This window comes from Arthrobacter cheniae (assembly GCF_003602275.1).
Classification (GTDB): domain Bacteria; phylum Actinomycetota; class Actinomycetes; order Actinomycetales; family Micrococcaceae; genus Arthrobacter_D; species Arthrobacter_D cheniae.
Map to the genome: position 1 here is coordinate 56,638 of NZ_QZVT01000001.1, position 225,746 is coordinate 282,383.

The 225,746-nt window shown below is 67.3% G+C and carries 219 protein-coding genes, 4 tRNA genes, 2 pseudogenes and 1 riboswitch (2 of these 226 only partly in view); of the genes and pseudogenes, 87 read left to right on the forward strand and 138 right to left on the reverse strand.

Going from position 1 to position 225,746, the window contains the following annotated elements; all coding sequences use genetic code 11:
* The 3 genes in view from D6T63_RS00280 to D6T63_RS00290 are tightly spaced (at most 3 nt apart) and all read left to right on the forward strand, a layout consistent with a single transcriptional unit that may run on beyond the window.
* Nucleotides 1–835, forward strand: partial view of an MFS transporter gene (locus D6T63_RS00280; protein ID WP_120147044.1) — the 3' portion only. 575 nt of this gene lie to the left of the window's left edge; the window shows 835 of its 1,410 coding nt (coding positions 576–1,410); its start codon lies beyond the left edge, outside the window; its stop codon occupies nt 833–835.
* Between the two features lie 3 nt (nt 836–838).
* Nucleotides 839–3,010: a molybdopterin oxidoreductase family protein gene (locus D6T63_RS00285; RefSeq protein WP_120147045.1), complete on the forward strand. Its 2,172-nt coding sequence runs from the start codon at nt 839–841 to the stop codon at nt 3,008–3,010.
* Nucleotides 3,007–4,530, forward strand: a complete 1,524-nt coding sequence (locus D6T63_RS00290; RefSeq protein ID WP_120147046.1) for an FAD-dependent oxidoreductase — start codon at nt 3,007–3,009, stop codon at nt 4,528–4,530. The genes D6T63_RS00285 and D6T63_RS00290 overlap by 4 nt, the downstream gene beginning before the upstream one ends.
* A 64-nt stretch (nt 4,531–4,594) precedes the next feature.
* Here the strand turns inward: D6T63_RS00290 and D6T63_RS00295 are convergent, their stop codons facing one another.
* From D6T63_RS00295 to nirB, 3 genes are read right to left on the reverse strand one after another with little or no spacing between them, the layout of a single operon-like run.
* Nucleotides 4,595–5,716: a uroporphyrinogen-III synthase gene (locus D6T63_RS00295; RefSeq protein ID WP_120147047.1), complete on the reverse strand. Its 1,122-nt coding sequence runs from the start codon at nt 5,714–5,716 to the stop codon at nt 4,595–4,597.
* Nucleotides 5,713–6,768, reverse strand: coding sequence for a uroporphyrinogen-III C-methyltransferase (cobA, locus tag D6T63_RS00300; protein WP_120147048.1), 1,056 nt, complete (start codon nt 6,766–6,768; stop codon nt 5,713–5,715). The genes D6T63_RS00295 and cobA (D6T63_RS00300) overlap by 4 nt, the downstream gene beginning before the upstream one ends.
* Nucleotides 6,769–6,770: 2 nt before the next feature.
* On the reverse strand, nt 6,771–9,443 hold the full coding sequence (gene nirB / locus D6T63_RS00305) for a nitrite reductase large subunit NirB (protein ID WP_120147049.1): 2,673 nt from the start codon (nt 9,441–9,443) through the stop codon (nt 6,771–6,773).
* Between the two features lie 239 nt (nt 9,444–9,682).
* Here nirB and nirD point away from each other — a divergent pair, with 239 nt between their 5' ends.
* Both nirD and D6T63_RS00315 read left to right on the forward strand, forming a co-directional pair.
* Complete coding sequence (gene nirD / locus D6T63_RS00310; protein WP_120147050.1) at nt 9,683–10,045, forward strand: nitrite reductase small subunit NirD; 363 nt, start codon at nt 9,683–9,685, stop codon at nt 10,043–10,045.
* Nucleotides 10,046–10,120: 75 nt separating this feature from the next.
* The gene (locus D6T63_RS00315; RefSeq protein ID WP_120147051.1) at nt 10,121–10,921 is read left to right on the forward strand and encodes a sirohydrochlorin chelatase; all 801 of its coding nucleotides are present in this window, start codon (nt 10,121–10,123) and stop codon (nt 10,919–10,921) included.
* A 104-nt stretch (nt 10,922–11,025) separates the two neighbouring features.
* Here the strand turns inward: D6T63_RS00315 and D6T63_RS00320 are convergent, their stop codons facing one another.
* The 4 genes from D6T63_RS00320 to rplM all read right to left on the reverse strand — a co-directional run bounded on the left by D6T63_RS00320 (nt 11,026) and on the right by rplM (nt 14,146).
* On the reverse strand, nt 11,026–11,643 hold the full coding sequence (locus tag D6T63_RS00320; RefSeq protein ID WP_120147052.1) for a DinB family protein: 618 nt from the start codon (nt 11,641–11,643) through the stop codon (nt 11,026–11,028).
* A 44-nt stretch (nt 11,644–11,687) separates the two neighbouring features.
* Complete coding sequence (gene glmM / locus D6T63_RS00325; protein WP_120147053.1) at nt 11,688–13,046, reverse strand: phosphoglucosamine mutase; 1,359 nt, start codon at nt 13,044–13,046, stop codon at nt 11,688–11,690.
* A gap of 118 nt (nt 13,047–13,164) precedes the next feature.
* Nucleotides 13,165–13,662, reverse strand: a complete 498-nt coding sequence (rpsI, locus tag D6T63_RS00330; RefSeq protein ID WP_120147054.1) for a 30S ribosomal protein S9 — start codon at nt 13,660–13,662, stop codon at nt 13,165–13,167.
* A 40-nt stretch (nt 13,663–13,702) separates the two neighbouring features.
* A complete protein-coding gene (gene rplM, locus D6T63_RS00335; protein WP_120147548.1) occupies nt 13,703–14,146 on the reverse strand; it encodes a 50S ribosomal protein L13 in 444 nt (147 codons plus the stop codon).
* 465 nt (nt 14,147–14,611) lie between these two features.
* Here rplM and D6T63_RS00340 point away from each other — a divergent pair, with 465 nt between their 5' ends.
* The 9 genes from D6T63_RS00340 to D6T63_RS00380 all read left to right on the forward strand — a co-directional run bounded on the left by D6T63_RS00340 (nt 14,612) and on the right by D6T63_RS00380 (nt 22,069).
* Nucleotides 14,612–14,827, forward strand: coding sequence for a Flp family type IVb pilin (locus D6T63_RS00340; RefSeq protein ID WP_120147055.1), 216 nt, complete (start codon nt 14,612–14,614; stop codon nt 14,825–14,827).
* 92 nt (nt 14,828–14,919) lie between these two features.
* Nucleotides 14,920–15,306 carry a TadE/TadG family type IV pilus assembly protein gene (locus D6T63_RS00345; RefSeq protein ID WP_120147056.1) on the forward strand — a complete coding sequence of 129 codons (387 nt, stop codon included), beginning with the start codon at nt 14,920–14,922 and terminating at the stop codon, nt 15,304–15,306.
* Entirely contained in the window at nt 15,294–16,328 is a 1,035-nt protein-coding gene (locus D6T63_RS00350) for a Tad domain-containing protein (protein ID WP_120147057.1), read from the forward strand. The genes D6T63_RS00345 and D6T63_RS00350 overlap by 13 nt, the downstream gene beginning before the upstream one ends.
* Entirely contained in the window at nt 16,325–17,095 is a 771-nt protein-coding gene (gene cpaB, locus D6T63_RS00355; RefSeq protein ID WP_120147058.1) for a Flp pilus assembly protein CpaB, read from the forward strand. The genes D6T63_RS00350 and cpaB overlap by 4 nt, the downstream gene beginning before the upstream one ends.
* Nucleotides 17,092–18,288, forward strand: a complete 1,197-nt coding sequence (locus D6T63_RS00360; protein WP_120147059.1) for an AAA family ATPase — start codon at nt 17,092–17,094, stop codon at nt 18,286–18,288. The genes cpaB and D6T63_RS00360 overlap by 4 nt, the downstream gene beginning before the upstream one ends.
* Nucleotides 18,288–19,736, forward strand: coding sequence for a CpaF family protein (locus D6T63_RS00365; protein WP_120147060.1), 1,449 nt, complete (start codon nt 18,288–18,290; stop codon nt 19,734–19,736). Before D6T63_RS00360 ends, D6T63_RS00365 begins: the two co-directional genes overlap by 1 nt.
* Before the next feature lie 13 nt (nt 19,737–19,749).
* Nucleotides 19,750–20,676 (forward strand): type II secretion system F family protein, encoded by a 927-nt coding sequence (locus tag D6T63_RS00370; RefSeq protein ID WP_120147549.1) that lies wholly within the window; start codon nt 19,750–19,752, stop codon nt 20,674–20,676.
* A gap of 10 nt (nt 20,677–20,686) precedes the next feature.
* Entirely contained in the window at nt 20,687–21,571 is an 885-nt protein-coding gene (locus D6T63_RS00375; protein WP_120147061.1) for a type II secretion system F family protein, read from the forward strand.
* Nucleotides 21,572–21,688: 117 nt separating this feature from the next.
* The gene (locus D6T63_RS00380) at nt 21,689–22,069 is read left to right on the forward strand and encodes an Hpt domain-containing protein (RefSeq protein WP_120147062.1); all 381 of its coding nucleotides are present in this window, start codon (nt 21,689–21,691) and stop codon (nt 22,067–22,069) included.
* Nucleotides 22,070–22,080: 11 nt separating this feature from the next.
* Here D6T63_RS00380 and D6T63_RS00385 read toward each other — a convergent pair whose 3' ends face one another.
* Nucleotides 22,081–22,890: a response regulator transcription factor gene (locus D6T63_RS00385; protein WP_120147063.1), complete on the reverse strand. Its 810-nt coding sequence runs from the start codon at nt 22,888–22,890 to the stop codon at nt 22,081–22,083.
* A 190-nt stretch (nt 22,891–23,080) separates the two neighbouring features.
* Between D6T63_RS00385 and D6T63_RS00390 the strand changes: the two genes are divergently transcribed.
* Nucleotides 23,081–24,775 (forward strand): sensor histidine kinase, encoded by a 1,695-nt coding sequence (locus tag D6T63_RS00390; protein ID WP_147394275.1) that lies wholly within the window; start codon nt 23,081–23,083, stop codon nt 24,773–24,775.
* The gene (locus D6T63_RS00395) at nt 24,776–25,399 is read left to right on the forward strand and encodes a prepilin peptidase (protein WP_120147065.1); all 624 of its coding nucleotides are present in this window, start codon (nt 24,776–24,778) and stop codon (nt 25,397–25,399) included.
* A 67-nt stretch (nt 25,400–25,466) separates the two neighbouring features.
* Here D6T63_RS00395 and D6T63_RS00400 read toward each other — a convergent pair whose 3' ends face one another.
* The 39 genes from D6T63_RS00400 to D6T63_RS00590 all read right to left on the reverse strand — a co-directional run bounded on the left by D6T63_RS00400 (nt 25,467) and on the right by D6T63_RS00590 (nt 59,614).
* Nucleotides 25,467–26,429, reverse strand: a complete 963-nt coding sequence (locus D6T63_RS00400) for a tRNA pseudouridine synthase A (protein ID WP_120147066.1) — start codon at nt 26,427–26,429, stop codon at nt 25,467–25,469.
* Nucleotides 26,430–26,451: 22 nt separating this feature from the next.
* Nucleotides 26,452–27,054 (reverse strand): 50S ribosomal protein L17, encoded by a 603-nt coding sequence (gene rplQ / locus D6T63_RS00405; RefSeq protein ID WP_120147067.1) that lies wholly within the window; start codon nt 27,052–27,054, stop codon nt 26,452–26,454.
* Between the two features lie 65 nt (nt 27,055–27,119).
* Nucleotides 27,120–28,130 carry a DNA-directed RNA polymerase subunit alpha gene (locus D6T63_RS00410; RefSeq protein WP_120147550.1) on the reverse strand — a complete coding sequence of 337 codons (1,011 nt, stop codon included), beginning with the start codon at nt 28,128–28,130 and terminating at the stop codon, nt 27,120–27,122.
* 149 nt (nt 28,131–28,279) lie between these two features.
* Nucleotides 28,280–28,681 carry a 30S ribosomal protein S11 gene (gene rpsK / locus D6T63_RS00415; protein ID WP_104052715.1) on the reverse strand — a complete coding sequence of 134 codons (402 nt, stop codon included), beginning with the start codon at nt 28,679–28,681 and terminating at the stop codon, nt 28,280–28,282.
* 140 nt (nt 28,682–28,821) lie between these two features.
* Entirely contained in the window at nt 28,822–29,199 is a 378-nt protein-coding gene (rpsM, locus tag D6T63_RS00420) for a 30S ribosomal protein S13 (RefSeq protein WP_043440660.1), read from the reverse strand.
* A 163-nt stretch (nt 29,200–29,362) separates the two neighbouring features.
* Nucleotides 29,363–29,476 (reverse strand): 50S ribosomal protein L36, encoded by a 114-nt coding sequence (gene rpmJ, locus D6T63_RS00425; RefSeq protein ID WP_043440658.1) that lies wholly within the window; start codon nt 29,474–29,476, stop codon nt 29,363–29,365.
* 21 nt (nt 29,477–29,497) lie between these two features.
* The gene (gene infA, locus D6T63_RS00430) at nt 29,498–29,719 is read right to left on the reverse strand and encodes a translation initiation factor IF-1 (RefSeq protein WP_019481515.1); all 222 of its coding nucleotides are present in this window, start codon (nt 29,717–29,719) and stop codon (nt 29,498–29,500) included.
* Nucleotides 29,720–29,895: 176 nt separating this feature from the next.
* A complete protein-coding gene (gene map, locus D6T63_RS00435; RefSeq protein WP_120147068.1) occupies nt 29,896–30,729 on the reverse strand; it encodes a type I methionyl aminopeptidase in 834 nt (277 codons plus the stop codon).
* 7 nt (nt 30,730–30,736) lie between these two features.
* A complete protein-coding gene (locus D6T63_RS00440; protein WP_120147069.1) occupies nt 30,737–31,300 on the reverse strand; it encodes an adenylate kinase in 564 nt (187 codons plus the stop codon).
* A gap of 5 nt (nt 31,301–31,305) precedes the next feature.
* Complete coding sequence (gene secY / locus D6T63_RS00445) at nt 31,306–32,616, reverse strand: preprotein translocase subunit SecY (RefSeq protein WP_120147070.1); 1,311 nt, start codon at nt 32,614–32,616, stop codon at nt 31,306–31,308.
* Between the two features lie 228 nt (nt 32,617–32,844).
* Nucleotides 32,845–33,342 carry a 50S ribosomal protein L15 gene (gene rplO, locus D6T63_RS00450; RefSeq protein ID WP_120147071.1) on the reverse strand — a complete coding sequence of 166 codons (498 nt, stop codon included), beginning with the start codon at nt 33,340–33,342 and terminating at the stop codon, nt 32,845–32,847.
* Nucleotides 33,342–33,560, reverse strand: a complete 219-nt coding sequence (gene rpmD / locus D6T63_RS00455) for a 50S ribosomal protein L30 (protein ID WP_120147072.1) — start codon at nt 33,558–33,560, stop codon at nt 33,342–33,344. The genes rplO and rpmD overlap by 1 nt, the downstream gene beginning before the upstream one ends.
* Nucleotides 33,560–34,306, reverse strand: coding sequence for a 30S ribosomal protein S5 (gene rpsE / locus D6T63_RS00460; RefSeq protein ID WP_182976819.1), 747 nt, complete (start codon nt 34,304–34,306; stop codon nt 33,560–33,562). Before rpsE ends, rpmD begins: the two co-directional genes overlap by 1 nt.
* On the reverse strand, nt 34,303–34,686 hold the full coding sequence (gene rplR, locus D6T63_RS00465) for a 50S ribosomal protein L18 (protein WP_120147074.1): 384 nt from the start codon (nt 34,684–34,686) through the stop codon (nt 34,303–34,305). Before rplR ends, rpsE begins: the two co-directional genes overlap by 4 nt.
* A gap of 2 nt (nt 34,687–34,688) precedes the next feature.
* The gene (gene rplF, locus D6T63_RS00470; RefSeq protein WP_120147075.1) at nt 34,689–35,225 is read right to left on the reverse strand and encodes a 50S ribosomal protein L6; all 537 of its coding nucleotides are present in this window, start codon (nt 35,223–35,225) and stop codon (nt 34,689–34,691) included.
* Nucleotides 35,226–35,243: 18 nt separating this feature from the next.
* A complete protein-coding gene (gene rpsH / locus D6T63_RS00475; protein WP_043440638.1) occupies nt 35,244–35,642 on the reverse strand; it encodes a 30S ribosomal protein S8 in 399 nt (132 codons plus the stop codon).
* Nucleotides 35,643–35,729: 87 nt separating this feature from the next.
* Entirely contained in the window at nt 35,730–36,305 is a 576-nt protein-coding gene (rplE, locus tag D6T63_RS00480) for a 50S ribosomal protein L5 (protein WP_120147076.1), read from the reverse strand.
* Nucleotides 36,305–36,679 carry a 50S ribosomal protein L24 gene (rplX, locus tag D6T63_RS00485; protein WP_120147077.1) on the reverse strand — a complete coding sequence of 125 codons (375 nt, stop codon included), beginning with the start codon at nt 36,677–36,679 and terminating at the stop codon, nt 36,305–36,307. The genes rplE and rplX overlap by 1 nt, the downstream gene beginning before the upstream one ends.
* A gap of 3 nt (nt 36,680–36,682) precedes the next feature.
* Nucleotides 36,683–37,051: a 50S ribosomal protein L14 gene (gene rplN, locus D6T63_RS00490; protein WP_049829173.1), complete on the reverse strand. Its 369-nt coding sequence runs from the start codon at nt 37,049–37,051 to the stop codon at nt 36,683–36,685.
* A 343-nt stretch (nt 37,052–37,394) separates the two neighbouring features.
* The gene (gene rpsQ, locus D6T63_RS00495) at nt 37,395–37,709 is read right to left on the reverse strand and encodes a 30S ribosomal protein S17 (protein WP_120147078.1); all 315 of its coding nucleotides are present in this window, start codon (nt 37,707–37,709) and stop codon (nt 37,395–37,397) included.
* Nucleotides 37,706–38,050, reverse strand: coding sequence for a 50S ribosomal protein L29 (gene rpmC, locus D6T63_RS00500; RefSeq protein ID WP_120147079.1), 345 nt, complete (start codon nt 38,048–38,050; stop codon nt 37,706–37,708). Before rpmC ends, rpsQ begins: the two co-directional genes overlap by 4 nt.
* A gap of 2 nt (nt 38,051–38,052) precedes the next feature.
* Entirely contained in the window at nt 38,053–38,469 is a 417-nt protein-coding gene (gene rplP, locus D6T63_RS00505; protein WP_120147080.1) for a 50S ribosomal protein L16, read from the reverse strand.
* Nucleotides 38,470–39,315, reverse strand: coding sequence for a 30S ribosomal protein S3 (gene rpsC, locus D6T63_RS00510; RefSeq protein ID WP_120147081.1), 846 nt, complete (start codon nt 39,313–39,315; stop codon nt 38,470–38,472).
* Complete coding sequence (gene rplV, locus D6T63_RS00515; protein ID WP_049829178.1) at nt 39,316–39,681, reverse strand: 50S ribosomal protein L22; 366 nt, start codon at nt 39,679–39,681, stop codon at nt 39,316–39,318.
* 37 nt (nt 39,682–39,718) lie between these two features.
* A complete protein-coding gene (rpsS, locus tag D6T63_RS00520; RefSeq protein WP_026549122.1) occupies nt 39,719–40,000 on the reverse strand; it encodes a 30S ribosomal protein S19 in 282 nt (93 codons plus the stop codon).
* Nucleotides 40,001–40,012: 12 nt separating this feature from the next.
* Entirely contained in the window at nt 40,013–40,852 is an 840-nt protein-coding gene (rplB, locus tag D6T63_RS00525) for a 50S ribosomal protein L2 (protein ID WP_120147082.1), read from the reverse strand.
* A gap of 31 nt (nt 40,853–40,883) precedes the next feature.
* The gene (rplW, locus tag D6T63_RS00530) at nt 40,884–41,189 is read right to left on the reverse strand and encodes a 50S ribosomal protein L23 (RefSeq protein WP_026531955.1); all 306 of its coding nucleotides are present in this window, start codon (nt 41,187–41,189) and stop codon (nt 40,884–40,886) included.
* Nucleotides 41,186–41,809 (reverse strand): 50S ribosomal protein L4, encoded by a 624-nt coding sequence (gene rplD / locus D6T63_RS00535; protein ID WP_120147083.1) that lies wholly within the window; start codon nt 41,807–41,809, stop codon nt 41,186–41,188. Before rplD ends, rplW begins: the two co-directional genes overlap by 4 nt.
* 4 nt (nt 41,810–41,813) lie before the next feature.
* Nucleotides 41,814–42,470, reverse strand: a complete 657-nt coding sequence (gene rplC / locus D6T63_RS00540; protein WP_120147084.1) for a 50S ribosomal protein L3 — start codon at nt 42,468–42,470, stop codon at nt 41,814–41,816.
* Between the two features lie 16 nt (nt 42,471–42,486).
* Entirely contained in the window at nt 42,487–42,795 is a 309-nt protein-coding gene (rpsJ, locus tag D6T63_RS00545; RefSeq protein WP_026531952.1) for a 30S ribosomal protein S10, read from the reverse strand.
* A gap of 503 nt (nt 42,796–43,298) precedes the next feature.
* Nucleotides 43,299–44,489, reverse strand: a complete 1,191-nt coding sequence (gene tuf, locus D6T63_RS00550) for an elongation factor Tu (protein ID WP_120147085.1) — start codon at nt 44,487–44,489, stop codon at nt 43,299–43,301.
* A 203-nt stretch (nt 44,490–44,692) separates the two neighbouring features.
* On the reverse strand, nt 44,693–46,807 hold the full coding sequence (fusA, locus tag D6T63_RS00555) for an elongation factor G (protein ID WP_120147086.1): 2,115 nt from the start codon (nt 46,805–46,807) through the stop codon (nt 44,693–44,695).
* Nucleotides 46,808–46,894: 87 nt separating this feature from the next.
* Nucleotides 46,895–47,365, reverse strand: coding sequence for a 30S ribosomal protein S7 (gene rpsG, locus D6T63_RS00560; protein ID WP_087076905.1), 471 nt, complete (start codon nt 47,363–47,365; stop codon nt 46,895–46,897).
* Nucleotide 47,366: 1 nt separating this feature from the next.
* Nucleotides 47,367–47,741, reverse strand: coding sequence for a 30S ribosomal protein S12 (rpsL, locus tag D6T63_RS00565; protein WP_120147087.1), 375 nt, complete (start codon nt 47,739–47,741; stop codon nt 47,367–47,369).
* A gap of 398 nt (nt 47,742–48,139) precedes the next feature.
* Nucleotides 48,140–52,033 (reverse strand): DNA-directed RNA polymerase subunit beta', encoded by a 3,894-nt coding sequence (locus D6T63_RS00570; RefSeq protein ID WP_120147088.1) that lies wholly within the window; start codon nt 52,031–52,033, stop codon nt 48,140–48,142.
* Between the two features lie 174 nt (nt 52,034–52,207).
* Nucleotides 52,208–55,717 (reverse strand): DNA-directed RNA polymerase subunit beta, encoded by a 3,510-nt coding sequence (gene rpoB / locus D6T63_RS00575; protein WP_120147089.1) that lies wholly within the window; start codon nt 55,715–55,717, stop codon nt 52,208–52,210.
* Nucleotides 55,718–56,030: 313 nt separating this feature from the next.
* A complete protein-coding gene (gene crtI / locus D6T63_RS00580; RefSeq protein ID WP_120147090.1) occupies nt 56,031–57,650 on the reverse strand; it encodes a phytoene desaturase family protein in 1,620 nt (539 codons plus the stop codon).
* Complete coding sequence (locus D6T63_RS00585) at nt 57,647–58,546, reverse strand: phytoene/squalene synthase family protein (protein WP_235830463.1); 900 nt, start codon at nt 58,544–58,546, stop codon at nt 57,647–57,649. Before D6T63_RS00585 ends, crtI begins: the two co-directional genes overlap by 4 nt.
* Nucleotides 58,547–59,614, reverse strand: a complete 1,068-nt coding sequence (locus D6T63_RS00590; RefSeq protein ID WP_120147091.1) for a polyprenyl synthetase family protein — start codon at nt 59,612–59,614, stop codon at nt 58,547–58,549. It lies immediately after the preceding gene.
* A gap of 123 nt (nt 59,615–59,737) precedes the next feature.
* Here D6T63_RS00590 and idi point away from each other — a divergent pair, with 123 nt between their 5' ends.
* Together idi and D6T63_RS00600 are read left to right on the forward strand one after the other, a co-directional pair.
* Nucleotides 59,738–60,346: an isopentenyl-diphosphate Delta-isomerase gene (gene idi / locus D6T63_RS00595; protein ID WP_120147092.1), complete on the forward strand. Its 609-nt coding sequence runs from the start codon at nt 59,738–59,740 to the stop codon at nt 60,344–60,346.
* Between the two features lie 62 nt (nt 60,347–60,408).
* The gene (locus tag D6T63_RS00600) at nt 60,409–61,608 is read left to right on the forward strand and encodes an acetyl-CoA C-acetyltransferase (protein WP_120147093.1); all 1,200 of its coding nucleotides are present in this window, start codon (nt 60,409–60,411) and stop codon (nt 61,606–61,608) included.
* 129 nt (nt 61,609–61,737) lie between these two features.
* Here the strand turns inward: D6T63_RS00600 and rplL are convergent, their stop codons facing one another.
* From rplL to D6T63_RS00640, 8 genes are all read right to left on the reverse strand, one after another.
* Nucleotides 61,738–62,115 carry a 50S ribosomal protein L7/L12 gene (rplL, locus tag D6T63_RS00605; RefSeq protein ID WP_120147094.1) on the reverse strand — a complete coding sequence of 126 codons (378 nt, stop codon included), beginning with the start codon at nt 62,113–62,115 and terminating at the stop codon, nt 61,738–61,740.
* A 57-nt stretch (nt 62,116–62,172) separates the two neighbouring features.
* Nucleotides 62,173–62,766, reverse strand: a complete 594-nt coding sequence (gene rplJ / locus D6T63_RS00610; protein ID WP_120147095.1) for a 50S ribosomal protein L10 — start codon at nt 62,764–62,766, stop codon at nt 62,173–62,175.
* 264 nt (nt 62,767–63,030) lie between these two features.
* Complete coding sequence (locus tag D6T63_RS00615) at nt 63,031–64,128, reverse strand: GNAT family N-acetyltransferase (protein ID WP_120147096.1); 1,098 nt, start codon at nt 64,126–64,128, stop codon at nt 63,031–63,033.
* Nucleotides 64,129–64,230: 102 nt separating this feature from the next.
* Nucleotides 64,231–64,935, reverse strand: coding sequence for a 50S ribosomal protein L1 (rplA, locus tag D6T63_RS00620; RefSeq protein ID WP_120147097.1), 705 nt, complete (start codon nt 64,933–64,935; stop codon nt 64,231–64,233).
* A gap of 147 nt (nt 64,936–65,082) precedes the next feature.
* A complete protein-coding gene (gene rplK, locus D6T63_RS00625) occupies nt 65,083–65,514 on the reverse strand; it encodes a 50S ribosomal protein L11 (RefSeq protein ID WP_087030133.1) in 432 nt (143 codons plus the stop codon).
* A 121-nt stretch (nt 65,515–65,635) separates the two neighbouring features.
* A complete protein-coding gene (gene nusG / locus D6T63_RS00630; RefSeq protein WP_120147098.1) occupies nt 65,636–66,550 on the reverse strand; it encodes a transcription termination/antitermination protein NusG in 915 nt (304 codons plus the stop codon).
* A 103-nt stretch (nt 66,551–66,653) separates the two neighbouring features.
* Nucleotides 66,654–66,911 (reverse strand): preprotein translocase subunit SecE, encoded by a 258-nt coding sequence (gene secE / locus D6T63_RS00635; protein WP_235830464.1) that lies wholly within the window; start codon nt 66,909–66,911, stop codon nt 66,654–66,656.
* 153 nt (nt 66,912–67,064) lie between these two features.
* A tRNA-Trp gene (locus D6T63_RS00640) sits at nt 67,065–67,137 on the reverse strand.
* 269 nt (nt 67,138–67,406) lie between these two features.
* Between D6T63_RS00640 and D6T63_RS00645 the strand changes: the two genes are divergently transcribed.
* On the forward strand, nt 67,407–68,642 hold the full coding sequence (locus D6T63_RS00645; RefSeq protein WP_120147100.1) for a pyridoxal phosphate-dependent aminotransferase: 1,236 nt from the start codon (nt 67,407–67,409) through the stop codon (nt 68,640–68,642).
* Nucleotides 68,643–68,664: 22 nt separating this feature from the next.
* Here the strand turns inward: D6T63_RS00645 and D6T63_RS00650 are convergent, their stop codons facing one another.
* Complete coding sequence (locus tag D6T63_RS00650; RefSeq protein WP_120147101.1) at nt 68,665–69,345, reverse strand: LuxR C-terminal-related transcriptional regulator; 681 nt, start codon at nt 69,343–69,345, stop codon at nt 68,665–68,667.
* Nucleotides 69,346–69,438: 93 nt separating this feature from the next.
* Nucleotides 69,439–70,770, reverse strand: a complete 1,332-nt coding sequence (locus D6T63_RS00655; RefSeq protein ID WP_120147102.1) for an ATP-binding protein — start codon at nt 70,768–70,770, stop codon at nt 69,439–69,441.
* Between the two features lie 124 nt (nt 70,771–70,894).
* Between D6T63_RS00655 and D6T63_RS00660 the strand changes: the two genes are divergently transcribed.
* The 4 genes from D6T63_RS00660 to D6T63_RS00675 all read left to right on the forward strand — a co-directional run bounded on the left by D6T63_RS00660 (nt 70,895) and on the right by D6T63_RS00675 (nt 73,967).
* Nucleotides 70,895–72,469: a PspC domain-containing protein gene (locus D6T63_RS00660; protein WP_182976820.1), complete on the forward strand. Its 1,575-nt coding sequence runs from the start codon at nt 70,895–70,897 to the stop codon at nt 72,467–72,469.
* Entirely contained in the window at nt 72,466–72,774 is a 309-nt protein-coding gene (locus D6T63_RS19090; protein ID WP_182976821.1) for a hypothetical protein, read from the forward strand. Before D6T63_RS00660 ends, D6T63_RS19090 begins: the two co-directional genes overlap by 4 nt.
* 54 nt (nt 72,775–72,828) lie before the next feature.
* A complete protein-coding gene (locus D6T63_RS00670; protein ID WP_120147104.1) occupies nt 72,829–73,080 on the forward strand; it encodes a PspC domain-containing protein in 252 nt (83 codons plus the stop codon).
* An 80-nt stretch (nt 73,081–73,160) separates the two neighbouring features.
* Complete coding sequence (locus D6T63_RS00675; protein WP_182976822.1) at nt 73,161–73,967, forward strand: carotenoid biosynthesis protein; 807 nt, start codon at nt 73,161–73,163, stop codon at nt 73,965–73,967.
* A gap of 94 nt (nt 73,968–74,061) precedes the next feature.
* Here the strand turns inward: D6T63_RS00675 and D6T63_RS00680 are convergent, their stop codons facing one another.
* Both D6T63_RS00680 and D6T63_RS00685 read right to left on the reverse strand, forming a co-directional pair.
* On the reverse strand, nt 74,062–75,492 hold the full coding sequence (locus D6T63_RS00680) for a phytoene desaturase family protein (RefSeq protein ID WP_120147106.1): 1,431 nt from the start codon (nt 75,490–75,492) through the stop codon (nt 74,062–74,064).
* Complete coding sequence (locus tag D6T63_RS00685; protein ID WP_120147107.1) at nt 75,489–76,319, reverse strand: UbiA family prenyltransferase; 831 nt, start codon at nt 76,317–76,319, stop codon at nt 75,489–75,491. Before D6T63_RS00685 ends, D6T63_RS00680 begins: the two co-directional genes overlap by 4 nt.
* A 272-nt stretch (nt 76,320–76,591) precedes the next feature.
* Between D6T63_RS00685 and D6T63_RS00690 the strand changes: the two genes are divergently transcribed.
* Both D6T63_RS00690 and D6T63_RS19975 read left to right on the forward strand, forming a co-directional pair.
* Nucleotides 76,592–77,617, forward strand: coding sequence for a 6-phosphofructokinase (locus tag D6T63_RS00690; RefSeq protein WP_120147108.1), 1,026 nt, complete (start codon nt 76,592–76,594; stop codon nt 77,615–77,617).
* 4 nt (nt 77,618–77,621) lie between these two features.
* Nucleotides 77,622–78,353, forward strand: coding sequence for a GNAT family N-acetyltransferase (locus tag D6T63_RS19975; RefSeq protein WP_120147109.1), 732 nt, complete (start codon nt 77,622–77,624; stop codon nt 78,351–78,353).
* An 81-nt stretch (nt 78,354–78,434) separates the two neighbouring features.
* Here the strand turns inward: D6T63_RS19975 and D6T63_RS00700 are convergent, their stop codons facing one another.
* The 4 genes from D6T63_RS00700 to D6T63_RS00715 form a co-directional block, all read right to left on the reverse strand.
* Nucleotides 78,435–78,830, reverse strand: a complete 396-nt coding sequence (locus tag D6T63_RS00700) for an ankyrin repeat domain-containing protein (RefSeq protein WP_120147110.1) — start codon at nt 78,828–78,830, stop codon at nt 78,435–78,437.
* Nucleotides 78,827–79,918 (reverse strand): CAF17-like 4Fe-4S cluster assembly/insertion protein YgfZ, encoded by a 1,092-nt coding sequence (gene ygfZ / locus D6T63_RS00705; RefSeq protein WP_120147111.1) that lies wholly within the window; start codon nt 79,916–79,918, stop codon nt 78,827–78,829. The genes D6T63_RS00700 and ygfZ overlap by 4 nt, the downstream gene beginning before the upstream one ends.
* 74 nt (nt 79,919–79,992) lie before the next feature.
* A complete protein-coding gene (locus D6T63_RS00710) occupies nt 79,993–80,592 on the reverse strand; it encodes an FABP family protein (RefSeq protein ID WP_120147112.1) in 600 nt (199 codons plus the stop codon).
* Between the two features lie 199 nt (nt 80,593–80,791).
* Nucleotides 80,792–81,544 carry a hypothetical protein gene (locus D6T63_RS00715; protein ID WP_120147113.1) on the reverse strand — a complete coding sequence of 251 codons (753 nt, stop codon included), beginning with the start codon at nt 81,542–81,544 and terminating at the stop codon, nt 80,792–80,794.
* 187 nt (nt 81,545–81,731) lie between these two features.
* Here D6T63_RS00715 and D6T63_RS00720 point away from each other — a divergent pair, with 187 nt between their 5' ends.
* The 6 genes from D6T63_RS00720 (at nt 81,732) to D6T63_RS00745 (ending at nt 88,005) form a co-directional block, all read left to right on the forward strand.
* Nucleotides 81,732–82,439, forward strand: a complete 708-nt coding sequence (locus D6T63_RS00720) for a winged helix-turn-helix transcriptional regulator (RefSeq protein ID WP_120147114.1) — start codon at nt 81,732–81,734, stop codon at nt 82,437–82,439.
* Nucleotides 82,440–82,642: 203 nt separating this feature from the next.
* Complete coding sequence (gene mshD, locus D6T63_RS00725) at nt 82,643–83,602, forward strand: mycothiol synthase (RefSeq protein ID WP_120147115.1); 960 nt, start codon at nt 82,643–82,645, stop codon at nt 83,600–83,602.
* Between the two features lie 89 nt (nt 83,603–83,691).
* Nucleotides 83,692–85,914: an RNA degradosome polyphosphate kinase gene (locus tag D6T63_RS00730; protein WP_182976823.1), complete on the forward strand. Its 2,223-nt coding sequence runs from the start codon at nt 83,692–83,694 to the stop codon at nt 85,912–85,914.
* Nucleotides 85,914–86,882, forward strand: a complete 969-nt coding sequence (locus tag D6T63_RS00735) for an NUDIX hydrolase (RefSeq protein ID WP_120147117.1) — start codon at nt 85,914–85,916, stop codon at nt 86,880–86,882. Before D6T63_RS00730 ends, D6T63_RS00735 begins: the two co-directional genes overlap by 1 nt.
* A gap of 126 nt (nt 86,883–87,008) precedes the next feature.
* Nucleotides 87,009–87,248 (forward strand): hypothetical protein, encoded by a 240-nt coding sequence (locus D6T63_RS00740; RefSeq protein ID WP_120147118.1) that lies wholly within the window; start codon nt 87,009–87,011, stop codon nt 87,246–87,248.
* A 22-nt stretch (nt 87,249–87,270) separates the two neighbouring features.
* Nucleotides 87,271–88,005 (forward strand): 4'-phosphopantetheinyl transferase family protein, encoded by a 735-nt coding sequence (locus D6T63_RS00745; RefSeq protein WP_120147119.1) that lies wholly within the window; start codon nt 87,271–87,273, stop codon nt 88,003–88,005.
* A 61-nt stretch (nt 88,006–88,066) separates the two neighbouring features.
* Here the strand turns inward: D6T63_RS00745 and D6T63_RS00750 are convergent, their stop codons facing one another.
* Nucleotides 88,067–89,434: a M1 family metallopeptidase gene (locus D6T63_RS00750; RefSeq protein ID WP_120147120.1), complete on the reverse strand. Its 1,368-nt coding sequence runs from the start codon at nt 89,432–89,434 to the stop codon at nt 88,067–88,069.
* Nucleotides 89,424–93,341 (reverse strand): Pls/PosA family non-ribosomal peptide synthetase, encoded by a 3,918-nt coding sequence (locus tag D6T63_RS00755; RefSeq protein ID WP_235830465.1) that lies wholly within the window; start codon nt 93,339–93,341, stop codon nt 89,424–89,426. The genes D6T63_RS00750 and D6T63_RS00755 overlap by 11 nt, the downstream gene beginning before the upstream one ends.
* Before the next feature lie 170 nt (nt 93,342–93,511).
* Here D6T63_RS00755 and D6T63_RS00760 point away from each other — a divergent pair, with 170 nt between their 5' ends.
* The 3 genes from D6T63_RS00760 to asd all read left to right on the forward strand — a co-directional run bounded on the left by D6T63_RS00760 (nt 93,512) and on the right by asd (nt 96,069).
* Nucleotides 93,512–94,291 carry a thymidylate synthase gene (locus D6T63_RS00760; protein WP_235830516.1) on the forward strand — a complete coding sequence of 260 codons (780 nt, stop codon included), beginning with the start codon at nt 93,512–93,514 and terminating at the stop codon, nt 94,289–94,291.
* Nucleotides 94,288–94,857 (forward strand): dihydrofolate reductase, encoded by a 570-nt coding sequence (locus D6T63_RS00765; RefSeq protein ID WP_120147122.1) that lies wholly within the window; start codon nt 94,288–94,290, stop codon nt 94,855–94,857. Before D6T63_RS00760 ends, D6T63_RS00765 begins: the two co-directional genes overlap by 4 nt.
* 72 nt (nt 94,858–94,929) lie before the next feature.
* Nucleotides 94,930–96,069, forward strand: coding sequence for an aspartate-semialdehyde dehydrogenase (gene asd, locus D6T63_RS00770; RefSeq protein ID WP_120147123.1), 1,140 nt, complete (start codon nt 94,930–94,932; stop codon nt 96,067–96,069).
* On the opposite strand, the gene D6T63_RS00775 is transcribed toward asd, so the two are convergent.
* On the reverse strand, nt 96,066–96,866 hold the full coding sequence (locus D6T63_RS00775; RefSeq protein WP_120147124.1) for an ANTAR domain-containing protein: 801 nt from the start codon (nt 96,864–96,866) through the stop codon (nt 96,066–96,068). The genes asd and D6T63_RS00775 overlap by 4 nt on opposite strands.
* A 153-nt stretch (nt 96,867–97,019) precedes the next feature.
* Between D6T63_RS00775 and D6T63_RS00780 the strand changes: the two genes are divergently transcribed.
* Entirely contained in the window at nt 97,020–97,448 is a 429-nt protein-coding gene (locus D6T63_RS00780; RefSeq protein WP_120147125.1) for a hypothetical protein, read from the forward strand.
* Between the two features lie 49 nt (nt 97,449–97,497).
* On the opposite strand, the gene D6T63_RS00785 is transcribed toward D6T63_RS00780, so the two are convergent.
* The 8 genes from D6T63_RS00785 to D6T63_RS00820 form a co-directional block, all read right to left on the reverse strand.
* Complete coding sequence (locus tag D6T63_RS00785; RefSeq protein WP_120147126.1) at nt 97,498–98,595, reverse strand: UDP-N-acetylmuramate dehydrogenase; 1,098 nt, start codon at nt 98,593–98,595, stop codon at nt 97,498–97,500.
* Complete coding sequence (locus D6T63_RS00790) at nt 98,592–99,032, reverse strand: MaoC family dehydratase (protein ID WP_120147127.1); 441 nt, start codon at nt 99,030–99,032, stop codon at nt 98,592–98,594. Before D6T63_RS00790 ends, D6T63_RS00785 begins: the two co-directional genes overlap by 4 nt.
* A 2-nt stretch (nt 99,033–99,034) precedes the next feature.
* Nucleotides 99,035–99,484, reverse strand: a complete 450-nt coding sequence (locus D6T63_RS00795; protein ID WP_120147128.1) for an FAS1-like dehydratase domain-containing protein — start codon at nt 99,482–99,484, stop codon at nt 99,035–99,037.
* A gap of 120 nt (nt 99,485–99,604) precedes the next feature.
* Complete coding sequence (locus D6T63_RS00800) at nt 99,605–99,835, reverse strand: hypothetical protein (protein ID WP_120147129.1); 231 nt, start codon at nt 99,833–99,835, stop codon at nt 99,605–99,607.
* Between the two features lie 35 nt (nt 99,836–99,870).
* Nucleotides 99,871–100,842 carry a DUF2797 domain-containing protein gene (locus D6T63_RS00805; RefSeq protein WP_120147553.1) on the reverse strand — a complete coding sequence of 324 codons (972 nt, stop codon included), beginning with the start codon at nt 100,840–100,842 and terminating at the stop codon, nt 99,871–99,873.
* Between the two features lie 49 nt (nt 100,843–100,891).
* Nucleotides 100,892–101,941 carry an ATP-dependent DNA ligase gene (locus D6T63_RS00810; RefSeq protein WP_120147130.1) on the reverse strand — a complete coding sequence of 350 codons (1,050 nt, stop codon included), beginning with the start codon at nt 101,939–101,941 and terminating at the stop codon, nt 100,892–100,894.
* An 82-nt stretch (nt 101,942–102,023) separates the two neighbouring features.
* Nucleotides 102,024–103,586, reverse strand: a complete 1,563-nt coding sequence (locus D6T63_RS19095; RefSeq protein WP_182976824.1) for a MinD/ParA family ATP-binding protein — start codon at nt 103,584–103,586, stop codon at nt 102,024–102,026.
* Between the two features lie 64 nt (nt 103,587–103,650).
* Nucleotides 103,651–104,268, reverse strand: a complete 618-nt coding sequence (locus D6T63_RS00820; protein WP_120147131.1) for a helix-turn-helix domain-containing protein — start codon at nt 104,266–104,268, stop codon at nt 103,651–103,653.
* A 91-nt stretch (nt 104,269–104,359) separates the two neighbouring features.
* Between D6T63_RS00820 and D6T63_RS00825 the strand changes: the two genes are divergently transcribed.
* The 4 genes and pseudogenes from D6T63_RS00825 to D6T63_RS00840 all read left to right on the forward strand — a co-directional run bounded on the left by D6T63_RS00825 (nt 104,360) and on the right by D6T63_RS00840 (nt 107,727).
* A complete protein-coding gene (locus D6T63_RS00825) occupies nt 104,360–105,517 on the forward strand; it encodes an NAD(P)/FAD-dependent oxidoreductase (protein ID WP_120147132.1) in 1,158 nt (385 codons plus the stop codon).
* Nucleotides 105,507–106,136 carry a class I SAM-dependent methyltransferase gene (locus tag D6T63_RS00830; RefSeq protein WP_120147133.1) on the forward strand — a complete coding sequence of 210 codons (630 nt, stop codon included), beginning with the start codon at nt 105,507–105,509 and terminating at the stop codon, nt 106,134–106,136. The genes D6T63_RS00825 and D6T63_RS00830 overlap by 11 nt, the downstream gene beginning before the upstream one ends.
* 72 nt (nt 106,137–106,208) lie before the next feature.
* Nucleotides 106,209–107,378: pseudogene (locus tag D6T63_RS00835) on the forward strand (RtcB family protein).
* 100 nt (nt 107,379–107,478) lie between these two features.
* The gene (locus D6T63_RS00840) at nt 107,479–107,727 is read left to right on the forward strand and encodes a hypothetical protein (protein ID WP_120147134.1); all 249 of its coding nucleotides are present in this window, start codon (nt 107,479–107,481) and stop codon (nt 107,725–107,727) included.
* A gap of 121 nt (nt 107,728–107,848) precedes the next feature.
* Here the strand turns inward: D6T63_RS00840 and D6T63_RS00845 are convergent, their stop codons facing one another.
* The 15 genes from D6T63_RS00845 to D6T63_RS00915 form a co-directional block, all read right to left on the reverse strand.
* Nucleotides 107,849–108,901, reverse strand: coding sequence for a metallophosphoesterase family protein (locus tag D6T63_RS00845; protein WP_120147135.1), 1,053 nt, complete (start codon nt 108,899–108,901; stop codon nt 107,849–107,851).
* Nucleotides 108,898–109,272, reverse strand: a complete 375-nt coding sequence (locus D6T63_RS00850) for a hypothetical protein (RefSeq protein ID WP_147394276.1) — start codon at nt 109,270–109,272, stop codon at nt 108,898–108,900. The genes D6T63_RS00845 and D6T63_RS00850 overlap by 4 nt, the downstream gene beginning before the upstream one ends.
* Nucleotides 109,236–109,571: a hypothetical protein gene (locus D6T63_RS00855; RefSeq protein WP_120147137.1), complete on the reverse strand. Its 336-nt coding sequence runs from the start codon at nt 109,569–109,571 to the stop codon at nt 109,236–109,238. Before D6T63_RS00855 ends, D6T63_RS00850 begins: the two co-directional genes overlap by 37 nt.
* Nucleotides 109,568–111,346, reverse strand: coding sequence for a glycosyltransferase (locus D6T63_RS00860; protein WP_120147138.1), 1,779 nt, complete (start codon nt 111,344–111,346; stop codon nt 109,568–109,570). The genes D6T63_RS00855 and D6T63_RS00860 overlap by 4 nt, the downstream gene beginning before the upstream one ends.
* Complete coding sequence (locus tag D6T63_RS00865) at nt 111,346–112,629, reverse strand: lipopolysaccharide biosynthesis protein (RefSeq protein ID WP_120147139.1); 1,284 nt, start codon at nt 112,627–112,629, stop codon at nt 111,346–111,348. Before D6T63_RS00865 ends, D6T63_RS00860 begins: the two co-directional genes overlap by 1 nt.
* A complete protein-coding gene (locus tag D6T63_RS00870; protein WP_120147140.1) occupies nt 112,626–113,438 on the reverse strand; it encodes a glycosyltransferase family 2 protein in 813 nt (270 codons plus the stop codon). The genes D6T63_RS00865 and D6T63_RS00870 overlap by 4 nt, the downstream gene beginning before the upstream one ends.
* A complete protein-coding gene (locus D6T63_RS00875) occupies nt 113,422–114,549 on the reverse strand; it encodes a hypothetical protein (RefSeq protein WP_120147141.1) in 1,128 nt (375 codons plus the stop codon). Before D6T63_RS00875 ends, D6T63_RS00870 begins: the two co-directional genes overlap by 17 nt.
* 70 nt (nt 114,550–114,619) lie before the next feature.
* Complete coding sequence (locus D6T63_RS00880) at nt 114,620–115,498, reverse strand: glycosyltransferase family 2 protein (protein ID WP_328588636.1); 879 nt, start codon at nt 115,496–115,498, stop codon at nt 114,620–114,622.
* Nucleotides 115,499–116,048: 550 nt separating this feature from the next.
* Nucleotides 116,049–116,122 (reverse strand) — tRNA-Met (locus tag D6T63_RS00885).
* A gap of 54 nt (nt 116,123–116,176) precedes the next feature.
* Nucleotides 116,177–116,248, reverse strand: a tRNA-Thr gene (locus D6T63_RS00890).
* Nucleotides 116,249–116,374: 126 nt separating this feature from the next.
* Nucleotides 116,375–118,294 (reverse strand): DEAD/DEAH box helicase, encoded by a 1,920-nt coding sequence (locus D6T63_RS00895; protein WP_120147143.1) that lies wholly within the window; start codon nt 118,292–118,294, stop codon nt 116,375–116,377.
* 335 nt (nt 118,295–118,629) lie between these two features.
* The gene (locus D6T63_RS00900) at nt 118,630–119,286 is read right to left on the reverse strand and encodes an MOSC domain-containing protein (protein WP_120147144.1); all 657 of its coding nucleotides are present in this window, start codon (nt 119,284–119,286) and stop codon (nt 118,630–118,632) included.
* A 48-nt stretch (nt 119,287–119,334) separates the two neighbouring features.
* Nucleotides 119,335–120,009: a response regulator gene (locus tag D6T63_RS00905; RefSeq protein ID WP_120147145.1), complete on the reverse strand. Its 675-nt coding sequence runs from the start codon at nt 120,007–120,009 to the stop codon at nt 119,335–119,337.
* A complete protein-coding gene (locus D6T63_RS00910) occupies nt 120,006–121,562 on the reverse strand; it encodes an ATP-binding protein (RefSeq protein WP_182976825.1) in 1,557 nt (518 codons plus the stop codon). Before D6T63_RS00910 ends, D6T63_RS00905 begins: the two co-directional genes overlap by 4 nt.
* Nucleotides 121,562–122,899, reverse strand: coding sequence for a glycosyltransferase 87 family protein (locus D6T63_RS00915; RefSeq protein ID WP_120147147.1), 1,338 nt, complete (start codon nt 122,897–122,899; stop codon nt 121,562–121,564). The genes D6T63_RS00910 and D6T63_RS00915 overlap by 1 nt, the downstream gene beginning before the upstream one ends.
* A 147-nt stretch (nt 122,900–123,046) precedes the next feature.
* Between D6T63_RS00915 and D6T63_RS00920 the strand changes: the two genes are divergently transcribed.
* On the forward strand, nt 123,047–124,246 hold the full coding sequence (locus D6T63_RS00920; RefSeq protein ID WP_120147148.1) for an amidohydrolase: 1,200 nt from the start codon (nt 123,047–123,049) through the stop codon (nt 124,244–124,246).
* 9 nt (nt 124,247–124,255) lie between these two features.
* The gene (locus D6T63_RS00925; RefSeq protein ID WP_120147149.1) at nt 124,256–124,672 is read left to right on the forward strand and encodes a hypothetical protein; all 417 of its coding nucleotides are present in this window, start codon (nt 124,256–124,258) and stop codon (nt 124,670–124,672) included.
* Between the two features lie 322 nt (nt 124,673–124,994).
* Here the strand turns inward: D6T63_RS00925 and D6T63_RS00930 are convergent, their stop codons facing one another.
* On the reverse strand, nt 124,995–126,158 hold the full coding sequence (locus D6T63_RS00930) for a cystathionine gamma-synthase (RefSeq protein WP_120147150.1): 1,164 nt from the start codon (nt 126,156–126,158) through the stop codon (nt 124,995–124,997).
* A 28-nt stretch (nt 126,159–126,186) separates the two neighbouring features.
* Nucleotides 126,187–127,563: a cystathionine beta-synthase gene (locus D6T63_RS00935; protein ID WP_120147151.1), complete on the reverse strand. Its 1,377-nt coding sequence runs from the start codon at nt 127,561–127,563 to the stop codon at nt 126,187–126,189.
* Between the two features lie 189 nt (nt 127,564–127,752).
* Here D6T63_RS00935 and D6T63_RS00940 point away from each other — a divergent pair, with 189 nt between their 5' ends.
* The 3 genes from D6T63_RS00940 to D6T63_RS00950 all read left to right on the forward strand — a co-directional run bounded on the left by D6T63_RS00940 (nt 127,753) and on the right by D6T63_RS00950 (nt 130,237).
* Nucleotides 127,753–128,841: a tartrate dehydrogenase gene (locus D6T63_RS00940; protein ID WP_120147152.1), complete on the forward strand. Its 1,089-nt coding sequence runs from the start codon at nt 127,753–127,755 to the stop codon at nt 128,839–128,841.
* A gap of 74 nt (nt 128,842–128,915) precedes the next feature.
* Nucleotides 128,916–129,890 carry a DNA-3-methyladenine glycosylase family protein gene (locus D6T63_RS00945; protein WP_120147153.1) on the forward strand — a complete coding sequence of 325 codons (975 nt, stop codon included), beginning with the start codon at nt 128,916–128,918 and terminating at the stop codon, nt 129,888–129,890.
* A 56-nt stretch (nt 129,891–129,946) separates the two neighbouring features.
* A complete protein-coding gene (locus D6T63_RS00950; RefSeq protein WP_120147154.1) occupies nt 129,947–130,237 on the forward strand; it encodes a putative quinol monooxygenase in 291 nt (96 codons plus the stop codon).
* 69 nt (nt 130,238–130,306) lie between these two features.
* Here D6T63_RS00950 and trxA read toward each other — a convergent pair whose 3' ends face one another.
* Nucleotides 130,307–130,690, reverse strand: a complete 384-nt coding sequence (trxA, locus tag D6T63_RS00955; protein ID WP_120147155.1) for a thioredoxin — start codon at nt 130,688–130,690, stop codon at nt 130,307–130,309.
* 88 nt (nt 130,691–130,778) lie between these two features.
* Between trxA and D6T63_RS00960 the strand changes: the two genes are divergently transcribed.
* Entirely contained in the window at nt 130,779–131,210 is a 432-nt protein-coding gene (locus tag D6T63_RS00960) for a DUF1810 domain-containing protein (RefSeq protein ID WP_120147554.1), read from the forward strand.
* 44 nt (nt 131,211–131,254) lie between these two features.
* On the opposite strand, the gene D6T63_RS00965 is transcribed toward D6T63_RS00960, so the two are convergent.
* A complete protein-coding gene (locus D6T63_RS00965) occupies nt 131,255–131,695 on the reverse strand; it encodes a MarR family winged helix-turn-helix transcriptional regulator (protein ID WP_120147156.1) in 441 nt (146 codons plus the stop codon).
* Between the two features lie 96 nt (nt 131,696–131,791).
* Here D6T63_RS00965 and D6T63_RS00970 point away from each other — a divergent pair, with 96 nt between their 5' ends.
* A complete protein-coding gene (locus D6T63_RS00970) occupies nt 131,792–132,367 on the forward strand; it encodes a DUF6314 family protein (RefSeq protein ID WP_147394277.1) in 576 nt (191 codons plus the stop codon).
* Here D6T63_RS00970 and D6T63_RS00975 read toward each other — a convergent pair.
* The gene (locus D6T63_RS00975; RefSeq protein ID WP_120147158.1) at nt 132,312–133,316 is read right to left on the reverse strand and encodes an acyltransferase family protein; all 1,005 of its coding nucleotides are present in this window, start codon (nt 133,314–133,316) and stop codon (nt 132,312–132,314) included. The genes D6T63_RS00970 and D6T63_RS00975 overlap by 56 nt on opposite strands.
* Nucleotides 133,317–133,641: 325 nt before the next feature.
* Here D6T63_RS00975 and D6T63_RS00980 point away from each other — a divergent pair, with 325 nt between their 5' ends.
* On the forward strand, nt 133,642–135,747 hold the full coding sequence (locus D6T63_RS00980; protein WP_182976826.1) for an acyltransferase family protein: 2,106 nt from the start codon (nt 133,642–133,644) through the stop codon (nt 135,745–135,747).
* 110 nt (nt 135,748–135,857) lie between these two features.
* On the opposite strand, the gene D6T63_RS00985 is transcribed toward D6T63_RS00980, so the two are convergent.
* Together D6T63_RS00985 and D6T63_RS00990 are read right to left on the reverse strand one after the other, a co-directional pair.
* Nucleotides 135,858–135,939 (reverse strand) — tRNA-Tyr (locus D6T63_RS00985).
* 88 nt (nt 135,940–136,027) lie between these two features.
* Nucleotides 136,028–136,402 (reverse strand): hypothetical protein, encoded by a 375-nt coding sequence (locus D6T63_RS00990; protein WP_120147160.1) that lies wholly within the window; start codon nt 136,400–136,402, stop codon nt 136,028–136,030.
* 162 nt (nt 136,403–136,564) lie between these two features.
* Between D6T63_RS00990 and D6T63_RS00995 the strand changes: the two genes are divergently transcribed.
* Nucleotides 136,565–137,053 (forward strand): YajQ family cyclic di-GMP-binding protein, encoded by a 489-nt coding sequence (locus D6T63_RS00995; protein WP_120147161.1) that lies wholly within the window; start codon nt 136,565–136,567, stop codon nt 137,051–137,053.
* An 874-nt stretch (nt 137,054–137,927) separates the two neighbouring features.
* Nucleotides 137,928–138,926 carry a glycosyltransferase family 2 protein gene (locus D6T63_RS01005; protein WP_120147555.1) on the forward strand — a complete coding sequence of 333 codons (999 nt, stop codon included), beginning with the start codon at nt 137,928–137,930 and terminating at the stop codon, nt 138,924–138,926.
* A gap of 94 nt (nt 138,927–139,020) precedes the next feature.
* Here the strand turns inward: D6T63_RS01005 and htpX are convergent, their stop codons facing one another.
* The 3 genes from htpX to D6T63_RS01020 form a co-directional block, all read right to left on the reverse strand.
* Nucleotides 139,021–139,899, reverse strand: coding sequence for a zinc metalloprotease HtpX (gene htpX / locus D6T63_RS01010; protein WP_120147163.1), 879 nt, complete (start codon nt 139,897–139,899; stop codon nt 139,021–139,023).
* A 119-nt stretch (nt 139,900–140,018) separates the two neighbouring features.
* A complete protein-coding gene (locus D6T63_RS01015; RefSeq protein ID WP_120147164.1) occupies nt 140,019–141,305 on the reverse strand; it encodes an MFS transporter in 1,287 nt (428 codons plus the stop codon).
* Between the two features lie 157 nt (nt 141,306–141,462).
* Nucleotides 141,463–142,167 (reverse strand): alpha/beta fold hydrolase, encoded by a 705-nt coding sequence (locus D6T63_RS01020; RefSeq protein ID WP_120147556.1) that lies wholly within the window; start codon nt 142,165–142,167, stop codon nt 141,463–141,465.
* 92 nt (nt 142,168–142,259) lie between these two features.
* Between D6T63_RS01020 and D6T63_RS01025 the strand changes: the two genes are divergently transcribed.
* Together D6T63_RS01025 and D6T63_RS01030 are read left to right on the forward strand one after the other, a co-directional pair.
* Nucleotides 142,260–142,748 (forward strand): Fur family transcriptional regulator, encoded by a 489-nt coding sequence (locus D6T63_RS01025; RefSeq protein WP_120147165.1) that lies wholly within the window; start codon nt 142,260–142,262, stop codon nt 142,746–142,748.
* A gap of 7 nt (nt 142,749–142,755) precedes the next feature.
* On the forward strand, nt 142,756–144,243 hold the full coding sequence (locus D6T63_RS01030) for a catalase (protein WP_120147166.1): 1,488 nt from the start codon (nt 142,756–142,758) through the stop codon (nt 144,241–144,243).
* A gap of 159 nt (nt 144,244–144,402) precedes the next feature.
* Here D6T63_RS01030 and D6T63_RS01035 read toward each other — a convergent pair whose 3' ends face one another.
* The gene (locus D6T63_RS01035) at nt 144,403–145,353 is read right to left on the reverse strand and encodes an SDR family NAD(P)-dependent oxidoreductase (protein ID WP_120147167.1); all 951 of its coding nucleotides are present in this window, start codon (nt 145,351–145,353) and stop codon (nt 144,403–144,405) included.
* Nucleotides 145,354–145,577: 224 nt separating this feature from the next.
* Here D6T63_RS01035 and D6T63_RS01040 point away from each other — a divergent pair, with 224 nt between their 5' ends.
* Complete coding sequence (locus D6T63_RS01040; protein ID WP_120147168.1) at nt 145,578–146,588, forward strand: adenosine deaminase; 1,011 nt, start codon at nt 145,578–145,580, stop codon at nt 146,586–146,588.
* A gap of 96 nt (nt 146,589–146,684) precedes the next feature.
* Here D6T63_RS01040 and D6T63_RS01045 read toward each other — a convergent pair whose 3' ends face one another.
* Nucleotides 146,685–149,240 carry an MMPL family transporter gene (locus tag D6T63_RS01045; protein WP_120147169.1) on the reverse strand — a complete coding sequence of 852 codons (2,556 nt, stop codon included), beginning with the start codon at nt 149,238–149,240 and terminating at the stop codon, nt 146,685–146,687.
* A gap of 35 nt (nt 149,241–149,275) precedes the next feature.
* Nucleotides 149,276–149,935 (reverse strand): TetR/AcrR family transcriptional regulator, encoded by a 660-nt coding sequence (locus D6T63_RS01050; RefSeq protein ID WP_120147170.1) that lies wholly within the window; start codon nt 149,933–149,935, stop codon nt 149,276–149,278.
* 126 nt (nt 149,936–150,061) lie between these two features.
* On the opposite strand from D6T63_RS01050, the gene D6T63_RS01055 reads away from it, so the two are divergent.
* Nucleotides 150,062–151,036, forward strand: coding sequence for an aldo/keto reductase (locus D6T63_RS01055; RefSeq protein WP_120147171.1), 975 nt, complete (start codon nt 150,062–150,064; stop codon nt 151,034–151,036).
* A 22-nt stretch (nt 151,037–151,058) separates the two neighbouring features.
* On the opposite strand, the gene D6T63_RS01060 is transcribed toward D6T63_RS01055, so the two are convergent.
* Entirely contained in the window at nt 151,059–151,805 is a 747-nt protein-coding gene (locus D6T63_RS01060; protein WP_120147172.1) for a GAF and ANTAR domain-containing protein, read from the reverse strand.
* A gap of 129 nt (nt 151,806–151,934) precedes the next feature.
* On the opposite strand from D6T63_RS01060, the gene D6T63_RS01065 reads away from it, so the two are divergent.
* A complete protein-coding gene (locus tag D6T63_RS01065; RefSeq protein ID WP_120147173.1) occupies nt 151,935–152,849 on the forward strand; it encodes a cation diffusion facilitator family transporter in 915 nt (304 codons plus the stop codon).
* Entirely contained in the window at nt 152,849–153,181 is a 333-nt protein-coding gene (locus D6T63_RS01070; protein WP_182976827.1) for an ArsR/SmtB family transcription factor, read from the forward strand. Before D6T63_RS01065 ends, D6T63_RS01070 begins: the two co-directional genes overlap by 1 nt.
* A 78-nt stretch (nt 153,182–153,259) precedes the next feature.
* On the opposite strand, the gene D6T63_RS01075 is transcribed toward D6T63_RS01070, so the two are convergent.
* The 5 genes from D6T63_RS01075 to D6T63_RS01095 all read right to left on the reverse strand — a co-directional run bounded on the left by D6T63_RS01075 (nt 153,260) and on the right by D6T63_RS01095 (nt 160,132).
* Nucleotides 153,260–153,718, reverse strand: a complete 459-nt coding sequence (locus D6T63_RS01075; RefSeq protein WP_120147174.1) for a DUF779 domain-containing protein — start codon at nt 153,716–153,718, stop codon at nt 153,260–153,262.
* An 8-nt stretch (nt 153,719–153,726) separates the two neighbouring features.
* Nucleotides 153,727–155,250, reverse strand: coding sequence for an acetaldehyde dehydrogenase ExaC (gene exaC, locus D6T63_RS01080; RefSeq protein ID WP_120147175.1), 1,524 nt, complete (start codon nt 155,248–155,250; stop codon nt 153,727–153,729).
* 133 nt (nt 155,251–155,383) lie between these two features.
* The gene (locus D6T63_RS19980) at nt 155,384–157,162 is read right to left on the reverse strand and encodes a peptidoglycan DD-metalloendopeptidase family protein (protein WP_268877995.1); all 1,779 of its coding nucleotides are present in this window, start codon (nt 157,160–157,162) and stop codon (nt 155,384–155,386) included.
* Between the two features lie 142 nt (nt 157,163–157,304).
* Complete coding sequence (locus D6T63_RS01090; RefSeq protein ID WP_120147176.1) at nt 157,305–158,648, reverse strand: GAF domain-containing protein; 1,344 nt, start codon at nt 158,646–158,648, stop codon at nt 157,305–157,307.
* Nucleotides 158,649–158,710: 62 nt separating this feature from the next.
* The gene (locus D6T63_RS01095) at nt 158,711–160,132 is read right to left on the reverse strand and encodes an FAD-dependent oxidoreductase (protein ID WP_120147177.1); all 1,422 of its coding nucleotides are present in this window, start codon (nt 160,130–160,132) and stop codon (nt 158,711–158,713) included.
* 197 nt (nt 160,133–160,329) lie between these two features.
* Here D6T63_RS01095 and rarD point away from each other — a divergent pair, with 197 nt between their 5' ends.
* Complete coding sequence (rarD, locus tag D6T63_RS01100) at nt 160,330–161,289, forward strand: EamA family transporter RarD (RefSeq protein WP_235830469.1); 960 nt, start codon at nt 160,330–160,332, stop codon at nt 161,287–161,289.
* A 10-nt stretch (nt 161,290–161,299) separates the two neighbouring features.
* On the opposite strand, the gene D6T63_RS01105 is transcribed toward rarD, so the two are convergent.
* From D6T63_RS01105 to D6T63_RS01120, 4 genes are all read right to left on the reverse strand, one after another.
* Nucleotides 161,300–162,142, reverse strand: a complete 843-nt coding sequence (locus tag D6T63_RS01105) for a universal stress protein (protein WP_120147178.1) — start codon at nt 162,140–162,142, stop codon at nt 161,300–161,302.
* 107 nt (nt 162,143–162,249) lie between these two features.
* Complete coding sequence (locus D6T63_RS01110; protein ID WP_120147179.1) at nt 162,250–163,770, reverse strand: APC family permease; 1,521 nt, start codon at nt 163,768–163,770, stop codon at nt 162,250–162,252.
* A complete protein-coding gene (locus tag D6T63_RS01115; protein WP_120147180.1) occupies nt 163,767–164,660 on the reverse strand; it encodes a universal stress protein in 894 nt (297 codons plus the stop codon). Before D6T63_RS01115 ends, D6T63_RS01110 begins: the two co-directional genes overlap by 4 nt.
* A gap of 2 nt (nt 164,661–164,662) precedes the next feature.
* Nucleotides 164,663–166,126: a flavin monoamine oxidase family protein gene (locus tag D6T63_RS01120; protein WP_120147181.1), complete on the reverse strand. Its 1,464-nt coding sequence runs from the start codon at nt 166,124–166,126 to the stop codon at nt 164,663–164,665.
* Between the two features lie 86 nt (nt 166,127–166,212).
* Between D6T63_RS01120 and D6T63_RS01125 the strand changes: the two genes are divergently transcribed.
* Together D6T63_RS01125 and D6T63_RS01130 are read left to right on the forward strand one after the other, a co-directional pair.
* Nucleotides 166,213–166,893 carry a TetR/AcrR family transcriptional regulator gene (locus tag D6T63_RS01125; RefSeq protein WP_120147182.1) on the forward strand — a complete coding sequence of 227 codons (681 nt, stop codon included), beginning with the start codon at nt 166,213–166,215 and terminating at the stop codon, nt 166,891–166,893.
* Between the two features lie 199 nt (nt 166,894–167,092).
* Nucleotides 167,093–167,689 (forward strand): GNAT family N-acetyltransferase, encoded by a 597-nt coding sequence (locus D6T63_RS01130; RefSeq protein ID WP_120147183.1) that lies wholly within the window; start codon nt 167,093–167,095, stop codon nt 167,687–167,689.
* Between the two features lie 84 nt (nt 167,690–167,773).
* On the opposite strand, the gene gabT is transcribed toward D6T63_RS01130, so the two are convergent.
* Nucleotides 167,774–169,159, reverse strand: coding sequence for a 4-aminobutyrate--2-oxoglutarate transaminase (gabT, locus tag D6T63_RS01135; protein WP_120147184.1), 1,386 nt, complete (start codon nt 169,157–169,159; stop codon nt 167,774–167,776).
* A gap of 24 nt (nt 169,160–169,183) precedes the next feature.
* Nucleotides 169,184–170,614, reverse strand: a complete 1,431-nt coding sequence (locus D6T63_RS01140; RefSeq protein ID WP_120147185.1) for a gamma-aminobutyraldehyde dehydrogenase — start codon at nt 170,612–170,614, stop codon at nt 169,184–169,186.
* 167 nt (nt 170,615–170,781) lie between these two features.
* Here D6T63_RS01140 and D6T63_RS01145 point away from each other — a divergent pair, with 167 nt between their 5' ends.
* Both D6T63_RS01145 and D6T63_RS01150 read left to right on the forward strand, forming a co-directional pair.
* Nucleotides 170,782–172,212 (forward strand): PucR family transcriptional regulator, encoded by a 1,431-nt coding sequence (locus D6T63_RS01145; protein ID WP_120147186.1) that lies wholly within the window; start codon nt 170,782–170,784, stop codon nt 172,210–172,212.
* A 125-nt stretch (nt 172,213–172,337) separates the two neighbouring features.
* On the forward strand, nt 172,338–173,582 hold the full coding sequence (locus tag D6T63_RS01150) for a sensor histidine kinase (protein WP_120147187.1): 1,245 nt from the start codon (nt 172,338–172,340) through the stop codon (nt 173,580–173,582).
* A gap of 49 nt (nt 173,583–173,631) precedes the next feature.
* On the opposite strand, the gene D6T63_RS01155 is transcribed toward D6T63_RS01150, so the two are convergent.
* Complete coding sequence (locus tag D6T63_RS01155) at nt 173,632–175,308, reverse strand: sensor histidine kinase (protein ID WP_235830472.1); 1,677 nt, start codon at nt 175,306–175,308, stop codon at nt 173,632–173,634.
* A 226-nt stretch (nt 175,309–175,534) separates the two neighbouring features.
* On the opposite strand from D6T63_RS01155, the gene D6T63_RS01160 reads away from it, so the two are divergent.
* The 3 genes from D6T63_RS01160 (at nt 175,535) to D6T63_RS01170 (ending at nt 177,495) form a co-directional block, all read left to right on the forward strand.
* A complete protein-coding gene (locus D6T63_RS01160) occupies nt 175,535–176,635 on the forward strand; it encodes a SpoIIE family protein phosphatase (RefSeq protein WP_120147561.1) in 1,101 nt (366 codons plus the stop codon).
* A gap of 73 nt (nt 176,636–176,708) precedes the next feature.
* Nucleotides 176,709–177,041 carry an STAS domain-containing protein gene (locus D6T63_RS01165; protein WP_120147188.1) on the forward strand — a complete coding sequence of 111 codons (333 nt, stop codon included), beginning with the start codon at nt 176,709–176,711 and terminating at the stop codon, nt 177,039–177,041.
* Nucleotides 177,034–177,495 carry an ATP-binding protein gene (locus D6T63_RS01170; RefSeq protein ID WP_120147189.1) on the forward strand — a complete coding sequence of 154 codons (462 nt, stop codon included), beginning with the start codon at nt 177,034–177,036 and terminating at the stop codon, nt 177,493–177,495. The genes D6T63_RS01165 and D6T63_RS01170 overlap by 8 nt, the downstream gene beginning before the upstream one ends.
* 82 nt (nt 177,496–177,577) lie before the next feature.
* On the opposite strand, the gene D6T63_RS01175 is transcribed toward D6T63_RS01170, so the two are convergent.
* Nucleotides 177,578–178,546 carry an alpha/beta hydrolase gene (locus tag D6T63_RS01175; protein WP_120147190.1) on the reverse strand — a complete coding sequence of 323 codons (969 nt, stop codon included), beginning with the start codon at nt 178,544–178,546 and terminating at the stop codon, nt 177,578–177,580.
* A 126-nt stretch (nt 178,547–178,672) separates the two neighbouring features.
* Here D6T63_RS01175 and D6T63_RS01180 point away from each other — a divergent pair, with 126 nt between their 5' ends.
* From D6T63_RS01180 to D6T63_RS01190, 3 genes are all read left to right on the forward strand, one after another.
* A complete protein-coding gene (locus D6T63_RS01180; protein WP_120147191.1) occupies nt 178,673–179,308 on the forward strand; it encodes a trimeric intracellular cation channel family protein in 636 nt (211 codons plus the stop codon).
* Nucleotides 179,309–179,370: 62 nt separating this feature from the next.
* Nucleotides 179,371–179,796, forward strand: coding sequence for a hypothetical protein (locus D6T63_RS01185; protein WP_120147192.1), 426 nt, complete (start codon nt 179,371–179,373; stop codon nt 179,794–179,796).
* Nucleotides 179,796–180,272 carry an HIT family protein gene (locus D6T63_RS01190; RefSeq protein WP_120147193.1) on the forward strand — a complete coding sequence of 159 codons (477 nt, stop codon included), beginning with the start codon at nt 179,796–179,798 and terminating at the stop codon, nt 180,270–180,272. Before D6T63_RS01185 ends, D6T63_RS01190 begins: the two co-directional genes overlap by 1 nt.
* Before the next feature lie 339 nt (nt 180,273–180,611).
* Here D6T63_RS01190 and D6T63_RS01195 read toward each other — a convergent pair whose 3' ends face one another.
* From D6T63_RS01195 to D6T63_RS01210, 4 genes are all read right to left on the reverse strand, one after another.
* The gene (locus tag D6T63_RS01195) at nt 180,612–181,235 is read right to left on the reverse strand and encodes an endonuclease domain-containing protein (RefSeq protein WP_235830518.1); all 624 of its coding nucleotides are present in this window, start codon (nt 181,233–181,235) and stop codon (nt 180,612–180,614) included.
* Nucleotides 181,236–181,921: 686 nt separating this feature from the next.
* Nucleotides 181,922–183,016, reverse strand: coding sequence for a polyprenyl synthetase family protein (locus tag D6T63_RS01200; RefSeq protein ID WP_120147195.1), 1,095 nt, complete (start codon nt 183,014–183,016; stop codon nt 181,922–181,924).
* 9 nt (nt 183,017–183,025) lie between these two features.
* Nucleotides 183,026–184,342, reverse strand: coding sequence for a geranylgeranyl reductase family protein (locus D6T63_RS01205; protein WP_120147196.1), 1,317 nt, complete (start codon nt 184,340–184,342; stop codon nt 183,026–183,028).
* A complete protein-coding gene (locus tag D6T63_RS01210; RefSeq protein WP_120147197.1) occupies nt 184,343–185,107 on the reverse strand; it encodes a demethylmenaquinone methyltransferase in 765 nt (254 codons plus the stop codon).
* Nucleotides 185,108–185,285: 178 nt separating this feature from the next.
* On the opposite strand from D6T63_RS01210, the gene D6T63_RS01215 reads away from it, so the two are divergent.
* The 4 genes from D6T63_RS01215 to D6T63_RS01230 all read left to right on the forward strand — a co-directional run bounded on the left by D6T63_RS01215 (nt 185,286) and on the right by D6T63_RS01230 (nt 189,166).
* Complete coding sequence (locus D6T63_RS01215) at nt 185,286–186,632, forward strand: isochorismate synthase (RefSeq protein ID WP_120147198.1); 1,347 nt, start codon at nt 185,286–185,288, stop codon at nt 186,630–186,632.
* A 111-nt stretch (nt 186,633–186,743) separates the two neighbouring features.
* A complete protein-coding gene (locus D6T63_RS01220; RefSeq protein ID WP_120147199.1) occupies nt 186,744–187,532 on the forward strand; it encodes a transporter substrate-binding domain-containing protein in 789 nt (262 codons plus the stop codon).
* A gap of 84 nt (nt 187,533–187,616) precedes the next feature.
* Nucleotides 187,617–188,402: an amino acid ABC transporter permease gene (locus tag D6T63_RS01225; protein ID WP_120147200.1), complete on the forward strand. Its 786-nt coding sequence runs from the start codon at nt 187,617–187,619 to the stop codon at nt 188,400–188,402.
* Between the two features lie 5 nt (nt 188,403–188,407).
* Nucleotides 188,408–189,166: an amino acid ABC transporter ATP-binding protein gene (locus D6T63_RS01230; RefSeq protein WP_328588639.1), complete on the forward strand. Its 759-nt coding sequence runs from the start codon at nt 188,408–188,410 to the stop codon at nt 189,164–189,166.
* Nucleotides 189,167–189,176: 10 nt separating this feature from the next.
* Here the strand turns inward: D6T63_RS01230 and menD are convergent, their stop codons facing one another.
* The 4 genes from menD to D6T63_RS01250 form a co-directional block, all read right to left on the reverse strand.
* Entirely contained in the window at nt 189,177–190,925 is a 1,749-nt protein-coding gene (menD, locus tag D6T63_RS01235) for a 2-succinyl-5-enolpyruvyl-6-hydroxy-3-cyclohexene-1-carboxylic-acid synthase (RefSeq protein WP_120147201.1), read from the reverse strand.
* Between the two features lie 72 nt (nt 190,926–190,997).
* Nucleotides 190,998–193,058, reverse strand: a complete 2,061-nt coding sequence (locus D6T63_RS01240; protein WP_120147202.1) for a PhoX family protein — start codon at nt 193,056–193,058, stop codon at nt 190,998–191,000.
* 137 nt (nt 193,059–193,195) lie between these two features.
* On the reverse strand, nt 193,196–193,999 hold the full coding sequence (locus D6T63_RS01245) for a gamma-glutamyl-gamma-aminobutyrate hydrolase family protein (RefSeq protein WP_120147203.1): 804 nt from the start codon (nt 193,997–193,999) through the stop codon (nt 193,196–193,198).
* Nucleotides 194,000–194,036: 37 nt separating this feature from the next.
* Complete coding sequence (locus D6T63_RS01250) at nt 194,037–195,122, reverse strand: o-succinylbenzoate synthase (RefSeq protein WP_120147204.1); 1,086 nt, start codon at nt 195,120–195,122, stop codon at nt 194,037–194,039.
* An 86-nt stretch (nt 195,123–195,208) separates the two neighbouring features.
* Between D6T63_RS01250 and D6T63_RS01255 the strand changes: the two genes are divergently transcribed.
* The 3 genes from D6T63_RS01255 to D6T63_RS01265 all read left to right on the forward strand — a co-directional run bounded on the left by D6T63_RS01255 (nt 195,209) and on the right by D6T63_RS01265 (nt 197,970).
* Nucleotides 195,209–196,126, forward strand: coding sequence for a phosphatase PAP2 family protein (locus D6T63_RS01255; RefSeq protein WP_120147205.1), 918 nt, complete (start codon nt 195,209–195,211; stop codon nt 196,124–196,126).
* 105 nt (nt 196,127–196,231) lie between these two features.
* Complete coding sequence (locus D6T63_RS01260) at nt 196,232–197,380, forward strand: zinc-dependent alcohol dehydrogenase (RefSeq protein ID WP_120147206.1); 1,149 nt, start codon at nt 196,232–196,234, stop codon at nt 197,378–197,380.
* A gap of 8 nt (nt 197,381–197,388) precedes the next feature.
* The gene (locus D6T63_RS01265) at nt 197,389–197,970 is read left to right on the forward strand and encodes a hypothetical protein (protein ID WP_120147207.1); all 582 of its coding nucleotides are present in this window, start codon (nt 197,389–197,391) and stop codon (nt 197,968–197,970) included.
* Between the two features lie 69 nt (nt 197,971–198,039).
* On the opposite strand, the gene D6T63_RS01270 is transcribed toward D6T63_RS01265, so the two are convergent.
* The 5 genes from D6T63_RS01270 to D6T63_RS01290 all read right to left on the reverse strand — a co-directional run bounded on the left by D6T63_RS01270 (nt 198,040) and on the right by D6T63_RS01290 (nt 201,315).
* Nucleotides 198,040–199,278 carry an MFS transporter gene (locus tag D6T63_RS01270; RefSeq protein ID WP_120147208.1) on the reverse strand — a complete coding sequence of 413 codons (1,239 nt, stop codon included), beginning with the start codon at nt 199,276–199,278 and terminating at the stop codon, nt 198,040–198,042.
* An 89-nt stretch (nt 199,279–199,367) separates the two neighbouring features.
* On the reverse strand, nt 199,368–199,664 hold the full coding sequence (locus D6T63_RS01275; RefSeq protein ID WP_120147209.1) for a hypothetical protein: 297 nt from the start codon (nt 199,662–199,664) through the stop codon (nt 199,368–199,370).
* Nucleotides 199,665–199,734: 70 nt separating this feature from the next.
* The gene (gene crcB, locus D6T63_RS01280; RefSeq protein WP_120147210.1) at nt 199,735–200,115 is read right to left on the reverse strand and encodes a fluoride efflux transporter CrcB; all 381 of its coding nucleotides are present in this window, start codon (nt 200,113–200,115) and stop codon (nt 199,735–199,737) included.
* Nucleotides 200,112–200,579, reverse strand: a complete 468-nt coding sequence (locus D6T63_RS01285) for a CrcB family protein (RefSeq protein ID WP_120147211.1) — start codon at nt 200,577–200,579, stop codon at nt 200,112–200,114. The genes crcB and D6T63_RS01285 overlap by 4 nt, the downstream gene beginning before the upstream one ends.
* Nucleotides 200,569–201,315: a dienelactone hydrolase family protein gene (locus D6T63_RS01290; RefSeq protein WP_120147212.1), complete on the reverse strand. Its 747-nt coding sequence runs from the start codon at nt 201,313–201,315 to the stop codon at nt 200,569–200,571. Before D6T63_RS01290 ends, D6T63_RS01285 begins: the two co-directional genes overlap by 11 nt.
* A gap of 207 nt (nt 201,316–201,522) precedes the next feature.
* On the opposite strand from D6T63_RS01290, the gene D6T63_RS01295 reads away from it, so the two are divergent.
* The 3 genes from D6T63_RS01295 to D6T63_RS01305 all read left to right on the forward strand — a co-directional run bounded on the left by D6T63_RS01295 (nt 201,523) and on the right by D6T63_RS01305 (nt 203,687).
* Complete coding sequence (locus tag D6T63_RS01295; protein WP_120147213.1) at nt 201,523–201,828, forward strand: hypothetical protein; 306 nt, start codon at nt 201,523–201,525, stop codon at nt 201,826–201,828.
* Between the two features lie 98 nt (nt 201,829–201,926).
* Nucleotides 201,927–202,928, forward strand: a complete 1,002-nt coding sequence (locus tag D6T63_RS01300; protein ID WP_120147563.1) for a Rossmann-fold NAD(P)-binding domain-containing protein — start codon at nt 201,927–201,929, stop codon at nt 202,926–202,928.
* 12 nt (nt 202,929–202,940) lie between these two features.
* Nucleotides 202,941–203,687 (forward strand): nucleoside/nucleotide kinase family protein, encoded by a 747-nt coding sequence (locus D6T63_RS01305; protein ID WP_120147214.1) that lies wholly within the window; start codon nt 202,941–202,943, stop codon nt 203,685–203,687.
* 47 nt (nt 203,688–203,734) lie between these two features.
* Here D6T63_RS01305 and D6T63_RS01310 read toward each other — a convergent pair whose 3' ends face one another.
* From D6T63_RS01310 to D6T63_RS01335, 6 genes are all read right to left on the reverse strand, one after another.
* Complete coding sequence (locus D6T63_RS01310; RefSeq protein WP_120147215.1) at nt 203,735–204,643, reverse strand: aldose 1-epimerase family protein; 909 nt, start codon at nt 204,641–204,643, stop codon at nt 203,735–203,737.
* The gene (gene arfA, locus D6T63_RS01315) at nt 204,640–206,151 is read right to left on the reverse strand and encodes an arabinosylfuranosidase ArfA (RefSeq protein ID WP_120147216.1); all 1,512 of its coding nucleotides are present in this window, start codon (nt 206,149–206,151) and stop codon (nt 204,640–204,642) included. The genes D6T63_RS01310 and arfA overlap by 4 nt, the downstream gene beginning before the upstream one ends.
* A 48-nt stretch (nt 206,152–206,199) precedes the next feature.
* Nucleotides 206,200–207,126: a carbohydrate ABC transporter permease gene (locus tag D6T63_RS01320; protein WP_120147217.1), complete on the reverse strand. Its 927-nt coding sequence runs from the start codon at nt 207,124–207,126 to the stop codon at nt 206,200–206,202.
* Nucleotides 207,127–207,129: 3 nt separating this feature from the next.
* The gene (locus tag D6T63_RS01325; RefSeq protein WP_120147218.1) at nt 207,130–208,080 is read right to left on the reverse strand and encodes a carbohydrate ABC transporter permease; all 951 of its coding nucleotides are present in this window, start codon (nt 208,078–208,080) and stop codon (nt 207,130–207,132) included.
* A gap of 103 nt (nt 208,081–208,183) precedes the next feature.
* Complete coding sequence (locus D6T63_RS01330) at nt 208,184–209,536, reverse strand: ABC transporter substrate-binding protein (protein WP_120147219.1); 1,353 nt, start codon at nt 209,534–209,536, stop codon at nt 208,184–208,186.
* A gap of 283 nt (nt 209,537–209,819) precedes the next feature.
* A complete protein-coding gene (locus tag D6T63_RS01335) occupies nt 209,820–210,836 on the reverse strand; it encodes a LacI family DNA-binding transcriptional regulator (RefSeq protein ID WP_120147220.1) in 1,017 nt (338 codons plus the stop codon).
* 143 nt (nt 210,837–210,979) lie between these two features.
* Here D6T63_RS01335 and D6T63_RS01340 point away from each other — a divergent pair, with 143 nt between their 5' ends.
* Nucleotides 210,980–212,254 (forward strand): FAD-binding protein, encoded by a 1,275-nt coding sequence (locus D6T63_RS01340; RefSeq protein WP_120147221.1) that lies wholly within the window; start codon nt 210,980–210,982, stop codon nt 212,252–212,254.
* 85 nt (nt 212,255–212,339) lie between these two features.
* Here the strand turns inward: D6T63_RS01340 and D6T63_RS01345 are convergent, their stop codons facing one another.
* Together D6T63_RS01345 and fdxA are read right to left on the reverse strand one after the other, a co-directional pair.
* Nucleotides 212,340–213,203, reverse strand: a complete 864-nt coding sequence (locus D6T63_RS01345) for an MBL fold metallo-hydrolase (protein ID WP_120147222.1) — start codon at nt 213,201–213,203, stop codon at nt 212,340–212,342.
* 85 nt (nt 213,204–213,288) lie between these two features.
* Complete coding sequence (gene fdxA / locus D6T63_RS01350; RefSeq protein ID WP_120147223.1) at nt 213,289–213,636, reverse strand: ferredoxin; 348 nt, start codon at nt 213,634–213,636, stop codon at nt 213,289–213,291.
* A gap of 216 nt (nt 213,637–213,852) precedes the next feature.
* On the opposite strand from fdxA, the gene D6T63_RS01355 reads away from it, so the two are divergent.
* Genes D6T63_RS01355 through D6T63_RS01395 form a run of 9 tightly spaced genes read left to right on the forward strand, consistent with a single transcriptional unit; the run spans nt 213,853 to nt 224,139 of the window.
* Complete coding sequence (locus D6T63_RS01355) at nt 213,853–215,580, forward strand: nitrite/sulfite reductase (protein ID WP_120147224.1); 1,728 nt, start codon at nt 213,853–213,855, stop codon at nt 215,578–215,580.
* Nucleotides 215,577–216,287, forward strand: a complete 711-nt coding sequence (locus D6T63_RS01360; protein ID WP_120147225.1) for a phosphoadenylyl-sulfate reductase — start codon at nt 215,577–215,579, stop codon at nt 216,285–216,287. The genes D6T63_RS01355 and D6T63_RS01360 overlap by 4 nt, the downstream gene beginning before the upstream one ends.
* A complete protein-coding gene (cysD, locus tag D6T63_RS01365) occupies nt 216,269–217,198 on the forward strand; it encodes a sulfate adenylyltransferase subunit CysD (RefSeq protein ID WP_120147226.1) in 930 nt (309 codons plus the stop codon). Before D6T63_RS01360 ends, cysD begins: the two co-directional genes overlap by 19 nt.
* Nucleotides 217,198–218,586: a sulfate adenylyltransferase subunit 1 gene (locus tag D6T63_RS01370; RefSeq protein ID WP_120147227.1), complete on the forward strand. Its 1,389-nt coding sequence runs from the start codon at nt 217,198–217,200 to the stop codon at nt 218,584–218,586. The genes cysD and D6T63_RS01370 overlap by 1 nt, the downstream gene beginning before the upstream one ends.
* Nucleotides 218,576–219,766 carry an ABC transporter substrate-binding protein gene (locus D6T63_RS01375; protein WP_120147228.1) on the forward strand — a complete coding sequence of 397 codons (1,191 nt, stop codon included), beginning with the start codon at nt 218,576–218,578 and terminating at the stop codon, nt 219,764–219,766. Before D6T63_RS01370 ends, D6T63_RS01375 begins: the two co-directional genes overlap by 11 nt.
* Nucleotides 219,763–220,479 (forward strand): ABC transporter ATP-binding protein, encoded by a 717-nt coding sequence (locus D6T63_RS01380; RefSeq protein ID WP_120147229.1) that lies wholly within the window; start codon nt 219,763–219,765, stop codon nt 220,477–220,479. Before D6T63_RS01375 ends, D6T63_RS01380 begins: the two co-directional genes overlap by 4 nt.
* Nucleotides 220,469–221,431, forward strand: coding sequence for an ABC transporter permease (locus D6T63_RS01385; protein WP_120147230.1), 963 nt, complete (start codon nt 220,469–220,471; stop codon nt 221,429–221,431). Before D6T63_RS01380 ends, D6T63_RS01385 begins: the two co-directional genes overlap by 11 nt.
* Nucleotides 221,428–222,633, forward strand: coding sequence for a uroporphyrinogen-III C-methyltransferase (gene cobA / locus D6T63_RS01390; protein ID WP_120147231.1), 1,206 nt, complete (start codon nt 221,428–221,430; stop codon nt 222,631–222,633). Before D6T63_RS01385 ends, cobA (D6T63_RS01390) begins: the two co-directional genes overlap by 4 nt.
* Before the next feature lie 51 nt (nt 222,634–222,684).
* Entirely contained in the window at nt 222,685–224,139 is a 1,455-nt protein-coding gene (locus D6T63_RS01395; protein WP_120147232.1) for an FAD-dependent oxidoreductase, read from the forward strand.
* A gap of 80 nt (nt 224,140–224,219) precedes the next feature.
* Here D6T63_RS01395 and D6T63_RS01400 read toward each other — a convergent pair whose 3' ends face one another.
* Nucleotides 224,220–224,657 (reverse strand): PIN domain-containing protein, encoded by a 438-nt coding sequence (locus D6T63_RS01400; protein ID WP_182976831.1) that lies wholly within the window; start codon nt 224,655–224,657, stop codon nt 224,220–224,222.
* A 204-nt stretch (nt 224,658–224,861) separates the two neighbouring features.
* Nucleotides 224,862–224,987, reverse strand: a riboswitch (SAM riboswitch).
* Nucleotides 224,988–225,356: 369 nt separating this feature from the next.
* Here D6T63_RS01400 and D6T63_RS01405 point away from each other — a divergent pair.
* Nucleotides 225,357–225,746 (forward strand): annotated as a pseudogene (locus D6T63_RS01405) (cobalamin-independent methionine synthase II family protein); it runs 849 nt beyond the window's last position.

The window sequence follows — 225,746 nt, forward strand, 5'->3', positions numbered from 1 at the left end:
CGGCGCCGCCGTCGCGCAGCTCGTGGTCCCCATCGCCGTGGTGCTCGGTGCCGCCGCGACCCTGAACCTGCCGCTCGCCGGCCTGGTATGGGTGCCGCTCATCCTGGTCGCCGCGTTCGGCGCCTGGAAGTACATGGACAACCTCTCCAGCGCGAAAAGTGATCTCGCCGGCTCCCTGGCGGCCGTCCGCGAGCCACACCTGTGGATCATGGCTTTCCTCTACATCGGTACCTTCGGCTCCTTCATCGGCTTCGCGGGTGTCTTCCCGAAGCTGATCGTCGATTCCTTCCCCGCCTTCTCCACCATCAGCATGGGCGGGGTCACACTGGGCCTGGCCTTCCTCGGCCCGCTGGTCGGTTCCCTCGCCCGGCCCTTCGGCGGACGCCTCGCAGACCGGTTCGGCGGGGCACTCATCACGGTCGGCGCCTTCGCCGTCATGGCGGCGATTGCCCTCTCCGTGGTCTGGACGCTCCCCCTGTCCAACTTCTGGCTCTTCCTCGGACTCTTTCTCGTGCTCTTCGCCGCGGCCGGCGCGGGCAACGGCGCCACGTACCGGATGATCCCGATCATCTTCGCCCGGCGGGGAGCGGCTGCAGGTTCCGGTGAGGTGCGCGAATCCGTCAGCACCGCCCGCAAGTCGGCGGCAGCCCTCGGCCTCATCTCCGCGGTCGGCGCCTACGGCGGCTTCCTCATCCCGCAGGTCCTCAACGCCTCGAAGGGTGCGTCCGGCAGCTACGACGGAGCGTTCTACGGCTTCGTCGCCGGCTACGTCCTGATGCTCGCCGTCACCTGGTTCTTCTACCTCCGCCGCTCCTCGACGCTCGGCAAGGTCTGACAGATGGCGGAGCAGGTGGAGACTGCGACCCACTGCCCCTACTGCGCCCTCCAGTGCGCCATGACCGTCACCGCGGGCCACAGGCACAGCGACGACCGGAGCGACGCCGTGACGGTCACCGGCCGCGAGTTCCCCACCAACCGCGGTGGCCTCTGCCGGAAGGGCTGGTCCGCAGCTGAACTGCTCCACCACCCGGACCGCCTCACCGCTCCCCTGCTGCGGGGCGCGGACGGGGTCCTGCGCGAGGCGGCCTGGGAGGACGTCCTCCAACTCATCAGCGAGCGCGTCCAGGCCATCCAGGCGCAGCACGGCCGGGACGCCGTCGCGGTCTTCGGCGGTGGTGGCCTCACCAACGAGAAGGCGTACACCCTCGGCAAGTTCGCCCGACTCGCCCTGCGCACCTCCCGGATCGACTACAACGGCAGGTTCTGCATGTCGTCCGCCGCGGCCGCGGGAAACCGGGCCTTCGGCGTCGACCGCGGACTCCCCTTCCCCCTCGAGGACCTCGATACCGCCTCCGTGGTCCTGCTCCTCGGCTCCAATGCCGCGGATACCATGCCGCCCTTCGTCCAGCACCTCCGCGGCGCGCAGGCCGCAGGCGGACTGATCGTCGTCGATCCCCGGCGTTCCGCGACCGCCCGCCTCACCGAGCAGGGCAAGGGCGTCCACCTGCAGCCCACCCCCGGCACGGACCTCGCGCTCCTCCTCGGGCTGGCCCACGTGGTCGTCACCGAGGGCCTCGAGGACCGTCGTTTCCTCGAGTCCCGGACACGCGGGTACGACGACGTCGCACGCGGACTCGCACGCTGGTGGCCCGAGCGGGTGCAGGGCATCACGGGAGTTCCCGCAACCGCCATCCGCGCGACCGCGCGGTTGCTCGCCCGCGGAGCACGCAGTGGGGCGGACGGCGGGCCCGGCGCCTACATCCTTACTGGGCGGGGCATCGAGCAGCACGCCGACGGTACCGACACCACCACGGCCGCGATCAACCTCGCACTGCTGCTCGGCCTGCCCGGCACCCTGCACAGCGGTTACGGGACCCTCACCGGCCAGGGCAACGGTCAGGGCGGCCGCGAGCACGGGCAGAAGGCGGACCAGCTGCCCGGCTACCGCAAGATCACCGATCCCGCCGCGCGCGCCCACGTCGCGTCCGTCTGGAACGTCCCCGAGGACGCCATCCCCGGTCCGGGTCTCCCCGCCGTGGAGCTCCTCGCATCCCTCGGCCGGCCCGGCGGCACCCGCTGCCTCTTCGTGCACGGCGCGAACATCGCGGTCTCGGCCCCGAATGCCTCGACGGTGATGGACGGCCTCCGTTCCCTCGATCTCCTCGTCGTCTCCGATTTCTTCCTGTCGGAGACCGCGGTCATGGCCGACGTCGTCCTGCCGGTCCTGCAGTGGGCCGAGGAGGAGGGCACCGTCACCAACCTCGAGGGCCGTATCCTCCGACGTCGCCCCGCCGTCCTCCCACCCGCCGGCGCCCGCAGCGAACTGTGGATCATGCAGGAGCTCGCGCGGCTGCTCGACGCTCCCTCCCTGTTCAGTGAGGACCCCTCGACGATGTTCGACGAGCTCGCCCGCGCGAGCGCCGGCGGGCTCGCCGACTATTCCGGGCTCGACTACGCCGTGCTCGACGCCGGAGTCCCCGCCTACTGGCCCTACCCGAGCGGAAGCACCGGCACCCCCCGCCTGTTCCTCGATACCTTCGCCCACCCGTCCGGACACGCCGTGCTGGTACCGGTCTCCCCCCGGATCGACGCGAACGCCGCCCGCGTCCCCGCCCCCCTGCTCCTCGCGACGGGCCGCCTCCTCGAGCACTACCAGTCGGGCACGCAGACGCGGCGCGTCCCGGAACTGCTCGCGGCCCAGCCCGGAGCCCGCCTGCAGCTCCATCCCGCCACGGCGCAGGACCTCGGCATCAGCCAGGGCGAAGCCATCGTCGTCACGAGCGCCCACGGCGAAGCCCACGCCGTCGCAGACCTGACCACGGACATCCGCCAGGACACCGTCTTCCTCGCCTTCCATTACGCAGGGTCCGGCAGCGCCAACCTCCTCACGGGCAGCGCTACGGACCCGGTCTCGGGCATGCCGGAGTTCAAGACGACGCCGGTCCGGGTATCGGCCCTGTCCGCCCACGCGCGCGGCGAGGCTGCGCATCACCGGGAGGTCTTCGCATGAGCAGCACCGACGCACCCGTACCGGAAAGGATCGTCGTGGTGGGCTTCGGGCCCGTCGCGGCCCGGCTCGTCGAGCACCTCGAGCCACTCGTCGCCGCAGGAACGGTGGCGCTGACGGTGATCGGCCAGGAGCAGGACGCCGCGTACAACCGGGTGCTCGTTGCGGACGTCGCCGTCGGCCGTACGTCGGAGGCCGCCATCCGGCTCGCGGACGCGGCTGCGCTCATCGCCCTGGGTATCGACGTACGGCTCGGTGCGCACGTCGCGAGGGTGGACCGGCCCTTCCGGCGGGTCCTGCTCGACGACGGACAGGCCATCGGATACGACCGGCTCGTACTCGCCACCGGGTCCCGCCCCCTCCTGCCCCGGCTCGACGGTCTGGACGGTGCGCGTTCCCTTCCGCCGGGCGTCAGCTTCCTCCGCGACCTCCGCGACGCGCGTGCCGTGTCAGCAGCCCTGGCCGCCCAGGAACGCATCGTGGTGCTGGGCGGCGGCATCCTCGGCATCGAGGCCGCCCTCGCCGCCGCCGAGGAAGGAGGGCGGGTCACGCTCGTCCACAACGGCCGGGCACCCATGGAGCGGTTCCTCGGTGAGGGCGCCAGGGTCCTGGCTGCCGCGCTGATGAAAGCCGGCATCACCGTGGTGGGCGGCGCCTCCACCGGGATCACGGTGACGGACGGACACTTCTCGGGGCTCATGCTCGAGGGCGGAACCCTGGTCGACGGCGGTGCCCTCGTGCTCGCCTGCGGCGTGCGTCCGCGGACCGAGCTCGCCGACGGCTGCGACCTGAACACCGCCGCCGGCATCCTCGTGGACCACGAGCTCCGCGCGCTCGACACCCGGGACATCTGGGCCATCGGTGACTGCGCCGAAGTGCGCTGCTGGGACGGCTCCTGCCTGGCCTGCGCCGGTGTCACCACTCCGCAGGGCCTGATCGGGCCGGGCTGGCAGCAGGCCGACCAGCTCGGCATGGCCTTCGCCGCCGAGCTGTCCGGCACCCCGGCTGCCGTCGTCGGCCCTCCTGACCGGCGAAGTGCCGTCCTCGTGCTCAAGGCCCGGGGCCTGGATGCCGTCACCGCGGGTGAGACGGACGTGGATCCGTGGACGGTGGAACCCGGGCTGGCCGTCGCCGTCTGGACGGACCCGGGGCACGGGCGCTACGCCAAGATGGTCACGCGCGACGGCGTGCTGACGGGCCTGGTCTGCGTGGGCATGCCGCGGACCGGCGCCGAGCTGGTGCTGCTCTTCGAACGCCGGAGCGAGTTGCCCGCCGACCGCTCCAGCCTCCTGCGGCTCGACAGCATCGAGGGAGCCGTCGCAGCCCTGCCGCCCGGGCCGGACGCGACCCTGTGCCGGTGCGCGGGAGTCACGCGCGGCGTGGTGCAGGAGTCCGTGCAGCAGGGGTGTGCTTCGGTGAAGGAGGTCTCGGCGGGCACGCGGGCAGGGACCGGGTGCGGAAGCTGCCACGACGACATCAGGGCCGTGATCGAGCAGCACTTCTCCGTCGCGGTGGCATCCTGAGGGGCACCGGCGTCCAGAGGGGCACCGGCGTCCTGAGAGGCACCGGCGTCCTGAGGCAGGGGTGCTACACGTGCAGCCGGTACCCGCGCTTGACCACGGTCTCCACCAGCTGCGGGTCGGGCAGGGATTTCCGCAGCCGGTTGACGTTCATGTCGAGTGCATGGCCGGCGCCTGTGTGGGCGAGCAGGTTCGTCAGGGCGTCGCGGCTGAGGACCGCGCCGCGCGCCGACAGCAGCGCCTTGAACAGCACGAGCTGGGCCGGCGCGAGGTCCACCTGCATGTCGTCGACCCGGACGGACCTGCCGCGCACCTCGACGTACCCGGCACGCGTCCGCAGCTGCTCCACATGGTGCTCGGCGAGGTGGTCGCACACCAGGCGGATCAGCGCGCCCATCCGGAAGCGCTCGGGGACGATCGGCTCGATCCCGGCGTCGATCAGGGGCTGCGCGGTGACCGGCCCGACCGCCGCGGCGAGGACGCTCCGCTGGAAGCGCCGGACGAGTTCCTCCTGGAGGCCCTGCTCGGCCGCCGTGCTGAAGAGGGCGTCGACGGCGGGCGCACTCGTGAAGGTGACGCAGTCCAGCTGCCCCGCGCACACGGCGTCGATCAGGCGCGGCAGGCGTTCGGAGCCCTCGGGCTTGATCCACCGGTAGGGCGTGACGGTGAGGAGGGTTGCTCCCGCGGCCCTCAGCCGCGCCAACTGATGCGCATCGGCGTAGGCGTGCAGCTGCACGCCGATAATGAGGCCGGACAGGTCCTGCTGCAGCAGTTCGTCCACGAGCGTCGCCGTCGTCTCGTCGGAACTGATGCCGACGTCGTCGAGCCCTGCCGCTCGTACCGCTCCCCTGGCCTTGGGGCCGCGCACGTAGATGCGGCCCCCGCCGAGCACGTCGAGGAGGTCGTCGCCCAGCCCTGCCGCGTCCGCGGCCTCGAACCAGCGCCGCATTCCGTAGGCCGTGGTGATGATGAACAGATCGGGCCGGGCCTCGACCATCGCCGCGGTGTCGGCGAGCAACTCGACATCCTCGGCGATGGGCGCGATCTTCAGGGCGGGCGCGTGCAACACGGACGCACCGCGCCTCTCCAGGGCGTCGATGAGGTCTCCCGAGCGGCGGTCCGAGGTCACGCCGATGCGGAATCCGACGAGCTGGCCCCCTGTCGGGTCCGCGCGGATGGCCTCGGTCATGATGCCAGCGATTCGGTCAGGCGCGCGAGGTGGGCGGCTTCGCCCTGTAGGTCGAGGCCTACGCGCACCACTTCCCCGATCACCAGGACGGCAGGCGACTGGCAGCGTGCGGCACCCGCCGCCGTGACGATGGTGGAGAGTGTCCCCGCCGTCGTCCGTTGCGACGCGCTGTACCCGCGCTCGACGACGGCGACAGGCATGTCCGCCCGCATGCCGGCCCGCCCGAGGCCGGCGACGAGTTGCGGAAGCGTGGAGACGCCCATCAGGACGACGACGGTCCCGCCGAGGCCTGCCAGGTGGAGGTGCTCCTCGTCCGTCAGGGGTGCGTGGCCGGAGACGACCGTGAACAGGTGGCTGACTCCGCGGTGCGTGACCGGGATGCCCGCGGCGGCCGGCACGGAGATCGCGGAGCTGACGCCCGGGACCACGCGGCACGGTACTCCTGCCTGGATGCAGGCGGCGAGCTCCTCACTGCCGCGTCCGAAGACGAAAGGGTCTCCGCCCTTGAGCCGGACGACGTGCCGCCCGGCCAGCGCGTGGTGAACCAGGAGGTCGTTGATGCCGGACTGCGGGACGCGATGGTGCCCAGGCAGCTTCCCGACGTCGATCAACTCGGCCGCCGGAGCGAGCTCCGCCAGCGCCTCCGTGGGGGCCAAGCGGTCGTACAGGACGATGTCGGCCTCCCGCAGTGCTTCAGCGGCGTCCAGTGTCAGCAGCCCCAGCGCGCCCGGTCCACCCCCGATCAGGGTCACGTGACCGGCCTCCACGGCAGCAGCCTCCCGGGTGAGCAGGACTCCGGCCCGGCGGCACTGACCCCGCAGCGAACCTCCGCCGTCGGGTCCTCGCGGAGGTGCCTGTCCGTCCACCGGCGCCCCGTCCACCAGGACCACGAGGTCCGCGGCCTCGAGCACGGCCTGAGTCACCGCAACCGGATCCTGGAGGCGCTCCACGTCGGCTCCCGCGGCCCGATACCGTGCCACCGCCCTGCGTGAGAGCCGCTCCGCCCCGATGACCAGGACGCGCCTGCCTGCCAGATCGATCTCGAGGTTCATGATCAGCCTTCCCTCAGTGCTGGAGCTCCGGTTGCGGCGCGAACGGGGATCGCCACACCGAGGCCCACGCGGCGGGCGCCGGCCTCGATCTCGGCCGGGGTGGCGGGGCGCTGCTGCCCGCGCTCCTCGACGAGGACGATCGACTGGTCTGCGGCGTCGGGAGCGTTGACGAAGGAGCGGAACCGGCGGAGCCGGTCGGGATCCTTCAGCGTTGCCGCCCATTCGTCCTCGTAGTGCTCCACGTGCCGGGCCATGGCCGCCTCGAGGTCCTCGGCGATCCCGAGCGAGTCGTTGATGACCACGTCGCGCACATGCTCGAGGCCGCCGTCGAGGTCGTCCATCCAGCGTGCTGTCCGCTGCATGCGATCCGCAGTCCGGATGTAGTACATGAGGTAGCGGTCGATATAGCGGATCAGAGTCTCGCCGTCGAGGTCCTGGGCGAGGAGCTGAGCGTGCGCGGGCTGGAAACCGCCATTGCCTCCGACGTACATGTTCCAGCCCTGGTCCGTGGCGATCACGCCCACGTCCTTGCTGCGTGCCTCCGCACACTCCCGGGCGCACCCCGAGACGCCCATCTTGAACTTGTGCGGCGCGCGGAGCCCGCGGTACCGCATCTCGAGGTCGATCGCCATGGCCACCGAATCCTGCACGCCGAAGCGGCACCAGGTGGACCCCACGCAGGACTTCACATTGCGGAGGGCCTTCCCGTAGGCCTGCCCGGACTCGAACCCCGCCTCGACGAGGATCTTCCAGATCTCCGGGAGCTGCTCCAGGCGGGCCCCGAAGAGGTCGATGCGCAGCGCTCCGGTGAGCTTGACGTACAGGCCGAACTGCTCGGCGACCTGCGCGATCACGGCGAGCTTCTGGGGTGTGATCTCCCCACCCGGGATGCGCGGCACCACCGAGTAGGTGCCGTTGCGCTGCATGTTCGCGAGCGCCCTGTCGTTGGTGTCCTGCAGGGCGCCGCGTCCGCCGTCGAGCACGTACTCCCCGCGCTGGGTGGCGAGGATGGAGCCGATGGCGGGCTTGCAGATGTCGCAGCCGTGGCCTGTCTTCGCCTCGTCCGTGACACCGAAGCGCTGGATGATGTCCTGGAAGGAAGCCAGGTCGAGGGCCTGGATGGCTTCGAACAGTTCGGGCCGTGACATCGCGAAGTGTTCGCAGATGCCCCGGGAGACAGTCTTTCCCGCCTTCGTGAGTTCGCTGTCCAACAGCTTCTTGAGCATGGGTACGCAGGAACCGCACTGGGTCCCGGCGCGGGAACAGGCCTTGAGTGACGGCATGTCGAGGGCGGGCTCCACCGCGGCACCGTCCTCATCCAGTCCGTGCACCGCGGAGCGGCACGCCCCGGCGGTGACGTTGTTGCAGGAGCAGAGGATGACGTCGTCGGGCAGTTCCGACTGGGGCGCCTCACCGCCGGCGGAGGACAGGTAGGCGCCGGGCTCGGCCGGGAGTTCCCGTCCCAGCAGGGGCCGGAGTGCCGAGTAGGGAGCGGCGTCGCCGACGAAGATGCCGCCGAGGAGCGTTTTCGCGTCATCCGTCACCACGAGCTTCTGGTACAGCCCGCGGGCAGGGTCGGCATAGACGATCTCGAGGCTCCCCTCCGCCTCCGCGAGCGCATCTCCGAAACTCGCCACCTCGACACCCGAGAGCTTGAGCTTGGTCGCGGTGTCGAAGCCGGGGAAGGTGGACAGGCCGCCGAGGATGCCGTCCGCGCAGACCTCGGCCATGGCGTTGGCCGGAGCCACGAGGCCCATGCTGACACCCTCGTAGCTCGCCACTTCGCCGATAGCCCAGACGCCGGGCATCGCGGTCTCGCAGCCGGCGCCGATCACCACACCGCCGCGCGGCGCCACCTCGAGCCCTGCCTCACGTGCCAGTTTGTCGCGGGGCCGGATGCCGACGGCGAAGACCACCAGGTCCGCGGGGAGCACGGTTCCGTCGCTCAGGCCCACGGCGGTGACGCGGCCGTCGTCGTCCGTGTCGATCGACGTCGGTGCGCCGCCGCAGTGGATGCCGAGTCCCTTCGCGGTAATGAGGCGGCCGAGTGCCTGGCCGGCGCCCTGGTCGAGTTGTGCGTTCATGAGCCAGCCGGCGCGGTTGACCACGGTCGCCTCCGCACCGAGGTACTGCAGCCCTCCGGCCGCCTCGAGGCCGAGGAGCCCGCCGCCGATGACGACGGCGCGGGGCGCCCGCCCGAGCTCTGCCGACAGGCGGGCCGTTTCGGTGCGCAGCCACTGCACGTCGTCGAGGGTGCGATAGACGGCTGCCTGCTCGCCGTTGGCCAGGGGCAACCGCACGGCGTCGGACCCGGTGGCGAGGACGACGTCGTCGTACGCATACGTCCCACCCGACGCCCCGACGACGCACCGCGCCGCGAGGTCGAGCCGGACGGCACGCTCCCCCGTGACGAGGCTGATCGCGGGCTCCCGCCACATGAGCGGTTCGCCCAGCGCGAGGTCGACGTCACCCGTCAGCGCGCTGCTCAGCGCCACGCGGTCGTACGGTGCGTGCGCCTCCTCGGTCAGGACCGTGACGTGCACGCCGTCCGTGCCGCGCCGCCAGAGCGCTTCGACGAAGCGGTGCGCCGCGGGTCCGCCGCCGACGACGACGATGCGCCGGTCCGTCGGTGCCGGGGCGCCCTCAGCGGGCCGGGATGATCGCGTCTCGCTCATTGTGGTGCCTTCCGTCCGGACCTGGTGGCCCTGCTCCTGGTTCCACAGTACGAAGGCGCGGTGTCCCCTGTGTGTCGCCCATGTATCGCGACGTTAACTTCGCGCTCACGGGACCGCCGGAGCATGGTGAGCCGCTCGTTACCGTGACGCAACAGCCCCGGGACGTGGGCGACACGTGCGGTGCCTAGCGTTGACCCCAACGCACAGCGGAGACGTCAGCCACCATCGAGGAGAACGCCATGACCGAGCTCATCCTGCAGCGTCCTGGGACATCGGAGACCAGCTGGGTCCCGGTCTGCCGCCTCGATGACCTCGAGGTGTGTTGGGGTGAGGCGGCCCTGGTCGACGGCGAGCAGATCGCCCTGTTCCGGCTGCCGGGCGATCAACTCCACGCCGTCGGGAACATCGATCCGCGCACCCGGGCGGCCGTCATGGCCCGGGGCATCGTCGGTTCCCGGGGCACCGCTCCGACCATCGCCTCACCCCTCCACAAGGAGGTCTACGACCTCGTGACCGGGGCCTGCCTGTCCGGCGGCGAGGGACTCCGCGCCTACCGGGTCAGGTGCGTCGGCGGCGTCGTCGAGGTCGGCATTGCCGCCTGACATCCCCGCCGCACTTCGACCCGCATGTCGACCCGGACTTCGGCCCGCGCGTCGGTCGATGCTTAGATTGCTGCCATGACCGAGCACCCCGCACCCGCCGTCGCTCCGCTGCTCATCGCGTGCTCGCACGGCACCGACAACGCGCAGGGACGCCGCGAGATCGACGCCGTCCGGGCAGGCATCTCGGCCCTGCGACCCGAGATCGATGTCGTCGAGGCCTACGTGGACGTGCAGGAGCCGGATCTCGTGGACGTCATCGCATCGCTCCCGCCGGGCCGCACCGCCGTGATCGTGCCGCTCCTGCTGTCGGTCGGATACCACGTGAAGGTGGACATCGCGCGGACCGCGGCCAGCAGGCCGGGAACGGTGTCCGCCCTGCCGCTGGGCCCGGATCCGCGCCTCGCTCAGGTGTTGCAGCAGCGGCTCGTCGAGGCAGGCGTGGCCGACGACGACGCCGTGGTCATCGCCGCGGCCGGATCCTCGGACGCCTGTGCGGCGGAAGACGTCGCCGAGGTGCAGGCGGTCCTCGGCGAACTCAGGACGGGCCTGGTGCGCCCGGGCTTCGGTTCGAAGGCGTCCCCCTCGGTGCCGGAGGCGGTGGCCGCCTACCGTTCCGGTGACCGGCAGCCCAGCGTCGCGCTGGCGTCCTACCTGCTCGCGCCAGGCTACTTCCATGACCAGCTCGGAAAGGCCGGGGCCGACGTCGTCAGCGCTCCCCTGCTGCCGAATCCCGTGATCGCGGAGATTGCGCTGTCGAGGTACGACGACGCCGTCGCACGCGCACAGGGTTCATCGCTGGACGCTGCGCCGTGCCCGAGGCCGTGCAGGGCGCTCGTCTCGACCTGTGTCCGCAGCGGCTCGGCGCAGACCGTCTGAAGCGGCGCTGCCTCTTACCTTCTGAAGGAGCTCTGACTCACCTTTTGAAGCGGCGCTTGCTCTCACCTTCTAGAGGGGCGCTGGCTCTCACCGGAGACGCGGACTCAGCCCGGATGGCCTGATGCAACGCGTGCCCCGGCCTCGACGCGCTGGGCGTGGGCGGCACGGCCCTCGGCGTCCGCCGCCCCGAGATTCGGATCGTCCGCTCCCCTGCCGAGGGACCCGTCGATGAGCTCCCGCAGGATGTCCGCGTGACCCGCGTGCTGGGCCGTCTCGGAGATCATGTGCACCAGGATCTGCTGGAGGGTCACGGAACGCCGTTCCTCCGGCCACCAGGGCACGGCTCCGGGTGCGTCCAGCGGAAGGGCCTCGATGGTGGCGTCGCTGTGTTCTGCCGAGAAGGCGTGCAGTTCCAGGATGCTCTCGCGCGACTCTTCGGGAGTTGCCCACATATCCGCTTCCGGTCGGGCCCCATCGGCCATCCATGGCAGCACACGGCCGCTCGGCCGCCCGAACACCTCACCGAAGTACTCGAGCTCCACCGACGCGACGTGCTTGACCAGTCCCAGCAGATTGGTGCCGGACGGCACGAGCGGCCGCCGTATGTCGTACTCTCCGAGCCCGTCCAGCTTCCCGAGGAGGTCCCCGCGCCGTCGTTGGAGATAGAGCAGCAGGGTGTCCTTCTGGTGGTCCCGGTATCCCGCGACGGTGCTGGTGTCCATCCGGGCACTCTAGGCCACGGGTCTGGACGGGTGGAAGGACGGAGCTAGGCGACCGGCTCGAGGGAGAGGCGTTCCTGCACCGTCGCCGCGAGCTCCTCGGCAATGCGCTGCGCGGTGCTGGTGTCAGCCGCCTCGACCATCACGCGGACAACAGGCTCGGTGCCGGAGGGCCGCAACAGGACACGCCCGGTCTCGCCCAGCAGGACCTCGGCCTCGCGGACGGCATGCTGCACGCCCTCGTCGGAATCGGCCGCTGTGCGGTCCACATCCCGAACGTTGATGAGGACCTGCGGGAGCTTCGTCATGACGGCGGCGAGTTCCTTGAGGGTCTTGCCTGTTCCGGCCATGCGCGCCGCGAGCTGCAGGCCGGTGAGGACTCCGTCGCCCGTGGTCGCGAATTCGGCGAAAATGACGTGGCCGGACTGCTCGCCACCCAGGCTGAAGTCGCCGTCGCGCATCCCCTCGAGGACGTAGCGGTCGCCGACGCCCGTCTCCTTGATGGTGATGCCGGCCTGGCGGAGCGCGATCTTCAGGCCCAGGTTGCTCATGACCGTGGCCACGAGCGTGTCGTCCTTCAGCTTCCCGGCGTCCTTCATGGCGAGGGCCATGACGGCCATGATCTGGTCGCCGTCCACGATGGTGCCCTCGTGGTCGACGGCGAGGCAGCGGTCGGCGTCGCCGTCGTGCGCGATGCCCAGGTCGGCGCCGTGCTCGAGGACGGCGGACTGGAGCTTCCCGAGGTGGGTGGAGCCGTACCCCTCGTTGATGTTGACGCCGTCGGGGTTCGCACCGATGACCACGATGTCCGCGCCGGCGTTCCTGAAGACCTCGGGCGAGCAACCGCTGGCGGCGCCGTGCGCGCAGTCGAGGACGACTTTCAGTCCGTCGAGGCGGTGCGGAAGGGTCTGGAGCAGGTGGATCACGTAGCGGTCCTCGGCGTCGGCGAACCGCTGGATGCGTCCGACGTCGCCGGCCACGGGCCGGACGCGCTCGCTGGCCATCTCGGCCTCGATGGCGTCTTCGAGGGCGTCGCTGAGTTTCTTGCCGCCACGGGCGAGGAACTTGATGCCGTTGTCCGGGGCGGGGTTGTGCGAGGCGGAGATCATGACGCCGAAATCGGCCTTGAGGTCTGCGACGAGGAACGCGGCGGCCGGTGTCGGCAGGACGCCTGCGTCGTAGACGTCGACGCCGGAGCTGGCGAGGCCCGCCTCGACGGCGGCAGCGATGAACTCGCCGCTGATGCGGGGGTCACGGGCAATCACTGCGGTCGGCCGGCGTCCACCGTCCACGGCGTTGTGCCCGAGGACGACGGCGGCGGCCTGCGCCAGGTGCAGGGATAGTTCAGCCGTGATCAGGCCATTGGCCAGACCGCGCACACCATCGGTGCCGAATAATTTGCTCATCGTTGATCATCCTAAGTGAAGAACACGAGACCGCTCAGTGGGTCCTCAACAGGTTAAAGCACGATGCCCGTCCGGAGAGCCCGGACGGGCATCGATGCCTTGCCAATGGTAGGCAGGATTAGCGCTTGGAGTACTGAGGTGCCTTGCGAGCCTTCTTGAGACCAGCCTTCTTACGCTCGATGACGCGGGCGTCACGAGTCAGGAAGCCTGCCTTCTTGAGGGCGGGGCGGTTGTTCTCGCGGTCGATCTCGTTCAGCGTGCGTGCCACACCGAGGCGAAGGGCACCGGCCTGGCCGGACGCTCCACCACCATGGATACGGGCGATGACGTCGTACGCGCCGTCGAGCTCGAGGAGCTTGAAGGGGTCGTTGACTTCCTGCTGGTGCAGCTTGTTCGGGAAGTAGTCGGCGAGCTCGCGCCCGTTGACGATCCACTTGCCGGTGCCGGGGACGAGGCGCACGCGGGCGACTGCTTCCTTACGGCGTCCAACGGCTCCGCCGCCGACGGTGAGCGCGGGGCGCTCCTTGACGGCGGTCTCGCTGCCTTCGGTGGACTCTGAGGTGTAGCTCGTAAGCTCCTCAGTCGGTTCATTCAGCTCTTCAGTGTTCTGAGCCACGGTTCTCCTTGAAGTGATTTCTTAGTGTTGGTGGCCAGGACTACTGGGCGACCTGGGTGATTTCGTAAGTCGAGGGCTGCTGCGCTGCGTGGGGGTGCTCCGCGCCGCGGTAGACCTTGAGCTTGTTGATCTGCTGAGCGGCCAGCGAGTTCTTCGGAAGCATGCCGCGGATAGCCTTCTCCACTGCGCGCTCCGGGTTCTTCTCCAGGAGTTCCGCGTAAGTGGTGGACTTCAGACCGCCCGGGAAACCCGAGTGGCGGTAGGCCCGCTTCTGCTCGAGCTTGGCACCGGTGAGGGCTACCTTGTCAGCATTGATGATGATGACGAAGTCGCCCATGTCCATGTGGGGGGCGAAGGTCGCCTTGTGCTTTCCGCGGAGCAGGATTGCGGTCTGGCTGGCAAGGCGGCCGAGGACAACGTCAGTTGCATCGATAACGTGCCACTGGCGGGTGATGTCGCCTGGCTTCGGGGTGTACGTACGCACGGTTATGGCCTTCGTTTCTATTTCGGTGTCGCCCACATCCACGGAGTGCTCCGTGCCCGCGGGCTCAGCTTATTCATGCGTTACCGGAACTTCAGGTGAGGGCTGAAATACGACCAGTTATCCCGTAAATCTCGGCTCCGCCCCCGGGCCAGGTGGTTCTGCAACTGAACCGCTCCGGAGGGCGCAGACGTATCGAGTTGGGATACGCACAACGACTACCAAGGTTAGCCTGCTGCCGCACTCCAGGTCAAAATGAGGCGAGCGTGCGCCTTCACTCGGACGGGACTCCGGCGCCACGATCGCCGTCGACACCGGCGCTTCCTCAGGTTTTCCGCAGGATCATCGAACCGGCCTGAGCCTTGCCGCAGGATCAGTTCAAATTGTGCTGACAGGAGCTCGCGGAGCAGTAACTTCTGGATAGAGCTGGCGCTGGGCCAGCCGCTCTCACTCTCACAGGAGTCTCATATGCTCGCTCATCTCGCAGCTAGCCTGCACACCCTCGGTTTCACCGTCCAGACCCGTCTTCGCCGTGAAGAGACGGGCGCAACCGCCGTGGAGTACGGCATCATGGTCGCGCTCATCGCCGTCGTCGTCATCGCTGCGGTCACTCTCATCGGCACGAATCTCGATACGGTGTTCGACAAGATCGGCGCAAAACTGACAGTACCTGCCGGCACCTAGGAACCTGGCTTCGAACGATCCGATCGGTGGTGGGAGTCAAGTTCCCACCACCGTCTCACCGCTCATGGCTGCGCCAACCGAAAGGCAAAAAAATGCGGCGACACTGTGAGCGTGGCGCGGCCGCTGTGGAGATGGCACTCGTTCTGCCAGTCCTCATCCTCTTGGTTCTGGGCATCACGGAGTTCGGCCGTGCTTACAACGCTCAAGTGACTCTCACCAATGCCGCGCGAGAAGGCGTGCGCGTTATGGCTATCAGTAAAGATCCTGCCCTGGCTAAGGCAAGGGCCGTAAGCGCTTCCTCAACACTCCACCCGCCACTTCCATTGGGCAACGTTTCCGCAAGCGCTTGCAGCGCTGCTGCCGCCACATCTTTGCCACCTCAAACCACGGTAACAATCACTTACCAGCTGTCCACCCTTACAGGGATAGCGGGTCCCTTCACTCTGAAAGCTACGGGTGTCATGACATGCGGCGGTTGATTCGGGACACAGGACGTTCCTCTGACGAGAGCGGTGCGATTAGTGTCTTGGTCGCCTTGGTCATGGTCGTCCTGCTCGGATTCGCGGCACTTGCCGTCGACGTGGGAATGCTTTATTCCGAGAAGGCGCAGCTCCAAAACGGTGCTGACGCGGCTGCGCTGGGAATTGCCCAGAGTTGCGCCGCGACACCTGTAGACCCTCTTCTCTGCTCCAGTTCCTCTGCCGTAGCAACGGAACTCACCAACGGGAATTCCCTCGATGGCCTCAGCGCCGTCCAGTCTGTTGCTCTGTCTGCAAACCGCGTCGCCGTGACCACGGCAGCCAAGGAGGCAGGCCGGTCGGACAACCGCGTGACCCTCTTCTTCGCCCAAGCTCTTGGAATTTCCTCCGCCGAGGTTGGTGCTCGCGCCAGTGCGGCGTGGGGTAGCCCTACCTCCGGCCCGGCTCCCTTCCCTGTCGTCTTCTCCGAATGCGAACTTCTGGATGGGCCGGGCCTTCAGTTGATCCAGTTTCGGCTGAAGGACGATACTGCTTCGGGATGCGCAGGCGGCCCCCCGGGCGGTTTCAGCAACCTCGATCAGGTACCCGGAAAATGTGAAGCCCTGGTCGATATCAACAACGCGGCGTCGGGCAGTTCCACCGGTAACGGAATCCCCGCCAACTGTTCGCCCTTGCTGACCACGTGGCGCGATCAGATCATCGCGGGCACCCCTCCTGTGGGGCTCTTTCCGATTTACGAGACCATCACCGACAGCGGAACGAACGCCATCTACAGTCTGACCGGATTCGCTGCCTTCGAGGTCCACGGCTGGAAGCTCAAGCAAACAGGTAATCCAGCCTTCCCCGAGGCCTTTCGGCATGAATACCACTCGGGCGCGAAGTGTTCAACAACCCAGTGCATCGGCATCATTGGAAAATTCGTCAAGATGGTATCTCTTGCCGACGCCTACACCCTCGGCCCGTACGACCCCTCAATGGGCACCGCCGTCGTAAAACTCACCCTTGAGGAAGCAACACCATGAAATCCCGCCTCATTGCCGGCGTCGCAGCCGTCGTCCTCGCGCTCGTTGGAGCCATGCTGGTCTTCGGGTATGCGCAGGCTGCGGACACCAGAGCTGTGCAGGGTCTCGACCCTGTTGCAGCGCTCGTGGTTCAGGAGGAGGTACCTGCCGGCACGACGGTCGAGGAACTGACGCCGTTCCTGGAAACCAAGCTGCTGCCCTCGAACGCGGTAGCTGAAGGCGCGGTCAAGGACCTCAGCTCATCGGGAGGTCTGGTCACCGACGTCGATCTCCTGCCGGGTGAACAGCTACTTGCCGAGCGCCTTGTGGACCCTGCCACTACATCTGCTGCAGCCGCAGTTGACGTACCACCTGGTCTTCAGGAGATCTCCTTCTCCCTCGAGCCACAGCGGGTAGTAGGAGGCAAAATCGCGCCGGGAGATTCCATCGGGATATTCGTTTCGATGACAGAAGGCGGACTCGAAGACGCTCCAGAGGAGAGAACCACGCAGTTGGTGCTTCACCAGATCCTCGTGACGTCGGTACAGCGAGCACCCCTCGACGTTGCGGCGGCTGACCCGGCCGCGGATCCTGCGGAGGCAGCCCGCGCCGAAGCCGAAGCCCTCCCTACCGGATCTCTGATGCTGACGGTTGCGGTGGATGACGTTCAAGCAACGAAAATCGCATTCGGCAGCGAGTTCGGGACCCTGTGGCTGAGCAAGGAACCGCTTGATGCAACTCGGAGCGTTCCCCCGATCACCCTTCAAGACAAGGACCTCTACCGATGAGCAGATTCGTCCTGATCACGCCGGGCTCCGAGTTCGAACAGAAGGTCCGGCGCGCGGTCGCCGGCGGCATGCACGGCGAGGTGAAGAGCCTGCCGGCGAGCGTCCTGACCAGCGAAGCCCATGAAATCCTCCAACAGCTCTCCCCCGAGCGGCCCGAGGTCCTCATCTTCGGCCCGGGCCTGCCCGTCGAAGACGCACTCCGCCTCGCCACCGTGTTCGACGTGCAGTTCCCCGAAGTCAGCCTGATCCTCGTCCACGACAGCCAGCCCGACGTCGTCCTGCAGGCCATGCGCGCCGGCGTCCGGGACGTGCTCAGCCCCCTCGCCGACGTCGCCAGCATCCGCACCCAACTCGAACACGCGTGCCAGGCCTTCGCGAGCCGGCGCCGCAGCGACTTCGGCCAGCACCAGGGCCAGCAGGAGAACGGCCTCGTGATCGGGGTGCTCTCCCCCAAGGGCGGTGTGGGCAAGACGACCATCGCCACCAACGTAGCGGTGGGCCTCGGCAAGCTGGCTCCCATGAGCGTGGTTATCGTGGACCTCGACCTGCAGTTCGGTGACGTGGCCACCGGCCTCTACCTCAACCCCGAATATTCGGTGCTCGACGCCGTCTCCGGGTCCGCGACACAAGACTCCATGGTCCTCAAGGCGTTCCTCACCGTCCACCCTTCCGGGATCTATGCTCTCTGCGCTCCCCGGAATCCAGCCGACGCCGACCGCATCAGCACCGAGCAGATCACGCAACTGCTGCAGCAGCTCGCCGCCGAATTCCGTTACGTGGTGGTGGACACCGGACCCGGCCTGAGCGAACACAGCCTCGCGGCTCTCGAACAGTGTACCGACGCCATCTGGGTCACCGGGATGGACGTGCCTAGTGTCCGTGGACTGCGGACAGGCCTGGACCTCCTCGGCCGGCTCAACCTGCTTCCCGAGTCCCGCCACGTGGTGCTCAACTTCGCCGACTCGAAGACCGGTCTGTCGGTCCAGGACGTCGAAGCAACCCTCGGAGCCCCCGTCGACATCTCCATCCCACGCTCGCGCGCCCTCTCCCTGGCGACGAACCGCGGTGTCCCCCTCCTGCAGGAGAACGTCCGGGACCCGGCCACCAAGAACCTCCGCAGCCTCGTCCAGCGCTTCGATCACCAGTGGCGCGCGAAGTCGCAGCGCAAAATGCACCGCAGGGTGGTCATCTGATGAAACTGTCCGACCGCATCCAGGCCGCCGGCCTGCCCCTGACCGCTCCGGCGTCGGAGAAGCCTTCCGCCGAGAAGCAAGCCGGCGAGAAGAAACCGGCACAGAAGGCTGCGCCGTCCACTCCGGCCATCCCCGGAACAGCAGAACCGCAGGCCAGCGCGCGCGTGGACGTCTTCGCCGGGCTGAAACTGCGGGCGGCCTCCGCCCTCTTCGAGCGCATGGGATCCCGCGCCAGCGACACCTCGGTCACCGAGGAGGACCTGAAGGTCGCAGCGCGCGAAGAGCTCAGCGAAATCATCGACGCGGAGCAGGTGCCGCTCACGCCCGACGAGCGCCGTCGGCTGATCCAGGACGTGGCCGACGACGTCCTGGGCTACGGGCCACTGCAGCGTCTCCTCGATGACCCCATGGTCACCGAGATCATGGTCAACCGCATGGACCAGATCTACGTGGAGAAGAACGGCAAGCTGACACTCAGCGGGTCACGGTTCAGCTCGGAACAGCACCTGCGAAGGGTCATCGAACGGATCGTCTCCAAGGTGGGCCGCCGCATCGACGAGTCCTCGCCCTTCGTCGACGCCCGGCTCGAGGACGGCTCACGCGTCAACGCCGTGATCCCGCCCCTTGCCGTCAATGGCTCCTCCCTCACCATCCGAAAGTTCAGCAAGGTTCCGCTGACCGTCCAGAACCTCATCGATTTCGGCACGCTGACCCCGGAGATGGCCGAACTCCTCGATGCCTGCGTCAGGGCCAAGCTCAATATCATCGTGTCCGGTGGAACGGGTACGGGAAAAACAACCCTGCTGAACGTTCTCTCCTCGTTCCTGCCCGACAACGAGCGGATCGTCACCATCGAGGATGCCGTCGAACTGCAGATCCAGAAGCAGCATGTGGTGCGCCTGGAAAGCCGTCCGCCCAACACCGAGGGCAAGGGCGCAGTCACCATCCGCGACCTCGTCCGGAACTCACTGCGTATGCGGCCCGACCGCATCGTGATCGGCGAGGTCCGTGGCGGTGAATCCCTCGACATGCTCCAGGCCATGAACACCGGCCACGACGGGTCGCTGTCCACGGTGCACGCCAACTCACCACGCGACGCCGTCGCCCGCCTCGAAACACTGGTGCTGATGGCAGGAATGGACCTGCCACTCCGCGCCATCCGTGAGCAGCTCGCATCGGCGGTGAACCTCGTGGTCCAGATCTCGAGGCTTCGGGACGGTTCCCGCAGGATCACCCACGTCACCGAGGTGCAGGGAATGGAGGGCGACGTCGTCACGCTCCAGGATGCCTTCATCTTCGACTACTCCGCCGGAGTGGACGCCTCGGGCCGCTTCCTCGGCAAGCCGGTACCCACCGGCATCCGTCCGCGTTTCATGGAGCGCTTCGAGGACATGGGCATCACGGTGTCCCCGGCGGTCTTCGGCGCCGGCCTGACCCGGACCCGGTGACGGCGTGACGTCCATGTTCGTGACCGGCGCGGTTCTGTGCTTCACCGCCATGGGGCTCGTGATGCTGGCGTTCCGGCCGCTGCAGTCCCCCGTACCGCTCGACCGGCGGCGTCCCCTCCAGCTGGAATCGGATTCGCAACTGACCCGATTCGCCGGATCCGCTGTTCGCGGCGTGGAGAACTACCTCCGGCAGCACCCGAAACGATTCCTCCGCCGTGAAGTACTCGAGACCGCGGGCGTGAGGCTCAGCCAGGCCGACATGTATCTCCTCGTCATCACCGGAGGGGTCACCGGACTGGCGATCGGCTGGGTGCTGATCGCGCCCGTCGTCGGGCTCCTGCTCCTGGTGCTCTCCCCCGCCTTCGCCCACCTGGTCCTCTCCTTCCTCACCGGCAGGCGCAGGAAGAAATTCGACTCCCAACTCGGGGACACGCTGCAGCTCCTCACCGGCGGCCTGCGGGCCGGGCACAGCATCCTCCGTGCCATCGACGCTGCAGCCACGGAGGCCGACAGCCCCACGGGTGATGAAATGCGGCGGATCGTCGCGGAGACGAGTCTAGGCAAGGACCTCCTGTTGTCCCTGCTGGATACGTCGAAGCGCATGGAAAACGAGGACTTCGCATGGATTGCCCAAGCCATCCAGATCAATCGTGAGGTAGGCGGTGACCTCGCCGACGTGCTGGACCAGGTGGGCCACACCATCCGCGAGCGCAGCGAGATCAAGGGACAGATCAAGTCCCTCGCCGCGGAAGGCAAGTTCTCGGCCTACATCCTCGCCGCACTGCCCTTCGGGATCGCGATCATGCTCGCCGTGGTCAGCCCGGGCTACGTGACCCCACTCTTCTCCGAACCGCTGGGCTGGGCCATGCTCGGCGGTGCCGCCGTCATGATGACTATCGGGTGCCTCTGGCTCCGCAAGATCATCGACCTGAAGTTCTGAGGACGACGCGATGAATCCGACACTCTCGATGTCCCTGCTCATGGTGGCCGGCCCCCTCGGTTACCTGACGTGGTCCCTGCTCACCTCCGACACCAAGGCACGCAGGACCGTGCAGCAGAACCTCACGCGGGGAGCAGGAGCGGTCGGGGCCGACGCCGTAGTACGACCGAGCCCGCTCCTGCAGTTCGGGCGCCGGCTGACTCCCGAGGGGTACGTCCAGAAGCTGGACCACCTCCTGGCTCTGGCGGGACGCCCGGCGTCCCTGCCGCTCGCCAAGGTCCTCACGGCAAAGCCGGCATTGGCCCTCGTCGCCGGACTGCTGGCGCTCCTGCTCATCAGCTCGAATCCGACGAAGCAGTTCATCCTCCTCGGGATCTTCGTCGTCGTCCTCGCCTACTTCATCCCCGACCTGCTGCTCTACAGCCGGGGCCAGGAGCGCCAGAAGGCGATGCAGCTGGAGCTCGCGAACACGCTGGACCAGATGCTGATCTCCGTGGAGGCCGGGCTCGGCTTCGAAAGCGCTATGCAGCGTGCCGGCGAGAATGGCAAGGGCCCGCTCGCCGAGGAGCTGGTGCGGACGCTGCAGGACATGCAGGTAGGGCGAAGCCGCCGGGAAGCCTACCTGGCCCTGGCCGAACGCAGCAGCATTCCAGAACTTCGAAGCTTCGTCAAAGCTATCGTGCAGGCCGACGCCTACGGGATTGCGCTGTCGGGAGTGCTGCGCACCCAAGCGAAAGTAATGCGCGTCAAACGGCGCCAGCGTGCGGAGGAAAAGGCGATGAAGCTTCCGGTGACAGTACTCTTTCCCCTGCTGTTCTTCATCTTCCCAGTGCTGTTCATCGTGATCCTCGGGCCGGCGGTCATCAACGTCATGGCCACGTTCGCCGGCCAATGAGAGGCTCCTCGAGAAGCTTGATGATCACGTCTATTCAGCCGGAGAATGAGGAAGCACGTGCGCAGTTATGCATCAGCCGCTTCTCGGCAAACCGTCAGACCACGGAAGTAGCCTGACATGATGCTCCTAGACTGTGCCCCTGAGGTCCTGCCGCTCGTGGACCTCACTGTCCTCTCCAGCCTCGAGCAGCAGCTGAACGACGCCGGACCGGCCAAAGCCTTCGCCCAGGACTATGTCATCGGCTTCGGGGACCGGTTCCTCCGCCTCACCAGCTCCATCGGCAACGCGGACCTGCCCGCAGCCCTCGACGTCGCCCTCAGCCTCCGCAGCTCCTCCACCATGGTTGGCGCCACGCGCCTGTCCGCACTGGCTGCGAGCTTCGAGTCGGCTGTCCTCACCGCCGATTTGGAGACGGCGCGCCGGGTACTACCCGAGATCGAGCGGTGCGGACTTGACACCATCCGCGAGCTCGAGAGCCGGTATCTGGTACCCGCCTGACGGGCGACTTCTCAGCGCATCGGTGTCAGCCGGTAACCCACACCGCGGACGGTCTGCAGCCAGCGCGGGTTCTTGGGGTCTTCCTGCAGCTTCCGGCGCAGGTTGCCGATGTGCACCTCGATCGCACGCTCGTCCGAGTCGCTGATGTAAGTGTCCTCGCCGTAGTAGTCGCCGCGGACAACGCGCACCAGATCAGCCTTGGTCCTCACCGAGCCGTTGCTCTTGAGCATCTCGTTCAGCAGGTCGAACTCGCTCCGCGTCAGCGGCAGGTCGCGTCCGTCGACAGCCGCAGTACGGGCTGCAGCGTTGAGGACCAGCCCGTTGTGCTCGAGGATCGGAGCCGGGTCTGCCGGAGGAGCGGCAGCAGCGACCGACGACGGCGGGGCGGTTGGTTGGGCAGCGAAGGGGTGCGCGGCGGCCGGAGCGGCAGCGACCAGAGGTTCGGGGGCAACCCGTGGTCGCCGCAGCATCGCGGCGATTCGTGCCCGTAGCTCACGCGGACGGAATGGCTTGGTGATGTAGTCATCGGCTCCGGATTGGAGGGCCGTCAGCGTGTCGAGCTCATCCCCGCGCGACGTCAGCATCACGACATAGCAGTTACTGGACCCACGGATGCGCCGCAGCACCTCGTATCCGTCGATGTCCGGGAGCCCGACGTCGATCGTGACCACGGTGGCGTCGTGTGCGCGGACCAGTTCGACGCCGACCCTCCCACTCGGAGCCACATGGACCTCAAATCCCGATTGCCTGAGGACGGCAGCCACCAGGTTCCGAACATCGGTGTCGTCCTCGATGACGACCGCCACCCCTGGATCGCTCACTCTGTCCCCTCCCAGCATTCGCTGAAGCACGTTCGACTCATCATGGATCCCATTCTGCCTGCCGTTGTTCCCCTTTTCTGCCGGGTACCAGTGCAAAACGCGGGTTGGGCCACATAATGGTACTCAGTACGTAGGTCTCAGCGTCGGGAAGTTGTCGGTATGCAGGGTTTCACCTCTCCTTGGATAGTGCGTGCCTAGGGATGGCAGCGCGGTGTGGCTGCGGCTCGCGGCATCGCGATTCGCCCTCAACCGCTCCGTGGTGCTCTGCCAGATCCCCCTCACCCTGATCGTGGTCGTCCTCGGGGTCACGGCACCGCTGCTCAGGCCGGGCCTAATCTCCGATCCGACGTTCGAGCTCGGTTTCTCGATGATCCTCGTCCTGCTGGCTCTGTGCGTCGTGGTCCCGTGGCGCGAACTGCCCCGTGGAAGCCTGCTGGTCGTACCCATCCTCGACTTCGTTGCCATCGCCCTCGTAAGGGCCGGTGCCGCCGAGACCCAGCCCGCCCTCGGCGTCCTCGTGATCTTCCCCGTGCTCTGGCTCATGCTGTCATCGCTCCCCACGTGGGCCGCTCTGGGTTCGGCCGTCATCGGATCGCTGCTCGTCACCGCATGGCCCTTGCTCGGGAGCTTCGATCCGAGTGCCCTGCGGTCCTACCTGGGAGTCCTCCTGCTGCCGGTCGTGATGCTCTGCATCGGGGTCACGGTCCGGGTGATGAGCGCCAGCACGCGCGTGCGCGAGCTCGACATCGAGCGCAAGGACCGCGAACTCAACGACCTCCTGCGGGCCGCGATCGACCGCGAACGCGTGCTGACCGCGATCCTCAACACGGTCGACGTCGGACTCACCGCTGTGGACGCGCACGGCAACACGACGCTCACCAATCGCCAGCAGGAACTGTTCAACCGCTTGGCAGTGGGGCACGACGACGTCGACGACGGACATGGCAGTCTGATGTTCGGGCCCGATCGTGTGACCCCGCTGCCCGTGGACCGACAACCGATCCACCGTGCGCTGACGGGTGAGACCTTTGCGGACCAGCTCATCTGGGTGGGTGAGAACGAGGCACAGCGCGCGCTCTCCACAGCAGCGCGGCCCATCAAGGACGCAGACGGCGGTATCGCCGGCGCGCTGATCGCCTGTAGCGACGTGACGGAACTGGTCGAGGCCGTCTCCGCGAAGGACGTCTTCATCTCGAACATCTCCCACGAGTTCCACGCCCCACTCACCTCCGTGCTCGGGTACCTCGAGCTGATCCTGGAGGACGAGCACCCGCTTCCCGGCCACCTCAAGGGGTACGTCGACGTCGCAGAGCGCAACGCGGAGCGGGTCCTGCACCTCGTCGCCGACCTGCTCTCCACCGCGGGCGACCAGGTCAGGGTCCACCCGCGGCCTGTGGACCTGGCAGCCCTGATCGAGATGAGCGTGCGGTCCAACGGGCTACGTGCCCAGAAGAACAGCGTCAAGTTGAAGACCGAGGCCCAGAACCCCCTCTGGACCCTCATCGATCCCCTGCGGATCTCCCAGGTCCTCGACAACCTGCTCTCCAACGCCATCAAGTACTCCCCCGGCGGAGGCGTGGTGAGCGTCCGGGCCGAGGAGACGGAGTCCGCGATCAACCTCCATGTCGAGGACAGGGGGATGGGGATGACCGAACATGAGGCCCGGCAGGTGTTCTCACGCTTCTACCGGACACCGGCGGCGCGGCGGGCCGACATCGACGGTGCCGGATTGGGCCTGGCCATCACGAAGTCCATCGTCGAGAGCCACGGTGGCTCCATCCAGTGCATCAGCGCGCCCGGTAAGGGCAGCCGCTTCACGGTGACGCTACCCGTGAACGGCGAAGTGGGCCGGTTGCCGCAGGATTCGATGGAGGAGTCCGTCTAGGTGATCGCTGCCCTGGCCACCGCCGTCGTCGCAACTGCACTGGGATACGCCTTGTTCCCCCTCGCCGGCAGGGACCCGCGCACCGAGCTCCCTTCATCCCTCCGGCTGCCCCTCGCCCTGTTGGCGGGACTGCTCGCCGGCGGGGGCGGCGCGATGGTCGGACCGTCCTGGAGCCTCCCGCTCGTGGCGGTCCTCGCGTCCTTCGGCGCCCTGCTGGGCGCGATCGACCTCCGGTCGAAGCTGCTGCCCAATGCGGTCCTGCTCCGGTTCACGGCCGCGACGGTCCCCCTGCTGCTCGTCGCGAGTGCTGGAACAGGGTACTGGGGCAGCCTGCTGGGCGCGCTGGCGGGCGGTGCCGCTCTGTTCGCCGTCTACCTGATCCTCGCGCTCATCTCCCCCGCCGGGATGGGGATGGGCGATGTGAAGCTCGCCGCCGTCCTCGGTCTCTTCGCCGGCTGGGCAGGAGCGGCAGCCTGGATGGGCACACTCCTCGGCGGATTCCTCTTCGGCGGCCTGGCCGGGGTCGTTGTTCTGCTGCTGCGCCGGGGGTCGCGCAGTTCGACCTTCCCGTTCGGTCCAGGGATGCTGCTCGCCGCACTCGGGAGCTTCGTGTTGCTTGGCTGATTCGCCGTCGGATTTTCCTGGAACTGCGAAAGCACCCTCCAAGGAGGAAGTGCAGGGTCGGCTCGCCCTAGTCGTCCTCCTCGGAGTCCGGTAGCACCGAGAGGTGCCCGGCGTTGCGGCGGGCCCGCGTCAGGGCGGCGCGGGCAGCAAGCTCCTCGTCCCCGGGATAGGCAATCTCCTCGAGGACGAGGGGGTGGGGAGCTGCGAGGACGGACCTGGCGTCCTTGATGCGGGCGGCGAGCCTCTCGGCAAGCCAGACGGGTGGCATTTCCCCAAATCCGACCCGCAGGGTCGATCCGATGAGCGCGCGCACCATGTTGTGGCAGAAGGCGTCCGCCTGCACCGTCGCGGTGATGGCGCCGTCGTGCCCGCGGGCGAACTCGTAGCGCTGCAGCTCGCGGATCGTCGTGGCCCCCTCGCGGGGCTTGCAGAACGCCGCGAAGTCCTGCATCCCGAGGAGGTGAGCGGCCCCCTCGTTGAGCAGTGCCAGGTCCAGCGGCGCTGGGTACCAGAGCGTGGTGTGCCGGCGGAGGGGGTCCTGCCCCGTAGCGGAGTCCGCGATGGCGTAGCTGTACCGACGCCAGAGCGCCGAGAAGCGGGCATCGAATCCGTCGGGCGCGCACATGGTGGACCGGACGACGACGGCGGGCACGGCATTCCTGACGGGACGGCCCCTGCCCGAGACGCCGTCGGTCAGTTCGCGGTTGATCGTGCCGGTCAGGCGACGCCGGAAGGCATCGGCGGGGTCCACGTCACGGCCCCTGCCCATGCCTGCCCACTCCGCGGCGGTGAGGTCTATATGCGCGACCTGCCCGCGGGCATGGACACCGGCGTCGGTCCTTCCGCCCACGGTCAGGCGTACCTGCCGCCTCAGGAGCATGAAGAGGGCGGCCTCGACGACGCCCTGGATAGTCGTGAGGCCGGGCTGGAGTGCCCAGCCGGAGAAGGGTGCCCCGTCATAGGCGATGTCCAGCCGGACACGCAAAAGCCCGCCGTCCCGGTGGGGGACGGCGGGCTTTTGCGTGGTCATGGAGTGCGTCGGGGAGGAAGAATTACTTCTTCTCGTCCTCGGTGGTGCCCTCGACGACGACGACCTCGTCAGCGGCGCCTGCTTCGGCGTCGACCGTGGTGTCCTCGGCAGCTACCTCTTCGGCAGATGCTGCGGACTCAGCGGAATCAACCGAATCGACGGAGTCTGCGGACTCGGGCGAATCGACGGAGCCGGCGACGGGTGCTGCTGCAGCGGCGGGAACCTTGGCCTGCTCGGCCTCGGCAACGACGGACTGCTTGGCGGACATGGGCTCCAGCACCAGTTCGATGACAGCCATGGGAGCGTTGTCGCCCTTACGGTTGCCGATCTTCGTGATGCGGGTGTAGCCGCCCTCGCGGTTGGCGACGGCGGGAGCGATGTCCGTGAACAGCTCGTGGACGATGCTCTTGCTGCTGATGACACCGAGGACGCGGCGACGCGACGCAAGGTCACCCTTCTTCGCGAACGTGATGAGACGCTCGGCGTAAGGGCGGAGGCGCTTGGCCTTGGTCACCGTGGTGGTGATGCGCTTGTGCTCGAACAGTGAGGCGGCCAGGTTGGCGAGCATCAGGCGCTCGTGCGCCGGACCGCCTCCGAGGCGTGGGCCCTTAGTGGGTGTGGGCATGGTGATTTCTCCTCATTAGGTGTCCGTCCCGCCGCTTCGGGAGCGACGGGCGGACAGATAGCGTTTTAGAGCTCTTCGTCGCCGTAGGCGGCGTCGTCCTCTTCGATGGCAGCAGCGCGGGCGGCAAGGTCGAACCCTGGAGGGGAATCCTTCAGGGAGAGACCGAGCTCGACGAGCTTCGCCTTGACCTCGTCGATGGACTTGGCACCGAAGTTGCGGATGTCCATGAGGTCGGCCTCGGAGCGTGCAACGAGTTCACCCACGGAGTGGATGCCCTCGCGCTTGAGGCAGTTGTACGAGCGGACCGTCAGTTCGAGGTCCTCGATCGGCAGCGCCATGTCGGCAGCGAGCGCTGCGTCCGTCGGCGAGGGACCGATCTCGATGCCTTCGGCAGCAGTGTTCAGCTCGCGTGCAAGGCCGAACAGCTCGACCAGGGTGGTGCCGGCGGAAGCGACGGCGTCGCGCGGGGCGATGGCGTCCTTCGTCTCGACGTCGACGATCAGCTTGTCGAAGTCGGTGCGCTGCTCCACACGGGTGGCTTCCACGCGGAAGGTCACCTTGAGGACCGGCGAGTAGATCGAGTCGATCGGGATGCGACCGATCTCGGAGTCGCCCGACTTGTTCTGGGAGGCCGAGACATAGCCACGCCCACGCTCGATGGTCAGTTCGAGCTCGAACTTGCCCTTCGAGTTGAGGGACGCGATGTGCAGGTCCGGGTTGTGGAACTCGACGCCTGCGGGAGGCGCGATGTCCGCAGCAGTGACGACGCCGGGGCCCTGCTTGCGCAGGTAGGCGACGACGGGCTCGTCGTGCTCCGAGGAGACGGCGAGGTTCTTGATGTTCAGGATGATCTCGGTGACATCCTCCTTGACCCCGGGAACCGTGGTGAATTCGTGCAGCACTCCGTCGATGCGGATGCTGGTGACGGCCGCACCGGGGATCGAGGACAGGAGCGTGCGGCGGAGCGAGTTGCCGAGGGTGTAGCCGAAACCGGGCTCGAGGGGCTCGATGACGAACCGCGAACGGTTGTCGGCGACTACTTCTTCAGTCAGGGTGGGGCGCTGTGCAATAAGCACGTACATTTCCTTTCAGGAAGCATCCGCTATATGACGCTTCTCAATGGGCGGGACTGCTGGCCAGCCGGCTCAATAGCTACTGGAAACGGCACCGAACCGCCCTGCGGGAAGGTTATTCCTGCAAGGCGGCGCGGTGACCGAGGACCTTATTAGACGCGGCGGCGCTTGGGTGGGCGGCAACCGTTGTGGGCACTCGGGGTGACGTCCGAGATCGAACCGACCTCGAGGCCCGTGGCCTGCAGTGAGCGGATAGCGGTTTCGCGACCTGATCCCGGACCCTTGACGAAGACGTCGACCTTGCGGACGCCGTGCTCCTGGGCGCGCTTCGCAGCGGCTTCTGCAGCCATCTGCGCAGCGAACGGGGTGGACTTGCGTGAGCCCTTGAAGCCAACTTCACCGGCGGAGGCCCAGGAGATGACTGCTCCACTGGGGTCCGTGATGGACACGATGGTGTTGTTGAAGGTGCTCTTGATGTGCGCCTGGCCGAGCGCGATGTTCTTCTTGTCCTTGCGACGCGGCTTACGCACCGCTCCACGAGTCTTGGGGGGCATTACTTCTCCTACGAAGGTATTGGGTAAAGCATTGAGTCGAACCAGATGCCGTCGGGGCTCCTGGTGAAAGGGGCCTCCGCTGGCGAGGGTCCCCTGGCGTGACGAGCGCTAGCGAGTCACGTGAGGGAGCCAGTGGGGATCTAGCGTCCGACCTTCTTCTTGCCTGCGACCGTACGCTTCGGGCCCTTGCGGGTACGCGCGTTGGTCTTCGTACGCTGTCCACGTACGGGAAGGCCGCGGCGGTGCCGAATGCCTTCGTAGCTGCCGATCTCGACCTTGCGGCGGATGTCGGCTGCAACTTCGCGACGGAGGTCGCCCTCGACCTTGAAGTTGCCCTCGATGTAGTCGCGAAGCTGAACCAGCTCCACGTCGGAGAGGTCTTTGACGCGCGTGTTCGGGGAGATCCCCGTATCGACGATCGTCTTCTCTGCACGGGTCTTGCCCACGCCGTAGATATAGGTAAGCGCGATGACTACCCGCTTTTCGCGGGGGATGTCTACGCCAGCGAGACGTGCCATGGTGGCGGTGCTCCTTTGGTGTTACCGGAGGTATGAAGCAGAACATGCCCGGAACTGAAGTTCCGGTCCCCGGCCTCCGAGCCGGGGGTGTACATCCCGTTGCGGGACGCTGTTCTGCCGTTGAATGTACTGCTACGCGTGGGTAAAACCTCGGGCGAGGTTCTTAGCCCTGACGCTGCTTGTGGCGCGGGTTCTCGCAGATGACGAGAACGTTGCCTTTGCGGCGAACCACCTGGCACTTCTCGCAGATCCGCTTCACGCTCGGGTTGACCTTCATGGTTTTCCTTCGAGTTGATTCTTATTTGTAGCGGTAGACAATACGGCCCCGGGTGAGGTCGTACGGGCTGAGTTCCACTACGACCCGGTCCTCAGGAAGGATTCGAATGTAGTGCTGGCGCATCTTTCCCGAGATGTGGGCGAGAACAATGTGACCGTTGGCCAACTCAACGCGGAACATCGCGTTGGGCAGTGCCTCGTTCACAGTGCCCTCAATCTCAATGACACCGTCTTTCTTGGCCATATCCTCCGCTAACGTCTATGCCCGCTACTTGCGTAGCGGACGGGTTTAGGGTTTTGATTGTCGGACCCGCAGGGAGCCGGAGCTCATCTCGCGGGAAGGTCTCCGGGGCCCAATTGGGCACGGAAAGCAGAGACAACCAACAGACGACTCTACGCTACTGCCCGCTGATAGTTAAATCAGGGGGTTTCGTCCAGGGGCACCGGCGTGACGCCGAGGGGCCCGAGGCGCGACGCTCCCCCATCGGGCGCCGACAGCACCCAGATACCGCCGTCGTGGACTGCCACGCTGTGCTCCCACTGGGATGCACGCTTGCCATCCACCGTGACGACGGTCCAGTCGTCGTCGAGCACGGCCGTCTCGAGTCCGCCCTGAACGAGCATGGGTTCGATGGCGAGGCACAGGCCGGCGCGGACCTTCGGGCCGCGGTTGGAACTGCGGTAGTTGAGGACGTCTGGCGCCTGGTGCATCTGGGTGCCGATGCCGTGGCCGACGTAGTCCTCGAGGATCCCGAGCGCCGGTCCCGGCACGGACGAGACGTAGTCGTCGATGGCAGCACCGATGTCTCCGACGAACCGCGCGGACGCCAGCGCCGCGATCCCCCGCCACAGCGCCTCTTCCGTGACATCCGACAGCCGGACGTCCTCGGGCCTCGGCGTCCCCACAATGGCGGTACGTGCCGAGTCGGAGTGCCAGCCACGGACGACGGCGCCGCCGTCGATGGAGATGATGTCGCCGTCCTGTAGCGCGTAGTCGCCCGGGATGCCGTGCACGACCTCATGGTTCACCGACGTGCAGATACTGGCCGGGAATCCGTGGTAACCGAGGAAGTTCGACGTCGCCCCCTCCTCGCGGAGGACGCCCTCGAACACCTCGTTCAGTTGTGCCGTGGTGACGCCCACCTGGGCGGCGGCCACCGCCTGGTCGAGCGCCCGGGACAGGACGAGACCGGCATCCCGCATGACGAGCATCTGGCTGGTCGTCTTGTATTCGACCTTCGGCTGGCGGAACATGCTGATCCTAGCTCGCGACCTTGAGCGCAGCCATGACGCGCTCGGTGACCGCGTCGATGGAGCCGATGCCGTCGACCTTCGTGACGATCCCGCGCTCGTCGTAGCGCGACACCACAGCTTCGGTCTGGTCGTGGTAGAGACCGAGACGGTGCCGGATGACCTGCTCGTTGTCATCGGAGCGGCCGTCGAGCTTGGCGCGGCCGAGGAGTCGCTTCACGAGCTCCTCGTCGTCGGCCGTCAGCTGCAGGACGACATCGAGCTCGAGGTCGTTCTCGCGAAGGATGTCATCGAGCTCCGTCACCTGGGCTGCCGTGCGCGGGTATCCGTCGAGGAGGAACCCTTCCTGCACGTCGTCGGCCGCGAGGCGATCGCGCACCATGAGGTTGGTGACGCTGTCCGGTACGAAGTCACCGGCGTCCATGTACTTCTTGGCCTCGACACCGAGCGGCGTCTCACGCTTCACGTTGTCGCGGAAGATGTCGCCGGTCGAGATGGCAACCACCTGGAGCCGCTCCGAAATGCGAGCAGCCTGGGTTCCCTTACCCGACCCGGGAGGACCGATGATCAGCATTCTCGTCAACGCAACAACCCTTCGTAGTGACGCTGCTGGAGCTGCGCGTCGATCTGCTTGACGGTCTCGAGACCCACACCCACCATGATGAGGATCGACGTGCCGCCGAACGGGAAGTTCTGGTTGGCACCGATGGCCACGAGCGCGATCAGCGGAATGAGGGCCACGAGACCAAGGTAGATGGCCCCCGGCAGGGTGATGCGGGAGAGCACGTACTGGAGGTACTCCGCCGTCGGACGCCCGGCACGGATGCCGGGGATGAATCCGCCGTACTTCTTCATGTTGTCGGACACCTCGTCCGGGTTGAACGTGATGGCGACGTAGAAATAGGTGAAGAAGACGATGAGGAGGAAGTACATCGCCATGTAGAGCGGGTGGTCACCAGTGGTCAGGTACGTGGTGATCCAGTTGACCCAGCCCGCGGGCGGAGTCCCGTCCTGGGGGGTGTTGAACTGGGCGATCAGGCTCGGCAGGTACAGCATCGAGGACGCGAAGATCACGGGGATGACGCCGGCCATGTTGACCTTGATCGGGATGTACGTGCTGCTTCCACCGAGGGTCCTGCGACCGACCATCCGCTTGGCGTACTGCACCGGGATGCGGCGCTGCGACTGCTCGACGAAGATCACGAGGGCGACGACGACGACGCCCATCAAGAGGACGAAAGCGAAGACCGTGGCTCCCTGGGTCCGGAAGATCTCACCCAGCGAGGTGGGGAAGCCTGCGGCGATCGCCGTGAAGATGAGCAGCGACATGCCGTTGCCCACGCCCCGCTCGGTGATGAGCTCGCCCATCCACATGATGAGGCCGGTACCCGCGGTCAGGGTGATGATCAGCAGGATGATCGTGATCAGCGAATCGTCCGGGATCAGCGGCACGGGGCAGTTGCCCAGCAGCGAACCGGAACGCGCGAGCGACACGAGGGTGGTCGCATTCAGGAGCCCGAGCGCGATCGTCAGGTAGCGCGTGTACTGGGTCAGCTTCGACTGGCCCTGCGCGCCTTCCTGGTGCAGTTCCTGGAAACGGGGAATGACCACCCGGAGGAGCTGCGTGATGATGCTTGCCGTGATGTACGGCATGATCCCGAGAGCGAAGATCGACACCTGAAGAAGGGCACCGCCGCTGAAGAGGTTCACGAACTGGTACAGGCCGCCGTCGGTATTGCCCAGGGCAAGACACTGCTGGACGTTCCCGTAGTCGACGCCCGGTGCGGGGATGAAGGCCCCGAGACGGAAGATGGTGATGATTCCCAGCGTGAACAACAGCTTGCGCCGCAAGTCTGGCGTCCGGAATGCCCGGCCAATAGCGCTAAGCAAGCGTCCTCCTGAAGGTCTGGTGGTCCTATGGCGGACCGTACACAACAACCGAGTCTAACGGTTGGTCACCAGCGCGAGAGAACACGCCGATTCTGGGGGTGGCCAGAGCCGAAAAAAGACTCCTGGTGGGCTGATTCAGCCCTGCCCACCAGAAGTCTAGTTCCTAAGTGCCGTCGATCACAGCCGACCCGCTCCCCACGTCGCCGGGAGAGCGGGGAGGCCAGTAGACTACAGCTCTGTGACGGTGCCGCCGGCTGCCACGATCTTCTCTGCAGCGGATGCGGAGAAGGCGTCAGCGGAGACGTTGACGGCCACGGTGATCTCGCCCGTACCCAGCACCTTGACGGGCTGGTTCTTGCGGACCGCACCGTTGGCCACCAGGCTCTCCACCGAGACGTCGCCGCCATCGGGGTACAGCTCGGACAGCTTATCCAGGTTCACGACCTGGAACTCGACCCGGAACGGGTTCTTGAAGCCGCGCAGCTTGGGAAGACGCATGTGCAGCGGCAACTGGCCGCCGGCAAATCCTGCCTTCACCTGGTAGCGGGCTGCGGTTCCCTTGGTTCCACGGCCTGCGGTCTTACCCTTCGAACCCTCACCACGGCCAACACGGGTCTTCGCCGTCTTGGCGCCCGGTGCGGGACGCAGGTGATGGACCTTGAGCATGTGAACGCGCTCTTCGTGTACTTCTGTCGCGGCCGGAGCCACGCTGTTGTTCTCTGCCATTAGATGGCCTCCTCAACCTTCAAGAGGTGCGGAACCGTGTTGATCATGCCGACGGTGACGGGATCAGCTTCACGGACCACGGTGTGGCCGATCCGCTTGAGGCCCAGGGACCGCAGCGTGTCGCGCTGGTTCTGCTTGCCGCCGATAGCGGACTTGATCTGCGTGATCGAGAGCTTCGCCGAGCTCACGAGCACACGCTTCGGAGTGATGGCGGTCATCACGCACCTGCCTTCTGAGCTGCGATCGCGCGCAGCATCTGGTGGGATGCGACCTGATCGAGCGGGAGGCCACGGCGAGCCGCGACTGCCTGGGGCTCCTCGAGGCGCTTCAGCGCATCAACGGTCGCGTGGACGATGTTGATGGCGTTCGCGGAACCGAGCGACTTCGACAGGACGTCATGGATGCCGACGCACTCGAGTACCGCACGCACCGGACCACCGGCGATGACGCCTGTACCCGGGGAGGCGGGACGGAGAAGTACGACGCCGGCTGCTGCCTCGCCCTGCACCAGGTGCGGGACGGTGCCACCGATCCGCGGAACGCGGAACATCGTCTTCTTGGCTTCCTCGACGGCCTTCTGAATAGCGGAGGGAACTTCCTTCGCCTTGCCGTAGCCGACACCGACCATGCCGTTGCCGTCGCCTACCACCACGAGGGCGGTGAAGCTGAAGCGGCGGCCGCCCTTGACGACCTTTGCGACGCGGTTGATGTTGACGACGCGTTCGATGAACTTGTCCTTGTCGTCACTACGTCCACCGTCGCGACCGCCCTCGCGACCACCACGGCCGCCACGCTCGCCACCGCGGGCGTTGCCGCCGCGCTGCTCGCCACCGCGGGTGTTGCCGCGGCCACGGTTCGCGTCAGCCGACGCGGTGTCGGTTGCGCCTGCAGCCGGAGCTTCAGCTGCGGGCTGCTCTGTAGCCGTATTCAATGGGGCTTCCTTTGCCTTGTTTTCCTCGGTCACAGTGACAGCCCACCTTCACGTGCGCCGTCTGCGATTGCTGCAACACGACCGTGGTACTTGTTGCCACCCCGGTCGAAGACGACAGCCTCGATGCCGACGGCCTTGGCACGCTCTGCAACCAGTTCGCCGACGCGCTTGGCCTTGGCGGTCTTGTCACCGTCGAATGCACGGAGATCCGCTTCGAGAGTGGAGGCTGATGCGACGGTCACGCCCTTGGTGTCGTCGACGACCTGCACGAATACGTGGCGGGCCGAACGGTTGACGACCAGGCGGGGACGGACAGCCGTGCCCGAGACGCGCTTGCGTACCCGGAGGTGGCGGCGTCCACGCGAGGCGGACTTGCTCTTCGAGCTGCGCTTCTTGTTGATGCTCAGACCCATGGTTACTTACCAGCCTTTCCGACCTTGCGGCGGATGATCTCGCCTGCGTAGCGGATGCCCTTGCCCTTGTACGGGTCAGGCTTGCGCAGCTTGCGGATGGTTGCAGCGACCTCGCCGACCTGCTGCTTGTTGATGCCTGCGACCGAGAGCTTGGTGGGGCTGTCGACAGTCAGGGTGATTCCCTCGGGTGCCTTGACGGCGACCGGGTGGCTGTAACCCAGAGCGAATTCCAGGTCGCTGCCCTTGGCCTGGACACGGTAACCCGTGCCCACGATCTCAAGGTTCTTCTTGTAGCCCTCGGTGACTCCGACGATCATGTTGGAGATCAGCGTGCGGGTGAGGCCGTGGAGCGAACGCGATTCGCGCTCGTCGTTCGGCCGCGAGACGGTGAGGGTTCCCTCGGTGAGGGAGACCTCGATGGGGCTGGGAACCGTGTGGCTCAGTTCGCCCCTCGTGCCCTTGACGGAGACGGCGTTGCCGTCGACCTTCACCTCGACACCGGCGGGAACGGTGATGGGGAGACGTCCAATACGTGACATGTTGTTTTCCCTTTCCCGTTACCAGACGTAGGCGAGGACTTCCCCACCTACACCCTTCTTGGATGCCTGGCGGTCAGTGAGCAGACCGGAGGACGTGGACAGGATGGCGATACCGAGGCCGCCGAGCACGTGCGGCAGGTTCGTGGACTTTGCGTACACGCGGAGCCCCGGCTTGGAGATACGGCGGATGCCGGCGATGGAGCGCTGGCGATCCGGCCCGAACTTGAGGTCGATGGTCAGCTTCTTGCCGACCTCCGCTTCCTCTTCCTTCCAGCCGGCGATGTAGCCCTCGGCCTTGAGGATGTCCGCGACGCGGGCCTTCAGCTTGCTGTACGGCATTGACACGGAGTCGTGGTAAGCCGAGTTTGCATTGCGCAGACGCGTGAGCATGTCTGCGACAGGATCTGTCATTGTCATGTGGGCTCTTGCCCTTCCTCGAAACGGTTTCCGGATTCCGGACGGCACATGGCGTGCCGGCTGGAGTGGACCTGCAACGTAGTTAGATTAATCTTCGGATTTGAAGGGGAAGCCAAGCGCCTTGAGAAGCGCGCGGCCCTCGGCGTCGGTCTTGGCTGTTGTGACGACGGTGATGTCCATGCCACGCACGCGGTCGATCCTGTCCTGGTCGATCTCGTGGAACATCGACTGCTCCGTGAGACCGAAGGTGTAGTTGCCGTTGCCGTCGAACTGCTTGCCGTTGAGTCCGCGGAAGTCACGGATACGGGGCAGTGCGAGGGAGACGAGGCGATCCGTGAATTCCCACATGCGATCGCCACGCAGGGTGGCGTGTGCGCCGATGGGCATTCCTTCGCGGAGCTTGAACTGCGCGATGGACTTGCGGGCCTTGGTCACCTGGGGCTTCTGGCCCGTGATGGCGGTGAGGTCCTTGACGGCTCCGTCGATCAGCTTGGAGTCCTTGGCGGCGTCACCGACACCCATGTTCACGACGACCTTCACCAGGCGCGGAACCTGGTTCACGTTGGTGTAGCCGAACTCTTCGAGCAGTGTCGCCTTGATCTCGGCAGCATAGCGGGCCTTGAGGCGGGGAAGAACCTTGGTTTCTGCGGTTTCGACAGTCATTACAGATCCTTCCCTGATGACTTGGCGATGCGCACGCGGACTAGGCGCTCCCGGCCGTCACGCTCGACGGTCTCGGTGCGGTATCCGACGCGCGTCGGCTTCTTGGTCTCGGGATCGACGACGGCAACGTTGCTGATGTGCACGGTTGCCTCGACGACCTCGATGCCACCGGTCTTGGTGCCGCGCTGCGACTGGCCGACCTTGGTGTGCTTGGTGATCCGGTTGATGCCTTCCACGAGGACGCGGTTGGTCTCCGGGAACACCTTCAGTACCTTGCCCTGCTTGCCGCGGTCTCCGCCGCGGGTCTGCTTGGCTCCGGTGATGACCTGCACGAGGTCACCCTTCTTGATCTTGAGCTTTATCTTCTGTGCCATGGACTACAGCACCTCCGGCGCGAGCGAGATGATCTTCATGAAACGCTTGTCGCGGAGCTCGCGACCGACAGGGCCGAAGATGCGGGTACCACGGGGGTCACCGTCGTTCTTCAGGATCACTGCTGCGTTCTCATCGAACTTGATGTAGGACCCGTCCGCACGGCGGCGTTCCTTCTTGGTGCGGACGATGACCGCCTTGACGACGTCGCCCTTCTTGACGTTGCCGCCGGGGATTGCGTCCTTCACGGTGGCGACGATGACGTCGCCGATGCCTGCGTAGCGGCGCCCGGATCCTCCGAGAACGCGGATGGTCAAGATTTCCTTGGCCCCCGTGTTGTCGGCGACCTTTAGCCGCGACTCCTGCTGAATCACTGATTACTCCTGTCGTCGCGCCGGTTCTCTTATCGAGCCTTGCGGAACGGATATGGGTGGGCCCCGTGATACTGGTCCTCACCACTCGTGCGCCTGGGCGCACGACCCTGCGTCGAACCTGCAGGGCGGAGATGGTGAACAAGATCATCGGGCTTTTGCCTATTTGCCCGGTGTGGAGGAACCCGTGAGGGAGACCCTGGAAAGGGAACCTCGTGAGGGCATGCGCCAACCCACCAGACAGACAAGATTCTTATCGTATCGCGAAAATGCCCCGGACACGAAATCGCGTCCGGGGCATTTGCGTTCGGGCTCCGGCGGACCGGATCCCTAGTTCTGCTCGCTGCTACTTTGCCTTTTCGAGGATCTCGACGAGGCGCCACCGCTTGGTGGCCGACAGCGGACGGGTCTCACTGATGAGGACGTGGTCGCCGATGCCGGCGATGTTCTCCTCGTCGTGGACCTTAACCTTCGAGCTGCGGCGGAGGACCTTGCCGTACAGCGCGTGCTTCACACGGTCTTCGACCTCGACGACGATGGTTTTGTTCATCTTGTCGGAGGTCACGTAGCCGCGGCGCACCTTGCGGTAGCCGCGGGAGTCGGCGTCGTGCACTGCCGTCTCGGTTCCTACAGTTACTTCTTCGCTCTTCTGCTCACTCATTTGGCGTCCTCCTCAGAAGCCTCGGTGTCCACGGAAGGTTCATCCTTCGTGGAGGCCTTCTTGGATTTCTTGACCTTCTCCGTCTTTTCCGGCTTTGCTTCCTCGACGGGAGCAATCACCTCGGGACGAAGGCCCAGCTCACGCTCACGCAGCACCGTGTAGATGCGGGCGATATCGCGCTTCACCGAGCGGAGGCGTCCATGGCTTTCCAGCTGGCCGGTGGCCGACTGGAAGCGGAGGTTGAACAGCTCCTCCTTGGCCTTGCGCAGTTCTTCCACCAGGCGGTCCTTATCGAAGCCGTCCAGCTGGTCTGTTGCCAGTTCCTTTGAACCCAGAGCCATAACTATTCACCACCCTCACGACGCACGATGCGTGCCTTCAACGGCAGCTTGTGGATCGCGAGGCGCAGGGCTTCGCGGGCTACCTCTTCGGTTACTCCGGAGAGTTCAAAAAGAACCCGACCCGGCTTGACGTTGGCCACCCACCACTCGGGCGAACCCTTACCGGAACCCATGCGGGTTTCGGCAGGCTTCTTGGTCAACGGGCGGTCCGGATAGATGTTGATCCAGACCTTTCCGCCACGCTTGATGTGGCGGGTCATGGCGATACGAGCGGACTCGATCTGGCGGTTGGTGACGTATGCCGGGCTCAGCGCCTGGATACCCCACTCGCCAAAGCTGACCTCGGTGCCGCCGGTCGCAGCGCCGGAACGACCCGGGTGGTGCTGCTTACGGAATCTGACTCGACGTGGGATGAGCATTTAAGCCTGTCCTCCTTCAGCCGCAACGGGAGCTGCGGCGGTCTCGGCGGGTGCTGACGCACCCTGGCCCTCGGTGCGCTCGGGAGCACGACGACGACGGTCGCCTCCACGGTCGCCACCGCGGTCGGCACCGGCAGGGCCACGGCCCGGACGATCTCCACCGCGGCCGCGGGAAGGAGCTGCTGCAGCCTGGGCTGCGAGTTCCTTCGCCGTGATGTCACCCTTGTAGATCCAGACCTTCACGCCGATGCGGCCGAAGGTGGTCTTCGCTTCGAAGAAGCCGTAGTCGATGTTGGCGCGGAGCGTGTGCAGGGGAACGCGTCCCTCGCGGTAGAACTCCGAACGGCTCATCTCGGCGCCACCCAGGCGACCGGAGCACTGGACACGGATGCCCTTTGCGCCGGCGCGCTGCGCGGACTGCATTGCCTTCTTCATCGCGCGGCGGAAAGCCACGCGGGAGGAGAGCTGCTCTGCGATGCCCTGGGCAACGAGCTGTGCCTCGATCTCGGGGTTCTTGACCTCGAGGATGTTCAGCTGGACCTGCTTGCCGGTGAGCTTTTCGAGCTCGCCGCGGATGCGGTCCGCTTCTGCTCCACGGCGACCGATGACGATGCCGGGACGTGCCGTGTGGATATCCACGCGGACGCGGTCACGGGTGCGCTCGATCTCGACCTTGGCGATGCCGGCGCGGTCCATGCCGGTCGACATCAGCTGGCGGATCTTGATGTCTTCGCGGACGAAGTCACGGTAGCGCTGGCCCGGCTTGTTGCTGTCGGCGAACCAGTGTGACCTGTGGTCGGTGGTGATGCCGAGTCGGAACCCATGCGGGTTTACTTTCTGTCCCACTTAGCGGACCTCCACTTTCTCAGGGGTAGCGACGACAACCGTGATGTGGCTGGTCCGCTTGTTGATGCGGAACGCACGGCCCTGGGCGCGCGGCCGGAACCGCTTCATCGTGGGGCCTTCATCAACGAATGCCTCGCTGATGATGAGGTTGTCCTCGTCGAAGGCAACGCCGTCACGGTCCGCGAGAACGCGGGCGTTGGCGACTGCCGACTGGACCACCTTGAAAACCGGCTCTGAAGCAACCTGTGGGGCAAACTTCAGAATAGCCAGAGCCTCATTCGCCTGCTTACCACGAACAAGGTTGACGACGCGCCGGGCCTTCATAGGCGTTACGCGGATATGACGCGCAATAGCCTTGGCTTCCATTGCTTTCCTTCTCTCGTCTTAGCCGTAAGAGCAGCGCCTAGCGGCGCTTGCCCTTGCGGTCGTCCTTAACATGGCCGCGGAATGTCCGCGTGGGAGCGAATTCGCCGAGCTTGTGCCCGACCATCGACTCGGTGACAAACACCGGGATGTGCTTGCGCCCGTCGTGTACCGCGATCGTGTGCCCGAGCATGTCGGGGACGATCATGGATCGGCGGGACCACGTCTTGATGACGTTCTTCGTGCCCGATTCGTTCTCGCGAGCGACCTTTACGTAAAGGTGCTGATCGACGAAGGGGCCTTTCTTCAGGCTGCGTGGCATGTCTCCAGGCTCCTATCGCTTGTTCTTGCCGGAACGACGGCGACGCACGATGAGTGAGTCGCTTTCTTTGTTGGGGCGACGGGTACGGCCTTCGGCCTTACCGTTCGGGTTGACCGGGTGGCGTCCACCGGAGGTCTTGCCTTCGCCACCACCGTGCGGGTGGTCGACCGGGTTCATGGCGACACCGCGGACGGTCGGGCGGATGCCCTTCCACCGGTTACGGCCGGCCTTGCCCCAGTTGATGTTCGACTGCTCGGCGTTGCCGACCTCGCCGACCGTGGCGCGGCAGCGCACGTCGACGTTGCGGATTTCACCGGAGGGCAGTCGCAGCTGGGCGAAACGGCCTTCCTTCGCGACGAGCTGGACCGACGCACCGGCAGATCGCGCCATCTTCGCGCCGCCACCTGGGCGGAGTTCGACGGCGTGGATGACCGTACCCACGGGGATGTTGCGCAGCGGCAGGTTGTTGCCGGGCTTGATGTCGGCCCCGGCGCCTGCCTCCACGAAGTCGCCCTGCTTGAGCTTGTTCGGCGCGACGATGTAGCGCTTGGTGCCGTCGACGTAGTGCAGGAGGGCGATGCGAGCGGTGCGGTTGGGATCATATTCGATCTCGGCAACGCGGGCGTCGACACCATCCTTGTCGTGGCGGCGGAAGTCGATCAGGCGGTACTGACGCTTGTGTCCACCACCTTTGTGGCGGGTCGTGATCTTACCGGAGTTGTTGCGTCCACCCTTTTTGGGGAGAGGACGGACCAACGACTTTTCCGGCGTCGACCGTGTGATTTCAGCGAAGTCGGCAACGCTCGAGCCACGACGGCCCGGGGTTGTCGGCTTGTATTTACGGATTCCCATAACTCAATTCCTCGTTAAAGTGGTCTCCGCTCTAGGAGAGCGGACCGCCGAAGATGTCGATCGAGCCCTCTTTGAGGGACACGATGGCACGCTTGGTGCCCTTGCGCTGGCCCCAGCCGAACTTGGTGCGCTTGCGCTTGCCAACCCGGTTGATGGTGTTGATCGAGTCGACCTTCACGGAGAAGATCTTCTCGACCGCCAGTTTGATTTCTTCCTTGTTCGAGCGCGGGTCGACGAGGAAGGTGTACTTGCCTTCGTCGATCAGGCCGTAGCTCTTCTCCGAGACGACGGGTGCAATGACGACGTCGCGCGGATCCTTTGCGATGGTGCCGCTCACTTGGCATCCTCCTCGGAGATGACATCAGCCGTGCCGACGAACTGGTCGTAGGCGGCCTTGGTGAAGATCACGTCGTCGGACACCAGCACGTCGTACGTGTTGAGCTGGTCTACGTAGAGGACGTGCACCTGGGGTACGTTGCGCACGGAGAGTGCCGCGACGTCGTTGGCACGCTCGATCACGACGAGCAGGCGGGGCCGCTCCGAGATCGAACGCAGGGTCTCGATGGCACCCTTGGTGGACGGCTTGCCGCCGGCGACCAGGGAATCGAGGACGTGGATACGGCCGTTGCGTGCCCTGTCGGAGAGAGCTCCGCGAAGGGCGGCAGCAATCATCTTCTTGGGGGTGCGCTGGCTGTAGTCGCGCGGCGTCGGACCGTGGACGATACCGCCACCGGTCATCTGCGGTGCGCGGATCGAGCCCTGGCGGGCACGGCCCGTTCCCTTCTGCTTGAAGGGCTTGCGGCCTGCACCGCTCACCTCGGCGCGCGTCTTCGTCTTGTGCGTACCCTGGCGGGCGGCAGCAAGCTGAGCCACGACGACCTGGTGCAACAGCGGCACGTTGGTCTGTGCGTCGAAGATCTCCGCGGGGAGATCGACCTTTACAGTGTTGGCAGCCATGTGGCTATGCTCCCTTCACGGCGGTGCGTACGAGGACGACCTGGCCGCGGGCGCCCGGAACGGCGCCCTTGATCAGCAGCAGCGACTTCTCGGCGTCGACAGCGTGAACCTTGAGGTTCAGCGTGGTCTGACGAACGGCACCCATGCGGCCTGCCATTTTCATTCCACGGAAGACGCGGCTGGGGGTGGATGCTCCACCGATGGAACCGGGCTTGCGGTGGTTCTTGTGGGCACCGTGTGAGGCGCCGACGCCATGGAAACCGTGGCGCTTCATGACGCCCGCGAAGCCCTTGCCCTTGGTGGTGCCGATAACGTCGACCGTCTGGCCTGCCTCGAACATCTCGACCGAGAGTTCCTGGCCGAGCGAGTAGGTGTCGGCGTCGGAGGTCCGCAGTTCGACGACGTGACGGCGAGGCGTGACGCCTGCCTTCTCGAAGTGGCCGGCGAGCGGCTTGGTGACCTTGCGGGGATCGATCTGGCCGAAGCCGATCTGGACGGCCGTGTAGCCGTCATTGTCCTCATTGAGGAGCTGCGTGATGACGTTCGAGTCCGCCTGGACGACGGTGACGGGGATGAGGAGGTTGTTCTCGTCCCAGACCTGGGTCATGCCGAGCTTGATGCCCAGCAGGCCCTTTACCTGGCGCGTAAGTGAAGTAGACATGTGTATCCGCTCTCCCTTACAGCTTGATTTCGATGTTCACGTCCGCAGGCAGATCGAGACGCATCAGCGAATCGACGGCCTTGGGCGTGGGATCAATGATGTCGATCAGACGCTTGTGAGTACGCATTTCAAAGTGCTCACGGCTGTCCTTGTACTTGTGCGGGGACCGGATGACAACGAATACGTTCTTCTCCGTCGGCAGGGGCACTGGTCCCACTACCGTTGCGCCTGCGCGCGTCACCGTCTCAACGATCTTCCGGGCTGAAACATCAATGACCTCGTGGTCATATGACTTCAGCCGGATGCGGATTTTTTGTCCCGCCATGGCGTCTCGACTCTCTCTCTACATAACTGCCTGGGCAGTTCCGGTACGTACGTACATTTCCTGCGTCCGTTGTACGACGCTTCCCTGCAGACTGAATCCGGACGGATCCGGGTTCCTCACCCTGCCGGGCTCCCACCCCCGCGCTCGGGCGTGTCGTGTTTCCTGGACACACGCGAACCGCTGCTTCGGACGAACCGAACGGGGTGAATTACATTTGGGCTGCGCGGTTCGGTGGACTTGAACCCTGCATCAGGCATTATCCTGACCGGGATGAGGTCTCAGACCGCACGCGCTAGCGCTTGAACAACTTATCTAGTGTCGCAGATTGCCCGGATGATTGCGAACCGGCCCCGCGTCCGCACCACCGCGAGCCCTGTTATGGGTCCTCGGGCAGCAGATTCAGGGGTTTCCCGAGGGACGAACGCAGAAGGACCCCAGCTGTGGATACAGCGGGGGTCCTTCGTCGGATCACCGGACTGGCCGGCAATAAATACTGTGCTCGGTTACTTCAGGATCTGCGTGACGCGTCCCGAGCCAACCGTGCGGCCGCCTTCGCGGATAGCGAAGCCGAGGCCCTCTTCCATGGCGATGGGCTGGATGAGCGCCACTGACATTTCAGTGTTGTCACCGGGCATGACCATTTCCGTGCCCTCGGGGAGGGTGATGACGCCGGTGACGTCGGTCGTACGGAAGTAGAACTGCGGGCGGTAGTTCGAGTAGAACGGGTTGTGACGCCCGCCCTCGTCCTTGGCCAGGATGTAGACGTTGGCCTCGAAGTCGGTGTGAGGGGTGATGGAACCCGGCTTCACGATGACCTGGCCGCGCTCTACGTCCTCGCGCTTGATGCCACGGAGCAGGAGGCCACAGTTCTCGCCGGCCCATGCTTCGTCAAGCTGCTTGTGGAACATCTCGATACCGGTGACCGTGGTCTTCTGGACCGGACGGATTCCGACGATCTCGATTTCCGAGTTGATCTTCAGGGTTCCACGCTCGGCGCGGCCCGTGACAACGGTTCCGCGGCCGGTGATGGTGAAGACATCCTCGACAGGCATGAGGAACGGCTTGTCCTTGTCGCGAATGGGGTCCGGAACGGACTCATCCACGGCAGCCATCAGGTCCTCGACCGACTTGACCCACTCGGGGTCGCCTTCCAAGGCCTTCAGGCCCGAAACGCGGACCACAGGGGCCTCGTCGCCGTCGAAGCCCTGCGCGCTGAGCAGCTCGCGGACCTCCATCTCGACGAGATCGAGGAGTTCCTCGTCGTCGACCATGTCGGACTTGTTGAGTGCGACCAGCAGGTATGGGACACCGACCTGGCGGGCGAGCAGGACGTGCTCGCGGGTCTGAGCCATCGGGCCGTCAGTGGCGGCCACAACGAGAATGGCTCCATCCATCTGAGCCGCGCCGGTGATCATGTTCTTGATGTAGTCGGCGTGGCCGGGGGCGTCTACGTGTGCGTAGTGGCGCTTCTCGGTCTGGTACTCGACGTGCGAGATGTTGATGGTGATGCCGCGCTGCTTCTCCTCGGGAGCCGAGTCGATCGACGCGAAGTCACGCTGCTCGTTGAGAGTGGGGTACTTGTCGTACAGCACCTTGGAAATGGCAGCCGTCAACGTGGTCTTTCCATGGTCAACGTGACCGATGGTGCCGATGTTAACGTGCGGCTTAGTCCGCTCGAACTTTGCCTTCGCCACGGGTTCCTCCTAGAACGTTTGAGAAGAATTGCTTCCCAGCCACGCTTTTCGTGGCTGAAACTCATGCAAGTCTACTGGGGGCTTTTGGTTTTGTTGAAATTGCTGTTCGCCGCCGGAACCATGCGGTCCGACTGCTGGGGAACGAGCCGGCCGGCCCTAGGACAGGCCGGCTCACTCCCCGGAATCCCCGTTTCCGGGAGGGTCTACTCGCCGCGCGTCTTCTGGATGATCTCGTCGGCCACTGCCTTCGGGACCTCCGAGTAGCTGTCGAACTTCATCGAGTACACGGCACGGCCCTGGGTCTTCGACCGCAGGTCACCGATGTACCCGAACATGCCCGACAGGGGGACGTGCGCGGTGATGACCTTCACACCGCTCGCATCCTCCATCGACTGCATCTGGCCACGGCGGGAGTTGAGGTCACCGATGACTTCACCCATGTATTCCTCAGGGGTCCGCACCTCGACCTCCATCAGCGGCTCGAGCAGCACTGGCTTGGCCATCCGTGCGGCTTCCTTGAACGCCATGCGACCGGCGATCTTGAAGGCCATTTCGGAGGAGTCGACATCGTGGTAGGCGCCGTCGAGCAGGGTCGCCCTGATACCGACGACCGGGTAACCGGCCAGGACGCCGTCGTTGAGCGCATCCTGGATGCCGGCATCGACACTCGGGATGTACTCGCGGGGCACGCGTCCACCTGTGACCTTGTTGTCGAAGGCGTACAGGACGCCTTCCTCGACCTCCATCGGCTCGATCGCGATCTGGATCTTCGCGAACTGGCCGGAGCCACCCGTCTGCTTCTTGTGGGTGTAGTCGTGCTTGGCGACCTTGCTCTTGATGGTCTCGCGGTAGGCGACCTGCGGCTTGCCGACATTCGCTTCGACGCGGAACTCGCGGCGCATGCGGTCCACCAGGATGTCCAGGTGGAGCTCGCCCATGCCGGCGATGATCGTCTGGCCGGTGTCCTCGTTGAGGGACACCTGGAAGGTCGGATCCTCGGCGGAGAGCTTCTGGATAGCTGTGGACAGCTTCTCCTGGTCGCCCTTCGTCTTGGGCTCGATCGCCACCGAGATCACGGGTGCGGGGAAGCTCATGGACTCGAGGACGATCTGGTTCGCCGAATCCGAGAGGGTGTCGCCCGTCGTCGTGTCCTTCAGACCGATCGCGGCGTAGATGTGGCCTGCGGAGGCCTCATCCACGGGGATCTCCTTGTTCGCGTGCATCTGGAACAGCTTGCCGATGCGCTCTTTCTTGCTCTTCGTCGAGTTCACCAGCTGCGTTCCTGCAGTGACGTGACCGGAGTACACGCGGATGAACGTGAGCTGTCCGAAGAACGGGTGCGTTGCAACCTTGAACGCGAGGGCCGAGAACGGCTCCTCGGTGCTGGGCTTGCGCGTGAGCTCGATCTCTTCGTTCCGGGGATCGTGACCGATCATCGGGGGTACGTCGAGGGGCGAGGGCAGGTAGTCGATGACTGCATCCAGCATCGGCTGGACGCCGCGGTTCTTGAACGCGGAGCCGCACAGGATGGGGTAGAGCTCCGAGTTGATCGTCATCTTGCGGATGCCGGCCTTCAGCTCCTCGATGGAGATCTCCTCGCCCTCGAGGTACTTGTTCATGAGCTCGTCGGAAGCCTCGGCAACGGTCTCGACGAGCGTTGCACGGTACTCCTCGGCCTTGGCCTGGAGGTCGGCGGGGATCTCCTGGATCTCGTACTTGGCACCCATGGTCACGTCACCCTTGGAGTCACCGGGCCAGACGAGGGCACGCATGTGGAGCAGGTCGACGACGCCGACGAAGTCGTTCTCGGCACCGATGGGGAGCTGCAGCACGAGGGGCTTGGCGCCCAGGCGGCTGATGATGGTGTCGACGGTGAAGTAGAAGTCGGCGCCCAGCTTGTCCATCTTGTTGACGAAGCAGATGCGGGGCACTTCGTACTTGTCGGCCTGACGCCAGACGGTCTCCGACTGGGGCTCGACGCCCTCCTTGCCGTCGAACACCGCGACGGCGCCGTCGAGGACGCGCAGTGAGCGCTCGACCTCGACGGTGAAGTCGACGTGTCCGGGAGTATCGATGATGTTGATCTGGTTGTTCTCCCAGAAGCAGGTCACGGCGGCAGACGTGATGGTGATGCCGCGCTCCTTCTCCTGTTCCATCCAGTCAGTGGTGGAGGCGCCGTCGTGCGTCTCACCGATCTTGTGGTTTACACCCGTGTAGAACAGGATGCGCTCGGTAGTAGTGGTCTTGCCGGCGTCGATGTGGGCCATGATGCCGATGTTGCGGACCTTGTTGAGGTCGGTAAGCACGTCCTGTGCCACGGTGTCTCCCTTATTGCGAAAATGGAGTTCTGCTGGAACGCCTGCCGGACCGGACCCGATGGGGGTCCGGTCCGGCCGGCAGATCTGCTACCAGCGGTAGTGTGCGAAGGCCTTGTTCGACTCGGCCATCTTGTGCGTGTCCTCGCGGCGCTTGACTGCGGCACCGAGACCGTTGGAAGCGTCGAGGATTTCGTTCTGCAGGCGCTCGGTCATCGTCTTCTCGCGGCGGGCCTTCGAGTAGCCGACGAGCCAGCGAAGGGCCAGGGCGGTCGAACGACCGGGCTTGACCTCGACGGGCACCTGGTAGGTTGCACCGCCGACGCGGCGTGAGCGGACCTCGAGGGTCGGCTTCACGTTGTCCATGGCCTTCTTGAGGGCTGCGACGGGATCGCCACCGGACTTGGCGCGAGCACCTTCGAGTGCGCCGTACACGATGCGCTCTGCGGTGGACTTCTTGCCGTCAACGAGCACCTTGTTGATCAGCTGCGTGACCAGGGGTGAACCGTAGACGGGATCTAGAACGAGCGGCCGCTTCGGGGCCGGGCCCTTACGTGGCATATTACTTCTTCTCCATCTTTGCGCCGTAGCGGCTACGAGCCTGCTTGCGGTTCTTGACGCCCTGGGTGTCCAGCGCGCCGCGGATGATCTTGTAACGGACACCGGGAAGGTCCTTCACACGGCCACCGCGCACGAGCACGATGGAGTGTTCCTGAAGGTTGTGACCGACGCCGGGGATGTAGGCGGTCACTTCGATGCCGCCGTTGAGGCGCACGCGGGCGACCTTGCGGAGAGCCGAGTTCGGCTTCTTCGGGGTGGTGGTGTAGACGCGGGTGCAGACGCCGCGCTTCATGGGGCTGCCCTTCAGTGCGGGCGCCTTGGTCTTGGAGACCTTAGGTGTCCGGCCCTTGCGGACCAGCTGGTTAATCGTAGGCACTTTCGTGTTCTCCGTAATGTCAGAAGATGAGATCCCTGTCGCCCTACTCGGCGGCTGCAGCCACCTCGCAGGGCCGCGCCATCCAAAAGTCGGGATGATCAGTCGTTTGGCGCAACACCGACGACGAAGCTGCCGCAAAACGACTGTAGGCGTGCGAAAATGTGGCATTCGTTGTACAACTTACGTACAACACGGAGATACGTTTCGCAACGCCAATCCTTTGCCACACAAACAATTGGTCCCAAGTCTACCAGAGATGGAAGCTGCTCCCGTGCGGCCCCGCTCCCCCGCGCAACCTGCGCATTCCTGGGGACGGGAAAGGCCCCGGACCCACAGGGTCCGGGGCCTTTCTCAGGACGTTCGATCCCGACGGCGATCAGCCGCCAGGACGTGGTGCATCAGCGGAAGTCGCTGTTGCCCATGTCGTAGTCGTCCAGCGGGATCGCGTGGAACTCGGGGCTCAGGCCACCCTCGACGCCGGCATAGTCGAAGTCGCTGAACGCGCTCGGACCGGTGAAGAGGTTCGCCTTGGCTTCCTCGGTGGGCTCGACCGTCACCTTCGTGTAGCGGTCCAGGCCGGTACCGGCCGGGATGAGCTTACCGATGATGACGTTCTCCTTGAGGCCGAGCAGCGGATCGCTCTTGCCTTCCATGGCGGCCTGCGTGAGGACACGCGTGGTCTCCTGGAAGGAAGCGGCCGACAGCCACGACTCGGTCGCGAGCGACGCCTTGGTGATACCCATGAGCTCGGGCCGGCCTGAAGCCGGCTTCTTGCCCTCGGATACCACGCGGCGGTTCTCGTTCTCGAAGCGGCGACGCTCTGCCAGTTCACCCGGAAGCAGGTCCGACTCGCCGGACTCGATCACGGTGACGCGACGGAGCATCTGCCGGACGATGACTTCCACGTGCTTGTCGTGGATGCCGACGCCCTGGCTGCGGTACACGCGCTGGACCTCGTCCACCAGGAACTCCTGGGCCTTGCGCGGGCCGAGGATCCGGAGGATCTGCTTCGGGTCGACCGCACCGAAGACGAGCTGCTGCCCGACCTCGACGTGCTCCCCGTCGGAGACCAGGAGGCGTGCACGGCGCAGGACCGGGTACGCGATCTCCTCGGAACCGTCGTCGGGCGTGACCACCAGGCGAAGCTGCTTCTCGGCATCCTCGATGGTGACGCGACCTGCGACCTCGGAGATCGGGGCGACACCCTTGGGGGTACGCGCCTCAAAGAGCTCCTGGATACGGGGCAGACCCTGGGTGATGTCCTCCGCGGAGGCGACACCACCGGTGTGGAAGGTACGCATGGTCAGCTGTGTCCCGGGCTCACCGATCGACTGGGCGGCGATGATACCGACAGCCTCTCCGATGTCCACGGTCTTGCCGGTCGCGAGCGAGCGGCCGTAGCACAGTGCACACGTTCCGACACTGGACTCACAGGTGAGGACCGAGCGGACCTTGATCTCGGTGATCCCGGCCTCGAACAGCTCGCCGATGACGACGTCCCCGAGGTCCGAACCCGCGGCAGCGAGCACTGCACCCTTGGCATCGACGACGTCGGTCGCCAGCGTACGGGCGTACGCCGAGTTCTCGACCTCCTCGTGCAGGACCAGCTCACCATCGGCGTTCGGCACGGCGATGATCACCTTGAGTCCACGTTCGGTACCGCAGTCGTCCTCGCGGACGATGACGTCCTGCGAGACGTCGACCAGACGGCGGGTCAGGTAACCCGAGTTGGCCGTACGCAGGGCGGTATCAGCGAGGCCCTTACGGGCACCGTGCGTGGCGATGAAGTACTCCAGGACCGACAGGCCCTCGCGGTACGAGGACTTGATCGGACGCGGGATGATCTCGCCCTTGGGGTTGGCCACGAGGCCACGGATACCGGCGATCTGGCGAACCTGCAGCCAGTTGCCACGAGCACCGGAGGACACCATGCGGTTGATGGTGTTGTCCTTCGGCATCGCTGCGCGCATCGAGGCCGCAACCTCGTTGGTCGCCCTGTTCCAGATGTCGATGAGCTCCTGACGGCGCTCCTCGTCCGCGATGAGGCCGTTGTCGAACTGCGACTGGACCTTGGCGGCCTGGGTCTCGTAGCCCTCCATGATGCCGGCCTTGTTGATCGGCGCGGAGATATCGGAGATGGCAACGGTGACGCCTGAGCGCGTGGCCCAGTAGAAACCGGAGTCCTTCAGGTTGTCCAGCGTTGCCGCCGTGACGACCTTCGGGTAGCGCTCGGCAAGATCGTTGACGATCGTCGAGAGCTGGCCCTTGTCGGCGACCTTCTCCACCCAGGGGTAATCCAGGGGAAGCGTCTCGTTGAACAGGACCTGTCCGAGCGACGTCTCGATCAGCGCCGGCGTGCCTGGCTCCCAGCCCTCGGGAGCGGCGACGTCGGCACTGGGCACGAAGTTGTCGACGCGGATCCGGACCACAGAGTTGAGATGCAGCGAATTCATGTCGAACGCCATGATGGCCTCGGCGACACTCGTGAAGACGCGGCCTTCGCCGGCGCTTCCCTCACGCTTGGTGGTGAGGTGGTGCAGACCGATGATCATGTCCTGCGAGGGCAGGGTGACCGGACGGCCGTCCGACGGCTTCAGGATGTTGTTCGAGGAGAGCATCAGGATGCGTGCCTCGGCCTGGGCCTCGGGGCTCAGCGGCAGGTGTACTGCCATCTGGTCGCCGTCGAAGTCCGCGTTGAACGCGCCACAGACCAGCGGGTGCAGCTGGAGTGCCTTGCCTTCCACGAGCTGTGGCTCGAACGCCTGGATGCCGAGACGGTGCAGGGTGGGTGCACGGTTCAGCAGCACGGGGTGCTCGGTGATGATCTCTTCGAGCACGTCCCACACCTGGGGGCGGTAACGCTCGACCATGCGCTTGGCGCTCTTGATGTTCTGCGCGTGGTTGAGGTCGACCAGGCGCTTCATCACGAACGGCTTGAAGAGCTCCAGGGCCATCTGCTTGGGCAGACCACACTGGTGCAGCTTCAGCTGCGGGCCGACGACGATGACCGAGCGGCCCGAGTAGTCGACGCGCTTGCCGAGGAGGTTCTGGCGGAATCGGCCCTGCTTGCCCTTCAGCATGTCCGAGAGGGACTTCAGGGGACGGTTGCCCGGACCGGTGACGGGACGCCCACGGCGACCGTTGTCGAACAGGGAATCGACGGCTTCCTGCAGCATGCGCTTCTCGTTGTTCACGATGATCTCGGGGGCTCCGAGGTCCAGCAGGCGCTTGAGGCGGTTGTTCCTGTTGATGACACGGCGGTACAGGTCGTTGAGGTCGGACGTCGCGAAACGGCCGCCGTCGAGCTGGACCATCGGGCGCAGTTCCGGCGGGATGACCGGCACGGCGTCGAGGACCATGCCCAGGGGGCTGTTCGTCGTCGTCAGGAAGGCATTGACCACCTTGAGGCGCTTCAGGGCACGCGTCTTCCGCTGGCCCTTGCCGTTCTGGATGATGTCGCGCAGCATTTCTGCTTCGGCAGGCATGTCGAAGTTCTCGAGGCGCTTCTTGATGGCCTCGGCGCCCATGGAGCCCTCGAAGTACAGTCCGTAGCGGTCGCGCAGCTCGCGGTAGAGGCCTTCGTCACCCTCGAGGTCGGCGACCTTGAGGGTCTTGAAGCGCTCCCACACCTGCACGAGGCGCTCGATGTCGGCGTCCGCCCGCTTGCGGACGTTTGCCATCTGGCGGTCGGCCGAGTCGCGGGCCTTCTTCTTGTCCGCAGCCTTGGCGCCCTCACCCTCGAGACGGGCGATCTCGTTCTCGAGATCCTTGGCGATCGCGGCGATGTCGGAGTCGCGCTGGTCCGTCATCTGCTTCTTCTCGAGGTCGTGCTCGGCCTGGAGGTTGGGCAGCTCGGCGTGGCGGTTCTCGTCGTCGACCGAGGTAATCATGTAGGCGGCGAAGTAGATGACCTTCTCGAGGTCCTTCGGAGCCAGGTCGAGGAGGTAGCCGAGGCGCGACGGGACACCCTTGAAGTACCAGATGTGCGTGACGGGAGCGGCGAGCTCGATGTGCCCCATGCGCTCGCGGCGCACCTTGGCACGGGTGACCTCGACGCCGCAGCGCTCACAGATGATGCCTTTGAAGCGCACGCGCTTGTACTTGCCGCAGTAGCACTCCCAGTCGCGGGAAGGGCCGAAGATCTTCTCGCAGAAGAGGCCGTCCTTCTCGGGCTTAAGCGTGCGGTAGTTGATGGTTTCCGGCTTCTTGACCTCGCCGTAAGACCAGCCACGGATTTCATCCGCGGTGGCAAGGCCGATTCGCATGAGGCCGAAGGAGGATTCGCTGGACATAGGGTCCCTGTTCTCTCTTAGTTCTCTAAATTCTTGAAGTCTTATGGGGTGCGGCGGGGGTCCAGGCCCGCACCGGACCGGTGTTCGAGGAAGCGGCCCTTAATATTTCAAGGCCGTCCGCGGCCGCCAGAAATTTCGTTGGCCGCGTTCGAACACCGGTTCGGGGCGTGGAACCTAGACTTCCTCGACAGAACTCGGCTCGGCCCGTGAGAGGTCGATGCCCAGTTCCTCCGCGGCCCGGAAGACTTCTTCATCCGAGTCACGCATTTCAATCGTGGTGCCGTCGGTGGAGAGGACTTCCACGTTCAGGCAGAGCGACTGCATTTCCTTGATCAGCACCTTGAAGGACTCGGGAACGCCCGGCTCGGGGATGTTCTCGCCCTTGACGATGGCCTCGTACACCTTGACGCGTCCGTGGATGTCATCCGACTTGATGGTCAGGAGTTCCTGCAGCGTGTAGGCAGCACCGTAGGCCTCGAGGGCCCACACCTCCATCTCACCGAAGCGCTGGCCACCGAACTGCGCCTTACCACCCAGCGGCTGCTGCGTGATCATGGAGTACGGGCCGGTGGAGCGGGCGTGGATCTTGTCGTCCACCAGGTGGTGGAGCTTCAGGATGTACATGTAGCCGACGGAGATCGGATCCGGGAACGGCTCGCCGGAGCGGCCGTCGAACAGCCATGCCTTGCCGGACTCGCCGATGAGGCGTTGTCCGTCACGCGTGACGTTCGTGGAGCCGAGCAGGCCGACGATCTCATCCTCGGTGGCGCCGTCGAACACGGGGGTCGCGACGGTGGTCGAGGAGATCTCCCGGGGAAGGTTCGGGAGGTTCTTCATCCACTCTGGCTCACCCTCGATCTTCCAGCCCTGCTTGGCTGCCCAGCCGAGGTGGATCTCGAGGACCTGTCCGACGTTCATACGGCCCGGAACACCCAGGGGGTTCAGGACGATATCGACGGGGGTACCGTCCTCCATGAACGGCATGTCCTCGATCGGCAGGATCTTGGAGATGACGCCCTTGTTGCCGTGACGGCCGGCAAGCTTGTCGCCGTCCGTGATCTTGCGCTTCTGGGCCACGTAGACGCGGACCAGCTGGTTGACTCCCGGGGGCAGCTCGTCGTCGTTGTCGCGGTCGAAGATGCGTACGCCGATGACCGTTCCCGACTCGCCGTGGGGGACCTTCAGCGAGGTGTCGCGCACTTCGCGGCTCTTCTCGCCGAAGATGGCGCGCAGCAGGCGCTCCTCCGGGGTCAGTTCCGTCTCACCCTTGGGAGTGACTCGACCGACGAGGATGTCGCCGGCCTCGACCTCTGCACCGATGTGGATGATGCCGCGCTCGTCGAGCGCGCCCAGGACCTCTTCGGACACGTTCGGGATGTCACGCGTGATCTCCTCGGCACCGAGCTTGGTGTCGCGGGCATCGACTTCGTGCTCCTCGATGTGGATCGACGTCAGGACATCGTCGGAGACGATGCGCTGCGACAGGATGATCGCATCCTCGAAGTTGTGACCCTCCCAGGACATGAACGCCACGAGCATGTTCTTGCCCAGCGCGAGCTCGCCCTGGTCGGTCGACGGACCGTCGGCGATGATCGTATTGAATTCGACGCGGTCGCCCTCGGACACGAGGACACGCTGGTTGTACGCGTTGCCCTGGTTGGAGCGGGCGAACTTCATGATCGGGTAGTTCGTCTCGGTGCCGTCGTCGTTGAGGACGCTGACCATGTCGGCCGACACCTCCTTGATCACGCCGGCCTTCGTCGCGGTGACTGCGTCACCGGCGTCGACGGCTGCGTTCTTCTCCATGCCAGTGCCCACAAGGGGACGCTCGGAACGGAGCAGGGGCACGGCCTGGCGCTGCATGTTCGCACCCATGAGGGCGCGGTTGGCGTCGTCGTGCTCCAGGAACGGGATCATCGCGGTCGCGACGGACACCATCTGGCGCGGGGAGACGTCCATGTACTCGACCTCGTTGGGCACGACGAGCACAGGTTCGCCGGAGCCACCACGGGTACGCACGAGGACCATGTCCTCGACGAACGTGTTCTTCTCGCTGAGCGGCGCATTGGCCTGGGCGATGAGGCGTTCCACCTCGTCATCAGCGGTCAGGTAGTCGATCTGGTCGGTGACGATGCCGTCGACGACCTTGCGGTACGGGGTCTCGATGAAGCCGAACGCGTTGATGCGGCCGTACGAGGCGAGCGAACCGATGAGGCCGATGTTCGGGCCTTCAGGGGTCTCGATGGGGCACATGCGTCCGTAGTGCGAGGGGTGGACGTCACGGACCTCCATGCCGGCGCGGTCACGGGACAGGCCACCCGGGCCCAGCGCGGACAGGCGACGCTTGTGCGTCAGACCGGCGAGGGGGTTGTTCTGATCCATGAACTGCGACAGCTGGGACGTCCCGAAGAACTCCTTGATCGCGGCCACGACGGGACGGATGTTGATCAGGGTCTGCGGGGTGATCGCCTCGACGTCCTGAGTGGTCATACGCTCGCGGACGACACGCTCCATGCGGGACAGGCCGGTGCGGACCTGGTTCTCGATGAGCTCACCGACGGCGCGGATGCGACGGTTGCCGAAGTGGTCGATGTCGTCGACCTCGACGCGGAGTTCGACGTCGCCGCCGTCGCGCTTGCCGCCGAGGGTCTTGTCACCGGCGTGCAGGGCGACCAGGAACTTGATCATCGCGACGATGTCGTTGATGTTCAGTACCGAGGCGTCGGAATCCGTGAGGTCCTTGTCGATGCCGAGCTTGCGGTTGATCTTGTACCGGCCGACCTTCGCGAGGTCGTAGCGCTTCGGATTGAAGTACAGGTTGTCCAGAAGCGTCTGCGCAGCCTCGACCGTGGGGGGCTCGCCTGGTCGCAGCTTGCGGTAGATGTCCAGGAGGGCGTCCTCGCGGGTCTCCGTCGCGTCCTTCTCCATGGTGGCGCGGATGGAGTCGTACTGGCCGAACTCCTCCAGGATCTGGCCTTCGGTCCAGCCGAGTGCCTTGAGCAGTACGGTGACGGACTGCTTGCGCTTCCGGTCGAGGCGGACGCCGACCTGGTCGCGCTTGTCGATCTCGAGCTCGAACCAGGCACCACGTGAGGGGATGATCTTCGCGCTGAAGATGTCCTTGTCACTGGTCTTGTCGGCGGTGCGCTCGAAGTAGGCGCCCGGCGAGCGGACGAGCTGCGACACGACGACACGCTCGGTGCCGTTGATGACGAAGGTGCCCTTGTCGGTCATGAGGGGGAAATCACCCATGAAGACGGTCTGCTGCTTGATCTCGCCCGTGTTGTTGTTCATGAACTCGGCCTTGACGTACAGCGGGGCGGAGTAGGTCGCGTCGCGATCCTTGCACTCGGCCATCGTGTACTTGGGGTCGGCGAACTCGGGCTCCGAGAAGCTCAGGGACATGGTGCCCTGGAAATCCTCGATGGGGGAGATTTCTTCGAAGATGTCAGCCAGACCGGAGGTCGTGGCTACACCCTGCAGTCCCTTTTCCAGCGCTTCCTCGACGCGCGCCTTCCAGCGCTCGTTGCCGACGAGCCAGTCGAAGCTGTCCGTCTGGAGGGCGAGAAGATTGGGTACGTCAAGCGGTTCGTGAATCTTTGCGAATGAGAGCCTGGATGCGGCGCCGTCGGCGTCGACCTGGCTGGTAGCGGTTGCATTATTAGAGGTGCTCGGGGCGACCAAGAGGGATCCTTCCACAGACCGTCAGGCTTGTCAGCGCCCTCGCCTCAGCACCGCCACCGCAGGATGCTGCGGGGATCTCAGTGCTTACCGGAAGTCTGCCCGCGTGAACCCCAACCAGGTGGCCAGGTTAAACGACGAGAGCAGAGCAAAGCCCACCGCTATATGAAGGCTGAGGTTTTAGAGGGAAGACGCAAAGACCTACACTACGGCACAGGCATGAGAAAGTCCAATAGCGCGTTGCACCCTCCTCCGTCAAGCCTGCCGCACCCGGGCGGAGGAAGTATTGGCCCGGCGCTCCGGCAGTGGCAACAGCCTAACCCGTCGCAGGCTCGGCGAGCGGCCCCGTGCTCGTGTCCCCGCGCAATCGCTTCACGATCAGTTCCGCGCTGATGAGGCACATCGGGATCCCGATGCCGGGAACGGTGGAACTCCCCGCATAGAACAGGTTGTCGACCTTCGCACTCCGGTTCGACCCGCGGAAGAAAGCGCTCTGCTTGAGGATGTGCGCGGGCCCGAGGCTGGTTCCGCGCCAGGCGTTGAGGTCGTCCGCGAAGTCCTGCGGTCCGTAGCTCCGCCGCACCACGATCCGCTCGGCGAGGTCCGGGACTCCCGCCCACTCGGAGATCTGGCCGATCACGGCGTCGGCGAGGTCCTCCACCCGGGCGTCTCCCCCGCGCTCGAGCCCGCCCCTGCCGATGGTGACATCCGCCGGGATCGGCACGAGGACGAAGACGTTCTCATGCCCCTCGGGTGCCACGGAGTCATCGGTCGCGCTGGGGCGGCAGACGTAGAGCGACGCCGGCGAGGGCACCGAGGTCTCCCTGCCGAAGATCCGGCCGAAGTTGTCCCGCCAGTCCGTGGTGAACAGGAGCGTGTGGTGTTCGAGCTGCGGCAGGCTCCCCCGGACGCCCAGGTAGAGCAGCAGCGCACTCGGACCCGGGACGCGCTTCTCCCAGTACTTCTCGGGGTACGTCCGCAGGTCGGCCGGCAGCAGCGTGGTCTCGGTGTGGTGTAGATCGGCGGCGGAGACGACGATGTCGGCGTCGACCGTCGTCGTCGTGCCTGCCGCGCGGTAGGTCACTGCACGAACCGTGGCCGACCGGCGGTCGAGGGGCGACCTGCCCGGAGTGCGCGCATCGGTGTCGATGGAGACGACGTCCGCGCCCGTGCGGATGTCGACGCCGGCGGCGGTCGCCACCCGCTGCATCGCCGCGATGAGGGTCGTGAAGCCGCCCATCGGATAGAGCACGCCGTCGTCGAGGTCGAGGTGGCTCATGAGGTGGTACATGCTCGGCGCATCGAAGGGCGAGCTGCCGAGGAAGACGGCCGGATATCCGAGGATCTGCTGGATGCGCGGGTCCTTGAAGCGCTTCTCGACGAAGGACTGCAGCGGCTGCAGCAGGAGGGAACCGATCCGCGGAAGGCGCTTCAGGACGTCCGGGCGGAAGAACGGCAGGAAGGACTGGAAGGTCGAGTAGAGGAAGCGCTTCTTCGCGATCTCGTAGGCGTCCTCGGCGGAGTCGAGATACTTCGAGAGCTGCTCCCCCGCCCCTGCCTCCATGGACTCGAAGAGCTTGGTGACGGCTTCGCGGTCCGCGGGCACGTCGACAGTGTCGAAGCCCTCCTCGAAGACGACGCGGTAGCCCGGATCGAGCTTCCGCAGGTCGAGCTGTTCGGCGGCACTCGTGCCCATGAGCTTGAAGAAGTGGTCGATCACCTCGGGCATCAGGTACCAGGACGGACCCGTGTCGAAGCGGAAGCCGTCCTGCTCCCAGGATCCGGCCCGGCCTCCGACCTGGTCGCGCTTCTCGAGCAGGGTGACCCGGTGGCCCTCCCGGGCGAGCAGGGCCGACGTCGCAAGCCCGCCGATACCGCCGCCGATCACGACGACGTCCCGTTCCCCCACGCGCGCACGCTCTCTCTGCGGTGTCATGCCGTCCTTCCCTGCGCGGTGAGTCCCGGTACCGCGCGACCGGTGAAGGCTTTCGCCAGAATGCGGAACTTGACCGGGTTCGGGACCCGGATCCGTGTCCTGAGGAGTTCGTCCGCCGGCGTGCACCGCAACCTCAGGGCAAGTTCGGTGAACAGGCCCTGGGCGAGGGCGACAGCGCGGCGAGGCGCCGGAGGAAGGCCCGGAAGCGCCGCAGCCGAGACGCGCAGGTCCTCGTCGATGTCGTCGAGGAGCCGGAGCTTGTCCTCCTCGGTGAAGCTCCCGGGACGGACGTCCGGGAAGTAGCTCCGGCCGAGGGTGGAGAAATCCTCCGCGAGGTCCCGCAGGAAGTTGATCTTCTGGAAGGCAGCACCGAGGTGCCGAGCGCCGTCCACGAGGACGGCTTCCTGCTCCGGAGCTACGGTCCTGCCGACCAGGAAGACGCGCAGGCACATGAGCCCGACGACCTCGGCCGATCCGTAGACATACAGGTCGAAGGACTCCTGGGTGTGCTCGCTCCGGGTGATGTCGGCGCGCATGGATGCGAAGAAAGGGCGCGTGAGGTCGGTGCCGATTCCCGTGGTCCTCGCTGTGACGGCGAAGGCGTGCACCACGAGGTTGGCACTGTAGCCCGTGGTCATGGCCGTCTCGGTGTCACGCTCGAGGTCGTCGAGCAGCCGCTCCACTCCGGCGGGCGGCAGTCCGGCCCCGGCGGCGGCGCCGTCGACGATCTCGTCGGCGACGCGGACCAGCGCGTAGACGGCCTCGATGGAGCTGCGGGTGGTGCGGTCGAGGATGCGCGATGCCATGCCGAACGACGTCGAATAGCAGCGGATGACCTCGGCCGAGGTCTTCAATGCGGCCGCATTGTAGCGCGCGAGCGCATCCTCGACAGCCACCTAGTGGACCCTGTCCACGACGGCGGACACCACGGACTCGAGGGCGGACCGCAGTGCGGCCGGCACGACGGCGGACTCGAGGTGGGTGCGGGCCCGCGAGGCATATTCCGCAGCGAGGTCCGCGGAGTATGCCTTCGCTCCGCTGTCGACGAGGATGCGCCGGACGTGGTCCGCCTCCGCGGCGGACATCCCGGGGCTACCCACCAGCGACGAGATACTCTCCCATTCGGGACGGGAGGAGACGTAGGACAGCAGGGCCGTGCGCTTGCCCTCACGCAGGTCACCCCAGTTCGTCTTGCCGGTGCGTGTCTCGTTGCCGAAGACACCCAGGAGGTCGTCGGCGATCTGGTAGGCGATCCCGGCGTCGCGCCCGAAATCACCGAGGCGGACGATCACCTCGGCGTCGGCGTCGGCGAGGACGGCGCCCGCCTGCAGCGGCCCTTCGAAGGAGTAGACGGAGGTCTTCAGGCGTGCCATCCGGACGATGTCCTCGAGCGGCGGCATCGTGGGATGGAGGGACGTCTCGATATCGAGGAATTCCCCGGCGGCCGAGGCGAAGAGCGCCTCGTCCAGGATCTCGCCGAGCCTCCGGCGCGTCGCGGCCGGAGCCTCGACCCGCTCGAGCAGGCGGTAGGCGTTGGAAAGGGCGAGGTCGCCGGCGATGACTCCAGCTGACAGTCCGACGTGGCGGGCGCCGTCGGGCGACATGCCTGCTGCCTCGGCGATGCTGCGGTAGCGGCCCGAGACGTTCGGTATGCCCCGGCGGACGAAGTCCCGGTCGATCACGTCGTCGTGCACGATCAGGGCCGTGTGCAGCAGCTCGAAGGCGGCACCCACTTCGGCTGCGTTCTCGAGATCGCGGCCACCGAGCATCTGGTAGGAGGACATCACCAGGCGTGGCCGGAAGCGCTTTCCACCGGCAGTGCAGCGCTCGAGGGTTTCCCACAGGCCGTGGTACCCGGGACCGATCTTGGCGGCACGGACCTTCGACTCCTCGAAGAACCGCTCGAGTGCACCCTCGACCTGCTCGAGCCCCGCGGGCTCGACCAGCAGAGTGTCCATGTCCATAGGTAAAGTAAACAACGAGTAGGGCGCCCCTGACGAAACGCGGGGCGTATGCAGCCGGGACGGCCGCCGGACGCGGCGGGCCCTGGCGCACGGAGCGGACAACCAGCGGAAAAGAGTGCCAGCATGGCGAGCGAAGCAGGAACCATCGAGCAGGGCTCGGTAGGCAGCGGCGACGGAGGTCCGGCACCCGAGGTCGTGGTGCTGCTCGCCGAGGACGGTACTCCGATCGGCACCCACGACAAGGCGACCGTCCACACCTTCGAGACGCCACTCCACCTCGCGTTCTCCACGCATGTGTTCGACGACGCCGGGCGCATCCTCGTCACGCGACGTGCGCTCGGGAAGAAGGCGTGGCCGGGGGTGTGGACGAACTCCTTCTGCGGGCATCCCGCCCCGGGTGAGGGCTTCGAGGCTGCGGTGACCCGCCGGGCAGCCCAGGAGCTCGGGTTCACCGTCCGGGACATCCGGCCGGCGCTCCCCGATTTCCGTTACCGGGCCGTGGACGCATCAGGCATCGTCGAGAACGAGATCTGCCCCGTGTACACCGCCGTCGCGGATGGCCCGGTGGCACCCCTGCCCGAGGAGGTCATGGACGTCCAGTGGGTGGATGCGGCCGAACTGGTGCGTGCCGTGACATCGACCCCGTGGGCGTTCAGTCCGTGGCTGACGCTACAGCTGCCCCTGCTCTACCCGCACGGCGCCGGCGGCCCGGGGCCGCGCCACGCCGCCTGACCACCACCGGGAACACCTACCCTTGTAGCGGCACCATTTCAACGACGAAAGAGAGTTTCGCCATGGCCACACCCACGCCAACCCCCGACGACGTCGTCATCGTCGGAGGCGCCCGCACACCCCTCGGACGCCTCAACGGACAGCTCGCATCCTTCACGGCCGTCGAGCTCGGCGCCCTCGCGATCACGGCGGCACTGGAACGCTCTGGTGTCGACGCCACAGCCGTCGACGCCGTCATCCTGGGACACGTCGTCCAGGCGGGATGCGGGCAGAATCCGGCCCGCCAGTCGGCGGTGAAAGCCGGTATCCCCTGGAACGTGCCAGCCGTCACGCTCAACAAGGTGTGCCTCTCCGGCCTCACGGCTGTCATCGATGCCGCCCGCCTCATCCGCAGCGGCGAGGCGCGCGTCGTGGTCGCCGGAGGCCAGGAGTCGATGACCCGTGGCCCCCACCTCCTCCCGGGCTCACGCCAGGGCTGGAACTACGGCTCCATCCAGGCCCTCGACTCCGTGGCCCACGACGGCCTGACCGACGCATTCGACAACGACTCCATGGGTGCCTCCACGGAGCGCGGCAATGTACGCCTCGAGATCGACCGCACGGCGCAGGACTCCGTCGCCGCAGTGTCCCACCAGCGAGCTGCGGCTGCGACCGACAGCGGCATCCTGGCAGAGGAGATCGTCCCGGTCACCGTCAGGCAGCGCAAGGGCGACGACGTCATCCTGACCGCCGACGAGGGCATCCGCCCAGCGACGACCGTCGAGTCGCTCGCCAGGCTGCGGCCGGCCTTCAACCCCGACGGGGCGATCACGGCCGGCAACTCCTCTCCCCTGTCCGACGGCGCAGCGGCCCTTGTTATCACGACCCGCTCCTTCGCGGACGAGGCAGGGCTGACGGTCCTCGCCGTCGTCGGGAAGCCGGGGCAGGTGGCCGGACCTGACAATACGCTGCACTCGCAGCCCTCAGCCGCCATCCTGCAGGCCCTCGACCGCGCCGGGTGGAGCACCTCGGACCTCGACTTCATCGAGATCAACGAGGCTTTCGGGTCCGTGGCATGCCAGTCCCTCAAGGATCTCGACTACCCCCTGGAGCAGTGCAACATCCACGGCGGGGCCATCGCCCTCGGGCACCCCATCGGAGCTTCGGGTGCGCGCCTCGCCCTCCATGCGGCGATGGAACTCGCGCGACGCGACTCCGGCCGGGCAGCCGTGAGTCTCTGCGGAGGTGGCGGGCAGGGCGAAGCCCTGCTTCTCTGGCGCTGAGCACGGCACGGGACGACGCTCACCGGCCTCGCCGGCCCCGGAACGACGAAAAAGCCCCGCTTCTCGCGAAGCGGGGCTTTTTCGTACTGCAGCGGCTCCGGCATGCGCCGGGCCGGTGAGCAGAGGGTGTTACTTGAGGGTGACGGTGGCGCCGGCAGCCTCGAGGGACTCCTTGGCCTTCTCTGCGGCTTCCTTGGTGGCGCCTTCGAGGACGGCCTTGGGAGCGCTGTCGACAACGTCCTTGGCTTCCTTCAGGCCCAGCGAGGTGAGCGCGCGGACTTCCTTGATCACTGCGATCTTCTTCTCGCCGGCAGCCTCGAGGATGACGTCGAAGGACGTCTGCTCCTCTTCGACAGCGTCGGCTCCGCCACCGGCGGGGCCTGCTACTGCAACGGCAGCGGCGGTGACATCGAAGGTCTCCTCGAACAACTTCACGAAGTCCGAGAGTTCGATGATGGACAGTTCCTTGAAAGCCTCAATGAGTTCTTCGTTGGTGAGCTTCGCCATGGGAGGCGTCCTTCCTTTAGTGGTGCACTGCACCGGAGTGTGTGGATCGAAGGGAAACTAGTTCGCTTCGGGTGCTGCGGCTTCCTCGACGGGAGCCTCCGCGGCAGCTTCTGCGGGCGCAGCGGCTTCCTCGGCGACGGGAGCGTCAGCGTCGGCTGCAGCGCCGCTTTCTTCCTCGAGCTTGATGCGCAGTGCATCGACCGTGCGGGCCAGGTAGGACATCGGCGCCTTGAGGACACCTGCCACCCGGGCGAGCTGGAGTTCACGCGACTCGAGGGCCGCCAGGGCGACGACCTCGGTAGCATCGAGGGCCTTGCCCTCGAAGATTCCGGTCTTGATGACGAGCTTCGGGTTGGCTTTCGCGAAATCCGTGAGGCTCTTTGCAGCAGCTACGGCGTCACCCTTGATGAAGGCAATCGCGGTGGGTCCGGACAGCTGGCCCTCGAACGCGTCGATGCCTGCTTCCTTAGCCGCGATGCCCGTCAGGGTGTTCTTGACGACGGAGAACTTGGTGTCCGCGCCAAGGGCACGGCGGAGTTCCTTCAGCTGAGCAACAGTGAGCCCGCGGTATTCGGTCAGGACAGCAGCGGTGGAATCCTTGAAATCGGTAGTGATCTCGTCCACTGCAGAAACCTTTGTTGGCGTTGCCATAACCCTCCTTCCGGGGGAATATGCGCCGGCTTCCCAGCTCCAATAAAAACGCCCCGCGCAGATGCACGGGGCTTTGCTTTCGTGGCACGAGCCAGGAAAGAGGAGCTTCGTTCACCTGCGTAGGCCGTCCCTTACGGGAGCTTTCGGATCCATATCCTTCTTCGCTACCGCACACGGATGCGCTTCGACGAAGTGGAGGTGGACCGACCGACGGTCTTTGGTAGTTAAAGCGTACGTGACAGCAGGAGCCGCACCAAATCGGCCCTAGGCCAGTACCTTCTGCCAGCCTGCGGTGTGGCCGGCGGGACGGAAGCCCAGGGCGATGTTCACGTTCAACATGAACGAGTTCTCCTCCGCGTTCCAGGTGTAGATGCGTTCCGCGGACGGCCATGCGTCGAGCACACGTCCGAGGTTCGCAGCCTTCAGCCACATGCCGAGCCGGTGTCCGCGGTGCTCTTCGAGGACCAGGGTGTCCTCCTGGTACACCACGGCCGGCCAGGAGGCGGACCACTGGAGGATGGTGTGCCCGACCAGTCGGCCGCTCGCCCGGTGCCGTACGGCGCAGACGAGCTTCGAAGCGCCGGCGGCCAGGGACCGGTCCTCCTCCCGCCGGATCCGGTCGGAGTCCCACGCCTCCTCCTCCTGTGCGAATCCGCCGAGGGGAGGATCCGTGCTCATCCTCCGGCGCAGGAGCGAATAGTCGTCGACGAGATCCGCCGGACAGTGGTCGGTCCAGGCCAGGAGCTCGTAGTTCCCCGATCCCACGGCACGCGCCCCGCGTTCCTGCCGCCCCACTCCGTCCAGCACTGCCGGTGCGGGCGTGAGGTGGAGGACACTCAGTCGATCCACCTGTACGAGCTCGAAGCCCGAGCGCAGGGCGAGGACGGCCGACGGCTCGGAGGCAGGGAACGAGCCGGCGCCGGTCGGCGGCACGAGGACCGGGCCGGTCGGCTCCCCGCCCTGCACGGGTGCGTCGCTCCACGCCATGATGACGGTGCGCCCCCTGGACGCCACCTGCCGCTCCGCGAAGGCGAGGAGCGCGGTGGCGATCCCCCTCCGCCGGTGGGAGGGAAGGACCTCGAGCCGCACGGAGACCGTCTGCAGGTTGTCCCGAAGGGGGAACTTCAGCCGGGCGTTCGCCACGATGCGCCCGCCGTCCCGCGCGACGCCCAGGACGAACCCGCGGTCCGCTGTCGCCTGGTCCCGGGCGAACCGCTCGGGCAGGTCCATGCCGTGGTCGTCATGGCCCCACACCCCGCGCTCGACGGCGTCACTCACGCCGGCGCTCTGCGCGAAGTCGTAGGACTCCTCCCCGCAGAGGGACGTGGGAACGTGGAGCAGGCCGATGCTGAAGGTGTCCATGCCCCGAGCTTAGCCTCACTGATTGGCAGACCTCAATCACTGAGGGCCACGGAGCACGAAAAAGCCCCGCAGCAGGCGCTGCGGGGCTTTTCGAAGGTCGACCTAGACGGCGAAGACCTTGGTGACGTTCGGGTCGACGGAGATGCCGGGACCGAAGGTGGTCGAGACCGTCGCCTTCTGGATGTACCGGCCCTTCGAAGCCGAAGGCTTCAGGCGGAGGATCTCCTCGAGTGCGGCAGCGTAGTTCTCGCCCAGCTTCTGCTCGTCGAAGGAAACCTTGCCGATGATGAAGTGGAGGTTCGAGTGCTTGTCGACGCGGAAGTCGATCTTGCCGCCCTTGATGTCGGTGACAGCTTTGGCGACGTCCGCCGTGACCGTTCCGGTCTTCGGGTTCGGCATCAGGTTGCGGGGGCCGAGGATCTTTCCGAGGCGTCCCACCTTGCCCATGAGGTCAGGGGTTGCAACCGCTGCGTCGAAGTCGGTCCAGCCGCCGGAGACCTTCTCGATCATGTCGTCGGAACCGACGAAGTCGGCGCCGGCAGCGATGGCTGCCTCTGCCTTCTCGCCCGTTGCGAACACCAGGACGCGGGCGGTCTTGCCCGTGCCGTGGGGGAGGTTCACGGTGCCGCGGACCATCTGGTCCGCCTTGCGGGGGTCCACTCCGAGACGGAAGGACACCTCGACCGTGGCGTCGAACGTCGACGGGTTGGTCTCCTTGGCGAGGACTACCGCTTCGAAGGGGGCGTACTGCTTGTCCGCCTCGATCTTCGCGGCAGCTCCCCTATATGCTTTGCTGCGCTGTGCCATCTGCTTGTTCTCCTTATGCAGTCGTGGTCGTCGGACCGCGCTGGGCCCTGCCACTCACGAGCGTTCCGCACTGGGCGGCGCCGTCGTGCTGTGAATTGGTGGTGTGCCTTCTACGGCGATGCCGTATGGGGCGGGTGGTGGGGGCTGTCAGCCCTCGACCGTGATGCCCATCGAGCGGGCGGTGCCGGCGATGATCTTCGCGGCAGCCTGGACGTCATTGGCGTTGAGGTCTTCCATCTTCATGGTGGCGATCTCTTCGACCTGGGCGTTCGTCAGCTTCGCGACCTTGACGGTGTGCGGGGTACCGGATCCCTTGGCGACGCCGGCTGCCTTCTTGATCAGCTCGGCTGCGGGCGGGGTCTTGGTGATGAAGGTGAACGAGCGGTCCTCGTACACCGTGATCTCCACGGGGATGACGTTTCCGCGCTGGGACTCCGTGGCGGCGTTGTATGCCTTGCAGAATTCCATGATGTTGACACCGTGCTGGCCAAGCGCGGGACCGATGGGAGGAGCCGGGTTGGCGGCGCCTGCATTGATCTGCAGCTTGATGAGGCCGGTGACCTTTTTCTTGGGGGCCATGAAAGGGTCCTTCTCTTGCATTGCGTTCCCGCGGGACAGGAGCGTCCTGCGGGGTGGTGGCCATCATGGCGTGATGGCCTGACGACGACCCCGGCGAAGCACGCCGGGAGGCGTCGAAGCTTTACTGGATCTTGGTGACCTGGCTGTACGAGAGGGTGACCGGAGTCTCGCGCTCGAAGATCGACACGAGCACGACGAGCTGCTGCGACTCGTGCTTGATCTCGGAGATCGATGCCGGGAGGGTCTCGAAGGGCCCTTCGTTGACGGTGACCGACTCGCCGATCTCGAAATTGACCGTGGCGGGGGTGAACTGCGGCTGGATGGGCTTGCCCGACGCGGCGTCCGTGTGCACGATGGTGTGCTCCAGCATCGAGAACACCTCGGACAGGCTCAGCGGCACCGGGTTGTGGGCGTTGCCCACGAAGCCCGTGACGCCGGGGGTGTGGCGGACCGCACCCCAGGACTCATCGCTGAGTTCCATGCGGACGAGCACGTAGCCGGGGATGCGGACGCGGTTGACGATCTTACGCGTCGTGTTCTTGATCTCCACAACCTCTTCCATCGGCACCTGGATCTCGAAGATGTAATCTTCCATGTCCAGCGTCTGGATGCGGGTCTCGAGGTTGGCCTTCACGCGGTTCTCGTAGCCTGCGTAGGAGTGGATGACATACCAGTCACCCTCCTGACGGCGGAGCCTTGCCTTGAACGCCTCGACAGGGTCCTCCGCGGGAGCTTCCTCGCCGTCCGCTGCATCGGTACCGTCGGTCGCATCGACCTCGTCGGACCCGGATGCAGCAGCTTCATCGACGGCGTCCGTGGCGGTGGCCTCGATCTCGTCGGTTGCGGCGTCGTCGGCGTCGGCGTCGTCTGCGAGGAGTCCGTCCTCGCCCGCGACGTCGGTATCGGCGGGGTACGTGTCGGAACCGTCAGCAGGCACGTCGAGGTCGGAGGCTTCTACCTCAGCCTCCGTCCCGTACTCCTCGTTCTCCAGACCATCTTCGGGAGTGATCTGCCGTTCGAGTTCTTGCTCGGACACCTAGCCGCCTGCTTTCTGACATTTTTCACAAGGTCTTGCTTGCCTGTACTGAACCCGACACCTCGACAGCGGAGCCGGACCGTGAATTCCTGCGGGACCAGGGTCAGCTGTCGCCGAAGACCCATACCGCGCCGGCCCCGAACAGGAGGTCCAGGGCGGTCACGAGGAGCATCATGATGACCACGAAGATGAGGACGGTGATGGTGAATCGAACCAGTTCCCGACGGGTGGGCGTGACGACCTTCCCCAGCTCCGCGAAGACCTGGCGGATGAACAGCATGATGCGTCCGAAGAGCCCGCGTCGGGGAGCCTTGTTCTCGGGCGGGCTTCCCTTGGAGCTGCTCGCAGCCGTATCGGTCACCGTCAACCTCATCAATCTCTGTGGTGTCCCAGCCGGACCACCAGTGGCGCCCCCAGCTGATCATGTTTACCGCCGCGCGGGGCCTGTGCCTGCGCCGGGGCTTCGTGATCTTCTTCTGCCGTGCTTTCGCCATACATCCGCGAAGGCCACGCGCAGGGCAGACAGGACTCGAACCTGCAACCTGCGGTTTTGGAGACCGCTGCGCTACCAATTGCGCCACTACCCTTTGGTTTTGAACCACTACTGCATCCACTCCGGCCGACCCGGGGAGGGCACGAACCATCATGGTGTTTCAACACCGAGAAATAAGTCTACGCAATGACCGCCGGAACGTCGAACCGGACGACGGGCGGCGAACCGTGGGCGGGTCGTCCTCCTGGCCCTTCCGGTGCAGCATCCCGTTCCGTGACGCCGCCGTCGTTCCGTGATTCGGGTCCGGATGGGAGCCACGGCCTAAGCTGGGAGCAGCCACAGAACCTCACGGAACGGGACCCGATGAACGCGACGACCGACGACTCCATCCGCGCAGCACTCCCCCGGATCTCCCGGCGGATCGACTCGATCGCGGAATCGGCGACGCTGGCCGTCGACGCCAAGGCGAAGGCCCTGAAGGCCGCCGGACGGCCCGTCATCGGGTTCGGCGCCGGCGAGCCTGACTTCCCGACGCCGGACTACATCGTCGAGGCGGCGATCGCCGCGGCGCGCCAGCCGAAGTTCCACCGCTACTCTCCCGCCGGTGGGCTGCCCGACCTTAAGCAGGCGATCGCGGAGAAGACGCTGCGCGATTCCGGTTACACCGTGGACCCGGCGCAGGTGCTCGTGACCAACGGAGGCAAGCAGGCCGTATACGAGTCCTTCGCGGCGCTCCTCGATCCGGGGGACGAGGTTCTCGTCCCGACGCCGTTCTGGACCACCTACCCCGAGGCCATCCGTCTCGCCGGCGGCGTGCCCGTCGAGGTCTTCGCCGGCCCTGAGCAGGGCTACCTCGTCACCCTCGATCAGCTCGAAGCTGCGCTGACCCCCCGCACCAAGGTGCTGCTGTTCGTGTCGCCCTCGAACCCGACGGGCGCGGTGTACGGGGCCGATGCTGTGCGCGCGATCGGGGAATGGGCTGCGGCGCGCGGGTTGTGGGTCGTGACGGACGAGATCTACGAGCACCTGACGTACGACGGCGTGCCGTTCACCTCCATCGCGACGGCGGCGCCCTCACTCGGGGACAAGGTGGTCATCCTCAACGGTGTCGCGAAGACCTACGCGATGACCGGATGGCGCGTGGGCTGGATGATCGGCCCGAAGGACCTCGTGAAGGCTGCGACGAACCTGCAGTCCCACGCGACGTCGAACGTGTCCAACGTGCCGCAGATGGCCGCCCTGGCAGCCGTCTCCGGTCCGCTGACGGCTGTCAACGAGATGAAGGTCGCCTTCGATCGCCGGCGTCGAGCGATGGTGACCGCGCTGAACGAGATCGGCGGCGTCGAATGCCCCACCCCCCATGGCGCCTTCTACGCCTACGCCGACGTGCGCGCCCTGCTCGGCCGGACATTCGGGGGCGTCACGCCAACAACCTCCGCGGAACTCGCGACGCTGATCCTCGAGAAGGTCGAGGTCGCCGTCGTTCCCGGTGAGGCCTTCGGTCCCAGCGGCTACCTGCGGCTCTCCTACGCGCTCGGCGACGAGGACCTCGCCGTCGGTGTGGGACGCCTGCAGGAGTTCCTCGCCTCCCCGCGGTAGACCTGCACGCCTGCCCGCGGCGTCAGAGGAGTTTGCGCTCCGTCGCCCAGCGGGTGAGTTCGTGGCGCGAGGACAGCTGCAGCTTCCGAAGCACCGCTGACACGTGCGTCTCGATGGTCTTCACGGAGATGAAGAGCTCCTTCGCCGTCTCCTTGTAGCTGTACCCGCGTGCGATCAGGCGCATGACCTCCAGCTCGCGTGCCGAGAGGCGGTCGAGCTCGTCATCGACCGCGACCGCGGCGGTTCCGAAGGCGTCGAGGACGAATCCGGCGAGACGCGGGGAGAAGACGGCGTCACCGGATGCGATGCGTCGGACGGCGTCCGTGATCTCGGGGCCGGAGATGGTCTTGGTGACATAGCCGCGCGCTCCTGCTCGAATGACGGCGACGACGTCCTCGGCCGAGTCGGAGACGCTCAGTGCCAGGAAGCGGGACCGTGTCCCGCGCCGTGCGCAGCGGTGGATGACCTCGGCTCCGCCGCCACCCAGGCCTCCGGGCAGGTGAACGTCGAGGAGGACCACGTCGGGCTCCGTCGCACCGATGATCGTCTCCGCCTCCTCGACCGTTGCGGCCTCGCCGAGCACGCGGATGACGGGTCCGAGCGCCGCCCTGAGGCCGGAGCGGAAGATGCCGTGGTCGTCGACGATCACCACGGATACCGTCGTCGGCGCCGCCCCGTCCTGCGCTACGGTCTCGCTGTCCACGTGCGTCCTTCTTCCTGGCCTTTCGGCCCCTGTGCCGGTCGTGCTTCCCCCGCGTCCCGCGGCTGGGCGTCGTCGCGCCTGTCTACCGCCAGCCTAGACAGGGCTCTCGGTGGTCCTCGGCAGCCGGAGCCGGACCTCGGTGCCGTCGCCGTCGCTGCGCAGCTCCGACGAACCGCCGTGGCGCAGCATCCTGCTGTGGATCGACTCGCGGATGCCGGCACGGTCCGCCGGCACCGCGGCGGGGTCGAATCCGCTGCCCCTGTCCCGGACGAACACCTCGACGGTGTCCGGGCCGGCTTCGAGGTAGACCGAGACGGCGACCCCGGCGTGCTTGGCCGCGTTGAGCATCGCCTCCCGGGCCGCCTGCGCCAGCGCGTCCTCCGCGGGCCCCAGGACGGCGTCCCCCACGGCGACGACGGCGACCGGGTGTCCGTAGAGGTCCTCGATCTCGCCCGCCATGACCCGCAGCCGCTCGGCGAGGCTACCGGGATCCCGACCCGGATCGGCGAAGAGCCACTGGCGGAGCTCGCGCTCCTGCGCCCGCGCCAGGCGCAGGACATCGGTCTCGGAGTCCGCCCTGTTCTGGATGAGGGCGAGGGTCTGCAGGACGGAGTCGTGCAGGTGCGCTGCGATTTCCGCGCGCTCCGTCTCCCTCACCCGTGCCGCCCGCTCCGTCTCGAGGTCGCGCCAGAATTTCAGTCCCCACGGCGCCAGGACCAGTCCGACGCCGGCGAGCACGGCGAGGACGGCGACCAGTGTCGCCATGGTGAGGGTCCAGGAGCCGTTGCTGGACAGGGCCACGAGGACGCCGGTGACGACCAGGACGATCCCGGCGACCAGGCGCAGTGTCCCGCCCGCCCGTCCGGCGCCCGCGCGGTTCATCATCCTGGCGCGGCGCACCTCGTCGAGCTGGGACCAGGCGAGCGCGGCGCCCGCCACCACGACGGCGATCGGGACGAAGAAGCCCCAGTCGAGCTGCACTCCCAGCAGTTGCACCACGAGCACAGCAGCCGCGAGCAGGAGCGCTGTACCGACGAGGACCTCGCGCCGCCCGGCCCGCAGCGTCCGTTCCCGCCACGTGTCGGCGTCGAGCGGGCCGACGGGATCCGAATGGAGCCGATCACCGAGGATCCGGGCAGTCTGCCCCGATGCACCGGCCGGTGCGCCGTCGGGCAGGGTGCCTGTCCCGACGCCGTGCATGAACGCTGCGGGTCCGGTCTGCCGCCCTGCCTCTGCGGCGCGGTCAGCCGCGGTAGGCACGAAGATCCACAGCCAGGCGTACAGCAGGATGCCCGCACCGGAGGCAAGGGTGAGCACCGCCATCCCGATCCGCACCCAGGATCGCTTGATACCCAGGTGGACTGCCAGCCCCGCGCAGACGCCGGCGATCACGCCGTCGGAACTACGCAGCAGGGGTGGTCTCATACCCTCATCAAAACACGCTGTCGCTTGTCAGGGGACGCTCCCGGAGAAGAATCAGGGAGCACTCAGGGTTCAGTCAGGGTAGGCCCCGATGGTTCCCCGCGGGCATCGGCGGAAGGATGGAGGCATGAACCCAGCATCAACCCCAGGCGGGCCGTCCTGGCAGCATGAACCGGCCGCACCGACGACGACGGAACGTGTCGTCTCCTCCCCGTTCTTCCGATGGATCCGGGGGCTCGACATCACCAGGGCGCCCGACCGCTGGGTCGGCGGAGTCGCCGGTGGCATTGCCGGCCGCACGGGCCTGGACCTGGCCCTTGTCCGCGGGCTCATCGTGATCCTCTCGGTGTTCGGCGGCATCGGGGTGCTGCTCTACGGTCTGGCATGGGCCCTGCTGCCCGAGCCGGACGGCCGCATCCACGTCGAACAGGCCGGGCGCGGATCCTGGACCTCCGGCCTGACCGGCGCAGCCGCCCTGGTGGCGATCGGGCTATGGCGTCCGAACCTCCCCCTTTTCGGTGACGGCGGGAGCGGCGGGCTGCTGTGGGCGCTGTTCTGGATCGGAGCGGTGGTCCTCTTCGTCTACTGGATCGTCAACCGCTCCAGCGGCGGCCGGGGCCTGCCCGGTACGTCCGGTGGGGGGCAGGATCCGCGAGGCCCCCAGAACTTCGGTGACCAGCCTGCTGCCGGTTCGGCGCAGCCCTTCGGGCCGGTCCCCTACAGCCCTGATCCGTCGTCGGCGGAAGGCCCGCCAGGGAACGACGCCGAGCCTGAAGCGGAGCACCCGAACGTCAACAGAACGGTGCCACTGCCCTATCAGCCCGATCTGAACACCCGGTCCATCACCGGGACGTACAACCCGCCCTATTCATCCGACCAGGCACTGTGGTCCGGCTCCACCCCCTACTCCGCCTTTCCCTCGGCCCCGGCTTCCTATCCCACATCGGACGCAGCCGCTCACCGGCAGTCCCCCGCGCGCCACCGCCCTCTCCGGCCGTCGGGGTCCGCGACGGCGCTCCTGATCGGCGGAGCGATCGTCACAGCATCGGCACTCCTCGTGGTCGACTACCTCGGCATCCTCGACCTCGCCAACCCCGCCGTCGTGGCCTTCGCAGCAGCCGCGATAGTTCTCGCCCTCGGCGTTCTCGCCCTCGGAGCCCGCGGGCGGACGTCCGGGCTCGTCGGCTTGACCGGAGCGCTGGCACTTGTCGCCGCCCTCGTCGCCTCGTTCACCGTCGTCGGCGGGACCTGGATCGTGGTGCAGGACAGCCGAACGACCCCGACCTCCCTCCGGGCCGCCGCCGGCGGCTACAGCGTCATGGCCGCCCAGAGCACGATCGACCTGGCGGACCTGCCCACCCCGACCCGGGACGTCGTCGTACCGGTGAACGTGCTCGTCAGTGACGTCACGGTGATCGTGCCGGACGACCTGCCGGTCGAGGTACGGACACGGATGGCGCTCGGCAACGCGGATGCGCGCGGCACAGCCAGCGGCCTCGATACGCCGTCGCCCGAGTTCCAGAGCAGCGGCGGAGTCCTGCAGCTGAGCAACGGCGACCTGAACCCCGATACCACCGGGCCCGCTCTCGTCCTCGATGTGAGGGGTGCCCTCAGTGACGTCACCATCGTGACAGCGGCCGGTTCCGACAGTTCCTTTCCACCCGATGCCAGCACCTTGACACCTACGGGAGACACCCCATGAGCACCTCCGTCACCGCTCGTCCGCGCCGCGCCCGCGTCGTCACCATCGTCTGGGGCGCCGTCATCCTCTCGATCGCCGCGCTCCTGCTCGTCAGTCAGTTCGTCACACTGTCGATAGATCCCGTGGTGGTGGCCCTCGGGCTACTGATCGGTGTCGGGCTGTCGCTGGTCGCAGGAGGCCTCCTGTCGCTCAGGGGGCGCCCGGAGCGCACCGACCAGGACGACACCGGGCTCATGGCGACCGACGACCGGCGCATCGACCCGGAGGCACCCGGCGCAAGGACACAGGACACCCCCGCATACTGAACGCTCAGCACGTAGCAGCGCACACCCCGATCCGGAACTCCCGAAAGGCACATCATGCAGTCCTTCTACAGCATCCTCCGCTCCTCCCCCGTCAAGCGCGCTCCCGGCGGCATCCTGGGCGGCATCGCGTCGGGCATTGCACGGCAGTACGGCTGGCGCGTGAGCTACGTGCGCATCGTGATGCTGCTGAGCTTCCTCCTTCCCTTCATCGGGCTTCCGCTCTACGCCGTGCTGTGGCTCCTGCTGCCCAAGACCGACGGCAGTATCGCCCTGGAGCAGCTCCTCACCGGTCCTCGGCAGCGCTAGTCGAACGGCTTCGCAGCACGGGACCTCCGCTCAGCCGGCGGAGGTCCCGTGCTGGTGCGTGACCTGCAAGGATGGATACTGTGCCGAAGACCACCACCATCCGCAGCTTCCCCCGCCTGCTCACCGCCTCCTGTGCCTTCCTCTTCATCTCCGGGTACTTCGTCGTGCGGTTCCCCGACGTCGGAGGGGCGAGCTATGCGTCCTACGGCTTCAACCTCCTCATCGCGCTACCCGCGTTCATCGCGCTCGTGCGACAGTTCGGCGCTGCCCGTGGTGCGGTGACGCTCGTCGCGGTCTCCGTCTTCGGCTACCTGATCGAGGGTTTCGGCGTCGCCACGGGCGTGCCGTACGGGGAGTTCCACTACGGGGATGCGATGGGCCCGACCATCCTCGACCTCGTCCCCTACCTGCTGCCCCTGTCATACGTACCGCTCGTGATCGGCGCTGTCGCGACGGTTTCGGGGACTGGCACGGCCCTGCGGAGGATCGTGCTCGGAGGTCTCCTGCTGGTCGTAATTGACGGCGTCCTGGATCCGGGCGCGGTGGCGCTCGGCTTCTGGATTTGGCCCGGCGGGGGCCCGTACTACGGCGTACCGCTGTCGAACTACGGCGGCTGGCTCATCTCCGGGCTCATCGCCTCGGCGCTCGTCACGCTCATCGGCGGGCGTCGGCTCACCGATCAGCCGCTGCGCCCGGGCCTGCTCGACAGCCTGCTCGTGTCGATGTTCCTCTGGCTGGGCGTCTGCATCTTCTCGGGACTCGTGTTCCCCGCGGTGCTCGCCGCGGGCCTGATCGTTCTGCTGGTGCGGCGGCGGATCCAGCTCGCACGGACGGCGCTGGTGCCCTCGAACCCGGGCGGGTCCCTCGACGCCGCAGCCCGCCGCTGACCCCTGGGTCGACGCCGGCTCCTGCAACCCGACGCCGACCCGGGAGAACGCCGCTGACACCGGGGACCCGTCGCTTCCCGGACGCCCGGGACCGTCAGGCCGGAACCGGCCCCAACCGTGCCAGGAGCTTCTGCGTCGACATCATCGCGCCGCCCAGCACAGCCGGAAGGCCGCCGCCCGGGTGCACCGAGGCCCCTACGCGCCACAGCCACGGGCGCAGCGGATCCGAGTACGGCGGGACGTGGAACGGACCGCTCATCCACGTCGGATGCACGGCGCCGTAGAGGGCTCCACCCGCGGATCCGCGCTCGCCGAAGTAGCCCGGATCCAGGATCTCGTAGCCCTCGAAGTACTCCTCGACAGGTTGTGGCAGGCCGAGCACGCGCGTGGTCCGGTCGAGCTCCCGCCGCACGAACGGGTCCTCGAGGGAGTAGGTCTTCCCGTTGGCCGGCGCGGTGAGGAGCAGGGCGAGGGTTGCCGACGCGTTCGGATACACGCCGTGGGCCGGGTAGTAGTTGGCGAACGCCATGGTCTGCTCGGGCTCGTCACCGGCCTCGAGGCTGGCGTACAGCGCGGCGGGGCGGTCCGGCATGATCACGCCGTGGCGGGCGGTGCCCGCGGGCAGGGGGCGCGAGAGAACGGCATAGATCCCGACGGCGGAGCAGGTGAGCTTCCGCGGCTTCCTCGCGGCCCGGCCGCCCAGTAGCCCAGCCAGACGGTGCGCATCGAGGCCGCTGACGACGGCGTCGGCCGGATAGGTGCCCTCGGACGTGATCACGCGCCGTCGTCCGATCCTCCGCACAGGGTCGCCCGTGCGGATCTCCACGCCCGCGCGGACGGCGAGTCGCTCGAGAGCGAGGACCAACTCGTAGACGCCGCCCTCGGGAATCCACACGCCGTCCTGCGCCATGATCGCCGGCATGCTGGCGTAGAGGGCCGGGGTGCGCGTAGGACTCACGCCGGCATTGAGCGTGTGGATCGCGATGACCTCGCGCAACCCGTCGGGCAGCCAGGTGAGGCTGTCGAGGTAGCTGCGCGTGGTGAGCCGTCGGCCATACAGGCTGCCGAGCTTCGCCAGGGCGGGGTACGACGCCTTCTCGAGCGGACCCGTGGTCAGCAGCCGCGAGACGTCCCCGCCGAGCAGACCGTGCTCCGACGCGAACCGCTCCCACGCCGTGTGCCAGGGATGGCCCTCGGGCACCGGCAGCGCACACTCCCCGCCTCGGTAGTAGTACGTGCCGACCTCGGGAAGGCGCGCGAGCCGGAGATCCGCGACCTCGGCAGCGCGTACCTGGTCGGAGGGTCCGACGGCGTCGAGGAGATCGAGCAGCTGCTGCCACACCGAGGGGAAGGTGAAGAGCGATGGCCCGGTGTCCATGCGCTGCCCGGCGACCTCGACTCGGCGGCTCTTGCCGCCCACGTGGTCCGACGCCTCTAGGAGCGTGACGCTGTGCCCCGCGCGGCCGAGCAGCGCGGCGGCCGCGAGACCGCCGATACCGGCGCCGACGACGACCACACGGCTCATCGGTACAGGCCCAGCGTGAGTGCGACGACGAGCTGGACGCCCGCGACCGTCCCGGCGACATACGGGAAGGCGATCGAGTAGCGATACAGGCGGTGGCCCGTCTCCGGACGCGGATCCCGATAGAGACACCACAGCAGCCAGCCTGCGATCAGGGCGTTCACGACGGCGACGGGGATGTTGACGACGGCGAAGCACACGGTGGACACGGCCCACCAGGCACCGCTCCACGCGACGACGCCGCGCGCGCCGAGCCGAACCGCCGTCGTCGTGATCCCTACCGCCCTGTCCTCGTCGATGTCCTGGACGGCGTCGTAGGTATGCTTGGCCGCGCTCCAGGCCATGAGGCCGATCGCTGCAGCCCATACCGGCTCGTCACCGAGGGCGTAGGGCACGAGGACGAGCGGGAAGGCGTAGGCCGCGTTGCTGATCGAATCGAGGTAGGCGCGCGCCTTGAAGCGCAACGGCGGTGCGGAGTAGAAGACGAAGACGAGCGCGTAGGCGGCGATCCACGCCAGCGCCACGGGGGGCAGCGTCCCTGCGAACCAGGCGAGGAACGGGACGTTCGTGACGAGGACGGCGAGCCAGATGGAGCGCACCTCGGAGGCCCTGATCCGCGCGCCCTCGAGCGATCCCTTGCGGGGATTCAGTGCATCGGTGTCCTGGTCGAAGATGTCGTTCACGCCGTAGATGAGCAGGTTGAACGGCAGCGTGAGCCACACCAGGAGCGCCAGGGCCTCCCACTGCCAGAACGTGCCGGTGAGCCACATGCCGACGACGCCGGTGCCCAGGGTGTTGATCCAGAGGACCGGCCTGGAGATGGAGACCATGCGAAGCGCCGCTGGCGCAAAACCTGCCTGGGGCACTGCGGGTGTCCTCCTCGGACCTGCTGGGAACACACCGTCGGGGCTGGAGCCCGCGTGCGCCGGATGGTTCCAGCCTACGTGCTCCCCTGCCTGCGATCCCTCCGGCCCGAGGCGATCGGTCCGCGAATGTGACGTAGTCGGGGTCGTCGGCGCGGGTGTGTCTAGAATCATAGGCGGGCCCGACGGTGTGCTCGCGATGCACCATCCACCCCCTCGTCGAAGGAACCCAAGGCCACATGAGAATCGGAATCCTCACCAGCGGCGGCGACTGCCCCGGGCTGAACGCCGTCATTCGCGGCGCCGTCCTCAAGGGCATCAAGACGCACGACCAGGAGTTCGTCGGATTCCGTGACGGCTGGCGCGGCGTCGTCGAGGGGAACATCATCGACCTCCAGCGGCACGCGGTGCGGGGGATCTCGAAGCAGGGCGGCACCATCCTCGGAACCTCCCGTACCAACCCCTTCGAGGGCAAGGGCGGCGCGGAAGCGATCAGGGAGAACCTGGAACGCCTCGGCATCGACGCGATGATCGCGATCGGCGGCGAGGGCACCCTGGCCGCGGCGAAGCGACTGACGGACCTCGGCCTCAAGATCGTCGGCGTGCCCAAGACCGTCGACAACGACCTCGACGCCACCGACTACACCTTCGGCTTCGATACCGCCGTGCAGATCGCCACGGAGGCCATCGACCGCCTGCGCACCACCGGCGAGTCGCACAGCCGCTGCATGATCGCCGAGGTCATGGGACGTCACGTCGGCTGGATAGCTCTCCATGCGGGCATGGCCTCCGGCGCCCACGCCATCCTCATCCCCGAGCAGCAGACCAGCATCGAGCAGATCGCCGAGTGGGTCGCCTCCACCAATGCCCGCGGCCGCGCGCCCCTCGTCGTCGTCGCCGAGGGATTCGTTCCGTCGCACATGGAGCAGGCGCACTCCGAACGCGGTCTCGACACCTTCGGTCGCCCGCGCCTCGGCGGTATCGCGGACCAGCTTGCACCGGAACTCGAGGCCCGGACGGGCATCGAGACCCGCGCCACGATCCTCGGCCACATCCAGCGCGGCGGCGTCCCGACCTCCTTCGACCGCGTGCTCGCCACGCGCCTCGGCATGGCCGCAGTGGACTCCGTCGCGGACGAACTCTGGGGCACCATGGTCTCCCTCAAGGGCACGGAGATCGCCCACGTGGGCTTCGAGGCGGCGCTGGGCAACCTCAAGCGGGTCCCGCAGCACCGCTACGACGAAGCCGCCATCCTCTTCGGCTGAGCACGTGGAACTCGACCCGGGCACCATCTCGATCATCCAGCTCGCCTGGTCCCGGCTACTCGGGCTCGACGACGAGGCGCTGGCCGATGACGGTACCGACCGCGTGTACAGCGTGGACGACGACGCGGGTGTCCTGACCTTCGTGACCCTCTTCGGGCGGGAGATCCTCAAGGGCCCCCGGTGGGCGGTCGACGCCGGCAGGTCCATGTCGGGGCTGGATCTCCGCAGTGAGTCGACGCTGCTCACGATGAGCCGCGACCGCGGCGGTCGGGGCCTCGGTGAGGCACAGCTCTTCTTCTGCGACGCCCTGCCCCTGTTCGACGGCCCGCCCGCCGTCGTCTCCAGCGAGGCGGCGCTCGTCCGCGAGCTCGAGCGGAGGTGCCCGCCCGACGACGTCGGCGAAGCGGGCCTCAGCGATGTGCAGCATTCGTTCGTCCTGGTGGCCGATGAGGGCGGTGACGGACCCGACGCAGGTCAGCCGATCCCGCTGGCCGGCGCCGGGTACGACATCTGGGAGGGCATCCTGGCGCACATCGCCGTCATCACTCCGCCCGACCAACGCCGGAAGGGCTACGCGCAGCGCGTTGCCGCCGTCGCGATCGAGGAGGCGATGGGGGCCGGACTCGTGCCCCAGTGGCGGGCCCGCACGGACAACACCGCCTCGCAGCGCACGGCACGGCGGGCAGGGTTCGCCTTCGCGGGGACGCAGACGTCAGTGGTCCTCGACCGGACCTAGCCTGCTCTGCCGCCGATGTCCTCATTCGGGCGCACCCCGCCGCAGACGACCCACACCGGCACGAGCGGGTCAGGCTGCCCGTTACCGGGCGAACAGCTCCGTCAGTTCGGTCCGGCCGAACATCTCTGCCGCGGCCCGGGCCGACGGCGCTCCGGCGTCGGGGTCCGCTCCGGCATCGACGAGGAGGCGCGCCACCTCTGTATGGCCCTTGAAGACTGCACCCGCCAGGGGGGTCTGGCCGCGGTCGTTGGCCTGGTCGGCGTCGGCGCCCCGGGCGAGCAGGTCCCGGACGATCGCGGGATGGCCGCTGTATGCCGCGAGCATCAGCAGGCTGTCCCCGGCCGTGTTGGTCAGGGTGAAGGGCACGCCGGCGTCGAGGTATCGCGTGAGCGTGGCCGTGTCGCCCTGCCGCGCGGCGTCGAACAATGCATGCGCCAGGGCTATCGCTGCAGCGGCGCCGTCGGTATCTGTGGTCATCGCGGTCCCCGCAGGAAGCCCGTCGCCCGTCCGACCACCTGACCGGCATCGGGCGCCACGATGACCTCCTGGCCCGCGGCGTACATCTCCTCGCCGTCCTGCACCAGCAGATCCGCCGTGGCGTCGACAGAGCGCTTGAGGACCGCCAGGGCGATGGGCCCCATCTCGTAGTGGTGGCCGACGGAGGTGACCCTCCCGACGGTGCGGCCTTCGCTGAGGACCGGGCTGCCCATGGCGGGGAGCGTGTGCTGGCTTCCGTCGAGATGCAGGAAGGTGAGGCGGCGGGGCGGATGCCCGAGGTTGTGGACCCGGGCGACGGTCTCCTGCCCCTTGTAGCATCCCTTCGCGAGGTGCACGGCCGTGCGCATGAGGTCCAGTTCGTGGGGGATGGTCTTCTCGTCGGTCTCGAACCCTGCCCGGGGCCGCCAGGCGGCGATGCGCAGGGCCTCGGCAGCCAGGGAGCCGGCGAGGGCCAGGCCCGTTCCGGTCACGACGGCGTCGAGCGCGTCGCGGGGCACGAGGTATTCGAACCAGGGGCGTTCACGCCCTGGGTGCTCACCGTCGCCGATGGTGGAGTAGGCATAGCCACCGACGCCGATGGCCGGCCACGGATCCTCCCAGGCGATGACGTCGTCGCCGAGCTCGGGCAGCGCCCGCGTGGCGCCGAGGACGGCCCAGGCTTCCGTGGCGTCGGTGACCTCGACCCGCAGCATGAACTTCATACGGTCGAGCCACGCGGCGAGGGGCGCGGCCTCCCCGCCCTCCGTGATGAGCCAGGCCGTAGCACCGTCGTCGACGAGGTGGATCGAGAATTCGATCCGTCCCTGCACGGTGAGGAGGAGGGTCTCGGAACTCTGCCCGGGCCGGAGGCCGAGGAGCAACTGGGACGACAGCGTGTTGAGCCAGCTCAGGCGGTCGGGGCCGGAGACCGTCACCACTCCCCGGTTGGAGAGGTCGACGACGGCGTGTCCGTCCATGAGCAGCCTCTGCTCGCGGAAGGGATCACCGTAGTGGGAGGCCACCTGTGCATCGGCTCCCCCGCCCTCGACGGCGCCGGGACGATCAAGGAGTGGGCTGGGAGTGGTCATGACGGTATAACGCCTCTCGGGCAGGACTATTCCTCCCCCGCGCGGAGCAGGGCCAGGCCCGGGGACGGAGCTGGTCAGGAGGTTTTTCGAAGGATGGCGGAGGCATGTGCCCCGAGCGCATTGCCGTCCGCGGCGACGTCCCAGCGCCAGTAGAGGTTCCCCTCGACCAGGCCGAACAGACGGGTGGCGGCCGTGTACTCCTTGGAGTGCTGTCCGCGCATCACGAGGTCCGTGCTCAGCTGGATCTGCGGGCCCTTGATGCTCCCGTAGTACAGCTCGGCGATGCCACCGGGGTGGACGATCGTGGCCGTGATGTCGAAGCCGCCGGCCTCGTTTCGGAACTGCTCCACCTCGTCGGCGGTCTTCAGTGCGGGCACGATGTCGGCCGGGTTGAGGCCGGGACCCACGTCGGAGTCGTTGAGCTTGCGCTCCAGCGACCAGAACCCGGTCTCGACGGACAATGGACGCAGCTGTGCGCCCTGCTCGTCGATGAGCCAGGACTCCGCGCTGTACTGGAGGTACGGGAGGCCGTTCTGCGAGAAGACGACGCGCTGGGAGAAGCGCTCCGACTCGGCGGTCCCCTCGCCGAGCATCCCCGTACCCTCCCAGGTTCCGAGGAGCCACGACAGCGGGACGAGCTCGGGCGTCAGGTCGGTGGGCAGATCAATCGACATGGGGACTCCGTGTCAGTCGGCTACTTCTGGCCCTTGTACAGGCGCGTGATCACGAGGGCTGCGAACCCCGCCATGCCGAGACCGGCGAGGACCAGCAGCGAGATGAAGAAGATTTCAAGAGCGAGGATGGACATGATTCCATCCTAGCGCGAGCGATGCACAGCACGGGACGGCGCTGGGGCCTCCTGCGCGGCCTTGCTCAGGAGAGGAAGAGCTTGTCGAGGAAGTAGACGATGGCGCCGATCGCAAGCACGGGCGTGGTGCCGGCCGCGAGGGCCGCGAGTGCGTCGAGGGGCGCCTCACGCGCGACGAGGAGCCGCCGTGTCCCTGCCATGACGGCACCGCACGCAACGCCGACGACGGCGGCGGCGACAGCAGGGACGTCGGTGAACAGGAGTGCCCCGAGAGGGCCCGCGAGCGCGGCGAGCGCTACGGCGGCGGGCGCGACGAGCCGGTCCGGGAGGGGCAGGAGGCATACGGCGATCGCCACGGCGACGCTGATGCCGGTCACGAGCAGCACACCGGAGTCCGTGGCATTGACGGCGAGCCGGTCCGCGGCCACCCAGCCCGATCCCATGCCGATGACGAGGACCCCCGTGCTGGCACCCAGGGTGGATTCGAGCCGGTGGATCTGACCGGTCCCGCGGATGAGCTGGATCATGAAGATGGCCCCCACGCCGAGAGCCACCGATGCCGGGAACCAGGCCAGGAAGGACGGGCCGGGAAGGGACGCCGTCAGGACGACGGCGAGCAGGGCGCTCAGCCCGATGGCAGCGGACTGGCTCTTCTTCGCGGGTACCCGAAGGATGTACGGCCACCCGATGGCGGCCAGGACGGCCACCACGCCGGTGGCGATCGCAACCGCCTGGAGGGAGATGTACGAGGACCCCACGATCGCCCCTGCCGCCATCACGGCGGCCCCGGCCGCAGCGGCCACACTCGTCCTCTTCATCCCAGCAATACTGCCCTACCGGCTTCGCCGGTGGGAAAAGGCACACGCGCCGGAGGGTCGCGTGCGTGCGGTCCGTCACAGCCCTGCGGCTATACTTGACCAAATCTCTACCGCCCTCGCCTCCCTGTCCAGGGCAGCAAAGGGCCCCGTTGCCCGATGATGCGCATTCCCGACCCGTGGAGGAAACATGCCGCACATCCTGATGCTCACCAACACCACCGGCTCGTCCGTCGAGATCCTGCCGGCCCTCGAGCTGCTCAATCACAAGGTGCATATCCTCGCCGCCGAGCCCACCGCGCTCCTCGAGACGGAACCGTGCGACGTCGTCCTCGTGGACGCCCGCAAGGATCTGGTCGGTGCCCGTTCGCTCACCCAGCTCCTGAAGGCCACCGGGCTCAGCGCGCCGCTCGTCCTGGTCCTCACCGAGGGCGGGATGGCGGCGGTCGCGGCGAACTGGTTGGCGGACGACGTCGTCCTCGATTCTGCAGGACCGGCAGAGGTCGAGGCGCGCCTGCGGCTCGTCATCGCCCGGTCCAAGGCGGCCGGCGAAGAGACCAGCACGGAGATCCATGCCTCCGGTGTCGTGATCGACGAGGCCAGCTACACCGCGAGGGTGGGCGGCGAGCCGCTGAACCTGACGTACAAGGAGTTCGAGCTCCTCAAGTACCTCGCCCAGCATCCGGGCCGCGTGTTCACACGCGATCAGCTCCTGCACGAGGTGTGGGGCTACGACTACTACGGAGGAACGCGCACCGTCGACGTGCACGTGCGGCGGCTTCGCGCGAAGCTGGGCGCCGACCACGAGCAGCTGATCGGAACCGTGCGCAACGTCGGGTACCGCTTCACGCTGACCCGCCTGCCCGAGGACCGCAGTTCCGTCAACCAGGACGCCTGACCCCAGCACACGAGAAAGCCCCTTCCACCCGCGGGTGGAAGGGGCTTTTCGTGTCCCGCTTGTCGGCGGAACCCTGGTGGAGGACATACGGGTCGAACGTATCGCGGGCACCCCACTGGTGCATCCCCCTCGAGCAGTTCACGACACTACCGCACCCCGGGCCACCCGCCAAACGCGCTGCCGGGCAGGACTAGGCTGAGCGCATGACCGCCGCCCAGCACACCCCCACCTGGTCCGTCGACAGGACCGCAGGAGCCCCGGCAGCCACCGTCCTCGAGGAGGTGCGCCGGCTCACCGCGGCAGCCACCGAAGCCGACGGCAATCCCCCGCTCTCGGAGCAGACCCTCGTTCTGCTGCGCGCGCAGGAGGCCGGAGACCGTTTGCTCGTCTTCACGGCCCGGTCGGCAGGACAGCAGGACAGCGAGCTGGTCGGCGTCGCCGTGATCACCCGCGGAGTGGAGGACGGCGCCGTCCTGGAACTCGTCGTCGGGCCGGACTGCCGGGGGGAAGGAGCCGGGACAGCCCTGATCGAGGCGGTTCTGGCGGAGGGGATCGGTGGCCTCCGCGGCTGGTCCCACGGCAACCACTCGGCCGCCGCGGACCTCGCCGCGCGCTTCGGCTTCGGGCCCGTGCGTGAGTTGTGGCGCATGCGCCTGACGCGCGCCGCCGTCGAGGAGTCCGTACCGGACCTACGCCTGCCGGCCGGCGTCGCCCTGCGCGCATTCGTCCGAGGTCAGGACGAGGAGGCGTGGCTGTCGGCGAACGCCGCTGCCTTCGCGCACCATCCCGAACAGGGTGCCACCACCCGCGCCGACCTCGAGGCACGCATGGACGAGGACTGGTTCGACGCCGACGGCTTCCTGCTCGCCGTACGCGAGGCGGACGGCGTGCTGCTCGGCTTCCACTGGACCAAGATCCACGCGGCTATCGGCGCCCACCCCGCGATGGGTGAGGTGTACGTGGTCGGCGTGACGCCCGGGGCGCAGGGCACGGGGCTCGGCAAGGCCCTGACCATAGCGGGCATCGAGTACCTCCACCGCAAGGGACTGCAGGCCATCATGCTGTACGTCGACGCCCACAACACCGCGGCCGTCGCGCTCTACCGGAAGCTCGGCTTCACCCGCTGGGACGTCGACGTCATGTACGCGGAAACGACGGCGTAAGCCACCTTGTAAGGTGTCATTCAGGGCGCGCCCGGCCGCTGAGGCGGGGTGTTCGCCACACCATGCCCGCCCACGCTGCAGGAGACGCAATGGAATCAGGAACCAAACGCCGGGGTGCGTCGCTCTACGGATCGTCCGAGACGGCTCCGGCCCGGGCTACCCAGGACCGCATCGACATCCCCGAATTCGCTCCCAGCCTCGTGCCCTCCGGCGATATCCGTCCCGACCGATTCCTCGACCGTGAGATCAGCTGGCTCGACTTCAACGCCCGCGTCCTGGAGCTGGCCGAGGACCCGGACCTCTTTCTCCTCGAGCGGGTGAACTTCCTCTCGATCTTCGCGTCGAACCTCGACGAGTTCTTCATGGTGCGCGTCGCCGGACTCAAGCGCCGTATTGCCACAGGCCTGGCCGTGCCGTCGGCCGCGGGCCTCAGCCCCATCGAGCAGCTCGAGAAGATCATGCAGGACGGCTACCAGCTGCAGCAGCGGCACGCCGCCGTGTTCGCCGAGCACATCCGCCCGGCACTCGCCGCGGAGCAGATCCACCTGACCACCTGGGAGGAGCTCGACGACACGGCGCGGGCCGAGCTCCGCAAGATCTTCGCGGAGAAGGTCTTCCCGATCCTCACGCCGCTCGCCGTGGACCCCGCACATCCCTTCCCCTACATCTCGGGGCTGTCCCTGAACCTCGCCGTCGTGGTGCGCAACCCCGTCAGCGCCAAGGAGCTCTTCGCCCGCGTCAAAGTGCCCGACCAGCTACCGCGCCTCCTGTCCGTGGACGGGCCGCGCGCAGGGAACGTCGCCGGGCGCGTGGCCCGCTTCATCCCGCTCGAGGAAGTCATCGCCGTCCACCTGGACCAGCTCTTCCCCGGCATGGAGGTGCTCGAGCACCACCTCTTCCGGGTGACACGCAACGAGGACCTCGAGGTGGAGGAGGACGACGCCGAGAACCTCCTCCAGGCCCTCGAGAAGGAACTGCTGCGCCGTCGTTTCGGCCCGCCGGTGCGCCTCGAGGTCACCACGGACATCAACCCGAGCATCCGGGCCCTGCTGTCACGGGAGCTCGGCGTCGAGGAGGACGAGGTCTTCGCGCTCCCTGCTCCACTGGACCTGCGTGGACTCAGCGTCATCTCCGGGATCGACCGCGGCGATCTCCACTACCCCAAGCACGTGCCACACACGAGCCGCCACCTGAACGAGAGCGAGACCTCGAAGGCCGCGAACGTGTTCGCCGCGATGCGTCGGCGGGACATCCTCCTGCACCACCCGTACGACTCCTTCTCGACGTCGGTCCAGGCCTTCCTCGAGCAGGCGGCTGCGGATCCCAAGGTGCAGGCCATCAAGCAGACGCTGTACCGCACCTCGGGCGACTCGCCCATCGTGGACGCGCTGATCGACGCCGCGGAAGCCGGCAAGCAGGTCCTGGCCCTCGTGGAGATCAAGGCCCGGTTCGACGAGCAGGCCAACATCTCCTGGGCCCGCAAGCTCGAGCAGGCGGGCGTCCACGTGGTCTACGGGATCGTGGGCCTCAAGACACACTGCAAGCTCTCGCTCGTGGTGCGGCAGGAGATCGACGGGCTGCGCCGCTACTGCCACATCGGCACCGGCAACTACCACCCGCGGACGGCCCGGTACTACGAGGACCTCGGCTTGCTCACCGCCAACGACCAGGTGGGCCAGGACCTCTCCCGGCTCTTCAACCAACTCTCGGGCTACGCCCCGAAATCCACGTTCAAGCGACTCCTCGTCGCTCCGCGCTCCGTCCGCTCCGGCCTGATCGACCGCATCGAGCGGGAGATCGCCAACAAGCAGGCGGGCCTCGCCGCCCATGTGATCATCAAGGTCAACTCGATGGTGGACGAGGCGATCATCGACTCCCTCTACCGTGCATCGCAGGCAGGCGTGAAGGTGGACGTGATCGTCCGCGGTATCTGCTCGGTCCGGCCCGGCGTTCCGGGCCTCAGCGAGAACGTCACCGTGCGGTCGGTGCTCGGTCGCTTCCTGGAACACTCCCGCGTCTTCGCCTTCGCCAACGGCGGCGAACCCGCCGTCTTCATCGGCTCCGCGGACATGATGCACCGCAACCTCGACCGCCGCGTGGAAGCGCTCGTGCAACTCAGTGCACCCGAGGACATCTCCTACCTGATGACCCTCATGGGCCGCTACATGAACCCAGGCGTCTCCAGCTGGCACCTGGACGAGACCGGCTGCTGGACCCGCCACCACAAGGACGACGAGGGCACCCCCCTCGAGGACATCCAGTCCTGGCTCCTCGCCTCGAGGGCCCGCCAGCGAGCGGTGTCGCGCCGCTGATGGCGACGCACACGAAAGAGGCCACGGCCGTGACGGAGACGGGCAGCGGCGCCGCGACCATCGCTGCCGGGACCCTCTGCTGGCGGGTGGAGAAGGGCCTGCTGGAGGTCCTTATTATCCACCGGCCCATGTATGAGGACTGGTCCTGGCCCAAGGGGAAACTCGATCCCGGCGAGACGACGCCGGAGTGCGCGGTCCGGGAGACCTTCGAGGAAGTGGGGTTGAGTGTCACGCTGGGCATTCCGCTCGCATCGATCACCTATCCCGTCTCCTCGGGCGAGAAGCTGGTGCACTACTGGGCCGCCAGAACGGAACGCCTCAGCCCCGAGCCCGACGGCAAGGAGGTGGATCGGGTCGAGTGGGTCACCCCGGAGAGGGCCCGCGAACTGCTGAGCAACCCGTCCGACGTCGAGCCCCTCGACGCGCTGGTGGAGGCGCACCTGGCGCACGACCTGCAGACCTGGCCCCTGATCGTGGTGCGGCATGCAAAGGCGAAGCCGCGCTCGTCCTGGAGCAGGGCCGAAGGTGACAGGCCGCTCGCAGCCACGGGCCGCCGGCAGGCGACCGCCGTCAGCCGCCTGCTGCAGGCATGGAACCCCGAACGCGTGGTCAGCAGCCCGTGGGTGCGCTGTGTCCAGACGGTCTCGCCCTATGTGCACCAGCGCAGCGCCAAGCTCAAGCTCGTCGATGCGCTGACCGAACACGACGCCGCCCGCAGGCCCGGGAGGGCCAGGACCGCCGTCGAGCGTGTGATCGACAAGCGCCGCCCGGTGGCGATCTGTACGCATCGCCCCGTGCTTCCACTGGTCTTCTCGGTGATCAGCAACTACATGACCGGTCCACTGCGGGCACTCCTTCCCGTCGATGATCCCTATCTCGCTCCGGGCGAGGCAGTGATCTGCCAGGTCAGCAGCACCAATCCGGGCCGGATCGTCTCGGTGGAGCAGTTCCGGGCCTACGACGACTGACGGGCGCCTGCCCAGGCGAAGCCAGACCATCACCGCCGGGCCTGCCGCCGTTCATGCCTCGTTCACTGTCGATACCTAGTGTCGGGTGCGCACGCATACGCCGCACCCGACGACAGGAATCCAGCCATGGCCGATGTGAAGCGCGTTGTCAGGGGACTCGCACCGCACGAGATCGAGGAACTTCAGCGCATCGGCCCCGCCGGGCCCCTGACCCCGAGGCTCAGGCACGCGATCGACCGGGCAGCCGGCGGTCCGGGAGAGGGTCGCGGCTATTACGTGTACGGTCACCGCGCCGACGCCGACCGTCCGCGGCCTTTCGTGCTGCGCCACGACGTCTGCGCCGAGCTGTTCGGCATCCGCCACTGACGTCCCGGGGGACGATGATGGGATGACACCCCGACCGAACCACACGGGTCCGCGCTCCGCACCGGTCGGGGAGCACCCTGTCGCCGTCATGCTCGTGCAGGGGATCCGGTCCGGAACCGGTTCTCCGCCGGAGGCAGAGATGCTCTGCCTCCTGGATGACGTCGAGCGCCGCCGCGCAGCGCGGATCGCCGATGCCGCCCAGGCGGTCTCGTTCGTGGCGGGACGCCAGGCGCTGCGCGTCCTGGCCGCAAGCCTCCTCGGGGTGCAGCCGGCGGATCTCGCCTCGGAGTCCGTCTGCCCCGTCTGCAGTCCCGGCGGCACTGCAGACCACGGCCGACCGGGCTACACCCTCGACGGCGGGACCATTCCCCTGGCGCTCAGCCTCTCCCGCGCGGACGGCTTCATCCTGCTGGGTGCGCTGGACGTCCGCGGGGCCGTTCCGGACGCCATCCCGCGGCTCGGCATCGACCTCACGGCAGTGGCGGAGGTCGGATTCGACGGCTTCGACGACGTCTCCCTGACGACCGCTGAACGGGACGCGGTACGGACGGTTCCCGTCGCGGGACGGGGTGCTGCTCGGGCGCGGCTCTGGGCCCGGAAGGAGGCCCTCGTCAAGGCGCTGGGCACGGGCTTCACCGATCGGGACCCGAGCGAGGTCGACGTGCTGACGGACGGCAGGATCAGCGATCTGCCATCCGTCGACGGCGTCGTCCTCGCGTCGGAGGGTCTGGTGGCCGCCGTCGCGGTCATCCCCTGAGGGAAGGCCCGCAGTGTGCGGTAAGTGGCCGAGGCACCGGCGCAGCGTGCCCGGCGGCGCCCTACAGTGCGGGCAGGTCCTCCGAGAAGAGCCAGTGCGTCAGCAGCACCTCGACGTCGGCCGTGGGCAGGGTGCGCTCCGCCAGCGCGATGAAGTCCGGCGTCGTTACCGCACCGAACCGGTTCTCCTTGGACCATGAGCGCAGCAACCCGAAGAAGGCGTCGTCGCCGGCCGCTCTCCTCAGTGCATGAAGGGCGAGGGCGCCGCGTTTGTAAACGCGGTCGTCGAACATGCCGGACGCTCCCGGGTCACCGATGACCAGGTCCTGTGGTTCACGGCTGAGCCGATGGTGCGTGGACCGCGCGTGGGAGTCCGCCGTCGTCGATCCGCCCGCCTCCGACCAGATCCATTCGGCGTAGCAGGCGAAGCCCTCATGAAGCCAGATGTCCTGCCAGCGAGCGGCCGTGACCGCATTACCGAACCACTGGTGCGCCAGTTCGTGGGCGATCAGGCGCTGCGCGTCCCAGCCATCGTCGAGGTGGTTCCGGCCGATGATGGACAAGGTCTGGGCCTCGAGTGGTATCTCCAACTCGTCGTCCGTGACCACCACCAGGTACTGGGGGAAGGGGTACGGCCCGAAACATTCCTCGAAGGCCGACATCATCTCGTGGTTCCGGGCCAGGGCGGCCTTCGCCGCCGGCACGAGGGACGCCGGGACGGCGGCGTACTGGGGCACGGGGCTCGCCGGATCTCGCGGGGTGGGGCGGGTTGGAAGGCCGACGGCGGGCTGCGCGGGATCGTTCAGGGCGACAAGGTCGTAACGGCCGATCTGGACCGTCGCCAGGTACGTGGCCATCGGCTCCGCCTGCGCGTACACCCAGGTGGTCCGGCTGGACTTCGCGATGCGCGAGACGAGGACGCCGTTGCAGATGGCGCGATACCCGGTGTCCGTGGTCACCGTGAAACGGTAGGAGCCCTTCTGCGCCGGGTGGTCGTTGCAGGGGAACCACGACGGCGCTCCCGTGGGTTGGCCCGCCACGATCACGCCGTCGGTCAGTTCCTCCCACCCGACGTCACCCCAGGGGCCACCGATCGGTGCTGGATTTCCCTCGTACCGGATGTCGAGCCTGAATTCGGCGTCGTCCGGCACGGGATCGCGGAAGGTGATCAGGAGCTTTCCCGCACGGTCCTTGTACGAGCGGACGCGGACGGTGTCCGACGTCACCTTGGTGGTCCGCAGGCCGCTGAGGTCGAGTTCGAGCTGGTGCAGTTCGCGGTGCGCGGTCATCGTGAGGACGGCCCGGCCCGCCAGTCGGTTGCCGGCCGGCCTGTAGTCGAGCGTGAGGTCGTAGTGGCCTACGCGATAGGCGGTACTGCCGTTGGACGGCGTGTAGGGGTCCGGCGCGAGGTCCTCGGAGCTACTGCCCACGCACCGGCCCCGACCAGGAGCTGACCGGGTTACCCATCCAGTAGGTGCCGGCGGGAACCGTCTCGCCCCGCATCACGAGCGACGCCGGACCGACCGTCCCGCCGGAGGCGATCTCGGCGGCGGGGAGGATCACGCTGTGCGGGCCCAGGGTTGCCCCTGCGGCGAGCTCGACGGTGTCCATGCTCATGATCCTGTCATGGAAGAGATGGGTCTGCACCACGCAGCCGCGGTTCACGGTAGAGCCGGCGCCGAGCGTCACCAGGTCCGCCTCCGGCAGCCAGTAGCTCTCGCACCAGACCCCGTGCCCGATCTTCGATCCGAGGGCACGCAGCCACCAGACCAGCGCCGGTGTCCCGCTTGCGGCCCTCGCGAACCAGGGCGCACTCACGCTCTCGATGAAGGTGTCCACCACCTCGTTCCGCCACACGAAGGAACTCCAGAGGGGGTGCTCGCCGGCGGAGATCCGCCCCACGAGCAGCCATTTCACGACGACGGCGCTGCCTGCCGCGACCGCGCCCAGCCCCATGAACACGACCCCGCTGAGCAGTGCCGCCACCGCGTATCCGCCCCACAGGGCCAGGGCATCGAAGATCACCAGGGACGCCGCGGCGATCATCACCGTGAGGATGATGGGCAGCACGCGGCAGAGTTCCCAGAAGGCGCGCGCGGCCTTCAGGCCTCCGGAGGGCTGGAACGTGCGGCCGCGGTCGCCGGTCACGGCCAGGCGGCGCAGGCGCGACGGCGGGCTTCCCAGCCACGAGCTTCCGGCCTTGGCCTTCGCGGGTGTCGCAGAGAGGACGGCGACGAGCGAGTTCTTCGGGACCCGGCGTCCGGCCGAGGTCATGCCCGAGTTGCCGAGGAACGCCCGCCTGCCGATCTTGGCCGGGGCTATCCGCAGGTAGCCGCCGCCGAGCTCGTAGGAGGCCACCCTGGTGTCGTCCGCGAGGAAGGCGCCCTCGCCGATCGTGGTCATCTTCGGGATGAGGAGGACGGTGGAGGCCTCGACGTTCCTGCCCACGCGGGCTCCGAGGAGCCGGAGCCACATCGGGGTGAGGAGGCTGGAGTAGAGGGGGAAGAGCAGGTCACGGGCCATGTCCAGCGTGCGTTCCGTTGCCCAGATCTGCCAGCCGATGCGGCTGCGCGCCGGGTAGTGGCCCTCGCTCAGCCCCACGCCCAGCAGCCGGACGGTGAGGAGGATCAGGGCCGCGTTGACGATGAGCCAGAGGATCGCGGCGAGTACCACCGGACCTGCCAGCGAGAACCACGCAACCGACAGTGACGGCGTTCCGCGCAGCGCTGCCACCACGGGCACGGCGGCGATGGTGGCGGCGATGAAGGGGATGAGGGCGAGGACGCCCGATGCCGCCGCGAACGCCAGGAAGGACAGGCGGGCGTGCAGCCGCGAGCGCGCCGGCGGGGCATCCGGCCACTCCTGCTTGGACCTGCCCGCCCGAGTCGCCGGGGAACCCGAGAAGAGCTGGCCGGCCTTCACGGCGCCCTGCACGGCGGACCCGGGCGCCACCTCGGCACCGGCCCCGATCCTCGCGCCCGGCATCAGGGTGCTGCGCGCCCCGATGACGGCTTCCGTCCCGATCGAGATCGCACCGATGTGCACATGGTCCCCGTCGATCCACCATCCCGACAGGTCAACCTCCGGTTCCACGGATGCTCCGGCTCCGAGAGTCAGGAAGCCCGTCACGGGCGGGACGGAATGGAGGTCGACGTCCGACCCGATCCGCGCACCGAGCGCCCTCGCGTACACCGGTACCCAGGGGGCGCTCGCGAGGCTGACGGCGCCGACGCTGTCCGAGATCTGTTCCGCGAGCCAGAGGCGGAGGTGCACCCTCCCCGAGCGCGGATAGATACCGGGCCCGACCCGGCGCAGCAGGATGCGGGCGGCCGCGACGGACAGCGCCATGCGCCCGAACGGACTCACGAAGACGAGCCAGGACAGGGCTACCCACCCCCAGGACAGCGTCGGGGCACCCGTCAGGACGCCGAGTCCCGTCAGCACGTTGGCGGCGATCATCGCGTAGGTGAGCCAGCGCATGCCGGCGAGGAACTGCAGCGGGATGCCCATGACGGTCTGGAAGACCTGGGACTTCCGCGCGGTGCGGCGAACGGTCCGCTCCGGCGCATCGGGCTGCTCCCCGCCGTCGCCCGTGCTCGCCGCGAATGCCGCGAGCGCGCCGAGCCGGGGATGCGCGTAGATGTCCGCGACGGTGATGACCGGGTAGCGGGCGCGGATCAGCGACACCAGGCGGGCTGCGGCGAGGGAGCCACCGCCGTGGAGGAAGAAGTCGGCGTCCTCGTCGGCCGGGACCGTCCCGAGGACGCCGGCCCACTGGTCCGCGATCCACTGCGCGCGGGGATCGAGGTCCTGTTGTCCACCAGGGTCCCCTCCCGCAAGCGGCCAGGGCAGCGCGTTCCGGTCCACCTTGCCGCTCGTCTTGGTCGGCAGCGCGTCGGTGATGGTCAGCAGCGGCACCAGCGCGGCGGGGAGCCGTGCCGCAAGGAGCTCCCGAAGGACCTGCAGGTCGGCAGCACCCGACGCCGGCACGAGATAGCCCACCAGCAGCTGGTTGCCCGACGGCGTCGTCCGGACAGCGGCCGCCGCACCGGCGATGCCGGGCAGGGACTGCAGCGCGGCGTCGACCTCGCCGAGTTCTATGCGGCGCCCGCCGAGCTTCACCTGGTCGTCCGCCCGGCCGACGAACACGAGGCCGGCCGCTTCGAGCCTCACGAGGTCCCCCGAGCGGTAGGCACGGTCCCAGCCGAGCGTCGGCATGGGCGCGTACTTCTCCGCATCCTTCTCGGCATCGAGGTAGCGGGCCAGGCCCACGCCCCCGATGATCAGCTCGCCGACCGCATCTTCCGGCACGGGCACGCCGTCCTGGTCGACGACGGCGAGGTCCCAGCCATCCAGAGGCAGGCCGATCCGCACTGGTCCGCTGCCACCGAGGCGGGCAGCGCAGGCGACGACAGTGGCCTCCGTGGGTCCGTACGTGTTCCAGACCTCGCGATCGTGCACGGCGAGGCGCTGGGCGAGATCGGGTGGGCACGCCTCCCCACCGAAGATGAGGAGCCGCACGTTCTCGAGGGAGTCCGCAGGCCAGAGAGCGGCCAGCGTAGGAACCGTGGACACGACCGTGATGCCGCGCGCGACCAGCCATGGCCCGAGGTCGACGCCGGTCCGCACGAGCGCCCGCGGCGCCGGCACGAGGCACGCGCCGTACCGCCAGGCCAGCCACATCTCCTCGCACGAGGCGTCGAAGGCCACGGACAGACCCGCGAGCACCCGGTCCGCGGGCCCGATGGGCTCGCGCTGCAGGAACAGGCGCGCCTCGGCGTCCACGAACGCCGCCGCGGAGCGGTGTGTGACGGCCACCCCCTTGGGTGTCCCCGTGGAGCCGGACGTGAAGATGATCCAGGCGTCGTCGTCGGGCGTGGGGTCTCCGGTAGCACCGCGCGCGGCACCTGCCGGAGTCAGCGACAGGCCCGGCCCCACGACGACGGCGGCGCGGGACTCCGCGAAGACGACGCGTGCACGCTCATCCGGGTCGTCCGCGTCGACCGGGACATAGGCGGCGCCCGCAGCGAGCACCCCGAGGATCGCGATGTAGAGCGCGTTGGTACCCGACGGGAGCCGCACGCCGACCGTGTCACCACGACCCACCCCGGCGTCGCGCAGGGTCGTCGCGAACCCCTGCGCCGCGGCGACCAGCTCCGCGTAGCTGAGCGCGGTGGTTCCGTCGTCGAGCGCCGAGGCGCTGGGGTGCTCACGGGCGGTGGAGTGCAGGATGTCGAGGAGGGTCCGTGGTGCCGGCGCGAGCCCGGACGCCGCGAACTGCGCGCGATGATGCGCAGAAAAGGGTGCGGGGGCGGTCTCGGGTGGAGGAATGGTCACGGCTGTAGTCTTCCGGTGCAGGGTGAACGGCAGGTGACCGGATTTGTCGGCTGTCCACGGGTCCGCGCAGTCTACCGGGCACCGGCTGGGGTCAGGGGCTGCGCTCGCCCTAGAATGGCTCGGTGAGCACCCCCATCCCCACCCCCTACGAGGACCTGCTGCGCGATGTCATGGCGAACGGCGCGGCCAAGAGCGACAGGACGGGCACCGGCACACGGAGCGTCTTCGGCCGCCAACTCCGCTTCGACCTCACCGAGTCCTTCCCCCTCATCACCACCAAGCGCGTGCACTTCAAATCCGTCGCACTCGAGCTGCTCTGGTTCCTCCGCGGCGACTCGAACGTCCGGTGGCTGCAGGAGCGCGGCGTCTCCATCTGGAACGAGTGGGCGGACGACGACGGCGAGCTCGGCCCGGTCTACGGTGTCCAGTGGCGGTCGTGGCCCACGCCCGACGGCGGCCACATCGACCAGATCGCGCAGGTCGTCGAAGCACTGAAGACCAACCCCGATTCCCGCAGGCACCTCGTCTCGGCCTGGAACGTGTCGGAGATCCACAACATGGCGCTGCCTCCCTGCCACGTGTTCTTCCAGTTCTACGTCACCCCCGGCATCGACGGCGCCCCGGGGAGGCTCTCCTGCCAGCTGTACCAGCGGTCGGCGGACACGTTCCTCGGCGTTCCCTTCAACATCGCGTCCTACGCCCTGCTGACGCTGATGGTGGCGCAGCAGACCGGCCTGGAACCCGGCGAATTCATCTGGACCGGCGGCGACGTCCATGTGTACGACAACCATGTGGAGCAGGTGACCGAGCAGTTGTCCCGTGCGCCGTACCCGTCTCCGCGTATCGAGCTGAAGCGGAAGCCCGCCAGCATCTTCGACTACACCCTGGAGGATTTCGACGTGGTCGACTACCAGCACCACCCCACCATCAAGGCACCGGTGGCGGTATGAGCGGGGCAGCACCGCACCGCACCCTGAGCGTCCTCGACGCTGTCGGATCCCGGCCCGTGATCGGCATGATCTGGGCGCAGACCGAGAACGGCGTGATCGGCCGCGACGGGAAGATCCCCTGGCACGTGCCGGAGGACATGGCACACTTCAAGGCCACGACCACGGGACATCCCGTGATCATGGGCCGCCGCACGTGGGAGTCCTTCCCCTCCACGTTCCGGCCCCTGCCGGACCGCACGAACATCGTCATCTCGGGTTCGGGAGCCGCGGACCTGCGGGGCGCCGTCATCGTCGATTCCCTCGATGCCGCCCTCCGGGCGGCGCAGGCAAGTCCCGGCGCCGAGGAGATCTGGATCATCGGTGGAAGCCGCGTCTACACCGACGCGATGCCACTGGCCAACGCCGCCCTCGTCACCGTCATCGAAAACGCGGTCGAGGGTGACACCGTCGCTCCCGCCTTCGGGCCCGAATGGGCGCTCGCGGCGCTGACCCCGGAGACCGGCTGGCTGGAATCCTCGGGCGGGACGCGCTACCGCATCAGCCTCTGGACCAAGCAGGACCAGTAACACCGCGCCTGCCGGGGCACGCCCCGGTCACAAAAGCGGATCCACGGCAGCCTCCCGCCTAAACTGGAGGGCATGACGTCAGCACCTGAAAGTTCGGCCCTGCCCTCCGTCGGATTCGTCGGCTGGCGCGGCATGGTGGGCTCGGTCCTCATGCAGCGCCTCCAGGACGAGGGCGACTTCTCCCGCATCAACCCCGTCTTCTTCTCCACGTCGGCGGCCGGCGGTGCAGCGCCGTCGTTCGCCGACGGCGCGGGCATGCTGCAGGACGCGTACGACGTCGAGACCCTCGCGAAGCTGCCCATCATCGTGACGGCCCAGGGCGGCGACTACACCGCGGAGGTCTACCCGAAACTGCGGGACGCCGGCTGGTCGGGTCTCTGGCTCGACGCCGCGTCCACACTGCGCATGGAGCAGGACAGCGTGATCGTGCTGGATCCGGTCAACAGGTCCGTCATCGATGCCGGGCTCGCGAACGGCGTGCGGGACTTCATCGGCGGGAACTGCACGGTCTCCTGCATGCTCATGGGCCTCGGCGGGCTGTTCCGCAACGGACTGGTCGAATGGGGCACGTCCATGACGTACCAGGCGGCGTCGGGCGGGGGTGCCCGCCACATGCGCGAGCTCCTCAACCAGTTCGGCGCCCTCCACAGCACCGTTGCCCTGAACCTCGACGACCCCGCGTCGGCGATCCTGGATATCGACCGCGCGATCCTCGCCAAGCAGCGCCACCCGAGCCTGGAAGCGACGCAGTTCGGCGTGCCGCTGGCGGGCTCGGTGATCCCCTGGATCGACGGCGACCTCGGCAACGGCCAGTCCAAGGAGGAGTGGAAGGCCGGCGCGGAGACGAACAAGATCCTCGGCATGGACACGCGCATCCCCTTCGACGGGCTGTGCGTGCGCGTCGGTTCCATGCGCTCCCACTCACAGGCGCTGACCCTCAAGCTGACGCAGGACCTGCCGGTCAGCGAGATCGAGTCGATCATCGCGGCCGACAACGAATGGGTCCGCGTCATCCCGAATACGAAGGTCGATACGCTGGCCGGACTGACGCCCATCGCGGCCACGGGCTCACTGGACATCCCGGTGGGACGGATCCGCAAGCTCGAGATGGGTCCCGACTACATCAGCGCCTTCACCGTGGGGGACCAGCTCCTGTGGGGCGCCGCGGAGCCCCTTCGCCGGATGCTCATGATCGCGACCGGCAACCTCTAGGCCGGACCCTGCTCCTGGGCGGCCCCATCAGGGCTCGGCGGGACCGACGCCTGGTAGATCAGCGCCGAGGCGACATCCCGGAGCGGGACGTTCGTGTCGTTCGACAGCTTCCTGAGCTGGTTGAACGCCTCCTCGCTGGTGCAGTGGTGCCGGCCCATGAGGATTCCCTTGGCCTGGTCGATGACGGCGCGGCGTGTGAGCGCCTCCTGCAACTGCGCCACCTCACGCTGTGCGGAGTGGTAGAGGCTGGAGTGTGCCATGGCAGTCGCCGCATAGGTGGTGAAACGGCGCGCACCCTCCGCCGACGTTCCCGTGGGTTCCTCCTGCAGGTACCCGAGGACCTTCACGAGGTCCTCGCGGTAGTCCGTGACGTCCTCGACCTGCTGAAGGATGGCTACCAGCACGCCGTCGTCGTCGAGCACCGGGATGTTGACCGGGCTCCAGTAGCGTTCCACGAAAGTGCCCGGTTGCGTCGGGTGCGGAATGTCGTACCGGTGAATGTGCAGGTCGTCGCGCTCCCCCGTGGCGATCACCCGTTCGAGCGACTGGCGCATGGTCCGCGCGGGCGCGTCGTCGGACTGCTGCGGATTCTCGGGGAACACCTCGAACGCCTGCCGCCCGATCAGTTCCTCCGGAGCCAGGCCTGTCGCCTCCGAGAATGCGGTGTTGACATCCAGGATGACGAACTCGAGGTCCATCAGGGAAAAACACGACGTCGTCGCCTCGAAGGTGGCCGACCTCAGCGAACCACGTGCGCCGACCGGTCGGGCCTGCGCGGCGTCGTGCTGTTGTTCCATCCAGTCCTCCGTGCCCGAGGGCAGCCCCACGTCGGCTTCGGGCGGCCGGACGTATCAGTGCGAACACCACATCATAGGCATCCCCGATGACAGTCGCGCATCCACCGATCCGCCCTCGTCAAATGGTCGGAGGGCGCGGGCAGTATGTGCCCCATGGATCCCCTGAACGCAGACACCATCCTCCGGCGCTTCTTCGCGGCGAGCGGCCATACCCGGCATCCGGAGAGCCTGCTTCGGTACGAGCGGGTCCAGTTCCACCTCCGGAGTTATCTCGAGGAGGTCGCCGCCACCCGGCTGGCGGGTGTCGACCGCGAACTGCTCGCCCTGGAACGTCAATTCGGCACCGAGACGCCCTATGTGCAGATCATGGGGGCACGGGAGTTGCTGCACGCGCTTCCGGAGTTCCTCGCGGTTCCCCAGCTCCTCCCGGACTTCCACGACAGGCTCGCCCAGATCAGCGTGGCCTCGAGACTGGCCCAGTGGCTGTGCTCGCGGCGGCTCGTGCAGCGCGAGGACAGCTGGAACGACGTCGTTCTCACCCGCGCCGCTGCCGAGCAGGCCCGACGGTCCCCCGCGCTGTGAGACGCGGCATCGTGCCGATAACGGTGGTGACCGGACGGGCCGGTGGGCGCTACAGCTCGCAGTTGATGAGCAGCGGCTCGGGTTCCAGCCGGATGCCGAACGTGCGCTCGACGCCGTCCCGCACCAGCCTGGCCACGGACAGGAGGTCCGAGGTCGAGGCGCCTCCCCTGTTCGTCAGGGCCAGGGTGTGCTTGGTCGAGAGCGACGCACGCCCTCCCGCCGCAGCGTGCCCCTCGTCGTCCGCCAACCCGAAGCCCTTGGAGAACCCGGCGTGCTCGATCAGCCACGCCGCACTGAGCTTCACCTGCCCCTTGGTCCCGGACGGATACCGAGGAGCGTCGTCGGGAAGGCCCGCGGCGATATCCTCACCCATGATCGGATTGGTGAAGAAGGACCCGGTGCTCCAGGTGTCGGGGTCGGGGTTGTCGAGGACCATGCCTTTTCCTGCGCGGAGCTTCAGGACCTCCCGGCGCACGTCGTTGGCGTAGGCCCGGGCACCTACCTCGATACCGAGCGCGCGGGCGAGTTCCGCGTACCGGACGGGCTTGCCCATGCGTCCCAGGCCGAGCTGGAACTCGACCGAAAGCACCACGTACCGGGGCGACCCGTTGACGGTGCTGCGCTTCAGCAACGAATCCCGATAGCCGAACGACAGCTCGAAGTTCGTGAAGCTCTTGATCCGGTCGGTCTCGCGGTCGTAGGTCCTGACCGTCGCGATGGTCTGCGACACGTCCGAGCCGTACGCCCCGACGTTCTGCACGGGTGTCGCCCCGGTGGAGCCCGGGATACCCGAGAGGGCCTCGAGCCCGGAGAACGCATGCATCACGGTGTAGTGGACCAGCTCGTCCCAGTCCTGGCCCGCCTGCGCCCTGACCATGACGCCGCCGCACGTGGCGTCATCGTCGTTCACCGTGAAGCCCGTCGACGTGATGCGGATGACCGTCCCGTCGAAGCCCTCGTCGCCGATGAGCAGGTTGGAGCCTCCGCTGACGATGAGCAGCGGCTCGCCGGCAGCATCCGCGGAGCGGACCGCCTCCACGATCTCCTGCTCGCTCGAGGCTTCGATGAGCCGGCGCGCGGGTCCGCCGACGCGCGTGGTCGTCAGGTCCGCGAGCCGTGTTCCGGTGCGGGTATCGGGCGCCGTCATGGAAGTTTGACCACGGCCTGCGCCTTGACGAGGACCTTCTGCCCTGCGCAGGTCACCGTGAGGTCGATACGAGCCGTGGAGCGCTCGGTGTCGATCGCGCCGACGACACCGGTCACCTCGACGACAGCCCCGGCCTCCCCGGGTCGAGCGGTGGTGTCCCTGACGACCACGGGCTTCGTGAAGCGCGTCTGGTAGTCGATGACGGCGGCGGGATCACCGCTCCAGTCGGTCACCAGCTGGACGGCTGCACCCATGGTGAACATGCCGTGGGCAATGACTCCGGGGAGGCCGACGCCCTCCGCGAAGGACTGGTTCCAGTGGATGGGATTGAGGTCACCCGATGCGCCGGCGTACCGGACGAGGTCCTGGCGCGTGATGTCGAGCGTGCGGGTGCCGATCTGCTGGCCTACCTCGAGGGTCGAGAGGAGCACGGTCATGGCTACTGGTCCTCCCCGCGTACGAGGAGCGATGACGTGGTCGTGGCGGTGGGCACGCCGTCGACCGTCGATATCTCTGCGCGGGTGGTGATCATCGCGCCCCCACCCATGGCCCGCACCTGGTCCACGTGCAGCTCGGCGACCAGCTGGTCCCCCGCGACGATGGCGCGATGGTGGATGAAGCGCTGGTCTGCGTGGACGACGCGGGTGAAGTCGATGCCGGCGCTCGGGTCGCTGATCAGCTGCGCATCGGCCCGCTGGGCGACGATGATCGCGAAGGTCGGCGGGGCGACCAGGTCGGCGTGACCGAGGGCGGCGGCGGCGGCTACATCGTAGTGCGCGCGGTGGGTCGCCTGAACGGCCCGCGCAAAGTCGCGGATCGCCTCACGCCCCACGGAGTAGGTCTCTCCTGCAGGGTAGCTGCGCCCCTGCAGGTTCGGGTCGATGGTCATGGATCCTCCGGTGGAAGCGGCGTCGGGCGGTCGGGATGCGCGTCGGGACGTGCAGTGGAAATGGGACGTGCGAGCGGGCGGATCCTGCAGGGAGTGCCACCGCACAGGATCAGGGCGGCGTCAGCGCCTGTCCTTCAGGCGACGGCGAACGTCCCGCGAACGGATCACCATGCCGGCGAGATGGCACACCATGCCCGCGACGATGATCGGGATGGCCGTGAAGACGAGAACCTGTTGGCCCGATGCGGTTCCGATGACCGCTACGAGGATACCGATGGCCGTCGTCACGAGGGCGGAAACCACCAGCTTGCGGTAGAGGTCCGAGCCGGTCTCCCAGGGCGTATTGAGCATGATCCCGATTCTACTGCCGACGGTACGGCAGGTGTTCAGAAGAGCACCTCCTGGACCGCCGGGACCGGAGTGGCGAAGGCGCCGAACCGTAGGCGCCTCCCTTTGAGCTGTGCAAGGTCGACGACGAACAGGAGATCCGTACCGTCGATCGAGACCAGCGCAGATGGACCGAGGATCCCGCGCACGGTGAATCCGTGCCGTCCGTGCACCAGTGCTCCCGGGTAGGGCTGGGGTGCGCCGTGGCCGAGGACGGCCGACCACGACGGCGGCGGATCGAACTCCTCGTGCACCACTTCGAACCCTTCCGTCCCGTCGATTCCTTCGATCCCTTCGATCGCGGGACCACTCTCGAGCAGTCCGCGCGTCGCCAGGGCGAATCCGTCATTCACGCGTTCGAGCTGCGCGGCCGGCAGGGGTGCGCACAGCGCGGCGGCTTTGGCCCCCGACCTCACGGCCTGCTGCAGGCCCAGCGCCCGGGTGACCTCGTCCTCGAGGATCCGAACCACCCGCCCGTCAGCCGCGTGCGCGACGAACTGCGCCACCAGTGCCCCCTGCTCCACGAGGCGCGCCCGTTTCCTGGGGTGCGAGGCGGTGCCCACCTTGGTCGAACCGTCGGCGAAGGTCGCGACGTACAGCCAGTGGGGCTGGTCGAGATAGCGCTTCAGTCCCGGTGGGGCGATGCCCGAGCGATGGAAGTCGTGCATGAAGTGGGCGTCGTCCTGAACGAAGCACCGGCTGCACTGGTGCCCCCGGTCGGCCGGCGCCTGGTCGGCGCACTGCACCCACGTGCGGTCATCCCGGCCGTGGACGCGATGGAAGCCCAGGCAGTACCGGCCCTCGGCTGCAACCTCGAAGGCCAGCCTCGTGCCAGCCGTCAGGGGAAGGTCACTCGTCAATGCGTCGCCCACGATCCCGGGAGCTGCGCCGCCGGCCGGCACCTCGTGCAAGGACAGGACGGGCCCTGGAGCGTGCCAGCTCACGCCGCTGCAAAGATAGGTGGAAGTCACTCCCCCAGCGTAGGCGCGGGCACCCACAGACCGGCCGGTCGAATGTTCCTCAGGCCAGCACCCTGCTGAGATCGTAGGCCGCCGGGATGTCCAGCTGGTCGAACGTGCAGGAATGGGCCTCGCGGTCGGGCCGCCAGCGCTCGAACTGGACGGTGTGCCGGAAGCGGTCGCCCTCCATCTGGTCGTATCGCACCTCGACGACGCGCCGCGGGTGCAGCCGTATATAGGACACGTCCTTGGCGGAGGCGAAGCGACTGCGATCCGTCGCTCCGAGCTCGACTCCGCCGTCCTCATCGCGCATCACATCCGGATCGAGCTCCTCCACGAGTTCCAGCCGACGCTTGTCCGAGAACGCCGAGATGCCACCGACGTTGCGAAGCTCGCCGTCGTCGTCGTACAGCCCGAGCAACAGGGAGCCGACTCCCTGCCCCGACTTGTGCACCCGGTAGCCGAGCACCACGGTGTCGGCGCTGCGGTGGTGCTTGATCTTCAGCATGCGCCGCTTGTTCGGCTCGTAGGCCGCGTCCAGCGGCTTGGCGACGACGCCGTCGAGGCCTGCACCCTCGAACTCGACGAGCCAGCGCCGGGCGAGGTCGACGTCGTCGGTGACCTGCGACAGGTGGATCGAAGAGCCGAAGGACCGGCCGATGCCCTCGAGCGCCTTCCTGCGCTCCCGGAAGGGGACGCCGGTGAGGTCGGCGTCCCCGATCGCGAGGAGATCGAAGGCGACGAACGAGGACGGCGTCTCGCCTGCGAGGAGCCGGACCCTGCTCTCGGCGGGATGGATCCGCTGGGACAGGGCTTCCCAGTCGAGCCGCTCCGCACCCGCCTCGCCCCGGCGCACCACGATCTCCCCGTCGACGACGCAGCGGTCGGGAAGGTGTTCGAGCAGGGCATCGACGAGTTCGGGGAAGTACCGTGTCAGCATCTTCGAACCGCGGCTGCCGATGTCACAGGTACCGTCCTCGATCCGCACGATGGCCCGGAAGCCGTCCCATTTGGGCTCGTAGACGAGTCCGCCGGGCACGCTGTCGGGTCCGGGTACGGCGTCGACCGCCTTCGCGAGCATCGGCTGGAGGGGGAACGGCAGGTCGGTCATTCCCTGATCCTGTCGCATCGACGGCGTTCCGGCTACCTGCGGGACAGGTCGGGCCGCCCGGCTCCGTGCGGACCGTCCGGCCTCAGAGTCCTTCCGATACGGCTGCGGCGGCTGCGAGCCAGGCCCGCTGCGTCGTCGGCCGGAGGGCTGAGAATCGGATGCGGCCCTTGAGCAGCGCCACATCGAAAGGGATGGTGACGGCGCGGCGGGCAAGATCGTCGAAGCCGTCGGCAATCGATTGCGCCTGGGATTGGGTCCCGTTCTTGTCCGACTGGCTCACGATGACGACGGCGCGCTCCGACAGCTCGCCGTACCGGCCACCGCGCGCACGCAAGGCCTCCAGCAGCAGGGCACCCGCTTCAGCATGCTCCTCGAGGGTAGTCGTCGCGATGACGAGCTGGTCCGTGTGGTGGATCATCCGCAGCCACCGCTCGGCCGTCTCATCGTTCCCGGAGTCGATCAGGTTCAGCCTGAAATACTTCGACGCGACCTCGTGCAGGGCATCGAAGTCCTCCGACGTCACCTTCTGCTGCGTGGCGAGGACGTCGGGCTTGGAGCGGAGCACATCGAACTTGTCGGCGGTCTGGTGGTGGACGTACCGGGCCAGCAGGGCCGATTGTGCGGACGGCGCGAGGAGGGCGCCCGTTTGTGGGAGGAGATCGAGCACGGTCGCCTCGTGCGGGCCCTGCTCGGTGCGCCACCCGAGAGTGCCGCGAGTCTCGTTGTTGTCCCAGGCGAGGACGGGCGCTCCCCCGTTGCGGGCGAAGACGGCCGCGAGCATCACGGTGGTGGGCGTCTTGTTGGCCCCGCCCTTGCCGTTCACCACCGCGATGGTGCGCGGCCCCGGCCAATGCCTGCTGACGGCGGCGACATCAGCACGCACCGCGACCTCCGCGGGTGACGGCGCCAGCCGCAGCCCGAGGCGCGTCAGGACACCGCGGAGTCCGGTTTCCGCGGGAACGACGGCGGTGTCGGCTGACAGGAAGGACTTGCGGCCGTCCCGCGGTCGGAGGCCCGTAGGAGGCGCGCTCGGCCCTGCAACGGACACCACAGGTGCAGACACCTCGGCGGGTGCGGGCGTCCGGACCTCGGAGGGTTCGGCTGTCCGGACCTCGCCCTCGGCAAGGGCACGGGATGCCTGCTGCTTGGGGTGGGCAGAAACACTGAACGAGGCCGGCGCGGGCACCGGCGCAGGCGACTGTGCCAGTACGGGCTGTGCCAATACGGGCTGTGCCCCGATTCGGTCTGCGTCGGTGGGCTGGACGGTGCCATGGAACGGGGCGTTGCCGGTGCTCACCGCCGGCCCGGGTGGGGTCACCGAGATCCGCACCGGTCCGGTCGCGGGCTCGAAGACCGGCACGCCCGCCGGAACCCGGTCTGCTGCCGGGGTCGGGGCACCCTCGGTCGGCCGAGCGGCGGCTGCGGCCGCGGCCGCGACGGTGGGCACGCGCTGAAGAGTGAGATCGACGTCGTCGTCGGGGTGCTGCCCCCCGAACGCCGCGGCCCCGTCCTGGCTGGTGACTTCAGGGGCAAAACGATCGACGAACCTGGGCGGGCCGGAGTCCGCCGCTGCTCGCCGCCGTCGTGCCCGGCTCGATTCGTCCAGAGGACTTTCCGGTATCCAGGCAGGCTGCTCTTGCGTCATTGGTCTTCCGTTCCCCCATTGGCCCGTCAACGGGCCCCGTCAGTAGATCCGACTGAGCGCCATCCTATAAGGAGTCCGACGGCGGGGTTCCGGTCCTTCCGCCCCGCTGCGGACGTGCCCTGACGTGCATCCGCTCGCCCTGCTGTCCGAAGAGGCTGATCAATTCGACCGGCTTCCCGTTCGCGCTGGCGAACCAGTGCGGCGTGTGGGTATCGAACTCCGCGGCCTCCCCGGGCCCCAGGACGAAGTCGTTGTCCCCCAGCACCAGGCGCAGGGAACCGTTGAGGATGTAGAGCCACTCGTAGCCTTCGTGAACCTGCAGATCCGGCTCCGATCCGCGCGCGTCCCCGGCGAGCACCATCTTGAAAGCCTGTACACCGCCCGGCCGCCTCGTCAGCGGGATGGCGGTGATGCCGTTGTGCTCGATGGGCCGCAAATGGATGCGGGGATCCCCGGTGGGCGGAGCCCCCACGAGATCATCGAGCGGCACCCCGTACAGCTGGGCGATAGGCAGGAGCAGTTCGAGGTTGGGCCTGCGCTGACCGGACTCCAGCCGCGAGAGCGTGCTGACGGAGACGCCCGACGCCGCGGACACCTCACTGAGAGTGAGGCTGCGTTGCGCCCTGAGCGCCTTGAGTCTGGGGCCGACGGCACCGAGCACCGAATCGAAGTCAGTAGTCATGTCTCCGAGTTTGCCATACCAGCAAGCAAGTTTGCGTATTTGGAGCCGTCTGCCGATGCTTGATCTATCGGCACACCAGAAGGAGAACACCATGTCATCCCTACACAACGCTTCCCGCACCCGGTACGACGTCGTCGTCATCGGCGGCGGAGCAGCAGGGCTCAGCGCCGCCGTCACCCTGAGCCGGGCACTTCGCTCCGTACTCGTGATCGACGCCGGCGCCCCACGCAACGCCCCCGCACATGGCGTCCACGGATTCCTGACCCGTGAGGGCATGGATCCCCTCGCCCTGCTTGCTGCCGGCCGGGCGGAAGCGGAGGCGTACGGTGCCGCCATCGTCGCCGCCGAAGCCACCGACGTCCGTCACGCCTCCGAGGGATTCGAAGTCGTGCTCGAGGACGGACGCGTCGTCGTCGGGCGGCGGCTGCTGCTGACCACTGGCCTGATCGACGAACTGCCTGCCATACCCGGTCTCGACAGGCAGTGGGGTACCGGCGTCGTCCACTGTCCCTACTGCCACGGTTACGAGATCCGCGGCAAGCGGATCGGCGTCCTCGGCACAGGTGCCATGTCGGTGCACCAGACCCTCCTGTTCCGGCAGTGGTCGGGTGACATCACGCTCTTCCTCAACGACACGGTCGTCCCCAGCGAGGAGGAGTGGGAGAAGCTGGCTGCGAGGTCCATCCGGGTGGTCGACGGCGCTGTGGTCTCCGCTGACGAGACGAACGGTGTCCTTACCGGAGTGACGGTCGAGGGCGGCAGCCGCTTCGACATCGAGGCCCTCGCGGTCGGCACGCGCATGAGGGCGAGGGGTGACCTGCTGGGTGCCCTCGGCCTCGGCATGCAGGAGCACCCCTCCGGGATGGGCCTGTTCATCGAGCCCGGCCCCATGGGTACGACGGCGGTACCGGGGGTCTATGTGGCCGGCAACGTCTCCAACATCTCAGCGCAGGTCATCGTGGCCGCTGCCGAGGGCACCATGGCGGGTGCGATGATCAATGCGCACCTCGTGGAGGAAGAAACGGCGTGGGCGGTAGACGGTTACGCGGGTCCTTTCTCGGCGTCGATGGAGGCCGAGGTTTCGGAGCGCATCCTTGGTACACGCCGACACGGGCTCGACGACGGGCTCGGTATTGGGCTCAGCGACGGAATGGATAAAGGGCTCGGCGATGGGCAAGGCGGGGATACGGAAGACGCCGTGTCCCTGGTCGCAGCAGCACCCGATGGAGGAACGCACCATGCACGTTGAATACACGCAGGAGTTCTGGGACGACCGCTACAGGCAGCGGACCCGGATCTGGAGCGGGAAGCCGAACAGGCATCTCGTCGCCGAAGTCGAGCACCTCAGCCCCGGGAGGGCAATCGACGTCGGCTGCGGTGAGGGCGCTGATGCCGTGTGGCTCGCATCCCGCGGCTGGGACGTCCTCGGAGTCGATGTGTCCGAAGTGGCGCTCTCCCGCGCCCGCTCCCACACGGAGGAGCTCGGAACATCCATCGTCGGGCGCCTGGAGTGGCGGCAGGTAGACCTGCTGGCCTCGCCCGAGCTTCCTGGGGATCTGGACCTCGTTTCGATCCAGTTCGTGCACCTGCCCGAGCCGGAGCGGTCCCGCATCTTCAGCTCGCTCACGACCCTCGTCGGAGTCGGCGGGACCCTGCTCATCGTCGCCCACGACCCGTCGGACCTTCACTCCGGAATCGGACGGCCACAGCAGCCCGACCTCTTCTTCACGCCCCAGGAGATCGCGAAACTGCTCGACGACTCCTGGGATATCCGTGTCTGCGAGTCGCGCCCGCGCGTCGAACGGACGGCCGACGGGCGGAACGTGGACATCAGTGACGCGGTGCTGCGGGCGGTGCGCCTCCACTGACCCGATCGCAAGCACCCGATGGGGCACCGACACCCCGTGCGCTCCCGCCGGCCCGCTCGGTAGCCTCGACGGATGCAGTGGATCACCGAGAAGTACGTCAACTTCGCGAGCATCATCGACGACGCGACGCTGGCTCAGAACCGGATGACGAGCTCGATGCCGTTCGTATATCCGCACTTCGCCTCGATGCCGGACGCGCACCTGGGGCTGGGCTGCGCCGTCGGGTCGGTCCTGCCGACCCTGGGGGCGATCATCCCGGCGGCGGTCGGAGTGGATATCGGCTGCGGGATGGTGGCCGTCCGCACCGACTACACGGCGCGGGACATAGCCCGCCTCGACCGGCGATCGCTGCGGGTGTCCATCGAACGGGCCGTCCCACTGTCAGCGGGCAACAACAACAAGCGCGTGAGTCCCTCGGCCCAGCCCCGGATCGACTCCCTCGAGCAGGATGCGCGCTCAGCCGGTTTCGACCCGTCTAGCTACGTGAAGGCCTGGCGCCTGCAGCTCGGCACGCTCGGCTCGGGCAACCACTTCATCGAAGTGTCCCTGGATGAGGGGGACGACGTGTGGCTCTTCCTGCACTCGGGATCGCGGGGCGTCGGGAATCGCATCGCACAGCGACATATCCAGATAGCGCAGGAGTACTGTGCGCGCCGGTCGATCAGCCTGCCGCACCGGGATCTCGCCTACCTCGAGGAGGGCACTCCTGAGTTCGACCGCTACATCAGCGAACTGATGTGGGCGCAGAAGTTCGCCCTGCTCAACCGCGAGGAGATGATGGACCGCGTGGTCGGCCAGTTCACGCACTGGGTCGGCAAGCCGGTGCAGCAGCTCGAGCGCATCAATTGCCATCACAACTACACGCACCGGGAAACCCATTCCGGCAAGGATGTGTGGCTTTCCCGCAAGGGCGCCATCGCAGCCGACCCCGGGCGTCCCGGCCTCATCCCCGGTTCGATGGGCACGCGCTCCTAGGTGGTGTCAGGAAGGGGCAACCGGGAGGCGATGGACTCTGCCCCCCACGGGGCCGGGCGCGAGTACTCGCGCAACGCTGCCAGGAAGACCTTCACCCAGGACCAGCTCCGGAAGGCAATGCGGGGCATCGAATTCCGGGACACCCCAGCGTTCCTCGATGAGATCCCGGCAGCCTACAAGGACATCGACATCGTCATGCAGGACGCCCGCGAGCTCGTCGACATCCGCCACACACTTCGGCAGATCATCAATGTGAAGGGTGATTGAGCTGTTCGTGCCGGTTCGATGGCCAGCCGGGAACGGGAGGGGCGGCAGTTAGGCCGGCGCCATATTCGTCCTGACCGTCACCCAGCCCCCGGAGCCGATCGTGGTGGAGATCGCGTCCGACGGCCCCCAGTGGTGGGAGGTCGTCGGAGCCCTTGCACCCTTCGCCGCCCTCCTCGCCGCGGTCCTGGCCACCGTGACCGCATTCGCGACCCTGCGGCAACGCACAACGGCGGACAGGGCCTCCCTCGAGCAGAAGCGCAGAGCGGACGACCGCGCCGAATGGGGCGCCGCACGCAGTGGGCTATCGACGCAGCGCCCTACCCCCGGCCTGCTGACACCCCGAGGGTGACCGCCGCGAAGGCGCGGCTCCGCGTTGCGCTCGACCAGCAGTTGGGCCGCAAGACCCCGCAATCCGTCAAGGACGTCGCAGAGGGCAAGCCCCAGGTGTAGTTCACGCCCACCGGGACGGCTCAACCCTCGTGCGGACGCCAATACCGTAAGCCACCGCTGGTGGCGCCGTCGGGGTCGACGTCGACCACGACGTACGGGAAGGCCCGACGATCCGACTGGTCGGGTCCGCGACCCCGGACGTCCGAGCACCACGTGCCGGTGTTGACGTACCGGGTGGCGCACCCCTCGAGCGCGGACTCCAGGGCATGGTGGGTATGGCCGGAGACATACCAGGCCACCCCGGAACCGTGCGCCTCGAGGGTGCGTGCGAACCGTCCCGCTGCAGCAGGAGCCTGCTCGCCGGTGACCCGGCGCCCGGTGGCCCCGAGCACCATGCGCGTCGCCGCGACAGGGAGCGCCGACACGGTCCGGAACCGGGACAGGTGCGCCAGGTCCCGAACGGCCACCCCGTCGAGTTCGAGCCGCAGTGATTCGGCCTGCAGGAGCTCGTCGTACGCGAACTCCCGGACGCGGCGTTCTCCCCGCTCGGACGCCAGGCAGGCCCGGGCGACAGCCCCGGCACGGCTCAGGCGTGACCTCGACGGCTGGGCGTTCCAGGCCGCGAGAGGTGGGGGGGCAAGCTCGTCGGTGCCGTTGATCGCCGCGCGGAGTACCTCGGGTATCCGGTGCAGCGAGTGGTGCTGGTGCCCGTGCTCGGCCACCAGCACGCGGGGTACGTGCAGGAACCACGGATGGACCTGGACCCGGGTGGGCTCGTCGGGTGACAGCAGGGCCGACAGGCGGGCGGCAACCGAGGGTCGGGCCAACTCCACGTCATGATTGCCGCAGACGAAATGCAACTGCGCGCCGCGCGCCGCACATGCCCTCAGCGCCCGGAACGTGTCGGCGTGGTGGGCCAGGATGGACTCGAGCCGGGCCAGGCTCTCGTCCTCGGAGAGCCCGACCAGCTCGAACGTGTCACCGACGAAGGCGACGCTCAGCTGCGGATCGGTGGTCGCGAGTACCTCGCGGCGCAGGAACTCGGGCAGTACCCTGCCCTGATGTCGGGGGTCATCGTCGGACACGCCGAGGTGGAGGTCGCTGAGGAGCCACCACCGCGCCGCGCCGCTCATGCGAGGAGTCCCAGTACGCGGGGAAGGACGAGGAGCAGGTACATCATCCACATGATGACGACGGTCCTCCGGCTCACAGTCCCCGCCAGGTCGATCAGGGCGCCGCCTGTTGTCCGCGTGCCCTCGACGCGAGGACGTTGATGGCGCCCGTCGTGACGACGCACGCTTGTCACTGCCGCGAAGCGAGGCAGAGCACCGGAAGGAGCAGCATGCCGAGCGCGAGGTCGGTCACCCGCGGAGGTCGGTACGGTGTCCGGCCCGACGCGTCGGACCTCGAGCGCGACAAGGGTGACGAGCAGGATGGCGGTTGCGAGCAGTCCCGCAAGATCGATGATCATGACGTCGCCTCCCGCCGTGCGCGTGCGGTGCATGCGAGGACGGTGATGACGCCCATCGTGACGACACACGCCTGCCACGACCACACAGCGAGGTAGAACATCGCCGTGGACACCGCCGTGAGCGTGGCGAGGCCGAGCGCCAGGACGAGCAGCGCGCCGAGTGCTACGTCGGTCACCTGTATGAGTCGCACCAGTGCCTGCCCCGGGAGCACGACGAGGACGGCTATCGCGGCGACAGCCTGCAGCGGTGTCGGCAGCCCGGCGAGCGTCGCAAGCGACAGAGCGACGGCCGCGAGCCCGAGCGCCAGGGTGGCCCGGCTGACGCCGTTCACGGCGTCACCCGATACGCGCGTGCGTCAGCATTGCTGTAGACGAGCTCCACGCCGTCCTGCACGCTCAGCCACTCCTCCAGCTCGGCGAGTTCCCGCGCACTGCTGGTGCCCTGGAGCACGAGACTCGCCTCCGACGAGCGCGTGAGAATGACGACGGCACCAGCTGCGTTGTGCCGGGCGTAGTCGTAGACAATCGGGCCGCACGTCGCCGTCGTCAGGTCGGACAGGCACAGGTTACTGATGGTCCGGTACCGGTGCTCGAGGTAGGCCTCGCTGCGCCACGGCGTCGGGTTCGCAGCGGAGATGATTGCCGAGCCGGTCGGCGCCACTTCTTGAACGGCGGCGACGGCGTCGATCTCGCCGTCGGTGAAGACGTCGTACTTGGCGTTCCCGAACCTGCCGGTCACGGCCAGCAGGGCCAGCAGGAAGCAGGTGAGCGCAAGATACACCGCCCTACGGGAGGAGGGGCGTGTACTGCCCTCTGCAGGAAGCAGGACCGAACACGCCTGCAGGGCGATGAACGGCAGCGCGAACAGCGACACGCGTATGAGCATCTCCCCGCCGTAGGACTGCGCGGGGAAGAGCAATATCGGAGTGACGGCGAGAAGAACAACCCGGATATCCAGGCGCCCTCGACGCCAGTCGCGCACCGCCCCCACCGCGGCGAGCGCCCACAGCACGATGGTGAGAACCACACGGATCTGCACGACGAGCACGTGTCCAGCGCTTCCGCTCACCCGATCGACGACATTCGCGTCGGTTGCGAGCTGCAATCCTGCATCCGCCAGGGGCGGGTGCCCTACGAGATAGGCACTTGCCGGGTAGACGAGCCAGAACATCAGCACGACTGCGATGATCAGGGGCAGCCGGCTGGGCCATACACGTCCACTCAGTGTGAGAGCGGTGATGGCGATGAGCAGCATGAACGGCGTCAGCTGATGGCTCGCGCAGATGGCCGTGACGAGCAGGAGGATCACCGCGAGGGCGCCCACCCGATGCCCCGGCCGGCGCTCGGCGGCCGACCGCCGTCGCCACCACGACACCAGTGCGGCGCGCTTGAAGCCTCGGAACTCGGGGAGCCGCGCGGCCAACGGGCCGACGACCAGCGCGATCACGACGAGATGCAGGAAGAAGCCGAAGGCCTGGGGGGACAGGTAGTCCTGGTCCTGCCAGTTGCCGAGGCAGAAGATCCAGAGCGCGAGCCAGCGCCGTCGCCGATCGCGCGTCAGGTACCCGGTCAGCACGGCCACGGCCATGAGCCAGAGACCCACGTTGAACACCGGCGCCCACAGGGCAACGGTCACCGGGTCGAGACCGGTCGCCCCGAGCAGCGTTGCCAGGAGGGCGAAGAAACCCGGCCAGTTGAAGTATGCGTCGATGTCCGGGTCGATCCCCTTCGTGCGCGAAAGGGCGTCGGCGATGCCGAGATGCCGGAACGCGACCTCACCTCGCGGGACGTCCGTCACGAAGGCTGCGGTCCCGAAAAGTACGAGCACGAGCACCACGATGAGCCAGATCATGACCGAGCGGCGGGCCGGGCCCGCGGCATCGCCCCGCAGCGCCACGACGAAGGCGATGTTCAGAAGCAGGAGCCCCGCCCAGAACGGGTAGGGCAGCAGGGCAACGAGCCCCAGGTCGCTGTTCACGGGCACCGACACCGTGGAGGCGGCCCCCACGGCAAGCGCCAGGGACACGACGCCTGCCAGCGCGCACCACGCGTCACGGCCTCTCCAGCGCCTTACCGTACGGGTGGGCGCATCCAGTGTGCTGGTCATCATGCCTCCTGTGTCAGTCGCCGGAGGACGGCGACCAGCCGGAGGCCGACCGCCACGGCGCCGATGGTGAGCACGACCACCCAAGAAAGGGCCATCGCGCCGGCACCCCTGTCGGCGACCGACAGCGCCGAGGCGCAGAGGGCGACGCCGAGCGCCAGGCCGACCACGATCGCCTCGGCGTACCGACCGCGGGCCCGGCACACGGCGTTGTACGCCTGCAGCACCGTGAACGCCACCAGTCCGGCCGCCAGCCATCGTAGAGCGTCGGTGGAATTGTCGGCGTACTGCTCCCCCAGCAGGCTGAGCAGCGGGCGAGCGAGAATGGCGAGGACGGCGGCAGCCAGACCTCCCACGGCGAGCGACCAGCGCAGACTCGCCCAGGTGTTCGCCACCAGGCGGCCGGGGTCGCGGACACCCTCGGAGAACTGGACGATGCCCATCAGCATCGGAGCGGTATAGGCGGCCCAGGCCATCATCCACGCGGGGTACCAGTAGGCAGCGGCCTCCGGCGCCACCATGTGCGCGAGCAGGAGGGGCAGCACGAGCCCGGGGGTGCGCTCGGTGAGGGTGAGGAGCTGGTTGGGGAGACCCACAGCCAGCAGTGGACGGCCGCGGCGCGCCGAGCGGAAAGTCGGTCGCGGCCGGTAGCCGACCAGTCTCCGCAGCTGGACCGCACCGACGACGCATGCGACGGTCGTCCCGAGGGTCCAGCAGGCCATCAGCACGTCGGCGGAGGCGCCCTGCGCCTGCCAGGCCACGAGCGCTGCAGCCCCGAGTGCTACTCCGCCGCCCACCGTGTACCTCAGGGTCGCGGTTGCACCGCGTCCCAACGCCACGAGAGCCTGGTCCAGCACGATGACCAGGGTGCCGGTGACGGCGGCTACGAGGAACGTGAGCCAGAAAAGGATCGATACCGAGGCCGTATCCGGCGCCACGGCCGACTGCAGTACGAGGTAGCCGACGGCCAGCACTGTACCGGCTATCCCCACGATGGCGAATGCCGCATCGAGCACCCGCGCGGGTGGCTCCCCCCGGCCCACCGCGACGATCACGGCCGAGCCGGCGCCCAGCACCGCGAGCTGCGTGCAGATCATCACCGCGGAGACCGCGGCTACGGTGAGCCCGATCTCACGGTCGGAGGTTGCACGTGCGGCGACGATCCAGAACGCAAAACCCGCACCTGTCTGGGCGCCCTTGGCCAGGACGAGGCCGAACCAGCTGCGCAGGGACGAGTGCCTGACGGTCGAGGCGTCCGTGACTGTAGTCCCCCGCCCAGCCCTCACGACGCTAGGCCCCTCGCCAGGCCCGCGTAGTTGTACCAGCAGAAGGCTGCGTAGTAGCGCAGCCACCGGGGCTGGCCCGCGGTGAGGCTCAGCGCGCTGCCGCGGACGGCCGCGGCGGCAGGTAGGAGCGCGAGCCTCGCTCCGCGCCAGCCGTGCTTGCGGATCATCCGTCCCAGACCCGTTCCGTCCATGAGGAACTGATCGAGCGCGAAGTCGAAGTCGTCCGCAGCGAAGCGGTGTTCGACCATGACCCGCTTCGACACGGCCGTTCGCAGCCCTGAATCGCGCATGCGCCAGCGCAGCTCGATGTCCTCCCCCGACTTGAACGAGTCGTCAAAACCCATGCCCAGCATCAGGTCGCGGTCGACGAGCGTCGCCACGAGCCCGAACCAGTTGCGGCTGCGGCCGGTGCGATGGTGATGTGCCAGCGCCTGCCCCCAGTAGCCCGGTCCAGCGACACTTTCGAGGCCGGCCTGGAGGGCGTCGTAGCCGCCCTCCACCATCTCCGTGAGCAGGTCGGCGACCCCCGTCGGCCCGAAGACGACGTCGGCGTCGACAAGCAGGACCCACCGGGTGCTGCTGCTCTGCACGCCGAGTGTTCGAGCCCAGGGCAGGCCGCGGCCCTCGTCACTCAGGACCCGGGCGCCGACCGCTTCGGCGAGGCCGACCGTGCCGTCGGTGGAGCATCCGTCCACCACGATGATCTCGGCGACACCGGACTTACGCAGTGCCTCCAGGCAGCGCGGGAGCAGGTGCTCCGCGTTGCGGGCCGGCACGACCGCGGTGACCTGGTCAAGACTGTGCCCCACTGTGTCCCACCCCCGACGCCTGCTCGTCGAGGATCGACGGCAGCAGCTGCTCGAGGTGCTTCACGATGTCGTCCGATGCCTCGTCCGCCGAGTAAGCGGAGGGGACCTGAAGCAGGTGGCAGGGCCGTCCGTCGAGCGACTTGGTCAGCACATCCCCCTTCGCCGCGAAGTGCTCACGCCACGGCACGACCGACGTGGCCGCGAGGCCGGTCACGACCTGCTGCGAGAAGCCGGCCATCTCGATGTGGAAGTTGCCGAGCATGCGATCCACCATCCAGTCCCGTGACCGCTCGACCAGACGGGACCGGGAGCCCTCGAAGCGCTCGATGTAGATGGCGGCCGCGAGCGGAGCCGAGGTCGTCACTTTACGCCCGGGGAAGGCGGCCGCTGGCTCGACCATGCGGTGCTCCGGCGACCACCGCCGCGAGAAGTCCGCAACGCGGGGGTAGCGGATGACGAACGGGTGGACCACCGTGGTGAGGCGGCCGACGGTCTGCGACAGCTGTGACGGGACGAGGGGCTTGCGGACACCTTCGAACAGGTGGGGGTAGATGTCCCGGTGGTGCGGCTTGATGAACATCGGCTTGGCATAGCCGAGCATCGTGGCGTCGTCGGCCAGGAAAGCCCAGTCGTCGCCCATGAACGACCAGCCCTCGCGCCGCATCAGCTTGGCGGCGGTGCTTGTCTTCCCGGTTCCTCCGGCGGCGGGAAGCGCGATCGCGTGGCCGCGGTACGCCATCGTCGCCGCGTGGATCATGCCCGCTCCCTGACCGACCATGGCGGCATCGAGAATAGGGACGACGGAGGTCAACAGCTCACCCGGCCCGTGGATGCGCCACTGCCGGCCGTCCCGCACGACCTGGACCCGGTCGGCCTGGAAACGCACGCTGTTCTCCGTGTAGGCGAGTTCGTGCTCCAGCAGACCCGCATCCGGCATCAGCTCCGGCCGGTCGTCGACGACGATGTCGGCCGGCCCTTCGCTGTCCTTGTCCGTGGCGAAGCACGCCAGCATGGTCTGGAGCTGCCTTGCTGCCGGCGCGCTCGCGTCGACGCGGATCGTGACGCGGCCGTGGATATCGAAGTTCAGTGACCTGGTCTGCTCGGTGTGCATGGTTGTCCCCTTTGGATGAAGTCGGTCGGATCGTGTTGCTGGTGTTGACACTCTGGGATTGCTCGTCCTGTCAGGCCACGCTGGTGACGGGCGCGCTCAACGCGACAAGGACGCTTGTCGGATCTGTGGGCGTTCGCGGGAAGCTCACGTTGGCGTAGGCGTACTTCACGCGGCGAAGTGCTTCGGGGCGAGCACCGGCTGTCGGGGCCTCCCAGAGGAGGCACTCGTGCGCCATCGTCCCCAGCACCCGCCATCCGTCCCGGAAGGTCTGAAGATTCGATGCACCGGAGATGCGGTCCAGTTCGAAGCTGGGGACCTCGGCGATCCTGAGCCCTGCCCTGGCGGCCCTGACAATCAGCTCCGTCTCGATCTCGAATCCGTCGGATTCCAGCTGCAGAACCACGAGGCACTCCCGCCGGAACGCGATGTAGCCGTAGCAGAGGTCCGAGTAGTTGCTGTGCAGAACTGCGTTGGCCAGCCCGGTCAGCGCACGGTTTCCTGTACGCCGCAGCCACGTCAGGTCCTCCGAGCCTCCTCCGGTGACGTATCGGGAACCCTTGACGAAGTCGTAGTCGTGCTGGAGCGGAGATACGAACCAGCCGATCTCCTGGGGATCCATGCTTCCATCGGCATCGAGCATGACGATGATGTCACCCGTTGCTGCAGCGAATCCTGACCGCAGTGCCACGCCTTTGCCCTTACGCTTCTCGTTCACCACCACGATGTCCTCGCGGAGTGCCTGCGCCACCCCGACGGTATTGTCCGTGGAACGACCGTCGACGATGACGACCTCGTCCACGTACGTGGGCATGCGCCGGAGAACCCAAGGAATGTTCCTGGCCTCGTTCAGGGTCGGAATTACGACGCTTATGGACGCTCTCCCCGGCGTTGCCGTCGGCTTGGAGAAGGAAATTGGGAGCTGGATCGAGATAGACAAATGCCTCACCACTTCTTGGCGTGTGTAGGGAACTTCGGCCGATGGGATGCGTTGCTGCAGGACGCACCGCACCAGCGCTCACCGGGCCTCGGTCCGTTCCGTGGTCCCGGCGACTAATCCAGCCAGCGCCCCTGAATGGAATTGGAAATCCCACAAAGTGACTCTGCCCGTTGATGGAGAATATGCCGACCCCGTGGGGTAAACACCAGTAGTGGATACTCGCTTTGAAATCGCGCCATACCTAGGGAATTTCATGCCCCCACTCGAACTAGGGGTGGAGGGGTAACAATGTGGAACCCGTTAGGTACATTGGGGGAATTTCCCCTAAGCGCGTTAGGTAGGGGGGTACTTCCAGCTGCTGGACCGGAGTGCTCCGCTCCGACTCGAGGGACGGCTCAGCGGGACTGCTCAGCGGGGCGGTGGTCGACGGCGCACAGGTGCCCGGGGTGCTCGTGTTCACGGCGTCGGGGGTGCCTGTCTGCGGGAGGGCTGCCCAACATCCGGACGATGGCCGCAGACAACGAAAAAGGCCCCGGAGCCGAAGCTCCGGGGCCTTCCTGGGTAGCGGTGGTGGGACTCGATCCCACGACCTCACGATTATGAGTCGTGCGCTCTAACCAGCTGAGCTACACCGCCCTAAATGAGGCTGCCCGCACCGATCCGATGATCGTCACGGGCCCCTCATTCACGAGCCCCCCACCGGAATCGATCCGGTGACCTCGTTCTTACCAAGAACGCGCTCTACCACTGAGCTAGGGGGGCAACAGCAAGAAACTTTACCAGTTCCAAGCCGCTGGTGCGAAATCGTCAGCTGCTCTCAGGAGCAGACCGGGATTCCCCAGCGGACCCATGCAGAGCATGGGTCCGCTGGGGTTCAGACGCTGCTTCCTACCACTGATCTGACGTTGCGCTGGAGCGCCCGGCTCCGGCTCCGGCACCCTTCACGTGACGTGCCTTGCGGTTGGCATCGCCCGCGAAGCGGGTGTCACCGTCGCGCTTGGGGAAGTCCTTCTTGAAAGGCTTCTTGAACTCGCCGGCGCTACGGCTTCCCGCGGGCTTGCGCCCCTTGTCGAGCTCGAGGTGAATGAGCTCACCGCCGATGCGCGTCTTGGAGAGTGCTCGCAGCTGGTCCGTCGAGAGGTCGGCGGGAAGCTCCACCAGGCTGTGGTCCGCGCGGATGTCGATGCCACCGATCTGGGCGGAGGACAGGCCACCCTCGTTCGCAATGGCACCGACGATCGAACCCGGCATCACCCGCTGGCGACGACCGACCGCAATGCGGTAGGTGGCGTTGCCCTCGGTGAGCGTGCGCGTCGGGCCACGCGACCCGAAGGCGTCCTTGCGACCGTCGGCCCGCTCGCGCTGTCCGGCGGGAGCGACAGGGATGTCCTGAACGAGGATCGGCTGGCCGCCCTGCGCCATGACGGCAAGGGCAGCAGCGATCTCGTTGGCGGGGACGTCGTGGTCACGCTCGTAGGTGGCGATGAGGTCGCGGAACAGCCCGACCTCCTTGCCTGCAAGGGTCTGCGTGATTCTGTCCGCGAACTTGCTGAGGCGCAGCTCGTTGATCTTCTCCGTGGAGGGCAGCTGCATCTGCTCGACCGGCTGGCGCGTGGCCTTCTCGATAGAACGGAGCAGGTACTTCTCACGAGGAGTGATGAAGAGGATCGCATCGCCCGAACGGCCCGCGCGGCCGGTGCGGCCGATGCGGTGGACGTAGGACTCCGTGTCGTTCGGGATGTCGTAGTTCACGACGAGCGAGATGCGGTCCACGTCCAGGCCACGGGCAGCAACGTCCGTGGCGACCAGGATGTCGATCTTGCCGTCACGCAGCGCCTCGACGGTGCGCTCGCGCTGCTGCTGGGGGATGTCTCCGTTGATGGCTGCAGCCGAGAAGCCCCGTGAACGCAACTTGTCCGCCAGGTCTTCGGTAGCAGCCTTGGTGCGGACGAAGGCGATGATGCCGTCGTAGTCCTCCACCTCGAGGATGCGGGTCATCGCATCCAGCTTGTGCGGGCCCATGACCTGCAGGTAGCGCTGGCGCGTGTTGGTGCCGGTCGTCGTCTTGCCCTTGACCGAGATCTCGGCCGGATCGTTCAGGTACTTCTTCGCGATGCGACGGATGGCAGGGGGCATGGTCGCGGAGAACAGTGCAACCTGCTTCTCCGCGGGGGTCGACGACAGGATCTGCTCGACGTCCTCGGCAAAGCCCATGCGCAGCATCTCGTCGGCCTCGTCGAGCACGACGTACTCGAGGTTGGAGAGATCCAGCGAACCCTTCGAGATGTGGTCGATGACGCGACCCGGGGTACCGACGACGACCTGCGCACCGCGGCGCAGCCCGTTGAGCTGCGGTCCGTAGGGCGCTCCGCCGTAGACGGGAAGGACGGTGAAGCCCTCCATGTGCTTTGCGTAGGAGGTGAACGCATCGGCTACCTGCAGCGCGAGCTCGCGGGTCGGTGCGAGCACCAGGACCTGCGTGTTCTTGCTGGGGCCGCCGTTGACATCCGCCAGTTCAGCCATCTTCGACAGCGCGGGGACGGCGAACGCGGCAGTCTTGCCGGTGCCGGTCTGCGCCAGTCCGACGACGTCGCGGCCTTCGAGCAGCGCGGGGATCGTCGCAGCCTGGATGGGTGAGGGCTTCTCGTAGCCGAGATCGGTCAGCGCAGCGAGGATGCGGCCGTCGAGGTTCAGGTCGGTGAAGCGGATGTCCACGCCGTCGTCGTCGGACTCTGCCGCGGGAACCGCTGCGGTGGCCTCGATGACGGGGGTGGTGTCGATGATGTGCTCGGACAGGTTTTCAGGCACGGGGAATAATCCTCCAGGTAGGTGCCGGTCGGCCCTACGGAATGGAGTCCGGGGAGCCGAATGAACGTAGAGTTCCGGCACTGTTTCAATCCCGAGGCCGAACTCCTCGTCACACGTGGTTCTCTGCTCTCTCAGCAGTGATGTGTGACTTTTCTTCTAGCCGGCGCTCCCTGATGAATCTGCTCGCGAGTCTGTGCTCCGAGCCCCAACACAACCTATCCGACCCTGAAGGGCGGAAATAATGGGAATACCGGTGTGGGGGATGTTTCAAGTCTACGGCACTCCCATGCCGGTGCGATCCAGGAAGGGCAGTTCGGGAGGTGACCTTCGGCACGTCAGGCCGGGGCGGCCACCTTCAGCCCTTGTAGTGCGGACTTGCGCACCTGCGGCGTGAGGGTGAACTCCCCTGCCTCGGCGGAATCGAGCAGGCGCTGCGCCTGCCGGTCGTCGAGGCCCGCGTAGACCTGCGCCGCGGAGACGCCGTGCCCCGGGACTCCGGTCACGCGAATCTCATCGCCGGCGCGGATGCTGCCCTTGGTCACGACGCTGAGGTACGTGCCGACCCGGTTGGCCTCGGCGAACCTCCTGACCCAGGACCTCTCCCCCAGGTAGCGCGCGAAATTGACGCACGGCGTGCGCGGCATGGTCACCTCGAGCACCACCTGCTCACCGACCGCCCAGCGTTCGCCGATGACGGCGTTCGACGCGTCTATCCCGGCGACGCGAAGGTTCTCGCCGAACAGGCCCGGCGTCACCTCCCGTCCCAACTGCCGTGTCCAGAAATCCGCGTCCTCCTGGGAGTAGGCATAAAGGGCCTTCATGGGTCCGCCGTGGTGCTTCCTGCTCGCCTGGATGTCGCCGGTGAGGCCCAGCGGATGCACGTTCACCGGTCCCTCGACAGCACGCTTGTCGATCGCCGTGACACCGGTGGAGTCCTTCGTCGGCAGAAGTTCGTGCACGCGGCAGACAGCGAGGAGGCTTCCAGTGGTCATGGCGATCATCCTATGCGGCGCCCATTGCCGACGCGGTGTGCGGCCGGGTCAGGGCTCGAAGCGATAGCCCATCCCGCTCTCGGTGAGGAAATAGCGGGGCGCGCCGGGATCGGTCTCGAGTTTCTTGCGCAGCTGCGCCATGTACACGCGGAGGTACTGCACGTCCTTCGCGTACGCGGGACCCCAGACGTCGAGCAGGAGCTGTTGCTGCGAGACGAGCTGTCCGGGGTGGGCGATCAGCCTGTCCACGATCTTCCACTCGGTCGGCGTGAGCCTGATGTCCCGTCCGTCCCTGACGACACGCCGCGCGCCGGCGTCGAGCGTGAAGTCGGGCGTCACGATGACCGGTGCATCGACGTCGATTGCTGCCCGCCGTGCCGCCGCCCGCAATCGGGCCAGGAGTTCGTCGAGGCCGAAGGGCTTCGTCACGTAGTCGTCCGCGCCGGCGTCGAGCGCGTCCACCTTGTCCTGCGAGCCGTGTCTGGCCGACAGCACGATGATGTGCACCTGGGACCAGCCGCGAATCCTACGGATGACCTCCACGCCGTCGATGTCCGGCAGGCCCAGGTCCAGCACGATGATGTCCGGGTGATGCTCCGAGGCGGCGTCGAGCGCGGTCTCGCCGTCGACCGCCGTCACACACTGGTAGCCATGGGCGCGGAGGTTGATCTCCAGGGCGCGCAGGAGCTGCGGCTCGTCGTCGACCACCAGCACGCGGGTCACAGCTCCACGACCCCGGTCGAGATGGGAAGACGGATCACGAGCGTCAGGCCCCCGCCGGGTGTCTGTTCGGCGTCGAGCACTCCGCCCATAACCTCCGTGAACCCCTTGGCCACTGCCAGACCGAGTCCGACGCCCGCACCCGATGGTGCGTCATCGAGGCGCTGGAACGGACGGAACATGGCCTCGACATCGTCCCGCGAGACGCCGTGCCCGTGGTCGATGACGCGCAACTCGCTCGCAGGGAAACCCTTGATCAGCGCCCTGCCCGTTCCACCGACAGAGGCGGTGACCTCGATGGCAGCGTCAGGCGCATACCTCACCGCGTTCTCGACGATGTTTGCGATCACACGCTCCAGCAGGCCGGAATCCGCCTCGATCGCGGGCAGGTTCGGCGGGATGGTCACCTGCACCCGGTCTTGCGGCACATTGGCGAGTGCGGGCCCGACGACGTCGGTCCATTTCAGCGGTCGCACGTGCGGGTTCACGGCATCGCCCGTGATGCGTGACATGTCGAGGAGATTATTGACGAGCGCATCGAGCCGGTCGGAGTAGTCCTCGATGGTCTCGAGCAGCTCGTCCTCGTCCTCCTGCGAGAAGGTCACATCGGACTGCCGCAGGCTGCTCACTGCGAGCTTGATACCGGCCAGCGGCGTGCGCAGGTCGTGGGAGACCGAACGCAGGATAGCCGTGCGCATGACGTTGCCCTCGACGAGCCTCCTGTTGGTGCGCGTGCTGGCGAGTAGCTCCTGGCGCTGGAGCAGGGATCGGAGTTGGCCGGCGAAGGCCCGCAGCAGGCCGCGCTCGCGGGCAGAGAGCGGGTGTCCGTAGAGGGCCAGGGAGAAATCTCCGTCGATGGGCTCCGCCGCAGTGGCCTCGGCCAGGGCCCACCGGTCGGAGTCCATCATCGAGGAGGCTCCCGAGGTGCCGCGCTCGGCCGGTGTGGAGGAGGACGCTCCCCCGGGTAGCTGCGCCCTGACCGCGAGGGCCTTGCGTCCCACGGCGCTCCCATCGGGGGCTGCCGGCATCCCGCCGTCGTCCGGTCCCGTCCGTCCGAACAGGACCACCGCATCGACGTCGAACTGGATCTGGACGTGCCGCAGGAATCCCTGCAGGGTGTCCTCCTCCGCCAGGGCGCCACGGGCCAGCTCGCCGAGCAACGCCGCTTCCTGCTGGGCCATGGCCGCCTCCCGGGACCGGCGCGCCGACAGCCCGACCACGAGGGAGACCGTCACGGCGACGGCGATGAAGATCAGCACCGTCGCGACGTTCTCGGCCTCGGAGATCTCGAGGGAGCCGAAGGGTTCGGTCGAGGTGTAGTTCAGGATGATGCTGCTCCACAGGGCCGCCAGTAGCGCCGGCCAGAGCCCGCCGATCAGCGCGACGGCGATGACCCCCGCGATCTGGAAGAGGACGTCCACCGCGAGCAGCGAGCTGCCCACCGAGAAGACGGCCACCTCGAGCAGCGGCGGGAGGACGAGGGCGACGACGCACCCGGCGGCGACCCTCAGGCGGCCGACGGGAGCCACGAGGGTCCGCCGGGATGCGGTCACCATCAGGGGTTGCGGCTGCCGGTGCCGTGGACGACGTCGTCGACAGGGCTGTCCTGCCACGCATCCTCCGCGCCTGTCCGCGGGGCGACCTGTCCGGCGGCCGCGGACAGCGGTGCCAGGGTCCGGGACAGGAGGACCCAGAACACGGTGACGGCGAGCGCGCAGACCACGCCCGCGCTGGAGGCCATCAGCCATCCGGTGGTCAGCTGCGAGTTGAGGTCCTCGGCACCGAGCAGCAAGCCGATGGTCTTCGGCGAGTAGATGAAGACCAGGAGTGTGACGACGAAGAGAACTGCCGCCGTCGCCCGTAGTCCGCGCAGTTTCGCCGGCAGCCCTGCCGCCTGCCCCGCAAGGACTGCCAGGACCACGACGATCCAGACCCAGTGGTGGGACCACGAGATCGGGGAGATGAGGAGCATGAGCACAGCGGTCATGGCCATCGGCAGGAACCGGTCGCCGCGTTGCTTCGACGTGCGGATGATGTACGCCGTTGCCGCGACGAGCAGCAGGGAGACGAGCAGCCACGGGACGGTGGAGGGGAACCCGGGGCCCATGAAGTGGAGGATCGCGCCGCGGATCGACAGGTTGTCCACATACCCCTCGCCGCCGATGCGGCCCGTATCCCGAAGCATCTGAAGCCAGTACGTCGTCGACTCGGCGGGCAGGAGGAGGAACCCGAGGGCGATCGTGCCGAAGAAACCGCCCGCCATCGTGAAGAGCTGCTTCCACTCCCCGCGCACCAGGAAGTACAGCCCGAAGACCAGGGGCGTCAGCTTGACGCCGGCCGCAATGCCGGTGAGCAGTCCTGTGGGCATTCTGCGGTGAGGGCCCGAGAGCAGGTCGGCGGCGATCATCGCGAAGAGCAGGATGTTGACCTGGGAGAAGGCCATGGTCTCGCGCCACGGACCGAGCAGGCAGACGAGGCCGGTGCCGGCGATCGCCAGGGGTAGCGCGGACGGGTGGGCGACGACGTCGCGCACGCTGCGGAAACCGCCGAGGTAGCGCGTGACCAGCAATGACGTCACAGCGGCGACGAGAACGGACAGTCCGACGAAGAGGACGGCTCCCGTCTCGGCGCTGACGAGGGTCAGAACGGTGAAGGCGAGCGCGGCGAACGGCGGGTAGGTGAAGAGGAGCGAGCCCTCGCCCTCGCCGAAGGACCGCGTGTAGAGAGAGTCATCGCCGTCGACCACGGACTGTCCGCCCATCCGGTACACGCGGAAATCGAGGCCGATCACATCGGCCCAGGCATACGCCCACACCGCCAGCGCTGCGGCGACGACTACTGCGGCGACGAGGCCGAGCACCCGCAAAGCTGCCGGTGTACTGCGCTGACTCATGCTTGCCTTCCGGAGGTCCTGAGGTGGAGCCGGGCCCCCTCGAACCCGGGGAACGGCTCATCCAGTGTAGGCACGGCCCCCCTCGAAGCCGTTCGCAGGCGGATATGGTGGAAATCACCCCTCCCCCTGCGAAAGGCCGATCCACCGATGTCATCCTCCAGCGGCACCACCGCTCCCGTCACAGCCATCACGAACGCGCACGTCGTCCCGATCGACGGCGAACCGTTCGACGGCACCGTCATCGTCGAGGACGGCCGGATCACCGCGCTGGGCGCTTCCGTCGCCGTGCCCGACGCCGCCACCGTCATCGATGCCGGCGGCAAATGGCTGCTCCCCGGCTTCGTCGACGCGCATGTCCACCTCGGTACGCACGAAGAGGGTGAGGGCACTGCGGGCGACGACACCAACGAGATGACGCAACCGAACACGGCCGGCGTCCGGGCCATCGACGCCATCAACCCCTACGACCCCGGGTTCGACGACGCCCTCGCGGGTGGGGTGACCACGGTGAACGTCAATCCCGGGTCGGGCAACCCCATCGGCGGACTCGCCGTCGCCATCCACACCCACGGGCGCTACCTCGAGGAGATGGTGCTGCGCTCTCCCAGCGGCCTGAAGTCGGCGCTCGGCGAGAACCCGAAGCGCGTCTACGGAGGCAAGGACAAGATGCCGTCGACCCGCCTGGGCACGGCACTCGTGATCCGTGAAGCGTTCATGAAGGCCCAGAACTACATGGGCAAGGCCGACGAGAACGCGCGCGATCCTCACCTCGAGGCGCTCGCCATGGTGCTGCGCCGCGAGATCCCCTGGCGCCAGCACGCCCACCGCGCCGACGACATCGCGACAGCCATCCGCATCGCCGACGAGTTCGGGTACGACCTCGTGCTGGACCACGGAACCGAAGCTCACCTGCTCGGTGACGTCCTGGCGGAGCGCGGGATCCCCGTGCTGATCGGGCCCCTCTTCACCACGAAGTCCAAGGTGGAGCTGCGAGGCCGCTCGATCGCGAACCCCGGCAAGCTCGCGAAGGCCGGCGTCGAGATCTCGATCATCACGGACCACCCCGTCATCCCGATCAACTTCCTGGTGCACCAGGCCACCCTCGCGATCAAGGAGGGCCTGGACCGGGAGACCGCACTGCGCTCGATCACCATCAATCCCGCGAAGGTCCTCGGTCTCGCCGACCGCCTCGGCTCGCTCGCCGTCGGCAAGGACGCGGATCTGGTCCTGTGGAGCGGCGATCCCCTCGACGTCATGCAGCGCGCCCTGCAGGTCTGGATCGGCGGTGCCGAGGTCTACTCGTACGACACCGGGACGCACACCGCCACCGTCGCTCCACGGGGCTAGGTCATCCCCTTGGCGGGTCCCCTGCCGCGGCGGCCGTTCACGCTGCGCGCCGCTATCATCCTGTGGCTCGTGGTCTCGGTGCTGCTGGCCGTCGCGGCGGGCACCTTCGTCGCGTCGGCCGCCGCGCAGAACCTCGAGCGGGCCGGCCTCATCGGGCTCGGGGCGCTCTTCGGGGGGCTCGCGACCCTCCAGTTGCTCCTCCTGCTTCCGCTGCGTCGGGGCAGGCGGGGTGCCCGGGAACTGCTGAGCACCATCGGCATCATCGTGGGGGTGCCGATCATCGTGCGCGGGACGCCGGGGCTGTCCCTGATCGCGGGGGCCATGCTCGTCGCGGTGCTGCTCATGTGGTTGCCGCAGAGCAGCGACTACTTCCAGCTGACGCATCCCAAGGCCAGGAAGAAGTTCCGGCTCCCGGGGTCCCGTTAGCGCCCGGCTTCAGGGCATACATGATGCCGCAGCAGCCCGGCCGGCGCCGCCGCGGTCGCCGTCGTTCCCGGTTGTTGGCGCACCGCCGCGGTCGCCGTCGTTCCCGGTCCCTGGCGCGCCGCCGCGGTCGCCGTCGTTCCCGGTCCCTGGCGCGCCGCCGCGGTCGCCGTCGTTCCCGGATATTGGCGCCGAACCGCGTGTCGGGGCCCAACACGCCGACTGGATCCTGTGTCCCGGTCGGAACGCGGGAACGACGGCGGTCGCACGGGCCCGGACGCGCGAAAGGCCCCTCCGCAGGGAGGGGCCTTTCGTCGTCCAGGCCCTAGCGCAGGGAACCGATGGCTGTCTCGAGGTCGCCGATCAGGTCCTCGATGTCCTCGATGCCGACCGACAGCCGGATCAGGTTCTCGGGAACGGCGAGCTCCGTACCCTTGACGGACGCATGCGTCATGTCCGACGGGTAGTTCATCAGCGACTCGATGCCGCCCAGGGACTCCGCGAGGATGAAGACCTGCGTCGACTCCGCGACCTTCTTCGCCGCTTCCGCGCCGCCCTTGAACGTCGCGGAGATCATGCCGCCGAAATCCTTCATCTGCGCAGCTGCCAGGTCGTGGCCGGGGTGCTCGGGCAGACCGGGGTAGTACACGCGCTCCACCTCGTCCTGCTCCTGCAGCCAGCGGGCGATTGCCATCGCGTTCGACGAGTGGCGGTCCATGCGGACCCCGAGGGTCTTGAGCCCGCGCGTCGTCAGCCAGGCTTCCATCGGCGCAGACACGGCCCCGACCGCGAACTGGATGAAGCCGATCTTCTCGGCGAGCTCGTCGTCGTTCACGACTACGGCCCCGCCGCTGGCGTCAGAGTGCCCGCCGATGTACTTGGTCGTCGAGTGCACGACGACGTCGGCACCGAACGCGAGCGGCTGCTGCAGATAGGGCGACGCGAAGGTGTTGTCGACGACGAGCAGGGCACCGGCGTCGTGCGCGAGCTGGGCGGTGGCGGCGATGTCGGTGATCTTCATCATCGGGTTGGACGGTGTCTCGACCCACACCATCTTGGTGTTGTTGGCCACGATGGCAGCCTGGACCGCGGCGACATCGGCCATGTCGACGGCCGAGTTGGTGATACCCCACTGCGACAGGACGCGGTCGATCAGGCGGTAGGTCCCGCCGTACGCGTCGTTGCCGAGGACGATGTGATCCCCGGGACGCAGCGCGGCACGGATGAGTGCGTCCTCGGCGGCGAGGCCGGAGGAGAAACTGAAGGCGTGCTCGCCGCCCTCGAGGGCCGCGATCTGCGTCTGCAGCGAATCCCGCGTCGGGTTGGTGCCGCGCCCGTACTCGTAGCCGTTGCGCAGCTTGCCGATACCGTCCTGCGCGAACGTGGTGGTCTGGTACAGGGGCGGGATCACCGCTCCCGTCGTGGGGTCGGGGGTCTGGCCTGCGTGGACGGCTCGGGTGTTGAAGCCCTGGGCGTCAGAATGCGTCACGATGCTCCTGGAATGCGGATGAATGAGGTTACTTGCTCATGTATGTCAGCAAGTCGTGGCGCGTAAGAATTCCCACGGGCGACCCGACGAACGTCACCATCAGCGTGTCGCTGGCCTGGAGCCGCTCGCGCGCCGTGCCGATGGATTCGAGCGACCCGATGAGGGGCAGCCTCCCGTCCATGTGCTGGGAGATCTTGTCCGTCAGCTTCGCTTCGCCGTGGAAGATCTTTGCCGTCAGGGAACGCTCGTCGACCGATCCCAGCACCTCGCCCATCTTCACCGGAGGTTCCTGCGATAGCACCGGGATGCTGGAGACGCCGTACTCGTCCATGATCGAGATGACGTCGCGGACCGTCTCGGTCGGGTGAGTGTGCACCAGGTCCGGCATCGAGCCGCTCTTGGACCGGAGCACCTCGCCGACACTCGCGTCGTCGCCGCTGTCCATGAAGCCGTAGGACTTCATCCAGTCGTCGTTGAAGATCTTGCCCAGGTAACCGCGCCCGCCGTCGGGCAGGAGGACCACGACGACGTCGTCCGCTGTCAGGTCCTTCGCCACGCGCAGCGCTGCGACGACCGCCATCCCGCAGGAGCCGCCGACCAGCAGTCCTTCCTCGCGTGCGAGGCGCCGGGTCATCTCGAAGCTCTCCGCGTCGGTCACGGCGTGGATCTCGTCGGGGACGGCGGGGTCGTAGCTGTCGGGCCACATGTCCTCGCCGACGCCCTCCACGAAATAGGGACGCCCGGTTCCGCCGGAATAGATGGAGCCCTCGGGATCCGCACCGATGATGCGCACGGGGCCGCCCTCGCGGTCCGCGGAGACCTCCTTGAGGTAGCGACCGGTGCCGGTGATGGTACCGCCGGTTCCGACACCCGTGACGAAGTGCGTCACCTTCCCGTCGGTGTCGTTCCAGATCTCGGGACCCGTGGTCTCGTAATGGCTGAGCGGGCCGTTCTGGTTGGAGAACTGGTCCGGCTTGTAGGCGCCGGGAATCTCGCGGACCAGCCGGTCGGAGACGCCGTAGTAGGACTGCGGGCTGTCGGGGGCTACTGCGGTCGGGGTGACGACGACCTCGGCACCGTAGGCCTTGAGGACGTTCCGCTTGTCCTCGCCGACCTTGTCCGGCACCACGAAGACGCACTTGTAGCCGCGCTGCTGCGCGACGAGGGCGAGGCCGACGCCGGTGTTGCCGGAGGTCGGTTCGACGATGGTGCCGCCGGGCTTGATCTTTCCCTCGGCCTCGGCGGCGTCGAGGATCTTGGCCGCGATGCGGTCCTTCACCGATCCGCCCGGGTTGAGGTATTCGACCTTCGCGAGGATGGTGGCTGCGATGCCGTCGGTGACGGAGTTGAGCTTGACCAGCGGGGTGTTGCCTATCAGGTCAACGATGGAATTGGCGTACTTCATGGATACAAAGTTACCGGCTGCAGGCCCCACCTCCGTGCCGCCGTTACGCCGCGGGACGCGAACCGGGCCGCATCGGGGCTCCGCCGTACCCGGAGCATGCTTCCGGGAGCGGAACACACGGCGCTGGGCGCACGGCAGGTGAGCCTAGGCTTGGATCCGTACGCCGTCCGCCGACAAGGAGCATCAGCCATGACGAACACCTATCGCATCGCGGTCATCGCCGGGGACGGCATCGGCAAGGAGGTCATGCCGGAGGGTCTACGCGCGCTCCAGGCCGCCGCAGACCGTTACGGTTTCGCGGTGGACGCCGTCGAGTTCGACTACGCCAGCGCCGAGTACTACCTCGAGCACGGCCAGATGCTCCCCGACGGCTGGTTCGAGGAGCTGCGCACCTTCGACGCCATCTTCTTCGGTGCCGTCGGCTGGCCCGATGTCGTCCCCGATCACGTGTCCCTCTGGGGCAGCCTGCTCCAGTTCCGACGCCACTTCGACCAGTACGTGAACCTGCGCCCGGTGAGACTGCTCCCCGGCATCACGAGTCCGCTGGCGGGCCGGAAGCCGGGCGACGTCGACTTCTACGTGGTCCGCGAGAACACCGAGGGTGAGTACTCGAGCGTCGGCGGCCGGATGTTCGAGGGCACGGACCGCGAGACGGTCATCCAGGACACGGTGATGACGCGCACCGGGGTGGACCGGATCCTCCGCTACGCCTTCGAGCTGGCCCAGAAGCGCGGAGCCAGGCACCTCACCTCGGCGACGAAGAGCAACGGCATCTCCATCACCATGCCCTACTGGGACGAGCGCGTGGAGGCGATGGCGGCACACTACGACGACGTCCGCGTGGACAAGTTCCACATCGACATCCTGTGCGCGAACTTCGTGCTGCACCCGGACTGGTTCGATGTCGTCGTCGCCAGCAACCTCTTCGGCGACATCCTCTCCGATCTCGGTCCGGCCTGCACGGGGACGATCGGTGTTGCCCCGAGCGGCAATATCAACCCGGACCGCACCTTCCCGAGCCTTTTCGAACCGGTGCACGGCTCGGCGCCGGACATCGCCGGACAGGGCATCGCGAATCCCGTGGGGCAGATCTGGAGCGCCTCCATGATGCTGGACCACCTCGGCGAGGTGGAAGCTGCCGCTGGGATCCTTGCCGCGATCGAGTCGACCCTGGCGTCGGGCGGCGACGCGCTGACCCGCGACCTGGGCGGAACCGGCACGACGGCGTCGCTCGGCTCGACCATCGCCCGATCCATCGCCCGATCCATCGCGGGATAGACCGGGCCGCCACGCCCTGGGCGCCACGCCGCACCGGCCAGGAACCGGGGCCGTACCCGTGGCACCATGGATGAATGACCATCGCACCCGCCGTCGTGCCTTCGGGCGCGCATGCGACGGAGTGGATTCCCGACGGTCCCTACAATCTGGCAGGGACCGTCGGCACGTTGCAGTGCGGTGCGCACGACCCGTCCTTCATCGTCCAGGGACCCGATCACTGGCTGGCGTTCCGGACCGTCGACGGACCCGTCACGCTCCTCCTGCGCCAGCGCGGTCCCCTGAACGGAAGCAGGATCCACGCGACCGCCTGGGGTGCCGGCGCCGCCTCGGCCCTGGAATCACTGCCTCGCCTGCTCGGGGCCGACGATGACTGGAGCGCGTTCGACAGCCCCGAGGTCCGCGAATCCCTGCCCGAACTCGCGCGCAAGGGGAGGTACCTGAATCCGGGGCTGCGCCTGCCAGCCTCCGGCCGCATGCTCGACACCGTGGCCCGGGTGATCCTGGAGCAGAAGGTCACCGGTCTCGAGGCCAAGCGTGCCTGGCGCTACCTGCTGGCCCGCTACGGTGACCCGGCCCCGGGCGCCGGAGACATCGCACCCGCAGCGCTCCGCCTCCCGCCGACCGCCGAGCAGTGGCGCCGCGTCCCGTCCTGGGAGTGGCACAAAGCCGGCGTCGACTCGAAGCGGTCTGCGACCATCCTCAAGGCTGCCCACGTGGCCAGCGGCCTGGAACGCCTCTCCACCCAGCCCGGCGGCGACGCCGTCCGGGCGGGCCTGGGATCGATTCCGGGAATCGGCGTCTGGACGATCGCAGAGGTGGTGCAGCGCACCCACGGCTGCCCCGACTCCATCTCCGTCGGCGACTACCACCTCGCCGCCTACGTGGGGGCAGCCCTCACGGGACGGCGCACCGACGACGCCGGCATGATCGAACTGCTCGAGCCGTGGAAGGGCCAGCGACAGCGCGTCGTCCGTTCCCTCTACGCGAGCGGCTTCCGTAAGCCGACCTTCGGGCCTCGCCTCTCCCCCGAGGATCACCGAGCGCGCTGATCCCGCACCTACCCGACGATGCTGCCCACGGCCCGGCCCCCAACTAGGGTTGGAGGATGAGCCAGCCCGTAGACGTCACCGCAACATTCACCCCGCTCGACGGCGAGTTCTTCCGCGTGAAGCTCGCCCTCGACATCGCCATCGAACAGGTGGTGCAGGAGCCCGGCTGCATCAGGTACGCGATCACGGATGCGCAGGAGGACCGGATCATCCTCTCCGAGCAGTGGGAATCGACGGAACTCCTCGACGCCCACCTCCGTGGTGCGGCAGTCCAGGACCTCGGCGAATCCCTGAGCGCACTCCTGGCCGAGCCGGCCGACGTCATCCGCTCCGACCACGAGGCCTGACCCGCCTACCTGCCGCACGAGGGAAGCCCCGCACTCATCGAGTGCGGGGCTTCTCCAGTGGTGCTCCGGCTAGTCGGCGGCGGGCGCGGTGCCCTCGGCCTGCTGCGCGAGCTGCTCGTGGACGGCCTTCATGTCGAGGCCCTTCACGGCGTCGACGAGTTCGCCGAACTGCGTGGCGTTCAGGGCGCCGGGCTGCGAGAAGACGAGCACCTTGTCTCGGAAGGCCATGAGCGTGGGGATCGAGGTGATGCCCGCGGCCGCGGCGAGCGACTGCTCCGCCTCGGTATCCACCTTCGCGAAGGTGACATCGTCATGCTGCTGCGAGACGGCGTCGTACACGGGTGCGAACTGCTTGCACGGTCCGCACCATTCGGCCCAGAAGTCAACGAACACGATGTCGTTGCCCTCGATGGTTTCCGGAAAACTTGCCTCGGTGATATTGATTGTCGACATTCCTTAAGGCTAGCGAAAGCGGCAGAGCGTGTCAGGCCTGTTCGCTACCGAAGAAGTGTCCTCACCCGCACGGATGACGGAGGAATACGTGACCGACCCCCACGACCTGACGCGGTTCGTCGAGGCGCAGGACGCACACGGCACCTACCTGCAGGCACTCGCGGAACTGCGACGCGGGCACAAGACAGGGCACTGGATGTGGTTCGTCCTCCCGCAGGTCCGCGGGCTGGGCAGTAGTCCGACGTCGGTCCGGTTCGCGATCTCGTCGCTCGACGAGGCACGCGCCTACCTGGCCCACCCGGTACTCGGAGCCCGACTGATCGAGTGCGTCGACGCCCTCATCCAGCTGCCTGACAGTGATCCCGTCGCGGTGCTCGGGGGGATCGATGCCCGGAAGCTCCAGTCGTCCATGACCCTCTTCACCCATGCCGACCCGCAGGAGCCGCGATTCCGGACCGTGTTGGACCGCTACTACGCGGGCGCGGAGGACAGGGCGACGACGTCGCTCCTCGCCGGATGACGACGACGGCTGTGCCGCTCGGGCTCCCGGCCGGAACACCCCGGTCAGGCGGTCCGGCTCAGCTTTCCGATGACCGGCAGGGCGGCAGCGAGTAGGGCGCGGTCGTTGTCATCGAGGTGCGCCAGGAGTGCAGCGACGCGCTCATTGCGGCGCCGGCCGGCATCCTCCCACTCGGCGCGCCCCTTGTCCGTGAGCTTGACCAGGACGGCGCGGGAGTCGGTGGGGTCGGGCTGTCGGCTGACGAGTCCTGCCTGCTCCAGCTTGATGATCTGTTCGGTGGCCGACGGTACGCGGATGCCCAGGTTCGCGGCGACGCGGCTCACCCGCAGCGGTTCCTCGGCGACCATACTCAAGGTGCTCATCTGCATGGAGGTGATCTCGCCGTCCCCATCCATGGACCGGCTCAGGTAGACCGCGTGCCGCAGGGTGGTGCGGAAGGACTGCGCGAGGGCCAGCAGCCGCGGGTCCGTCGGTGGAAGACTCATGATTAGGCACCCTAACATTCGTCGTGCGGTGACGCCAAGATGCATGGCTCCGGATGCAGCGATAGCGTGGGAGGCACCGACGCCAGGGGGCAGGACATGCAGGACGCAGCCACACCGGATACCTTCATCGTCCCCACCGACGCCGGGGCGGCGAAACAGCAGGTGACCGCAATTCCACCCGTACTTCTGGGCGTCGAGGATCCCCTCCCGTTCCTGGCCGGACGATGGACGACGCACCGTCGGCTACTCGACCGCACCACCGGCATGACGGGGACGTTCACCGGGCTCACCACCTTCACTCCCGACGACGGCGGCCTGCGCTGGGACGAGCAGGGCACCGTGTCCTGGCCCTCCTTCGAAGGACCGGCCTTCCGCTCCTACCGCGTCCTGGGCGTGGGAGGTGCCGTGATCGACATACGTTTCATGGACGCCCGGCTGCTGTGTCGCCTCGACCTCGGTACCGGTGCGGCGCGGGACGAACACGATTGTTCCCCGGATACCTACCTCGTGGACTTCGCCGTGAGGTCGCGGAAACTGATCCACTACACCTGGGACGTGACCGGGCCCGCGAAGGACCTCCTGCTGACGACGACGCTCGAGCGCCGGTCTGAGGCAGCTACAGCGCCCGAGACCTCGGGGGGTGTGGGGCTCGGTCCCGTGGGCGGCGCTTGAGCACTGGCAGTTCGAACAACAGATTCACCGAGAGGTGATCCCGTGTCGAGTACAGCCAGGCCAGGCCGAGTGGAATTCCGATGCCGACCAGGAGCAGCAGCGGCAGCATGAACCACTCCCCTGCGAGCCCGACGGCGTCGGCGAGGGCGAGCGTGATCATGATCGGACCGAGGTGCGCCACGTAGAAGACGATCGAGTAGCGTCCGATGAACTCCAACGCGGCAGTCGCGCGACCGGCTCGAAGCAGCGGGAACACCCAGCACACGACGCCGAGGGCGCCCACCACTCCCCATGCGTACTCACCCCGGTAGAGCACATCGCGACCTGCGGCATTGAGGACCCCCACGGTGACGGCCGCAGCGGCCGCCAGCACCAGCACCCAGGGCTTGCTGATCGTGCGCTCGACCAGTCGCACGTGCTGCGTGCACCAGGCGCCGAAGAAGAAGAACCCGGCGAGGAAGACCATGGTCTCCGAGCGACTCGCGTCCGGCAGGACCAGCGACACCGCGAGCAGCACGAAGGACATCATCAGCGGCGGCACCCGCCGCAGCGGATAGGCGACCATGTAGAAGATCAGGATGAACCACAGGTACCAGAGGTAGGTCGGCGAGAGAAAGAAGACCTGTGCCAGGGTAGCGGGCCGGAGATCCCCGCTCGCCGCCAGGATGATGACCGACCACAGGACGTAGGGCCACGCCACCATGGAGATCTTGCCGGCGAAGTACTCGCGCCCCGACTTCGCGACCGACTGCGGCAGCAGCATCCCGGAGAGGAACATCAGGACGGGCATGCGGAAGGGCTCGAGGAAGAGGTTGACCTGGTCGACGCCCGCGGTCGGACCGACGGCGACGCGCAACGCCTCGCCTGCATGCAGCAGCACGACGAGCAGGATGGCGACGCCGCGCAGACTGTCGAGCCACCCTATGCGTGCAATGGTGGTACTGCTGATCGTGGCCCCCTGCTGTCGACGTTCACTTCACACATGCTTGCGGACACTTCGTTGCAGGACCCAGCCACGGATGGATCGACGTCGCCCCTTGATATCTCCGGACGAATGCTTTCCGAGTCTCCGGAGCCGACAGATCCACCTCCCGAACAGATCCGAAGGACTGCACCGGTGCTCGCCGCCGGCGGCTGACGGAGGTGCGTAGACGAATCCTCGACGATCGTCGAGGGCAGGCGACCGGGCTCCGCAGGCAGTGACTGCACAGAATGGGAGTTATTTTTGAGGGAAGCAGGACTGGAAGTTGCACCGTCTTTTGGGAGGTCCTCTGTTGGCCAGTGATGTGCTCGCCACCGCGACACGCACAACGGATGCAGTGCAGAAGTCGGTCCTCCGCGCCGATATCCAGGGCCTGCGCGCCCTGGCCGTCCTGGCGGTACTGCTCTACCACCTCGACGTGCCATTCCTGCCGGGAGGGTTCGTCGGCGTCGATGTCTTCTTCGTCATCTCCGGGTTCCTGATCACCGGGCTCCTGCTCAAACAACTCGTCGCGGAAGGACGGGTATCACTTCTCGGGTTCTACGCGCGTAGGGCCAGACGCTTGCTGCCTGCGGCAACCCTCGTCCTCGTTGCTACAGGCGCGATCACGGTTGCGGTCCTGCCGATCACCCGTTGGGGTTCCGTCGGGTGGGACATCATCGCTTCGGCGTCGTACGTCCAGAACTGGCGGCTGGCTACGGACTCGGTCGGCTACCTCACGAGCGACGTAGCTCCCGGGCCCCTGCAGCACTACTGGTCGCTGGGCGTGGAGGAGCAGTTCTACCTGGTCTGGCCCCTACTGATCATCGTGGCCGGCTGGCTCGGAACGAGGACGAGGCATCAGCGCGGGCAGATCGCCATCGAGAATCTGCGCCCCTGGCTGCTCATCGCACTCGCGCTTGTGCTCCTGCCGTCGCTCGCATGGTCGATGTACTACACGGCCGCAGCGCCAGAACCCGCCTACTTCGCCTCGACCACGCGTTTCTGGCAGCTTGCACTCGGCGCGCTCCTCGCCGTGGCGCACTCCCACCTGGAGAAGATACCCGGTCCTCTCGCGATGATCACGGGCTGGCTCGGGACGGCCGGCATCATCGGCTCCCTGGTGCTGATCGACGGGTCCGTCCCCTACCCGGGAGCTGCCGCCCTGCTTCCCACCCTCTCCACCGCCCTCGTGATCGCAGCAGGCGTCAAGCGGACCCCACTCGGACCTGAACTGGTCCTCGGCACCAGGCCGATGGTCTTCGTGGGGAACATCTCCTACTCCCTGTACCTCTGGCACTGGCCTGTCATCGTGTTCGCCACGGCGATGTTCCCGCAACCCCACTTCACCGGGAGCATCCTTATTCTCGGGCTTTCGATCGGCCTCGCGTACCTTACCTATCGGTACGTCGAGAAGCCCGTCAGCGGGTGGAGCGCCCTCAGTGACGCCCCCGGCCGGAGTCTCTGCGCCGCAGTCGCCCTCATGATCATCGGTGGCCTCACGGGCGGGATGCTCGTCAACGCGGTCCGCACCGAAGTGGACAGGGCGGAGATTCAGAGTCTTCAGCCGGAACCGCTGCTGACCGGAGCCATGACGCTCCCGCAAGAGCCCCGCTCGGCAGAGCCCGAACACCAGACCGCAGCAGAAGAGATCGTGCCCGCGCCCGTCGTCGCGGCCGAGGACTTCCCTTCGTGCGACTCGGCCAAGATCAGCGAAACCGAGGTCACGACCTGCGAATATGGCGACAAAGCGTCCGATCGCCACGTCGCACTCGTCGGTGACTCGCACGCGAAACAGTGGATCCCGGCGCTCGATCGCATCGCTCGCGACAGAGGCTGGAAACTGACGGCGTACATCCACGACGCTTGCCCCTTTGCGACCGGCGAACTCGAGCGGAAGGGCAGGGCCTACGTCACCTGCATGGACTGGAACGCGCAGATGCAGGACCTGCTGAGGAATGACGCCGAGCTCAGCCTGGTCGTCACCAGCAGCTATACGATGAGCGCCGGAATCGCCGGAGCGACGGATGACGTCGCTGCCATGGCGGAAGCGTTCCAGAGGTCCTGGCGCCCCTTCACCCAGCGCGGCGTCCCGGTCGCCGTCATCAGGGATACGCCGGCCCCTGATATCAACGTCCCTGATTGCGTCGCGGTGAATTCCACTTCCCTGACCAAGTGTTCCGTGCCGCGCAGGGAAGCGGCTGACGACAAAGGAGTCGCGCAACTGCGAGCAGCAGGGTCCCTTCCCGGAGTCACCTCGATCGATCTCAATCCCTTCATCTGTCCGGCCGAACAGTGCCCGCCCGTGATCGGCGACGTCCTCGTGTACCGGGATACCGATCATCTGACCGCTACATACGTGGAGTCGCTCGCCGACCGACTCGAGGCATCACTCGAGACGCTGGTCGCCGCCAGGTAGCTCAGCCACGGTTGCCTCGCGCTCGGAGGTGCGGCATGAGCCCGGAAGCTTAAACACAAGAGGCCGGTACAACCCCTATTTCTAGCGGATGTACCGGCCTCTCCTTGCTGTGGCAGATGAGGGATTCGAACCCCCGTAGGCGTTGCCAGCTGATTTACAGTCAGCCCCCTTTGGCCGCTCGGGTAATCTGCCGAACGTCTTCATAGGAAGACCGCCCGCAGCAAGCGCGGGCAAGACAACTTTACAGACAAACCGCTCCAGTGACGAATCGGGCGGAGGTCTACAGGCCGGCAGCTACGCGGCGCTCGATCTGGGCGAAGAAACCGTTCGCCTGATCGGGCGTCACCATGCTCAGGAGGACCGCCCGGTCGAGGTCGGCGCGTACCCCGGCGAGCCGCTCCCCCGCCGATTGACCCACGCCCGTGTCGACGGGTGACGCGACGCCCATGGAAGTCACCGGGTCGAGGTCGGGGATCGTGTCGATCGCCTCGACGTCGGAGTGACCCGAGCTCGCCGCTACCGTCCTCGGCGGGACGGCCGAGGACGGTCCCGCCGCCAGACCCGACAGCGACGCCGTGACAGCTGCCGCCAGGAACGAGCCCGCCACGGCCTTGCGAAGGCGTACCCGGTAGCGGCGGCGGGGCGTCTGGGACATAGTTCATGCTCCTCGTGGTGTGGTAGGTAGTGCCCACCGTGCCACCGGAGTGTGGGTGCCGGCCCGGTACGGACTGATTGCCGACTGTGAGGACCACCGCGCCGGGCCGCAAGGTTGCAGATAGTCTTTAGGGCAAGGATCCCAACCACCCGAGGAGGCACCGTGGCGAGCGAATCCACGTTCGACGTCGTAAGCAAAGTGGACAAGCAGGAAGTTGCCAATGCGCTGAATCAGGCGCAGAAGGAGATCGCGCAGCGTTACGACTTCAAGGGAGTCGGCGCGGAGGTGGACTTCAGTGGCGAGAAGATCCTCATGAAGGCGAATTCCGAGGAGCGCGTCCTGGCCGTCCTCGACGTCCTGCAGTCGAAGATGATCAAGCGAGGGATCTCTCTGAGGTCGCTCGACACCGGCGAGCCCTACCCCTCCGGCAAGGAGTTCCGCCTGGAGACCTCCATCAAGGAGGGCATCGCGCAGGACATCGCGAAGAAGATCAACAAGCTCATCCGGGACGAGGGACCGAAGGGCGTGAAGTCGCAGATCCAGGGCGACGAGCTGCGCGTCAGCTCCAAGTCCCGCGATGACCTGCAGTCCGTCATGGCACTCCTGAAGAACTTCGAGGAAGCCGACCTGCAGTTCGTCAATATGCGCTAGCCTTCGGCAGCAGCTGCCGCTTCCATGCTTCACTCTGGTCTTCGTCGCGACCACTCCCGGACACCATGAACTCTCTGTCGAACGAGGGGTGGAAGGGTCCCGTATGAGTAGGGCGAGCCCTTCCACCTGTTGATTCGGCCAGCGTCAAGTACCGGTTGGTCGATTCAGGTATGCGGGGACCGGCAATTCAGGTAGGCGGGGACGGGGACACCCCGAAAATAAGCATTTAGGCTGACGTTCACCAGGCAGCCCTTGCGCTTCTCCTTCCGTTCATCTGGAGATCACGGCGGTTCCGCTTGGAGGACGGACTCTCGGAACGGCATCCAGCCGTCCCGAGGGTAGGAGACGGCCGTCCACCAGGGTATTCGTGGGACTCCACGCCCCGCCAGGGGCGTCAGGGGACCCTGCCTGGCTCCTGCCAGCTGATGCCGCGGGCTGCGACGCCCTTCCATTCGTAAAGTGGTGAATCCCTTGACCGTTACCTACCCTGGTCCACGAATGGTCTCCAGCCATGGCCCGCCGGCTCCGCAAGCCTCTGAGGGCGTGGTCGTCCCGACACTCCATGAAGCTATGAAGCAACCGTGGGCGCTTCGCCGGACTTCCTCCTGCGCCGGTCAGGTCGTCATCGTCGACGGCTCTCCGATCGAACACAACGTCGAGGTCGCCAAGGCTTCGAACCCCCGGACGTTTCCCACCGGATGGCGTGTCCTTCGCACAGTCGCCGGCGAATGCCGCACGTGGGAGGCTTCCGCAGCAGGGCCACGACCGGAAGTTCTTCGGCGAGTGAACCACACCGATTCAAGCGTTCGTCTCCCGCGTACGCCAACCAAACCGCAAAGCGTTCTCGTCGTACCGAGAGAGGTGGGACATGTCCATGCCCAGTAGCATTCCAACCATTTCCGTAGTCATCTGCACATACACGGAGAAGCGTTTGAGCCTCCTGACTCAGGTCGTCGAGTCAGTCCGGCTCCAGACTCTCACCCCGGACCAGATCATCGTCGTCGTCGACCACAACGAGGACCTGTACAAACGCCTCCTCATGGACTTCCGGGACGTGGTGCTCGTAGAGAGCCAGGCACAGCCTGGCCTCGCCGGCGCACGCAACACCGGGGTCAGCGTCGCCACCTCGGAGATCATCGCCTTCCTGGATGACGACGCCGAAGCAGCTCCGGACTGGTTGGAACGCCTGTCCGTGTTCTACGACGACCCCGACGTGCTCGCCGTCGGCGGGCGGGTCGAACCCGTCTGGGAGACCGGCCGTCCCGCCTACTTCAGCGAGGAACTCGACTGGATCGTGGGGTGCAGTTACCGGGGCATGCCACGCATGGCAGCCGAGGTCCGGAACCTGATCGGTGCGAACATGTCCTTCCGCAGCGACGTGCTGGAGCATGTCGGCGGCTTCAATCACGACCTCGGCCGACAGGCCGTCAAGCCGCTCGGCTGTGAAGAGACAGAGATCTGCATCCGCTCGACCCTCGCCTCTCCCGGTGCCCGGATCGTCTACGATCCTGCGGCAGTGGTCAACCATCACGTGCCCACGTCCAGGGGAACGCTGAGTTACATGCTGACGCGCGCCTGGTCGGAGGGGCTGTCGAAGGCGCAGGTGAGCCATCTCGTGGGGCATAAGCGGGCTCTGAGATCGGAGCGCCGGTACGTCCGGACCATCCTCCCTCGCGCGGTGCTGTCCGGGATCCGGGATTGGGGAACAGGGAGGGACAGCGCCGGACTCGGCCAGGCAGGAGCCATCGTCGCAGTTCTGGCATGCACGACCGGAGGTTACCTCCGGGGACGCCAGATAGCCCACACCACCAGGTCCCGAGCTGCACGGACGACGACAGCCCCTGAGGAGGCGTGGAGAACCGTTACCACCTGAGGCGAGGCGCAGGCCCCGATTCTCAAGAGCTGACGATTCCGGCAGATCCGGGCTCGTGCGAGCAATGGAGCGAGGAGTTGCCGGGCCGGCCGTGTCAGCCTTGCGGCCGGCCCGCCATCCCCTCGAGGCGCGCGATGCGCTGCTCCATGGGTGGATGGGTTGCGAAAAGCTTCCTCATGCCGCCGCCCTTGAACGGATTGGCGATCATGAGGTGCGAGGTGTTCACGAGCCGCTGGTCCTGCGGGAGCGGGGCGCGCTGGGTGCCGCGCTCGAGCTTGCGGAGCGATGACGCGAGGGCCAGCGGATCGTCGGTCAGAATGGCACCGTCCTCATCGGCGTCGAACTCACGTGTGCGGCCGATGGCCGTCTGGATCAGGCCCGCAGCAAGGGGTGCGAGGATGGCGAGCAAGAGGCCCGCGATCGGGTTGCCGCCCTGGTTCCGGTTGCCGCCCATCATGCCCGTGAACGCGAACATCTGGGCCACGGACGTGATGACGCCGGCGACGGCCGCAGCGATGGATCCGGTGAGGATGTCACGGTTGTAGACGTGCATGAGTTCGTGTCCGAGGACACCGCGCAGCTCGCGCTCATTCAGGAGCTGCAGAATTCCCTGGGTGCAGCAGACCGCGGCGTTCTCCGGGTTGCGGCCTGTCGCGAAGGCATTCGGGGCCATGGTCGGCGAGACGTAGAGCCGTGGCATGGGCTTTCCTGCGCGCCCACTCAGCTCCCGAACGATCCGGTACATCGCAGGTGCCTGATGCTCCGTCACCTCGACCGCGCCCATGCTGCGGATCGCGATCTTGTCGCTGTTCCAGTAGCTGTACGCGATCGAACCGACGCCGAACAGGGCGAAGATCCAGATGAAGGACGAGCTGCCTGTGGCTCCGGCGATGACCGCACCGAAGACCAGGAAGATCCCCATGAGGGCACCGAACAACAACGCCGTCTTCGCACCGTTGAAATGGTTGTGCACGTCTCACTCCTCGCGATGTGGAGGCCACTCGGCCCATCAGGACAACGGCGGGCCGGGAAGGGCCGTTCCACCCATCGTAGGACGTTGCGCTGCACGCCCGCTGGGAGGGATGTTGCGGGTCAGGGTTCGGGGCGGCGGGAATCGTACTGCGCGAAGCGCGGCTGCCAACGCGCGACGGCGAGCACCAGCAGGGCACAGCCGAGCCCTCCGACGACGGCGGTCCAGCCCTCGCCGAGCCACGCTGCCTGACTGCCTGCCACCATGTCCCCGAGGCGTGGACCGCCGGCGACGACCACGATGAAGACCCCCTGGAGCCGTCCGCGCATCGCGTCCGGCGTCGCTGACTGGAGGATGGTGTTGCGGAAGACGCTGCTGATGGAGTCGGCGATACCAGCCATCACGAGGCAGGCCGACGCCGGGAGCACCCACACCGAGAGCTCGCCCTCGCCCGGTGCGGGAAGGGAGGAGGAACTGGCCATGACGACCACGAGCCCGAAGCCCGCCACCGATGATCCCCAGCCGACGATGGACCAGATGACCGCCTGGCCCTGCCGGTGGATGCGGCCCAGCGGACCGGAGAACAGGCCCGCCAGTACTGCCCCGAAAGCGCCCGAAGCCAGCAGGATGCCGACGGTCAGCTCGCCCCCACCGATCAGGACGGCTCCGACCGCCGGGAGCAGCGCGCGGGGTTGGGCGGTGATCATGGCGATGAGGTCCAGGATGAAGGTCATGCGGATGTTCGGCCGCGTGCCGAGGAACCGGAAGCCTTCGAGCACGGTCGCGAGGCCGGCCCGCCGGGTGGGTCCCTCGGGGGGCAGGGGCGGCAATCGGTAGACGGCCCACAGCGCGAAGGTGAAGGTCACGACGTCGACCGTGTAGGTCCACGCATAGCCCACCTGAGCCACGAGGAGGCCCGCGAGCAGCGGACCGACGGTGAATGCGAGACCGAAGGTGATCATGCTCAGGGCGTTGGCCGCGGGCAGCAGTTCGGGCCGGACGAGGCGCGGGATGATCGAGCTGCGTGTCGGCTGGTTGATGCCCGCCGCACCGGACTGGATGGCGATGAGGGCATAGAGCAGCCAGACGCTGTCGACGCCGATCCAGGCCTGCGCCGCGACAGCCATGGTCGTGGCCCACAGGGCGAAGCCGGAGTACAGCGCTACCTTGCGGCGGTCCTGTGCGTCGGCGATCGCGCCTCCGTAGAGTCCTGCGACAACCAGGGGCACGAGGGCGAAGAGGCTGAGCAGGCCGACGCTCAGGGTCGATTGCGTGAGTGCGTAGATCTGGAGGCTGACGGCCACGATGGTCAGCTGCGTGCCGATGGCCGAGAGCGCGGTCCCGACGTAGAGCCTGCGGAACGCCGGGGACTCCCTCAGCGGGGTGATATCGGCGAGGAGTCTGGGCACGGGGAAAGTCTAGCCGGGCATTGATTCGCTCCAGCAACGATCCGAGCGCTACGGCGCCCCCTGGAACCACCGCTCCGCGAGGCAGCGGGACAGCAGGCTCGCGCTGCCGCAGTCGGTCACGGATCGGCGAGGCGTCACCACGTCGGTTGGGGGCACGTCAGGCGGCGTCGCGCTCCCCCGCGCTGATGGCACGATCGATTTCCTGCAGCACCCGCGCGTCGGCGATCGGCCGGAAATGGCCCATGGTCTCGAGCTGGACGTTCCGGGCGCCCTCGACGAAGCTGCCACCGGGGATGTGTGGATCGAACCGACCGTAGATGGAGGTGATGCGCCCGTTGGATTCGAGGTCGGCCCGAAGGTTCCGCAGGGTGAGGTTGTGCGGCGAGAAGGCCCGGATGCTCGGCAGGATGAAGAAGTTGGCGTAGACGGACCCGGAGAACGGAGTGTTGACGGCGACCAGGCGGTTGACCCGCGGGCCCGCGCTTGACATGGTCATGAGGAACTTGCCGATCAGGCCGCCCTTGCTGTGCGCCACGATGACGACGTCGGACAGGTCGTGCTCCTCGAGGTAACCGGCCGCAAGCTGCGCCATCGCCTCCACCGTGCCCCGGTTGTACCCGAGTTTCTGTACTACGTGGACGGGGTGGCCCGCGCCGTGCAGGTGCTTGGCGATGGGCCGCATGAACTGCCAGGTCTCGTATATTCCCGGGATCAGCAGCACAGGCGCCTTGCCCACGGGAGCTCCCGCCTCGGGCGACAGGTATTGGCCAGGGTCAGCCCTGAAGATGAAGCCGTGTACCTGCCAGAAGCCGACGTACGCGTAGTCCAGCAGCCAGGCCCTGCCGTGCTTGATGAGGTTCACGCTTTCCACGGTACCGATCGGACGGACCGCGTGGAGCGCAACTTGGCGCATCCTTATTATGAATTTGTAACTATTACTGGTTAACTGCGATCATGACGCAAACAGCCGGGGTCCCTGAGGCCCGAGTGGCCCGATGGTCTTCGGCCCTGCGTTCCGCCGGCCGTCGCGTGACGCGTCAGCGTCTCGCCGTCCTCGCCGCCGTCGAGCAGTCACCCCACGCCACAGCCGACGACGCCGCGACCGCCGTCCGTGCGGAACTGCCCCATATCACCGTGCAATCCGTCTACGTGATCCTGGCCGATCTCACCGACATCAGCCTGCTGCGCCGTATTCAGACCCCGCATTCCCCCGCGCGCTACGAAACACGCGTGGGCGACAACCACCACCACGCGATCTGTACGGGATGCGGCCGGATCGAGGACGTCGACTGCGCGGTGGGACACGCACCCTGCCTCTCACCCGACTGGTCACCCGGCGCGCATCGCATGACCATCCAGATCGCCGAGGTCGTCTACCAGGGCCTCTGCGATGACTGCCGTTCGGCAGCCCCCAGCCATCAATCATCCGATTACCAGGAATAGGAGCACTATGTCCGCGAACTTCAGCACCACCCAGTCCGGCGCACCCGTCATCGATGACAGCAACTCGTCAGCCCTCGGCCGCGATGGGGCGATTCCCCTGACCGACCACTACCTCATCGAGAAGCTGGCCCAGTTCAACCGCGAGCGCGTCCCCGAGCGCGTGGTCCACGCCAAGGGCGGCGGAGCCTTCGGCGTCTTCGAGACCACCGAGGATGTCAGCATGTACACCCGGGCAGCGCTGTTCCAGAAGGGCACGACGACGGAGACCCTCCTCCGTTTCTCCTCCGTAGCCGGCGAGCAGGGCTCCCCTGACACCTGGCGGGATCCCCGGGGTTTCGCGCTCAAGTTCTACACGTCCGAGGGCAACTACGACCTCGTAGGCAACAACACCCCGGTGTTCTTCATCCGCGACGGCATCAAGTTCCCGGACTTCATCCATTCCCAGAAGCGCCTGCCCGGCACCAACCTGCGTGACGCCGACATGCAGTGGGATTTCTGGACGCTCAGCCCGGAGTCCGCGCACCAGGTGACCTGGCTGATGGGAGACCGCGGCCTGCCGAACTCGTGGCGCACCATGAACGGCTACGGATCGCACACCTACATGTGGATCAACGAATCGAACGAGAAGTTCTGGGTCAAGTACCACTTCAAGTCCAACCAGGGCCACGAGGTTCTGACCGTCGACGAAGCCGAGACACTCGCCGGCTCGGACGCCGACCACCACCTGCGTGACCTGTCGGAGAACATCGCCAAGGGGAACCACCCGAGCTGGGACCTCAAGGTCCAGATCATGCCCTACGACGATGCGAAGAACTACCGCTTCAATCCCTTCGACCTGACGAAGGTCTGGCCGCAGGCCGACTACCCGCTGATCCCCGTCGGCAAGCTTTCGCTGAACCGGAATCCGGAGAACTACTTCTCGCAGATCGAACAGGCCACGTTCGCGCCGTCCAACTTCGTGCCTGGCATCGCCGCGAGCCCGGACCGCATGCTGCAGGCGCGGATCTTCTCCTACGCCGACGCCCACCGCTACCGCGTGGGCACCAACCACGCGCAGCTGCCTGTCAATGCGCCGAAGAACGAGGTGCGCAACTACTCGAAGGACGGCGCAGGGCGTTACCACTTCAATTCCCCCTCGACGCCCGTCTACGCGCCGAACTCGGTCGGTGGCCCCGCGGCCGACCCGGCCCAGTACGGCGCGCAGGGTGGCTGGGAGAACGACGGCGACCTCGTTCACGCGGCTCACTCGCTGCACGCCGAGGATGACGACTTCGGCCAGGCCGGGACGCTGTACCGCGACGTGTTCGACGACGCGCAGCGCGCCCGCTTCCTCGAGACCATCACCGGTGCGGTGGGTGGAGTCCAGAGCGACGAGATCCGCGCTCGGGCGGTCCAGTACTGGGCCAACGTCGACGCCGAACTTGGTGCGAAGCTGGCGGCCAACCTCGGCCGTGGCGTCACTCCGGCCACCGAGTCGGAAGCCGCCCTCTACTAGGGGTCGAGTACCACGTTGATCAAGGAGAGGGGCGGGCCCAAACGGGCCCGCCCCTCTCCTTCGTGTGCATGCAGCGATAACCGCGGGCCGGTTCGTTCTCCCGACCGCAACTGTGCGGCCGGGGTCGAGCGGCCGGTCCAGACCCTGCCCTCGTCGGAATCAGCGCCGCGCATCCCGCAGGAGTTCCAGGGACACGTCCCACAGTCGCTCGGCGTTCGCCGCATCCAGGGCATAGGGGCGCACACCGTAGACGCCGTCAATGATCTCCGGGACGATCTCCGCATCACCGCAATCCTCCAGGTACCGCCCGCCGATACTCCTCAGCAGGGGTGAGGTAGCGGCGAACACCGAGGTGGCGGCGCCCTGTTCAGGTGTTTTCGCTGTAAGGCCGGCCGAGGCCACCTGCGCCTTCGTCGCCGCCAGGACCTCAGGATCCCAGTACCTCTGGAGGTTCGTCCAGATACCGCCGGGCATGACGGCATTCGCTGTAATGCCGTCCTCCGCCCACCGCCGCGTTGCTTCGACGGCGAGCAGCACGTTGGCCGTCTTCGACTGCCCGTAGGCGTGACCGGCGTCGTACGGCCTGCGCTGGAAGAACAGGTCGTCGTAGACGATGTCCGACATGCCGTGTCCGCTGGAGCTCACGGACACGATCCGCGCCCCGCCCGCTGCTGCCAGGGCATCGTGCAGGCCGATCGCGAGCGCCGCATGGCCGAGGTGGTTGGTCGCGAATTGCAGCTCCCAACCGAGCGTGGTCCGCAACTCCGGGGTCATCATGACCCCCGCGTTGTTGACCAGGATGTGCAGGGGACCCGACCAGTCGTCGGCGAACCGGTCCACTGAGGCAAGGTCCGCCAGGTCCAGCGCCCGGACCTGGACCACAGCGCCCTTGCTGGTGCGGCCGATGTCCTCGGCGACGCGCTGCCCCGCCCCGACGTCCCGGACGGCTATCGTCACGTCGGCGCCTGCATGCGCCAGGGCTCTCGCAGTCTCCACGCCGATGCCCGAGGCGCCCCCTGTCACGATCGCGGTCCGGTTCGAAAGGTCGATACCCTCGACGACCTCGAGCGCAGTGGTCGCCGCGGTGAATGGAGAGGTGATGGCGGTCATGAGATCCTCCTGGCGTCGGACCGGATATGCGTCCCGCCCGCCCTGGGTAGTAGGTGTCCACGCGGACGCTGATGGCCCCGGTGCCGAGCCCCTGTCCTAGGCCCTCGTGCTAGCCACGAACAAGTCCCGCACGATGCCGTTCCTCGCTGGTCGAACCCTACGCGAGCCGGCGAGCGGTGGAATGTGGTTCGCCGGTGGACGTCTGGGCCTCCTAGGCTTGAGTGATGCCTCTCCTGCCCTGCGCCGAACTCCACCTCCATATCGAGGGGACCCTCGAGCCCGACCTCGTCTTCGCGCTCGCAGCCCGCAACGGAATCACCCTGCCCTATGCGGACACCACCGATCTCGCAGCCCGCTACGCCTTCACGGACCTGCAGTCCTTCCTCGACCTGTACTACGCCACCATGGACGTGTTGCGAACCGAAGCGGACTTCGCCGACATGACTCGCGCCTACCTGCGCAGGGCCGCGGCGGCGGGGGTCCGCCACGCAGAGATCATGATGGATCCGCAGGCTCACCTCGCTCGCGGCATCAGCCTGGAGACCTGCGTGAACGGTGTGGCTTCGGTGCTGGCGACCAGCGAGGCCGACCTCGGTATCAGTAGTTCCCTGATCGCGGCCTTCCTGCGCGACAGGCCCGCAGAAGACGCCCTCGGCGTACTACGGGACCTCCTCGCCATGGACGCTCCCATCGTCGGCATCGGTCTCGATTCGGCGGAGGTCGGCTTTCCGCCGTCGCTCTTCAGCGAGGTGTACGACGTCGCTCGCGCGGCCGGCCTGAAGTGCGTTGCGCACGCGGGCGAGGAGGGACCGCCGGCCTACGTCTGGGAAGCGCTCGACGTCCTTCGCGCCGACAGGATCGATCACGGCATCCGGAGCCTCGAGGATGGCACGCTCGTGGCGCGGCTCCTCGCCGAGCGCGTTCCCCTGACGGTCTGCCCGCTCTCCAATGTCCGGCTCCGGGCCGTCGGTACCATCGGCGACCATCCTCTGCCCCGGATGCTGGCGCTGGGGCTCAACGTCAGCATCAATTCGAATGACCCTGCCTACTTCGGTGGTTACGTCGAGGACAACTTCGCGGCCGTGACCAAGGCCTTCGGACTCAGCCCCGACGAGCTCGCGACGCTCGCCGCCAACTCCTTCCGGTCAGCCTTCCTGGACGATGAACGGCGTGCGGTCCTTCTCGCGGAGGTAGAGTCCTGGCGAGTGTCGCAGCACCGTCCGAACCTCCAGTAGGGAGCAGCTCCCGCTGGTGTGGTGATCGGGCCGGGGAAAGTGCAGGTGGCCGATCCGACGAGCTTCCACGCATCCGCCAGGGCTGATGCGACGCGCTCACACCGGCACCGGCTCCTTCTCCTCCTCCGCGTCCTCGCGCAGGAGCTTCGCGCCCTCGACGTCGACATCCGGGAGGATCCGCCCCAGCCAGGCCGGCAGCCACCAGGCATACCTGCCCAGCAGGTACATGGCGGCCGGAACGAGCGTCATGCGGACCACGAAGGCGTCCAGCAGCACGCCGAATGCGAGCCCGAATCCGATCGGACGCACCATGGCCAGATGGGAGAAGACGAAGCCGGCGAACACGGACACCATGATGATGGCAGCGGCTGTGACCACCCGGGCGCCATGGCTGAATCCGATGCGGACCGCAGCCTTGGGATCGTCGCCGTGGACGAATGCCTCCCGCATTCCGGACACGAGGAACATCTGGTAGTCCATCGCGAGGCCGAAGAGCACACCGATCAGGATGATGGGCAGGAAACTCAGGATCGGGCCGGGATTCGTGACGCCGAAGAACTCCCCGAGCCAGCCCCACTGGTAGATCGCAACTGTTGCCCCGAAGCTGGCCAACAGGGAGAGCAGGAACCCGGCCGTCGCGATGATCGGAACGAGGATGGACCGGAAGACGAGCAGCAGCAGGATCAGGGAGAGCCCGACGACGATGCCGAGGTAGACCGGCAGTGCCTCCATGAGCTTGGCGGAGACGTCGATGTTCGCGGCGGTCTGACCCGTGACGGCGATAGCGACGCCGGTCCGCTCCTCGAATGCGTCGGTCGACGAGCGCAGGTCGCGGACGAGGTTCTCGGTGGTCTCACTGGCCGGTCCCTCCTCGGGGATGACCTGGAAGATCGCCGTGCGGCCGTTCTCGCTCACCGTCGCGGGAACGGAGGCCGCGACGTCGGGAACTTCACGCAGGAGGTCGTTCACGTCCAGCTGAAGGGCCGTGAGCTCCGCCTCGTCGGCCGTCTCGGGCAGGGAGGCGACGACGATCAGCGGACCGTTGGTTCCTGCTCCGAATCTGTCGCCGATGGTGCTGTAGGCCTGGAACGCCGTCGAGTCGGCGGGCTCCGTCCCGCCGTCGGGCAGCCCTACGCGCAGTTGCGCAGCCGGAATGGCGACCACGCCCAGCAGCACCACGCCGGCGAGGACCGTCAGGACGGGCTTCCGGGTAGCGAGCCCGCCCCAGCCGGCGCCGTTCGCGGCGCGCTGGTCGGCGAGGGAGGTTCCGCTGTCGCTGTCGAGCGGAACCGCAGCCGAGTGCTTGTGGCCGCGCGCCTTTGCCCAGCGGCGCTTCGAGATGACCCGCGGCCCCATCAGGGCGAGCAGGGCCGGTGTGAAAGTCAGCGCCACGAGCACCGAGACGGCGACTGTACCGGCGGCCGACAGGCCCATCACGGTCAGGAACGGCAGCCCGGGGACCGCCAGCGCCGCAAGCGCAACGATCACCGTGATGCCTGCGAAGAGGACGGCGTTGCCCGCCGTTCCGGTCGCGCGGGCGATCGACTCCTGCATCTCCATGCCGTGCAGCAGCTGTGTCCGGTGCCGGTTCACGATGAACAGTGAGTAGTCGATGCCGACGGCGAGGCCGAGCATCAGGGCGAGGACCGGCGAGATGCTGTTCAGCTCGACGACGCCCGAGAGGGCGAAGGTGATCCCTACGCCCACGCCGACGCCCACCACGGCCATGAGGAGCGGCAGACCGGCAGCGATCAGCGTGCCGAGCATGACGATGAGTACGGCGGCGGCGACGGCCAGGCCGAGGGCCTCCGTGGCACCGACGATGCCGGAGACGTCCTCGACGATCTCCTTGCTGTACTCGACCGTCACACCCGCGGACTCGGCCTCGGCGGCCTCCTTCTGCACCGCTTCGCGCAGCTCCGGCGAGACGCCGTTGATCTGCTGCTCGAACTGGACGCTGGCGACGGCGGTGGAGCCGTCCTCGGACAGGAGGCTCACCCCCGAGGAGGCGTCCAGCTGCCTCTGGGCGAGCTCCAGTTCGGTCCTGCCGGACTCGAGTTGCTCGCGCCCGTTCTCGAGTTCCGTCCGGCTGGCGTCGAGCTGGGCCTGTCCCTGCTGGAGCGTCTGCTCGATAGCTGCCACCCGTGCAGGCCGCAGCAGAGGACGGGCCTGCTCGAACTGGGCTCGCTGCGCGTCGAGCCGCGCCTGCCCCTGCGCAAGCTGCTCCTCCCCCGCGGACAGCTGTTGCTCGCTGGCTTCCAGCTCGGCCCGGCCGGACTCGATCTCCTGGGCCCCGGCCGCTACCTGATCGGCGACGTCGAAGGGATCGACGACGCCCCGGAGGCCGTCGAGGGCTCCGATCCCGGCGAGCGCCGACTGCACTCCCTCGCGCTGCTCGGCCGAGAAGGCTGCGCCGTCGTCGGTCGTGAAGACCACCGTCCCCGTGCCTCCCACAGCCTCGGGGAGTTCCTCCCGCAACCGGTCGGAGATGCGCTGCGACTCGGTCCCGGGGATCGTGAAATCGTTGGTCAGGGTGCCGGAGAAGGCGGCTGCGGCGCCACCCACGGCAAGCATGATCGCAAGCCAGGCGGAGATGACCCACCATCGCCTGCGGAACGCGAATGAGCCGAGCCGGTAGAGGAGAAAAGCCATGGCGTGGTCCTTGCGGAAGTCGGGGAGTGTAGGGGTCAGGAACCGGCAGCAGGGCCGGCGGAGGTGGCTGTGGGATCGACGAAGCCGTCGCGCAGCATGTTCAGGGAGGCGAGGATGCGCGCCTCGAGCTGCTCCCCCGAGTCGTCGCCGGACTCGGGAGTGCTGACCGCCCAGTCCCGCATGGCTGCCTTCGTGCAGGACAGCACGCACCCCACAAGGGCCGTGAGGTAGAGGTTCGATGCGGGAGCCCCCAGCCGACGACGCAGTGCCCCGACGATGCGGGCTTCGGCACGCTCCCATGAATGCAGCTGGGCGCGCAGAAGATCGGGATTCGCATCCCCCATCCGGAAGAGCTCGCCGTGCAGAGACAGGCCCTCCATCCGCGTGGTCTCGCTGAAGGAACGGATGATGGCCTCGAACAGTGGCTCGTCCTGGGGCCGTTGCCCGAAGACCTCGAGGGCCAGCTCGAGGAACGTGTCGGTGCGGACGGTCAGCGAGTCCTCGGCACTGTGGAAGTAATTGAAGAAGGTTCGTCGGGAGACACCCGCCCGGGCGGCGATCTGATCCACGGTGAAGGCACCCGGACCGACGGACCGGGCGAGGTCGAGGGCCGCATCGGCGATCGCGCGGCGCGTGTCGATCTTGTTCTGTTCGCGGCGGCCCAACGGCTCTGCGTTGTCGGTTGTACTCAGCACTGTTCAAGCGTAGGGGAGAATTTGCACACCGTGCAACAAGCCTTCGCGGGAAACTCCCCACCGCGCGCCATGCTTTCCGGCGTACCCTGACCGAGGCACCATTCCCCTCGACCCAAGGCGGCCTCCATGAAGACCATCACCCTCGGTTCCGGCCTCGACGTCTCGCGGCTCGGGCTCGGCTGCATGGGCATGTCGGCGTTCTACACCGGCAGCGGCAAGGACGACGCGGGCGCGACGACAACGCTGCACCGCGCCCTCGAACTGGGCGTCACCTTCTTCGACACCGCCGAGATGTATGGACCCTACGCCAACGAGGAGCTGGTGGGCCGCGCCCTCAAGTCCAGACGCGACGACGTCGTTATCGCCACGAAGTTCGGCACCATTCGCCACACGGCAGGAGACTCAATGGACCTCGACGGAAGTGCGGAGAACGTGCGCCTCTCGGTCGAGGGATCGCTGCGGCGCCTCGACACCGACTACATCGACCTCTACTACCAGCACCGCATGGACCCCTCGGTACCCGTAGAAGACACCATGGGCGCTCTCGCCGAGCTCGTCGAAGAGGGCAAGATCCGGCACATCGGACTGTCCGAAGCCGCTCCGGACACGATCCGCCGGGCAAACGCCGTCCATCAGGTAACCGCCCTGCAGACCGAGTACTCGCTGTGGAGCAGGGATCCGGAGCGCGAGATCCTCCCCCTCGTGCGTGAACTCGGCATCGGCTTCATCCCGTATTCGCCGCTCGGCCGCGGCTTCCTGACCGGGACCATCCGCTCCGTGGACCAGCTCGACGCATCGGATTTCCGCCGCAACAACCCGCGCTTCGCCGGCGAGAACCTGCAGGCCAACATCCGGATCGTGGAACACGTGGACGAGGTCGCACGGCAGGTAGGCGCGACTCCCGGTCAGGTGGCCCTCGCCTGGCTGCTCGCGCAGGGCGACGACATCGCGCCGATACCCGGCACGAAGCAGGTCCGCTACCTCGAGGAGAACGTCGCCGCGGACGGCCTGATCCTGTCGCAGGAACAGCTGGCGCAGCTCGACGCCGTCGCCGCACCCGTCGGCGAGCGCTACGAGGACATGACCGGCGTCGACCGCTGACCCGTGGACAGCACGGCTCGGCTCAGCTGCGCGCCCGACGCCGGACGGGCAGGTTCCCCGTGCTGGCCAGTGCATCGGCCACCGCGAGCAGTTTGACGTTGGTGTCCGCGGAGACCTCCGCGAGCATGATGAATGCCTGGCCGGACGTGATGCCGTACCTCTCCATCAGGATGCCCTTCGCCTGTCCGATCAGGTCCCGGGTGGCGATGGCATCCTTGAACTGGTGCAGTTTCTGCGCATCGGCGAAAGCCACGGCAGCGTGCGAGGCAACCAGCAGGCCCACGTACTCGGACTCCTCCGTGAAGGCATGCGGTGCACGCCCGACGAGGTTGAGCGCGCCGAGGTTGTCCCCCTTGACGAAGAGTTGGAAGGAGAGCATGCTGCCGGCCCCCGCTGATGCGGCCTTGGCCGAGAACTCCGGCCAGCGGGCCTCGTTGCGCATGTCAGGGACATTCACGGTCTGCTCCTCGTACACCGCGCTCAGGCAGGGTCCTTCTCCGGTCCGCTCCTGCAGGTCGTCGATGATCCGCGCGAGGTCGCCCGACGGCGCCCGGGACTCGACCCGGCGGCGCCCCGTCACGAGGGTTATGGACGCTTCGTCGGCACCGGGAACGAGTTCGATGGCGGCACGCACCAACCGATCCAGCACGGTGTCCTCGTTGTCCTCGCGCTGCAGGGAGCGGGCAAGGTCGCTCAACCTGCCGGCGACGTCATCCGTCGGGGCGCTCCACGCGTGGTCAGGTAGGTCAGGCCGATCATCCGATGCCATGAGAGTCCCCCTGCCTTGATCAGCGTCGTCCTCGGAGCGGAGGGCCCGCTTCGTCGTCGGCCGCGAACACTCACCGTACCAGCGCCACACGTTGCGCAGCCGGTTCAGCGACCGCTGTACTATCTTCCTATGGGTTCGCATCACCACCACAGTCCGACGACGGCCCTCCGGGGTCCGCTGGCGGGCGCCTTCGGGATCACCCTCGGCGTCTTCGTTCTCCAGGTGGTCGGCGCGCTGTGGACAGGTAGTCTGGCACTTCTCTTCGATTCTGTCCATGTACTGACCGATGCCGCGGGTCTCGCGATGGCACTCGGTGCCGCAACGCTCTCCACCCGTCCGGCGACGCCGCAACGCTCGTGGGGCTTCCGGCGGGCCGAGGTCATCGCCGCCCTGCTGCAGGCGGCATTCCTCCTCGCGGTCGGTGCCTACGTGCTGGTCGAGGGCGTGCGTCGCCTGATAACCCCGGAGGATGTCGCCGCACCGCAGATGATCGTCTTCGGTGCTGTCGGCCTTGCCGGCAACCTCGCCGCCCTCGGGCTCCTGTCGCGACACCGCGCTGCAAGTTTCAACCTGAGGGCGGCATTCCTGGAGGTGCTCAACGACGCCCTCGGATCTGTGGCCGTCATCGTCGCCGCCGTCGTCATCACCCTCACGGGGTGGATGCGGGCCGACGCCATTGTGGCCCTGTTCATAGGTGTGCTGATCATCCCGCGGACCCTGAAGCTGCTGCGCGAGACCATCGACGTGCTGCTCGAGTCCACTCCCGCAGGGATCGATCTCGAGGAAGTGCGAGCGCACATCGCCCGCCTGCCCCAGGTCCGCGACGTGCACGACCTCCACATCACGCAGATCGCCACAGGGCTGCCCGTCCTGACCGCGCACATCGTCGTGGACGACGGCTGCTACCGGGACGGCTCGGCCCACGCCGTCCTGGACCAACTGCAGGAATGCGTGAGCCGGCACTTCGACGTGAGCATCGACCACTGCACCTTCCAGATCGAACCGATGGGCCACGTTCCCCACGAGACGGAGCTGACCCACTGATGCTGCAGACCCTGACCTCCACCTCCGTGCTCGAGCGGGTGGGTACCGCCCTGTCCGACCCGACGCGCGTGCGGATCCTGGTGGCCCTTCGGGACGCCCCCGCATATCCGAGCGAACTCGCCGAATCGCTTGGCGTGAGCCGCCAGAGCCTGTCGAACCACCTGTCGTGCCTGCGCGGATGCGGGCTCGTCGTCGCCGTTCCCGAAGGCCGCCGTTCCCGCTACGAGCTCGTGGATCCGAAGCTCGGCCACGCGCTCACGGACCTGCTGGGGATCGTCCTCGCCGTGGAACCGGAGCATCACGGCCACCCCGGCTGGGTTGCGGGACGCTGATCGGCCCGGGCTGGAACCGCACAGCTCACGCATGGAGGGACCCGGCGGACATCGTCCACCGGGTCCCTCCATGACCTTTCAGATCGCGCTGGCGATGTCCGGCGTCGCCTGATCCATGAGCCGGGACCGGATGAGGAACCTCTTCCCCTCCGGCGACTCGACCGAGAATCCACTGCCCCGTCCCTGTACGACGTCGACCGTCAGGTGAGTGTGGCGCCAGTATTCGAACTGCTCGCGCGACATCCAGAAGTCGATCAGGCGGGGTCCGTCGGCGTCGTCGGCCGCTCCTGCGCCCGCCCTGCCGTCAGCGCCCGCCGTGATATCGAGGACTCCGAGCAGGACATCAGCTTCCGCCGTAATGAACTCTCCGGCCGGATAGCACATGGGCGACGAGCCGTCGCAGCACCCGCCGGACTGGTGGAACATCAGCGGACCGTGGATGAGCCAGAGCTTGTCCAGGAGGTCGACTGCGCTGTCCGACAGTGCCACCCGGGAGAAGGTCTCGCCCGGAATGGTCACCGAGGCTTCGACGGTCATCGCATCTCCTAGAAGAAACCCAGCTTGGATTCCGAGTAGCTGACCAGCAGGTTCTTGGTCTGCTGGTAGTGATCGAGCATCATGGCGTGGTTCTCGCGGCCGATTCCCGAGGACTTGTAGCCGCCGAACGCTGCCCCCGCCGGGTAGGCGTGGAAGTTGTTCACCCAGACGCGGCCCGCCTGGATCTCGCGACCCGCGCGGTAGGCCACGTTGCCGTTCCTCGACCAGACCCCGGCACCCAGTCCATAGAGGGTGTCGTTCGCGATCTCCATGGCCTCGGCGTAGTCGTTGAACCGAGTCACCGATACCACCGGACCGAAGATCTCCTCCTGGAAGACCCGCATGTTGTTCGTTCCCTCGAACACCGTGGGCTTGACGTAGTAGCCCTCGGCGAGATCGCCGCCGAGTATGTTCCGCTCGCCGCCGATGAGCACCTTCGCACCCTCCTGCGCGCCGATGTCCATGTAGGACAGGATCTTCTCGAGCTGGTCATTGGAAGCCTGCGCGCCGACCTGCGTGTCCGTGTCGAGCGGGTTGCCCTGCACCATCTTGTCCACGCGAGCAATCGCATCGCTCATGAAGGAGTCGTACATTGACCCCTGCACCAATGCTCGCGAAGGACACGTGCACACCTCGCCCTGGTTGAACGCGAACAGCGCGAAGCCCTCGAGTGCCTTGTCGTAGAACGCGTCATTGCTGTCGGCGACGTCCGAGAAGAAGATGTTCGGGCTCTTGCCGCCGAGTTCGAGCGTCACCGGGATGAGGTTCTGGCTGGCGTACTGGCTGATGAGCCGGCCCGTCGTTGTCTCCCCGGTGAACGCGATCTTCCGGATGCGCTTCGACGAGGCCAGCGGCTTGCCCGCCTCGACGCCGAAGCCGTTCACCACGTTGATGACGCCTGCGGGGAGGATGTCGCTCAGAAGCTCCATCAGCACCAGGATCGACGTCGGTGTCTGCTCCGCCGGCTTCAGCACGACGGCGTTGCCCGCGGCCAGGGCCGGCGCCAGTTTCCACACAGCCATGAGGATGGGGAAATTCCACGGGATGATCTGCCCCACGACGCCGAGCGGCTCGTGGTAGTGGTAGGCCGTCGTGTCGTCGTCGAGCTGGGAAATTCCGCCCTCCTGGGCGCGGATGGCGCTGGCGAAGTAGCGGAAATGGTCTGCGGCCAGCGGCATGTCGGCCGCCAGGGTCTCACGCACCGGCTTCCCGTTGTCCCAGGTCTCCGCGACCGCGAGTAACTCGAGGTTCGCGTCGATGCGGTCTGCGACCCGGTTCAGCACTGCTGCGCGTTCCGCCACGGACGTCTTGCCCCAGGCAGGGGCAGCCTTGTGCGCAGCGTCGAGGGCGAGCTCGATGTCCTCGGAGGTGCCCCGCGCCACCTCGCAGAAAGCCTTGCCCGTCACAGGCGAGATGTTCTCGAAGTACTGACCCTTGATGGGGGCTACCCACTCACCGCCGATCCAGTTCTCGTACCGCGGCTTGAAGCTGACCTTCGATCCATCCTGGCCAGGCTGGGCATAAACAGTCATTGTCCACTCCTTGAACTCCGTGTGAGCAGGACGTCGTCGTCCTTCCTCACAGCGTAGGAGCCCGAGGGTTGCATCAACGTTGCATGGCCGCCCCCGGCTCAGGCGGGCGTCGGAATAGCGCGAGACGCGCCGACTATCCCTGCCCGGCTGGTGCCGGCGCTGCGTCAGAGGCGGCCGGGATCGTGGCTGTACCCGATGGCTCGGTCGCTGTCGTCGTGGCCGCGTCCGACGCGGGGGCCGGCGCTCCAACGGGGTCGCCGGCGTCAGTCGCGTCGCCGGGAGTCCCGCATGAGGGCTCGTCGTCGTTCTCGGGGTCGGTACCAGGCTCGAGCTCCGCGCCCGTGGTGGGGTCGGTACCAGGCTCAGGCTCGGCACCCGTCGTCGGATCGGCTGGGCCGCCCGATGGGTCTGTACCCGGAGCAGTCGGATCAGGCGTCGCTGGATTCTCTGCCTCGGACTCGGCGACCGTCGAATCGGTGTCGCATGAGGTATCCGGGTCTGCATCGGCGGGAGTCGTCGGCGGAACCTGAGGGTCCGTCGGACTTGGCGTCGTGATCTCAGGCACGGGGGGTACGGCGGCCGGAGGAGTCTGTACTGGAGGCTCGGGAGCCGGAGGAGTCTGAACTGGAGCCTCAGGTGTGGGCGCAGGAGTCTGGGGCGCAGGAGTCTGGGGCGCAGGAGTCTGGGGCGCAGGAGCGGGAGACTGGGGCGCAGGAGCGGGAGACTCGGGCGCAGGAGCGGGAGACTCGGGCCTGGGCGCAGGAGCGGGAGACTCGGGCCTGGGCGCAGGAGCGGGAGACTCGGGCCTGGGCGCAGGAGCGGGAGACTCGGGCTTGGGCGCAGGAGCCTCGGGCTTGGGCGCAGGAGCCTCGGGCTTGGGCGCCTTGGGCACGTCAGGAACCTTCGTTTTCTCCGGAGTACGCGGCACAACGATCGTGTCCCCTTCGCGCGCGTCATGACCAGCGGCTCCCGAAGGAGCGGAGGGACCCGAAGCGACAGGAACCACGTCGGACTCGAGGAATGGAGCCACCTGGTCCGACCGCGTCGAGGACTGCGCCCAGGCCGGAACGACCGTGGCAATGCCAGAACCGGGGGTGTAGTCCTTCAGCTCGCCCTTCCGCACACCGTGCTTGCCCTGGAAGAGCTTCCAGCGCAGCGGATCGACGTGCTCACCATCGAGGATGGTCTCGAAGTGGAGGTGGCATCCGGTCGAGGAACCCGTCGTGCCGACTTCGGCGATGGGATCGCCGCCCTTGACGGCATCGCCCTCCACGACCGAGATGCCCTGCAGGTGGTTGTACGTCGTGATCAGGCCATTGCCGTGATCGACCTCGACACGGTTGCCGCCTCCCCACGGGTGCCACCCCACCGCGCGCACCGTCCCGGAATCGGCAGCATACACCGGCGTGCCGCACGGAGCCGAGTAGTCCTGACCGGTATGGAACTCGCCGGCCTCGCTTGTGATCGGGCTCGTACGGAAGCCGAACGACGACGTCGGCGTCAGCTCGCCCAGGACGGCGAACAGATTGCCGGCCGGAAGACGCTCGATACCCTGGGCCGAGAGTGGTTCGCCGCTCGTGGCGGCCTCTGCGGCTTTTTCCGGCGCTACCTCGGCTTCTGGCGCTATTTTGGCGTGGAACGTGGACGGATCGAGCGCGTCGAGGCTGTGGAGCGGCGAGAGAAGGGATGTTCCCACAGTGCCCGTCGGCGACAGCGCATCATAGGTGAAGAAGTCGGACAGGCTGGTGCGGGTGGCATCGGGGCCCAGGGCGGTAGCCGAATCCCACGACTGTGGGACGATCCCCTGGAACCCGACGAAGCACACCACCATCGCCAGGGTCGCATTCATCTTCGTGCGGGAGGGACCCGTACCCCGCGCCTGCACCCTCGGGTGCTGTTCAGCTTGCGTCACGAAAGTCCCCTTGTAGCTGTGCTGCGCCAAGTGTGCTGGACCGGAAGGCAACACTGCCCACCGTGATCATCAACCACCATGCGCAACGATAGACCGCGGACAGCCTTCGAGGCGATGGTTTGTGGGAATCGGCGGCCAGAATTCACGAGAACTTGAGCTTTGAAGCGGATGGCACCATCAATTCGGCCTCCAACCGCTCCACATGGGCGACGACGACTGCTCGCCTGGGTGAGCGCCGCGGCAGGACACGGAGTGCGAGGCTCCATGATTCGACGTCGTCCTCGGCCTCCGGCAGGGCGAGGTACTGCAGCACGGTCTCCGGAGCGCCATCGGTGAGGACGGCGTCCCGCAAGAGGGTGGAAACCTCGGCGCGCAGGCGCACGATGGCCGGTGCCTGCGAGCGTGGAAGAACGGGCCCGCGATAGATGGCGAGCGCCATGCGGTGAGCGCCGCGCCGTAGGTAGTTCAGTACCTGCACCGCGTCCACGACCAGCTCGCCCGGGAGCCGGTAGGGCCGTGACTGCGGCACGATGCCACCACCGTGCTGCGTGAGGGCCTTGCGAAGGCGTAGCATCTCGGCGCGGACCGTCGTGCTGGAGGCGTTCTCCGGGTAGGCCATGACTGCCAACTGGTCCGCTGTGAGGCCTTCGGGGTGGAGAGCGAGCAGGGTGAGCAGCTCGGCGTGTCTGAGGCTCAGTTCGAGGGACGCACCGCCGGCGTGGACCACGCCATGATCCGTACCCAGGATCTGCAGGCTGTCCCGGTACAGGGTTCCGGCCGTCGGAGCCGTCCTATGCCGCTTCGTGCCCGACAGGCGGCTCTGGAGCCGGTGGATGCTGAGCTGGGCTTCGGCTGCAGCGACGGCGGCCTCGACCAGGGCCAGAGTGTGGGTGGCAACAGCTTCGGCCGCGCCGGTGATGTCGATGACGCCGAGCACCGTGCCCGAATCAGGGTCGTGGAGCGGTACTGCCGTGCAGCTCCACGGGTGTACCTGCGGGTTGAAGTGCTCGGCGCCCGCGATCTGCACGCTGCGCTGGAGGGCGAGGGCGGTACCCGGGGCACTTGTTCCGACGGTCGCCTCGGACCAGTCGGCTCCGGCCATGAAGAGCATGCCCTCGGCCCGACGCCGGAGTTCCCGATCGCCGTCGACCCAGAGGAGCCGGCCGTTTTCATCGCCGACCGCCACGAGCATGCCGGAGTCGAGGCTTGGCTGCACGAGCAGGCGGTCGATGACGGGCATGATCGCTGCGAGGGGATGTCCCTGCCGATACGCCTCGAGTTCCTCTTCGGAGCAGTACAGGCTGGCGTGCGCCGAGGAGGGGTTGGGGAAGAAGGTGAGTGATCTCAGCCAGGAGTCCTGCACGATGCCCCGGAGGTTCCCGTCGACACTCTCACCCTGGCCGAGCGCCTCGTGCGCGGCGAAGGCTCTTCGCTGCAGGACGTCGGAGGACAAGTCCGGTAGGGCGATTGAACGGGACGGCGACATCGGCACTCCGCTTCGTGACCTGTCCCGCGTAGGAGCGCGGGACAGGTCACAGTGTAGCCGGACTAATCACCGCGGGAAATGGTCACCATGTCTTCTCGGGGAACCAGCTTCACGCGCTCCCGGACGACCTCGGCATTGCCCGACGTGTTCACGAAGTTGGCGCCGAGCTTCATCTCGTGCGCGTCCAGCTTCAGCCATCCGTCCCACGTCGTGTAGCGAACCCCGCGCTCCTCGAGGAGCGTGATGATGGCGTCCTCCGAAGGGTCCTCGGCGGGCGGCAGGTTGAGCCGGTCCTCGAGCAGGAAACCGATGGTCTCCAGTGCATCCCCCTTGGTGTGGCCGATGAGGCCCACGGGACCACGCTTGATCCAACCCGTGGCGTAGATGCCCGGGACCGGCTTGCCGTCCTCGTCGATCACGCGGCCGCCCTCGTTCGGGATCACGCCGCGCTTCTCGTCGAAGCCGACCTCGGGCAACTCCGATCCGAAGTACCCGATGGCCCGGTAGACGGCCTGGACGGGGTAGTCGACGATCTCCCCGGTTCCGCGGACGTTACCGTCACCGGTGAGCTCGGTGCGCTCGAACTTCATGCCGGCGACCTTCCCGGGCGTCTCGGCGGAGTCGTGGATCTCGACGGGCGAGTGCAGGAAGTGGAGGTGCAGGCGGCGGGACGCACCCGTCGGCTCGTCCTCGACCAGCCAGTTGGTGAGCGTCTTCACCATCGTCTTTGTCTGGTTGTTGGTGGCGATCTGCTCCTCGGAGCCCGCGTCGAAGTCGAAGTCCTCGGGGTACAGGACGATGTCGACGTCGCGCGAGTGGGACAGCTCGCGCAGTTCCAGCGGCGTGAACTTGACCTGCGCCGGTCCACGGCGACCGAAGACATGGACGTCCGTGACGGGTGACGCCCTGAGCCCCTGATAGACGTTCTCGGGGATCTCCGTGGACAGGAGGTCGTCTGCGTGCTTCGAGAGGATACGGGCGACGTCGAGGGCCACGTTGCCGTTACCGATCACCGCGACCTCCTTCGCCTCGAGTGGCCAGTTCCGGCTGACGTCGGGGTGTCCGTCGTACCAGGAGACGAAGTCGGCGCCGCCGAAGGAGCCATCGAGCTGCACGCCCGGTATGTCCAGGTCGGCATCGCGGATCGCCCCGGTCGCGCAGATGACGGCGTCGTAGAAGCGACGGAAATCGGACAGGGTGAGATCCCGGCCGTAGTTGATGTTGCCGAGGAACCGGATGTCGCCGCGGTCCAGCACCTTGTGCAGGGCATTGACGATCCCCTTGATGCGGGGGTGGTCAGGAGCAACCCCGTAGCGGATCAGGCCGTACGGTGCCGGGTACTGGTCGAAGAGGTCGATGCTGACGGCGAAGTCCCCGCCCTGGACCTCGTTCGACTTCGTCAGGATGTCGGCGGCGTAGACGCCGGCCGGACCGGCGCCGATGATCGCGACCCGCAGCGGTCGTGCCGCAGCTGAGGTAGACACTGAATAGCCTTCTTCCGGTGGAGATGCTCCTGATGGATGCCGTTGCGCAGAATAAGCGCACAGTTCCCTATTCTAAATGGCGCCGGCCAACAGCGCGTCATACAGTGGCGGGGATCTCGCCAGACTGGCTCCGCCCATTCCCGGCCCTCGGGGAGGAACCGGGAATAAATGGTCCTGATGGGCGGGTTTCCGCCCTCGTGAGTGGAATAGGTGGGAAGACCAGTCGTCCGGCGCGGAGCGAGAACTCCGTCGGTATCCTCTTCGGTATCAGCGCCTACGGACTCTGGGGACTCCTGCCGCTCTACTTCCTGATCCTCGCGCCCGCCGGACCCATCGAGATCGTGGCGAACCGCGTCCTGTGGTCGCTCATCTTCTGTGCACTCCTGCTGACGCTCCGGCGCTCATGGCGACCGGTCATGACCGCGCTGCGCACCCCGCAGGTCTCCGGAACGCTGGCGGTCGCCGCGCTGCTGATCGCCGTCAACTGGTTCGTCTATACCTACGGCGTCACCTCCGGCCAGGCCATCGAGGCTTCGCTCGGGTACTTCATCAATCCGATCGTGTCGGTCCTTCTGGGCGTGTTCGTTCTGAGGGAAAAGCTGCGGCGGCTGCAGTGGGCGGCCATCGGGATGGGCCTCCTCGCTGTGGTGGTGCTGGCCGTCGGTTACGGCGCCGTGCCCTGGATCGCCCTGACGCTCGCCTTCTCCTTCGGCCTCTACGGATTCATGAAGAAGCGGGTCGGTTCACGCGTGGACGCGGTCTCCAGCCTCAGCATCGAGACGCTGGTCCTGACCCCGATCGCCGTGGCCGTCATGCTCTGGCTGAGTTCCAGGGGTGAGGCGACGCTTGTCACCGAGAGCGCGGGCCACTTCTGGATCATGGCCGCCTCGGGTGTCATCACCGCCGTGCCGCTCATCTTCTTCGGAGCCGCAGCGCGTCGGCTCCCCCTTACCACGATCGGCCTCCTCCAATACCTCGCCCCCGTGCTGCAGTTCCTGCTGGCCCTTCTGGTCCTGCATGAGGAGATGCCGTTCGAGCGGTGGATCGGATTCAGTCTCGTGTGGGTCGGCCTCATCCTCCTGACCATCGACATGCTGCGGACCGTCCGACGCCAGCCACGGCTGGCGAAGGTCCCGCAACCGGCGACGGCGGCCTGACCGCCACTTCTCAGAGCGGGGGGCGCACCCAGTCGCGGGGTACCACGACCATCGGCACCGGCAACGCGCGCAGCATCTTGTTCGCCGTGGCGCCGAGGAAGATCTGGCGGTGCTGGGCGAGACGGCTGGAGCCGACGATCACGAGCTCACCCGGATCCCACTCGATATCGTCGATGGCCTGTTCGATGGTCCGACCGTGCGCCACGATGATCGAGGCCTCGTGCCCCTTCGGCAACTGCTCGACGGCGCCGGCGAGCACCGAGTGGGCGTGCTGGTGGGCTTTGTTGATGGCCTCGCCCGAGTCCGCGGACTCGGTCACGTCGAGTGCGACGAGGGAGACGAGGCGCAGCGGGAGTCCGCGGCGACCGGCCGATTCGACGGCGACGTCGAGGGCACCTTCGGCTCCTGCCCGTGCTCCGACCGCGCAGGTCATGCGGGTGAAGGTGGCGCGGTGCCGGTAGCCGCGCGGCGCGAGGGCCACCGGGACCTTCGAACTGTGCAGCACGGCGTTCGCGACGCTGCCCACGGTGAAGCGTCGCAGGAGTCCGTTGCTGGAGGCGCCGATGACGATCAGGCCGGCGTCGACGTCGTCCGCCACCTCGAGCAGGCCCTGCGCGAAGGAGTCGGCGAGGCGCACGTGCGTGGCGACCTCGACGCCGTCGGGCACGCCCTCCTTCGCCCGGTCGAGGGCTTCCTGTGCGCGCCGGCTGCCGGGCGCCATGCTGCCGTCCTGGGGCCAGTCCAGCACGGTGACGAGATCGATGCCCGCGGACTGCGTGAGGGCCAGCGAGGTGGCCAGTTCCAGGGCGTCCTGCCCCCGGTCGTTCTCGGTGTAGCCAACGACGTAGCGCACGGCGGCTTCCTTCTCCTCGGTCGGACAGGTGTGGCGCGGCCGACAGGCGCCCGCGGAGTCGGTTCACTCTAGCGCAGGGCCTGTCGGCCGGGAGGTCACTCCTCCACCTACTCCTGCGGAGCGGAACCCTGGGTCAGCACTTCCTGCCGGAAGAAGGCCGGGTTGATGCGGGACCACACCAGCATCAGCACGGCGCCGAGCAGGATCACACCGATTCCCAGGATGAACACCATGCCGATCCCGAACAGCTCGGAGCCGGACCCGTATGCGGGGTCCATGGAGTCGACGGCGGTCTTGAAGAACATGACCATCAGGATCACGCCGCCGAGCAGCGGGGCCAGGAACCGGAACAGGGTGTTCCTGATGCTCGAGAAGGCCTGGGCACGGAAGTACCAGACGCAGGCGAGCGCGGTGATGCCGTAGTAGAAGCAGATCATCAGGCCGAGGGCGGTGATGGTGTCCCACAGCGCGTTCTCCGACACCAGGCGCGTGAACACGTAGAACCCCGCCGCGGCTACGGCCGCCGCCACGGTGGCATAGCTCGGGGACTTGTGCTGCGGGCTGATGCGGCCGTAGCCCTCGGGCAGGGCCTTGTAGTGGCCCATGGCGAGCAGGGTACGCGCCGGGGAGACGAAGGTGGACTGCAGCGAGGCGGCCGAGGAACTCAGGACGGCCATGGACATCAGGATGGCGAACGGACCCATGACGGGTCCGGCGAGCGTCGCGAAGATGCTCTCCTGGTTGTCCGGGTTGCCCGCGCCGAGTTCGCCGTCGCCCACGCCGGCGAAGGCAAGGGTGGCAAGCGCGACCGTGAGGTAGATGACCACGATGACGACGACGGTGAGGGCACCCGCGCGTCCCGGCGTCTTCCTCGGATTGGTGGTCTCCTCGTTCATCGTGAGGGTCACGTCCCACCCCCAGTAGATGAAGATCGACAGGGAGACACCCGCGGCGAAGGCGGAGAAGGATCCGACGGCGAAGGGGTTGAACCAGTCCGCGCTGATGCTGGTCGCATCGAAGGCGGTGCCGTTGGCCACATGCACGAAGGCCGCGATCGCGAACCAGGCGAGCACCACGAGCTGGAAGGTGACAAGGACGTACTGGACGGTCTTGGTGGCTTCCATGCCGCGGTAGGAGACGTAGCAGGCGAGGGCGATGAACACGAGCGTCGTTGCGATGTTCACCGGCAGGTTGAGGGTGAGTTCCGCAAGGGCGGGATTGTTCAGGAGTTGGGAGAGCATCAGGTAGAAGAAGTCGACCGCGACGGCCGCCAGGTTGGACAGGACGATCACGGTGGCCGCGATGAGGCCCCAACCTCCCATCCAGCCCACCCAGGGCCCGAAGGCGCGGGTGGCCCAGGTGAAGGACGTACCGGAGTCCGGCATGGAATTGTTGAGCTCGCGGTAGCCGAGGGCCACGAGGAGCATGGGGATGAAGCCTACGAGGAAGATGGCCGGCAGGTTCACCCCGACCTCTGCGACCGTTGGGCCGAGGGCCGCGGTCAGGGTGTAGGCGGGTGCCACGCAGGACACCCCGATGACGACGGCGCCCAGCAGCCCTACGGTGCCGGAGTCGAGGCCTTTCCTGCTCAGCCCTGTTCCCCTTTGTGTTCTTTCGTCGATACTCATGCGTCCGCCTCTGTGGGTAAGGCGCCCGGGCCGGAAGTGGAGCCGGGCGTTGCGTACGTACGCGGGACGACGACCATGGGGATGGTCAGCGTACGCAGGATCTTATTGGCAGTGGACCCGAGGAAGATGCGCATGTGCTGCGCGAGGCGGCTGGAACCGACCAGCAGCACCTCCCCCTCGTCCCAGGCCATGGCCTCGATGGCTTCCTCGATGGAGGAACCGCGCGCGGTCTCGACGCTGACGCGTCCACCGGCAGCGAGCGACGACGCCGTCTCCGCGAGCCGGCGGTTCGCCTCGTCCTCGGCCCCGTCCGGATCCGGCTGGCCGGCGTCGAGGGAGACGAGGGACACCAGCCGGAGGGGCAGGCCACGGCGCTCCGCCGAGGACACGGCGACGGACATAACGGCGTCGGCCCCGGCCCTGCGTCCGACGGCGCAGGTCAGGCGCGTGACCGGGTCCGTCCTGCGGTACCCCTTGGGGGCGAGCGCGACAGGAACCGGAGACGCGTGGAGGAGGCTGCGGGCAACGTTCCCGACGCTGAAGCGTGTGGCGAGGCCGCGTGAGCTTGCCCCGATGACGATCAGGGAGGCCTCCGTGTCCTCCGCAGCCTCGATGAGCCCCTGCGCGTTGGACTCCGAGCGGACGACGACGCCGCGTGCGGTGATGTCCTCCGGCACCAGCGCGAGCCCCTCGTCCATCCACTCGCGCATCTGGTCGGACAGGACGCTGTCGAAGCCCTTGTCGGGCGGATAGGTGCCGGCGTAGAGCGAGTGCTCCGGCGTGACCAGCACGAGGTCGAGGATCGCGTCCTGGCGGCGCGCGAGGGCGACGGCGAGGCAGACGGCATCGTGCCCGCGCTCATCCGCGGTGTAGCCGACGATGTAGCGCATGGTCAGGACCCCTGCACTGTGCCGGCGGCCTGGAGGCCGGACGTGAGCGCGTCATGGATTGCAGCGGCCGTGCGCTGCCCCATCCGGATGGCGCCGTCCACGTGCTGATAGCCCTCCGCCGCGATATCGGAGCAGGACCAGTGGATGGACCCCACGGGCGTGCGCTGGTCGCGACCGTAGCGGTGCAGGCCACCGAGATCGTAGCTGGAGGCGTAGGCGCCGCGCGTCCACTCCTCCGAGGCCCAGTCCGACTCGTAGTACACCTCGGGCTCGACCGCCTGCGGACCCAGGAACCCGGCGATCGAGGCCAGGATGCGCTCGCGTCGCTCATGCGGCGGGAGTTCGAACATCGCGTCCGCCTTCTCGTCGGAGACGAAGCCCACGAGGGTGCCGCGCGGGTCCTCGAAGTTGCTGTTGTCGTAGACCTCCTGCACGATCGATCCTGCGCTGAAGCCCGTTCCGGACAGCCCTTCCTCGCGCCAGAAGGGTGTTGCGTAGACGGCATGGACCTTGATGACGAGTCCGAGCGACTGGTGCTGGTGCATCTGGTGCTGGCGGCGGGGCAGTGAAGGTTCGTAGCTGATGCGCGAGTACAGGTTGGGCGGGACGGCGACGACGGCGTAGCGGGCCTGCACGGTCGTGGTGTCCGAGACCACGGTGACCCCCTCGGCGCCGTCGGCCCCCTCCATGCCGCTCCAGCGCAGCGTGCGCACGGGGCTGGAGAGGATGACGTCCTCGCCGAGCTCCGCGGCCATGCGTACCGAGACCGACTGCATGCCGCCCACCACCCGCTTGTCGAGGATGAAATCCTCGTCCACGAGGTTGGAGAAGGAGCCCGCGGTGGCAGCCATGAGGATGGCCTGCAGGGTCGAGAAGGAGTGGGCGGGCTTCGTCAGCATGCCGCCGGCGATGAAGAGGCCGATGTTGTCGCAGGCTTCCTCGTCGTCCGATTGGCGACGGAGCCAGTGGTGGAAGGAGATGGTGTCGAGGGCGCGGGCGTCAGGGTGGTTCCAGGGCGCCTCCGGACCGGCCTCGGCCACGAGCTGGTCCAGGAGGTCGATGAGGCGCTCCATCTCTTCGCGGGTGTAGTCGCTGACGGGAAACATGTCGCCCGAGTAGCGGATGGGCTCGCCGTCCGGCCCGATGTAGACCGAGTCGCCCTCGCGGTAGCGTGGGAAGGTGGTGAGCCCGAGCTCGTCGAGGAGTCCGATGAGTGCGGTCTGGTCCGGCGAGACCCATTGGCCGCCGACCTCGAACACCGCGCCGTCGATGATGTCGGTGTGGGTACGGCCCCCCACACGGTCCCTCGCCTCGATGACCGCGACCGAGTGCCCGGCCTTCTTCAGCTCCCGTGCCGCGGTGAGGCCCGAGGGCCCCGCTCCGATGATGACGACGTCGCGCTCAATGGTCTTCACGTTGTCCTTCCGGGCCCCCATGACGCGGGCCACAAAATGAATGACATTCATTATTTCGCCCTACTATAGCCAGAGGTGCCCCACGAGGGAAGGGAGTACCCGTAGAGTTTGACGATGCTGCAACAGGATCGGGAGCCATGACGTCAGCGACCTCAGCCATACCTGCGCCACGGCGTGCCGGGCGCCCCCCGCGCCGCGTCCTGTCCAAGGACCTCATCACCGGAGCCGCACTCGACCTCATCGCCTCGGAGGGGTACGAGGGGCTGACGATGTCGGGGCTCGCCCGCCGCCTCCGGGTGGCGCCGTCGGCGCTCTACAACCACGCGGAGTCGAAGCAGGAGGTGCTCGGCTGGGTCCAGGACCACGTCATGACCATGGTGGACTTCAGCGGCTTCGCCCGCGAACCCTGGGACGAGGCCGTCCGCCAGTGGGCCTGGTCCTATCGTGAGGTCTTCGCCCGGCACGCGCCCCTGGTTCCCGTGATAGCCGTCATGCCGGTGACCGGCGCCGCCGACACGCTGCGCATGTACGAGGAGGTGGCCCGCGGGTTCCTCGATGCAGGGTGGCCCGAGGATCGCATCGTGCCCGCGATCGTCGCCCTCGAGTCCTTCATCTACGGGTCGGCGCTCGACGTCGCAGCGCCCCGGGACATCTTCGACTCGGGCACGCTGGCGGACCAGTTCCCCGTCTTCACAGCGGCGGTGCGTTGCGCCTCCGCCGCCGCGGGCTCCGGGAGTGCGGCGGACGCGGCCTTCCGTACCGGTCTCGACGGCATCATCGCGGGCCTTCGGCTGCAACTCGCCGCCTACTCGTCCTGAGCCGGTGACTCCGTCAGGGCGCACGACCATCCCTGCCGCCGGACGTGAGCCGGCGCAGAAGCAGCACCCGCGTGCGCGCGTCGGTAGGCATCCCACTGATTGCTAAGGTACCTAGCTTTACGGTTCCCGAGATAGCTGTTACGGTTCGAGGACGGTCAAGCAACGGCCCACCGTACTCTGAACATCCTCGAGGTTTGTCATGACTGTTGCCCCTTCCTCCCTGGTCACCGAGCTGCCCGCCGGGCCCGGGTCCCCGAGCACCTGGTCCGACCAGGACGAGGCCGCCTTTGCGGCTCCGGATTCGCCCGCCGCCCTCGGCCCGGACGTCCCGGACGTCCCTCTCGATCTCTCGGGCGTTACCACCCGCGAATTGCGCATCCTCTGCAACCAGCTCTATCGGGTGCTCGATACCGATTACCCGCCCTTCGGCGTGCAGGACGATTACGAAGCGGTGGTGCAGGCCCTCGCGGATCGCGAAGCGCGTGCTGCAGAGCGATCCGAGAGCGTAAAGCTGCGCGAGAAGTTCCGCGACAACCCCGTGGGTTCCCGCTTCGAGCTCTTCCACGACGGCACCATGGTCGGCTACCTGAAGTACGACATGCGGGCGGGACGCATCCGGTTCCTCGAGACCGTCGTCGGAACCGAGTACCGAATGTCGGGCCTCGAGCCCGTGCTCATTCGAGGCGCACTCCTGAATGCGCATCGTCGTCGCCTGGCGCCGGTACCCTACTGCAGGCATGCCCAGGCCTTCCTCCTGGATAACCCTCAGTTCCGGGCGCTGATTCCGTCAAGCTGACCCACCGCTGGATAGACGAAGGCCCCGCAGCCAAGCTGCGGGGCCTTCGTCGTCCTAGTCAGGTCGTCGTACTTCGGGGACCCGTCAGCCGCCGTTGACCGTCCGGATCGCCCGCTCGAGGACGTCGAGTCCGTCCGCGAGCAGATCATCGGTGATGACGAGCGGCGGCAGAAGGCGGATCACGTTTCCGTAGGTACCACAGGTGAGGATGATGACTCCCTCACGCAGGCACTGGGCCGCTATGGCCTTGGTGGCATCCGCGTTCGGTGTCTTGCCGCCCTGCTCCACGAACTCGATGGCCAGCATGGCGCCCCGGCCGCGGAGCTCACCGACGATGCTGGACTCGCCCAGCTCCGACTGCAGGGCAGCGAAGCGTTCGGTGACCTGGGCCTCGATGGACCGCGCGCGGCCGATGAGGTCCAGCTCCTTCATCGTGGAGATGGCGCCGAGCGCCGCCGCACAGGCGACGGGGTTCCCACCGTAGGTGCCTCCGAGACCGCCGGCGTGGACGGCGTCGAGCAGGTCCGCCCGGCCCGTGATCGCAGAGAGCGGCATGCCGCCGGCGATTCCCTTCGCCATCGTGATGATGTCGGGCACGACACCCTCGTGGTTCACGGCGAACCACTCGCCCGTCCTGCAGAAGCCCGACTGCACCTCGTCCGCGATGAAGACGACGCCGTTGGCTGTGGCCCACTCCGCCAGGGCGGGCAGGAAGCCGTCGGCGGGAACGATGAAGCCGCCCTCGCCCTGCACCGGCTCGATGATGATTGCGGCGACCGACGTCGCGCCGATCTGCTTCTCGATCATCGTGATCGCGCGCTGCGCCGCCTCGGGGCCCGTGATGGCCGGATTCTCCTCACGGAAGGGGTAGCTCATCGGCACGCGGTAGATCTCGGGTGCGAACGGACCGAAGTTGGTCTTGTACGGCATGGCCTTCGCCGTCAGCGCCATGGTCAGGTTGGTGCGTCCGTGGTACGCGTGATCGAACGCGACGACGGCGTCCCGGCCGGTGGCCAGGCGTGCCACCTTCACGGCGTTCTCCACGGCCTCGGCCCCCGAGTTGAACAGGACCGTGCGCTTCTCGAAGTCGCCGGGGGTCAGCTCGGCGAGCTGCTCGGCGACGGCGATGTAGCCCTCGTAGGGCGTGACCATGAAGCACGTGTGCGTGAAGTGCTCCACCTGCTCCTGGACAGCCCTGACGACGGCAGGATCGGACGCGCCGACGCTGTTGACGGCGATGCCGGAGCCGAGGTCGATGAAGGAGTTGCCGTCGACGTCCCGGAGGATGCCGCCGTCGGCGTCCGCCGCGTAGACGGGCACGCCCGAGGCGACGCCCTTGGCGACGACGGCGGCGCGGCGCGCGGCCAGCTCCGTGGATCTGGGGCCCGGGAACTCGCCGTTGATGCTTCGCTTCTGCTCGAGACGGAAGGTCGGAGCCACGGTTCCGGATGAGGTTGCGAAAGTTGTCATGGGGATTCCTTGTCTCTGGGACGCCTAGGCGTCCAGCACGCTCATGACGTGCTTGATGCGGGTGTAGTCCTCCACGCCGTACATGGAGAGGTCCTTGCCGTAGCCGGAGTTCTTGAAGCCGCCATGCGGCATCTCGGCCGTGAGCATGATGTGCGTGTTGATCCAGACCGCGCCGAAGTCGAGGTCCCGCGAGACGCGCATCGCGGTACCGTGATCGGTGGTCCAGACACTGGAGGCCAGGGCGTAGTCCACCCCGTTGGCGAGCGCGACAGCCTCCTCCTCCGTGCTGAAGGTCTGCACGGTGACGATCGGGCCGAACGTCTCCTGCTGCACCACGGGGTCGTCCTGCCGCGCGCCGGTGATGATCGTCGGCTCGAAGAAGTAGCCCTTCTCGCCGGCACGCTTGCCGCCGGTCGCGATGCTGCAGTGCGCGGGAATGGCCTCGATGACCGCATTCACCGCGTTGAAGTGGTTGATGTTGTTCAGGGGCCCGAAGTAGTTCTCCGAGTCGTCCTCGCTTCCCGTCGTCAGGGTCGCCGTGTGCTCGACCATCGCGGCCACGAGTTCGTCGTGCACCTCCTCCTGAACCAGCACGCGGGTGATGGCCGTGCAGTCCTGTCCGGCGTTGAAGAAGGCGAACTCGGTGATGGCCTCGGCGGTCTTCTTCAGGTCCGCGTCCGCGAAGACGACGGCGGGTGCCTTCCCACCGAGCTCGAGGTGGGCCCGCTTGAGACCCTTCGCCGCGCTGGTGGCGACGGCGATTCCCGCACGCACGGATCCGGTGATGGACACGAGGCCCGGCACGGGGTGCTCGATCATCGCGGCACCGGTCTCACCGGTACCGAGCACGACGTTCAGGACGCCGTCCGGCAGGATGCCCTGGGTCAGGCGCGCGAGCACGAGCGTGGACTCGGGTGTCGTGTCACTCGGCTTCAGGACCACGGTGTTGCCGGCAGCGAGCGCCGGCCCGATCTTCCAGATGGCCATGAGGAACGGGTAGTTCCAGGGCGCGACCTGCGCGACGACGCCGATCGGCTCCCGGCGCACGTAGGAGGTGTGGCCCTCGAGGTACTCGCCCGCGGACTTGCCCTCCATGATGCGGGCTGCCCCGGCGAAGAAGCGCAGCTGGTCGGCGCCGACAGCCACTTCTTCGGCGGCGATCATCGCGCGGACCTGGCCCGTGTTGCGGTGCTGCGCCTCGACGAGCTCGTCACTGGCTGCCTCGACGGCGTCGGCGAGCTTCAGCAGCATCAGCTGGCGCTGGCTCGGGGTGGTGCGCTTCCACGTGGTGAAGGCGCGCGCGGCGGCCTGCATGGCGTCGTCGACGTCCGCGGGAGAGGAGACGGGCGACTGCGCCACGACCTCCCCGTTGGTCGGGTTGACGATGCCAAGGAGCTCTGTGCCGGCGGGCGTCACGAACACGCCGTCGATGTAGTTCTGAAGGGTCTCAGCCACGGTGCAGTGCCTTTCACGAGGGGTGTATCCGCGCACACCCGGAGGTGGGGCGGTGCACCGGTTTCGACAAGACGCTACCGGCGTGAGGTAGCGCCCGCCACGTATACGTGCACAGCGATCGCCGCCCTTGGCCGTGCACTGGTACAGCCAGGACATATTCTGGTTGCATGGCCATCACGCTATCGGATCTCCTCGCCGATCCATCCCTCGGGCTGACCGCAGAAGGCGGTGCCCACGCTCCCGTACAGCCCATCCAGTGGGTGGCCGTGACGGAACTCGAGGACCCCCGGCCCTTCCTCAACGGCGCTGAGGTCGTCCTGACGACAGGGGTGCGCCTGAAGACCGGCGCCGCCCAGCGAGCGTTCGTCCAGCGGGTGCACGAGGCCGGGGCCCTGGCCATCGGCTTCGGAGTCGGCCTCACCCACCGCAGGATTCCCGCGGCAGTGCTGGCGGAGGCGGACGCCGTCGGACTTCCCGCGTTCAGCGTCCCCTATGAAGTCCCGTTCATCGCCATCGGCAAGAGGGTCGCCGATGCCCTGTCCGCCGATCAGTACGCGGGACTCGAGGAACTCCTCGAAGGACACGCGGTCCTCGCATCGGCGCTCCTGGGCGCCGGAGGCCTCGGCGCGCTTCTCGGCGAGTTGGCTCGCATGCTCGGCACCGACGTCGTGCTGTTCCAGTACGGGACGCGCATCGCCGGCTCCGGTGGCACGTCCGGCACGTCCGGCACCCCTGGAACGACGACGGAGTGGCACCGGCTACCGATCGCCACCGGGCTCAAGGACCGCTGCACCCTCGCCCTCGCCGAACCCTATGCACATGCCGCCGTCGTCGACTACGCGCAGAGCCTGATCTCGGTCGAACTCACCAACCAGGCCAGGAACCGGACCGGGACCCGGACCGCCACGGGGCAATTGCTGGAGGACGTGGTGCGGGGGGCGCTTGCGGGGGCCGAGGCGACAGCGCGACTCGCCAGTTCGGGCATCGATACGACGGTTCGGCACAGCGTGCTGATCATCGACGTCGCCTCGGGACAACGCCGTGCGCTGCGGACCCTACCCCTCCCCTTCGGCTGGGAGGGGACCTCCGCCGGGCTCGTCGACGAGCGGCTCGTGCTCGTCCTGCCCACCCCCGCGGCGCCCGATCCGGCCGACCTCAGCCGCTACCTGCACGGCGCGGGGCTCACCTCCCGCATCGGAGTAGGCGGCACCTACGCGCAGCCGAACGGCCTGCGCTGGAGCTACTTCGAGGCCCGCGAAGCACTGCAGCGCGGCCAGGCGCTCAACCTCGCGGATCGACTCAGCCTGACTTCGTTGCTGATGTCCAGCGCCGATGTGCCGCTCGCCGATCTGGCCGCCGAGACCCTGAAACCTCTCGAAGCTTTCGACGAGGCACACCGGGCGGACCTGGTGTCCACGCTCAAGCGGTACCTGGACCTCGACGGCTCGGTGGCCGCCGTCGCCGCCGACCTCGACCTCCACCGCAACACCATTCGCTACCGGCTGCAGCAGGTCGTTGCCCTCACGGGATACGACCCCTCGGTCACGGCTGACCGCGTGCATCTCTACCTCGCCCTCCGCGTCCGAGCCCTGGGGTGAGGCAGCCGGGCAAGGCACCTGTTCCGGCGCGTCAGCAGCGATCAGGTTCACATCCGGCCGAACGACCGCGCTCGTGGGACAATCGGACCCACACGCACCGGTCTTCCAATTCTTCAGGGGTATAAATGTCCGTGCTTCAGGTCCACGAGGTGGCATTGCAGGAGCTGGCCCGCCAGGCAGTCCTGCAGGAGTACCGGCTTCCCTACGGCGAGGCGGACGGCCTCCCCGTGGAAAAGCGCGACTACGAGACGCCCCCCGAGCTCCTCAACCTCGTGAAGCTCGCCGTACGCGTCAGTGGCATGGACATGGGTGTCATCAACATCATCACGGCCGACCAGCAGCACCAGATCGCTGCGGTCGGGGTGGATGCGGGAGTGTGTTCGCGGGAGGACTCGATGTGCTCCAAGGTCTTCACCTCGGGAGCCATCACGGCCCTCGCGGATGCCTCCCGCGACCCGCGCTTCGCCGAGAATCCCTTCGTCAACGGTGGCATCGCCGAGGTCCGGTCCTATGCCTCGGTCCCCCTTGTGACGACGGCCGGCTACGCCCTGGGCGCCCTCTGCGTATTCTCCCTTCGGGTGCACCCGTTCACTGCGGACCAGCGTGAGGGCCTCGAGATCCTCGCCCGGCAGGTCGTGGAGGTGCTCGAACTGCAATTCAAGACCCGCCAGCTCGTGGAGGCGCTCGAGGTGGTGCGTCGCAGCAACGAGGACCTCGCCGGTTTCGCCGCCCGGGTCAGCCATGACCTCAAGAATCCGTTGACTGCGATCCTGGGCTATGCCGAATTGAGCGAACAGGACGACGAGGTCGAGCCTTCCGGGCCGGCAGCACGGTACTTCAGCATCATCCGTGGCAGCGCCAGCCGCATGCTGACGACGGTGGAGGAAGTCCTCGCGTTCTCGCGTATCGGCGGCGCGATCACTCGCCGCCCCGTGCGCCTGAGCACGATGATGAACTCGGTCCTGCAGGACGTCCTCCCGCTGACCACTTCCTACGACGCCGTCGTCACCGTCCAGGATGCGCAGCTGGACGTGGACCAGGCGCAGGTGACCGCGCTCCTCCAGAACCTCGTGTCCAACGCCATCAAGTACTCGACGCCCGACACTCCCCCGCGCATCGAGGTCATCGGACACGTCGGGGAGACGCAGGTCCTGCGGATCATCGACCACGGAAAGGGGATCGATCCCGAAGACCGCCAGCGGGTCCTCGAACCCCTCGTGCGGCTCCAGCGCGACGGCGACCCGGCCGGCAGCGGCATCGGGCTGGCCACGTGCGCCAGGATTGCGACGGCACATGACGGTCTGATCAGCATCACGGGCACTCCCGGCGGCGGCACCACGGTGACCGTGGACCTGGGTCCGGCAAGCTGACACGTTCGCCCGATCGTGCGTCCGCGGTCACCGTGGTACCGCCGGGGCGCTAACTCTCCTGGGTCTGGAGATCCTGGTCGGCGTGCGCGAGCGGGAGCCGGAAGGTGAACGTGGAGCCCTGACCTTCCACGCTCCGGCAGGTGATCGTTCCACCATGGCGTTCGACGATGGCCTTGGAGATCGCCAGGCCTAGGCCGACGCCGGGAATCGCCGCGTTCCGCGCCGCGGACGTCCGGAAGAACTTCGAGAAGACCCCCCGGAGTTCCTCCGCCGACATGCCGCTGCCCTGGTCGGTCACGCTGCACTCCACCTCGCCGTCGACCTCTGCGGCGCTGACCGTCACGCGGCCTCCGCCGGGAGAGTACTTGATGGCGTTCGAGAGCAGGTTGTCCAGGACCTGGCCGATCCTGGGGGCATCACACAGCGCCACGAGGTCGGGCGCTGTGTGATTCTCGAAGTGCACCAGCGGATTGTTGTTCCGTTCCTCGGCCGTCGCGACGCGCCGCCCGACGAGATCGGAGAAGTTGGTGGGGGCCGGGGTGATCTCCGGTGGTCCCTCCGCCGTGGCCAGCAGGTCCACCACGAGCTTGTGCAGGCGCTCGGAGTTGCGCGACACCACTTCCAGGCCGGAGGCGACCTCGGGCTCGAGGTCGGGCATGCTGGTGAGCAGTTCCAGGTAGCCCCGGATGGCGGTCAGGGGTGTCCGTAGCTCATGGGACACCGTCGCCACGAACTCGTCCTTCGCGTTCAGGGCCCGGACGAGTTCTGTCACATCGTTGAAGGTCACCACCGAGCCCTCACGGGTCCCGGCCTGGTTCGTCATCAGACGGGACGATGTCGAGAGCACGCGCTGGTTCGACAGGTCGCCCCACCACAGCAGGTAGTCGGAGAACACCTGCCCGTCGGCCGCGCGCCGGGTCGGTCGCCTCGCCGCCGGCGTGACGGACGAGCCGTCCTGCTGGAAGATGCGCAGGTCGGCTTCGGAGGTGTCGGCGGACCCACCGGCGAGCGCCCGGAACTGCTCGAGCTTCCGGTTCGTCAGGACGGGGCGACCGGCTTCGTCCAGGGCGATCAGGCCGATATCGACGCTGTTGACCACCGTCTCCAGGAGCCGTTCCCGGCGGGCACTCTCCTCGAGGAGCTTCTGCAGGGTGTGGTCCTTCTCCTCGACGACCGCCTGCTGGGCCATCATGCTGGCCGTCATCACGCGGATCGTGATCCCGATGGCGAGCATGATGAAGGGCAGGAGGAAGGACTGCGTCAGGGACTGCGAGTTCACCGCGGCGTCCGCGACGAAGAGCGGCACCCAGACGATCCCGAGCGATGCGAGGAACCCCGTGGCAAGGGCGGCTCGGGGATACAGGCCCGATGCCGCCAGCCAGATCACGGGGAAGACCGTGAGGAGGCCGACGCCCGTGATGACGGTTCCCGCGCCGTGGCGCATGAGCCCGATGGGGATGAAGTCGAGCAGCGGAATGATGAGGAAGCTGGCATACGGCAAGCGGTCCCACGGCACGATGAAGCACAGCGCCAGCAGGACGGCGTGTAGGCCGACGCCGATCATGAACGGCTGGCTCTCGAAGAGGTCAGGATGGAACAACCCGCCCACGAGGACGAGGACGACGGTAAGCGAGAGGGGCAGCTGACTGAGGACCACGCGGGCACGCATGGTCAGCTCGTGGAACTGCCGGGTGTTGAGCGTCAGGTGTGAGAGCACCTTGTCCACTGGCCGTTCCCCTCGTCCCTCGTCCGGCTATCTCCGTCGCTACAGCGGCACCGGCGGCCCGGGCACGCCGACCCCAAAAGACTAGCGCGGCTGTCCCTTGATTGCGGGCGCCAGGCGGCTCCGCGGACCTCAAGATCACATCAAGTTCCGCGCATCAAAGCGGTGATCGGGGCGAAGGTCCGTGGCACGTCCCGGCGATCACGCGCCGTAGCGTTTAATGGGGATCATGACTGCCGCCCCCGAGACCCGCCGTGCACTGGTCGTTGAGGACGACGTCGACATCCGGGGTCTGCTCGTGCAGATCCTGAAGCGTGAGGGCTTCGAGGTGACCGAGGCCGCAACGGCCCGCGAGGGGTTGCAGAAGGCCCGGGCCGGGGCCGATCTCATCACCCTCGACCTCAACCTGCCCGACGGTGACGGCGTGGAGGTGTGCCGCGAGGTCCGCACCTTCTCCGACGCCTACATCCTGATGATCACGGCCCGCACCGATGAGATCGAACGCCTGACCGGCCTCGAGACCGGCGCCGACGATTACATCAGCAAACCCTTCAGCCCGCGTGAACTGGTTGCGCGCATCAACTCCCTCTTCCGGCGCCAGAACCGCCAGGCTGCTGCCGATGTCGCGAACGCGGACGAGCGCCAGCGCGCGGCCGAGGTACAGCAGAACCTCCTCCCCCGGGACCAGCTCGCCCTGCAGGACTACGAGCTGTGCGGCCGCTTCAGGCCCTCGCGGAGCGTTGGAGGCGACTTCTACGACTGGTACGGAACTGCCGACGGGCTGCATCTCACCGTCGCCGATGCCATGGGGAAAGGCATGGGCGCAGCCCTCATCGCCGCGACCGTGCGGGCGATCATGCGCTCCGTCGCCACACAGCCGAGCATCGAGACCGCCTTCGCCACGGCGGCGCGTGCCACCGAGGCGGACCTCGAACAGACCAGCTCCTTCGTCACCCTGTTCCACGGCCGGCTCGATGCCGCCACCGGCGTCGTCGGTTATGTGGATGCCGGACACGGCCTTGCCCTGCACGTCGCAGCGGACGGAAGTGTCGTGAGGCTTCCCTCGGCCGGTCCTCCCGTCGGTGCCTGGCCCGATCAGGCCTGGTCCGCGGGCACCGTTCACCTCGAGCCGGGTGATTCGCTCGCCGTCGTGAGCGATGGCCTGCTGGATATCTACGAGACGGTGGAGCAGTTCACCGAGGCCGTCGCCGGTGTCGTCACGGCGGCAGCAGGAGCCGAGGACGCATGCGGCAGGCTGCTCGATATGGCTGACGTCCCAGAGGTGGCCGACGACGTCACCGTCGTCATCCTCCGGCGCTCGCCTGCCTGAGGCAGCTCGGGCACCAAGCGCGTCGACGGCACGACCCAGGATCACGGACAGGCATCGCCAGAAGGAAGTACTCATGGAATTCACCACGCAGGACAAGGGCCGCTACACCGAGGTGTCGGCAACCGGACGCCTCAACATGGTCGCTGCGCCGAAGCTGCGCGAGGTCATCAACGGGGTCGTGAGCGCGGGTGGCAAGCGGATCGTCGTGAATCTCGCCGGCACCAGCTTCATGGATTCCTCCGGACTCGGCGCGCTCATCGGCTGCCTCAAGCTGGCACGGCAGTCCGGCGGCGACCTGCGGATCGCCGCCGTGCAGCCGCAGGTCAACATGGTGCTGGAACTCACCAGCATGCATCGCGTCCTCACCCCGCACGCGACGCCCGAGGAAGCCTTCCTCAATGACTGACATCCTCGCCCGCCGTGCCCTCGAACAGCCCGCGACCGAGCAGGCGATCGAGGATCTGCACGGGGTCCTGGACCAGCTGTGGATCGATGCCGCCTTCGTACCGCAGCTGGACCAGATGGCCTTCACCACGGCCGTGATCGAATCGGCCAGCAACGTGGTTCAGCACGGTGTTCCGGCTGACGGCGCGGAACTGCTCCTCGGCGTCGAGCTGACCGTCGCAACCGGGCGTCTCCGCGCCGTCATCAGTGAGATCGGGGCAGCAGCGCATGACCCGGTGCCGGATATCGACGGAGCCGCTGCATCAGCGCCGCTCGACGAGGACTCGCTGCTGGAGGACTATGACGAATCCGGGCGTGGTCTGTCGATGATCCGGGCCCTCGTCACGACGGTCACCGTCGAACGGCAGGGTGACACCAACGTGTGGGTCCTGTCCCGCGACTCGGGCCAGAACTGAGGCTTCTCCCAGACCGCGTCCCGGCGTGACACGTCGCCGTCCCGTACTCCATTCTTCGCCGTCAGCCGGAACGGGCCCGCCCTCAGGGAAGCGGCGGCCGCCCGAGGAACGCGGCGACGTCCGCATAGACCTCCCTGGACTCGGGGAGGCGTGGGAACGCCGGGAAGACGTGGAACCCGCCAGGATAGACCTTCATGGTGACGTCCGCCCCTGCAGCGACAGCCCGGTCGCGGAACACTGTCGCATCAGCCATGCAGACGTCGCGGGAACCCTGGTAGATGCGCGTGGGCGGGACCGTGGCCAGCATGTCGTCCGGAGCGCAGGCAGGACTGATCAGCGGTGTCCTCGGATCGTCGCCACCGGCCCACCAGAGACCGGCCTGCACGCCGCCGGCCACGGAGAGCATGGGGTCGACGGCGTCGTACTTGGGGATCTCGGGATTGGTTGCCGTGACATCGAGCCAGGGTGAGAAGGCGACGATGCGGCCCGGTCGCGGCAGGCCGGCGTCGGAGAACGCCCAGGGTTGCGCGATGGCGAGCCCGCCGCCGGCCGAGTCCCCCATGAGCGTCACGTCGTCGGGCGCGGCCGTGCGGAGGACGTCCCGGTACACCGAGACGAGGTAGGGATACGCCTCGTGATAGGTGCTCTCAGGCGCCAACCGGTAGAGCGGCACGGTGACGGCGGCACCGGTTCGCTTCGTCAGTTCGGCGATGATCCACCAATGCGGGCGCCCCAGTTCGTTGATGTAGATTCCACCGTGCGTATAGATGATGTGAGATTTCGTGGCACCGAGCAGGGGCCGGACGGTGATGGTGCGCACGCCGTCGACCTTCTTCTCCTGGATGGTGTGCGTCTGCTTGAAGGTCCAGGGGATGGCGGCGATGGACGGGTAGGTGCGGCCGGGGTACTTGGCGTTGACCCAGTCGGTGCCGTTGAGGTTCCGCTTGGTCGGCAGGTAGCCGATCAGGCGGGACGCGATACGCATGGCCCTCGAGCCGTCCTTCGTGCTCGGTCCGACTGTTCCGGCGCCTGCTGCGTATCCGCTCGTCATGGGCCCAGCCTAGTGTGGCGCCCCTTGCCCATGCCGCCTCTGTCATGCTGGTCAGGGCCCTCGTGCCGCCGGTTGACGAACGGCCGCACTCCAGCCCGGAGACGCTTCTGCCCGCCGAAGGAAAAGATGGATACAGCCTCGCACGTTGCCCTCGCCGCCGATCTCCTCGGGGTCTTCTTCTTCGCCGTGTCCGGCTCCCTGCTCGCGGCGCGCAAGGGCTTCGACCTCGTCGGTTCGCTCCTCCTCGCGTCTCTCGCTTCCCTCGGCGGCGGCGTCGCCCGGGACCTCATCATCGACGTCCCGCCCGCGGCCTTCACCAACCCTGCCTACCTGCTTCCTCCGTTGCTGGCCACGATCGTGGTCTACTTCGTCTTCTCGGGCGTCGAGCGCGTCAAGCGCGTACTGGTGATCTTCGACGCGGCCGGGCTTGCCCTGTTCTGCATCACGGGGACCGTCAAGGCACTGGACGTCGGCCTCAACCCCGTGTCCGCCGTCCTGCTGGGCGTGACCACCGCCGTGGGCGGAGGTCTGCTGCGTGACGTCGTCGCGAATGAGATCCCACAGCTGTTCGATCCGCGGGACATCTACGCCTTGCCCGCGATGCTGGGCGCCGTCATCGTCACCGTGCTCTACCTGACCGATACCTTCACCCTCGTCACGGGCACCCTGGCTGCCTCGCTGGTCTTCTCCTTCCGCGTTCTGGCATGGCGCTACGGCTGGCACGCCCCCCTTGCAGCACGGACGTGGAGCGCGCGGAGGTGACCCGCGCACAGGACGCGGCGGCTAGGATGGGAGCATCCCCCACCACCACTCCTGGAGTACCTGTGACTGAGCTGTTTTCCGAGAAATTCCGAGCCCTGGTGCCCCAGTACTTCGAGGACGAGTGGGCCGAGGAAGACGGACTGACCGAGGACGAGCTGTCCGAGATGCTCGCGGACAAGGACTTCGAACTGCCCCTGGCCCTGCGGGAGTTCTACCGTGCGGTGGGAGCCACCGAAGACATCATGGAGGCGTTCCACTTCTTCTGGGATCCCGACGAGCTGGAGGTCGAGGACGGCTTCCTCCTGTTCCTCGAGGACGAGGACGAGGAGTACACGTGGGGCATGAAGGCTGACCAGCTTGACGTCCCCGACCCGATCGTCTGGCGGCGCAACAACGTCCGCGGCGAGTGGCAGAGCGAGGAGGGCACCTTCAGCGAGTACGTGCTCGACCTCTTCGAGTGGGTCTTCGAGGAGAACGCGGAGGACTGATGGAGTTCGCCCACCACGCACCCGAGGGCTACCAGTGCCCGTTCTGCGACCTGGCTCGAGCGGATTTCAGCAACCCAAGGAACCTCTGCCGCCCGGGTGACATCATCTACTCGGATGACCTGGTGCTGGCGTTCATCGCCTCGCACGGCTTCGAGCCGAACCCCGGCCATGTGCTGGTCACCCCGCGCGCCCACGTCGAGTTGCTGTACGAACTGCCCGATGACGCAGCCGCGCGCATCATGACGCTGACCCGCGACATCGCGATCGCCATCAAGCTCGCCTGGGCGCCCGACGGCGTCTCGACGCGGCAGCACAACGAACCGGCGGGCAGCCAGCACGTCTGGCACTACCACCAGCACGTCCTGCCGCGCTGGCACGACGACGGCTTCTACTTCACGCCGAAGCGGCCGATCGTCGACCCCGTGATCAGGGCGCGGAAAGCGGACGAGCTGAGGGCACTCCTGCCGTCGAGGTAGCACACGCTCCGAGGTGTGCCCCTTTCGCGGGCGTCACGCAACGCGAGCACTCCTCGCCGTACACGCGTGATGCGCTCTCCCTCAACCCCTGTTGCGAGCAGCCCTACCCGTCACGCCGCCGTCGTTCCCCTGTTGCGAGCAGCCCTACCCGTCACGCCGCCGTCGTTCCCCTGTTGCGAGCAGCCCTACCCGTCACGCCGCCGTCGTTCCCCTGTTGCGAGCAGCCCTACCCGTCATGCCGCCGTCGTTCGTGGTTTTCGGACCCGCAGCTGCGTGTCGGCCACGACACGCCGCGTACCAGCAACGACGCGAGCAGGACGCAGGAACGATGGCGGTTCCTCACCTGACCGGCCGGCGTCCGAGAACCTGCAGCACCTGCGCCAGAAGCTCCTCCGGGTGGAATATGACGTCCTCGTACGTGAAGCGGAGGAGGGCGTAGCCCCCGATGATCGTCGTGTTGTTCCTTCGAAGATCCCGTTGGAGTGCCTGACGGTCGGAATGATATGCCGCGCCGTCCACCTCGACCACCAAGAAGTTCTCGACGAGGAAATCCACCCGTCCCACACCGGGTATCGGGACCTGGGACCGAACATCCAGACCAGCACCGGTGAGGATCAGGCGAGCCACAACTTCGACGGCGGAGTCCGCGGTGCAATCGACCTTGGCCAGGGCGGAACGAGCTTTCCCATTGCGCCGCCCGGGTAGCCGCGCCTCGAGAAAGGAGGGCACGGTGTGGCCACGCCGGAGTGCGCACTCCACGATGGGAGCGGACTCCTCTTCAGGTCGGCACTGCAAAACGTGCACCAGCACATCGGCGAGACCGACCAACGGCAGTCGGGGATGCACCGGAACCGACCGTGTGCGGTGGTTCACGCACGCGGTATCGACGCCATCCGTCCGGCTGAGGTGGACCTCCTGCGGCTCACGGATCCGCCACAGATCGTAGTAGGAGGCGGCGGACACACAACTCAATCGCGCATGCTCACGTACTGCCGTCACAAGCTCCGGCGCGGCGTCATGCAACGCAAGTACTCCTCGCCGTACACGCGTGATGCGCTCACCATCGACTCCCTGGTCGATCTCCCAACGACTGACGCCCCTTGCTCGGAGAACATGGGTAGGGGCCACGCCACCGAGGGACCCCAGCACTTCCTCAAGACTCACGAACCCCAGTAGACGCCGCTTGCGCGTCCCTTGTGGCCGCGCAGACGGTATGTGCACAACCTCCTGCATCGTCGTGTCCTGGTCGAACGATTGCTGCTCGGCGACCGAAACTGCTGTCGTTCCCGGTTTTCGGCTCCGAAGCGCGTGTCCCGACGGAACACGCCGGCCGTCAAGGTAGCCAATCACAGAAGGCAGGAACGACGGCGGCTAGCCTGCCCGACGACCGAGCCTGCTGTCGTTCCCGGTTTTCAGCCCCGAAGCGCGTGTCCCGACGGAACACGCCGGTCGTCGAGGCAGCCAATCACAGAAGGCAGGAACGATGGCGGCTAGCGTGCCCGGCGACCGAACCTGCTGTCGTCCCGGCTTTCAACCCCGAAGCGCGTGTCCCGACGGAACACGCCGGTCGTCGAGGCAACCAATCACAGAAGGCAGGAACGACGGCGGCCAGCGTGCCCGACGCAAGGTACGGAAGGGGCCGGCCGGAGCTAGACGTCCCTGCTGACCACTGCCTGCGCGAAGCTCGCCAGGGCATGCTTGACGACGCTCTCGGGCAGCGGGTCGAGGGCAGCCACGGCGTCGTCCGCCCACTGCTGCGCCACGGCCCAGGCCTCCTGTGTCTGCGGGTGGGAGCGGACGGCTGCCACCGCTCGGGCGAGGGCCTCGTCGGAGGAGAGGTCACTGTCGACGAGGGCGACGACGTCGGCGGCGGATTGATCCCCGGCGGCCGCGGCTCGGCGCAGCAGGATGACCGGAAGCGTGGGAACACCCTCGCGCAGATCCGTCCCCGGTGCCTTGCCGGACTTGACCTTGAGTCCGGTCACGTCGATGACGTCGTCGGCCAGCTGGAATGCGACGCCGACCTTCTCGCCGTAGGAGACCATGATGTCGACCACCTCGCGCGGGGTGTCCGCGAAGATCGCACCGAGCTGCCCGGAAGCCGCGACCAGCGAACCGGTCTTGTCGGCGATGACGGAGAGGTAGTGCTCGAGGTCGTCCTGGCCGTCCCTCGGTCCCACTGTCTCGTGCAGCTGTCCGAGGCAGAGACGCTCGAACGTGCGGGCCTGTATGCCGAGGGCCTCACCGCCGAGTTCCGAGACGAGGATGGAGGCCCGGGCGAAGATGAGGTCACCGGTGAGGATGGCCACGGAATTGCCCCACACCTCGTGCGCGGTGGGAGCACCGCGGCGGTAGGGCGCGGAGTCCATGACGTCGTCATGGTAGAGGGTGGCGAGGTGCGTCAGCTCGACGACGACGGCCGCCTGGACGACCTTCGTACGCGCCGGATTGCCGAGGTGCGAGGCGAGGATCGTCAGGAGGGGACGGATGCGCTTGCCTCCGGCCTCGACGAGGTGGCGGCTCGTGGCGTCGGCGAGGGGATCGGAATTGGCGATGGCACCGCGGAGCTGCTTCTCGACCTCCGCCAGGCACGACGAGACGGACGGCCCCAGTTCCGGGTCCTCGGCGATGAGGGCGAAACCTGGAGGCAGGCGGAGGGAGTCAGCATCGTCCGGGATGTCTGCCGTGTCCAGCGCGCTGTTGAGACCCACGCTGGCCCACCCGGAGTTGAAGGATTGTGTCACGGTCTAAGACTAACCACGTGGGACGGCGCTGTGCGCACGCCGATAATCCATGACGGTCGGCTGGTTGGTCGTGGGCGGAACGAGTGACTCGAGCAGGTGGATCACGCGGTCCTCGAAGCCGCGCCCTCCGGCGTCGGTCAGGTTGGCGAGCATCCGCACCACGAAACGCATGAGGAGCGGGATCGGCATGCCGGTGCGTAGCGCCAGCGACAGGATCGCGGGCTTGCCGATCAGCTGGGCGAAGATGCGGCCCAGCGTGAAGTGGCTACCCCACTGTGCGCGCACGTACGGCGCGTACCCCGACATCACCTGGTCGCGTCCGAGCAGCGAGGACACCGACTGTGCCCGCTCGATGAACTCGGCTGCGTGCCGGGCGGACTCCATCGCGTAGGAGATTCCCTCACCGTTGAACGGAGAGACCATGCCGCCGGCATCGCCGAGCAGCAGCAAGCCGGGGCTGTAGTGCGGCGTGCGGTTGAAGCCCATGGGCAGGGCCGCGCCGCGGATCTCGCCCACCTGGTTCTCCGGGGAGAAACCCCACTCGGACGGCATCCCGGCGGTCCAGTCGCGCAGCACCTGCTTGTAGTCCAGCTTGCCGAACTCGGCGGACGAGTTGAGGATGCCGAGGCCTACGTTCGAGGTGCCGTCGCCGACGCCGAACACCCAGCCGTACCCGGGCAGCGGCTTCCCAGTGGCATCCGGCAGTTCGAGCCAGCCCTCCATCCAGTCGTCGTTGGTGCGTGGGCTCGTGAAATAGGTGCGGACGGCGACGCCGAGGGGCCGGTCGTCACGCTTCTGCATGCCGAGGCTGACGGCGGTGCGGGTCGAGTTGCCGTCGGCGGCAAGGACGACGTCGGCCGTGAAATCGCGTCTCTCACCCGTCTTGCGGCCGTCGGCGTCGAGCAGGTTGACCGTCACTCCCGTGACGCGGCCGTTATCGTCGCGCAGGGCGGTCGACACCGAATGACCCTCGAGGATGGTTGCACCGGCGGAACGGGCGTGCTCGGCGAGGGCCTCGTCGAAACCGAGGCGCGTCCGGACGAGCCCGTAGTCGGGGAAGTCGCTGAGCTCCGGCCAGGGCACCTCGACGGTGCGCTTGCCCGCGATCAGGCGGAGTCCTTTGTTGCGACGCCATCCCTCGCTCTCGTCGTGCGGGAGGCCGAGGAGTTGCAGCTCACGGGTGGCACGGGGCGTCAGGCCGTCCCCGCACACCTTCTCGCGCGGGAACCAGGTCTTCTCGAGCACCGTGACCTCGATGCCGGCGCTCGCCAGGTAATACGCCGCAGTGGAACCGGCGGGGCCGGCTCCGACGATCAGGACCGACACCTAGTCCGCCGCCGATGTGCGACGCCGTAGACGGACCTGCCCGGGCAGGAGCGGCTCGTCGCCGGGTGCCGCGGGCGCCTTCGAGGCGCGGTGCACGGCGACGATCCCGCCGTTGAGGTTCCGGTACTCGACATCGTTCCACCCGGTGTCGCTGATCCAGGCCGCCAGCTCATCCTGGTTGGGCCAGGCGCGGATGGACTCGGCGAGGTAGACGTAGGCGTCGGGGTTGGAGCTGACCTTGCGAGCAATCGCCGGCAGCGCGCGCATCAGATACTCGGTGTAGGTGGTGCGCCAGAGGGCGACGGTGGGCTGCGAGAACTCCGCGATGACCAGCCGGCCGCCAGGTCGGGTGACCCGCAGCATCTCGGCGAGGGCCTTCCTCGGCTCGTTCACGTTGCGGAGCCCGAAGGAGATGGTCGACGCATCGAAGGAGTTGTCCGCGAAGGGGAGATTGGTGGCGTCACCGGCGACGAAGTCGATGTCCGGCCGCCGGCGCTTGCCGACCTTCAGCATGCCGAGCGAGAAGTCGCAGGCGACGACGTCGACCCCCGCGTCCGCGTAGGGCTCACTCGAGGTGCCGGTGCCGGCTGCGAGGTCCAGTACCCGCTGGCCCGGCTCCGCTCCGACGGCGTCCACGACGATGCGCCGCCAACGGCGCGTCTGTCCCAGGGACAGGACGTCGTTGACGACGTCGTACTTGGGCGCCACGTCGTCGAACATGGCTGCTACTTCGTCAGGGCGCTTCTCCAGCGATGCACGATTCACCTCCTTAGTGTCTCAAACAATGCCGCCCCGCCTAACCGCTGCAGGAGCGTTGCCGCACGGCCGTGAACCCGGACCGCGGCCGTGCGCGGAGGGCGATGCCACGACGTGCCGAACCTCACGGCACGGCCCCCGTCGAGCACTGATCCGGCTGCAGGCCGCGGAGTACGCTTGAGGCATCATGAGCACTCCGTCCCTCACCGCGCTGACGCCTGCGCCCGGACAGTCCCGCGGGCTCCGCAGCATCACGTTGGCACGCGGCGACATGGATCCGCAGTCGGGCCTTCTCGGATACGTGGTGCGCAACGACGCCCGCACCTGGATACGCCGCGGCGAAGGGCTCGTCGCCTACGGCGAGACGGCGCGTTTCACGGTCACCGGGCCGGACCGCTTCACCCAGGCCCAGGAATGGTGGCGACGCGAGCTCGCCGGAGCCGCGGTGCAGGACGATCTCGGTGTTCCCGGATCCGGACTGATCGCCTTCGGTTCCTTCGCCTTCTCGAAGACGTCCCTGCACGAGTCCCGCCTGATCGTCCCCGAGGTGGTTCTCGGCTGCAGCGAGGGCAGGGCCTGGCTGACCTACATCACGGATGACGCCGAGGCGGAGCTGAGCGCCGAAGCAGCGGAAGCCGCGCTGGCGGCCTACCTCGTGGAACCCGATTCCGACCGCTCCCCCAGGCCCGACGACAGGCTCGGCCCGGGCGTCCTCAGCGAGGACCAGTACAAGCTCGCCGTGGCACGTGGCGTCAAGCACGTGCAGGCCGGAGAGCTGAGCAAGCTCGTGCTGGCACGGGACGTCGTCGCGCACCTCGAGACGCCGGTCGCCACGGCGCAGGTGCTGCGCGAACTCGCAGTGCGCTACGAGGACTGCTGGACCTACGCCGTCGACGGACTGATCGGCTCGACGCCGGAGATGCTCATCAAGGTGGAGAACAACACCGCGCAGGCACGTGTCCTCGCCGGCACCCTGGACCGCGCCAATGCCCCGGCGGACGATCCGGACTATCCGAACCGCGTGCTCGCCGGTTCCGAGAAACAGCTGCACGAGCACCAGATCGCCATCGACTCGCTCACCGAGACGCTGCAGCCGTTCACCAGCTCCATGACCTCCCACAGCGAGCCGTTCGTCCTGCAGCTCCCGAATGTCTGGCACCTCGCATCGGACGTCACCGCCCAGCTGGCCGTGGACGACGGCGGACAGGTGCCGACGTCGTTGGCCCTGGTCCAGGCGCTCCATCCCACCGCCGCTGTGTGCGGCACGCCCACCACCGTCGCCGGCGCCCTGATCCGCGAACTCGAGCATCTCCAGCGCGGCCCCTACGCCGGTCCCGTGGGCTGGATCGACGCCGGAGGCAACGGCGAGTGGGGCATCGCCCTACGCGGCGCCGTCATAGAGACGCCGACGCGCGTGCGGCTCTATGCGGGCTGCGGGATCGTCGAGGGTTCCCTGCCCGACGCCGAGCTCGCGGAGACCTGGAGCAAGTTCCGGCCCATGATCCAGGCCCTCGGACTGTCCGCCCCCTCCTGAATCTTGGTTACCAATAAGCAATGCCTGTAGCCTGTGACGCACATCTCGCTTTCGTAGCTAGAATCAGCAGGACCTTTTTCCGCTCCCCCTTTCCGCACACGTGAGGTACCCATGCTTTCCAAGAAATCCGCAATGCTGGCCGCCATGGCCGCCGGCGCCCTCGCCCTCAGCGCGTGTGGTGGAGGCTCCGACGACGCCGGCTCCGGCGAGGACAGTGGTTTGAACCTCGTGGCCGAGGGCTCGCTGACCGTCTGCTCGGACATCCCCTACCCGCCCTTCGAGTTCGAGGAGAACGGTGAATACACCGGCTTCGACATGGACCTCATGAGGGAGATCGCCACCGGGATGGACCTCGAGCTCGCCGTTCAGGACGTCGAGTTCAACGGCCTCCAGAGTGGCGCGGTCCTGGCGGCCCGCCAGTGCGACATCGGGGCCAGCGCCGTCACCATCACGGAGGAGCGCCAGGCGAACCTCGCGTTCTCGGACCCGTACTACGACTCGCTGCAGTCCCTCCTGGTCCCCACGGATTCGGACATCGCCTCGATCGACGACCTCGCCGGCAAGAAGGTCGGCGTCCAGCAGGGCACCACCGGTGAGACCTACGCGTCGGAGAATGCTCCTGAGGCCGAGCTGATCCAGTTCCCCTCTGATGCCGAGATGTACGCCGCCGTCCAGGCCGGCAACGTCGACGCCCTCCTGCAGGACCTGCCCGTGAACATCGGCCACACCGAGGATGGCGCCTTCACCATCGCGGAGGAATACCAGACGGATGAGCAGTACGGCTTCATCATGGCCAAGGAAGGCAGCGAGGCACTGGTCACCGCAGTGAACGAGCAGCTGGCCGCGCTGCGGGACAACGGCACCTACCAGGACATCTACGACTCCTACTTCGCGGAGTAGCCCGACCCGACCTGCGCGGCACCGGCAGTCCGAGACTGCCGGTGCCGCGCGGGTGCCACTTCCGAAGGAAGGTAGTTCCCCCGCGTGAAACGATCGACACGCAGACGCCTCACCCAGGGCGTCCTCTACGCGGCCTTCGCTGCCGTCGTCCTGTTCGTCATCCTCGCCGCGGACTGGGGCAAGATCCAGTCCAACTTCTTCGACCTCGACGTCGCCGTGGCCACGTTCCCGGAGATCGTCTCGATCGCGGCGAAGAACACCGTGGTCTACACGGCGATCGCCTTCGTCGGCGGCCTGCTGATCGGGCTCCTCATGGCGCTCATGAAGCTCTCGCCGGTCCTGCCGTACCGCTGGCTGGCGACCGCCTACATCGAACTGTTCCGCGGGCTGCCCGCCCTGCTCGTGATCTTCGGCTTCGCCTACGCGGTTCCCATCGCGTTCCAGTGGCGTCCGCCGGGCGGCAACGCCGGTGCGGGCCTGATCGCCCTCATCATCGTCTCCTCGGCCTATATCGCCGAGACCATCCGCGCCGGCATCGAGGCGGTGCCGAAGGGCCAGGTCGAGGCGGCACGTTCCCTGGGCATGAACCCTGCCTGGACCATGATCACCGTCGTCCTCCCCCAGGCGTTCCGCATCATCACCCCTCCCCTGACCAACGAGCTCGTGATCCTCATCAAGGACACGTCCCTCCTGTTCATCGCGGGTATGGCCATCGGCGACCGAGAACTGACCACCTTCGCCCGTGACGCCCTCACCAGCCAGGCCAATGCGACGCCGCTCGTCGTGGCTGCCCTGCTGTACCTGGTCATCACGCTGCCGCTGACCCAGCTGGTCGCGAAGCTCGAACGACACAACAAGAGAGGCCGGTGATTCCGGTGGCCCAGCCAGCATCGGGTACCGCGGCTGTGCCCGCCATCGAGGTACGCGCCCTGTGCAAGACCTTCGGCAGCAACGAGGTACTCAAGGGCATCGACTTCCACGTCGACCAGGGCGAGGTGGTGTGCGTGATCGGCCCGTCGGGTTCCGGCAAGTCGACACTGCTCCGTTGCGTCAACCGGCTCGAGGAGCCCACGAGCGGGACCGTCATGGTCGAGGGTGTCGACATCACCGACGAGGAGACCGACCTCGACGGCATCCGCACCCGGATCGGGATGGTCTTCCAGCAGTTCAACCTCTTCCCGCACCTCAGCGTCCTGAAGAACCTGACGCTCGCGCAGCAGCGTGCGAAGAAACGGGGCAAAGCCAAAGCCACACAGATCGCCCTGAGGAACCTCGAGAAGGTGGGCCTGTCGGAGAAGGCCGAGGCCTTCCCCGCGCAGCTCTCCGGTGGCCAGCAGCAGCGCGTGGCCATCGCCCGCGCGCTATCGATGGATCCGGACATGATGCTGTTCGATGAGCCCACGAGTGCCCTGGACCCCGAACTGGTCGGTGACGTACTCGAGGTCATGAAGCAGCTGGCCAGGGAGGGCATGACCATGATGGTGGTCACCCACGAGATGGGCTTCGCGCGCGAGGTCGGCGACCGCGTGGTCTTCATGGACGGCGGCGTCGTCGTCGAGCAGGGAAAGCCCGAGGACGTCCTCGGGAACCCGCAGCACGAGCGGACAAGGCTGTTCCTGTCGAAGGTGCTCTGAGGGAGAAGGCCTAGAGGACGAGTGCGTCCGCCACAGCCCGGCGGATGCGTGCATGCAGGTCCCGGAGCGTACTGCGGTCCGCCCGGACCTCGAGGATGGAGCGGCCCACGATGGGCCGCTCCATCGCCGTATCCAGCTCGGTGAGGGTGGTGGCACGCTCGTATCGGAGTCCGTAGGCCGCGGCGAGCGCCGCGATGTCCACGGTGTGCGGAGTCCCGAACAGACGCTCGACGGCGGCCCCGTAGCGGGCGGTCGTCGACTCCGCGCCGTGCTCGAGCAGACCGAAGATTCCGCCGCCACCGTCATTGAGGACCACGATGTGCAGGTCGGGCTGCGGTTCCCCGCTTCCCAGGAGAAGGCCGCCGACGTCGTGCAGGAACGTCAGGTCCCCCAGGAGCACGCGTGTCGGTATGCCTGCGGCGAGCGCCACGCCGGTGGCTGTCGAGATGGTGCCGTCGATCCCGGCGAGCCCGCGATTGGCGAAGACCTCCAGCGGATGCCAGTCCGTCGACGCCACGAGATCGACGTCCCGGATCGGGTTCGAGGAGCCGAGCACCAGGTTCCCGTCGGTGTGCTCCCACACGGCGTCGGCGACGTGCAGCCCTGTGATGCGGTCCTCGTCGGCGAGGAGCACCTGAATGGCCGCCTCCGCCATCGCCCCGGCTTCCCGCCATGATCGCAACCAGCCGTGCTTGCCGGGCCCGGCGAAATCGATCAGCTCGGGCAGGTTGTCGATGATGCGCTCGGGGCGTCGGCCCTCGTCGAACCAGGACACGGGCTCGGGAAGGTACAACGCGTGCTCGACGTCGGATCTCGCCAGAAGGGCGGTGACCGGCCGGGAGAGCGTCGGCCTGCCGAACGTCACCACCCGGGTGATGGCCGGGCCGATGTGCTCGAGGAGCAGTCGGTACGGGGCGATGGCGCTGCTTCCGAAGCGCGCGTTCGACGACGGCTCGGCCAGCAACGGGAGGCCGAGATGGGCTGCGAACACCGCGGCGAGTTCACCGGCACCGTGGCCGGCGACCACGACGGTGGCGTTGCCAACGGTCCGGAACGCGCTCGCGGTCGAGCGCCGATCCACCGTCGGGCGGGCGTCGACGACCGAGGAGGGCACCGACCCGGCGGGGATCGAGGGCACCGAGCCGGCGGGAGCGGAGAGCTCCGACCCGTCCGCGGATGCGCCGTCGGGCACCAGCGGGTCACGGAAACCGAGGTTGAGGTGCACGGGCCCGGGTGGCTGTGTGGCCAGGCCGTCCACGGGACGTCCGAGCGCAGTACGGAGGGCCTCGCCGATCAGGCTGCCCGGTTCCTCCCCCGCTTCGAGGTCGAGGCCCGCGCGCACATGGACGCCGAAGAGGTTCGGCTGCACGGTGGTCTGGTTCGCGCCGGTCCCTCGCAGCTCGCCGGGCCGGTCTGCCGTCACCACGACAAGGGGCACAGCCGCGTGGTTGGCCTCCATCACGGCCGGCAGCAGTTCGCCCGCGGCCGTGCCCGACGTCGTCACGATCGCCGCTGCCCGCTGCCCGCCGAGGGCCAGACCGAGCGCCGTGAAGGCACCGGACCGTTCGTCGATGCGGACGTGCAGGCGGACCAGACCCGCCGCCTCCGCCTCCGCGAGGGCGTAGGCGAGCGGTGCGCTGCGGGACCCCGGAGCGATGACGACATCGGTGACCCCTCCCGCCACGAGGGCCCGCACGGCACGTGCTGCCGACGCGGCGGAGTCGAAGGGGGCCGGAGGGAACGCAGCAGTTTCGGTCACGTCTCCATCCTCACACCCCCGACACGGACGCACCCCCTCCCGAAGGAGGGGGTGCGTCGGTTGCAGCGCCTCCTACGCCCGGTACACCTGGACCACCGAGGGCCGCGGGAGTGCGGCTTCACCCGGCGCGGGTACGGCGCCCGTGGGCACATAGTCCGGGAAGTAGGAGAGCTGGGCCGCCCAGCTACCGTCCTCGCCCGGGTGCTGCACCGCAACGAAGACGGTTCCGTCCTGGTCGTGGATCACGGGACCGCAGGTCTCTGCGTCGCGGGGCACCGCGAGGAACTGCTGCACCCGTCCGCGCTCGGCGCCTTCGAGGCCCACCTTGAACAGTCCGTCGTTGAATCCCACCGTGCTCGGCTGGCCGTCCGTCGAGATCCAGAGGTTGCCCTGCGAATCGAAGGCCACGTTGTCCGGGCAGGAGATCGGCGAGACCTTGTCCTTGGGGTAGCCGGCGAAGTAGGTGGCCTGGTTGCGGGCGGGATCGCCGCAGACGAGGAGCAAATTCCACGTGAACCGTGTGCCGGTCGCGTCGCCGCCCGCCTCGGTCAGCTCCACGACGTGACCGTCCCGGTTCAGGGAGCGGGGGTTGGCCTCGTCGGCGGCGGCGTTCGAACCGACGCCACGGTTGGTGTTGTTGGTGCAGGCGACGTAGACCTTGCCCGTGGCAGGGTTCGGCTCGACGTCCTCGCAGCGGTCCATCTTGGTCGGCGCCACCGTGTCGGCAGCGAGGCGTGTGAAGACGGTGACCTCGGCGGCGGACATGCCCGCGACGACCGACCTGTTGTCGATCAGCAGGGGAAGCCACTCACCGACGCCGTCGAAGGCACCGTCCGAAGGCAGCGTGCCGGTACCGTCGATCTCGGCCACGGAGTTGCCCTGGAAGCGGGCGACGTACAGCGAGCCCTCGCTCAGCAGCGTCATGTTGGCCTTGCGCGCGGCAGGATCGGTGCCCGGCCGCACCTTGTTCGTCGACACGAACTTGTAGAGGTAGTCGAAGCGTTCGTCGTCGCCCATGTAGGCCACCACGCGGCCGTCAGCGGCGACGGTCACGTTCGCGCCCTCGTGCTTGAAACGGCCGAGGGCGGAATGCTTCTTCGGGGTGGAGGTCGGGTCGAGCGGATCGACCTCGACGATGTAGCCGAAGCGGTTCTTCTCGTTCTCGTAGCCGGCGTTCCGGGTGTCCCAGCGTGGCTCGTCGATCTCCCAGCCACGTGCCGTCGGGCGATTGGTGATGCCGTAGCGGCGATCGCCGGCACTGGTGCCGGTCGCCACGAAGTAGCCGTTGAAGTTCTCCTCGCCGGAGAGGATGGTGCCCCACGGTGTCGTGCCGCCGGCGCAGTTTCCGAGCGTCCCCAGGATGGTGCGACCCGCGGGATCGTCCTTGGTCTTCAGCAGGTCGGACCCCGCGGCCGGGCCCGTGACCTCGTACGGGGTGGTGGTCAGGTAACGGCGATTCAGGGGCGCTCCCTGGACGTAGGTCCACGGCTTGTTCTTGTTCTTCCGCTCGAGCTCGACGACGGACAGCCCGTGGGCGGCCTTGCCGATCCCACGCACCTCGGCGGCGGCGAGGGTCGGCGGCACCATGATGGTCTCGTTCGTGTACTCGTGATTGGCGAAGAGCACCGCGCGGCGGCCCTTGCTGCCCTCGATCTCGATGACGTCGGTGTAGTCGCAGTTGTAGCCGAACTGCAGCGCCTGCGCGGCGGCCGTCTGGTTGTTCGCATCGAAGGCGGGCGAGGTGCGGAACAGCGGATCACCCCAGCGGATCACCGGGTTCCAGTCGTAGCCCTCGGGGACGGTCATCGCGTCGACCATCGCATCGACGGGCGCGATGGGCTCGAAGGGGAGGTTGCTCTTGAGGTAGCCCTTGCCGGGAGGCGGCGCTGCCTGGGCAGAACCCGCACCCAGCTGGCTGCTGACCAGGAGCGTCAGTGCTCCGGCGGCGCCCGCGCCGAGGGCGCTGCGCCGGGAGAATTCGTTCGAGACGATGTCGCGGAAGTAGGTGTTCCTGGATGTATTGCAGACAGCGTCGGAGCACGCACTGTCGCACTTCAGCGCGCAGGTGACGGCACTGCGCTTGCCCTTGGTGTGGCCGAGCATGGGCAGCAGGCGACGCGTGGTTTCAGTCATGGGGGATGGAACCTCTCAAAAAGATGAACGGCGTTCGATCCCACCCTGCCGAGGTTCCCTGACCGCCCCGGTCCCTGCCGGTGAACGCAGGGTGAACGGCGGTCGAACACGCTCCTCCGACGCCGGAGGCCGATCCTTCAGCTCGCCGAGAGGCTCACATCCCGGAGAGCAGCGTCGACCTGGATCGGAAGGGAACGGCCCAGTTGCCGTTCCCTGGCCGCCTGGACGAAGGCGTCGAACAGGGCGGTCTCGGTGGGGCTCTGCTCGGGGTGCCACTGGACGCCGATGCAAAAACGGTTCTGCGGGAGTTCGATCGCCTCGACGACGCCGTGGGCGCTCCACGCCGACGCCTGCAGGCCGGACCCCAGCCGGTCGACGGCCTGGTGGTGGGAGACGGGCACGGCCTCGACGTGTGTGCACCCCAGTATCTGTGCGACGTGGGAGCCGGGGCGGAGGTCGACGGGAATGGGATTGAAGCGGTGGTCACCGGGCTGGTAGGTGCCCTCGCCCACGAGGTCGGGCAGGTGCTGGTGCAGCGATCCACCGAGGGCCACGTTGAGTATCTGCTCACCGCGACAGATCCCGAGGAGCGGCAGGTCGGTCCGGACGGCTTCCTGCACCACTGCGGAGTCCCAGGCGTCACGCAGCCGGTGTGGCCTGTCAGTCTCGGCATGCGGCTCGGCACCGTAGCGGGCGGGATCGACGTCCCAGCCACCGACGACGATCACGCCGTCGAGCCTGGGCAGCAACTGCTCGAGTACTCCGCCGTCGGTCCCTTGCGGCGGCAGCAGAACCGGGATGGCTCCCGCGGCTAGCACGGGCGCGAGGTAATTCTGGGGCAGGAATGCCGCCTCGATCGTTCCGCAGCCCTCTGTCACGGCGGGATCGAGGTAGGTGGTCAGGCCGACCACGGGACGCGGTAGCGAGTCCGAGATTGTCAAGGTTCTGTTCCTTTCACAAGACCATTGACGATCTAACCTAGCGCTCTCCTGTTGACCCCGTATTTCCGCTGTGTGATTTTCCCGTGTCGTTTTCCCGGCCGAACGAATCCCGCTCCACCCCGGCCAGGACGGCATGGGCCCGGCCCAGGCGGTCCAGCCACCACTGCCTCCTTGCAGGAGCGGCGGCGAAGCGCTGCAGCTTCTCCTCCGACACCGCGACGTCGCGCACGGGAAGGTGCCCGTCCTGCGCCACGAGTGGGGCATCCGCGACGTCACCGGCCATCAGGGAGACCGTTGCGAGCCCGCACGCGTAGGGCAGGTCCGGGAGGGCGGCCGCGAGCGCCACGCCCGCCCGGATACCGACGGAGGTATCGAGGGCCGAACTGACCACGGCGGGAAGCCCTGCGCGATCGATGATGTCGAGCGCCCTCCGCACGCCTCCGAGTGGTGGCGCCTTGATGACGAGGAGATCTGCCGCATCCTCCCGGGCGACGAGCAGCGGATCCTCCTGCCTCCGGACACTCTCGTCGGCAGCCACCAGGACGCTCTCCCCCCGACGTCGAAGCTCCAGCCGCACGGCGCGCAGACCCGGGATGTCCGCCACCGGCTGCTCCACGTACTGCAGGTCGAAGCGGCTGAGGGCATCGAGTGCCACGAGCGCCTCCCCCACCTCCCAGCCGCCGTTCGCATCCACCTTGATGTCGGCGTCGGGCAGGAGGCGGCGCACCTCGCCGATCCGGGCGACGTCGTCCGCGAGCGACTGGCCTTTCTCCGCCACCTTGACCTTGACCGCGCCGACCGCGCCGAAGCGGGACAGCACGCCCTCCACCGCATCCGGTCCGACGGCCGGGACCGTCGCGTTGACGGGCACCCTCGTCCGGACAGCCGACGGAAATCCGAACCAGGCCGCCTCGATCGCGGACGCGAGCCAGGGTGCGGACTCGGCGTCGTCGTACTCGAGGAAGGGGCAGAACTCGCCCCATCCCGCTGGACCGCGGACCAGGAGGGATTCGCGCTCGAGGACACCGCGGAATTTCACGCGCATGGGGATCGACACGACCCGCGCCGAGATTGCCAGCTCCTCGAGTGAAGGTATGGGCGGTGCGGGGTGGGGTGGCGTCACGCCCTCAGGCTACGTCAGCGACCGCGCCGCTCCGAGGTCCCTCGGCGGTGACGGAACTCCAAGGTTGGTGTGGAACGATTGATCCGATGGAATCGCAGCACAGCTCCACGACCACGGCACGGGCGGCACGGGCGCCGCTGGTGTTCGTGCTGGCCGCGGCGGTATGCGCTGCCGCACTCGGCTGGACCTACTGGGCCTTCGTCCAAACCACCACGGGCCAGTTCGCCGACGAGTCCGCCTGGCAGGAGGCCGGGGTCGCAGCACCGGACACGCAACTGCCCTTCCTTCGCTTCCTCGATACCCTGCCCACCATCTCGGTGGTCATCGCGGCGGCAGCCATCCTGTTCGTCGCCGTCCGGCGGCACCGGTACGGAGCCGCCGCCATCGCGGTCGCCGTCATCGTGGCGTCCAACCTGACCACGCAACTGCTGAAGAACGTGGTCTTCGACCGTCCCGACCGCGGAGTGGCGACGCTCGATTTCAATTCATTACCGTCAGGGCATACGACGCTCGCTGCTTCCGCAGCCGCCGCAGTCTTCATCATCATGACGCCGCGCTGGCGACCTTTCGCTGCCGCAGTGGGCGGCGCCTACTCCGTCCTGGCGGGCGTGGCGACCTACATCAACCTGTGGCATCGTCCGGCGGACGTGGTTGCCGCTCTCCTCGTCGTCGGCATCTGGACGCTCATCGGTGGGCTGATCATCATGCGGACCGGCAACCGCTGGAACGACTGGCAGGGGTTCGGCACGGGCTGGGCGTCCTCCCGCGGCTGGCTGGGACTCTGCTGGGCGCTGGGCCCCGGGAGCCTGGTGCTGTCCGCGGTGCTCTATTTCTCCGTCCAGGCCATCGGCCCGGCGCCGGTACCGGGCACGGCCACCCTTCCGCTCTTCTTCTGGTGGGGACTGGCGTGGATCGTCGGCGTCGGTTTCACGCTCTCCGCCGCAGCGGGCTGGCTCTTCGCGGACCAGGCCCGCCGGACCTCTGCCCGGGCGGTCGTGCCGTAACACCCGCGGAACCGGTCCGCACGCCCTTTCCGTGCTCCATCCCGTCGTTGTAGGGCCGCCCGCGCGGTGCCACGCTGGCCCTACCAGCGACGAAAGAGGCGATTGATGAAAGCCATGGTCTACCGCGGGCCCTACAAGATCCGGGTCGAGGAAAAACCGATGCCGAGGATCGAGCACCCCAACGACGCCATCATCCGGGTGACCACGGCTGCCATCTGCGGCTCGGACCTGCACCTGTATCACGGCCTCATGCCGGACACCCGTGTGGGCACCACTTTCGGCCACGAGTTCATCGGGGTCGTCGAGGAGGTGGGCCCGTCCGTCCAGAACCTCAAGCGGGGCGACCGCGTCATGGTGCCCTTCAACGTCTACTGCGGGTCCTGCTACTTCTGCGCCCGCGGCCTGTACTCGAACTGCCACAACGTCAATCCCAACGCGACGGCGGTGGGCGGCATCTACGGCTACTCCCACACCACCGGCGGGTACGACGGCGGCCAGGCGGAGTTCGTGCGTGTGCCCTTCGCCGATGTGGGACCGACCATCATCCCCGACTGGATGGACAGTGAGGACGCGGTCCTGCTCACCGATGCGCTCGCCACGGGCTACTTCGGTGCGCAACTCGGTGGCATCGTCGAGGGTGACACCGTGGTGGTCTTCGGCGCCGGCCCGGTGGGGCTCTACGCGGCGAAATCGGCCTGGCTCATGGGAGCAGGACGCGTCCTCGTCATCGACCACCTCGAGTACCGGCTCGAGAAGGCCCGCACCTTCGCCCATGCGGAGACCTTCAACTTCGGGGAGTACGACGACATCGTCGTCGAGATGAAGAGGACGACCGACTTCCTCGGGGCCGACGTCGTCATAGACGCCGTCGGCGCGGAAGCGGACGGCAACTTCCTGCAGCACGTGACCGGCACCAAGCTGAAGCTCCAGGGCGGCTCACCCATCGCGCTCAACTGGGCCATCGATGCGGTGCGCAAGGGCGGGACGGTGTCCGTCGTCGGCGCCTATGGGCCCATCTTCAGCGCCGTGAAGTTCGGGGACGCACTCAACAAGGGCCTGACGCTGCGCATGAACCAGACCCCGGTGAAGCGGCAGTGGCCCCGCCTGTTCGACCACATCAGGAACGGATACCTCAAGCCGAACGACATCGTCACGCACCGGATCCCACTCGAGGACATCGCCGAGGGTTACCACATGTTCTCGGCGAAGCTCGACAACTGCATCAAGCCGCTCATCATCGCGAACCCGAGCTAGGAGACACTATGCCGTCGACGCCCTACGTCGCCAACAAGCCCAAGGACATCCCCACGGCCGAGGCACTCCGCGCCCGGATCCCGGGATGGGGCGTGGACCTCGATCCCAAGGACCGGCCCTCCTACCCCCAGGAGGTGTTCGACCCCGCAGGAACCGGCGCGCACTGGGACTACCCCGAGGAGCAGCAGGGCGGGGAGAACCGGGAGCGCTCCATCGAGCATGGGCAGCTGACGCCGGTGTTCGGCACGAGCGTGCCCCTCAAGGGAGTCTCGGGCAGCATCCGCCGTTACGCCTACCGGTACAGCGAGGCCCGCGCAGCCCACTGGCTCCTGCTGCTGGCCGGAGATCGGGTGGACGCCTGGGGCTCCCACCTCGTCTCGATCGCGAAGCTTCGGCCGGACAACCCGATCACCGAGACGGGCGTGTTGTCCGAGGGGCGCAGGCACGGGATCGCTTCGCGATTCGGGAAGCGGCGCGTGGACGTGAACCACCAATGGCTGGATCCGATCGTCGTCGGCGGACCGTGGGTCGCGGCGACGGCCGGCGCTGTCCTGGTGGCCCGGGCGATCCGGCGTCGCGGGCGCGGCTGAGCCAGGAGGACACCCGCACCTGGCGGGGTCGCGTGCACCGCGGTGATCAGCCGTGGGTGACCACGGCGATCAGCCGCGCGCGACGGCGGATTCCGCAGAACCGGGAGCGGCGCGCGGGATCCAGTACCAGAGGACCGCCGCGCCGAGGAAGCCGAGGACCGCCGTCGCCCAGATACCCGCAGAGAGTGTGGCCAGAGCTGTCACGAGGGCGAGCAGTGCCGGACCACCCATGGTGCCGAAGTCCGTGAGCAGGCGCCAGATCCCGAGGAACTGCGGGCGGCCGGGCGACGGCGACAGATCTGCGCCGAGCGTCATGACGATGCCCGAGCCGATCCCGTTGCCGAAGCCGATGAGCAGTGCGACCAGGAGCAGTCCCACCGCGTCGCCTGTGAGGGGCAGCAGGGTCAGCGCCGTACCCATGATGAGCATGCACGGCACGGCGATCCAACGGCGGCCCTTGACGTCCATGATCTTGCCGGAGGGGTAGAAGATCAGCATGTCGATGGCACCGGACAGCCCGTAGATCAGCGCTGTCGACGAGGCGTCCAGCCCGATGCTCTCCGCCCACAGCGGCAACACTGCCTGCCGTGTGGCCCGCACGGCAGCGATCAGCAGCACGCCGATCCCGATCGTGACGAAGACGCGGGAGTGGCTGCGCATGACCGAGCGGACCGTGGGCGCCGGCGGTGGAGCCAGCGCGGCCCCGATCGGGGTCCGGGCCGCGAGTGCACCCCGACCCGGCGCCTCGAGTTCGGGCACGCGCCAGCTCAGCGCGGCAGCTGCGAGGCTCGCAACACCTCCCACCCAGTAGGCGCCGTCGAGCCCCAGCGCGCTCATGGCGAGGGCTGCCGCGAACGGCCCCATGAACACACCGATGCGGGTGACGCCGCCGAGCGTGGACAGTGCCCGCGCTCGAAAGTGCGGAGGGACGGCCTCGGTGAGGTAGCTTTGCCGCGCGAGGCCGAACACCGCACCCGCCATGCCGACCATGAATACTGCTGCGGCGAAGACAGGCAGGGTCGGTGCCGCGAGCGCGAGGAACATCGCGGCCGAGCACCAGAGCGCCGCCCCCACGAGCGCCTTCCGCTCGCCGAAGCGCGTGGCGATCAGGGTGGCCGGCACATTCGTGACGAGGGATCCGATCCCGGACAGCGTGATGACGAGGGCGGCCGTGGCGACATCCGCGCCGAGGTTGCGTGCGGTCAGGGCGATGACGGGCAGGATGGCACCTGTCGCGACCCCGTACAGCAGGGACGGGCCGTACGCTCCCACGGCGATCGCTCGCAGATCGAAGGTTTCCTTGGGCACCGTTCCACCCTAGTCCGGGACCGGGGTGACGCCCGCCAGGGTGACGTCAGCGCCGACGATCCTGCCCGTCGTGTCGATGCACCAGCTGTCTACTCGCCGCCGTCGTACCCACCGGCGTCGCCGGGTCCGAAGGAATCGGGCACGTCCGCCTGCTGACCGGCGTCGCCCGTGCCGACGTAGGACTGGGCGGAATCACCGGCGCGAAGAATTCCGGCGTCCGCGTAGTCCGGAGCGTCGTCGTCCTGGATCACGGTGGAGACCTGCCCGGGATCGAGCGGCACTCCCGGCACGTGCGGTCCGGGGATGTGTGCCGCAGACATGCCGGATTCGTCCTTCCCCGCGATCGAGACCTGCAGGGCTATCTCGGGATACTCGCTCGGCGCCATGGGATCCTCCTTCGTGCGGACCGCCGGTTCGGCCCGATGCCTTGATCGTCCCGCTTCCCCGCCCGGATGACTAGGCCACGTGGAGTCCGATCGACAGGCCCAGTGCAGCGGCGGCGAGCGTCACCACCGCCGTCCCGAAACCCGAGAGCAGTGCAGCCCCGGTGTGGCCCGCCCGGATCAGGCGCACGGTCTCGTTGCTCGCCGTACTGAAGGTCGTGTACCCGCCGAGGAATCCCGTGCCGCCGATGATCGTCCACGCGGACGGCACCGCGGCAGCGAGCACGAACCCTGTCAACAGCCCGAGCAGCAAGGAACCACTGATATTGACGGTCATGGTGCCCACCGGGACGGGACCACGGGTGCGGGAACGGATCACACCGTCCAGCAGGAAACGCGCGACGGCACCGAGTCCCCCCGCGGCACCCACCGACAGCACGACGACGAAGCTCACGGAACCGGTTCCGCTGCAGGCCCGCGACGGACCCGGCTGCCGGCTGCAATGCCTGCCGCCGTCGCCGCGAGTCCCACGAGGACGGACGACGCAAGGTAGGCGAGAGCCTCGGGTGCGCGTCCGGCGTCGATCAGGAGAGCGGAGTCGACGGCGAGCGCACTGTAGGTGGTGAAGCCGCCGAGGAAACCCGTTCCGAGGAGAAGGCGGAGGGTGCGATACCGCCCCTCGTCGGGACCCCGCCGCGCCAGCGCTTCGAGGAGCAGACCGAGGGCGAACGCGCCGATGATGTTGACGAGGAAGATGCCGAGCGGAAGACCCTCGGGCGTCGGAAGTACCTCCGCGAGCCCGAAGCGGGCGAGCGTGCCACCGGTGCCACCGATGAACACCAGGCCGAGGTCGGCGGCCCGGAGGTGCACCGGCCGGTCCCCGGCGGAGCGTCGATCGGGCTGGCGATCAGGCAACATGCAGCGCGAGGAAGTCCAGCGTGCGGGTCCAGGCGTCCTCGGCGGATGCCTGCCGGTAGGCGAACCGGTTCGAGTCGTTGAAGAAGGCGTGGCCCGCGTCGGGATAGACGACGGCGGTGAACTCGACGCCGGCGTCCCCCAATGCAGCCTCGAGCGCAGGCAGCGCCGCCATGAGTCGTTCGTCGTCCTGGCCGTAGAAGGCGAGAACAGGAGCCTGGATGCGCCCGAGTTCCTCGTCGGAGAAGGCTGCGTGCCCGTAGAAAGGAACGCAGGCCAGAAGGCGCGGCTCGTGGACGGCCAGCGAGAAGCTGTAGGTGCCACCGAAGCAGAATCCCGTGACGCCCACACGGCCCGCCACGTCCTCGTCGTCGTGCAGGAAGGAGAAGCAGGCCTGCACCCGCCCTGCGGTGATGGCACCGAATTCAGGACTCTGCAGGGGCGCCAGGAGCTCCCGGAGCTTCGGCTGGGCGAGGTTCCGCGCCTCGTCATCGGGCCCGGCGATGGCTTCGCCCAGCCCCAGCGTCTTCTCCTCGGTAATTCCTTGGTCCGCGAGAAGGTCCGGTGCGACGACGACATAGCCCTCGCGCGCGAACCGGTCCGCGACGTCGCGCGTGTGCCCGACGAGCCCCCACACTTCGTGGATCAGCACGAGGCCGCCCCTGACGGCCCCGTCGGGGCGTGCCACGTAGGCGGAGACGGTGCCGGAAGGGGTCTCGATGCCCTGGACGGTGCTCATTCGCCTAGGCTTGCATGCTTCGTGATGCGGCGCCAACACCGGCACGATCGTCAGGAAACGACTGCACGGAGGAGCCCACGTGTACCGGCACCTCCTGTCCTGGTGGGCCGACCGCGACGCGCCCTGTGCTGTCCGAGTCGGACGAGAGGCTTGCCACGGGGAGTACGATCGGTGCCATCACCATCAGTCAACGACGACGGACGTGCGATGACCACCAGGTTCCTCTCTCCACTAGGTTTCCTCAGTGCCACACTCGGGATGCTCGCGCTCCTCGCGGGCGCCCGCGGCTACCCCTTCCTCCTGATCGCGGCGGGCGGCATCCTCCTCGCGCTGTTGTGCATCCGCCCCGGCGCCTGCTCGGCCGGCGCGCACACCTCCGACGACCACACCGCCTTCTCCATGCCCTCGGTGGGGACGTGCCCGCCCGAGCGCCTGCGGGAGGCTCGCGTCCTCGCGGCGCGCGTCGTCGAGGATTCCCGCGCCTGGGAGGACGCCCACCACCGCGAGCACTGAGGGATGTTCCGCGGTCGGCCCCGCTTGCGCCACGTCGCCTCCACCGGAGGTCCCGGAGGGCGCTTCCCATGCGCGCCGCGCTCCTGTTCAGTGATCCCATGAGACGCATCCTGATCCTCGGTGGCACGGCGTGGCTCGGCCGGGAACTCGCGGCACAACTCGTGGCCGCGGGCGATGACGTCACGTGCCTCGCCCGCGGGACGGCCGGCGAACCTCCGCCAGGCGCTCGGCTGGTCGTCGCCGATCGCGACCTGGCAGGGGCGTACGACGACGTCGTCGGCGCGGACTGGGACGACGTCATCGAGATCTCGTGGAACGTCTCCCACGTCAGGGGAGCCCTCGAAGCCCTCGCCGATCGCGCGGCGCACTGGACCCTGGTGTCCTCATGTTCCGTCTATGCATCCGATACCGACCCAGGAGCGGACGAATCGGCTGCGCTGGTCGAACCCGGTGATGAGGGCGAGGAGGACTACGCGAAGGCCAAGGCGCGGTGCGAGCGGGATTCTGCCTCGGTACTCGGGAACCGCCTGCTGATCGTTCGGGCCGGCCTGATCGCAGGTCCGGGAGACGGCAGTGACCGGTTCGGGTACTGGGTCTCGCGGTGCGCACTCGCGGGAAACGAGGATGTCCTGGTGCCGACCCTCGCGGACAGGTTCGTGCAGGTCATCGACGTGAGGGACCTCGCGGCGTGGACCATCTCGGCGGGCCGCGCGGGCACTGTGGGAACCTTCAACGCGGTCGGCGACATCCACACCTTCGGTGACGTCCTTTCGCAGGCACGCTCCGTGGCCGGTCATACGGGCGACCTCGTGGAGGCTGCGCCGGAGTGGCTGGTCGACCAGGGTGTGGCCTACTGGGCCGGTGCGCGATCGCTGCCACTGTGGCTCCCCGAGGACTCCAGCGGCTTCTCGCAGCGCAGCAACACCACGTTCCGCGAGACGGGCGGCGCCCTACGGAGCCTGCGGGCCACGCTGCTGGACACGCTCGACGACGAACGGGAGCGGGGGCTCGAGCGTGAGCGACGCGCCGGGTTGACGAGGCAGGAGGAGCGCGGGCTCCTCGCACTCCTGCAGGAACCGCCTGTGGGGATCGGCAGGTGATCGGGTGACGAGGTGCGGGAGCAGGAGGGCTCGGCTCACCGCCGGAAGGGCGTCCGCACCTGTGAGCTGCCCGGAAACGGGAACAGTCGCGGCGGGGCTCCCGTTGGAAGGGGTACACCCTCTTCCCGAAAGGCGCACCCCCTGCGTATCCTGCTGACCGGCATCGACGGCTCCGGCAAAAGCACGGCAGCCCGCGACCTGACGAGTGCCGTCCTCGCGAGGGGAGGCAGCGCCATCATGCTGAAGACCCCGGCCGGCCGCAGGACCATGAACGGTTGGTGGGACGCTCTCGGCTGGGCTCCCGGCCCTCGGCTGCAGGACTTCGCCGAGACCATCGTGCGGGCGGCCAATGCCCTCCTGAACGAGGTGCGCCTGCGCGGGTTCGACGGCGTCGTGGTGCTCGACCGCGGTATCCCCTGCCAGCTGGCGCTGAGGGAAGCCCGCGGGATTCGGCGGGGCGTGTTCCTGCCGTGGCTCCAGCGCGTCCTTCCCGCTCCCGACGTCGTCGCGCACTTCGATGTGCCCATCGACGTCGCCCTCGCGCGGGTGGCGGCACGCGCCACTGATTCGGAGACGGCCTCGGGGCTCGCGGCCCTAGACGCGGGCTACCGGAGGTTGCCGGAGTTCGTGGACTTCACGCTCATCGATGCCGACCGGCCCACGGAGGTCATCGTGGCGGAGCTGGCACTGGCGCGGACGAGCCTGGTCCAGCGATCTGCCGGCGGACGCCCCACCGACGGCACCCTCGCGCAGTACTGAGCGCTGCTCGGTATCGACGCGCCAGAACCGTCTCGCAGCCGAGGTCCCTACAGTGCGCTGATGGTCCAGCCGGTGCGGTGCGTCTGTCCGGGCTCGAGCACCACGAGGTCCTCCCCGCTGTTGAAGGCCTCCGGCGGGCAGGTCATGGGCTCGACGGCGAGTCCTAGCCGCGTGTTCTCGGGTTTCTTGGGGAGATCCGCGGTGTGGATCTGCACCCACGCGCAGGTCTCGTCCCAGGTCATCGCGGTTCCCGTCCCATGGTCGGGATCGGTGACGCGGACCGTCGCCCGGCCGGATTCGTCGCGCGTGAGGCCGGTGAAGGCGTGGTCGATCTGCACGTCGCCGAGCGCGTGGGCCGTCCGGAAGTCGAACGGCGTCCCGTCGACGGACTCCTTGGCCACGGGCAACAGGCGATCGGGAGTGACGGTCAGGACGGTGGCGGCGGGGAGTTCGAGCACCCACTCGTCGAGTGGTGAGGTACCGGCGACGAGGTACGGATGCGGGCAGACCCCGTAGGGCGCTCGACGCGACCCCGTGTTCAGGGCGGTCACGTCGGTCCGGAAGCCCTCCGTGCCGACACTGAAGCGTGCGTGCAGAGCAACCGTGAAGGGGTACGCCTCCGTCGGCTCGATGGTGCACCCCAGCGTCACGGCGGAGCCGGTGTGCTCCACGAGGGTCCAGGGAATGTCGAAGACGAGTCCGTGCAGGGCCGCACCGCGTTCGGGTTCGTTGACGGCCAGCTCGTACTCCTCGCCGTCGAACGAGTAGCGGCCGTCCGCTATCCGGTTGGGCCACGGGGCTACGAAGGCACCGCGGAAGTTGGGCATCTCCTCGTCGGCACCGAAGCCGACCACGAGCGGACGTCCCTCGAAGGTGAGTTCACGGACGGCGGCACCGAGACCGAGGACGACGGCCGTGTAGCCGCCGCCCTCGATCCTGTATTCCGGGTGGTTCATGCGAGGGATACGGCCGTCCAGGACACCGGGGGCAGCGTGACGGTGACGGCGCCGCCGTCGATCGATGCCGTGGTGTTGGGCTTCATGGTCACGCGCTCGGGCTCCTCAAGAGTGTTTTTCGCATACACGTCCGTATCGTACAGCGACTGGGCATCCACACTGCTGAACCCGTTGAGCGCCGCGATGTCGATGGTCACCGTGACCTCCTCGGTCTGGGACCGGTTGACGAGGAAGACGGCGGTGGAACCGGTGGCGTCGTCGTGCGTTGCCACGGCGTCCACGAGCGGCACGACGCCGTAGGTCCCGGTCTCGTAGGTCCCGGCGTCGAGCTTGAGCTCGAGGACGGAACCCTGCGCGAGCTTCGAGGTGATGGCGAACGGGAAGAACGTGGTCTGGCGCCAGGCCGGTCCGCCGGGCTCGGTCATGATCGGGGCGATCACGTTGACGAGCTGCGCCAGCGACGCCGAGGTGACGCGGTCCGCGTGCTTGAGCAGCGAGATCATCAGGTTGCCGAACACGACGGCGTCGGCGACCGAGTAGCAGTCCTCGAGCAGGCGCGGGGCCACGGGCCAGTTGTCGAGGCCCTCGATCTTGTCGACGTTCTCGAAGCGGCTGATGTACCAGACGTTCCACTCGTCGAAGGAGATGTTGATGGTCTTCGAGCTGCCGCGGACCGCCTTCACATGGTCGGCGGTGGCGACGACGGACTCGATGAAATGGTCCATGTCGACGGCTGAGGCGAGGAAGGACCCGAGGTCGCCGTTCTTCTCCTCGTAGTAGGCATGGCAGGAGATGTAGTCGACGACGTCGTAGGTGTGCGACAGGACGACGCGTTCCCATTCCCCGAAGGTCGGCATGTGGGCGCTCGAGGAGCCGCAGGCCACGAGTTCGATGGACGGGTCGAGCTGCCGCATCGCCCGAGCCGTGATGGCAGCCAGCTTGCCGTAGTCCTCGGCGGAACGGTGGCCGAGCTGCCAGGGCCCGTCCATCTCGTTGCCCAGGCACCAGATCTTGACCTCGAACGGGTCAGGACGGCCGTTGGCCATGCGCTGGTCGGCGAGGGCCGTGCCCTTGGGCAGGTTCGAGTACTCGAGGAGATCGAGTGCCTCCGAGGTGCCACGCGTTCCGAGGTTCACGGCCAGCATGAGGTCGCTATCGACCTTCTGTAGCCACGAGGCGAACTCGTGCATGCCCACCTGGTTCGTCTCGGTGGAGTGCCAGGCGAGGTCCAGCCGGGTGGGGCGCTCCTCGCGCGGTCCGACGCTGTCCTCCCAGCGGAACCCGGAGACGAAGTTGCCACCGGGGTAGCGGATCGTCGAGACGCCCATCTCCTTCACGAGGTCGATGACGTCCTGGCGGAAGCCCTCGTCGTCGGCGCTCTGGTGGCCGGGCTCGTAGATGCCGTCGTAGACGTGGCGGCCGAGGTGTTCGACGAAGCCGCCGAAGATGTTGCGGTTGATGCGCCCGACCGTGAAGGAGGGGTCGAGGGTGAGGCGTGCGTGCTGCATCAAACTACTTTCTCTGCGTGGTGGCGTGGTGGAGGAACGGAAGGCGGGCTATTTGAGCGAGCCCAGCGACAGTCCGCCCTGCCAGTACTTCTGGAGGGAGAGGAACGCGATGATCAGCGGGATGATCGAGATGAAGGCACCCGTGGTGATCAGGTTCCACAGGGCTTCACCGCCGCTGCCGGCGTTGGAGAGTGCCTGCCAGCCGTTGAGGCCCACCGTGACGGGGAGCAGCAGCGGGTCACTGAGGACGGCGAGCGGGAGGAAGAAGTTGTTCCAGGTCCCGACGACGGAGAGCAGGAGCACCGTGACGATAGCCGGGCGGAGCAGTGGCAGGGCGATCTGGAAGAAGGTGCGGATCTCTCCCGCGCCGTCGATCCGTGCGGCGTCGAGGAGTTCGTCGGGCACTGCCTCCTGGGCGAAGACCCTCATGAGGTAGACGCCGAACGGGCTCAGCAGTGAGGGCAGGATGACGGCCCAGATGGTGTTGACGAGCCCGACCGAGCTCAGGAGGACGAAGGTCGGGATGACGAGCGCCGTCAGGGGCACCATGACCGCCCCGAGCAGGATGCCGAAGAAGGCGGCCCGTCCGCGGAAGTTGTACTTCGCGAAGCCGTAGCCGGCGAGGACCGCCAGGATGGTGGCGCCGACGCCCCCGGAAATGGCGTAGAGGAACGAGTTGCCGAGCCAGCGCCAGTAGATGCCGTCCTGGCGCTCGAACAGGCCCTGGAGGTTGCTGAAGAAGTGGAATTCGTTGTCGAACCACAGGGGCCCGCCGGAGCCGCCGAAGAGTCCCGCGGTGTCCTTGGTGCTGGCGACCGTCAGCCACCAGAGAGGCGTGATGAAGTAGATGACGAGGATCAGCAGGAAGATGTGCGAGCCGATGCGGGGGCCGCCGTTGCGAGCCCGGTTCCGTGCTGCGGAGCCGCGGGCCTTCCGGCCGTCCTGCCGCTGTGGGGTGTCTGTAACGAGTGCCATGGCTTATTTCAGTCCGCTCTGCTTGCGGGTCAGGAAGAGGAAGATGAAGGAGAAGACGAACACGACGATGCCGAGCGCGAAGGAGATGGCGGAGGCGTAGTTGAACTGGCTGTAGGAGAAAGCCAGCGAGAAGGCGTACATGTTCGGTGTGTACGACGTAGGGATGGCTCCCTGCGCCACTCCCCTCAGGACCTGCGGTTCGGTGAAGAACTGGAGAGTGCCGATCAGGGCGAAGATCACCACCATGACCAGGGAGGACGAGATCATCGGGACCTTGATGCGCAGGGCGATCTGCCGGTCGGAGGCGCCGTCGAGCACGGCCGCCTCGTAGATCCCGGGGTCGATGCCCCTCAGGGCGGCGTAGATGATGATCATGTAGTAGCCGGCCCACTGCCAGGTGACGATGTTCACCAGGCTGCCGAAGATGTTGTCCTGTGCCAGGAATTCCGGTGCAGCCAGTCCGAAGATGCCGAAGATGGAACTGGCCGGACCGAACCGTGGGCTGTAGAGGAAGCCCCACATCAGGGCGCCGATGACGACGGGGATCGCGTAGGGGATGAAGATCATGAGACGCGAGAACTTCGAGGCCCAGGTGGCCAGGTTGTCGAGGACGAGGGCCGCGACGAGAGCCACGAGCATCTGGGCCGGGATCATGATCAGGGCGAACTTCGCCACCGTGCCGAGGCCCTGGAGGAAGATCGGATCCGAGAACGCCTTGATGTAGTTGTCTGCGCCGACGAATTTGTTGCCCGTCGCGAGAGTGCTGGTGAACAGACTCATCCGGAAGGCGAAGACCAGCGGAAGAATGAGGAAGGTCAGGAAGATGAGGGCGAAGGGCGCCACGAACAGCCACCCCCAGCGCTGCTTGCGCCGGTAGTTCCTGTCCGGGCGGTGCTTGACCTGGTTGGGTGCCTCGGCGGGGTGTGACGACGTCGGCGCGGTGGTCGTGGCCATGGTGGTCTTTCCTCGAGCTATGGGAAGGATGTGCGGTGGACGGACTCCATCGGGAGCGGAGGGAAGGTGCCCGCCACGCAAGCGGGCACCTTCCGACGGCGGTCTACTTCAGGGTGAAGCCCTGCTCGGTCGCGTACTGCTCCAGCGATACCTGGAGGTCGTCGAGCGCCTTGCCGGCGTCCTTCTCGCCCTGCACCATCGCGTAGAGCTGCTCGGTGAGCTGGTCGTAGGCGTAGTTCTGGAACGGGCTGAACGTCGCGCCCTCGTAGCCTGCAGCAGCGTCGAGGAACACATCCTTGTTGATCTGCTGTCCGCCGAAGAACTCGTACTCCTTGTCGGCGAACTCCGGGGAGTCGAGGACCGGGGCGTAGGACGGGAAGAGTGCTCCCTTGTCCACTCCGAGGTTCATGCCCTCCTCGTTACCGAAGATGCCCATGGCGACCTTCGCTGCGAGTTCCTTGTCCTTCGCCTGCTCCGTGACGGCGAAGGTGGAGCCGCCCCAGTTCACCTGGACGGGGTTGGCTGCATCCCACTGCGGCAGCGGTGCCGCACGCCAGACGGCGGTCGGATCGGCGTCGGACAGGCCCTGCAGGTATCCGGGGCCCCAGGCCGCCGCAAGGTAGACGGCGTAGGAGCCGTCGACGAGCTTGGTGTTGTAGTCGGCCGTGAAGGCGTCATCGGTAGCGACGAGGCCGTCCTTCACAAGGCCGTCCCAGTACTCGAGGACCTGCTTGGCGCCCTCGTCGTTCACCTTGATGCCGATCTCCTGCGGATTCGCGGAGTCGTACTCGAACGGAACGGAACCTGCCTGGGCGAAGAGCGCCTGGTTGAAGGCGCGTCCGTTGGTCGGGAAGTCGCCGATGACAGCGCCGCCGCCGGACTCCTTCAGCTTCCGGGCCGCTGCCTCGAACTCTTCCCAGGTGGTCGGCACCTGGATGCCGGCCGCGTCGAAGAGGTCCTGGCGGTAGAGCATGCCCATAGGTCCGCCGTCGACCGGGATCGCGTAGACGGCGTCGCCGCTGCTCGCATCCTCCCAAGCGCCCTCGGCGTAGTCCGCCTTGACGTCATTGGCACCGAACTCCGTGAGGTCCACGAGGGCATCGCGGATGGTGAAGCTGGAGAGGACCTCGGATTCGAGCTGGATGACGTCGGGGGCGCCGGAGCCGGACTCGATGGAGGTGGAGAACTTCGTGTACTCGTCGTTGCCCTGGCCCGCGTTGGTCCAGCAGATCTGGACGTCGTCGTTGGCGTTGTTGAACTGGTCGACGACCTCGTTGAACGCCGGGTACCAGGCCCAGACCGTGACCTGGGGTGCTTCGGCGTTCACGATGGTGTTGGTGCAGGACGCCTCTTCCGAGCCGCCTCCCCCGCCGCTTCCGCTGCCTCCGGAGCAGCCGGTCAGTGCTACGGCAGTGGCGGCGACGATGCCGGCTGTTGCCAGGAACTTGGCTTTCATATCTCTTGCTTCCTCTCGCGGTGGGCTTCCACCGTGGTCCGCCGGGGCGGTCTGTCCAGGTGCTGCAGGGAGGAGGATCGCCAGGCACAAGGTATTGTGTCCACTCGAATCTTCCTTGATCCGGGGCCGTCCTCCTGCAGGTCCGCCTTGCCAGGCAAGGCTCTCCACAAGTGCCGGTTCCGTCGTTTACATCGTTGTAGGTAAACGATGTAGAAGAAGCATGCAGAGTGAGGCGGGTCACTGTCAAGCAGCCCCGGCAGAATCCGGCGCGCATGACGGTCCGTTACCCCGGCAGGGCGGAGGACTCCCGTTCGATGACCTGGAAATGTGCCTCGAACTCCCGCGGCGGCACATCGCTGTCCGGTCCGGAGATCCGCTCCTGAAGGACGCGGACAGCGGTGTCGGCGATCTCGTCCCTGCCCGGGGCGATCGTGGACAGTGTGGGCAGGGAGTACCGCCCCTCGTCGAGGTCGTCGAAGCCGATGACGGCGACGTCGTCCGGGATGCGGCGCCCGGCTTCCTGCAGCACGCGCATGGCGCCGAGGGCCAACGTGTCGTTCATCCCGAACATGGCGTCGAACTCCACACCGGACTCGAGCAGCGCCTTCATGGTCGTGGCCCCGTTGGCCCGGTGCCAGAAAGTCGTATACCCCACGAGCGAGGGGTCGAACGGAATGCCGGCCTCCTCGAGCGCCTGCTGGTAGCCGCGCAGACGGAGCCCGGCGGAACCGATCACTTCGCCCTCGTGCCCTCCCACGACGGCGATGCGGCGCCGCCCCTTCGAGATCAGGTGCGCCGTGGCAGCCCTGGCGGACTCCACGTTGCTCATGGTCACGTGGTCCGTGGGGCCGCCGAAGATCCTCTCCCCGAGCAGGACCAGCGGGAAGTTGACGTTCAGGTGGTGCGCGTCCTCGTTGGACATCCCGAGCGGACTGAACAGCAGTCCGTCGGTCATCTGGAGCCGCGGACTGGACAGGATCTCCAGCTCATGGGCGCGGTCGCCCCCGGTCTGCTCGATGAGCACCTTGAGCCCGCGCCGCTCGGCTGCCTTGATGATCGAGTCCGCCAGCTCGGCGAAGTAGCTCAGGGAGAGTTCCGGGACAGCGAGACCGATCACGCCGGTCTTGCCCGAGCGCAGGCTGCGTGCAGAGAGGTTGGGGCTGTACCCGAGTTCCGAGATGGCTTCCATGACCCGCTGCTTGGTATCCGCGCGGATGTGCTGGTAGTCGTTGATGACGTTGGAAACTGTCTTGATCGAGACGCCGGCTGCCAGCGCAACGTCCTTCAGTGTGGCCGCCATACCGCTCCCTCGATCCAAACGGTGATGCCCTGTACGTCACGCGTGAGGCGAGTCTACAACGTTGTAGGATGAGCGGAACATCATCGCACGGGTACCGCAGCTTTCATTCTCGCCGTCGCGATACCAGCCAGACAAGGACTGCCATGATCGAGGAACAGGTACGGGACAGGCTCAACTGGGCAGGCAACTACGAGTACTCCGCCCGGACCATCGAGCTCCCCACCACGCTCGCCGAACTGCAGCGCGCGGTCGCCGGGGCCACCCGCGTCAGTGCGCTCGGCTCCCGCCATTCGTTCAATGACATCGCGGACACGCCGGGGACCCTCGTGTCCCTGGATGTACTCGACCCCGCAGTGGAGATCGACGAGGCCGCGCTCACCGTGACGGTGAGTGCCGGCGTCCGTTACGGTGTCCTCGCCGAACACCTGCAGCGCCGTGGTTTCGCCCTGCACAACCTCGCATCCCTCCCCCACATCTCGATCGGCGGAGCCGTCGCCACGGCGACTCACGGCTCGGGTGACGGGAACGGCAACCTCGCTACCGCCGTCGTCGCGCTCGAGCTCGTCACAGCGTCCGGTGATGTCCTGACCGTCTCGAAGGGTGACGAGGATTTCGACGGCATGGTGGTCGGTCTCGGCGCGCTCGGCATCGTCCACCGCGCGACCCTCCGCATCGAGCCGTCCTTCGACGTCCGCCAGGACGTCTTCACCGACGTCCCGTGGGATGCGGTGCTGGCGGACTACGACGCCGCCACCTCCTCCGCCTACAGCGTCAGCCTCTTCACGGACTGGTCCGGGGACACCATCGGCCAGGCCTGGCTCAAGAGCAGGATGGACAGCGGCTCGGCCGTCCCGGATCAGTTCTACGGCGGAGCGGCGGCGGACCGCGCGTACCACCCCGTGCCCGGAGTGGCCGCGGACCACTGCACGCAACAGTTCGGCGTCCCCGGACCGTGGTCGGACCGGCTGGCGCACTTCCGCCTCGCCTTCACCCCCAGTAACGGGGAGGAATTGCAGACCGAGTACCTCGTGGGTCGCGAGCACGCTCTCGGGGCCATCGCTGCGATGCGAGCCCTGGCGCCACGGATCACGCCGCTCCTGCAGGTCTCCGAGGTGCGCTCGATGGCCGCCGACGAACTGTGGCTCAGCAACAACTACCAGCGCGCCGGAATCGGCCTCCACTTCACCTGGAAGCCTGCGCAGCCGCAGGTCGAGGAGTTGCTGCCGGAGATCGAGGCGGCCCTCGCACCATTCGCCATGCGACCGCACTGGGGCAAGCTCTTCACGATGGATGCTGCCCAGCTGGCGCCGCTCTACCCCCGCTTCGGAGACTTCCAGGCCCTTGCGCGCAGGACGGACCCCGAGGGTAAGTTCCGCAACGCCTTCCTCGACCGCACGATCTTCGGGAAGCCGGCCTAGTCCGTCGGCCCACCGCTCCTGGCAGCCCGGCTCCGAGGAGTTCCAGCAGCTCGGCTCAGGACTGGATCAGCCCCGACGACGCAGGCTAGTGCTTGCGCGTCAGCCAGTTCCAGTGAGCGAGGGTGCGCAGCCTGATCAGCAGGGCGCGCGATTGCTCAGGGCCGTACGGCAGGATCGGGATCGCCTTCGTCACGTCGAGCGAGGCCTCGTCCATGGCGAGACGCGTCACCCGGACGGCGCTGCGCATCTTGTTCATCTGGGTGATGACCTCGGACACGGACACGGGCTCGCCGTGACCGGGCACGAAGACGTCGTAGAGGTCCTCGAGCGCCACCATCTTGCCGAGCGTGCGGATCCAGTCCGCGGGAAACGAGTCTTCGAACGCCGGGTCGGCACCCTCCTCCACGAGGTCACCCGTGAAGAGGACGCTGCCCGCTCCTACCAGCAGGTCGTGGTCGGTATGGCCACGGCCGAGGTGGAACAGCGTCACGGACATGTCGCCGAGGTCGATGTCCACGGGCGTGCCCTCCACGAGGCGGTTCGCCGGAACCACGTCGGTATGCCTGCCGCCGCCCGCGCCCATGGCGGGTTCGACGGCGGCGACCAGCGTGCGCTGCTCCTCACCCGTCTCACCCTGCACCGTGCCGCAGCGCGACGTGGCCCAGAACTCCTCGACGCCCTGGGCTGCGAAGTACCCGTTCCCGAAGAAGTGGTGGGCATGGGCGTGGGTGTTCACGACGAGCAGGGGCAGACCGGTGACGTCCCGGACGTGCGAATAGATCTCCGCCGCTCCGATGGGCCCGGCTCCGGTATCGACGACCAGCGCTCGCTCCGTCCCGACGACGAGCCCGACATTCATCCGGAAGCCGGCTGTGCGCAGCAGGTAGATGCCCGGCGCGAGCTCACGCCAGGGGCTGCGGGTCGCGGCGCTGGGGGCGTCGTCGGTCATGGGGTCCTTTCGGTAACGGCAGGACTCCCAGTGTAGGTGGGCACGCGGTCAGGGCAGGATGTGCTGCCTAGCCCCCGGACGCCACCTAGGCGGGCTGGTTCTGGGGCGGGAGGACCGCGATGATCGGGTGGTCGAAGCCCGTGTTGCCGACCTTCGCCGCTCCGCCGGGTGATCCGAGGGCCGGGCCGGTGGGGGCGGGCACGTCGAAGAACTCCACATTGGCCTTGTAGTACTCGGCCCACTGCTCGGGGGTGTCGTCCTCGTAGTAGATCGCCTCGACCGGGCACACGGGCTCGCACGCCCCGCAGTCCACGCACTCATCGGGGTGGATGTAGAGCGACCGTTCGCCCTCGTAGATGCAGTCGACAGGGCACTCCTCGATACAGGCCTTGTCCTTGACATCCACGCACGGCTGCGCAATTACGTAGGTCACGTCCGATGCCCTTCCTCGAGCGTTGCGGGCCGGGCATCGACGTTCGCCAGCCGGTACTGAACACCAGCGTACGCATCACTGGTGGGGGTTCATCGAGGGAGGCTTCCCGTGGCGTCCCATGACGTGGTGCGTCGGCGTGTTACGTCGTGCGGCCCCCGGTGAAGGGCCGGGACACCCAACTCCTGAGCAGGGTCTGCGTCCCCGTACTGTCCCTGTATGACGAGTTCAACAGCAGCCGCTACGAACACACAGGGCCGGTCCGGTGCAACCAGACCGGGCAGACCCCACGGTCAGTGGAGGGTCGACGGAACCGCCCCCCTGAACGCGAATGAGGCGTGGAAACAGGAGGACGGCGGCCTGAATGTGCGGGAACGCATCGAGCAGGTGTACTCGAAACGGGGCTTCGACTCGATCGAGAAGACCGACCTCCACGGGCGCTTCCGCTGGTGGGGTCTGTACACCCAGCGGAGACCGGGCATCGACGGCGGGAAGACTGCAACCCTTGAACCTCACGAGCTCGAGGACAAGTACTTCATGTTGCGGGTGCGTATCGACGGCGGCTCCCTCACGACTCATCAGTTACGCGTCATCGGCGAGATCTCCACGGACTTCGGACGGGGAACAGCTGACCTGACCGATCGCCAGAACATCCAGCTGCACTGGATCCGCGTCGAGGATGTGCCGGAGATCTGGCGCCGCCTGGAGGACGCCGGTCTTTCGACCACCGAGGCCTGCGGTGACGTACCCCGGGTCATCCTCGGTTCGCCAGTCGCCGGTATCGCCGCCGATGAGATCATCGATCCCACCCCCGCTATCGAAGAACTGGCGAAGCGCTTCATCGGGGACCCGGAACTGGCCAACCTCCCCCGGAAGTTCAAGACGGCGATCACGGGCCATCCCAGCCAGGACGTGGTGCACGAGATCAACGACGTCGCCTTCGTGGGGATGGTCCATCCAGAACTCGGACCGGGCTACGACCTCTGGGTCGGAGGCGCCCTCTCCGTCACGCCCCGGCTGGCGGAGCGCCTCGGCGCGTTCGTCCAGCCCCATCAGGTTGCCGACGTCTGGGTAGGCATCACCAAGATCTTCCGTGACTACGGCTACCGCAGGCTGAGGACCAAGGCGAGACTCAAGTTCCTGCTGGCTGACTGGGGTACGGACAGGTTCCGCGACGTCCTCGAGGAGGAGTACCTCGGGTATCGGCTGACCGACGGACCACCGGCCGCGAAGCCCTCGACGCCCGGTGACCACGTCGGAATTCATCGGCAGAAGGACGGACGGTACTTCATCGGGGTATCGCCGGTCGTCGGACGGGTCTCCGGTGCCACCCTCACCTCACTCGCGGCGTTGCTCGAGGACCATGGGTCGGGGCGGCTCCGCACGACCCCCCACCAGAAGCTGGTCCTCCTCGATGTCCCCGAGCATCAACTCGACTCCCTGGTTGATGGCCTGGAAGCCCTGGGCCTCACCCCGAAGCCGTCGGTGTTCCGGCGTTCCTCCATCGCCTGCACGGGGATCGAGTTCTGCAAGCTGGCCATCGTGGAAACCAAGATCACAGCAGCGACAGCGGTGGCCGAGCTCGAGACGCGGCTCGCGGACCTCGCCGAATCCGGGGTGCTGCCGGAGCGGCTCTCCCTCCACGTGAACGGGTGCCCCAATTCCTGTGCCCGCATCCAGACGGCGGACATCGGGCTGAAGGGTCAACTACTACCCGACGGCGACGGCGGCCAGTCTCCTGGTTTCCAGGTCCACCTCGGCGGCGGTCTGGCCTCCCTGGATCGTGAGGAAGCCGGTCTGGGACGCACTGTCCGCGGCCTCAAAGTCACCGCCGATGATCTTCCCGAGTACGTGGAACGGCTGGTGCGCCGTTTCGTCGCCGACCGGCACCTGTCCGAGACATTTGCGGAGTGGACGCACCGCGCCGACGAAGGAGCACTGCTATGACAGGGAGACTGCGCACCAGCGAGGCGCTGCAGGCGCTCGCCGGACGGGGCAATGAGGAGCTCGGCTGGGACTCATCGTCCGCCGACGTCGTGGCCTGGGTGGCGCGGGAATTTCCCGTGCGGGCCGTGGCAGTGGCCAGTTCCATGGCCGACGCCGTACTGCCCCACCTCGTCTCCCAGCAGCTTCCCGGCGTCGACGTCCTGTTTCTCGAGACGGGCTACCACTTCCCCGAGACCATTGCCACGCGCAACGAAGTGGCGGCAACCTTCGACATCAACCTGGTGGATGTCCTGCCGGCACTGACCGTGGAGGAGCAGGACCGTACGTCAGGCAAAGATCTGTTCGCGACCGATCCGGCCCAGTGCTGTGCACTGCGGAAAATGAGTCCCCTGAAAAGCGCGCTGGCGGGCTACGAGGTCTGGTTCACCGGGGTACGCCGCGACGAGGCTCCCACGCGCACCAAGACTCCCTTGGTGACGTGGGATCCGCTCCATGACCTCGTGAAGGTGAACCCGTTGGCCGCCTGGACCTTCGATGCGCTCCTCGACTACGCCCAGCTGCATCGGGTCCCCGTCAACCTGCTGCTGTCCAACGGCTACCCCTCGATCGGCTGCCATCCCTGCACGCGACCCGTTGCCCCGGGAGAAGACCCGCGAGCCGGCCGCTGGGCCGGCCTCGCCAAGACAGAATGCGGGATACACCAGTGAGCACCTATACCGGGAACCGCGTCCTTTCCAGCCTCGATGCCCTCGAATCCGAAGCGATCCACATCCTGCGCGAGGTATTCGCCGAATTCGAGCGACCCGCGCTGCTGTTCAGCGGGGGGAAGGATTCGGTGGTGATGCTGCACCTCGCGGCGAAGGCATTCTGGCCCGGGCGGGTCCCCTTCCCCGTGCTCCACATCGACACCGGGCACAACTTCCCCGAGGTCCTCGACTTCCGCGACGACACCGTGGAGCGGCTGGGGCTCCGCCTCGTCGTGGGATCGGTGCAGGACTATATCGACGACGGGCGGCTCGCCGAGCGGGCGGACGGCACGCGGAATCCGCTGCAGACCCAGCCGCTGCTCGATGCCATCAGAACCAACCGCTTCGACGCGGTCTTCGGTGGAGGCCGCCGCGACGAGGACAAGGCACGGGCCAAGGAGCGCATCCTCTCGCTGCGTGACGAGTTCGGCCAATGGGATCCCCGGAACCAGCGCCCGGAACTCTGGAAGCTCTACAACGGGCGGCACACCGTCGGCCAGCATGTGAGGGCCTTTCCCATCTCCAACTGGACCGAGCTCGACATCTGGCGGTATATCGAACGCGAGGGCATCACCCTGCCTCCCCTGTACTACGCGCATCCCCGCGAAGTCTTCCGGCGCGACGGGATGTGGCGCGCCGTGGGAGAAGTATCCCAGCCTGCGCCTGGCGAGCAGGTGCAGGTCCGGACCGTCCGCTACCGCACCGTCGGCGACATGTCCTGCACCGGTGCCGTCGAATCCGATGCGGCCTCCGCTGCCGCAGTGGTCCGTGAAGTGGCGCTCAGCACCATCACCGAACGCGGCGCCACCCGTGCCGACGACCGCATTTCCGAAGCCGCCATGGAGGACCGAAAGAAAGACGGGTACTTCTGATGACCACCCTGACCGACAACGGCACGGCACTTTCCACCGCATCCCTTTTCCGCTTCGCTACGGCAGGCTCGGTCGACGACGGGAAGTCGACGCTGGTCGGACGGCTGCTGCATGACAGCAAATCGGTCCTGGCCGACCAGCTCGACGCCATCGAGCGTACTTCCGCCGAACGTGGTTTCGGTGGCGCCCCGGTCGGCGGGGTGCAGCAGCTCGACCTCGCCCTGCTCACGGACGGACTGCGCGCCGAGCGCGAGCAGGGCATCACTATCGATGTCGCCTACAGGTACTTCGCGACGGCGAACCGCTCCTTCATCCTCGCGGACTGCCCCGGGCACGTGCAGTACACCAGGAACACGGTGACCGGTGCCTCCACCGCGGACGCCGTCGTCGTGCTCATCGATGTACGCAAGGGCGTCCTCGAACAAACCCGCCGGCATCTCGCCGTGGCGCGGCTCCTGCGCGTGCCCAACCTCATCGCCGCCGTCAACAAGATCGACCTCGTGGACTACAGCGAGGCCCGGTTCCGCAGCGTGGAGGCGGGGTTGCAGCTCGCGGCCGCCGACCTGGGAGAGACGAATCTGACGGTGGTGCCCGTCTCGGCCCTGGTGGGGGACAACATCGTCGGTCGCTCGGAGCGCACACCCTGGTACGGCGGCCCGTCCCTCCTCGAGATCCTGGAGGAGCTGCCCGCACTGGCCGACCTCGAGACGGGCAGCGAGTCCTTCCGCTTCCCCGTGCAGACCGTCCTCCGCCCCCAGGGCGCCCTCGCACCGGGACTCGACCCCGCGACGTACCGCGATTACCGCGGCTATGCCGGGCAGATCGTCGCAGGCACCGTCCGCGTGGGCGACACCCTTACAGTGCTTCCGGGACAGCGGAGCACCGTGGTGTCAGGGATCGACATGGCCGGTGAGCACCTTGACGAAGCCTTCGCACCCCAGTCCGTGGTCCTCCGGCTCAGGGAGGATCTCGACATCTCGCGCGGCGATCTGCTGGCCGCTCCCGGTACGAGCGGGAAGAGCAGCCAGGACATCCAGGGTTCGCTGTGCTGGCTCTCGCCCGGAACCCTCCACCCCGGCGCCGGGGTGCTCATCAAACACAGCAGCTCGACGGTGCGGGGAATCGTGCAGGACATCCTCGGGCGGCTGGATCTCACCACATTCACCGAGCAACCGGCCTCCCGGCTCGACCTCAACGACATCGGTACCGTGCGCCTCCGGGTCGCCTCACCGCTGCCGGTCGACTCCTACGCCGAATCGCGTCATACCGGCTCATTCCTCGTGATCGACCCGGCGAACGGAAACACCCTGGCCGCAGGAATGGTCACCGGGCCAGGGCCCGCGACCACGGGCGATACCGGTTCCTCGAAGGAACCCGATGCCTCCTGAGATTCCCGTACCGGTCAATGAGAACCTGCCCCCACGACCGTCAGGGCGGGGCCGCGTCCTGCGGAACCGGGTCGTGGAGACGGTGCTTTCGGCATGCCTCGTCACGACGGTGGCCGCCGGCGCAGCCGTCGCCGCCTACGCCTCATCCCAGCGGGCAGCCTCCGGCGATCCCGCAGCCCAGCCGGTCTCGGAGGCGGAGGAGCTCCGGCTCGGCTACTTCGGCAACCTCACCCATGCCCCTGCCCTCGTGGGGCTCGAGACGGGCATCTTCGACGATGAGCTGGGCAGCACGAGCCTGAGCACCCATGCCTTCAACGCGGGCCCGGCGGCTATCGAGGCACTGAACGCAGGGGCCATCGACGCGACCTTCATCGGCCCGAACCCTGCCATCAACTCCTTCATCCAGAGCGAGGGCGAATCCCTACGGGTCGTGGCAGGAGCCACGTCCGGGGGTGCGCAACTCGTGGTGCGCGCCGGTATCGACGAGCCGGAGGACCTGCGCGGTGCAACCCTCGCGACACCCCAGCTCGGTAATACGCAGGACGTGGCGCTGCGTACCTGGCTGTCGGACAACGGTCTGACAACCGGTACCGGCAACCCCGGTGACGTTCTCATCACCCCCACCGAGAATGCCCTGTCCCTGCAGCTCTTCTCGAGCGGCGACCTCGACGGAGCATGGGTTCCTGAACCATGGGCAGCCCGGCTCGTCCTGGAGGCGGGTGGCACGGTCCTCGTGGATGAAAAGGACCTCTGGCCGGGTGGACGGTTTCCCACCACCCTGCTGGTCGTGGCCGCGGACTATCTGACCAGGCACCCCGAGCAGGTCAAAGCCCTTCTCCGGGGTGAGTTGCGCTCCGTGGAATGGCTGGCAGCGAAGACCGGGGAAGCCGGGAACACCGCTGAGGCCGCGCAGGTGCTGAACCGGGGCCTCGAGTCTGCGCAGGCCAAACCACTACCCGACGCCGTGATGGGCAGGGCTCTCAGCCACCTCGAATTCACGCAGGACCCCCTGAGCAACTCACTGGAACAGCTTCTCGCTGACGGCATAGCTGCAGGTACCGCCACGGAGTACGACATCGATGGCATCGTGGACCTGACACTCCTCAACGAGGTACGCGCGGAATCGGCACTCGCTCCGATTCCGGCGACCGCGCAGCGGGAGGGTGACGGATCCTCATGAGTGAAGCGCCCTGCATCGCCATCAAACAATTGTCCAAACGCTTCTCGCCGCTGGGTCCCTTGGTCCTCGACTCCGTGGATCTCGACGTAGCACCGGGTGAATTCGTCACACTCCTCGGCGCATCGGGCTGTGGGAAGTCGACGATGCTCAACCTCATCGCGGGTCTCGAGCGGCCGACTTCGGGCTCCATCTCCGCACCCAAGGTCGCGTTCATGTTCCAGGACGCGTCCCTGTTCCCCTGGCTCTCCGCCCAGCGCAACGTGGAATTGGCGCTCGAACTGCGGGGGGTTCCACGGCTCCGACGAAGCATCGAGGCGGCACGCCTCCTCGACGTGGTGCACCTCACCGACGCCGCCCACAAGAAACCCCACGAGCTGTCCGGCGGCATGCGCCAGCGGGTCGCGCTGGCCCGGTCACTCGCACAGGACCGGGAAGCCCTGCTCATGGACGAACCCTTCGCGGCACTCGATGCGATAACACGGGACCTGCTGCACGAGGAGTTGCTGCGCGTGTGGCGGGAGACGGGCCGCACCATCATCTTCATCACGCACAACGTCCGCGAGGCCGTTCTCCTTGGTCAGCGGGTGCTGCTGATGTCATCACGGCCGGGCAGGGTGGTCGGCGAATGGTCCACCACCGGCCAGGATGCGGCAGCCCTGACGACGCACATCACCGCCGAACTTCGAAAGGAGATCCGCCGCCATGCAAGCTGAGACGCGCACTACCGTGCCCTCCACCTCCGGAGCCCCCGTCACGGACCTGCGGGCGCAACCCCCCACCCCGATTCCGGATCCTGATCCGGGAGCACATACGGGCCGGGAACTCGACGCCGGCCTCGATGCCCTCCAGCAGCAGGCTGTTCCTCCCATCGGATGGTCCTCCCGGGTGGCCAAGGCCCTGTTGCCCCTCGCCGCGGTCGGAGCGGTGATCTACGTCTGGCAGATGTACGTCTGGCTGGTGAGGCCGCGACCCGATGTGCTCCCCGGTCCCGCCGAAGTCCTCGGAACGCTCCGCGACCTTCTCGCTGACGGGCAGGCGCAAGCGGTCATCCTGACCAGCCTGGAGCGCGGCTTCGCGGGCTTCGCCATCGCTGTCCTGATCGCCACTCCGATCGGCCTGCTGCTCGTCCAGAGCAGGTTCCTGCGGGGCGCGTTCGGCCCCATCATCTCCGGCCTGCAGGTCTTGCCCTCGGTGGCATGGGTGCCGGCCGCCATCATCTGGTTCGGCCTGAGCGATGCCACCGTGTACTTCGTGGTCCTGATGGGTGCCGTGCCCTCCATCGTCAACGGACTGATTTCCGGCGTCGACCAGGTGCCCGACCAGTACCGCCGGGTGGGCCACGTCCTGGGAGCCGGACGGTGGGTCCTCGTGCTGAAGATCGTCCTGCCGGCGGCGCTTCCCGGGTATGTTGCCGGGCTGAAGCAGGGTTGGGCCTTCTCCTGGCGCTCGCTGATGGCCGCGGAGATCATCGCCACCGGCGGAGCCCTCGGCTTCGGTCTCGGTGGCCTGCTGGAGCAGGGCCGCGTGCTGTCCGACATGGCGGTGGTCATGGCGGCTGTCCTGATCATCCTGTCGATCGGGGTGGTGGTGGAACTGCTCCTTTTCGGGCCGCTGGAACGCCGCCTGCTCAGGCGTCGCGGGCTCCTCGTGGCAGGTACCTCATGACCTATCCCCTCGGTCTCCAGCTGAAGGGCAGGAAGGTCCTCGTGGTGGGCGGCGGACCGGTGGCCGCACGCCGCATACCCGCGCTGGTCGCGGACGGCGCCCTCGTCACGGTCATCGCGCCCGACGCGTGCGAGGACGTCCGGGAACTCGCAGTGGCGGGGGCCCTGGAATGGGAAGCCCGGAGCTATTCACCCGGCGACCTCGACGGCGCATGGCTGGTGCTGGCCCATTCCGGCAGCAGCCACGTCCAGGACGCCATTGCCGCGGATGCCGACGCCGCACGCATCTGGTGCGTCAAGGGTGGGGATTCGGCGAACTCCACTGCGTGGGTCCCCGCCGTGGCATCGCTCGACGGCGTCACGGTAGCGGTCAACACCGACGGGGATCCAAAGCGCGCCATGGCCCTGCGCGACGGCGTGGCCGCGGCTCTCGAGACCGGTGTCCTGCCGCTGCGGCGTCGTCGGAAGAACTTCGGCGAAGCCGGGAGGGTCGCACTCGTGGGCGGCGGACCGGGGGTTGCAGGCCTGATCACGTCCCGCGGCCGGCAGTTGCTGGCGCAAGCGGACGTGGTCGTCGCCGACCGGCTCGGGCCCCGCTCCGTGCTCGCCGACCTCGCACCGGAGGTCCAGCTCATCGACGTGGGCAAGATGCCGGGGCACCACCCCGTACCGCAATCGGAGATCAACACCATCCTGGTGGAACAGGCGCTCCTCGGCCACCTCGTGGTCCGGCTGAAGGGCGGTGACCCCTATGTGCTGGGCCGGGGCGGAGAAGAGGAACAATACTGCCGGGAGCACGGAGTATCCGTGGAAGTAGTGCCCGGTGTCACGTCGGCGATCTCGGTTCCTGCCGCCGCCGGAATTCCCGTCACCCACCGCGGCGTCGCAAAGGGGTTCAGTGTCCTGACCGGCCACGAGGGCCTGACCCAGCAGATCGGGCTCATCCCGCGGGGCAGCGACCACACGCTGATCCTCCTCATGGGGGTCTCCCTCCTCCGACGATCCGCCCGGACCCTGATCGACGGCGGACGCGCTGCTGGAACCCTCGTGGCTGTCATCGAGGACGGTTGGCTGCCCACCCAGCGCGTCACCACCGGAACGCTCGACACCATCGCGGACCGCGCCGAAGCCATCGGCGTCCGTGCTCCTGCCGTCATCGTGGTGGGCGACGTCGTCGCACTCTCCCCACACTTTCTGCCCTGACCCACTCCGCGCCCTGCCCGGCACTCCATCGACGATCGAAGGAACCCTCCCATGTCCACCAGCGCGCCCATTCCCACGCCTTCCGGAAGCCCCGCCCGCCTGCTGCGGGTCGCGATCATCGGGGCCGGACCGGCAGGCGTCTACGCCGCCGATCTCCTGACCAAGTCGAAGCCCGTCGAGACCGGCCTGCTCGAGGTCAGGATCGACCTGTTCGACCGCTACCCGGCACCCTACGGGCTCATCCGGTACGGCGTTGCTCCGGACCATCCCCGGATCAAGGGGATCGTCGACGCACTCCACAAAGTGCTCGACCGCGGCGGTATCCGGTTCTTCGGGAACGTGGACTACGGCACCGATATCACCCTCGAGGACCTCCAGGCACACTACGACGCGGTCATCTTCGCCACCGGGGCAATCCTGGACGCGGACCTGAACATCCCCGGCATCGAGCTCGAGGGATCATTCGGCGGAGCCGACTTCGTCTCCTGGTACGACGGACACCCTGACGTCGATCGCACCTGGCCACTGGAGGCCAAGGAAATTGCCGTCATCGGTAACGGCAACGTCGCCCTGGACATAGCCCGGATGCTGACCAAGCAAGCCGACGACCTCCTCACCACCGAGATCCCGGACAACGTGTACGAGGGACTGAGGGCTTCGCCCGTCACAGACGTCCATGTCTTCGGGCGGCGCGGACCTGCCCAGGTGAAGTTCACACCGCTCGAACTCCGCGAACTGTCCCACTCCCGCGACGTGGACATCGTGCTCTACCCCGAGGACTTCGCCTTCGATGCTGCCTCCGAGCAGCAGATCGCCGCCAACAACCAGACCAGAACGATGGTCAAGACCTTCACGAACTGGCTCGTGGAGGACGAACCCACCGGCGCCACCCGTCGGCTCCACCTCCACTTCCTCCACACCCCCGTCGAGGTCCTGGGACCGGACGGACGGGTTACAGGAATCCGATTCGAGCGCAACGAACTCGACGGCTCGGGTCATGCGAAGGGCACCGGAGAGTTCTCCGATTACCCGGTGCAGGCGGTCTACCGGGCAGTGGGGTACTTCGGATCACCGCTGCAGGGTCTCGCCTTCGATCATTCACGGGGGGTGCTCCCGAACGAGGGAGGCCGCGTGCTGGGCGCGGACGGGCAGCGGGTACCAGGGCTCTACACCACGGGTTGGATCAAGCGCGGACCCGTCGGTCTGATAGGCCATACGAAGGGTGACGCATCGGAAACCATCGAATGCCTCCTCGCCGACTCCTCGTCCCTCCTCCACGATTCACCGTCGCGCGGGGAGGATATGGAACGTCTACTGAAGGCCCGCTCGCTGGAGTACACCACGTGGGAGGGGTGGCAGAGACTGGATGCCCACGAAAAACTCCTTGGCGAGAACAACGTATCGACCGTGGACGGGCGCCCCGTGCTACGTGAGCGGATCAAAGTAGGTTCCCGCGAAGAGATGGTTCACGTCAGCGGACGGCTGGGTCTCCCCCACGCCATGTGATGCCGCTGTCCTATGCGTGAAACTCGCCACGGACCCGTGAAGGGCCCGTGGTTCGGGCCCCGCGTAGAGCCAGGAGGTGATTACGGAGCAAGCGCCGCCGCATCGCTGTCGCTATTGCCTATCCATGGGTTGATGGCCGGCACCGCCAATGCCCGGTACAACTCGGCATTCCCGGATACGATGGCAAGGCTTTTCTGCAGGGCAGTAGCGGCAATGAGCGAATCGATCGCCGGGACACCGGCATTGCCGGACATCGGGCCCCAAAGAGCAGCAACCTCGGCATCAACGGGCAATATATGCGCACCGTACCGCTCCGTGAACTCGTGAAGCCAATTCCCCACTCCACGGAAGTGCTCATCCCGGATCAGCGAATGCAGCTCGCCGATAGTCAGGACCGACACGAATATCCGCAGGTGTCGCCGTCTTTCGAGGAATTCGATGACGGCCGGGTCGGGGTCCGAGCTCCGCAGATGCACGATGACATCGGTGTCCAGGAGGAGTCCGCTCGTGCGCTTCACGCCTCGGACGTCGACGGGGACGAACCGGCGACCCCTGGGCGGCCAACGGCTGGATGAGGGCCGAGAAGAAAATCCACGAATGCCTCCCGCGGGGCGATCAGTACCTCGTAGTCGTGGATGCTGACTGCGGAAGGTTGGGCCTGGTGAGGCGGAGGGGCATCAGTGGGAGTAGCCATGGGCGGGCGACGCTGGGCCGCATCCTTTCGCGAGCTCTTGCCCGCACCAGATACCCCTGGGAGTGAATGCAGGCCGCTTCCTCATCCGAACCACCCAACGAGCGCAGGGTTGGTATGTGACCAAGTCGGAGCTTGACGGCCACAATTCATGAAGCTGCTGCGAGTATAACCACGTATCGCCCGGCAAAGAAAATACCCGGGGTCATGGCGGGCAACAGACGGCGGTTCCGAGGAGAGAGGCGATAACAGCACGATCCCCTATTCCGAGGACGATTGTTGGGGAACATTACGCAATTGATTTTTCATGCGCCCTGATCGTCGTCCATGATGGTGGACAGCCCCTCCGATTGGTGCTCGGCCGCTGGCCGTGGAGGGGGCGTGCCTTACGTCACCGGTGGATTTAGAGCCCTAAGCCACACCATCCAGAGCAGCTGAGAGACCTGCCTCCATGACGCTGCAGCTTCCCCCGGACCCCCTGTCCGAAAGGGTGCTAATGGCAGGACCGATGGAAGGGAACAGCATCATGACACTCGATCGCATCCACACCAGCCACGCGGGTTCCTTGCCCCGTACTCCGGAACTCATTGCAGCGAACGCAGCCAGGACATTCTCCGAGGACGGCTTCACCCTGGAACGCGGGCCCGAATTCGAAGGGTTGCTCACCGCAGCGGTGGTAGACCTCGTTCAGCGCCAGAAGGACCTGGGAATCACCATCCCGGGTGACGGTGAGTACGGCAAGGCGATGTCGAACGCCGTCGATTACGGGGCGTGGTGGACCTACAGCTTCCAGCGCACGGCGGGTCTGGAACTGACGGACTTCAACCCGATCCTCGCCGAACCCGTCCGGAGTGAACCCGGCGCTATCAGATTGACCTCGTTCGCCGACCGGCGTGACTGAACCCGCTTCGCCTCC

Coding starts and splice junctions, on each gene's coding strand:
- D6T63_RS00285 (WP_120147045.1), top strand. CDS start 839: ATGGCGGAGCAGGTGGAGACTGCGACCCACTGCCCCTACTGCGCCCTC.
- D6T63_RS00290 (WP_120147046.1), top strand. CDS start 3,007: ATGAGCAGCACCGACGCACCCGTACCGGAAAGGATCGTCGTGGTGGGC.
- D6T63_RS00295 (WP_120147047.1), bottom strand. CDS start 5,716: ATGACCGAGGCCATCCGCGCGGACCCGACAGGGGGCCAGCTCGTCGGA.
- cobA (WP_120147048.1), bottom strand. CDS start 6,768: ATGAACCTCGAGATCGATCTGGCAGGCAGGCGCGTCCTGGTCATCGGG.
- nirB (WP_120147049.1), bottom strand. CDS start 9,443: ATGAGCGAGACGCGATCATCCCGGCCCGCTGAGGGCGCCCCGGCACCG.
- nirD (WP_120147050.1), top strand. CDS start 9,683: ATGACCGAGCTCATCCTGCAGCGTCCTGGGACATCGGAGACCAGCTGG.
- D6T63_RS00315 (WP_120147051.1), top strand. CDS start 10,121: ATGACCGAGCACCCCGCACCCGCCGTCGCTCCGCTGCTCATCGCGTGC.
- D6T63_RS00320 (WP_120147052.1), bottom strand. CDS start 11,643: ATGGACACCAGCACCGTCGCGGGATACCGGGACCACCAGAAGGACACC.
- glmM (WP_120147053.1), bottom strand. CDS start 13,046: ATGAGCAAATTATTCGGCACCGATGGTGTGCGCGGTCTGGCCAATGGC.
- D6T63_RS00340 (WP_120147055.1), top strand. CDS start 14,612: ATGCTCGCTCATCTCGCAGCTAGCCTGCACACCCTCGGTTTCACCGTC.
- D6T63_RS00345 (WP_120147056.1), top strand. CDS start 14,920: ATGCGGCGACACTGTGAGCGTGGCGCGGCCGCTGTGGAGATGGCACTC.
- D6T63_RS00350 (WP_120147057.1), top strand. CDS start 15,294: ATGCGGCGGTTGATTCGGGACACAGGACGTTCCTCTGACGAGAGCGGT.
- cpaB (WP_120147058.1), top strand. CDS start 16,325: ATGAAATCCCGCCTCATTGCCGGCGTCGCAGCCGTCGTCCTCGCGCTC.
- D6T63_RS00360 (WP_120147059.1), top strand. CDS start 17,092: ATGAGCAGATTCGTCCTGATCACGCCGGGCTCCGAGTTCGAACAGAAG.
- D6T63_RS00365 (WP_120147060.1), top strand. CDS start 18,288: ATGAAACTGTCCGACCGCATCCAGGCCGCCGGCCTGCCCCTGACCGCT.
- D6T63_RS00370 (WP_120147549.1), top strand. CDS start 19,750: ATGTTCGTGACCGGCGCGGTTCTGTGCTTCACCGCCATGGGGCTCGTG.
- D6T63_RS00375 (WP_120147061.1), top strand. CDS start 20,687: ATGAATCCGACACTCTCGATGTCCCTGCTCATGGTGGCCGGCCCCCTC.
- D6T63_RS00380 (WP_120147062.1), top strand. CDS start 21,689: ATGATGCTCCTAGACTGTGCCCCTGAGGTCCTGCCGCTCGTGGACCTC.
- D6T63_RS00400 (WP_120147066.1), bottom strand. CDS start 26,429: ATGACCACGCAAAAGCCCGCCGTCCCCCACCGGGACGGCGGGCTTTTG.
- rplQ (WP_120147067.1), bottom strand. CDS start 27,054: ATGCCCACACCCACTAAGGGCCCACGCCTCGGAGGCGGTCCGGCGCAC.
- rpsK (WP_104052715.1), bottom strand. CDS start 28,681: ATGCCCCCCAAGACTCGTGGAGCGGTGCGTAAGCCGCGTCGCAAGGAC.
- rpsM (WP_043440660.1), bottom strand. CDS start 29,199: ATGGCACGTCTCGCTGGCGTAGACATCCCCCGCGAAAAGCGGGTAGTC.
- rpmJ (WP_043440658.1), bottom strand. CDS start 29,476: ATGAAGGTCAACCCGAGCGTGAAGCGGATCTGCGAGAAGTGCCAGGTG.
- infA (WP_019481515.1), bottom strand. CDS start 29,719: ATGGCCAAGAAAGACGGTGTCATTGAGATTGAGGGCACTGTGAACGAG.
- map (WP_120147068.1), bottom strand. CDS start 30,729: ATGTTCCGCCAGCCGAAGGTCGAATACAAGACGACCAGCCAGATGCTC.
- D6T63_RS00440 (WP_120147069.1), bottom strand. CDS start 31,300: ATGCTGATCATCGGTCCTCCCGGGTCGGGTAAGGGAACCCAGGCTGCT.
- rplO (WP_120147071.1), bottom strand. CDS start 33,342: ATGGCAGAGAACAACAGCGTGGCTCCGGCCGCGACAGAAGTACACGAA.
- rpmD (WP_120147072.1), bottom strand. CDS start 33,560: ATGACCGCCATCACTCCGAAGCGTGTGCTCGTGAGCTCGGCGAAGCTC.
- rplR (WP_120147074.1), bottom strand. CDS start 34,686: ATGGGTCTGAGCATCAACAAGAAGCGCAGCTCGAAGAGCAAGTCCGCC.
- rplF (WP_120147075.1), bottom strand. CDS start 35,225: ATGTCACGTATTGGACGTCTCCCCATCACCGTTCCCGCCGGTGTCGAG.
- rpsH (WP_043440638.1), bottom strand. CDS start 35,642: ATGACAATGACAGATCCTGTCGCAGACATGCTCACGCGTCTGCGCAAT.
- rplE (WP_120147076.1), bottom strand. CDS start 36,305: ATGACTGTCGAAACCGCAGAAACCAAGGTTCTTCCCCGCCTCAAGGCC.
- rplX (WP_120147077.1), bottom strand. CDS start 36,679: ATGGCACAGAAGATAAAGCTCAAGATCAAGAAGGGTGACCTCGTGCAG.
- rpsQ (WP_120147078.1), bottom strand. CDS start 37,709: ATGAGTGAGCAGAAGAGCGAAGAAGTAACTGTAGGAACCGAGACGGCA.
- rpmC (WP_120147079.1), bottom strand. CDS start 38,050: ATGGCTCTGGGTTCAAAGGAACTGGCAACAGACCAGCTGGACGGCTTC.
- rplP (WP_120147080.1), bottom strand. CDS start 38,469: ATGCTCATCCCACGTCGAGTCAGATTCCGTAAGCAGCACCACCCGGGT.
- rplV (WP_049829178.1), bottom strand. CDS start 39,681: ATGGAAGCCAAGGCTATTGCGCGTCATATCCGCGTAACGCCTATGAAG.
- rpsS (WP_026549122.1), bottom strand. CDS start 40,000: ATGCCACGCAGCCTGAAGAAAGGCCCCTTCGTCGATCAGCACCTTTAC.
- rplB (WP_120147082.1), bottom strand. CDS start 40,852: ATGGGAATCCGTAAATACAAGCCGACAACCCCGGGCCGTCGTGGCTCG.
- rplD (WP_120147083.1), bottom strand. CDS start 41,809: ATGGCTGCCAACACTGTAAAGGTCGATCTCCCCGCGGAGATCTTCGAC.
- rplC (WP_120147084.1), bottom strand. CDS start 42,470: ATGTCTACTTCACTTACGCGCCAGGTAAAGGGCCTGCTGGGCATCAAG.
- rpsJ (WP_026531952.1), bottom strand. CDS start 42,795: ATGGCGGGACAAAAAATCCGCATCCGGCTGAAGTCATATGACCACGAG.
- rpsG (WP_087076905.1), bottom strand. CDS start 47,365: ATGCCACGTAAGGGCCCGGCCCCGAAGCGGCCGCTCGTTCTAGATCCC.
- D6T63_RS00570 (WP_120147088.1), bottom strand. CDS start 52,033: ATGTCCAGCGAATCCTCCTTCGGCCTCATGCGAATCGGCCTTGCCACC.
- crtI (WP_120147090.1), bottom strand. CDS start 57,650: ATGACACCGCAGAGAGAGCGTGCGCGCGTGGGGGAACGGGACGTCGTC.
- D6T63_RS00590 (WP_120147091.1), bottom strand. CDS start 59,614: ATGGACATGGACACTCTGCTGGTCGAGCCCGCGGGGCTCGAGCAGGTC.
- idi (WP_120147092.1), top strand. CDS start 59,738: ATGGCGAGCGAAGCAGGAACCATCGAGCAGGGCTCGGTAGGCAGCGGC.
- D6T63_RS00600 (WP_120147093.1), top strand. CDS start 60,409: ATGGCCACACCCACGCCAACCCCCGACGACGTCGTCATCGTCGGAGGC.
- rplL (WP_120147094.1), bottom strand. CDS start 62,115: ATGGCGAAGCTCACCAACGAAGAACTCATTGAGGCTTTCAAGGAACTG.
- rplJ (WP_120147095.1), bottom strand. CDS start 62,766: ATGGCAACGCCAACAAAGGTTTCTGCAGTGGACGAGATCACTACCGAT.
- D6T63_RS00615 (WP_120147096.1), bottom strand. CDS start 64,128: ATGGACACCTTCAGCATCGGCCTGCTCCACGTTCCCACGTCCCTCTGC.
- rplA (WP_120147097.1), bottom strand. CDS start 64,935: ATGGCACAGCGCAGCAAAGCATATAGGGGAGCTGCCGCGAAGATCGAG.
- rplK (WP_087030133.1), bottom strand. CDS start 65,514: ATGGCCCCCAAGAAAAAGGTCACCGGCCTCATCAAGCTGCAGATCAAT.
- D6T63_RS00645 (WP_120147100.1), top strand. CDS start 67,407: ATGAACGCGACGACCGACGACTCCATCCGCGCAGCACTCCCCCGGATC.
- D6T63_RS00655 (WP_120147102.1), bottom strand. CDS start 70,770: ATGAGACCACCCCTGCTGCGTAGTTCCGACGGCGTGATCGCCGGCGTC.
- D6T63_RS00660 (WP_182976820.1), top strand. CDS start 70,895: ATGAACCCAGCATCAACCCCAGGCGGGCCGTCCTGGCAGCATGAACCG.
- D6T63_RS19090 (WP_182976821.1), top strand. CDS start 72,466: ATGAGCACCTCCGTCACCGCTCGTCCGCGCCGCGCCCGCGTCGTCACC.
- D6T63_RS00670 (WP_120147104.1), top strand. CDS start 72,829: ATGCAGTCCTTCTACAGCATCCTCCGCTCCTCCCCCGTCAAGCGCGCT.
- D6T63_RS00680 (WP_120147106.1), bottom strand. CDS start 75,492: ATGAGCCGTGTGGTCGTCGTCGGCGCCGGTATCGGCGGTCTCGCGGCC.
- D6T63_RS00685 (WP_120147107.1), bottom strand. CDS start 76,319: ATGGTCTCCATCTCCAGGCCGGTCCTCTGGATCAACACCCTGGGCACC.
- D6T63_RS00690 (WP_120147108.1), top strand. CDS start 76,592: ATGAGAATCGGAATCCTCACCAGCGGCGGCGACTGCCCCGGGCTGAAC.
- D6T63_RS00700 (WP_120147110.1), bottom strand. CDS start 78,830: ATGACCACAGATACCGACGGCGCCGCTGCAGCGATAGCCCTGGCGCAT.
- ygfZ (WP_120147111.1), bottom strand. CDS start 79,918: ATGACCACTCCCAGCCCACTCCTTGATCGTCCCGGCGCCGTCGAGGGC.
- D6T63_RS00710 (WP_120147112.1), bottom strand. CDS start 80,592: ATGTCGATTGATCTGCCCACCGACCTGACGCCCGAGCTCGTCCCGCTG.
- D6T63_RS00715 (WP_120147113.1), bottom strand. CDS start 81,544: ATGAAGAGGACGAGTGTGGCCGCTGCGGCCGGGGCCGCCGTGATGGCG.
- D6T63_RS00720 (WP_120147114.1), top strand. CDS start 81,732: ATGCCGCACATCCTGATGCTCACCAACACCACCGGCTCGTCCGTCGAG.
- mshD (WP_120147115.1), top strand. CDS start 82,643: ATGACCGCCGCCCAGCACACCCCCACCTGGTCCGTCGACAGGACCGCA.
- D6T63_RS00730 (WP_182976823.1), top strand. CDS start 83,692: ATGGAATCAGGAACCAAACGCCGGGGTGCGTCGCTCTACGGATCGTCC.
- D6T63_RS00735 (WP_120147117.1), top strand. CDS start 85,914: ATGGCGACGCACACGAAAGAGGCCACGGCCGTGACGGAGACGGGCAGC.
- D6T63_RS00740 (WP_120147118.1), top strand. CDS start 87,009: ATGGCCGATGTGAAGCGCGTTGTCAGGGGACTCGCACCGCACGAGATC.
- D6T63_RS00745 (WP_120147119.1), top strand. CDS start 87,271: ATGACACCCCGACCGAACCACACGGGTCCGCGCTCCGCACCGGTCGGG.
- D6T63_RS00760 (WP_235830516.1), top strand. CDS start 93,512: ATGGCGAACGGCGCGGCCAAGAGCGACAGGACGGGCACCGGCACACGG.
- D6T63_RS00765 (WP_120147122.1), top strand. CDS start 94,288: ATGAGCGGGGCAGCACCGCACCGCACCCTGAGCGTCCTCGACGCTGTC.
- asd (WP_120147123.1), top strand. CDS start 94,930: ATGACGTCAGCACCTGAAAGTTCGGCCCTGCCCTCCGTCGGATTCGTC.
- D6T63_RS00775 (WP_120147124.1), bottom strand. CDS start 96,866: ATGGAACAACAGCACGACGCCGCGCAGGCCCGACCGGTCGGCGCACGT.
- D6T63_RS00780 (WP_120147125.1), top strand. CDS start 97,020: ATGGATCCCCTGAACGCAGACACCATCCTCCGGCGCTTCTTCGCGGCG.
- D6T63_RS00785 (WP_120147126.1), bottom strand. CDS start 98,595: ATGACGGCGCCCGATACCCGCACCGGAACACGGCTCGCGGACCTGACG.
- D6T63_RS00790 (WP_120147127.1), bottom strand. CDS start 99,032: ATGACCGTGCTCCTCTCGACCCTCGAGGTAGGCCAGCAGATCGGCACC.
- D6T63_RS00795 (WP_120147128.1), bottom strand. CDS start 99,484: ATGACCATCGACCCGAACCTGCAGGGGCGCAGCTACCCTGCAGGAGAG.
- D6T63_RS00800 (WP_120147129.1), bottom strand. CDS start 99,835: ATGCTCAATACGCCCTGGGAGACCGGCTCGGACCTCTACCGCAAGCTG.
- D6T63_RS00810 (WP_120147130.1), bottom strand. CDS start 101,941: ATGACCGACCTGCCGTTCCCCCTCCAGCCGATGCTCGCGAAGGCGGTC.
- D6T63_RS19095 (WP_182976824.1), bottom strand. CDS start 103,586: ATGACGCAAGAGCAGCCTGCCTGGATACCGGAAAGTCCTCTGGACGAA.
- D6T63_RS00820 (WP_120147131.1), bottom strand. CDS start 104,268: ATGACTACTGACTTCGATTCGGTGCTCGGTGCCGTCGGCCCCAGACTC.
- D6T63_RS00825 (WP_120147132.1), top strand. CDS start 104,360: ATGTCATCCCTACACAACGCTTCCCGCACCCGGTACGACGTCGTCGTC.
- D6T63_RS00830 (WP_120147133.1), top strand. CDS start 105,507: ATGCACGTTGAATACACGCAGGAGTTCTGGGACGACCGCTACAGGCAG.
- D6T63_RS00845 (WP_120147135.1), bottom strand. CDS start 108,901: ATGAGCGGCGCGGCGCGGTGGTGGCTCCTCAGCGACCTCCACCTCGGC.
- D6T63_RS00850 (WP_147394276.1), bottom strand. CDS start 109,272: ATGCACCGCACGCGCACGGCGGGAGGCGACGTCATGATCATCGATCTT.
- D6T63_RS00860 (WP_120147138.1), bottom strand. CDS start 111,346: ATGACCAGCACACTGGATGCGCCCACCCGTACGGTAAGGCGCTGGAGA.
- D6T63_RS00875 (WP_120147141.1), bottom strand. CDS start 114,549: ATGCACACCGAGCAGACCAGGTCACTGAACTTCGATATCCACGGCCGC.
- D6T63_RS00900 (WP_120147144.1), bottom strand. CDS start 119,286: ATGACCACTGGAAGCCTCCTCGCTGTCTGCCGCGTGCACGAACTTCTG.
- D6T63_RS00910 (WP_182976825.1), bottom strand. CDS start 121,562: ATGGTGACCGCATCCCGGCGGACCCTCGTGGCTCCCGTCGGCCGCCTG.
- D6T63_RS00915 (WP_120147147.1), bottom strand. CDS start 122,899: ATGAGTCAGCGCAGTACACCGGCAGCTTTGCGGGTGCTCGGCCTCGTC.
- D6T63_RS00920 (WP_120147148.1), top strand. CDS start 123,047: ATGTCATCCTCCAGCGGCACCACCGCTCCCGTCACAGCCATCACGAAC.
- D6T63_RS00935 (WP_120147151.1), bottom strand. CDS start 127,563: ATGAAGTACGCCAATTCCATCGTTGACCTGATAGGCAACACCCCGCTG.
- D6T63_RS00940 (WP_120147152.1), top strand. CDS start 127,753: ATGACGAACACCTATCGCATCGCGGTCATCGCCGGGGACGGCATCGGC.
- D6T63_RS00945 (WP_120147153.1), top strand. CDS start 128,916: ATGACCATCGCACCCGCCGTCGTGCCTTCGGGCGCGCATGCGACGGAG.
- D6T63_RS00950 (WP_120147154.1), top strand. CDS start 129,947: ATGAGCCAGCCCGTAGACGTCACCGCAACATTCACCCCGCTCGACGGC.
- trxA (WP_120147155.1), bottom strand. CDS start 130,690: ATGTCGACAATCAATATCACCGAGGCAAGTTTTCCGGAAACCATCGAG.
- D6T63_RS00965 (WP_120147156.1), bottom strand. CDS start 131,695: ATGAGTCTTCCACCGACGGACCCGCGGCTGCTGGCCCTCGCGCAGTCC.
- D6T63_RS00970 (WP_147394277.1), top strand. CDS start 131,792: ATGCAGGACGCAGCCACACCGGATACCTTCATCGTCCCCACCGACGCC.
- D6T63_RS00990 (WP_120147160.1), bottom strand. CDS start 136,402: ATGTCCCAGACGCCCCGCCGCCGCTACCGGGTACGCCTTCGCAAGGCC.
- D6T63_RS01005 (WP_120147555.1), top strand. CDS start 137,928: ATGCCCAGTAGCATTCCAACCATTTCCGTAGTCATCTGCACATACACG.
- D6T63_RS01025 (WP_120147165.1), top strand. CDS start 142,260: ATGACGCAAACAGCCGGGGTCCCTGAGGCCCGAGTGGCCCGATGGTCT.
- D6T63_RS01030 (WP_120147166.1), top strand. CDS start 142,756: ATGTCCGCGAACTTCAGCACCACCCAGTCCGGCGCACCCGTCATCGAT.
- D6T63_RS01035 (WP_120147167.1), bottom strand. CDS start 145,353: ATGACCGCCATCACCTCTCCATTCACCGCGGCGACCACTGCGCTCGAG.
- D6T63_RS01040 (WP_120147168.1), top strand. CDS start 145,578: ATGCCTCTCCTGCCCTGCGCCGAACTCCACCTCCATATCGAGGGGACC.
- D6T63_RS01045 (WP_120147169.1), bottom strand. CDS start 149,240: ATGGCTTTTCTCCTCTACCGGCTCGGCTCATTCGCGTTCCGCAGGCGA.
- D6T63_RS01055 (WP_120147171.1), top strand. CDS start 150,062: ATGAAGACCATCACCCTCGGTTCCGGCCTCGACGTCTCGCGGCTCGGG.
- D6T63_RS01060 (WP_120147172.1), bottom strand. CDS start 151,805: ATGGCATCGGATGATCGGCCTGACCTACCTGACCACGCGTGGAGCGCC.
- D6T63_RS01065 (WP_120147173.1), top strand. CDS start 151,935: ATGGGTTCGCATCACCACCACAGTCCGACGACGGCCCTCCGGGGTCCG.
- D6T63_RS01070 (WP_182976827.1), top strand. CDS start 152,849: ATGCTGCAGACCCTGACCTCCACCTCCGTGCTCGAGCGGGTGGGTACC.
- D6T63_RS01075 (WP_120147174.1), bottom strand. CDS start 153,718: ATGACCGTCGAAGCCTCGGTGACCATTCCGGGCGAGACCTTCTCCCGG.
- exaC (WP_120147175.1), bottom strand. CDS start 155,250: ATGACTGTTTATGCCCAGCCTGGCCAGGATGGATCGAAGGTCAGCTTC.
- D6T63_RS01090 (WP_120147176.1), bottom strand. CDS start 158,648: ATGTCGCCGTCCCGTTCAATCGCCCTACCGGACTTGTCCTCCGACGTC.
- D6T63_RS01110 (WP_120147179.1), bottom strand. CDS start 163,770: ATGAGTATCGACGAAAGAACACAAAGGGGAACAGGGCTGAGCAGGAAA.
- D6T63_RS01115 (WP_120147180.1), bottom strand. CDS start 164,660: ATGCGCTACATCGTCGGCTACACCGCGGATGAGCGCGGGCACGATGCC.
- D6T63_RS01120 (WP_120147181.1), bottom strand. CDS start 166,126: ATGAATGTCATTCATTTTGTGGCCCGCGTCATGGGGGCCCGGAAGGAC.
- D6T63_RS01125 (WP_120147182.1), top strand. CDS start 166,213: ATGACGTCAGCGACCTCAGCCATACCTGCGCCACGGCGTGCCGGGCGC.
- D6T63_RS01130 (WP_120147183.1), top strand. CDS start 167,093: ATGACTGTTGCCCCTTCCTCCCTGGTCACCGAGCTGCCCGCCGGGCCC.
- gabT (WP_120147184.1), bottom strand. CDS start 169,159: ATGACAACTTTCGCAACCTCATCCGGAACCGTGGCTCCGACCTTCCGT.
- D6T63_RS01145 (WP_120147186.1), top strand. CDS start 170,782: ATGGCCATCACGCTATCGGATCTCCTCGCCGATCCATCCCTCGGGCTG.
- D6T63_RS01150 (WP_120147187.1), top strand. CDS start 172,338: ATGTCCGTGCTTCAGGTCCACGAGGTGGCATTGCAGGAGCTGGCCCGC.
- D6T63_RS01160 (WP_120147561.1), top strand. CDS start 175,535: ATGACTGCCGCCCCCGAGACCCGCCGTGCACTGGTCGTTGAGGACGAC.
- D6T63_RS01165 (WP_120147188.1), top strand. CDS start 176,709: ATGGAATTCACCACGCAGGACAAGGGCCGCTACACCGAGGTGTCGGCA.
- D6T63_RS01170 (WP_120147189.1), top strand. CDS start 177,034: ATGACTGACATCCTCGCCCGCCGTGCCCTCGAACAGCCCGCGACCGAG.
- D6T63_RS01175 (WP_120147190.1), bottom strand. CDS start 178,546: ATGACGAGCGGATACGCAGCAGGCGCCGGAACAGTCGGACCGAGCACG.
- D6T63_RS01180 (WP_120147191.1), top strand. CDS start 178,673: ATGGATACAGCCTCGCACGTTGCCCTCGCCGCCGATCTCCTCGGGGTC.
- D6T63_RS01190 (WP_120147193.1), top strand. CDS start 179,796: ATGGAGTTCGCCCACCACGCACCCGAGGGCTACCAGTGCCCGTTCTGC.
- D6T63_RS01215 (WP_120147198.1), top strand. CDS start 185,286: ATGAGCACTCCGTCCCTCACCGCGCTGACGCCTGCGCCCGGACAGTCC.
- D6T63_RS01220 (WP_120147199.1), top strand. CDS start 186,744: ATGCTTTCCAAGAAATCCGCAATGCTGGCCGCCATGGCCGCCGGCGCC.
- D6T63_RS01240 (WP_120147202.1), bottom strand. CDS start 193,058: ATGACTGAAACCACGCGTCGCCTGCTGCCCATGCTCGGCCACACCAAG.
- D6T63_RS01255 (WP_120147205.1), top strand. CDS start 195,209: ATGGAATCGCAGCACAGCTCCACGACCACGGCACGGGCGGCACGGGCG.
- D6T63_RS01260 (WP_120147206.1), top strand. CDS start 196,232: ATGAAAGCCATGGTCTACCGCGGGCCCTACAAGATCCGGGTCGAGGAA.
- D6T63_RS01265 (WP_120147207.1), top strand. CDS start 197,389: ATGCCGTCGACGCCCTACGTCGCCAACAAGCCCAAGGACATCCCCACG.
- D6T63_RS01275 (WP_120147209.1), bottom strand. CDS start 199,664: ATGGCGCCGAGCGAGTATCCCGAGATAGCCCTGCAGGTCTCGATCGCG.
- D6T63_RS01285 (WP_120147211.1), bottom strand. CDS start 200,579: ATGTTGCCTGATCGCCAGCCCGATCGACGCTCCGCCGGGGACCGGCCG.
- D6T63_RS01290 (WP_120147212.1), bottom strand. CDS start 201,315: ATGAGCACCGTCCAGGGCATCGAGACCCCTTCCGGCACCGTCTCCGCC.
- D6T63_RS01295 (WP_120147213.1), top strand. CDS start 201,523: ATGACCACCAGGTTCCTCTCTCCACTAGGTTTCCTCAGTGCCACACTC.
- D6T63_RS01300 (WP_120147563.1), top strand. CDS start 201,927: ATGAGACGCATCCTGATCCTCGGTGGCACGGCGTGGCTCGGCCGGGAA.
- D6T63_RS01310 (WP_120147215.1), bottom strand. CDS start 204,643: ATGAACCACCCGGAATACAGGATCGAGGGCGGCGGCTACACGGCCGTC.
- arfA (WP_120147216.1), bottom strand. CDS start 206,151: ATGCAGCACGCACGCCTCACCCTCGACCCCTCCTTCACGGTCGGGCGC.
- D6T63_RS01320 (WP_120147217.1), bottom strand. CDS start 207,126: ATGGCACTCGTTACAGACACCCCACAGCGGCAGGACGGCCGGAAGGCC.
- D6T63_RS01325 (WP_120147218.1), bottom strand. CDS start 208,080: ATGGCCACGACCACCGCGCCGACGTCGTCACACCCCGCCGAGGCACCC.
- D6T63_RS01330 (WP_120147219.1), bottom strand. CDS start 209,536: ATGAAAGCCAAGTTCCTGGCAACAGCCGGCATCGTCGCCGCCACTGCC.
- D6T63_RS01335 (WP_120147220.1), bottom strand. CDS start 210,836: ATGGCGGCCACACTGAAGGACGTTGCGCTGGCAGCCGGCGTCTCGATC.
- D6T63_RS01340 (WP_120147221.1), top strand. CDS start 210,980: ATGATCGAGGAACAGGTACGGGACAGGCTCAACTGGGCAGGCAACTAC.
- D6T63_RS01345 (WP_120147222.1), bottom strand. CDS start 213,203: ATGACCGACGACGCCCCCAGCGCCGCGACCCGCAGCCCCTGGCGTGAG.
- D6T63_RS01355 (WP_120147224.1), top strand. CDS start 213,853: ATGACGAGTTCAACAGCAGCCGCTACGAACACACAGGGCCGGTCCGGT.
- D6T63_RS01360 (WP_120147225.1), top strand. CDS start 215,577: ATGACAGGGAGACTGCGCACCAGCGAGGCGCTGCAGGCGCTCGCCGGA.
- cysD (WP_120147226.1), top strand. CDS start 216,269: ATGCGGGATACACCAGTGAGCACCTATACCGGGAACCGCGTCCTTTCC.
- D6T63_RS01370 (WP_120147227.1), top strand. CDS start 217,198: ATGACCACCCTGACCGACAACGGCACGGCACTTTCCACCGCATCCCTT.
- D6T63_RS01375 (WP_120147228.1), top strand. CDS start 218,576: ATGCCTCCTGAGATTCCCGTACCGGTCAATGAGAACCTGCCCCCACGA.
- D6T63_RS01380 (WP_120147229.1), top strand. CDS start 219,763: ATGAGTGAAGCGCCCTGCATCGCCATCAAACAATTGTCCAAACGCTTC.
- D6T63_RS01385 (WP_120147230.1), top strand. CDS start 220,469: ATGCAAGCTGAGACGCGCACTACCGTGCCCTCCACCTCCGGAGCCCCC.
- cobA (WP_120147231.1), top strand. CDS start 221,428: ATGACCTATCCCCTCGGTCTCCAGCTGAAGGGCAGGAAGGTCCTCGTG.
- D6T63_RS01395 (WP_120147232.1), top strand. CDS start 222,685: ATGTCCACCAGCGCGCCCATTCCCACGCCTTCCGGAAGCCCCGCCCGC.